The organism is Pseudomonas sp. D2002 (assembly GCF_013385735.1).
In the GTDB taxonomy this organism is placed as follows: domain Bacteria; phylum Pseudomonadota; class Gammaproteobacteria; order Pseudomonadales; family Pseudomonadaceae; genus Aquipseudomonas.
In genome coordinates this window covers 313886-544571 of sequence record NZ_JACAPL010000006.1, presented here as the reverse complement: position 1 = coordinate 544571, position 230686 = coordinate 313886, and the positions used below count along the sequence as shown (strand labels likewise).

Genomic DNA, 230686 nt, shown 5'->3' with positions numbered 1-230686 from the left:
GCTGCTGGCGATCCCCGCCGCGACTGTGCTGCTGGGGCTGCTGTTGCTGCTGGGCATGGCGCGGCCGCTGAATGCGTTGATGGCCGGCGAGCAGACCGCCGTGACCCTGGGCCTGAACGCGCGCAACGTGCGGCTCAAGGTGTTCCTGGTGGCGTCGCTGATGACCGGCGTGCTGGTGTCGATCAGCGGCTCCATCGGTTTTGTCGGGTTGATGGTGCCGCACATTGCCCGGCGTTTGGTCGGTGCCGAGCATCGACGGTTACTGCCCGTGTGCGTGCTGCTGGGCAGTGTGTTCCTGGTGTGGGTCGACATCGCCGCACGCACCCTGATCGCCCCCGAAGACCTGCCCATTGGCGTGGCGACGGCGGCGATTGGCGGGTTATTTTTTATCGGCCTGATGCGCAAGCGCTGAGGTCAGAGTTCATCTTTGGCCCGTGCGTACCAGAACTCGTCGGCTTCCGGTTCTGCCTGCAACTCACTGACGCTCCACTCTTCAGCCAGCAAGCCCGGACGCGACCAGAAGGCGTCGGGGACCTGCACCGACAAACTGCCCTGGCTGCGCAATCGACTGACCAACACACTCGGGTCCGGCGCGCCCCCCGCCTCCAGCAGCTCCGTTTCAGCTGCGTTAAACGCCGGCACATACTTGAGCAGCGCCCCACCCCGGCAGGACAGGTAACAACTCTTGGCATCGGGCGCATTCCTTTTGACCAGCGCCAGGTAGTCGCGCAGATCATCCTTGGAGACGAAGTTTTCCAGCAGATCCTTATCAATCTGCGTATAGCTGGACGTCGACTGTATCGCCTTGTAGAACGCCTGCACGGCGGCAATTTTATAGGTGCTCAACACGTTGCCCGGCGGCACGTCGAGGCCTGGATGATCAACCCGGAACAACCGTTCCAGGCTGCGTGCGGCGCCGGTGCCCTGATCTTCCACCGGCTCGATCGCCACATACCCCGGCGTTTGCCCCGGAACCAGTACCGCGCCCACATACTGCTTGGTCTTATAGGGCGCCACCAGCCGTTGGGCATAGCGGGCTGCGTCATCGGGGTAATAAAACACCGGCCCGCAGTAGGAATGAACATGCGGGTCGTCGGCAAACGGGTGGGGCGTTCTTTTCGGCACCCAACCGGCCGTGACCCGCTCTTTCCTGCCCCAAACTTCACTGGTGCTGCGAATGTCCAGTTCACCCACCCCGGCGAGGCGGCGCACATAGTCTTGGACCTTCAGCGAGCCTTCGAGTAATTGCAGGCGGTAGTCCGCGCTCGTCCATGGGTAGAGTGGCGAAGTCTTGGGAAACACGTACTTGAGCAACGCGCCGTCGCCGCACAACAAATACAGCGGCAGCGCACCACCGTTGCGCGCATACAGGGTGAATTGCAGGGCCTTGGCGATGTAGTGAGGCGGGAAAAAACTGTATGCCATTTCATCATCGGCCGGGGCGACGGCAGTCGTCGAAGCACACAGATACAGGCCATCGAGCACATACCCCTGGGGCAACTGGCCGTCGAGAAAAACCTGCTTGAAGTCGGCCAGGTTTTCTCTGACCAACGCCAGCGTTGTCATGTACAGCGGCTTGTTCACTGACTTGAGTACATAACCGAACGCCACATCGGTTTGCGGCGCGCACTGGCGCTGGGCATAACGAACGGCGTCATACGCCTGGGTGAAGATCGGGCCGCAAGGCGCGTCGGCGAATACCTGGCGAATATCCCCAGGCTGGGGTCGCGTTTGATACGGCACAAAACCCGGAGTTATCTTCCTGGGCTCGCCCCATACGCTGTCGCCCTTTACCACACGCAGTTCACCGGCCTTCGCCGTCTCATTGATGAACGCCTGTGGCGAGAGCGCCCCGCTGCGCAGCTGCTCTTCGACAGGGTTGTCGCTGAAGTCCAGCTTGACCGGGCTCAGTGGCGTCAGGCGCTGCTTGAGCAGCACTTCCTCGGCAGAGTCCGACAGTTGGTAGCTGAGGATCGAACCCGTGGCGCCGAACACATACTCCTGTTTGATCGGGTCCTGGCGGTGCAACAGGCTCGACAGCACTGCGCTCGGCAGCATGGTTTTGTACAGGGCTTTCTGCTCGGCGGACAGCAGCAACGGGACCTCTTGATCCAACAACGACCGGTAGCGCGCCACCATCGCGCTGCCTCCGGGGTACAGCCCTACCGCAACCGCCTGGTCCGGGTAAATCCAGTTCAGCGCAAACCCCTGCATCGGAAGTGCCAGCGGCTCAGTTGCGGCGAACAACCCGGTGGGTAACCGCAGAATTACCCCGCCATACCCCCGCTGCCAGCCGTTGCTGATCATGGCGGCGGCATAGCGGGCCGCGTCATCGAGGTTGGCGAAAGCCGGGCTTAACCGGCGCGGAGACAACGTCGCATAGTTGCTCCAGTTGTTGTCGACCAACCCGTTTTTGTCCCAGCACTGGCTGGTGCGAACCACGTGCAGCCCGCCCTTCACGGCCCACTCCCGAACAAAGTCCGCAGGGGTTTTCTGACCGGAGTTCAACTGCTCCTGTGCCTGAATCAACGACCTGTCGGCCAGGCCCGCACTTCTCACGTCCATCGGCGCAGGCACATACCGCAGCAGCGCGCCATCCAGGGTTGAGAAATAAATCGACAGGTTGTTCATGCCCTGCCGATTAGCCGCGTAGAGGGCCGTGTACAACACATCCGGCGTGACAAAAAACAGCGTCAGCCACGCGTTCGAGGCATTCAGCCCGGTCGGCGACCATTGCTGCGAACGGAACAGTCCATACAACACAAACCCGTCAGGCAGGCGGTAGCTGTCATCGGCAGTGCGCTCAAACAGGCTGTTGAGATTGAACAACTTTTGCTGCCCCGCCACGCCCACGACTTCGCTGGCAATGTACTGCTCCTGGTCCTTGTGCTTGAGAATGAAGGCAAAGCAGGCCTGCTCGGCAAAGTTTCGCCCATGCACTCGCCCGTGCAGGTTACGCGCAGCCGCGTCGGCACTGTTGAACACGGCGCCGTAGGTGGCGTAGTCGGGCGGGCCGGACCGTGGCGTGTAGCTGTAGCTGGGCGTCCAGTCTTCGTAGATCACCGAGCGCGGCCCCCACAATGGGTTGCCCTGGATGATCTTGAAATCCCCGGCTTCGGCCACGCGCCGGACCCAGTCGGCGGGCCGGACCTGCCCGTTTTCAAGGCGCTTGCCCAGGCTGCTGCTGCCGACTTCCGGGCCGATATTACCCAGCAGCACCTCTTCATGGGACGAATGGTTTGGGGTGTACTCCAACAGGCAATCCTGCGCGCCCGACAGGTACGCCACCCGGCCGGCCGTGATGATCGAGTACATTTCAGCGTCGGAAAACCCTTGCTGGATGATCTGCGCCTCGTCCCGCGTCCAGCCACGCTGTGCAACCCGGGCCGGGTCGGCCATCGACAGGGCGGTGTGGGAGCCGTAGCGCCCGTGCAACACATAGGGTTCCGGCGGGATCAGCGGCCCCTGGTTATCGAACGGAAAGAACAGCGTGAAGGCAAACGGGTTGGCCACACTGGCGATGGGTTCGGTGATGACAAAACGACCGTCTGCGTCCTTGAGGATATAACCGCCGTAGCTGCGGGCTCGCCAGTTGCCAATTTGCTCGTGGGCATACACGGCTGCATCCCGTGCAGAGAGAAACGAACGGCTCAAGGTGGCCTTGTAAAACGACATCAGCAGGTTGGAGCGGTTATCTAGCATGCCCACCGTGCGCCATAAGCCTCCGGCCTGAACCACCGACAGATCGGTCTCGGCAATGACCCGGCGCACATAATCCCGAGGGCTCAGCGTGCCGTCGACCATGGCCGCCTGTGCGCCGTTATCGTCAAGTTCACCCTCGCTTTTTTGCCTGACCAGCTCAGTCGTGGCCGTGGCCTCGGGCACTTTGAAGGCCAGCAGGGCGCCGTCTGAAGCGTGCATGTACAGGCGTAATCCACGCGCCGGGTCCTGAATGCCCAGGGTGGCCCGCGCCTGACGGGTCGCGGCCACCACCTGTGCCGGAGTAAAGAAGGTGCTCGCCAGCCAGGTTTCCCGCGCTGCGACTTCGTTCTTCTCGTACCAGCTATTGAAGTAAATAGCCTCCAATCGGAAGTTGGAAGGCAATCGAAGTTTGCCGTCAGCGCGCTTTGGAAACACTTCGTTTGGCGAAAACAGCGGCTGACGCTTGGGCACTGCCAGCGTCGCCACAAAGGCGTCCTCACGGGTGTGCTTGAGGACAAAACCCATAGCGCCTGCTGTGGGCGAGCCAGCAGCCGAAAGCGCACCCAAAACGGCCGTATCCGCCGTTGGGAACACCGAGGTGAAAAAGGGTTGTTGTGCAGTACTGCTGCTGGTCACAGGCGTGTTGATTCGCCAGCCAGTTTTCACCCGGCCGCGCACGCCGCCCCACACCTTATTTGCAATCAGCACCCACAGCTCACCAATCTGCGCCAGGTTCCAGATCGGGTTCTCGAAATCACTTTTGGCCTCAAGCGTGCCATCGCGCACTTGCTGGGCGAAGGTATTTTCTGCTGCCGAGCCACTGCTGACATATTTGAGCAGCACGTTATCCGGCCCGGAGAAATAGTGGGTCTTGGCGAATGCTCTGTTTCTGAAGCTGAAGAGCTGGTCCGGCATGGAGTAGAAATTGTTGAACACCACGACTTGGTCGGTCGTGAAGTAGGGAAACATCCTTTGGATCTGTGCCGCATCCGCCGGATGGGAGTGGTAGAACGCCTCGGCGCTGTAGCCATCGGGGGTGACGAAGTTGCCTTCACTGTCCACGGCCAACAGGATCCGGTGATCGAAACTATTACGCTGGTCCGGCACCGGGTGGGTGGCGTAGTAGCGATGGGCGCGCTTGAGAATAACGCCACCGTACTCGACATCGCGCCGTGTGCCGATGGCCTCGTGTGCCCAATGCGCGGCGTCATCGGCGCTGATAAAGGCCGGGCTCAGGGCCGGTAACTTGGCAAGGTCGTGTGAGGGGTGGGCTTGAGTAATGTCCATAAGTGTCTCGCTGACAAGAGGGTCGCGGGCGCAGTCGGTGCGCCTCACGTAGAGCCTCATGCTGAAACATCCTTGCCGACCACTTGCGCTGCATATCTACGCCTGCGCCCTTTTTCAGGGCTTGGCGTGCACGCGACGCTCATCGCGGCGCCAAGTTGGTGCGCATCTCCTCCGTCGGTATCGGCCGGCCCCCGCCATTACGCGTGTTAAGTCGCGCAGGCACAGCCTTTGCAAAGTCCTGTGTATCTGCCCCACAAAAAAATCGGTTTACGGAGATCGCACCATGCAGCGTCGTAGCTTGATCAAGGCTTTTACTTTGTCGGCATCCATTCTCGCCATGGGTTTGACCTGGACCGTGCAGGCCGCCGAGACCATCAAGGTCGGCATCCTGCACTCGCTGTCCGGGACCATGGCGATCTCCGAGACCTCGCTCAAAGACATGGCGTTGATGACCATTGACGAGATCAACGCCAAAGGCGGTGTGAACGGCAAGATGCTCGAACCGGTGGTGGTCGACCCGGCGTCGAACTGGCCGCTGTTCGCGGAAAAAGGCCGCCAGTTGCTGACCCAGGACAAGGTCGCAGTGGTGTTCGGCTGCTGGACCTCGGTGTCGCGTAAATCGGTGTTGCCGGTGTTTGAAGAACTCAACGGCTTGCTGTTCTACCCGGTGCAGTACGAAGGCGAAGAAATGTCGCCGAACGTGTTCTATACCGGTGCGGCGCCGAACCAGCAGGCGATCCCGGCGGTGGAATACCTGATGAGCGAAGAAGGCGGCGGCGCCAAGCGCTTCTTCCTGCTCGGCACCGACTACGTGTACCCGCGCACCACCAACAAGATTTTGCGTTCGTTCCTGCACTCCAAAGGAGTAGCGGATAAAGACATCGAAGAGGTCTACACCCCGTTCGGCCACGCCGATTACCAGACCATTGTGGCCAACATCAAAAAATTCTCGGCCGGCGGCAAGACCGCGGTGATCTCCACCGTGAACGGCGACTCCAACGTGCCGTTCTACAAAGAGCTGGCCAACCAGGGCTTGAAAGCCACCGACGTGCCGGTGGTGGCGTTCTCCGTGGGTGAAGAAGAGCTGCGCGGCATCGACACCAAGCCGCTGGTGGGCAACCTCGCGGCCTGGAACTACTTCCAGTCGGTGGAGAACCCGGTGAACAAGAAGTTCGTCGCCGACTGGAAGGCCTACGCCAAGGCCCACAACCTGCCGGGCGCGGATAAAGCCGTGACCAACGACCCGATGGAAGCCACCTACGTGGGCATCCATATGTGGGCGCAGGCGGTTGAGAAAGCCAAGTCCACCGATGTCGACAAAGTGCGCGAGGCCATGGCCGGCCAGACCTTCGCCGCGCCGTCGGGCTTCACCCTGACCATGGACAAGACCAACCACCACCTGCACAAACCGGTGATGATTGGTGAGATCCAATCGGACGGGCAGTTCTCGGTGGTGTGGCAGACCGAAAAACCGATCCGCGCCCAGCCGTGGAGCCCGTACATTCCGGGCAATGACAAGAAGCCGGATTACGCCGTGAAGAGCAACTAATCCGCTGATCGTTCCCACGCTCCGCGTGGGAATGCATCCCGTGACGCTCTGCGTCACAACGCGGACGCAGAGCGTCCAAGGCGGCATTCCCACGCAGAGCGTGGGAACGATCTACAGGAAAATTTTATGCCCACTGCCCTTTACCGCTTCATCCTCGCCGCCCTGCTGTTGCTGCCTTTTGCAGCACACGCCAGCGACGCCGACGACTTCCTCGCTGCCAACCCGATGCAACAAGCCAAGCTGCTCCAGGATTGGGCCGCACAGCCCGACCCCGCACGCATCGAGCTGGTGGACGCCCTGCAACAAGGCCAGATCACGGTCAACGGTGAAACCAGGACCGTACGCCTGAACAACCGCCTGCGTGGCCTGATCGACAACGTACAAGCCAGCCAGCAACTGCTCGCCGCCGACCCCAAGGTGCGCCTGGCAGCGGCACAAACCCTGCAAAAAAGCGCTGTACCTGCCCAGCTCAAATTCCTCGACCAGCAAGTCGCCGCCGAAACCAACGAGGACGTGCACACCGCCCTCAGCCTGGCCCTGGCCAACCTGCAACTGGTCGACAGCGACCCCGTGGTGCGCCTCGCCGCCGTGCGTTTGCTCGGCGGCACCGGCGACCCGCTGGCGCGCACGCGCCTCGAAGCGTTGCTCGCGCCCGGCGTCGAAACCGACGCCGCCGTGCACACCGCCGCCGAGACCAGCCTGGCCCAGGTCAAACGCAAATTGATGGTCGGCGAAATCCTCGGCCAGGCCTTCAGCGGCATGTCCCTGGGCTCGATCCTGTTGCTCGCGGCCTTGGGTTTGGCGATCACCTTCGGCCTGCTCGGCGTGATCAATATGGCCCACGGCGAGATGCTGATGCTCGGCGCCTATTCGACTTATGTAGTGCAGTTGATGATGCAGCGCTACGTGCCCGCGGCCATCGAGTTCTACCCGTTGATTGCGCTGCCCGTCGCGTTTTTTGTCACCGCCGCCATCGGCATGGCCTTGGAACGCACGGTGATTCGTCACCTCTACGGCCGCCCGCTGGAAACCCTGCTGGCGACGTGGGGCATCAGCTTGATGCTGATCCAGCTGGTGCGCCTGGTGTTCGGTGCGCAGAACGTCGAAGTGTCCAACCCCGAATGGCTGTCCGGTGGCATTCAAGTGCTGCCCAACCTGGTGCTGCCGTACAACCGCATCGTGATCATCGCCTTCGCGCTGTGCGTGGTGGTGCTGACCTGGCTGCTGCTGAACAAGACGCGCCTGGGCCTCAACGTGCGCGCCGTCACCCAGAACCGCAACATGGCCGCCTGCTGTGGCGTGCCGACCGGGCGCGTGGACATGCTCGCGTTTGGCTTGGGCTCCGGCATCGCCGGTCTCGGTGGCGTGGCGCTGAGCCAGATCGGCAACGTCGGCCCGGACCTGGGCCAGAGCTACATCATCGACTCGTTCCTGGTGGTGGTGCTCGGCGGTGTTGGCCAGTTGGCCGGTAGCGTGATGGCCGCCTTCGGGCTGGGCATCGCCAACAAAATTCTCGAACCGCAGATCGGCGCCGTGCTCGGCAAGATCCTGATCCTCGCGCTGATCATTCTGTTTATCCAGAAACGCCCGCAAGGACTCTTCGCACTGAAAGGACGGGTGATCGACTGATGAACCAGCCATTGATGCTTACGGCCACACAAAAGGCCGGCCCCAAGGTGACGATAGCGGTCGGCGCGGTGATCCTGATCCTGCTGCTGGCGCTGCCGCTGTGCTCGCTGCTGTCGCCGGAAAACCCGCTGCATGTGTCGGCCTACACCCTGACACTGGTGGGCAAGATCCTCTGCTACGCCATCGTCGCCCTCGCGCTGGACCTGGTGTGGGGCTATGCCGGCATGTTGTCCCTGGGCCACGGATTGTTCTTTGCCCTGGGCGGTTATGCGATGGGCATGTACTTGATGCGCCAAGCCTCCGGGGATGAGCTGCCGGCGTTCATGACCTTCTTGTCGTGGACCGAGTTGCCCTGGTATTGGATCGGCACCGAACACTTCCTCTGGGCCATGTGCCTGGTGGTGCTGGCGCCGGGTTTGCTCGCGCTGGTGTTCGGTTTTTTCGCCTTTCGTTCGCGGATCAAGGGCGTGTATTTCTCGATCATGACCCAGGCGCTGACGTTCGCCGGGATGTTGCTGTTTTTCCGTAACGAAACCGGGTTCGGCGGCAATAACGGCTTCACCAACTTCCGCAGCATCCTGGGCTTTGGGATTACCGAGCCGGGCACGCGGGCGGTGTTGTTCTTTGCCACCGTGGTGTTGCTGGTGGCGAGTTTGTACACCGGCTGGCGCCTGGCGCAGAGCAAGTTCGGCCGCGTGCTGACAGCATTGCGCGATGCCGAAAATCGCCTGATGTTCTGCGGCTACGACCCGCGCGGTTTCAAGTTGTTTGTGTGGGTGTTGAGCGCGGTGTTGTGCGGTTTGGCTGGTGCGTTGTACGTGCCGCAAGTGGGCATTATCAACCCCAGCGAGATGTCGCCGACCAACTCCATCGAAGCCGCCGTGTGGGTGGCCTTGGGCGGGCGCGGCACGCTGATCGGCCCGCTGCTCGGCGCCGGCGTGGTGAACGGCATGAAGAGCTGGTTCACCGTGGCGTTCCCGGAATACTGGCTGTTCTTCCTCGGGGCGCTGTTCATCATCGTCACCCTGTACCTGCCCAAGGGCGTTATCGGCTTGCTGAAGAAATGAGGAATGTCATGCTCGAACCTATTTTCGATGCGGGCAGCAGCCGCGATGCCATCGGCCTCGGCCAGGCCGCCGGCAAGGGCCTCAACACCCGCCACGGCACCATCCTGACCCTGGAAGACATCAGCGTCAGCTTCGATGGTTTCAAGGCGCTCAATGACTTGAACCTGTACATCGGCGTCGGCGAATTGCGTTGCATCATCGGACCCAACGGCGCGGGCAAGACCACGCTGATGGACGTGATCACCGGCAAGACCCGCCCCAGCCACGGCAAGGCCTGGTTCGGTGAAACCCTGGACCTGACCAGCATGAGCGAAGTGCAGATCGCCCAGGCCGGCATTGGGCGCAAGTTCCAGAAACCCACGGTGTTCGAAGCCCTCAGCGTGTTCGAAAACCTGGAACTGGCGCAGAAAACCGACAAGTCCGTGTGGGCCAGCCTGCGCGCGCGCCTGAGCGGCGAGCAGAAAGACCGCATCGATGAAGTGCTCGACACCATCCGCCTGACCGCCTCGGTGCAGCGCCCGGCCGGGCTGCTGTCCCATGGGCAAAAGCAGTTCCTGGAAATCGGCATGCTGCTGATGCAAGACCCGCAGCTGTTGCTGTTGGACGAGCCGGTGGCAGGCATGACCGACGCCGAAACCGAATTCACCGCCGAACTGTTCAAGCGCCTGGCGGGCAAACACTCGCTGATGGTGGTGGAACACGACATGGGCTTTGTCGGCTCGATTGCCGACCACGTCACCGTGTTGCACCAGGGCAGCGTGCTGGCCGAAGGGTCGCTGGAGCAGGTGCAGGAAAACGAGCGGGTGATTGAGGTTTATTTGGGCCGCTGATCGCTCCCACGCTCCGCGTGGGAATGCCGCCCTGGACGCTCTGCGTCCGCTGTGTGACGCGGAGCGTCACGGTATGCATTCCCACGCAGAGCGTGGGAACGATCAAGCGTGGGAACGATCATTGAGGAGAGTTTGAACATGCTGCAAGTCGACAAGCTGCACCAGTACTACGGCGGTAGTCACATCCTGCGCGGGCTGTCCTTTGATGTGAAGATCGGCGAAGTCACTTGCCTGCTCGGCCGTAACGGCGTGGGCAAAACCACCCTGCTCAAGTGCCTGATGGGTTTGCTGCCGGCCAAAGAAGGCGCGGTGAACTGGGAAGGCAAAGCCATCACCGGCCTCAAGCCGCACCAGCGCGTGCACGCCGGCATCGCCTATGTGCCTCAGGGCCGCGAGATTTTTGGCCGACTCACAGTGGAAGAGAACCTGTTGATGGGCCTTTCGCGTTTTCCAGGCTCCGAAGCCAAGGAAGTGCCGGCGTTTATCTACGAACTGTTCCCGGTCTTGCAGCAGATGAAACATCGGCGCGGTGGCGATTTATCCGGCGGCCAGCAGCAACAGTTGGCGATTGGTCGCGCTCTGGCCAGCCGCCCACGCCTGTTGATTCTCGATGAACCCACCGAAGGCATCCAGCCGTCGGTGATCAAGGAAATCGGCATGGTGATCAAGAAACTCGCGGCGCGTGGCGATATGGCGATCCTGCTGGTGGAGCAGTTCTACGACTTCGCCGCCGAACTGGCGGACCAGTATTTGGTGATGTCCCGTGGTGAAATCGTGCAGCAAGGCCGAGGTGAAAATATGCAAAGTGAGGGTGTACGCGGGCTGGTAACCATCTAATCTGTAGCGTCCTAACGATAAGCACAAGAACATGAACTTGCCCGTTACCCCCGCCCTGTTCACTCCCAGCTGGCACGCCGAGCTGGAGCTCGGCTACGCGCGTTTCGGCGATACCACGCGCCCGGTGATGCGCCGCCACCTCGGCCCGCTGCGGGTGCAAAAGCACCTGTACGCCGAAGGCCCAGAAGTGTGCCAGCACATCATCGTGCACCCGCCCGGCGGAATAGCAGGCGGTGATCGCCTGGACATCAGCGCCCATGTCGGCGCCGGTGCCTGGGCGCAATTGACCAGCCCCGGCGCAGCCAAGTGGTACCGCGCCAGTGGCCCGGCGTATCAACAGCTGGAGTTGACCGTGCAAGCCGGCGCCACCCTGGAATGGCTGCCCCAGGAAACCATCGTGTTCAGCGCCGCCCAGGCCGAACTCACCACGCGCATTGAGCTGCAAGGCGATGCGCGGCTGTTCTACTGGGACGTGGTCGCCCTCGGCCGCCCCGCCAGTGGCGAGCGTTTCGACCTCGGCCACTTTCAATCGCACCTGGATATTCGCCGCGACGGCCAGTTGCTCTGGCATGAGCGCCAGCGCATTGTAGGCGCCGATGGCCTGCTCGACTCGCCCATCGGACTGGACGGGCAACCGGTGTTTGCCACGCTGTTGCTCACGGCTGATATCGAACCTGAATTATTGGAAACCTGCCGCGCCTTGCCGCATGCGGTGCGCGGTGATCTGACCCAACTGCCCGGCTTGCTGGTCGCCCGCTGCCTGGCCAGTGAAGCGCTGCTGGCGCGGGGTTGGTTGATTGATTTGTGGAAACTGTTGCGCCCGGCGGTGCTTGGGCGCCAGGCGGTTTCACCCCGAATCTGGAGCACATGAAGATCTGAAGTGGAGCAAGCCCCTGTGGGAGCTGGCTTGCCTGCGATGCAGACAACTCGGTATTGCTGATGTACTGAGGTGATGCCATCGCAGGCAAGCCCGCTCCCACACAAGCCCGCTCCCACAATTGATCTCTGTTGTAGTTAAGAATGCATTCTTTGAAGGACCTTGAACCATGGATTTGACCCCACGGGAAAAAGACAAACTGCTGATCTTCACCGCAGGCCTGGTCGCCGAGCGCCGCCTGGCACGTGGCGTGAAGCTCAACTACCCGGAAACCATCGCCTACATTTCCGCCGCCTTGATGGAAGGCGCCCGCGATGGGCGCACCGTCGCCGAGCTGATGCACTTCGGCACCACCCTGCTCAGCCGCGAACAAGTGATGGAAGGCATCCCGGAAATGATCCCGGATATCCAGGTGGAAGCCACCTTCCCTGACGGCACCAAGCTGGTCACCGTCCACCAGCCTATTGCGTGAGGCCAAGCCATGATTCGTGATGCCACCGCGCAAGACCTGCCGGCCATTCGAGACATCTACAACGACGCGGTGCTCAACACCACGGCGATCTGGAACGAGCAACCGGTGGACCTGGCAAACCGCCAGGCCTGGTTCAATGCGCGCCAGGCCCAGGCGTATCCGATATTGGTGAGCGTCGAAAACGATGAAGTCACCGGCTACGCCTCATTCGGCGACTGGCGACCCTTCGAGGGTTTCCGCTACAGCGTCGAGCACTCGGTGTACGTGCGCAATGACCAACGCGGCAAAGGCCTTGGCCCGCGCCTGATGCACGCGTTGATCGAACGCGCCGCCACCTGCGGCAAGCACGTGATGGTCGCTGCCATCGAAAGCGGCAACCAGGCGTCTATTCGCCTGCATGAGCGCCTGGGGTTCATCACCACCGGGCAGATGCCGCAAGTGGGCATCAAGTTCGGCCACTGGCTGGACCTTACCTTTATGCAACTGACATTGAATCCGGGCGCCGAACCGCCCAAGGAGTGAGATCGATGAGCGCTGCACAACTGCGTCGAGTCAATGCTGAAAGTTTTGCCCATTACCGCCTGGGTTTGATTGAGCTATTGCTCGACGCGGTGCAGCACGGCGCCTCGGTTGGCTTCATGGCCGACTTCGACGAAGCCCAGGCCCGCGACTACCTCAAAGGCGTGCAAGCCAGTGTTGAAGACGCCAGCCTGCTGCTGTGGGTGGTGGTGCGCGACGAGCAGGTGATCGCCAGCGTGCAATTGGCGCTGTGCCAGAAAGCCAACGGCCTCAACCGCGCCGAAGTGCAAAAGCTGCTGGTGCACAGCACGGCGCGTCGCCATGGTCTGGGCCAGCAATTGATGAACGCCCTGGAACTCGCCGCGCGCCAGCACAAGCGCGGCCTGCTGTACCTGGACACCGAGGCCGGCTCGGGCGCCGAAGCCTTCTACCAGTCGCTGCACTACACCAAGATCGGTGAGCTGCCCGACTACTGCCAAAGCCCGGACGGGCGCTACAGCCCGACCGCCATCTACTTCAAGACCCTGGGGCAACCTGCATGATTCCTGGTGAATATCAGATCCAGCCTGGCGACATCGAACTCAACGTGGGCCGGCGCACCGTCACCCTCAGCGTGGCCAACAGCGGCGACCGGCCGATTCAGGTGGGCTCGCATTACCATTTTTTCGAGACCAATGACGCGCTGACGTTTGATCGCGCCGCGAGCCGTGGCATGCGCCTGAATATTCCGGCCGGCACGGCAGTTCGGTTTGAGCCGGGTCAGAGTCGCGAAGTGGAGTTGGTGGATTTGAGCGGTGGGCGCCGGGTGTTCGGGTTTGCCGGACGCATCATGGGCGACCTTTAAGGCCTCTTCGCGAGCAAGCCCGCTCCCACAGGGGAATGCATTCCAAATGTGGGAGCGGGCTTGCTCGCGAAAGCAATCTCACATTCAACACATATTTCTCAGGGCTCACACACATGAAAATCAGCCGCCAAGCCTACGCCGACATGTACGGCCCCACCGTCGGTGACAAGGTCCGCCTGGCCGACACCGATTTGTTCGTCGAAGTCGAGCAGGACTTCACCATTTATGGCGAAGAAGTGAAATTCGGCGGCGGCAAGGTGATCCGCGATGGCCAGGGCCAGAGCCAATTGCTCGCCCATGAGGTGGTGGACACCTTGATCACCAATGCGCTGATCATTGACCACTGGGGCATCGTCAAGGCCGACGTCGGCTTGAAGAACGGCCGCATTCACGCAATCGGCAAAGCCGGCAACCCGGATATCCAGCCCGGTGTGACCATGGCCATCGGCGCCAGCACCGAAGTGATCGCCGGTGAAGGCATGATCCTCACCGCCGGCGGCATCGACTCCCACGTGCATTTCATCTGCCCGCAGCAGATCGAAGAGGCGCTGACCAGCGGCGTCACCACCATGATCGGCGGCGGCACCGGCCCGGCCACCGGCACCAACGCCACCACCTGCACCTCCGGGCCGTGGCACCTGGCGCGCATGCTGCAGGCCAGTGACGCGTTCCCGATGAACATTGGTTTTACCGGCAAGGGCAACGCCAGTTTGCCGGAGCCGTTGATAGAGCAGGTCAAGGCCGGCGCCATCGGTTTGAAGCTGCATGAGGATTGGGGCACCACGCCCGCCAGCATTGATAACTGCCTGAACGTCGCCGACCAATATGACGTGCAGGTGGCGATCCACAGCGACACCCTCAACGAGTCCGGTTTTGTCGAAACCACTCTGGCCGCGCTGAAGGGCCGCACCATCCACACCTATCACACCGAAGGTGCCGGTGGCGGCCACGCGCCGGACATCATCAAGGCCTGCGGCTTTGCGAACGTGCTGCCCAGCTCGACCAACCCGACCCGGCCGTTCACGCGCAACACCATCGATGAGCATCTGGACATGTTGATGGTCTGCCATCACCTGGACCCGAGTATCGCCGAAGACGTGGCGTTCGCCGAAAGCCGCATCCGGCGTGAGACCATCGCCGCCGAAGACATCCTGCATGATCTGGGCGCGTTCTCGATGATCAGCTCCGACAGCCAGGCCATGGGCCGCGTCGGCGAAGTGATCACGCGCACCTGGCAGACCGCCGACAAGATGAAAAAACAGCGCGGCGCGCTGCCTGGCGACGGGCCTGGCAATGACAACTTCCGCGCCAAGCGCTACATCGCCAAGTACACCATCAACCCGGCAATTACCCACGGTGTCAGCCATATTGTCGGCTCCATCGAGGTGGGCAAGTGGGCCGACCTGGTGCTGTGGCGCCCGGCGTTTTTTGGCATCAAGCCGACCCTGATTCTCAAGGGCGGCGCGATTGCTTCAAGCCTGATGGGCGACGCCAACGCCTCGATTCCAACGCCACAGCCGGTGCACTACCGCCCCATGTTCGCCAGTTTCGGCAGCTCGCTGCACGCCACCAGCCTGACCTTTATCAGCCAGGCAGCGGCCGACGCGGGGTTGCCCGAAGCATTGGGGTTGAAGAAGCAAATCGCCGTGGTCAAAGGCTGCCGCAACGTGCAGAAAACCGACCTGATCCACAACGATTACCTGCCGGATATCGAGGTGGACCCGCAGACCTACCAGGTCAAGGCCGACGGCGTGTTGCTGTGGTGTGAGCCTGCGGATGTGCTGCCGATGGCGCAGCGGTACTTTTTGTTTTAGCGCAGACGACTGCGCCCCGAAGACGCTTGTGGGTCCTCGGGGCGCAGTCGCAGTGTTGCTTACGCAAATTGTGTTTCGATCATGCCCTCGCTGTAGTCGTAATTCATGCGCAGCTCAGCGCCCGCCGGAATGTCTTCGGTCGCAAACACCGCCGTCAGGATAAAATCCGTCCTGGTGGTTTTTGCGCCCCACACTTCATCCGCTTCGATGTCGAACCCTACACCCTCAACGTTGTAACCGCCTGCGGCCTGACGCACCGGCTTGCCATTGGCGTCATAGTCAAAGTTAGTATTTATCCTGGAGATAATGTTGTCCCCCGATATTTCGATCGGCTCCCTTCCAAGCCTTCCTGAAGCCGGCCTGGAGCCTGCCAGCAGGATGTAAGTCTGCCCACCGGGGCTTGCGACTTGAGAGGGCAGGACGGTCCCGCCATAAACACCGACTATTTCCCCTTTGGCGATTCGCCGGTTGGCAACCACCATGGACTGGCCGATCAGCGATTTCTCCCCAGGCGCCTTCATATCCTGCGCAGTGAACAAACGCCGCTGCAGCTTCGCTTCATAAAGAGCCCCAACGTCCTCATACCCTTCAAACTTGATGTAAGGCTTGATCTGCTCCGAGGTGTATTCAACACCGGACGCCGACCGAACCTTTCTCTGCAGTGTTCGAATTCGTATCGGTTTGCCCTGTAAATCCCTGAGCGGATATCGGGCGTTGTTCACGCGGCTGTAACTGCCCGGCGTGTTGCGCAGCTGTGTGAAGTGAGTTTGCCGGCGCATGGCAATGAGTTCGTCGGCGGTGTAGGGCTGCATCGGCATAGACTCCGAGGCATCTTCGAACACCTCCTGGGAAACTCCCGGCCGTATCCCGCCCGTCGAGCCTCTGCGCTTCCAGACCCCGGCGACATCGGGCTTGGCGATAATCGCGCTACTGACCAAGGCAAATGGATTATCCGGCGCCTGCACCCATAACACGTAGTGCTCACCATCGCCTGCATCGGGCATGCTCGCAATGAAGTACGGCTTGCCGCCGAACTCAATGGCTTGCGCCTGGGCGAGTTGTAAGCCAGACACCGGGTTCTCCAGCACTTCAAGGGTTCCCCGTGGCAGCAAGGCTTGGGCGATTTCTTGACGGGTCAGGGTATTGAGCAGTGCCGCGTTCTTAATCGCCCACTGCGCCTGCAGGTCATCGGCCTGTTGCCGGTACAGGGCCTCGGCCAACGTCTGCGCCTCAAAGCGACGGGTGAGATCGGCCATTTGCGCATGATAGGGTTGGCGCTGGGCTTCAAATTGCGCGTGGTATTTGTTGGCGAGGTAGTCCTGCCAGAACTCCCTCGCCAGCAATGCGTGGAACTCTTTCGGTGAGTGATCCAGGGCCACGACTTCGTTATACGCCGCCTCCAACATCGCCGGGGTAACGTGGGCAAGGTCGGCGAACTGCATTTTCTGCGGCTGACCCGGTAATTGCAGGCGGTCCTTGAGGCCGACACGATAGGCCAGCCTTATCTCGACCTCTTCACTCAGGCGCAGGGTGTGGGGGAGTTTGTCAGCCAGGGTTACCGCCGGATCATTCACGATCGCCTGGCTGCGGGCGATATCGGCCGAGGCGATCCGGTCCAGCGCGTCCAGCCGAAACAGCCCCCGCGCCAATGTCCGCAACTGCGGGCCTTGCGTCAGATCGCCGGCCGTTACGCGAGCCTTGGAAACCATCACCGCGAGTTCCATATTGCTGAAGGTAAACACCGCACGGTCACAGCATTTCGCCTCCCCGCCCAACTCGAAAACCTCCGCGCGCAGCCGCTCGGATTCAGGGGTATTTGGACTGATCGCATCGATCAGTTCCCATATCCGCCGCTGCTGATCGGCATGGCTCGCGGCCGTTGTCTCCAATCGTTCAAGCTGATTGAAAAAACCATCCGCCTTCTGCTCGCCACGCAATGCAAACCACTGGGCCCTCTTGCTTGCCACCTCATCAGTGGGCATCCCTTCGGCCCAGCGCAGAAACGCATCGTGTGGGCCCGCGTCGATCACTTCAACGCGGCGTACATTCAGCGCACGCACCGCAAACACATTTGACGTGTTCGTGGTCTCCAGCCCTTCACGATGAAGCCGCTCAGCGTAATCCCGCACTTTCTGCTGAGTGGCTGGTAACAGTGGGTTGCTGCTGGCGTTGGTTAAATCGTTGATGCGCTTTGCCGTTGCCAACAACTCGTCTGTCGGTGCAATGATCGCGTCAGGGATCGTCGTGATCTCGTTACTCCTCAGGTCCACATCCTCCAACGCTTGCAGTTCAAGCAGCCCATTTGGCCAGGCGTCAATGCCTGTGTTGTGCAGGCTGAGGACGCGCAAATCCGTCATCGCGCTGAAAGTCGGGATCATGCCGAGCGGGTTGTTCCCCAGGCGTAACGCTTGAAGGGCCGTGCGTCCGGACAGGATCGCGGACGTCTGCTGGGTCAAACTGATTCGGTTGGAATTAAGGTACAGGCTGGTCAGTGCATTCATGTTGCCCAGAGCAAGGGGCACTTCCCGGAGCTCGTTGAATGCCATGTCCAGATGCCGCACATTCGGGAAGCGGGAGAGAAAACCTTCGGGCGAAGTGCCGAGATTCATGAACCTCAATTTGAGTGATACAGCATGACTAAAGTCTACGCCGAGGTCCGGCAAGCTCGGCAAATTCAAGTGGGACAGATCGAGCGTATAACCCGGGCCCATATCGTCACTGGCCAGCACCGGCTCCGTTTCCCGTCTCCAGCACTCAATAATCCGATCTTTGGCCGTAGATCGATCAGCCATGTTCGGCGGCAGGGGCCTGCGCCGGAAGCCGCCCCCGAGTTGCGGGGGCAGATCGCCTTGCTCGTAAACCCAATCGGACAACCTGACGCTTAACGCAAAGAGTTCGTCCTCAAGCCTCTGCAGTTCCGCGTCGGCACCTGCCCCCAGGTTTCTGAGAAACTCCCGGGCTTGTTGACGCGTCCTTGCGGGGTACACGCTCTGATACTGTTCAATCCTGGGGCCGCCAACGTCGAACGCCCCGGGCAGCGTGCCTTCCAACAGATCAGGCCGTTCCCGGCTCAGGCGCAGCCAGTAGCTATCAAATTTTTGCCAGTAATCGGCAGGAAACTTGTTTCTATCAAGCAGGGTGACACGATTGATCCGGGCAATCGCCTCAAGCTGATCAGGCGGCGGGTCCAGATTGATCGCAGGCACCTCACTGAGCCCGTTACCCTCCAGGTTGACGTAATCCAACCCTGTATCAGCCCGCAGCCCCACTGGCCACTGGTCGATCCCGGTACTACTGAGGCTCACCTTTTTCAACCGGGACATAGCACTGAAATCGGGAGACATACCCAGGGGATTGTTGTTGAGCATGAGCGTCTCAAGGTTGCTGAGGGCACTCAGTTTGGCCGCGCTCTGCGAGGTCAAACGGATATCGTTGAAACCCAGGCTTAACTCAGTCAGGTTATTCATGCCGCCGATCACATCAGGCAATGACGTAAGCCCGATGGAGGTACTGATGCTCAAACGTTTCAGACGGGGAAAGTTCTGGAAAAACGTATCGGCATTGTTGGGCCACTTTATTTTGAACAGCTCGAGTGACTCGACATGGCTGAAATCGGCGTTCAATGCTGGCAGATCCGTCAACGCTAACGAGAGCTCGTGAGCCCCGCCCTCTCGACGCCAGCAGCTCAAGATATTCTTGACGTTGATCGCCGGTGCGTCTGCGTTCGGGTCGTACGCCGAGAACTCCCTGGGCTGAGCTCTCTCCCAAACCTTCAAGGCTTTCTTCAGGCCTCGATACTCGGCCTCCAACCGGGATAACCCGCCGCTGACGTCATCGCCTAACCGCTCGATAATTACCGTGATCTCGCGCTCACCGAGCATGGGGTAAAGTTTTCGAGCGCGGACTTGGGCAGAACTGAAGGTGCCGCGCGCCCATTGTCGAACGCCGCCCCCACCACCCAGCAGGCGCACTGTCGGGTCAACGTTCGGCTTGAGCAGCGGATGCTCCAGCAATACCGTGCGCAGCGACGCACGCGGCAGGGGCGCTTGCTGGATCGCGGCCTTCATTTGCGACGCGTCGGTAAACCCCAGGCCCTGGCGCTCGGTGGCAGACAACAGGTCCCAGGTCGCCGAGTAGAAGTCCCTGGGCGTGGGCGCCTGGAACTGGCCGTTGTTCATCACCACCAGCGTCCTGCTTGCCGGTGCGTCCGGCGGGCCGACAGCATCCAGCAGTGGCCCCGTTGCCGAGTACTGACGCAGTTCCACACGCGTTCCGCTCGGCCAGCCGGGCAAGGTTTCGAGGGTACGCAAGGCCAGGCGCTGGCTGTCAACATCCGCCAGGGTGTCCAGGTGCAAACCTTCGTAGGCGCGAGAAACGCGGGTTTCCTGTTCACACCATTTGGCCTGTTCGGCCTGCTGCTTGGGCAACATCCCGGTGCGGCGCAACGCCTGCAATTGCTCGTTGTTCAGGCGCTTGAGCAGATGCTCGGCCGCCGCTGTCGGCAACTTGGGATAACTGAGCAGTACCATTTGCACATCGGGATCCGCCGACAAAGTGGACGCCTTGTAGCGTTCCTCCGCCAGCGGCCCTTTGAACGTCTCAACGGTGTCGCCGAGGTACTGGCGTAGCTTGCCGGCGCGCACCTCCAGCGAGTCGTCGGCGCTGCCGGGGATTTCCTTGAGCGTGGGGTCAACGCCCTGCAAGGTGTTCAAGACTTCCTTGAGCAACTCGCCACGTGCCATTTGGCTGTCAGAGACAACCACCACGCGCCTGGACGCCGTAACCGGTGCATCGTTCTCCCAAAGCAGGCGGCCGTCGCCGCGCATGACGCGAAGGGGCGTATCGGCGGGCAGCATTCCACGACGCTGCAGCATGTTCAGTTGCAGCACCGGATCAGCCTGGCTATACACCGCCGGGTCGCTGCTGTGCATGTGCTCAACGAACGTCGTCAGTGCCTGGTGGGCCTTGAAATGCTGGATCGAATCTTCCAGCAGCAAGGGCACCGGCTCGTGTTCGACAAAGGTCTGGCGCAAGGCGTCTTCTTCGACGCCACTGGCCATGCGGGCCTGTTCCAGCGTTTGGGTATCGAGCCCACGCTGATCCAGCCCCAGGCGTCGTATCAGGGTCGGCGAGTCCCAGGTCAGGGGCTCTTCGACTTCATGGCTCCAGGCACCCGCGTGGTTATGTTCCAGTTGCGGTTCGTACGCACCAGGGCGGCTGGGGTGCTGGATGCGGTACTGCCCGGTCTCGGGCTCCTGCCGGACTCGATAATAGTCGCCTTCATGGGGCAACACTGCCTGCCCGTTGTGCTGGTAGAGGCCCAGGGCGTCCGGTTTGGCATCCGCCGGCAATTCGACAGGCACTTTGTAGGGCGTCAGATCAGGGTTCCACAGCAGCTGCTTGCCTGATGGCATGGTCACCGGCCGGAGGTTGTCGACCCTGCTCGACAGTTTGACTTCGGGCAACACCTTGGCCCCGGTGACCAGCATCGCAACATTCAGCGCCACGCTGGAAAAGTGCGCCCACATCGCCCTCAGGTCGCCTTGATTGGCGACTTCGATACCTTCATAAAATTCGCTGCACATCTGCGCCGCGCCCACCACCAGCATGATCGGCCCCAGCCCGGGCACCACGAACGCGAGGAGGTTGAACGCGCTGTTCACTGCGTCGGCATAGCTTGCCAGCCGATCCATGCGCGCCTTGCGGTCTTCATCGCCAGTGGGCACGGCCACGGCGCGGGCGTCGGAGAATATTTTGCTCACCTGCGCCTTGCGCAGTTGCTCCCACAGGTTGCCGTTGATGCGCAGCTCATCCAGGGGCAGTTTCGACGGTTTTGGCGCCAGCGGATAGTCGCCCGCCGCACCATTGCCGTTGGTGGGTTTGTACAACCGATTGAACTGCTGAAAAAACAGGCCCTGCTCACGCTGGGGTATGAAGCGGCTGAAAAACCGCCGGTACGAAGCACTGTGCAAGCGGGTGCGCAGGTCGGCCATAAAGGCGCCGCTGTCGGCATATTCCTTGAGCGGCTGTTGTGGGTCATTGGGGATGAACACCAGAAGGCGCTCGGCGCTGTCACTGTCTTTACGCACCGGCCCGATCAGCAACGGCCCCACCAAGACACAGCCAAACACCTTCAGCGCGGCAAATGTCACCGGCTTGCCATCAAGGGTGGCGGTGGCGGGGTCAGTGATGACCTGTTTGATCATCCGGTAAGCGTCCGCGCCGATGCCCCACTCAGCCTGGTGAGAGGCGACCTCGGCGCTCAGTGCCAGCAGTTGACGCTGGTGTTCTTGCAGTTGCTGCTCCAGCGCCGAGCGCTGGGTTTCGTCCTCGGGCTGGACGATGGCCTGGAGGTGCTGCTGGTACAAATTGCCCAGATCCAGAGTGCGGCACATCTGCGCAAACTCATGGGCGGGAATGGCCAAGGCCTGGGAGTTGACCGCATGGGGCGTCGCGATGACTTCGCCGTCATACGAGTTCCAGGTGGTAATCACCTGGCAATCGTTACAAAGGCTGGCGCGCTCTTCGTCCGGCGTGAAATTGGCCAGGGCAGCCTCGAGCAACGAAACACCGCGGTACTCATAGCTCAGTGACGGATCCGGGGCCTGGTCGAAGACCAGCACACCGAACAGATCGTCACGGCTTTTAAACCCATACTTGCGCGCGAAATAGACATTCCGCACGTCCAGTTCCAGGTTGAAGCGTTGCTTGATCGCGTCTTTAAGCGGCTGCTCGGCAAAAGCCAGCACATCCTGGATGTTGCCCAGGCTGTTCTCCACTTGGTTCAAGGTCTCGCGATAACGGGTGTGGCTGTCGGCCAGGTCAGCCTTCTGCTGCGCTGTGGCAGTCAGGTACCAGCTGGGCAGCTCCATTTCGTGGTTGGCGAGTTCTTCCTGGCGCTGGGTCGAGCCTTGGCTGAACCACGCAGGGACGCGGTCTTTGAGGAAGTCGTAATGCACGCCCCGAAGGTCAACGTTGAAGCTGCCTTCGGGGGGCGAGGTAACGGGTTGTTCTGGCATATCGGGCCATCCATGACGGGCTGTAAAACCACCAACCTATCGAATAGCCCTGCCTGAAAAGCACTAGGTATTTATCGCGGCTCAGAAATGCTCACGCGGGTTGAACGCGGCTTTCTGCGCCAGCTCTTGCCACAACGCCTTGACCTCCTCGTCACTGCTTTTAGGCATTACGGCCTTGAGCTGCACAAACAGGTAGCCGCGCTGCCCGGCCTTGTTCAGCAAGCCATGGCCCTTGGCGCGCATGCGCTGGCCGTTCTGGCTGCCGGCCGGCACTTTGAGGTTGATCTTGCCGGTGAGGGTCGGCACTGCCACCTCCGCGCCCAACGCCAGTTCCCACGGTGCCAAAGGCAGGTTGATGATCAGGTTTTCGCCATCCACTTCGAATTTGGCGTGCGGCGCAAACTTGATGATCAGGTACAGATCGCCATTCGCTCCACCACCAATGCCCGGCGCGCCCTGGCCCTTGAGGCGGATGCGCTCACCGTCGGCCACGCCGGCGGGGATCTTCACGTTCAGGCTCTTGGTGGTGTTGCTGACGTGGCGACCCGAGCCGTCGTATTGCGGCACCTGGAAGCTGATCTGCTTGGACTCGGTGGACAGCGTGTCCTCCAGCGACACCGACAGTTGCATCTCCACGTCCTGGCCCTTGCGCCCGGTCGGGCGGCGCTGGCCGCCACCGAAGGCGTCGCCACGGTTGCCGAAGATCGAGCTGAAGAAATCGGAGAAGTCTTCAGTGCCTGCGCCGCCGCCAAAACCGCCACGGCTCTGCCAGCCCGGCGGGCCCTGGAACGGCTGGCCATGCTGGCCGTATTTGCGCAGTTCGTCGTATTCCGCGCGCTTATCCGCGCTTTTAAGCGCTTCATAGGCTTCGGACGCGTCCTTGAATTTTTCTTCGGCGTCTTTTTCCTTGCTCACGTCCGGGTGATATTTGCGCGCGAGCTTGCGGTACGCGGCCTTGATTTCCTTGTCATCGGCCGTCGGCTCGACACCCAGAATCTTGTAGTAGTCTTTGAAATCCATCGGCGGTTCACCATCCTCAATCGAGATCGCACAGCCCGGGGCACAACGTGCGCTGCTTTGCACGTGTTGAGGGTTGTGGCCCGGGGGTGCGTCAAAGTGTTATCGGCGCTAGCCGTATGCAACAGATGTGGGGGCAAATCCCGAACTTTCAAGCTCAATTTAACGGATGGCTGGCCTACGCATCCGCCTTCGACTGGCATACACTGCGCGGCCGTTTTTCAACCGGAACCTGATAGACATGAAAAACCCATCCCCAGCCCGTGCCTGCGGTATCGACTTCGGCACGTCCAACTCCACCGTCGGCTGGATCCGCCCCGGCGAGGAGACGCTTATTGCGCTGGAGGACGACAAGATCACGTTGCCGTCGGTGGTGTTCTTCAACTTCGAGGAGCGTCGCCCGGTGTACGGTCGCCTGGCCCTGCACGAATACCTGGAAAACTACGAAGGCCGGCTGATGCGCTCGCTCAAGAGCCTGCTGGGTTCCAAGCTGATCAAGCACGACACCAGCGTACTCGGCACGGCCATGCCGTTCACCGACCTGCTGGCGCTGTTTATCGGCCAGCTCAAGAGCCGCGCCGAAGCCAATGCCGGCCGCGAGTTCGAAGAAGTGGTGCTGGGCCGCCCGGTGTTTTTCGTCGATGACGACCCAATGGCCGACCAGGAAGCGGAGAACACCCTGGTCGACGTGGCGCGTAAAATCGGCTTCAAGGATATTTCGTTCCAGTACGAGCCGATTGCGGCCGCGTTCGACTACGAGTCCACCATCGAAAAAGAAGAGCTGGTACTGATCGTCGACATCGGCGGTGGTACGTCTGACTTCTCCCTGGTGCGCCTGTCACCGGACCGCCGCCACAACGACAACCGCCAGAGCGACATCCTCGCCACCGGCGGCGTGCACATCGGCGGTACCGACTTCGACAAACAGCTCAGCCTGCAAGGCATGATGCCGCTGTTCGGCTACGGCAGCCGCATGAAAAGCGGCGCCTACATGCCCACCAGCCACCACATGAACCTGGCCACCTGGCACACCATCAACTCGGTGTACTCGCAAAAATCCCAGCTGGCCCTGGGCAGCATGCGCTACGACATCGAAGACACCGGCGGCATCGACCGCCTGTTCAAGCTGATCGAACAGCGCGCCGGGCACTGGCTGGCGATGGAAGTGGAAGAAACCAAGATCCAGCTGACCCACGCCGACAGCCGCCACGTGCTGCTGGACCGGGTTGAACCGGGCCTGAGCGTTGAGCTGAGCCGCGCGCTGTTCGAGTCGGCGATTGATGGCTTGCTGGAGCGCGTGCGCAACAGCGTCACGCAATTGCTCAACGATGCCTCGGTGGAAGTGGCGCAAGTGGACACAGTGTTCTTCACCGGCGGTTCCAGCGGCATCCCGGCACTGCGCCACAGCATCTCGGCGATGTTGCCGAATGCGCGGCACGTGGAAGGCAATATCTTCGGCAGTATCGGCAGCGGTTTGGCGATCGAGGCCAGCAAGCGTTACGGCAGCTGACCCTCACCAACACAGCAAATCCAAATGTGGGAGCGGGCTTGCTCGCGAAGGCGGTGCTTCAGTACCAGATGTACTGACTGACACACCGCTTTCGCGAGCAAGCCCGCTCCCACATTTAGGCCTGCACACACCCTAAATCCCAGTCGCCACAGCCCTCCTGTGGCGAGGGAGCTTGCTCCCGCTGGGGTGCGCAGCAGCCCCAAAACCATTCAACCCACTCTCCCGCCTGAATGCTGTAACCAAGCCATCCTGCGCCTTGCACCATTGACTCAATGACGTTTATAGTCCGCCCGTCGCCCACATGGCGATCAGGTTTGGCGACCTGAATCCACGTTCAAAAATGTCTGCTTCCTTGGCAGGCATTCTTGTACCCGCAAAGCTGCGTCTATGGTAGCTGTGCGCGGGAGACCTTCGGGTCTGCCGGTTCCGTGGTTTCCGGTTCGCCAACCTGCGTACAGCTGCCACCCTATTGTTTGGCGACAATCGAGTGGAAGCTCCCTATAGACCACGGAGTTTCACTATGAATCGTTACATGCCCTTAACCGGCCACGACTGCACCATCCCCGCTTTAATCATCGACACTCAAGCCCCTCTCGATGTGCTCTATGAAGCCGCCGCCTTTCGCATTCGCGCGGTGACGCAGCTATTGGAAAACCTCGCTTTTCGAGAAGAGATCAGCAGCGATACCGTGGTACTTCACGACTTCGCACAGCTGATGGCCATCCCCTTGCGGGATGGGTGTGACTTGATGGATGTGATTGGGCGCCGGCTAACTTCACAAGCGTCCTAAGCGGGAACAGGGCGGCTCTTCAGTCGCCCTGCCGGAACACAGTCAAACCATTCCGGCGAGCTTCAGCTCACTCTTCAAATACGCATAGTAAATCGGCCCCGCCACCACACCCGGCAGGCCGAATGCGGCTTCGAACACCAGCATTGCCAGCAGCAATTCCCACGATTTGGCACTGATCTGCCCGCCAACGATGCGCGCATTGAGAAAGTACTCAACCTTGTGGATCACGATCAAATACCCCAACGCCGCCACCGCGACCCAAATCGACAGCGACAGCGCGACGATGGTGATCAGCGTATTGGACATCAGGTTGCCGATCACCGGCAGCAGGCCAAGCAGGAAGGTCAGCACGATCAGGGTTTTGGTCAGCGGCAGGTGAATCCCGCACAACGGCAGGACCACCGCGAGGAAGATCGCGGTGAACATGGTGTTGAGCGCGGCGATCTTGATCTGGGCGAAGACGATATTGCGAAAGGCCTGGACCAGCAGGTGCAGGCGGTCGAACAACGCGGCGGCCAGCGGTTTGCGCTTGGTCAGGTCGGGCACGCGTTGCAGCGCGATGATCGCGCCGAGCACCATGCCGATCAGCAAGGTGACGAACATGTGCGCGGCGTCTTTGCCGACCAGTTGCAGTTCGCTCAGGTGTTTGCTCAGCCAATCGCCAATGGCCACGCGAAATTCCGCGGCGCTGGCGGGCAGGTAGGCGTCGAGGAACGGCGGCAACTGGCCGCGCGCACGGTCGACTACGCCCATGAATTTGTCGAGGGAAGCCCCGGGATTTTCCGCTTCGTGGAGCAGGAAGCTGATGGCGCCGGCGAAGATCAACGTCAGCACGCTGACAATCAAGGTGCCGAGCAACGCCACAGCCAGCCAACGCGCGCGCCGGCCTTCGATCAGCCGCTGTAACTGCGGGGTGAGCATGTTGACCAGTTCATAAACCAGCAGGCCGGCCAACAGGCTGGGCAGCAGTTTGAGCGGCAGGACCAGCAGTAATCCACCGAAAATGATGATGCAACTGACCAGCAACAACACGTGACGCTGAGAAAACGTTGGCATACAGCCTCAAAACGAACGGCGTTAAAGGATGGGCAGTCTGCCAGCCTTGAGGGAATCAAGCGAGAGTTCTGAAGAGTGCGAACACCGTCAGTGTGGGAGCGGGCTTGCTCGCGAGAGCGGTCGTTCAGTCAATGATGTGTTGAATGACCCACCGCTTTCGCGAGCAAGCCCGCTCCCACAGGGGATTCGCCTGATCAGCTACCTTTGAGGCAAGTGCTCATAAAGGTCTTGCGTGCATCACCGGTCAACGCCTTGGTTTTCGCCGTGGCATTGCAGTCTTTCATCTTCTGCTGCTGCGGCGTCAGGGTCTTGGCGTCGTTGGCTGCCGGAGCGGCCTTGAGGCAGGTGCTCATAAATGTTTTACGCTCGTCGCCGGTCTTGCCTTTGGCTTCGGCGTTGCACGTGGTCATTTTTTGTTGCTGGGCGGTCTGTGCAGCGGTGGCGGCAAACCCTTGGGAACACAGCAGCAGGCCCATCATTAACAGCGGAATACGCAGCATCTTCATGGAGTTTTCTCCCTGTTACCGTGCCGGGGGGCACGGCCTACGCAGGAGTGTAGTCAAAGCCTGTTACATCTTCACCGGCTGCGAATATTTGTTCGGCGATATTGCTCCGGCGTACAGCCGGCGTGGCGCTGGAACATGGCGATAAACGCCGAGGCGGTGCTGTAGCCCAGGTCAAACGCCACGTGTTGCACGCTGTGGTCGCTGTCCAAGGCCTCGATGGCCGCCAGGTAGCGCAGGCGCTGGCGCCATTCGCCAAAGCTCATGCCCAGCTCGCGCACAAACTGGCGCGCCAGGGTGCGCTCGCTGACGTGCACTTGCTCAGCCCACTGCGCCAGCGGGCGGTTATCGCCCGGTTGAGCCTGCATGCCTTCGAGCACGCCGAGCAGCCCGGGGTGGCGCGCATAGGGCAGGAAGCAATCGTGAATCGGTGCTTGCTTGAGTTGGTCCACCAGCACCTGGGCCAAGCGGATGTCGGCTTCGGTCTGCGCAATATTGACGTCACGCTGGGCAAAGTCGCTGAGGATGGCCTTGAGAATCTCGCTGATCGCCAGGGTGCACGGCGCCTGCGGCAATTGCTCGCAGAGTTCCGGGGCCAAACCCACCGAGCGATAGACAATCGCCTGGGCGTTGTAGGAGCTGTGTTCGGTGTTCGGTGGGATCCAGACCGCGTACTGCGGCGGCGACATAAAGCGGCTGCCGGCGACCTCCATGCGCATCACGCCGTTGGCCGAATAGTCCAGCGAACCCCAGAAATGCCGGTGCGGGGTGCACTCGGTGTCGGGGGCGAAATCCGAGTAACGAAAGTAGACCGGGCTCGGCAGGCTGTGGAAATCAGCGAGGCGTACGGTATGTCTGGCCATATTGTCTGGATACAAAGGTCGTTTGTCTGGATCGCAGTATAGGCTTCGATCCAGACAAGGGATAATCCTGCCTCACCAACACACCTGGTTTCTTTCGATGCAATACGCGTATCCCCTGCTGGCCATCTTTATCTGGGCCGGTAACACCGTGGTCAACAAACTGGCCGTGGGCACAATCTTCCCCGCAGAAATCGGCTTTTATCGCTGGTTGCTCGCGGCGCTGCTGTTTACCCCGTTCATGCTCAAGCCAGTGATTGCCAACTGGGCGCTGATCCGCCCGAACCTGGGCAAAGTCTTCATCCTCGGCGTGCTGGGCATGGCGGTGTACCAAAGCCTGGCTTACTACGCCGCGACCCTGACCAGCGCCACCAACATGGGCATCATCCTCTCGCTGATGCCGTTGATGTCATTGACCGCCGCCATTATCAGCCTCGGCCAGCGCCTGACCTTCGGCGCGCTGACCGGCGCGGTGCTGTCGTTCGCCGGCGTGGTGGTAGTGGTCTCGGCCGGCAACCTCGGCGCACTGCTGCAACACGGGCTCAACCTGGGCGACGGCATGATGCTGATCGCCACGCTGGCCTACGCGGTCTACAGCACCCTGCTGAAAAAATGGCAGCTGCGCCTGCCGCCGTTGGTGTTGCTGTACCTGCAGGTGCTGGTGGCGGTGGTGGTGTTGTTCCCGTTGTTCCTGTTCTCGACCAAGGCGGGCCTGGGCTGGGCGAATATTCCGCTGGTGCTGTACGCCTGCTTGCTGGCGTCGATGCTCGCGCCGCTGGCGTGGATGCACTCGGTGAAAACCCTGGGGCCAAGCCGCACCACGCTGTTTTTCAACTTGCTGCCGTTGATTACCGCGCTGATTGCGGCGGTGGTGCTGAAGGAAGAGTTGGCGCTGTACCACTTGGTGGGCGGCTTGCTGACGTTGGGCGGGGTGATTTTGTCGGAGCGTTGGACGACGCCGGTGCGCCGTGAGGCCAGTGTGGCCTGATACACCGCTATCGCAGGCAAGCCAGCTCCCACATTCGCCCCCATTCCAAGGTTGGAACACGGTCAACTGTGGGAGCTGGCTTGCCTGCGATGAACGATAACGCGGTCCACCTGCTAAACCCCCGCCGCTTTCAGCCTTCGCGCATGCTCAACAAACAACCGAATCGGCTCAGCGCCCTTGCCCACCAGCCCCAACGACTGGTTGACGATATCAAAGTGGTCCAGCGCATAGTCATCGCCGATCACCACGCCCAGGTGTGAGCTGTAGCGCCCGACCATGCCGTCGCACTGGCCCTTCTCGCGCACGAAACTGCGGGCGAATAACCGGCAACTGCGGTTCGTGCCGTCCAGCAGGTTACGCCCGCGATCGGTCTTGCCCGGCTGCAAGGTGCCGGACCACGAGTAATAACGCACGCCGTTGACCACCTCGGCGCCCTGCCCGCCCCAGGTTTCCGGCAGCCCTTGGGGATACTGGCGGTTAAACCGGGCCACGCCTTCGCACGTCAAGGACTGGTGCGACGCCTGTAAATCCGCCTTGAAGCGTGGCCCGCGATAGCCGGTTTCCAGCAGGCCCATCACCCAGGCGACCAGATGAAACACCGCACTCACGCCCCGGCCTTTCCAGCTGTCCGGCGGATAGTGAGTATGGAAATGGTCCGCCAATTCCGAACCGTGGTTGGGCCCGGCCACCGACGTCACCGACGCCACCCATTCCGGGCGCTTGGCCGCGGCATAACGCGCGGTGAGCGACCCTTGGCTATGGCCGATCAGGTTGACCTTGTCGGCGCCAGTCTCGCGGCGGATCCGCTCGATCTGCACCAGCAACTGCTCGCCGCGCACTTCGCTGGAATCCAGCGGCGCCACCTGCACGGCAAACACCTGCGCGCCACCCGCCCGCAGTGCCGGGACAATGCCGTACCAGTAAGGGAACAGCACCAGGCGCACAAAACCCAGCATGCCGGGCACCAGCACGAGCGGGTAACGCGTGGCGAGGGATTCGGGCATGCGGCGGGCATCCTGATTGGGGGCGATAACGTCATCCTAGACCACTCGACATGACCGCCCCATGACCGCCAGCGCTTTAGAAATGCCCGGCCAGGTCATGCAACTGGCGCTCGGCTTCTTCACAGGCGCGCAGGAATACGGACTTGTCCGACTCTTCACCTTCGGCGGCGATCACCCGAATATCATCGATGCCGATATAGCCCAGCACCGTGCGCAAGTGTGGGTCAGCGTGGTTCATCCCCTCATTTTCGCCGCCTGGGCCAAACCCGTTGCCGCCACGGCTGGTGATGATCAACGCGCGTTTGCCGTTCAGCAAAGGCCGGTATTGCGCAATGCCTTGGGCGTCTTGGCTGATGTCGAAGGTGAGGCCCATGCGTACGATTTGATCGATCCAGGCCTTGAGGCCGCTGGGCACGCCGAAGTTGTACAACGGCATGGAAATCACCAGCAACTCATGCTCGATCAGCTCGCCGACCAGTTCGTCACTCAGTTGCAAGTCGGCCTTCATCACCTTCGGCAGGGATTGCGGCTCGGGGTAGAAATTCGCCGCGACAAACGCTTCGGTAACGTGCGGAATAAAGGCCCGGCCGACTTCACGACGGGTGAGCCGGGCATCGGGGTTGGCGGCCTGCCAAGCATCGAGAAACGACTCTGCCAAGCGCCGGGAATGAGAACGTTCGCCACGTGGGCTGGCGTGAATTACTAGCATTTTTTTCATCTGTATAGACCTTGACGGAGTAGACTCAAGCGACCTGGATGGCCGCCTTTCTTGCCAGCAAATCTAGATCTGAGCGCCAGCCTCGACAAATGAGCAATAGTTAACCCGGATGAATCCATTTCATCCATGGAGCCTGAATGTTTGCCTCGCTGCCCCTTACCGCGTTGCGCACCTTTGAGTCAGCCTCACGCCTGCTGAGCTTCAAAGCCGCGGCCGAGGAATTGTCGGTGACGCCTACCGCGGTATCGCATCAGATTCGCGCGCTGGAAACCTGGCTGGGCGTGCCGTTATTCGAACGCCTGCCGCGCCGGGTGCGTCTTACCGAAGGCGGCGAGCGGCTGTTTCACAGCCTGCACGGCGCCTTGCTGGACGTGGCGCAAAGCATCGATACATTGCGCCCGCAACGCAGTGCCGGGCACCTCACCGTGTCCACGACGCCAGCCTTTGCGGCGCTATGGCTGGTGCCACGGCTGGGGCGCTTCTACGCCGCCCACCCGGACATCAACCTGCGCTTGGATACCCAGTGCGAGGTGCTCGATCTGCAGCAGGACGCCAGCGTCGACCTGGTGATTCGCTATAGCATCGGCGACTACCCGAACCTGTACGGCCAATGCCTGTTCGATGAATGTTTTGCGGTGTATGGCTCGCCCGAGCAGGTTGCGCGGGCCAGCAGTCAAGTGCCGACGCTGATCAGCGTGCGCTGGCACAACTCCGAGCTTTACGCCTTGGGGTGGCAAGCCTGGTGCCACAAAGCCGCGGAAACATGGCTGGATCACAGGCTGCCGTTGCGCGAATACGACGAGGAGCATTACGCGCTGCAAGCGGCGATCGCCGGCCAGGGCCTGGTGCTGGCGAGCAATATTCTGGTGTCGGAAAGCGTTGCCAGCGGCTTGCTGGTGCCCTATCGGCCGCAGGTCAGTGTCGGCGGCGCGGGTTACAGCGCGCTTTGTGTGCCGGGGCGTGAACGCCATCCGCCAGTGCGGGCGTTTTTCCAGTGGGTGCAGGAGGAAGCCAGGCTGTCCGGCCAGGCGGTGTGAAATCCGATAAAACTTTTTGCGTTGCGCGGGACTCACAACTGAGAGCGATCACGCCGGCAGAGCGTGGCGTAAAACCGGATTAGCACCAGGAGATTGAGATGACTGAAGCACATTTGACTGACGTTGCGACCCTGCGCTCACGCGCCCGCCAGAACGTCGAAAACGGCGCCGTGACCGAAGGCTACGACGCCGATCGCGAAGAAATCATCCGCCTGCTCAACGCTTCGCTGGCCACTGAACTGGTCTGCGTGTTGCGCTACAAGCGTCACTACTTCATGGCCACCGGCCTGAAAGCCAGCGTCGCCGCCGATGAGTTTCTCGAGCATGCTACCCAGGAAGCCGAGCACGCCGACAAACTGGCCGAGCGCATCGTGCAATTGGGCGGCGAGCCGGAGTTCAACCCCGACCTGCTGTCGAAGAACTCCCACGCCCAATACGTGGCCGGCAATAACCTGAAAGAAATGGTCTACGAAGACTTGGTGGCCGAGCGCATTGCGGTGGACAGCTACCGCGAAATCATCCAGTACATCGGCGACAAAGACCCGACCACACGTCGCATCTTCGAAGAGATCCTGGCCCAGGAAGAAGAACACGCCGACGACATGGCCGACATTCTGCAAGACCTGTAACCCGCAACACTGCAATATCCTTGTGGGAGCGGGCTTGCTCGCGAAGGCGGACTATCAGTCAACTAAGCTATCGACTGACCCACCGTATTCACGAGCAAGCCCGCTCCCACATTTGGTTTCGGGTTTTGTCAGTGACGTCGCCGCTGTCAGCGCCGACAATCTGCGGACCTGTAACCCGCAACACCGCTGAGCCCCTGTGGGAGCGGGCTTGCCCGCGATAGCGATCAACCAGTCAGCACATCTGCCGACTGTTACACCGCTATCGCAGGCAAGCCAGCTCCCACATTTGCTTTCGGGTTCCCTCAGTTACTTTTCACGGTTTTCGGCGCTTTGCCTTCCTTCATCTGCTGCAGCAACGGCGCGCACTGGTTCGGCTCATCGCCGCTTGGCGCGACCAAGGCCAGCAACCCAGCCGCCGGGCCGGCGATCACACCCAGCGCGACCATACCTGCGCCACGCAGCATCAGCGGCACCGCCTTCACACCCGCATTCGGCTTGATAAACGGCCCGTTGACGTACAGCGGCGAGCGCAGCGAGAACAGGCGGAAGCCTTTCGATTCAGGCGTGATCGTGAGGTCCAACTGCTCGGTGGCCATGTTGGCCGTACCGTCGATGTAAATGATCGCGTTCTCGGTATCGAACACAAACAGGCGGGTGGTGGCCAGGCCGGTCTTGATGCCGAAGTCCGCCGCCGCGCAGTTGATCTTCACTTCCTTGTCGCCGAACAGGCGGCCCACCACGTAGTTGCCGACGTTGAGCCCGGCGATTTCCATTAAGCCACGGCTGATCGCGCCATCGTTGATGAGCATTTTCAGGTCGCCGTTGGAGGTGCCCAGCAGCGCCGCCACGGAATTACCGCGCCCGGAAATATCCGCATCACCGTTGAGTTCACCAAAGCTGGTTTTCATCGGTTCGAAGGTCGGGAACAGTTGCTTGAGCTTGAAATTGCGCGCGGTGAGTTTGGCCCGCCCTTCCATCGGCACGGTGCGGCCGTTCAAGCGAATCTGCGCATCCAGCTTGCCGCCCGCCACGCCGAAACGCAGCGGCTCCAGGCTGAGTTCGCCATCGTTGAGCACCAGGTGCGTGTAGAGATCGGTAAACGGTAAATCGGCACTGTGCACGATGCGTTTGCCGGTGAATTCGACGTCGGCGTCCATGTCGCGCCAGCGTTCGGTGCGGAACTCCTCCACCGGCAGCACCTTGGTTGCCGGTTGCTTGCTTTCACCGCCACGGGCCTTTTGTTTGGCGTTGGAGTCTGCGCCGATCAGCGGCGCGAGGTCGGTCATCAGCAGTTGGTTGGACACCAGCGCGCCGCTGAGCTTGGGGCGTGGTTGACTGGCGACGTAACTCAGGTTGCCGTGGATGTCGCTGTCGCCGATTTTGCCGTTGAAGTTTTCATAAGTGAAAGAGGCACCGCTGGCTTCATGCAGCTTGGCGATCAGGTGACCGTCGGTGGAATAGGCGGGGGAATCGGGCAGCGTCACGCCGGTCAGCGGGTATAGATTACCCAGGCTGGTGCCTGCCAGTTTCAGGCGCAGGTCCAGGGCGCCGAGGTTCAGCGGGTCGGTCAGGGTGCCGGCCAACGCGATGCGGGTGTCGGCGATTTTCACCTGAGCTTGCAGCGGGAACGGCTTGGCCGCGTCCTGCAAGGCCAGCAGGCCGCCGATCTTGCCGGTGCCGTCGAGTTTCTGGCCGTGGTATTGGCCTTTGACCTTCAGGCCAAAGGCGTAGTCCTGGGGCGCCGAGCCTTTTTCCAGGGCCTTTTTGGCATCCGCGTCGCCCACGATTTCACCGAAAGGAATCGGCTTGCCCAGCGGGTCGATGATCACGTCGAGCTGGGTCTTGAGGGTTTGGTCGTCGAGGGTCACATGGCCCTTGTCGAAGCCGATGGCGCCGATGTCGACCACCCAGCTGGAAGGCTCGGCGTTGGGGTCTTTGGGGTCGAATTTGAAGGTCCAGTTGGCACGGCCGTCGGCCAGGCGCTGCAAGTCGGCACTCGGTTCAGTGAGGTCGATACGCGGGATCACCACGCGTTGCACCAACAGCGCCAACGGCGAAATACGTAATTCAACGCGCTTGAGCGTGACCATTTGCGGTTTTTTCGACCAGTCGGGGTTGCCCAGCGTCAGGTCTTCGGCGATCACGTGCGGCCATGGCACCCAGGCGCGCCAACCGCCTTCATCCGGCTCACGTGCCCACACCACAGCAAGGTTGCCATTGATGGCAAAGGGGCGATGCAGCTCTTCGGAGACCTTGGCATTCAGGGGCGGCTTAATGCGGTTCCAGTCGAAGAACACCAGCAACAACACCACCACGGCGATTAACAGAACGAAGCTGGCGCAGCTCCAAGCGACAATTTTACGAGTGCGCGTCATTGCACAGGACTCCTGATTACGACTGAGGGCGCGCGCTGCCGCGCACCTTTTGACTACAGCTTATAAGGCTACGACTGACAAATGGTCTGGGGGTTTACCCGGAGTTCGAATTCATCGCAAAAAAAGCGATTCCTCCTACAGCTCAAGTCGACCAAACCATCAACACTGCACCGGTGTTACCCACGAACGGGTCGAAAATACCCACTATGGTGCAAAACCGCGGGCTTGAGAGGTGCGTGCTAGAGCCTCTGCCGGGAACAATCAATTCTGTTGATTATTACCATTGTGTTTATGAACTTTTATATCGACTTATCGAGAGTAGCATTAGCCCTGTACCCACTTTATCGCCCTCCCAAGGAGCAACCATCATGAAACGCCAATTACTCGCTACCGTTCTGCTGTCTGTCCTGGCTTCCAGTGCTTTTGCCCTGCCAGCCGCTGAACAAGCTACCCCACAGAACAAAGCTCAAGCTGTTCAGGCCAGCCAAACCCTGGCTCGCAGCGGTTCGCAAGAAGACGAAAACCGTGACTACGCCAAAGGCGCTGTTGCAGAAAACGGTTCGGAACACGCCAACAAACGCGCTTACACCGAAGGCGTTGCCGAAGGTGGCCGTGATCGCCTGGAACAGAAAGGCCTGGTAGAAGGCGGTGCTGAACAAGCCAACGACCGCGCTTACACCCAAGGTGTTGCCGAAGGCGGTGCTGACCGTCTGCAAGAACTGCATCAAGCACAGAGCTAAGCCCGTGGTGGCCGAGAAAAAAGCCCGATCAGCCGATCGGGCTTTTGCTTTTTGATAGACCGCGTCCCGCCTCACCCCGCCAAGTTCGACGCCGACGAAGCGGTTTTGCTAGAGTGCGTCGCTGTACTTGCCGACAAAGCCAACCCGCCGATGCTGCCCCGCGCCGAACAGAAGCAACAAACCCGCCTCGCCTTGATGGACGCAGCCCGCCATCTGATGGAGTGTGGCCGTGGGTTCGGGAGCCTGAGCCTGCGCGAAGTGGCCAAGACCGCCGGCATCGTGCCGACCGGGTTCTACCGTCACTTTGACGATATGGATCAACTTGGGCTGGTCTTGGTCAGTGAAGTCGGCCAGACCTTTCGCGCCACGATTCGCCTGGTACGTCACAATGAGTTCGTGATGGGCGGCATCATCGATGCGTCCGTGCGGATTTTCCTGGATGTGGTCTCGGCCAACCGTTCGCAATTCCTGTTTCTTGCTCGCGAACAATACGGTGGCTGCCTGGCCGTGCGCCAGGCCATCGGCGCCTTGCGCGAGGACATCACCCGCGACCTCGCTGCTGACCTCACGCTGATGCCCAAACTCCAGCATCTCGATCCCGACGGTTTGCACGTAATGGCCGACCTGATCGTCAAGAGTGTGTTCGCCACCCTGCCCGACATCATCGACCCGCCCGCCCAAGCCCTGCCCGCCCATCTCACGCCCCAGGCGAAGATCACCCAGCAACTGCGCTTTATCTTTATCGGCCTCAAGCATTGGCAAGGCCTGGGCAGCACCGAGTGAGCCGTCAGCCAGCCGGGTGAAAGCGCTTGGCGGTGGTGTAGTGTTTTTTCCAGTAGTGGCTGTTCAATAAATCGATGCGAACGCGCTTGCCGCTACTGGGCGAGTGGATGAATCTGCCTTGGCCTATATAAAGGCCGACATGGCTGACACCGCTGCGCCCATTGCCCTTGAAAAACACGGCATCGCCCGGTTTGAGCGCCTCTCGCGGGATCGTCCTGGCACTGGACCGGTGCATGGCCGTCGTCGTGCGCGGCAAACGAATATTGGCTTCGGTCTTGAACAGATAAACCAGGAAGCCACTGCAATCAAACCCCTGATCAACCGAGTTCCCACTGCCGTTATAGGGCGTGCCGAGCAACGCTTGGGCGCGGTCGATCATGTTGTCGATAGAGGCCGTAGCAGCGGAGTTCGCAGGCACTTTCAAATTGGCCGAGGCAGGGAAGACGGCACAGGCCAGACTGACAATGAGTGAACATAACAATACTTTGAACATGATTGCGTCGCTGTGAATTGAATACGGCGCACATCGTAGTGAAACAGCGCGTAACTTTTTGAGCGACAAATCCCGCTATTGCGTAGGACATATCCGAGAAAAATCCAATGCGAATTGGATGAAAGAAATTTCACGCAGTACACAGCGGATCTCAACGCGGAACGCCCACATCTGGTGCTATAAATCCATTAACGCACCATTTAGAGGCGCAGTAGGAATTGACTGACGCCCTGTTCGGTGGCGCGACCGTGCTTGCCTACAGGGAATTCCCATTCGCGCGTGCGGTTGGCAAGCCCCTTGCTCTAGCTCTTTTATCGCTCATAGCTGGAAGCCTCCTGATGCTGGTGATCCACCGCCGAATCGCCCCCCAAGCCCTCTGGGCCGCTGAACTGCTGCTGAATTTCGAAGCACGCAGCAAGAGCCGGCTGCGCTGTTTCAGTGCCGATGGCGAAGACGTCGGCCTGTTTCTGGAGCGTGGCCAGCCGCCGTTGCACGATGGCGAATGCCTACAGGCTGAAGACGGACGCGTCGTACGCGTCGTTGCCCGCCCTGAACAACTGCTGCACGTCACCTGCAGCAATGCGTTTGAACTGACCCGCGCGGCCTATCACCTCGGCAACCGCCATGTGGCCCTGCAAGTCGGCGACGGCTGGCTGCGCCTGCTCGATGACTACGTGCTCAAGGCCATGCTCGAACAGCTGGGCGCGCACACCGAAACCATCGAAGCCCCGTTCCAACCGGAACACGGCGCCTATGGCGGTGGCCATCACCATTCGCGCCATGGCGATGAAGATTTCAACTACCCGCCCAAGCTGCACCAGTTCGGCGTACGTCTATGAACCCAGCCTGGGCGCTGTTGCGTCTGGCCAGTCCGCAATTGCCGATTGGTGGCTACAGCTATTCCCAGGGCCTGGAGATGGCCGTGGAAAATGCCCGCGTCCATGATGCCGCGAGTGCTCGACGCTGGATCAGCGACCAGTTGCTGCTCAACCTTGCCCGCTTCGAAGCGCCGCTGCTGCTTGCCCATTGCCGCGCCGCCGCCGAACAGGACTGGCCGCGCCTGGCGCAATGGTGCGAAGAGCACCGCGCCAGCCGCGAGACCCGCGAGCTGTATCAGGAAAGCCGGCAGATGGGCTACTCCCTGCAACAGCTGCTCAACGGCTTGCCGGAACTGGACGACGCCGCACGCGGGTTTCTGGCGCAGTGCGTCGAACCGCACCTGGCCCTGGGCTGGGCCCTGGCGGCGCGCGCCTGGCACATCAGCCCTGACGACGCCCTCGCCGCCTGGCTGTGGAGCTGGCTGGAAAACCAACTCGCCGTATTGATGAAAACCCTGCCGTTGGGCCAGCAAGCCGCCCAACGCCTGACCAGTGAACTGCTGCCGTTGCTGCAACAGGCCCAGCAGGACGCAACTCGTATCGACCCCAACCATTTCGGCAGCGCCGCGTTCGGCCTGTCCCTGGCGTGCATGGCCCACGAGCGCCAGTACAGCCGCTTGTTCCGTTCCTAAGCCCTTTTACTCCAGTGGAGAAGCACATGAACACACAACCCCTGCGTGTCGGCATCGGCGGCCCGGTAGGTTCCGGCAAAACCGCGCTGACCCTGGCGCTGTGCCTGGCCTTGCGTGACCGCTACAACCTGGCCGTGGTGACTAACGACATCTATACCCGTGAAGACGCTGACTTTCTGGTGCGCAACCAGGCCCTGGCGCCGGAACGCATCATTGGCGTGGAAACCGGTGGCTGCCCGCACACGGCAATTCGTGAAGACGCCTCGATCAACCTCGAAGCCGTCGACCAGCTCAACCGGCGCTTTCCCGGCCTGGACCTGATCCTGGTGGAGTCCGGTGGTGACAACCTGTCGGCAACCTTCAGCCCGGAACTGTCGGACCTGACCATCTACGTGATCGATGTGTCGGCCGGCGACAAGCTGCCGCGCAAAGGCGGGCCCGGTATTTGCAAATCCGACTTGCTGGTGATCAACAAGATCGACCTGGCCCCACTGGTGGGCGCCTCGCTGGAATTGATGAACAGCGACACCACGCGCATGCGTAACGGCAAACCCTTTGTGTTCAGCAACCAGAAAACCGGCGTCGGCCTGGATGAAATCGTCGCCTTTATCGAACGTCAGGGCTTGCTCACTGCGGCCTGATCTCACCCTGAAAGGAGCCTGTACATGGGTCTCAACAAACTTCTCGCAACCGCCGCCCTGCTGCTCGCCCCGGCCCTCGCCTTCGCTCACCCCGGGCATGGCGATAACGGGCTGGTCGCCGGCATCAGCCACCCATTGGGCGGTATCGATCACTTGCTGGCCATGGTCGCGGTCGGCCTCTGGGCCGCGCAGCAAAAAGGCAACGCGCGCTGGGCACTGCCTTGCGCGTTTGTCGGCACCATGCTGATTGGCGGCCTGCTCGGCTTTGAAGGCCTTGAACTGCCGGCGCTGGAAAGCGGGATTGCCGCCTCGGTACTCGCGCTGGGCCTGGCGGTGGCGCTGGCGGTACGGCCGCCGCTGTTTGTTGCGGTGGCTGCCACGGCGTTGTTTGCGCTGTTCCATGGCGTGGCGCACGGTTTGGAGCTGCCGGACATGTCCAGCCCGTGGGCGTACGCGGCCGGTTTTGTCGGCGCGACGGCGGTGTTGCACGCTGCCGGGTACGCGGTGGTGCGTTATCTGCCGGCGGCGGCTGCACCGTTGGTGCGGGTGGCCGGGGCGGCGTCGGCGGCGACCGGGGTTTGGTTGCTGGCAGGCTGACCTCGATCGTTCCCACGCTCCGCGTGGGAATGCCGCCCAGGACGCTCCGCGTCCCAAAGCCTGACGCAGAGCGTCAGAAAATGCATTCCCACGCAGAGCGTGGGAACGATCAGCCTGCTACCATGCGCGCCTACACCCCTGCCGTGACGACGCCAGCCGATGCCCATCGCTTCTCAAACTTCCTTGAACACCGTGCTCACGCACTTCCACGACCTGATCGTGCCGCTCTGGCAAGGCCCGGGCTGGAATGCCGAGCTGGCGTTGCCCTATGAGGCGCTGGACGCCGACCACCGGCCGTTGCCCCCACAACGCTACCGCGCCATGGCGTGTGCCCGGCAGTTGTACCTGTTCGCCAGCCTGATCGGCGAGCCCGGCGCGGCCTTCGCCGAAGAGCGCGCGGCGGCGCTGTTCCGCTCCCTGCAGCGGCACTTCCACGATGCCGAGCATGGCGGCTGGTTCTACAGCATCGACGCCCACGGCAAACCGCTGGATAAGCGCAAAGACCTCTACACCCACGCCTTCATCATCTTTGCCTGCGCCCACTACTGGGCCAAGGTCCGCGAGCCACTGGTGGAATCGGTGCTCGATGCGGCGCTCGAAGTCGTCGCCCAACGCTTCGCCACCGGCGACGGCCTGTACGAAGCGGTATTGGAACGCAATTGGTCATCGCTCAAGTCCGGCCCGCTGCAGAACCCGCTGATGCACCTGGCCGAAGGCTTTCTCGCCACCCTGGCCGTGCGTGAAGACGCCGTCACGCAAGATGCACTGCTGGACCTGGCCACCGCCATGCAAAAGCGCTTCATCGACCGCCAGCACGGCGTGATGATGGAAAAACCGCTGGGTGCTGTGGATAACTGGTTTGAGCCGGGGCACCAGTTCGAATGGTTCTATTTGCTCGAGTCTTCAGACGTACTGCGCGGCACGCCGTTGCACGCCTCACTGACGCGAGCGTTTGCCTACGCCGAGCTCAAGGGTGTGGATAAATCGAGTGGCGCGGTCAGCGGCATGCTCGCCCTGGACGGCACGGTGCGCGACGGCACGCAACGAATCTGGGCCCAGGCTGAATACCTGCGGGCACTGACCTTGCGGCCTGGCAGTGACGCGGTGTTGCAACGCCAATTGCTGGCGCTGCAGCAGCACTTTTTGCATGAGAAAGGCTGGCATGAATGCCTGGATGCCAAGGGCGCCGTGAGCCGACGGGATATGCCGTCGACTACGCCGTATCACTTGGCGACTTGTTATCAGGGTTTGATCCAGCATCTTGGCTGATCTTCAGGGCCTCTTCGCGAGCAAGCCCGCTCCCACATTTGATCGCGTTCCAATGCTGAACGCGGTCAAGTGTGGGAGCGGGCTTGCTCGCGAAAGCTTCACCTCGGTCTAACTGACCTCACGCAATCCACTTGCGATCCCCAGTAAAACTGATCGTCAACCACCGCGCCGCATCCGGCGTGCCGAGACCTGTGGATATCTCTTCGCGCAGCCCATCAAGGGTGGCGACGTTAGCCACCGGGTAATTCGCCGGCAACACCACATGAATCTCGATAAACCGCGCCCGCCCGTGCTTTTGCACGTAGGAGACGTAGTCATCGAAGCCATGCCTGGCCTGGGCCGCATCCATCACTTCGCGCACCTTGTCATCCAAGTGATCCGGGGCAATCCCGAGCACTTCGCGCAAGGCCGGGCGCAGGATCTTGAACGCCGGCGCCAGCATGCTCAGGGCCAGCAGAATCAGGATCAACGGGTCGACATACACCGCCCACTCGCCATAGCCCTGGGACTTGAGCAACAGCGCGGCGAGGAAGCTGATCAGCAAGCCCACCGACAGCATCGCGTCCACCAGCCAGCTGATGTTGTCGAACTGGATCAATGAAGATTTCAGCGTGCGATTGCGATAACGCACGTAGAAGAAATAGGCGAATTCGACAACGGTAAACACCGCCGCGTAGACGATCACCAACCCCAGTTCAATTTCACGCCCGCCATTGATAATGCCGAACACGCCGTTGAGAAACGCGTAGATGGCAATCAGCAGCAGGAAGCTGCCCTCGATCAGCAGCACCATCGGCTCCAGATGCCAATAGCCGAACTGGAAGCGCTCGTTGCTTTTCTTGGCGATCAGCTTGGCCGTGATCAGCATCAACACCTTGATGGCGGTGGCGATCAGCGAGAAAAAGCCGTCGAATAGAATGGATTGCGCGCCAGAAATCACACCCGTGACAATCCCCGCGATCGCCACGGCGAACATCAGGATGGTCGATTGTTTGAGCAGTGCCTGCTCACCTCGGTTACTCACATTTCCTCCTGTCAAAACCTTTAAACCGCACAGTGCGGAGGGGTTTTCAGGCGTGGAGTGTACCTTATGTCGTGTTTTGGCCGATTTGTCGCCTACTAAAGGCTGTTGAGTAACCCTGTGGCGAGGGAGCTTGCTCCCGCTGGGCTGCGCAGCGGCCCCAAAATCTCAGGGCCGCTTCGCGCCCCAGCGGGAGCAAGCTCCCTCGCCACAGAAGCGATCGGTCTTAGCCTTTGGCCCCACGCTCAATCGCAAACCCCGCCCAGGTCTGGCTCACCGGCATCAGCTCCAAGCGGTTGATGTTCACATGCGCCGGCGTGTTCAACACCCAGAAGATGGTATCGGCAATGTCCTGCGGCTGGATCGGCTCGGCACCGGCATAGGTCGCGTCATAACGCGCCTGGTCGCCACCAAAGCGCACCAGCGAAAACTCGCTCTCACACAGCCCTGGCTCGATGTTGGTGACGCGCACGCCAGTGCCTTGCAGGTCGCAGCGCAGGTTCAGCGAGAACTGCTTCACGAATGCCTTGGAGCCGCCATACACGTGGCTGCCGGGGTACGGGTAGCTGCCGGCGATAGAGCCGAGGTTGATGATCCCGGCGCCACGGCCGTGAGCGATCAGGCGCGGCAGCAGCAGGCTGGTGGTGGTCAGCAGGCCCTTGATGTTGGTGTCGACCATGGTTTCCCAATCGTCGAGGCTGCACTTGGGCGCCGGGTCAGTGCCCACGGCCAGGCCGGCGTTGTTGATCAGGCCACGCAGTTTGGCGAACGAGGGCGGCAGGTTGGCGATGGCGTCTTCCATGCCCTTGCGGTCACGCACGTCGACGACCAGGCCATGCACTTCGGTCTGCTTGGAAAGCTCTTCGACCAACGCATTCAAACGGTCGGCACGCCGGCCGGTGAGCACCAGTTTCCAGCCGGCCTCGGCAAAACGACGGGCGCAAGCCTCGCCGAAACCTGAGGTGGCGCCAGTAATAAACAGCGTGTCGGACATGGTGTTCTCCTTGCGGGCATCGGGAAAAAAGTTGCCAGCAGAATGCCCTTACGCCGCGATTGCGGCAACCGCTAAGCACACACCTTCACGCACAGCTGATCATTTTTTGATCATCGCGAGCAAAGCCTTATGCCCCGCGGCCTGCAGCCATATGCGCGCAGGTTATCCACAACTGCGCCCACAGTCTTTGGGGGCAAGTGTGAAAAGCCAAAAGCCGCTGTATACAAGGCTTGCAGCCTGATTTAGAAAGTTTTTTGCTTGACCTGGCGCGGGGCATATGTAGGCGCACGTAAAGAGGGAAAATCCGAACGATGGCTCCAGGCCAGTCATTCCGGCCCCTGCGGCACTCTTTCCAGAGTTTAGTCACAGACTTATCCACAGGCTTGGCGGACATATTCCGGTCACATACCTGTGTCTTTAAACAGGTTGACAAAAGGGTTGTGTGGTCACGAAAAACCCGCTGATCATAAAACAACCACCGCGCTACAGGCCACGTGGTTAAAGGCTTTCAGCCAGCTACTCCCACGTTACCCACAGCCGGTTCCACAGCGAATGGGGACAAGTCAAAACTGTGACAAAACAGGGATTTGCGGCGGCTATATGTCGCGCTTTGGAGGGTGGCTGGATTTGTTTTCCACAATTTCGCTGGAAGCCTGTGGCCCCCCTAAAAACAACTGTGGGAACCGGGCTTTATGTGGGAGCCGGGCTTGCCCGCGATAGCATCACCTCGGTTTGCCAGACAGACCGAGGTGTTTGCATCGCAGGCAAGCCAGCTCCCACATAATTCCGGTTCCCACAGGGGTTCCTGCATCAAGCTTGCAGATCAGTGCCCGCCGAGGTAGGCGTTGCGCACCTCTTCATTCACTAACAGCTCTTTACCGGTGCCCGTCAGGCGAATCTCGCCGTTGACCATCACATAAGCGCGGTCCGACAAGCGCAGTGCATGGTTGGCGTTCTGTTCCACCAGGAAGATGGTCATGCCGGTCGCCGCCAGTTCACGCAAGGTGGCGAAAATCTGCTTCACCACAATCGGCGCCAGGCCCAGGCTCGGCTCGTCCAGCAGCAACAGCTTGGGCCGGCTCATCAGCGCGCGGGCGATGGCGAGCATTTGCTGTTCACCACCGGACATGGTCATGGCGCGTTGGGTGCGGCGCTCCTTGAGCCGCGGGAACAGCTCGAACATGCGCTGCATGTCTTCCTGCGCGTATTTGTCGCCAATCGGGATGGTGCCCATCAGCAGGTTTTCCTCGACGGTCATGTCGGGGAATACCCGCCGCCCTTCCGGCGACTGCGCAATGCCGTTGGAGGCGATGTAGTGGGACGACTTGTGGGTAATGTCGACGCCGTTGTAGAGAATCTGCCCCGATTCGGCGCGTGGCTGGCCGAAGATCGACATCAACAGCGTGGATTTGCCCGCGCCGTTGGAGCCGATCAGGCTCACGGTTTCGCCTTCGTTGATGTGCAGCGAGACTTTTTTCAGGGCCTGGATCGGGCCATAAAACACGTCCAGGTCCTTCATTTCGAGGATAGGCGCACTCATACCAGCTCCTCTTCGTCTGCGCCCAGGTAGGCGGCGATCACTTTCGGGTCGTTGCGGATCGCGTCCGGGCCGCCTTCGGCGATCACGTTGCCGTGGTCGAGCACCACGATGTGGTCGGAAATACTCATCACCATGCCCATGTCGTGTTCGATCAGCACCACCGTGAGGTCGTGTTCGTCGCGCAGCAGGCGAATCATCGCGCTGAGCGCTTCGGTTTCCTGCGGGTTAAGGCCGGCTGCCGGTTCGTCCAGGCAGATAATCTGCGGCCGCGTGCACATGGCGCGGGCGATTTCCAGGCGGCGCTGCTGGCCGTAGGAAAGCTCACCGGCCAGGCGGTTGGCACAGTCCACCAGGTCGACCACTTCCAGCCAGTAGAAGGCGTGGTCGAGGGCGTCGCTTTCGGCCTTGCGATAGCCTTTGGTGTTGAGAATGCCGGCGAGCATGTTGCGGTTGACCCACATGTGCTGGGCGACCAGCAGGTTTTCCAGCACCGACATTTCCTTGAACAGGCGAATGTTCTGGAAGGTTCGCGCCAGGCCTGCGCGGTTGACCAGGTGGGTGCCGCCGAACATCTTGTAGTACACCCGGCTGAGGAAGCTTTTCGGCGATACGAAGTCGACGGCTTTGAAACGCTCGCCGAGCAGCTGGATCACGTTGGTTTGCTTGCCCCGCACGTTGAGTTCGATTTTGCCGCCACTGGCTTTGTAAAAGCCGGTGAGGCAGTTGAACACGGTGGTCTTGCCGGCGCCGTTGGGGCCGATCAGGGCGAAGATCGAGTTGCGTTCTACCTTGAGGCTCACATCGCTCAAGGCCTTGATGCCACCGAAGTGCATCATCAAATGTTCCACGGAGAGCACGACTTCCTTACTCATGGCGCTACCCCCTTGCGTGGCGTCACACCGGTACGGCTGATCCGAATCAGGCCGCGCGGTCGCCAGATCATCATCACCACCATCAACACGCCAAACAGCAGCACACGGTACTCCGAGAAGCTGCGCAGCAACTCTGGCGCGACGGTCAATACGAACGCCGCAATCACCACGCCGACCGTCGAGCCCATGCCACCCAGCACCACGATGGCCAGAATCAGCGCCGACTCGAAGAAGGTGAACGACGACGGGTTGACGAAGCCTTGGTAGCTGGCAAAGAACACCCCGGCCAGACCCGCCGTGGACGCGCCAATGGTGAACGCCGAGAGCTTGACCAGCACGTGGTTCAGGCCCATGGAACGGCAGGCGATTTCATCTTCGCGCAAGGCTTCCCAGGCGCGGCCGACCGGCATGCGGGTCAGGCGATGCTTGATGTAGAGCACGGCCAATACCACCAGGAACAGCACGATGTAGATGAACATGAACTTGATGTTGGGGTTGTAATCGATGCCGAAGAATTCGTGGAACGGAATCCCACCGTCCTTGGCTTTGCGCCCGAACTCAAGGCCCAGGAAGGTCGGTGACGGCACCGGCATGCCATTCGGCCCACCGGTAAACGACAGCCAGTTGTTCAGCACCAGGCGAATGATTTCACCAAAACCCAGGGTCACGATGGCCAGGTAATCGCCGTGCATTCGTAGCACCGGAAACCCGAGTATGCACCCCGCCAGCGCCGCACAGATTGCCGCCAATGGCAGCACCGTCCAGAAACCCAGGCCGAGGTATTGATAACCCAGCGCCAGGCCGTAGGCGCCGATGGCGTAGAACGCCACGTAACCCAGGTCGAGCAAGCCGGCCAGGCCCACCACGATGTTCAGGCCCAGGCCCAGCAGCACGTAGATCAGCCCGAGGATGACCACCGTCAGCAGGTACTTGTTGGCGAAGATCGGGAACACGATGGCGATCACGATCAGTGCCGGGATGATCCAGCGCAGGCGCGACTTGTAGTCCGGCGGCAGCACGTGCACACCAGAGCCACTGCTCTCGAAACCCTGCAGAATCTTCAGGCCCTTGGGGGTTTGCAGGAACAGGCTAAGGGCAAAGCGCCCGGCCATGACGATGGCGACCAGTACGGCCACGCGCGCCGGTTCCAGGTTGAAGCTGTAGCCGTCGAGGACCACGCCGACGATCGGACCGAACACGATCAACGAAATCAGCCCGGCGAGGACCGTATCGACCACACTTTTCTTGATATCAATCGATTTGGCAGCAGACATGTTTACACCTTCGCCACGAGTGGGCGACCAAGCAGGCCCTGAGGACGGAAAATCAGAATCACCACCAGCAGGGAGAAACTGAACACGTCTTTGTAGTCAGAGTTGATCAACCCCGAGAACAGCGACTCGGAGATACCCAGGATGATCCCGCCAAGCATCGCCCCAGGCAGGGAGCCGATGCCGCCGAGTACCGCTGCGGTAAACGCCTTGATGCCGATGATGAAGCCGGCATAGAAGTCGAAGGTGCCGTAATTGAGGGTGATCAGCACGCCGGCCAGGGCGGCCATGGCGGCACCGATAACGAACACGTAGGAGATCACGCGGTCGGTGTTGATGCCCAGGATCGAGGCCATCTTGCGGTCTTGCTGGGTCGCGCGGCACATGCGGCCGAGCTTGGTGTATTTGATGACGTAGGTCAGCAGGCCCATGCCGAGGAACGCGGCCACCAGGATGAACACCTTGGTGTAGGTCAACTGCACGAAACCACTGCCGATATCGACGCGCCAGGCGCCGGCCAGCAGGGTTGGAATGCCTTGTTGTTTCGCACCCTGAGCAATCTGCGCATAGTTTTGCAGGATCAGGGAAATACCGATGGCGCTGATCAGCGGTGCCAGTCGGGTGGAGTTGCGCAGCGGTTTGTAGGCGACACGCTCGATGACCCAACCGTAAACGCCGGTGACGACCACGGTGAATATCAAAGTGCCGAGAATGAGCAGCGGGAAGGATTCGATGCCGAAGTAAGCCAGCAGTGCCAGACTGATCGCCGCGAGGTAAGCGGAAATCATATAAACCTCGCCGTGGGCGAAGTTGATCATGCCAATGATGCCATAGACCATTGTGTAGCCGATGGCGATCAGGCCATAGACCGACCCGAGGGTCAGGCCGTTGACCAGTTGCTGCAGGAAAATACCATCCATAACGCAATCTCACGCGGTGAGCACCTGCACACCGAGGGGTGTGCGGCGCTTCTGGAGGAAAAGACAGATCTCGATCACGACACAGTCCCCCTGTGGGAGCGGGCTTTTGTGGCGAGGGAGCTTGCTCCCTCGCCACAACAAGCCCGCTCCCACATTGGTTCCGTGGTGCTTGTGCTTACTTCTGCTTTTCCAGCTGGTGGTACTTACCGTCTTTGTCCCACTGGTAAACCACGTAGTCGGAGATTTTCAGGTCACCCTTGGTGTCCCAGGCTTTTTCGCCCATGACGGTTTTCACCGGGTGAGACTTGAGCCACTTGGCGGCGTCTTCGCCTTTGTTGGATTTGGAACCGTTGAAGCCGGCGGCCAGGGCCTGGATCGAGGCGTAGGCGTACAGGGTGTAGCCTTCAGGCTCGGTGCCATTTTTGCGGAACTCTTCCACCACGGTCTTGCTGTCTGGCAGCAGGCGTGGGTCGGCGCCGAAGGTCATGTACACGCCATCCACATACTGCTTGCCGCCAGCGGTGGCGACCAGTTCGTCGGTGACAACGCCGTCATCGGACATGAACTTGACGTCTTTGAGGCCGGCTTCACGAATCTGGCGAACCAGTGGACCGGCTTCCGGGTGCAGGCCGCCGAAGTACACAACGTCAGCACCGGTGGAGCGGATTTTGGTCACCAGGGCGCTGAAGTCTTTCTCGCCACGGGTCAGGCCTTCTTCCAGCACCGGCTTGACGCCGCGCTTGGTCAACTGTGCAGCGGTGGCGTCGGCCAGGCCTTTGCCGTAGGTGTCCTTGTCGTTGATAACCGCGACTTTCTTGCCCTTGAGCACGTCGACGATGTAGTCGCCGGCCACGATGCCTTGCTGGTCGTCACGCCCGCACATACGGAACACCGCGCCCAGGCCACGCTCGGTGACCTGTGGGTTGGTGGAGCCCGGGGTGATCATGATGATGCCTGCTTCGTCGTAAACCTCGGAAGCCGGGATGGTGTTGGACGAGCAGAAGTGCCCGACCACGCCGATCACTTTGTCCTGGTCTGCCAGGCGGTTGGCGACCGCTACAGCCTGCTTCGGCTCACAGGCGTCGTCGCCGGGCACCAGTTTGATCTGCTCGCCGTTGATGCCGCCGGCCTTGTTGATCACATCGGCTGCCGCTTGGGCACCCTTCATGTACTGCTCACCGAAAGCTGCGTTGGCGCCAGTCATCGGCCCCGCTACGCCAATCTTCACATCAGCTTGAACAAACGCAGAAACACCCAGCGCCGCTGCAACGGCGAGGGCCAGAAAGCCTTTCTTGTAAAACGTCTGGGACATGAGTGGTGCTCCGAGGTTTTTGTTAATTGGCACTACGAATTCACGACGAACTTTCACGGGAAAGCCCAGAGCAAGGCGCGTGCCATTAGTTTTTTATTCTTCAAAAAGACACGGTGTCATTGTTATTACAGGCGTTTCGACTCCTTTTGCCAGGACGTGCAACCGTCTAGCATCGAGAGGTGCAACCGATGGATCCAATAAGTACAACCCTGGCAGGTCGCACCGGCAACCAGGCAGATAAACGACAGTTCCTGCACCTGTAACAATGTGCGTAACGGAACTGCACATTTACAGTGCGTGATTGCTACGACTTGCACCAATACAGATTAGTAGCCTGCTAAGAAAATGCAGGCTTTTGACAGGTATTTCGCTGATCAGATCACGATCCGCAGGCATTGCCCGGCGTGATACAGCGAGAATCCAGCTTCGTAGAGGCAACTGCGCAGGCCCACCCCGGCCAGCGGTTGCATCGGTGCGAAGGGAATCGGCAAGGCCTGGGGGTTCTGGTGACACAAATAGTCAGCAAATGCCTTGCCCACCACGCTGCCGGTGGTCACGCCACGCCCGTTATAGCCGGTGACCGCCACCAGGCCGGGCGCCGGTTCGAACAGGCGCATCAGGTGATCAGGTGTGAAGGCAATGCAGCCGGTCCAGGTGCATTCCCACTGCACCGATTTGAGGTACGGGAAGTAGTGCTGCTGCACCCGATCGGCCCACGCCTTTAGAAACCACGTGGGTTTCTGGTTGCCGTTGCCCAGGCTGCCGAGCAACAGGCGGCCATCGGCGTCGCGGCGGATGCTGCTGAGTACCTGGCGCGTGTCCCACGAGCCCTGCCCGCCCGGCAGGATCTGTTCGGCGGCCGCATCCGTCAGCGGGGCCGACGCGACCTGGTAGTAATAGCCGGGGAAGAAGTTGCGCCGCAACTCGGTCCATTCGCCCTCGGTGTAGGCGTTGGAGGCGATCACCACTTGTGCAGCCTGCACTGAGCCTTGGGCGGTCTGTACTGACCATTGCGCGCCTTGGCGTTCCAGTTGGGTGACGGGGGAATGGTCGAACAACTGCCCGCCAAGCCCGGCGGCGGCATTCGCCAAACCCGTGGTGTACGCCATGGGGTTCAGCGTGCCGGCGCGCCTGTCCAGCAACGCGGCGGCAATCTTTTTGGTCCCGGTGGCGTGCTCGCACGCCTGGCCGGTCAGCAATTCAACCGGCGCGCCACGGCGCTTCCATTGTTCTTCACGACTGCGCAAATCCGCCTCGCCTCTGGCGTTGTGCGCCATGTGCAAGGTGCCCTCGCGGCGCAATTGGCAATCGATGTTGTATTTGTCGATCAGGCTGAACACCAGTGACGGCGCCGCGCCCAACATGCGGTTGAGCTGGCTGCCCACCGCCTCGCCGAAACCGGCTTCGATCTCATCCGGGGGAATCCACATGCCGGCGTTGACCAGCCCGACGTTACGCCCCGAACCGCCATGGCCGGTGCGATGGGCCTCCAGCACGGCGACGCTTTTACCTTGCTCCAGCAAGTGGATGGCGGCCGATAACCCGGTGATCCCGGCGCCGATCACGCACACATCGACCTTGACCTCGCCCTTGAGCGCGGCGCGATCCGGTCGGCCAGGGGTGAGTTGTTCCCACAAACATGTTTCGCGTAATGCCATTGCCAGACTCCGATGAGACCTAACAAACCACTTTTCCAAACTGCAAATGAGGTCAAATGTGGGAGCGGGCTTGCTCGCGAAAGCGGTGTGTCAGTCAACAGATATACAGCTGATCCAACGCATTCGCGAGCAAGCCCGCTCCCACATTTTTAACCGCGTTTCGACAGGGATTTAGTCGAAGGTAATACCCTGCGCCAGCGGCAATTCCAGCGAATAGTTCACGGTATTGGTCTGGCGACGCATGTAACCGCGCCACGCATCCGAACCCGACTCACGCCCGCCACCGGTCTCTTTCTCACCGCCAAACGCGCCGCCGATTTCTGCGCCGCTCGGGCCAATGTTGACGTTGGCGATGCCGCAATCACTGCCCACCGCCGACATGAACTGCTCGGCTTCACGCACATCGGTAGTGAATATGCACGACGACAGGCCTTGCGGCACAGCGTTGTTCAAACGCAGGGCTTCGGCAAAGTCGCTGTAGCCGATCACATACAGAATCGGCGCGAAGGTTTCGGTGCACACCACGTCGCTTTGCTCGGGCATCTCCACAATGGCCGGTGACACGTAGTAGGCATTCGGGAATTTATCTTCCAGCTGACGCTTGCCGCCGAACACCTTGCCGCCTTCGCTCAAGGCTTGCTCCAGGGCGTCCTGCATGTTGTCGAAGCCGTGCTTGTCGATCAGCGGGCCGATCAGGTTGCCTTCCAGCGGGTGACCGATGCGCACCTTGGAGTAGGCCGCCTTGAGGCGGGTGACGATCTCTTCCTTGACCGACTCATGGGCGATCAGGCGGCGCAAGGTGGTGCAACGCTGGCCGGCGGTGCCGACGGCACTGAACAGGATGGCACGTACGGCCATGTCCAGGTCGGCGCTTGGGCCGAGGATCATCGCGTTGTTGCCGCCCAGCTCGAGGATGCTGCGGGCGAAACGTGCGGCGACTTTCGGCGCCACTTCGCGGCCCATGCGGGTGCTGCCGGTGGCGCTGATCAGCGCCACACGCGGGTCATCCACCAGCGCAGCGCCGGCGTCACGGCCGCCGATGATCACTTGGCTCAGGTACTGAGGCGCGTCCTTGAAGTTTTTCAGCACGCGCTCGAACAGCGCCTGGCAGGCCAGCGCGGTGAGCGGGGTTTTTTCCGATGGTTTCCAGATCACTGCGTTGCCGCACACCAGCGCCAGCGTGGTGTTCCACGCCCACACGGCCACCGGGAAGTTGAAGGCGCTGATTACGCCGACCACGCCCAGCGGGTGCCAGGTTTCACGCATATGATGGCCGGGGCGCTCGGAGGCGATGGTCAAACCGTACAGTTGGCGCGACAGGCCAACGGCGAAGTCGCAGATGTCGATCATTTCCTGTACTTCACCCAGGCCTTCCTGAGTGATCTTGCCGGCTTCCCACGACACCAGCTCACCGAGGTCGGCCTTGTATTCGCGCAATACGTCGCCGAACTGGCGTACCAGCTCGCCGCGACGCGGTGCCGGCACTTTGCGCCAGGCCTCGAATGCATGCTCGGCGCGACTGACCTGCTGCTCCACCTCGGCGGCACCTTCCCAGTGCACACTGCCGATACGGCTGCCGTCGATCGGCGAATGCACGGGTTGTTTCCCCGACTGGTACAGCGCCGGGTTCACCCCGAGACGGTCAAGCAATGCGGCAACCATGGGTCACTCCTTCAATCTCAAACAGAAAATTCGCGCCGCCACAGACACGGCGATCCAGGCCTTATTTGTAGCTGGCCCAAGACTTGCCAACAAACGACGATTAGGCGAGATATCATTCCGTTTATTCATGCAAAGAATAAAAAGAGGCGTGCCGTGCTGAACAAAAGACATTTGCCCTCGATCACCGCCCTGCAGTGTTTCGAAGCCGCCACCCGCCACCTGAGCTTCACCCGCGCCGCCGAGGAACTGAACCTCACCCAGAGCGCGGTGAGCAAACAAGTGGCGCAGCTGGAAGAATTGCTGCAACACCTGCTGTTTCGCCGAGTGCGCCGTCGTTTGCAGATGACCCCGGCGGGGGATTTGTATTTGGTGGAAGTGAGAAAAATCCTCACGCAGGTGGAGATGTCCACCCATTACCTGCGCTCCTACGGCGGCGAGACCGAAGTGCTGCGCGTTTCCACGCCCTACACCTTCGGCGCGCGCTGGCTGGTGCCGCGTCTTAAAGGCTGGCGTTTGCGTCACCCGCAGATCCATTTGGACCTTTGCAACGAGCAAGAGCCGGACGAACTGCTGCAAGGCAAGGCCGACATGGCTTTCTATTTCGGCCAGGGCTCACGCCCCGGCACCGAGAGTTTGAAGCTGTTCAGCGAAGAACTTGTGCCGGTGTGCGCGCCGGAAAGCCTGCCCGCGCAGCCGTTCACCGACCCGACGCAACTGAGTGACCTGGTGCTGCTGCAAAACGCCTCGCGGCCGCAAGGCTGGCACGACTGGTTTGCCAGCCAGGGCTTTCACACCGAGCACAGCTACCACGGGCCGCGTTTCGACACCTTCTATATGTGCATCCGCGCGGCGCAGGTGGGCTGTGGCGTGGCGTTGCTGCCACGGTTTCTGGTGGAAGAAGAACTGGCCGAGGGCAAGTTGGTGATTCCTTGGCAGCATGCGATGCCCAGCCAGGATGCGTATTACCTGGCGTATCCGGAGCATTCGGCCGAGGTGCCCAAGGTGCGGGAGTTTGTGAAGTGGATGATGGAACAAGTCGAGTCAGTTTGAGGGACGTCGCCGGCAATACCGCCTTCGCGAGCAAGCCCGCTCCCACATTTGGAATGCATTTCAAATGTGGGAGCGGGCTTGCTCGCGAAGGCGTCAGTGGACACAACAACAATGCCAAGCTGAAAAAATCACTGGCAAAACCCCACAGGTCTATGCGCCACTAGCGCCATTCCTTAATAGTGCGTAAAGGTCGGCGCCCATCGCCGACCCGTCTGGAGATTCCCGTTATGAGCGAGAGTGTGTTTGCCGATCGCATCGTGCAGAACTTGCTCGACACCGACTTCTACAAGCTGACCATGATGCAGGCGGTGCTGCACAACTACCCGAATGTGGAAGTTGAATGGGAGTTTCGTTGCCGTAACAGTGAAGACCTGCGCCCGTACCTGGCGGAAATCCGCTACCAGATCGAACGCCTTGCCGAGCTGAGCCTGAGCCCGGACCAGCTTGGTTTTCTTGAACGCATCAGCTTTATGAAGCCGGATTTCCTGCGCTTCCTCGGGCTGTTCCGCTTCAACCTGCGCTATGTGCAAACCGGCATCGAGAACGGCGAGCTGTTTATCCGCCTGCGTGGGCCGTGGCTGCACGTGATCCTGTTTGAAGTGCCGATGCTGGCCATCGTCAGCGAAGTGCGTAACCGCTACCGCTACCAGACCGTAATCCTTGAGCAGGCCCGCGAGCAGCTGTACCGCAAGTTCGACTGGCTGACGGCGAATGCCAGCAGCGACGAGCTGTCGGAGCTGCAAGTGGCCGACTTCGGCACGCGTCGGCGCTTCTCGTACCGGGTGCAGGAAGAAGTGGTGAGCGTGCTCAAGCACGACTTCCCCGGCCGTTTCGTCGGCACCAGCAACGTGCACCTGGCCCGCGAGTTCGATATGAAGCCGCTGGGCACCATGGCCCACGAATGGATCATGGCCCACCAGCAACTCGGCCCACGCCTGATCGACAGCCAGATTGCCGCGCTCGACTGCTGGGTCCGCGAATACCGTGGCCTGCTGGGCATCGCCCTGACCGACTGCATCACCACCGACGCGTTCCTCGGCGACTTCGACTTGTATTTCGCCAAGCTGTTCGACGGCCTGCGCCATGACTCCGGCGACCCGGTGCAGTGGGCCGAGAAAGCCATTGCCCATTACCACAAGCTCGGTATCGAGCCGATGAGCAAGACGCTGGTGTTCTCCGACAGCCTGTCGCTGCCCAAGGCCCTGGAGATTTTCCGTGCGTTGCGCGGTCGCATTAATGTGAGCTTCGGTATCGGCACCAACCTGACCTGTGACATTCCAGGTGTCGAGCCGATGAGCATCGTGCTTAAAATGACCGCCTGCAATGGCCAGCCCGTCGCTAAAATCTCCGATGAAGCGGGCAAGACTCACTGCACCGATCCGAATTTTGTCGCCTATTTGCGCCACGTTTTCAAAGTACCTGCCCTACCCAGCAAGGAGTGAATCATGCAAGCCGTACAGCCTGAGATTGCGCAGCAGCTCAAGGTCCAAGCACCGTTCAACGACCAGGCCGCGCTTGAAGCCGAAGTGGCCCGCCGCGTGGCGTTTATCCAGGATTGCCTGCGCAATTCCGGGCTCAAGACGTTGGTGCTGGGCATCAGCGGCGGCGTCGACTCCCTGACCGCAGGCCTGTTGGCCCAACGTGCAATGAAAGAACTGCGCGCCAGCAGCGGCGATGACGCCTACCGTTTTATCGCCGTGCGCCTGCCGTACGAAACCCAGTTCGACGAACACGACGCCCAGGCTTCGGTGGACTTCATCGAGCCGGACGAGCGCCACACCGTGAACATCGGACCAGCGGTTAAATCCCTGGCCAATGAAGTGGCGGCGTTCGAAGGCAAGGCGGCGGTGTCGCGTGACTTCGTGCTGGGCAACACCAAGGCGCGCATGCGCATGGTGGCGCAGTACACCATCGCTGGCGCGGCCGGCGGGCTGGTGATCGGCACCGACCATGCAGCGGAAGCGGTGATGGGCTTTTTCACCAAGTTTGGTGATGGCGCCTGCGATTTGGCGCCGCTGAGCGGGCTGGTGAAAAACCAGGTACGCGCCATTGCACGGCACTTTGGTGCGCCGGAGTCGCTGGTGGAGAAGGTCCCGACGGCCGACCTTGAAGACCTGTCGCCGGGCAAGCCGGACGAAGCCTCCCATGGCGTGACCTACGCCGAGATCGATGCCTTCCTGCATGGCCAGCCGGTGCGTGAAGAAGCGTTCAAGATCATTTGCGATACGTATCGCAAAACCGAACACAAACGGGTCATGCCATTCGCGCCGTGAGGTGAGCCGGATAGTTTTGTGCTGATTGTCAGACCGCTTTCGCGAGCAAGCCCGCTCCCACACTTGACCGAGTTCCAGTATGAGAATGCGGTCGAATGTGGGAGCGGGCTTGCTCGCGAAGAACGATAGCGCGGTCTTATTTGACGGTCACAGTGCCTTTCATCATCGAAATGTGGCCTGGGAACGAGCAGAAAAACGCGTAATCCGTACCGGCGGCCAGTTTCGACACATCGAAGGTCACGGAATCTTTCTCGCCGGCACCGATGATCTTGGTGTGGGCGATGATGCGGGTGTCGCCGTCTTTCAGGTAGTTCTTGTCGATACCGGCGGCCATGCCGTCGCTGGCAACGCCAGGCATGTCGGCGGCCGAGCTCAGCACCCAGTTATGGCCCATGACGTTTTTCGGCAAGCTGCCGGAATGCGTTAGCTCAACGGTGAACGTCTTGCAGCTTTTGTCGATTTCAATGGCCTTGGTGTTGAAGGACATTTGGTCAGTGGAGTCGACGGTGACCTTGCACTCTGCAGCAAGCAACTGGCCGCTCGCCAGAGTCAGCAGGGAAACAGCAACGAGTTTGGCAAACATGTGAATCTCCAAGGCAGGGTTTAATAAACGCGTATTGCGACAAGGGTGCCTCAAGCAGGCTTGAATTCTTATGATCTGCATCAACAGATTGTATACAACTTTAGGCTATCAGACTGATCAACACAATCTACCAGCCAAAGTTCGCCTGCCTGTTTATGATCGGCTCATTACCCCTCGGAGCCCGCGCCATGCATCTAAATCAACTGTTCAACGGCCTGCTGGCTGCGTACGCCTGCGGTAAGTGAAGGCCACGCGCGGTGCTAAGCTGCTACCATAGCGACCCAAGGCAGCTGCGCGCCGCCCACCCTCACCTTCGACCCTAGAGGATCGCCCATGGCCAAACCTAATTACTCCTTCGCCAAACGTCAGAGAGACTTGGCCAAGGAGCAGAAGAAAGAGGAAAAGCTGCAACGCAAGAAAGCCGCTGCAGATGAAGAAGCTGGCGCACTGAACCCGGATGCTGAAGGTGAAGTGGCGACTGACGAGACCGAGACACCGAAAGACCCGGCGGAATAAATGATCGTTCCCACGCTCTGCGTGGGAATGCAGCCTCGGACGCTCCGCGTCCCGGCGCACCGCAAGGTTCGAAGCCTGTGCAAGCGTGACGCAGAGCGTCACAGCAGGCATTCCCACGCAGAGCGTGGGAACGAGCCTTGAGGCTCTATTCCAACGGCATCACCGTCACCCGCACCTCCGGGTCATGGCTCCCACCTCCCAGAATCACCCCCCGCAACGGCGACACATCAGAGAAATCCCGGCCCCAGGCCAGGGTGATGTGCTCCAGTGCCGGCTGCACATTGTTGGTCGGATCAAAATCTACCCAGCCCGACACCGGGCAATACACCGACACCCACGCGTGGGACGCATCGGCGCCGATCAGCCGTGGCTGGCCGGGCGGTGGCTGGGTGAGCAGGTAGCCGCTGATGTAACGCGCCGCCAAACCGCGCGAGCGCAAGCAGGCGAGCATCAAGTGGGCGAAGTCCTGGCACACGCCACGACGGCGCTCCAGCACTTCCACCAGCGGCGTAGCCACCTGGGTGGCTTCGGCATCAAAGGTGAATTCGCTGAAAATCTTCTCCATCAACGCCTGCACGCCCAGCAGCAATGGCTCGCCGGGTGGAAAGCAGCTTTCGGAAAACTCGACGAAGGTTTTTTTCAGGTGCACGTAGGGCGATTCGAAGCGATAGCGGCAGGCTTCGATCAGCTCGGCGGACATGGGCAGGCTGCTATAGGTCAGGCTGTCGCGGGTCTGGTCCCAGGCGGGTGAGAGCTGAAAATCCAGCGCAGGCCGCGCCAGCACTTCCACGGTCAGCCCGGCATTTACCAGCAGCTCATCATGGGGCCGCTCGAACGCCAGGCGGGTGATCGGGTTGCCGAATACGTCCAGCTCGTCGCGGCGCGCAGTCGGCTCGGGGCTGATTTCCAGTTGTTGCGAACTGCAACGCTGCCAGGCGCACGGCCGTGGCCACAGGTGCGCCAGCTGCTGAGCCAGGGACACCGGGCTATCGTAGTGGTAGTGGGTATCGTGGAAAATCTGGTAGCGCGCACTCATCACACCGACACCGTTTGCTGGCTGACATCATCCACATGGGCAAAATGGCGCAAGGCCAGGCGATCCGACACTTGCCCACTCTCATCGGCGACCGCTTGCAGCAGGTCAGCCAGGCCATCCAGCGCAGCACGCACGCTGGACTCGCCGAACAACGGGTTCTCCAGGCAGCCCAGGTCGAAGCGCGCCAGACGGTCGACCAACGGCGCGAGACCGGTTTCCCGTGGCACACCAAAGTCATCGTTGAGGCGTCGCAAGGTGCGGCTGACCAGCTTCAACTGGAACAGCACCGCGTGCGGGTTCTGCTCATCCAGCAACAACAGGTCGAGTACCGGGATCAACTGCGGCACGGCCAGGTAGCGCGAGCGATAGGTGATGCTGCTGTTGCCCAGCTCCAGCAACCACTCAAGCCCGGCCTGATCAAACACCGCCACGCCACGCAGGAATGCCGCGAGGCTGCTGCTGAGAAACTGCAGACGCTCGATACGCCGGCCCATCATCAAGAAGCGCCAGCCTTCGTCGCGGGTCATGTCGTCCAGGGCAAAGCCGGACAGTGCCGCCAGGGACATCACCAAACGGTTGAGGAAATCCAGCAGCTCGCCGAAGTCCGGGCTTTCGCTTTCCAGCTCCAGGGCTTCGCGCTGCAGCTCGACCAGGGCCTGCCAGTTTTCCCGGGACAACTTGCCGCGCACCTGCGACGCCGCCCACTGCAAGCGCTGCAGGTTGGCACGCAGGCTCGACGGCCAGTCATCGCCGAGCAAGGCAGCCAGCAGACGCTCGGGCAACTCGCCCTCCTCCGGCAACAAGCGCAAGGTCTCGCCCAGCTCCACAGCGGCTTGCAGCGCCCGCGGGTCGTCGCCGTCGACATACCGCGCGAGCACAATGCGCAGCCAGCGCGCGCTGTCATCACAACGTTCGCAGTAGCGGCCAAACCAGAACAGGTTTTCCACCACGCGCGACGGCAGATACGGATCGCGGCGCACCAGGTCGTGGGCACCAATGGGCCGCTGCGCACGCCAGTGTTCGCCACCGGCAGCGCGCTCACCCAGCACCCAGGTGTCTTTGCTCGCGCCACCGCGCTGCATCGACACCACCTCGGCATCAGCCTCGGCGGCCACGCGGGTCAGGCCGCCAGGCAGCACGCGGTAGCCTTCATCGCTGGCCACGGCGTACACGCGCATGCCGATAGCGCGGTGTTGCAAGTGGTCCTCCACGGTGTGCCACACCGGCGCCTGGGACAATTGCGCCAGCTCCTGGGCGACATACGCATAAGGCCGCGCGCGCATGCGTTCGGCCAGCGCCTGGCGTTGTTCGTCGTTCAAATCACGGCCAAATACCGGCGTGAAGCTCTGCGACGGAAACGCGGGCTTGATCAGCAATTCCGGGAGTTTTTCCAGGGCTTCGGCGAGCACCGGCGCCTCACCGCACCACCACGTGGCGATGGACGGCAGGATCAATTCTTCGCCAAACAGGAACTGGTTGATCTTCGGCAAAAAGCCGAGCAACCCTGGCGATTCCAGCACGCCACTGCCAAGCGCGTTGGCCACCAGCACATTGCCTTGGCGCACGGCGTCCAGCAGGCCGGGCACGCCGAGAGCCGAGTCGGTGCGCAGCTCCAGCGGGTCGCAGAAGTCGTCGTCCAGGCGACGCATGATCGCGTGCACCCGGCGCAGGCCACTGAGGGTTTTCAGGAACACGGTGCTGTCGCGCACGGTGAGGTCGCCGCCTTCCACCAACGGGTAGCCGAGCTGGCGCGCGAGGTAAAGATGTTCGAAATAGCTTTCGTTGAAGCGCCCCGGCGTGAGCAGCACGATCAGCGGCGACTGGTCATCACTCGGTGCCTGGCGGGCCAGGGTTTCCTGCAGCGTGCGGAAGAAACCGGTGAGGTGTTGCACTTGCAGGTCGCGGTACAAATCCGGAAAGGCGCGGGACACGATGGTGCGGTTTTCCAACGCGTAACCTGCGCCCGATGGCGCTTGGGTCCGGTCGGCCGTGACCCACCAGCGGCCATCCGGCGTGCGCGCGAGGTCCACGGCGTACAGATGCAGGAACGCACCGTCGGGCGGCTGGATACCCTGGCACGGCCACAGGAAGTTGTTGTGGCCGAACACCAATTCCGCCGGCAGCAGGCCTTCTTTGATCAAGCGCTGTGGGCCGTACAGATCAGCTAATACGGCATTGAGCAGGCGCGCACGCTGGGCGATACCGGCTGACAGGTGCTGCCACTCTTCAAAGGCCAGCACATGCGGGAGCAAATCCAGCTCCCACGGGCGGTCGGCGCCTTTGGGGTCGGCGTAGACGTTGTAGGTCACGCCGTTTTCCTGGATCTGCCGGGTCAGCAGCGCCTGGCGCTGGGCCAGTTGTGCGGGCGTGCTGCGTTGCAGGTGATCGAGCAAACGCTGCCAATGGGCACGCACCGCGCCACTGTCGTCGAGCAGTTCGTGATAAGTGCCCGCAGTCAGCGGGTAACGGTCGAGCAAGTCGGGCATGGAACGCTCGGCAGGGGCAAGGGAGTTCAAAGTCACCACAGTCTAATGTGGGAGCGGGCTTGTTGTGGCGAGGGAGTTTACTCCCGTTCGACTGCGTAGCAGTCGCCTGCTTCGGGGGCGCTTCGCACCCCAGCGGGAGCAAGCTCCCTCGCCACAAAAGCCCTCCCACATTTGAACAGCGTTTAGTCTTTTTTATTGGGGAAACGCCGCAAATCCAGGGTCATGGGTAGTTCATCATTGATGACTAAAGGGGGCACGGGCAGCTTGCCCGGGCTATGCCCCAAGCGGAAAAACCGCGCCATGCGCCGACTCTCCGCCTCATTGGCGTTCACCGGCAAGCTGTCGTAATTGCGCCCGCCCGGATGGGCGACATGGTACTGGCAACCGCCCAGCGAGCGCTGCATCCAGGTATCCAGCAAGTCGAACACCAATGGCGCATGCACCGAGATAGTCGGCTGCAGGCAGTTGGCCGGTTGCCAGGCGCGATAACGCACGCCGGCGACGAACTCACCAATACGCCCGGTCGGCTGCAACGGCACCGGGATGCCGTTGCACGTCAGCAAATAGCGCTGCGGCGGCAGCCCGCTCAACTTCACCTGCAAGCGCTCAAGGGATGAATCCACGTAACGCACCGTGCCGCCCACCGCGCCTTCCTCGCCCAGCACGTGCCAGGGTTCCAGGGCTTGGCGCAGTTCCAGTTCGATACCGCTGACGGCGTAGTCGCCGACCTTGGGGAAACGAAACTCCAGGTGCGCCGCAAACCACTCGGCCCGCAGCGGGTAACCGGCGGCATTCAGCTCGACGATCACGTCGGCAAAATCCTGCTCGATAAAATGCGGCAACAGGAAGCGGTCATGCAGCTCGGTGCCCCAGCGCGCCAGTTTCGGCGGCGCATACGGCTCACGCCAGAAGCGCGCGACCAAGGCGCGCAGCAGCAGTTGCTGGGTCAGGCTCATGCGCGCATGGGGTGGCATTTCAAACGCGCGCAGTTCCAGCAGGCCCAGGCGGCCGGTGGCGCCGTCCGGCGAGTAGAGTTTGTCGATGCAGAATTCGGCGCGGTGGGTGTTGCCCGTCACGTCGATCAGCAAGTTGCGCAGCAGACGGTCGACCAACCACGGCGGGCACTCTTCGCCGGGTTCGGGCATTTGCGCGAAGGCAATCTCCAGCTCATACAACGCGTCGTTACGCGCCTCATCCACCCGTGGTGCCTGTGAGGTCGGGCCGATAAACAGCCCGGAAAACAGGTACGACAGCGACGGGTGGTTATGCCAGTAGCTGATCAAACTGCGCAGCAAATCAGGACGGCGCAAGAACGGCGAATCCTTGGGTGTCGCGCCGCCGAGCACAAAGTGGTTTCCGCCGCCGGTGCCGGTGTGGCGGCCGTCGATCATGAATTTTTCAGTGGTCAGGCGGGTTTGCCGCGCCTCTTCGTAGAGGAATTCGGTGCGTTCGACCAACTCGTCCCAGGTCGCGGACGGCTGCACGTTGACCTCAATCACGCCCGGATCCGGGGTGACGCGGAAGTTGCTCAGACGCGTGTCGAACGGTGGCTCGTAGCCTTCCAGCAACACCGGGCAATGCAACTCCTCGGCAGTGGCTTCGATGGCGGCCACCAGCTCCAGGTAATCCTCGACGCGCTCCAGCGGCGGCATGAACAGGTAGAGGCGCCCTTCCCGCGCTTCGGCACACAAGGCGGTGCGGGTCAGCCAGTCGGCGGATTCATCGACTTTTGGCACGCGCTCATCGCTCGGCGCGGGTTCGCCATGGCTTTGCAGCTGCGCGGTGGTCGGCAGCTCCGGCTGATCCTGGTTCGGGTCGGTCGGATGCACGAACGGGTATTCCGCCGCCGTCACCCAAGGCTGCGAAGCCAAGGGCAGGCGATAGCCCAGCGGCGAATCGCCCGGCACCAGGCGGCAGTGGTTGTCGCGCAAGTACCAGCGCCCACTCTGCCAGCGATCATTGGCGGCGGTGCGTGCCAGCGGCAGCACTTGGCCGATGATTTTATCCAGGCCCTGGCTGAACACTTTACGCAGGCGTTCGCGCTCCAGGTCGTCACTCAGGCGCGGGTCCTGGGCAGTGACGTTTTGCGGCAGCGCACCTTCGCGCCACAGGTAGTAGAAGTTGTCTTCGAAGGCCGGGAATACAAAGCGTGCGGGCAGCTTCAGGCGCTCGGCGACACTGACCAGGAAGCGCCCGGCCATCTCGCCGTCGGCGCCGTAATCTTGCTGCTCATCGGCGATCAGCGCGCTGTTGTGCCAGATCGGCAACCCGTCGCGGCGCCAGTAGCAGTTGAGCGACCAGCGCGGCAGCTGCTCGCCGGGATACCACTTGCCCTGGCCGAAGTGCACCAGGCCCTCGGGCGCATAGTGTTTGCGCATGCGCTGGAACAGCTCGGCGGACAGGCGACGCTTGTCCGGCCCCAGCGCGGCGGTGTTCCATTCGGCGCCGTCGGGGTCGTCGATGGAGACGAAGGTCGGTTCGCCGCCCATGGTCAGGCGTACATCGTCTTTAAGCAGGTCGCCGTCGATCTGCCGGCCCAGCGCCTGGATCGCCAGCCACTGTTCTTCGGTGTAGGGCTTGGTGACGCGCGGCGCTTCCCAAATCCGCTCAACCGACATTTCGTGGGTAAATTCGCACTCGCAAGGTTCCACCAACCCACTGATCGGCGCGGCGGACGAAGGATCAGGACTACAAGCCAACGGGATATGCCCTTCACCGGCGAACAGCCCGGAAGTGGCGTCGAGGCCGATCCAGCCGGCACCCGGCAAATACACTTCGCACCAGGCGTGCAGGTCGGTGAAATCCACTTCGGTGCCGGACGGGCCGTCGAGGGCTTTGACATCGGCGGTCAGCTGGATCAGGTAGCCGGACACAAAACGCGCGGCCAGCCCAAGGTTGCGCAGCAACTGCACCAGCAGCCAGGCCGAATCGCGGCAAGAGCCGGACGCGTTTTCCAGGGTGAATTCCGGGGTTTGCACGCCCGGCTCCATGCGGATCAGGTAGCCGATATCCGCCGCCAGGCGCTGGTTCAGCCCTACCAGGAAATCCACCGCAGGCAGTGGCGTGCGGTCGATGCCGGCCAAGTAGGCGGCAAACTTCGGTGTCAGCGGCAAGGTTTCCAGGTACGGCGCCAGCTCACGCTGCTCATCGGCGGCGTAGCTGAAGGGGATTTTTTCGGCGTAGGGTTCAAGGAAAAAGTCGAATGGGTTGAACACCGCCATCTCAGCGACGAGGTCGACTTCGATGCGCAACTCGTCAGTCTTTTCCGGGAACACCAGACGCGCCAGGTAATTGCCCTGGGGGTCTTGCTGCCAATTGATGAAGTGCTGCTCGGGCAACACTTTCAGTGCGTAGGACAAAATCCGCGTGCGGCTATGGGCGGCCGGGCGCAAACGCACAATCTGTGGGCCGAGTTCGACAGCGCGGTCATAGCGGTAATGCGTAACGTGGTGCAACGCGACATGAATCGACACGGCGGCCTCCTGCGAGCCAGGGCATGGAAACAAAGCGCGCAAGACTTATGCCAGTGCGGCCGTCATTGCGCTTTATCGTAAGACCCGGTGCAGTACAGCACCAAAACGGCGCCGTGGCTGCGGTAATGGTGCGAGGGTTGCACATTTATGTGGCGGTCATGTGAGCGGAGGTGGTGAATCTACCCAGTCAGCGAGCTTTTTGGCGGGCGCTGATGGCTTCGCGCAGGTGGCGGACTTCGACCAGTTTCTGGCGCATTTCGCGGTGACGCTTGCTGTTGAACAGCAATAGCCCAAGCAATGGGAACAACAGGCTCAAGGCGTACATCACCGCATTCGGTTGATCATTGAGGGTTGGCAGTACACTCAGAAAGCACACCCCCAAAAGCACCACGACCGGCCACGTCCATTGGGGATGCCCGCGAGCAATCATGAAATTGCAGTGCACGATGATTAGCGTGAGCGCGATACCCGCCAAGAAGGAGTACTTGGCGTTATCTGCCATGGACAGGCTGGGCATATAGCTGTCGAAGAACACCGGAACCGTAAACACGAGGGTGAAAATCGAGGCAAATATCGCCCCCATGAAGACCGGGAAATACGTCGACAAAAAACTGCGAATGCTGGGCAGCTCGTTCATTGCTCTGCCTCCTCATACAGCCCTACGGCAATTGTGCGCACGTTCCCCGACACTGCGCTGCCGGTAAAACCAATGGCTGCGCCCAAGGCGTCCTTGATCTGCGTGACCGTTGCATGTTTGACCTCGGTGGGCGTGAACCGCTTAGGCAACTCGCCCGACAACTGTTTCAGCTTGATCATCTTGGACGTCAAGCGTGGATCGTTGATGCTCAACAGCTCTTTGGTCAACTTGGCTCGCTCCTGTCGATTCAGGCCCCTGAGCACCTCCCTCACACTTTTTCCGGTGGCAGCCTTATTCAGCCGCACCAGCTTGACCGTTGCCAGCGCCGATGAACCTACCCCGACCAACGACGCCGCATCCAGGGCAATCATGGTGTATTGGTACCACTCCTCACTGTCGAGCTGGTCATTGCGCGCGGGGTTACGGATCTCATTGACCGTGCGATAGCCGCTGGCAAAACACTGCACGGAACTGGCTGCTGCAGCCGTGTAGCCGAGCGCCACGACCACCGAACTGGCGCCTGCCGAAAACGGGACCGCGACGGAACCACTGAGCACCACAATCCACCCAATGACCGCGCCGGCACACGACAGCGTGGTATTGACCGCTTCGCCCACCAGCCGGGACTCACGCGGGTTGTCTTGCACCTGTTGGGCGAATTGCGTTGGCGCGATGTACTTCTGCGCCTCACGCAGGATCAACCGCTTGGGTGCGATGCTGCAGATAGGCTGGAATTCGCGCAGAGTGACAACGTTGAACTCGGCATCGATATACACAACACCGGCACCGACAATGGCGGGGTCGGCATCGATGGCAGCGAACAGGCGCGGCAGGTTGATCTGGCTTTCGATGCGCTGGCGCGCCATGAATTGGGAGCGGTTGGAGTCCATGCCGATCGTGAGCAGGGGGTTGCTCATGGGTGTTCTTCCTTGAAATGAAGGGTGCCTGAACTGACGCTTTCGCGAGCAAGCCCGCTCCCACAGTTGACCGAGTTCCAGCATGAGAATGCGATCGAATGTGGGAGCGGGCTTGCTCGCGAAGGCGATTCAATGGGCGCCACCTTAACAAACAGGCTACCCACCGGCTAGAAAGCAAAACGCCAGCACGAGGCTGGCGTTTTGCATATCAGGCTGCGATCAACGCGGCACGACCGGCTTACGGGCGGGCTTGCCGCCCTTGCCCTTGGCCGCATCGGCGCGCTCCTTGGCCGCCTGCTTGTTGCGCGCCATGGCCGCGGCCTTGGCTTGTTCGCGCTTGTCCCACGGGTTGCTGCCATCACTGCCACGCGGCGGCAGGCCGGTGTGCTGGGTGAGGATCTTGGTGGTGGTTTCCTTGGCGACCTTGTGGCTGCCGGCCGGCGTCGAGTTCTTGCGACGTGCGCTCTGGTAGCTGTCGGTGGCAGGCTGATGCAGCGGAATCAACTGGTCTTTGCCCGGCCCGATCAGGTCGGCGCGGCCCATGCGGGTCAGCGCTTCACGCAGCATCGGCCAGCCTTTCGGGTCGTGGTAGCGCAGGAACGCCTTGTGCAGACGGCGCTGCTCTTCGCTCTTGACGATGGTCACCGCGTCGCTCTTGTAGGTGACCTTGCGCAGCGGGTTCTTGCCCGAGTGGTACATCGCGGTGGCGGTGGCCATCGGCGACGGGTAGAACGCCTGCACCTGGTCGGCGCGGAAGCCGTTGCCCTTGAGCCACAGGGCCAGGTTCATCATGTCTTCGTCGGTGGTGCCCGGGTGGGCGGCGATGAAGTAAGGAATCAGGTACTGCTCCTTGCCCGCTTCCTTGGTGTATTTCTCGAACATGCGCTTGAACTTGTCATAGCTGCCAATGCCCGGCTTCATCATCTGGTTGAGCGGACCTTCCTCGGTGTGTTCCGGGGCGATCTTCAGGTAGCCACCGACGTGGTGGGTGACCAGCTCTTTCACATACTCCGGCGACTCGACGGCGAGGTCGTAGCGCAGGCCGGAAGCGATCAAAATCTTCTTCACACCCGGCAAGGCACGGGCGCTGCGGTACAGCTGGATCAACGACGAATGGTCGGTGTTCAGGTTCGGGCAGATGCCGGGGAACACGCACGATGGCTTGCGGCACGCGGATTCGATTTCCGGGCTCTTGCAGGCGATGCGGTACATGTTCGCGGTCGGGCCGCCGAGGTCGGAGATCACGCCGGTGAAGCCTGGCACTTTGTCGCGGATCTCTTCGATTTCGCGAATGATCGACTCTTCGGAACGGTTCTGGATGATGCGGCCTTCGTGCTCGGTGATCGAGCAGAAGGTGCAGCCGCCGAAGCAGCCACGCATGATGTTCACCGAGAAGCGAATCATGTCGTAGGCCGGGATCTTTTCCTTGCCATACACCGGGTGTGGAACACGGGCGTAAGGCATGCCAAACACGTAGTCCATTTCTTCGGTGGTCATCGGAATCGGCGGCGGGTTGAACCACACGTCGACTTCACCGTGCTTCTGCACCAGGGCGCGGGCGTTGCCTGGGTTGGTTTCCAGGTGCAACACGCGGTTGGCGTGGGCATAGAGCACCGCGTCGCCACGGACTTTCTCCACTGACGGCAGGCGGATCACGGTTTTGTCGCGGGTCATCTTCGGGCTGGCCAGGATCTGCACGACCTTGGCCTCTTCCGGGTCATCCACCGGGCCTTTCTCTTGCTCGATAGCGCAGGCCTGGGTGTCCTGGGTGTTCACGTACGGGTTGATGATCTTGTCGATCTTGCCCGGACGGTCGATACGCGTGGAGTCCACTTCGTACCAGCCCACAGGCGTATCACGGCGAATGAACGCGGTGCCGCGCACGTCGGTGATGTCTTCGATCTTGTGGCCCCACGACAGGCGCTGGGCGACCTCGACGATGGCCCGCTCGGCGTTGCCGTACAGCAGGATATCGGCGGTGGCGTCGATCAGGATCGAGTTACGCACACGGTCCTGCCAGTAGTCGTAGTGGGCGATGCGGCGCAGCGAGGCTTCGATGCCGCCGAGCACGATCGGCACGTTCTTGTAGGCTTCCTTGCAACGCTGGCTGTACACCAGGCTCGCGCGGTCCGGGCGTTTGCCGGCCATGCCACCTGGAGTGTAGGCGTCGTCGGAACGGATTTTCTTGTCGGCGGTGTAGCGGTTGATCATCGAGTCCATGTTGCCGGCCGCGACGCCGAAGAACAGGTTCGGCTCGCCGAGCTTCATGAAGTCGTCTTTGGACTGCCAGTTCGGCTGGGCAATGATCCCGACGCGAAAGCCCTGGGACTCCAGCAGCCGGCCGATGATTGCCATGCCGAACGAGGGGTGATCCACGTACGCATCACCGGTAACAATGATGATGTCGCAGGAATCCCAGCCAAGCTGATCCATCTCCTCCCTGCTCATTGGCAGGAATGGCGCAGGACCGAAACATTCGGCCCAGTACTTGGGATAGTCAAATAACGGCTTGGCTGTTTGCATGACGGTGACCGGTGTTGAGATGAAAAATCGCGGGCGCGAAATATAGCACAAAATTTGACCAATTCCGACGATAATGGTCGGAATTGTGGAGTGCTCTGAATTGTGAATACATTTGAAATGTGGGAGCGGACTTGCTCGCGAAAGCGGTATGCCAGTCAATACATCTACTGACTGATCCGTCGCCTTCGCGAGCAAGCCCGCTCCCACATTAGATTGCCGTTATTCGTCGTCGTCGAAGTTATAGCTGCCCGGCGCAAGGTTCTCGAAGCGTGTGTACTTACCGATGAATGCCAGGCGGATAAAGCCGATCGGCCCGTTCCGCTGCTTGCCGATGATGATCTCGGCAATGCCTTTGTGTTCGGTCTCGGGGTGATACACCTCGTCGCGGTACACGAACATGATCACGTCAGCATCCTGCTCGATCGCTCCGGATTCCCGCAAGTCGGAGTTCACCGGGCGCTTGTTGGGGCGTTGCTCCAGGGAACGGTTGAGCTGGGACAGCGCCACGACCGGGCAGTTGAATTCCTTGGCCAGGGCTTTCAGGGACCGGGAAATTTCAGAAATCTCGTTGGTCCGGTTGTCGCCGCTGGAACCGGGGATCTGCATCAACTGCAGGTAGTCGATCATGATCAGCGCGATGTCACCGTGTTCACGCACCAGTCGGCGAGTACGCGCACGCATCTCCGACGGGCTGATACCGGCGGTGTCATCGATGAACAGCTTGCGGTCGTTGAGCAGGTTGACGGCCGAGGTCAGGCGCGGCCAATCGTCGTCTTCCAGGCGACCGGCACGCACTTTGGTCTGGTCGATACGGCCGAGCGACGAAAGCATCCGCATGATCAGCGATTCGCCTGGCATCTCGAGGGAGTACACCAGCACCGTCTTGTCGCTGCGCAGCACGGCGTTTTCCACCAGGTTCATCGCAAAGGTGGTTTTACCCATGGATGGACGGCCGGCGACGATGATCAAGTCGGACGGCTGCAGGCCGCTGGTCTTCTCGTCGAGGTCGGTGTAGCCGGTGGAAATGCCGGTGATGGCGTTATCGGTGTTGAACAGCGTGTCGATACGGTCGATGGCCTTGGTCAACAAATCGTTGACGCTGACCGGGCCGCCGGTTTTCGGCCGGGCCTCGGCGATCTGGAAGATCTGGCGCTCGGCTTCGTCGAGGATTTCGGCAGCGGTGCGGCCTTCGGGGTTGAAGGCGCTGTCGGCGATTTCGGTGCTGATGCCGATCAACTGGCGCAGGGTGGCGCGTTCGCGAACGATCTGGGCATAGGCCTTGATGTTGGCGACGGACGGCGTATTTTTCGCCAGTTCACCCAGGTAGCCCAGGCCACCGACTTGGGAGGTCTGGCCTTCCTTGTCCAGTTGCTCGGCCAGGGTCACCACGTCGATCGGCGAGTTCTGGTCGGCCAGCTTGGCGATGGCGCGGAAGATCAGGCGGTGGTCATGGCGATAGAAATCACCGTCCGAGACTTGATCCAGCACGCGTTCCCAGGCGTTGTTGTCCAGCATCAAGCCACCGAGCACGGCCTGTTCGGCCTCGATGGAATGCGGCGGCACCTTCAGGGCAGCGGTTTGCAGATCGTATTGCTCAGGAGCTGAAATATCGTTCATGGCCACTTGGAATTAGGGGGTTGTAGAAAAACAAAAGGCACGACCTGTAAACAGGATCGTGCCCGATGTTAACCGCCTGGCACACGGGGTGCCAGTCAGTTAGCTTGCTTTAAGCTGCTACCACAACAACGCGTACGGTGGCTTCAACTTCGGCGTGCAGGTGCACGGCTACGTCGAATTCGCCTACGTTGCGGATGGTGCCGTTCGGCAGACGAACTTCGCTCTTCTGCACTTCAACGCCGGAGGCGGTCAGTGCATCAGCGATGTCGTGGGTGCCGATCGAACCGAACAGCTTGCCTTCGTCACCGGCGGTGGCAGTGATAGTCACTTCCAGCTCAGCCAGTTGGGCAGCGCGAGTTTCGGCCGAAGCTTTTTTGTCTGCTGCTGCTTTTTCCAGCTCAGCACGACGCTCTTCAAACGCAGCCAGGTTGGCAGCGGTTGCAGCGGTGGCTTTGCCGTATGGCAGCAGGTAGTTACGACCGTAGCCGGCCTTAACGTTCACTTTGTCGCCCAGGTTGCCCAGGTTGGCGACTTTTTCCAGAAGGATCAGTTGCATGTGAAAATCCTCTAACTTTTAACCTTCACCGTTCGCGCTATCGGCGTCTTTCGACGCCAGACGACCGCGAAAATCAATCAGGCCGTCGACAATGGCCAAAACCACGAGTAACGGATAGATCAGCTGCATGAATATCAACAGCACTACGTACAACCCCACCAGCCAGAACGTGGCCAGGCGCTTTCGCGCCACCAGCCCATGAATCAGGGCCAGCCCGGCAAACACCAGCGGTACGCTGCAAATCGGCGCCAGCAAGGCCATCTGTGGGCCGAAATTCGGCCCGACAACCATGCACGCCAGCAGCAACATCGCCGGCCCCGCAGGGATTCTGGTGCTGCGAAACTCGCGACCAAAACCACCCGGGTTGTACAACAACGCCTGCCAATAACGCCCAAGAATCAGGCTCAGCACGCTGAGGATCTGCAACAACGCCGCAATCAGGCCGGTCAGGACCGGGGCTATCAGTGACGCCAACCGCGCTCGCTCATCTACCGACAATTGCTGGTAGAGATCCCCGAGGGCCAATGGCAGGATCTTGACGATTTCCTGCGACAGCGCCTCGATTTGCGGGCGGAAAGCCGCGCCAAGCATCACTGAATACACCAACCCCAGTGCCACGCTGACCAGCAGCGTGCGGACCCAGGACTCACTTGCGCGTAAAACCAACGCAAGGATCGATGACCCCAGCAGTACCAGAAGTACCCGTGGATCACCCAATTGCAGCCACCAGATCAAGGCCGGCAACAATCCCAGGGCAAGAACGCCAAGGGCGTCCTTCAAACCGCGCCGCAGCAGCACAAGGCAAACCGCAGCAGCACCCAACCAATAAAGCAGCGGCAATGCCGCACATCCAGCCACTACGAGAGTGGCTTGCACGCGACCGCGCATGATGAACTCAGCTAAGGCGCGCATGCATTCAATCCCTTACTACTTGTCGACTGCCCGGTCTCAGCGGCCGTGGCTGTCGGTGTAGGCCAGCAGGGCCAGGAAGCGGGCGCGCTTGATAGCGGTGGCCAGCTGACGCTGATAACGTGCTTTAGTACCGGTGATACGGCTTGGAACGATTTTGCCGGTCTCGGATACGTAGGCTTTCAGAGTGTTGAGATCTTTGTAATCGATCTCTTTCACGTCTTCAGCGGTGAAGCGGCAGAATTTACGACGACGGAAGAAACGTGCCATTTGATAGGCTCCTTAAAAGGTCCGTGGATTACTCGTCAGCGTTATCGCTGTTGTCGCTGTCATCACTATCAGCGCTTTCAGCGCCTTCGTGCTCAGGACGGTCGCGACGCTCACGGCGCTCACTGCGGTTTTCTTCAGCCTTGAGCATCTCGGATTGGCCGGTAACGGCTTCTTCGCGACGGATGACCAGGTTACGGATCACTGCATCGTTGTAGCGGAAGTTGTCTTCCAGCTCGGCCAGGGCCTTGCCAGTGCACTCAACGTTCAGCATCACGTAGTGAGCCTTGTGAACATTGTTGATTGCGTAGGCCAGTTGACGACGGCCCCAATCTTCCAGACGGTGGATTTTGCCGCCGTCTTCTTCGATCAGCTTGGTGTAACGCTCAACCATGCCGCCGACTTGCTCGCTTTGATCCGGGTGGACCAAAAAGATGATTTCGTAATGACGCATGAATGCTCCTTACGGGTTGTAGCCTGCCGCTCAAAAACGGTCAGACAAGGAGTGAATGACACTTATGGATCTTGCCAAAGGGAGGCACATCGGTGCCTGCCAGGAAGGCAAGGGGCGCAATTGTAGAGAAGGGGGAGAAACGGCGCAAGGTGATTGGTGATTATTTGAACAATCTTCAATACGCCACAAACAACTGTGGGAGCGGGCTTGCTCGCGAATACGGTATATCAGTCGCCAATAGTGTTGGCTGACATACCGTATTCGCGAGCAAGCCCGCTCCCACATTTAGATTTGCGTCAAACCAGGCTACTTCTTGCTCTTGGCCTTGGCACCACGCTGACGCTGGGCTTCAAACAGGCAGACGCCAGTGGCAACCGACACGTTGAGACTGCTGACGCTACCGGCCATCGGCAAGTGCACCAGGTAATCACAATGCTCACGGGTCAGGCGACGCATGCCTTTGCCTTCGGCACCCATGATCAGGATGGTCGGGCCGGTGAGGTCCTGGTCATAAATGCTGACCTCAGCCTCGCCTGCCGTACCCACGACCCACAGGCCGCGCTGCTGGAGTTTCTCCAGAGTGCGCGCCAGGTTGGTCACGGCGACCAGCGGAATCACTTCCGCCGCGCCGCACGCCACTTTACGCACGACGGGCGTCAGGGTGGCCGACTTGTCTTTGGGCACAATCACCGCCAGCGCGCCGGCAGCATCCGCCGAACGCAGGCAGGCGCCCAGGTTGTGCGGGTCAGTCACGCCGTCCAGCACCAGCAGCAACGGCGCGCCTTCGGTGCGATCGAGCAACTCGTCGAGCATCGCCTCGCCCCAGACCTGGCTCGGGCTCACGTCCGCCACCACGCCCTGGTGAACGCCTTCTACCCACACGTCCATTTCGCGGCGCTCGGCCTGGCCGATGGCAACCTTGTTTTGGGTGGCCAACTCGACCAGCGCTTGAACGCGTGGCTCGCTACGGCCTTCGGCCAACCACACCTGCTTGACGCGCTTGGGGTGATGACGCAGCATTGCTTCTACGGCGTGAACGCCGTAGATTTTTTCCAGACTCATGACTTGGCCTTAGGTTTGCGCGACCCGCCGCTTTTCGCGGGAGCCGAACCCGCTTTTGGCGGGCCTTTACGGTGTTTACTCGGTTTGCTCGACGGCTTTTCCGCCTCGCGGGACTTTCCCCCAGACGCCGCTTTACCACCGCTTTTGGCTTCGTTGAGCAACTGCTGCTTCAACTCGCGGCTGCGGCGCAGTTCGGCGTTTTTCGCCGCTGCATCGCTTGGGCGGTAGGCTTCAGGCGCCTTTTCCTTGGCCGACGAACGACGACCCGCCTTGGCGGGCGCTGGCTCGGCTGCCGCTGCTTTCGCAGGAGTACCTTTGCCTTTGGCGGCCGGCGCTGCGGTTTCGCCGCCACGTTTTTTGCGGCCAGTCGGTTCGGCGGGTTTATCAGGCATGCCGAAGTCGATCTTGCGCTCGTCGAGGTCGACGCGCATGACCTGCACTTCCACCGTGTCGCCCAAACGGAAGCTGCGACCAGTGCGCTCGCCCGCCAGGCGGTGATGCACAGGGTCGAAGTGGTAGTAATCGCCCGGCAAGGCGGTGACGTGCACCAGGCCTTCGACGTAGATATCCGTCAGCTCGACAAACAGGCCAAAGCCGGTCACGGCGGTGATCACACCTGGGAACGTCTCGCCCACGCGGTCTTTCATGAACTCGCACTTGAGCCAGTTCACTACGTCGCGGGTGGCTTCGTCGGCGCGGCGCTCGCTCATGGAGCACTGCTCGCCCAGCTGCTCCAGGGCCGCTTCGTCGTACGGATAGATCCGCGCTTTCGGAATGGTCATGGCACCGGCGCGCTTGACGTGCGGGGTGTTCTGCTTGGAATGGATCACGCTGCGGATCGCCCGGTGCGTGAGCAGGTCCGGGTAACGACGAATCGGCGAGGTGAAGTGGGTGTACGCCTCGTAATTCAGGCCGAAGTGGCCTTGGTTATCGGCGCTGTACACCGCCTGACTCAGGGAGCGCAGCATCACGGTCTGGATCACGTGGTAATCCGGACGGTCCTTGATGCTCGCGAGCAGTGCCTGGTAATCCTTCGGCGTCGGGCCGTCCTTGCCTTTGTGCAGGGACAGGCCGAGCTCACCGAGGAACGCGCGCAGCTTCTCCAGACGCTCCGGCGGCGGGCCGTCGTGCACGCGGTACAACGCAGGAATCTCGTGCTTTTTGAGGAACTCTGCAGTGGCCACGTTGGCCGCCAGCATGCATTCCTCGATCAGCTTGTGCGCATCGTTACGGGTGGTCGGGGTGATTGCGGCGATCTTGCGCTCGGAACCGAAGACAATCCGGGTTTCCTGGGTTTCAAAATCGATCGCGCCACGCACGTGACGTGCGCCCAGCAGCACCTTGTACAGCGAATACAGCTGCTTGAGGTGCGGCACCACGCCAGCGTATTCGGTACGCAGGGCTTTGGCTTCGCTGGTCTTCGGCGTTTCCAGGATGGTGCTGACCTTGTTGTATGTCAGACGTGCCTGGGAGTGGATCACCGCTTCGTAGAACTGGTAGTCGGTCATTTCGCCGGTTTTCGAGATGGTCATCTCGCATACCATGGCCAAACGGTCGACTTTCGGGTTCAGGGAGCACAGGCCGTTGGACAGCTGCTCAGGCAGCATCGGAATCACGCGCTCAGGGAAGTACACGGAGTTGCCGCGCACCTGAGCTTCGTTATCCAGGGCCGAACCGATCTTAACGTAGCTGGACACGTCGGCAATCGCGACGAACAACTTCCAGCCGCCGGAGAACAGGCGCAGCTTGCCAGGCTTGGCTTCGCAGTAAACCGCATCGTCGAAGTCGCGGGCATCTTCGCCGTCAATGGTGACGAACGGCAGATGGCGCAGGTCGATGCGTTTTTCTTTGTCTTTCTCTTCCACTTCCGGCTTGAGCTTGGCGGCTTCTTTAAGCACAGCCTCAGGCCAGACGTGAGGGATATCGTAGGTGCGCAGCGCAACGTCGATTTCCATGCCCGGCGCCATGTAGTTGCCGACCACTTCAACGATATCGCCTTGCGGCTGGAAGCGCGCAGTAGGCCAGTGGGTGATTTTCACCTCGACGAACTGGCCAACCTTGGCAGCGCCATTGCGGCCCGGGGTGATCAGCACTTCCTGCTGGACCTTCGGGTTATCCGGCACAACAAAGCCAATACCGCCTTCTTCGAAGTAACGGCCAACGATGGACTCGTGGGCACGCGACACCACTTCGACGATCACACCTTCACGGCGACCACGACGGTCAAGGCCGGAAACCCGCGCCAGGGCACGGTCGCCATCGAACACCAGGCGCATTTGCGCAGGGCTCATGAACAGGTCGTCGCTGCCGTCATCCGGGATCAGGAAGCCGAAGCCATCACGGTGACCGGCGATGCGGCCAAGGATCAGGTCGAGCTTATCCACAGGCGCGTAAGTGCCACGGCGGGTGTAGATCAGTTGAGCATCGCGCTCCATGGCACGCAAACGGCGGCGCAGGGCTTCGAGCTGGTCTTCGGTGGTCAGACCGAATTCTTCAACCAGCTGCTCGCGGCTAGCAGGCGAACCCCGATCGGCGAGGTGCGCCAGGATCAGTTCGCGGCTAGGAATAGGGTTTTCATATTTTTCCGCTTCACGAGCGGCCTCGGGATCGAGGGACTGCCAATCGGCCATTAGAGAGTTTTCACCTTGTCTATATGCGGGTTAGTTTGGCATACGCGTATTGAAACGGGAAATTTCAGTCCTCAACAAGCGTTTAAAAGGCCTTTGTCGCCCTCGTAACGCACCTTGCACGACCATTGGCGAAATTTTCCAGACTTTTTTCATAGCAGGGCTTTACAGCTCAAAATCGCCTCCGTATAGTGCGCGCCATCGACGACGGCAACGTTGTTGATGCTGCCCAGGTGGTGAAATTGGTAGACACGCCAGCTTCAGGTGCTGGTGATCGCAAGGTCGTGGAAGTTCGAGTCTTCTCCTGGGCACCAATTTCAAACTCAAGGTTCTGCCTCGAGTCTCCAAAAACCCGCGAAAGCGGGTTTTTGCGTTTCAGGCCTTTGATTTTTAACGAGAATCTTGATTTATATTTTTGAATCAGGGGTTTACAGATCAAAAAGGCCTCCGTATAGTTCGCTCCATCAACGGCGCAAGCGTTGTTGATAATGCCCAGGTGGTGAAATTGGTAGACACGCCAGCTTCAGGTGCTGGTGATCGCAAGGTCGTGGAAGTTCGAGTCTTCTCCTGGGCACCAAATTCAGATCAAACCCGCGAAAGCGGGTTTTTTCGTTTCCGGGGTTTGAAAACCTGCCGGACGATTTTCCCCTTGTCCGCACTTGAGAAGTTTTATCGTTTATCCTTGTAAGGATTTGTTGCACTCAAGTGAGGAAAACCCCGGATGATGATCCGCGATACCCGTCTCAAGACATCCCTTCTGCGTGGCCTGACCATCACTCTGCTCGGCCTGACCCTGCTCTCGCCCGCCGCCTATTCCGCCGACAAGGTCTCACTGACCCTGTACAACGGCCAACACAAAGAAGTCGGCGATGAACTCGCCAAAGCCTTCGAAGCCAAGACCGGCATTCACGTCAACGTGCGCAAAGGCAGCAGCAACCAGCTGGCCAGCCAGGTCGTCGAAGAAGGCGACCGCTCCCCCGCCGACGTGATCTACACCGAAGAATCGCCGCCGCTGAACAAACTCGGCGAACAAGGCCTGCTCGCCAAGATCGACGCCAGCACCCTCGACGTATTGCCCAAAGACTATGTCGGCAGCAACGGCGACTGGATGGGCGTGACCGCACGCACCCGCGTCGTGGCATTCAACCCGAAGCTGATCGCTGAAAAAGACCTGCCCAAATCGGTGCTGGATTTCGCCGGCCCCGAGTGGCAAGGCAAAGTCGGCTTCGTACCCACCAGCGGCGCATTCCAGGAACAAGCCGTGGCGATCATCAAGCTGCACGGTCGCGAAGCCGCTGAAGAATGGCTGACCGGCCTGCGCGCTTTCGGCAAGGTCTACAGCAACAACATGGTTGCGCTCAAAGCCGTGGAAAACGGCGAAGTCGCCACGGTGCTGGTGAACAACTACTACTGGTTTGCCCTGAAGAAAGAAAAAACCAACCTGGATTCGCAACTGCATTACTTCACCAATGGTGATGCCGGCGGCCTGATCACCGTGTCGTCCGCTGCCGCGCTGAAATCCAGCAAGCACCCTAAAGAAGCCCAGCAGTTACTGGCCTTTATGGCCAGCGAAGAAGGCCAGCGCGTGATCACCAACACCTCGGCCGAATACCCGCTGCGCAAGGGCATGGAATCGAGCCGCGGCCTCAAGCCTTTCAGCGAGCTGCAACCGCCGAAAGTCACGCCTGCGGACCTTGGCAATGCCGAAGAAGCCCTGGACCTGGAACGTGACGTTGGCTTGAACTGATGAACCCATCGCTCCCCGCCCCCGCCTTGCGCGGGGGTTTCAGCCCGCGTCGCAAGCGCCCCTCGATCTGGCTGCTGATCCCCGTACTGTTCCTGGTCTGCTTGAGCCTGCTGCCCTTGGTGTATGTCGGGACCAAAGCCTGGCAAGCGGGCTGGGCGGAAGCGGTGCATCTGCTGTGGCGGCCTTATGTGTTCGGGCTGCTGCGCAACACCCTGGCGCTGATGATTGGCGTGACGGTGGCTTGTGGCGTGATCGGCCTGTCCCTGGCCTGGCTGCTGGAACGCAGCAACCTGCCGGGGCGACGCATTTGGGGCGTGATCCTGTGCCTGCCGTTTGCGGTGCCGGCGTTTGTCAGCAGTTTTACCTGGGTGTCGCTGAGCGCCAACTTCGAAGGGCTGGGCGGGGCGATCCTGGTGATGACCCTGTCCAAGTACCCGCTGGTGTTTCTGCCGGTGGCGGCGACGCTGCGCAATCTTGACCCGTCCCTGGAAGAATCGGCCCGCACCTTGGGGCTGAATCGCTGGGGCGTATTTTTTCGCATCACACTGCCCTTGCTGTGGCCTTCATTACTGGCCGGGGCGCTGCTGATTGCTCTGCATATGCTGGTGGAATTCGGCGCGTTGTCGATCATCGGCCTGCAAACCTTTACTACCGCGATTTACCAGCAATTCGAATTGGAATTCAGCAATGCCAACGCCGCCATGCTCTCGGCGGTATTGCTGGTGATGTGCCTGACGCTGCTGTGGCTTGAGCTGCGCGTACGCGGCAAGGGCCGGCACGTGCGCATTGGCCAAGGCGCGGCGCGGCATGCTGAACAGGTCAAGCTGGGCAAGTGGGCGCCACTGGGCCAAGTGTGTTGCCTGGCGCTGGCGATCATTGGCAGCGGCATTCCGCTGGGGATGCTCGGGTATTGGCTGGCGGTGGGTTCGTCGGCGGCCTTTCCCGTGGCAGAGATCGGTGAGGCACTGCTGTCTTCACTGGCTCTGTCGCTGGGTGGCGCAGCCCTTTGCCTGGTGTTGGCCCTGCCTGTGGGGCTTCTGGTGGTGCGCTACAAAGGCCAACTGGCGATCTGGGCCGAGCGCCTACCGTACCTGCTGCATGCTCTGCCCGGCCTGGTGATCGCACTGACGCTGGTGTATTTCGCCCTGCATTACGTGCCGGCGCTTTACCAGACGTCCGCGCTGCTTTTGATCGCCTATGCGCTGCTGTTCCTGCCACTGGCGCAGGCGCCGATTCGTACGGCCCTGAACAAGGCTGCACCGCAGCTGGAAGAGGCTGCGCGCACACTGGGCGCGTCGTCGTTCAGCGCGTTTTGCCGGGTGACCTTGCCGATTATTTTCCCGGCATTGGGCGCGGCGTTTGCGCTGGTGTTTCTGGATGCGATGAAGGAATTGACGGCGACATTGCTGCTCAGTCCGACGGGGCTGAACACCCTGGCCACCGCCGTGTGGGCGCATACCTCGAATGTGGAGTTTGCGGCGGCAGCGCCGTATGCGGCGCTGCTGATTCTGGTGTCGGGTTTGCCGGTGTATTTGCTCACGACTCGGATGTATCTGAGCCGCTGAAATAGCTTTCGCGAGCAAGCCCGCTCCCACATTTTGAAATGCATTCCAAATGTGGGAGCGGGCTTGCTCGCGAAGGCATCGGCACAGCCAACACTAAGCCCGAAACTGCCCCAAACTCGCCTTAAGCTGCGCCGCCAACCCATCCAAGACCTTGCCACTCGCCGTGGTCTCCACCACCGCCTGCGCCGCACGCTCAGCCTGGGCATGAATCACCTCGACCCGGCCACGCACCGCATGCGCGCCTTGCGCCTGGTGCTCAGCCGCACGCGTCGCCAAGCCAATCGCTGCATGCACCTGCTCCACCGAAGCCTGCACCGTCTGCTGCAGGCGCACACTGTCGCGCAGCACCAGCAAGCCTTCGTTGGCTTGCCGCCCAGCTTTGCTGATGGTTTCCACCGCCTCACGCGCGCCCTGCTGCAACGCCACGATATGCGCCTGGATATCACCCGTGGAGCTTTGGGTTTTACTCGCCAGCGCACGCACTTCGTCAGCCACCACCGCAAAACCACGCCCGGTCTCACCGGCCCGCGCAGCTTCGATGGCCGCGTTCAGCGCCAACAGATTGGTCTGCTCGGCGATGCCATGAATCACCGTCAGCACCACTTCAATTTGCTCGCTTTGCTGGGCCAGGCGCTCAATGACCTGGGAGCCGGCCTGAACCTGCCCAGCCAAGGCCTCGATCAAGCTGCCGACCTCCGCCGAGGTGCGCGAGTTTTCATCCGTGGCCTGGCGAATATCCACCACCTGCTGCAACGCTGCCTGCATCGCATGGCTTTCGGCCTGAGCCTCATCGGCCATTTGCGACAGCGCGCGCAGGCTCTCGGCCACTTCATCGCGCTGCAAACCGGCGGCCTTGTCAGCGCCGGCATTGCGCAAGGTCATGGCACCGATTTCCACGCCCGTGCGCTGGGCCACATCACCGGCCTCACGCACGATGGGCTGCAACTTATCCACAAAGCGATTGACCGCCGAGGCCATGTCGCCGATCTCGTCCTTACTGCTGATTTGCACGCGCTTGGTGAGGTCGCCCTCGCCCGCCGCCAGGTCATCCATGGCCGCGATCAACAGCTTCAGGCGATTGACCACACGCCGGCCCAGCACGATGGCGATCAGCAGTAATACACCGAACCCGACAATCGCCAGCCCCATGCCGATGCGCCAGCGCAAGGTGCCTGCAGCCTCCTGCACGGCGCTGGTGGTATTGGCGGTCATCTGCGTGGCGGTGGCTTGTGCAGACTGCAGGCGCGCGCCCATGGCCGCTGCGCTGTCGGCAGCCGCGCCCTTGAGGCTGTCACCCACCAGCTGATCACTGCTGGCAATCAGCGCTGCAAACCGCTTGTCCAGCGCCGCCAGGTCTGTCTCGACCGCCGTGGTCGAAACCCCCATGCGGACTTTGCCGATCTCTACGCCGTTAGGGCTGATGGAGGCTTCGACGTAAAACACGGAAGGATCATTTTTCGCCGCATCCAAGACTTTATCCAGGGCTCGGTCGCCCCGACCTTTGGCCAGCAATGCCTGGTTGATCGGGTTGTCACGGTTCAGATAGCGGGTCAGATGCTCCCCGGCGGCATCGTCGTAGACCACGAACAACACGTTGGGATTGCGCTGGGCACGCCGGGCGAATTCCGACAACGTCGGCACGTCGCTGTCCCACATGGCGCGCGGCGCCACCGAGGCTAGCAATTGCGCCATGTCGTTGGCGGAGTCTTGCAGGTCTTTTTCCAGCGTCGCACGCAGTTGCTTCTGCTCGTCCTTCAGACGCGTGGAGAGCCCTGTGGTCAGACGTTGGCGCGTGCTGGAAGACAAGCTGTCCAGACTGGAGGTGACTTCCTTGCCGGCTTGCGCCAGCTCACCGGAAAGTTTCTGGCTGTCGACGCCCAGGCGGTTGCCCAAATCAGCTTCCAATGCAGTCACCGTGCTTCGCGTCAGGGCGACGGCCACCAGCACTTGCACCAAAAGAGCGATACCTAGGGTAACGAACACCGGCCGCAACAGTCGGCTTTGTAACAATGAGAGAACGGCAGACACTGGGAATCCCTCCACCACGGGTGCCATTAATTTGATAGCACCGCGAAAGAAAGAACCTTAGCAAGGGTCGTGCCGTTTGCCAGCCAGATACGACAAAGGGCTCCCGAAGGAGCCCTTTGCTTTTTACATCAACAGCTTATTAAGCGAACGGGTGACGCAGAACGATGGTCTCGTTGCGGTCCGGGCCTGTCGAAATAATGTCGATTGGCGCGCCGATCAGCTCTTCAACGCGCTTGATGTAAGCACGCGCATTGGCAGGCAGCTCTTCCAGGGTTTTGGCGCCCACGGTCGATTCGGTCCAGCCTGGCACTTCTTCATACACAGGCTGCAGGCCTACGTAGCTGTCAGCGTCGGTCGGGGCAACATCTTTACCGTCTGCATCTTTGTAGCCGATGCAGATGTTGATGGTTTCCAGACCGTCGAGCACGTCCAGCTTGGTCAGGCAGATGCCCGAGATGCTGTTCACATCGATAGCGCGACGCAGGATAACGGCGTCGAACCAGCCGCAACGACGAGCACGGCCGGTGGTAGCACCGAACTCGTGACCTTGTTTGGCCAGGTGTGCGCCCACGTCGTCGAACAGCTCAGTCGGGAACGGGCCCGAACCTACGCGAGTGGTGTAAGCCTTGGTGATGCCCAGGATGTAGTCCAGGAACATCGGGCCAACACCCGAACCAGTCGCCACGCCACCAGCGGTGGTGTTGGAGCTGGTCACGTACGGGTAGGTGCCGTGGTCGATGTCGAGCAACGAACCTTGGGCGCCTTCGAACATGATGTCTTTACCGGCGCGACGCAGGTCGTGCAGCTCAGCGGTCACGTCGAGCATCAGCGGCTTGAGCAGCTCAGCGTATTCCTTGCACTCGGCCAGGGTCTTTTCAAACTCGATGGCCGGCTCTTTGTAGTAACCGACCAGCATGAAGTTGTGGTAATCCACCAGTTCACGCAGCTTGTCTTCAAAGCGCGGCATGTTGAGCAGGTCGCCCACACGCAGGCCACGACGTGCAACCTTGTCTTCGTAGGCCGGGCCGATGCCGCGACCGGTCGTACCGATCTTCAGCTCGCCACGGGCCTTTTCACGGGCCTGGTCCAGCGCAACGTGGAAGGACAGGATCAGCGGGCAGGACGGGCTGATACGCAGGCGCTCACGCACCGGTACGCCTTTCTCTTCCAGCTTGGTGATCTCACGCAGCAGGGCGTCAGGTGCAACCACCACGCCGTTGCCGATCAGGCACTGCACGCCTTCGCGCAGTACGCCCGATGGGATCAGGTGCAAGACGGTTTTTTCGCCATCGATGACCAGGGTGTGGCCAGCGTTGTGGCCACCTTGGTAGCGCACTACGGCGGCAGCATGTTCGGTCAGCAGATCAACGATCTTGCCTTTGCCCTCATCACCCCATTGGGTGCCCAGGACTACGACATTCTTACCCATAACACTTGTCCTCATTCGCGCAAACTTGGTGCCGGCGATGGCCGGCAGGAAAACTCAAGAAGCCAGTGGCGATACTTGCCAAAGCCCGTTCTGCAGAATCAATTGCCGGTCGCAGTCCGCATCACGGGCGGCGGCCAATGGCTGGCCAGGCAACGCCTGGACAACACGCTGACCCTCACTGCGCAACTGGCAAACCTGCTGCCAGAGTGCTGCGTCCGTACTGTCGGGCATCCAGATGCCACCAGACGGCAGCTCGACCTCAGCACGCCCCAGGGTCACCAGGGTTTTCAAATCGGTGGAAAAGCCGGTCGCCGGACGCGCGCGACCGAAGTCAGCGCCGATATCGTCATAACGACCGCCTTGAGCGATGGCCTGGCCAACACCCGGTACAAACACCGCGAACACCACACCGGTGTGGTAGTGGTAGCCGCGCAATTCACCCAGATCGAAATACAGCGGCAACTCCGGGAACCGCGCCGACAAACGCTCGGCAATCGCCAATACGTCATCCAGCGCGGCCAAAACTGGCGCCGGCGCATTGGCCAGACGCTCACGTGCAGCCACCAGCACTTCACGGCCGCCGCACAGGTTCACCAGTGCGCGCAGCATGTCAGCCAGATCGGCAGGCACGCCAGCGGTCAGGGCGATGACTTCATCGATGGCCTTGCGCTGCAGGGCATCGAACAATTGTTGCTCCACTTCACCGGACAAACCGGCCGCACGGGCCAGGCCACGGTAGATGCCCACATGGCCCAGGTCCATGTGCACATCCGGCACATCCGCCAGTTGCAGCATGGCCAGCATCAAGCTGATCACTTCTACGTCGCTGCTCGGACTGGCATCACCGTACAACTCGGCGCCCAACTGGATCGGGCTACGCGAAGACGACAAGGCTCGCGGCTGAGCATGCAGCACGCTGCCGGCGTAGCACAGACGGCTCGGACCTTCGCGACGCAGGGTGTGCGCATCGATACGCGCCACTTGCGGCGTGATGTCGGCACGAAAGCCCATTTGCCGGCCCGATTGCGGGTCGATGACCTTGAAGGTGCGCAGATCCAGGTCCTGGCCCGCGCCGGTCAGCAGGGATTCCAGGTACTCGATATGCGGGGTCACGACAAACTCGTAACCCCAGCTCTGGAACAGATCCAACACCTGGCGACGCGCTACTTCAATGCGCGCAGCTTCTGGTGGCAGTACTTCTTCGATGCCATCTGGCAGCAGCCAGCGGTCTACCGTTGCCATTACGCCATTCCCCTATGATCCGGGCGACCAGCCTTCGGCCGAGCCCTGAGTGAAGCAGAAAATGCCCGGCCCCTGCATAAACAACGCGCAAGAACGACGTGACGAAATGGCCTGCTAGCGGCCTCGTCGGGCACTTTCCTCGAAAAACCTGTCACGCCTGCCGAATCAAACATGCAGACGCAAAAAAGCCGGGAATTTCCCGGCTGCCGCATCATACACCCGTTTTCTGAAAGGATCACCCCGCCAGGCATTTTAGCCGCCCGACGGAGTGGGCCCTACAGAATCACCGGCTGGTTACTTGGACTTTTCCAGGTAGCGGAAGAAGTCGCTGCTTGGGTCCAGCACCATGACGTCGGTTTTGTTCGCGAAGCTTTCACGGTAGGCACGCAGGCTACGGTAGAACGCGTAGAACTCCTGGTCCTGGCCGTAAGCCTTGGCGTAGATCGCCGCGGCTTGAGCGTCGCCATCACCACGGGCCTCTTCAGACTCGCGATAGGCTTCTGCCAGCAGTACACGGCGCTGACGGTCGGCATCCGCACGGATACCTTCAGCCAACTCGTTACCCTTGGCGCGGTGCTCACGGGCTTCACGCTCACGCTCGGTGCTCATACGCTCAAACACGCTGCGGTTCACTTCCTTGGGCAGGTCGATCGCCTTGACCCGGACATCGACAACTTCGATGCCCAGCTCTTTTTCAGCCATGGTGTTCAACGAACGCGTGATATCCGCCATCAGCGCATCACGCTCACCGGATACCACCTCGTGCAGGGTGCGTTTACCAAACTGGTCACGCAGGCCCGATTCCAGACGGCGCGACAAACGCTCGTCGGCAATCTGCTTGAGGCCGGAAGTCGCAGTGTAGAAGCGCTCGGCATCCTTGACGCGCCACTTGGCGTAGGCGTCAACCATCACGGCTTTCTTTTCCAGGGTCAGGAAGCGCTGTGTCGGTGCATCCAGGGTCATCAGGCGGCCATCGAACTTGCGCACCTGGTTCACGTAGGGGACTTTCACATGCAGGCCCGGCTGGACATCCGCCTGGACCACACGACCGAATTGCAGCAACACCGCGCGCTCGGTCTGAGACACGATGTAGAAGCAGTTCCAGGCAGCGATGACCACGACGACGCCCACAATCAGGGCGGTCAGCGATTTATTGCTCATCAACGACTCTCCCTGGTACGTGTTTGCTGTTGCAGCAAGTCAGCTGCCGCACGGGCGCTCGCTTCGTTGGCAGCAGCGGTCGAACCGGTGGCCGGCGCGCTGGTGCTGCTACGACCACCTTCGATCATCTTGTCCAGCGGCAGGTACAGCAGGTTGTTCTGCCCACCTTTGCTGCCGGTCACGAGAACCTTGCTGGTGTTGCTGAAGACTTCCTGCATGGTGTCCAGGTACAGACGCTCACGCGTGACTTCCGGAGCCTTGCGGTACTCGGCGACCAGCTTGGTAAAGCGATCAGCCTCACCCTTGGCGCGGGAGACCACTTCGTCGCGGTAACCGTTGGCATCCTCAAGGATACGCTGCGCCTGACCACGGGCTTCCGGCACGACACCGTTGGCGTAGGTTTCAGCCTGGTTGCGCGAACGCTGCTCGTCTTCACGGGCGCGGATCACGTCGTCAAAGGCTTCCTGCACTTCGCGCGGTGCGGCTGCGCTCTGTACGTTCACCTGGGTGACGGTGATACCGGTGCGATACGTATCGAGGAACCGTTGCAGGCGCTCCTTGATCTCGCTGGCCATCAATTCACGACCTTCGGTCAGCACCTGGTCCATGGCGGTGGAACCCACCACGTGGCGCAGGGCGCTTTCGGTTGCGTGTTGCAGGCTAATCTCTGGCTGATCAACGTTCAGCACGAAATCCTGCAGGTTGCTGATCTTGTACTGCACGGTCAGCGGCACTTCGACGATGTTCTCGTCTTCGGTCAGCATCTGGCCCTGCTTGGTGTAGGCACGCTCACGCGTGACGTTCTCCATGTACTTCTTGTCGATCGGGGGGAAGTAGATGTTCAGGCCCGGGCCGACAGTCTCGTAGTACTTGCCGAAGCGCAGCACTACGGCTTGCTCCTGCTCGTCGACTACGTAAACCGCGCTGTACAGCCACACGGCTGCGAGCACGACAAGACCCAGGCCCAGCAGGCCATAGCCACCGCCCTTGCTTGTGCGACCGCCGTCGTCACCACCACGTTTTTTCCCACCACCGAACAACCCATTCAGGCTTTCCTGCAGCTTTCGGAAGGCCTCGTCGAGATCTGGTGGCCCCTTGCGGTCGCCATTATTGCGGCGTTTACCACCCCAAGGATCCTGATTATTCGAGTTGCCACCCGGCTCATTCCAAGCCATAGCGCTCTCCATCTGATAAAGCAAAGACGCACCCACGGCGCGCCGACCAATGCTACAGAATGCCTGCTGCTGCGGCACAACCGCTTTAGAAGGCTTTTATTGCAAAGTGTGTTGTTCGATGAACTCCGTCGGCACAACGCCTTCACGGCTGACCAGCCGATTCAGCTCCGAGCGCGGCAATCGAACGGCCAGCAAGCTGACACCCTCTTCGTCGTATTCTTCTTTCTGTACCGCGCCCAACTCGAAAAACTGTGCACGCAGTCGAGCAAAACGCTGAGGCAAGCGCAAGGTGCCGACAAACAAATCGCTGCCCAACAGCTCGGCAATGGCTTGTTCAAGCAATTCCAAACCACTGCCGTCACGTGCCGACAGCCAGACCCGCTGGGGCTTGCCGTCTTCGTCGCGCTGGATTTGTGGCTCAACGCCTTCAAGCAAATCGAGTTTGTTATAGACCTCGAGGATCGGCAAGTCCTGTGCACCAATCTCGCCCAGTACCACCATCACCTGTTCAATCTGCAGCATGCGATCCGGTTCGGCCGCATCGATCACGTGCAACAGCAGGTCGGAATTGCTCGACTCTTCGAGCGTAGACCGAAACGCCTCGACCAGCTTGTGGGGCAGGTGACGAATGAAACCCACGGTATCAGCCAGGACAATCGGCCCCAGGTCGTCCAGTTCCAGACGGCGCAAGGTCGGGTCGAGGGTAGCGAACAGTTGGTCGGCCGCGTAAACGTCCGATTTCGTCACGTTATTGAACAGTGTGGATTTGCCGGCGTTGGTATAGCCCACCAGGGAAACGGTAGGGATATCCGCACGCATACGGCCACGGCGCGATTGTTCGCGCTGGCTGCGTACTTTTTCCAGGCGGCCCTTGATCTGGCGCAGGCGAACCCGCAGCAGACGGCGGTCGGTTTCGAGCTGGGTTTCACCCGGCCCGCGCATGCCGATACCGCCACCCTGACGCTCAAGGTGAGTCCAGCCGCGAACCAGCCGGGTGCTCATGTGGTCAAGCTGGGCCAGTTCTACCTGGAGCTTGCCTTCATGGGTACGGGCGCGTTGGGCGAAAATATCGAGAATCAGACCGGTGCGGTCGATCACGCGACACTCGAAAACACGTTCGAGGTTACGTTCCTGACTGGGCGTGAGGGTGTGATTGAAGATCACCAGATCGGCTTCTTCAGCGTGGACCAGGTCGCGCAGTTCCTCGACCTTGCCGCTGCCAATCAGGAATTTGGCGGTTGGCCGATGACGCGGCACGTTAAAAAACGCAACGGTCTCGGCGCCGGCCGAATTTGCCAACTCCTGAAACTCCTGCGGATCTTCGCGCGCCTCAGGGTCCTGTCCATCCAAGTGAACGAGGATTACTCGCTCACCACCACCGTGGCGCTCAAAGAACAAAGGAGACTCCTATCAGGCGTTACCTGGCTCAGCGTCACCGGCTTCGTCACCTGCTGCGCTAGGCAGACGGATAGGACGAACTGGAACGACTGTCGAGATAGCGTGCTTGTAAACCATCTGGCTGACGGTGTTTTTCAGCAGGATCACGAACTGGTCGAACGACTCGATCGTGCCTTGCAGCTTGATCCCGTTGACCAGGTAGATGGAAACCCCCACTTTCTCTTTACGTAAAGTATTCAAGTAAGGGTCTTGTAGCGAATGCCCTTTTGACATGTGCCGCACTCCTTTAAGGATCAATAATAAAATTCGGAAAATAGATAGCTTATGGCCGTCACACCCCCAAGGATAGACGGCAATTGCAAGGACTCAGCTCAATATGGAGACCGATCCCAAGTATTTCAAGGCGCGTGACAGATTGTCGCTGTCCAGGCTGTCCAGCCAGTGCAAATCGCTCCAGCTGCGCAACCAGGTGAACTGGCGTTTCGCCAATTGGCGCGTGGCAATTATGCCGCGCTCCTGCATTTCGGCTGACGTCAGCTTGCCATCCAGATGATCCCAGACTTGGCGGTAGCCAACAGCACGTATCGACGGCAACCCAGCATGCAGGTCACCTCGGGAACGCAGTGCTACGACCTCGTCCACAAACCCCTGTTCCAACATAATTGTGAATCTTTGTGCAATTCGTTCATGCAACACCTGGCGATTTGCCGGAGCAATGGCCAGATTCGCCACAGTATAGGGTAATACTGCCTGCCCAGATGCGCCTGCGTCAGCACTTTGCGCAGTTTGTTTCAGCCGATGTTCAGTCATGGTCTGGCCGCTGACCCGCCAAACTTCCAGCGCGCGAGTAAGGCGCTGCGGGTCATTGGGGTGAATACGCGCCGCCGACACCGGGTCAACCGCCGCCAACTGGTCGTGCAGGGCTTGCCAGCCAAGGCGTACAGCCTCTTCCTCAAGTTCGGCGCGCACCTGGGCGTCAGCCGGCGGCATATCCGCCAGGCCTTCCTGCAAAGCCTTGTAATAGAGCATGGTGCCGCCCACCAGCAGCGGAATATTGCCCCGCGCGGTGATTTCGGCCATGGCCGCCAGTGCATCAGTGCGGAAATCCGCGGCGGAATAGCTCTCGGCCGGGTCGATGATGTCGATCAGCTTATGCGGATACTCGGCCAGCAGGGCTTTGGAAGGCTTGGCCGTACCGATGTCCATGTCCCGGTAAACCAGGGCAGAGTCGACACTGATCAGCTCGCACGGCAACACCTTGGTCAGCTCGATAGCCAGGTCGGTCTTGCCGGCGGCCGTGGGGCCCATCAGGAAGATCGCGGGGGGCAAGGCGCTCATCAACGGCCGCGCAAGAACAGTTTGTCCAGATCGTCCAGGCCCATTTGGGTCCAGGTCGGTCGGCCATGGTTGCATTGCCCACTGCGCTCGGTGTTTTCCATATCACGCAGCAAACCGTTCATTTCCGGCAAGGCCAGGCGGCGGTTGGCGCGGATCGCACCGTGGCAGGCCATGGTGCCGAGCAGTTCATTGATATGGGCCTGGATGCGGTCACTGGTGCCGTATTCCATCAGGTCCGCCAGCACGTCGGCGACCAGACGGTTGGCTTCGGCCTGCTTGAGCAGCGCGGGAATCTGGCGGATTGCCAGGGTTTCCGGGCCCAGGCGCTGCAATTCGAAGCCGAGTTTCTGGAACACGCTGTGGTGTTCTTCTGCGCAATCGGCTTCACGCTGGCTGACGGCCAGGGATTCAGGCACCAGTAACGGCTGACCGCTGAGGCCTTCGCTGGCCATGGCGATCTTCAGGCGCTCGTACATGATCCGCTCATGGGCGGCATGCATGTCCACCAGCACCAGGCCGTGGGCGTTTTCCGCAAGAATGTAGATGCCCTTGAGCTGCGCCAGCGCATAACCCAGTGGCGGGATATCACCGCCGCCTTCCGGCAACGCGACAGTACTCGGCTCGGCACCCGGCAGCGGCGCAAAAAATTCGCGATAGGCCGCTTGGGCTTCTGCCACCGGCACTGCCGATTGCGGGCGCGGCGTGTATTGATACTGATAGCCCGCACCAGAACCGGAGCCCGCCGGCGTCGTATAGCTCGGCTGCGACTGTGGCGACTGCAGCAGGTTGGCTGCCAGGCTCATTTCGCCCTGCGGGCCAAATTCACCAGCCTGCGGGCCACTCGGCCGCACCACCGCCGTGACGATCGGCGCAGACAGCTGATCATCCGGGCGCACATCGCCCAAGGCGCGGTGCAGCGTGCCGTAAAGGAAGTCATGCACCATGCGCCCGTCACGGAAGCGCACTTCGTGTTTGGTCGGGTGCACGTTGACGTCGACCACCGAAGGGTCGACTTCAAAAAACAGTACAAACGTAGGATGCCGCCCGTTGAACAGCACGTCGCGGTAGGCCTGGCGCACCGCGTGGGCCACCAGCTTGTCGCGTACCGCACGGCCATTCACGAAGAAATACTGCAAGTCTGCCTGGCTACGCGAGAAGGTCGGCAAGCCCACCCAACCCCAGAGCCGCAAGCCATTGCGCTCGATTTCAATCGGCAGCGCCTGCTCCAGGAAGCCCGCGCCGCAAATTGCCGACACACGCCGCGCGCGCGCTGCGTCATCATGGGCTTCGTGCAGGCTGAGGATGGTCTTGCCGTTGTGGCGCAGGTGAAACGCGACGTCGAAACGCGCCAAAGCCAAGCGCTTGATGACTTCTTGCAGGTGATCGAATTCGGTTTTTTCAGCTTTGAGGAATTTGCGCCGCGCCGGGGTGTTGAAGAACAAGTCGCGCACTTCCACCGAGGTGCCCACCGGGTGCGCCGCCGGCTGCACGCGGGGCGCCATGTCGCGGCCTTCGGTTTCCACCTGCCAGGCCTGCTCGGCGCTGCGGGTGCGCGAGGTCAGGGTCAGGCGTGCCACCGAGCTGATCGACGCCAGGGCTTCACCACGAAAACCCAGGCTCATCACCCGCTCAAGGTCTTCGAGGTCGCGAATCTTGCTGGTGGCGTGACGCGCCAGGGCCAGCGGCAGATCATCAGACGAGATACCGCTGCCGTCGTCGCGCACCCGCAGCAGCTTGACGCCGCCCTGTTCCACGTCCACATCAATGCGCTTGGCGCCGGAGTCGATGCTGTTTTCCAGCAGCTCCTTGATCACCGACGCCGGGCGCTCAACCACCTCGCCCGCGGCAATCTGGTTGGCCAGGCGCGGGCTGAGCAGCTCGATGCGCGAACCGCTGTTCAAGACTGACTCGCTCATTATTGCGCCGCCAATTCGGTGCCAGGGATGGTCAACACCTGGCCGACTTTCAACTCATCGGTTTTCAGGTTATTGGCGCTGCGCAAGGTAGCGGCCGAGACCTGGAAACGCACGGCCAGCATGGCCAGGGTGTCGCCGGGCTGCACGCGATGGTCACGCGGGCCCTGGGCGATTTTCCCGGAGTCACGCAGCCAGGCAATGTAGGTGCCCGGTGGCGGGTTCTGCTGGAAGAACTGGCGAATGCCCGCGCTGATCGAACGCGCCAGCGCCTGCTGGTGGCTGGCACTGGCCAGCTTCGAGGCCTCGTTGGAGTTGGAGATAAACCCGGTTTCCACCAGGATCGATGGAATGTCCGGCGACTTCAGCACCATGAACCCGGCCTGTTCCACGCGCTGCTTGTGCAAGGACGTGACGCGACCGATGTTGCTCAGGACTTTCTGGCCGACGTTCAAGCTGGAAGTCAGCGAAGCGGTCATCGACAGGTCGAGCAGTACACCGGCGAGCATTTTGTCTTTGTCGTCGAGGGATACGTTGCCGGCCCCGCCGATCAAGTCGGAACGGTTTTCACTGTCGGCCAGCCAACGCGCAGTCTCGGACGTGGCACCGCGATCCGACAGCGCAAACACCGAGGCACCGAAGGCCGCGGCCGAGGGTGCGGCGTCGGCGTGGATCGACACGAACAGGTCGGCGCCCTTCTTGCGCGCGATTTCGGTACGCCCGCGCAACGGGATGAAGTAGTCGCCGGTACGCGTCAGCTCGGCGCGATAGCCTTTCATGCCATTGACCTGACGCTGCAGTTCACGAGCGATGGCCAATACCACGTCTTTTTCATGCTGGCCGCGCGAGCCGGAGGCGCCCGGGTCTTCACCGCCGTGACCGGCGTCGATCACCACGATAATGTCACGCTTGCCCGCCGGCGCTGGCGGCGGCGGTGGCAGCTTGACCTGCGGCTGCGACGGGTTGACCGGCACGGCGGGCACCGTCGCCACGCTCGGGGTTGGCGCAGGCGGCGGCGCGGCATCGGCGGCATTATCGAACAGGTCGACCACCAATCGGTTGCCGTATTGGGCGTTAGGTGCCAGCACAAAGCTTTTCGGGGTCACGGCCTTTTTCAGGTCGATGACCACACGCAGGTCGGTCGGCGTGCGCTGGGCCGAGCGCATCGCGGTAATCGGCGTGTTGGCCGTGGAGACTTTCAGCGGCGCGGCCAGGGTCGCACCGTTGATGTCGATCACCAGGCGATCAGGCGCCGTCAGGGTAAAGACGCTGTGCTGGACCGGGCCAGACAGGTCGAACACCAGTCGCGTGTTATCCGGCGCTCGCCACAGGCGAACACTTTTCACCTGTGAAGCAGCCAGAGCATTGAAAGTCATTGCCGCAAGCAACACCCCTACGACAGCAACCATCGCGCGAAAGCGCATACCTAACCCCACCAATTATTTGAATTCCAATGCCAAAGCGGCGCACCACGACTGACCGCGCGCGCTTTGGGGCAACAACTTCAGCTGACGTCCAGATTCATGCGGCGTAATGGTAATGGTCAGGTCCGGCTTTGGCAAAAAGCCTGTGCCTTTATCTGGCCACTCGATCAGGCACAACGCGTCTTCGTCGAAGTAATCACGGATACCCATGTACTCCAGCTCTTCGGGGTCGACCAGGCGATAGAGGTCGAAGTGGAAAGCGCGCACCTCACCGATTTCATAAGGTTCGACCAGGGTAAACGTCGGGCTTTTTACCGCGCCCGTGTGGCCCAACCCGCGAATAATGCCGCGTGACAGCGTGGTCTTGCCCGCCCCCAGGTCGCCTTCGAGAAAAATCAGCCCAGCGCCCTTCGTCACCTGGGCGATGCGCTGACCGAGCGCAACCATCGCGTCTTCGTTGGCCAGAAAAAGGGTTACTTCAGACACGGTGACTGCTCCTCCAGCAATTGACGAATGGCAGGTATCAGGTCACTGGCAGCCAAACCGCGACCAAAGGTGCCTTGGCGATCCCCCGCCGTGGCGTGCAACCACACGGCCAGGCAGCTGGCCTCATAGGCTGGCATGCCTTGGGCCAGCAATGCACCGACTAGCCCGCTCAATACATCCCCCAGGCCCGCAGTGGCCATCGCCGGGTGGCCCTGGTCGCAGCGTGAAACCCGCCCGTCCGGGCTGGCAATCAAACTGCCAGCACCCTTTAGGATAGCCACTGCATTGAATTTCTGGCTCAACGCGCGCGCCACCTTAAGGCGATCGGCCTGAACCTCGGCTGTCGTGATGCCCATCAAGCGCGCGGCCTCGCCAGGGTGCGGGGTGATCACCGAGTGGGCCGGCAAGCTGACACTGCCAGTGGCCAGCTGATTCAAGGCGTCCGCATCCCAGACCTGCGGTTGCTTGGCGTTGGCGGCAACGGACAACAGGCTTTTACCCCAGGAAGCATCACCCAGGCCTGGGCCGATGACGATCACTGAGATTTTTTCCAGCAGCCCCATTAATTGGTTGGCCGAGCTCACGCCCACCGTCATGACTTCCGGCAAGCGCGCCAACGCGGCCGGCACGTGTTCAACACGGGTCGCCAGCGAGACCATGCCCGCGCCACTGCGCAGGGCACTTTCTGCGCTCAATAGCGCAGCACCGCCAAAGCCGCGGTCGCCGCCGATGACCAGCAAGTGGCCGAACTGGCCTTTATGGGCGTCCGGGGAACGTGCCGCCAGTTGCGGCAAATGGCCGTGCAATAAGGGTTGTACGTCGGTTATTGCGTGTTTTGTCTGCGGCATGCGTCTTCAAGCTCCGATGTCTGGCAGAATTATACCTATCTAACCTGCGGTTTCCCTTGTCTCATGCCTGCCATCACCACCGATCTGCCCGCCCTCGCCCAATCGATCAAAGACTGGGGCCGCGAGCTGGGCTTTCAACAAGTCGGCATCAGCGGCCTGGACCTGGCCGAGCATGAGCAGCATCTGCAACGCTGGCTCGACGCGGGCTACCACGGCGAGATGGATTACATGGCCGCCCATGGCAGCAAACGCTCGCACCCCGACGAACTGGTGCCGGGCACGCTGCGTGTGGTGTCGCTGCGCATGGACTATCTGCCTGGCGACACCCAAATGGCGCAATTGCTGGCCAAGCCAGAAAAAGCCTACATATCCCGTTACGCCCTCGGCCGCGACTACCACAAGCTGATCCGCAAACGCGTGCAGCAACTGGCCGACCGCATTCAGGCGCAGATCGGCCCGTTTGGCTTTCGCGCCTTTGTCGACAGCGCGCCGGTGCTGGAAAAAGCCATCGCCGAGCAGGCCGGTCTCGGCTGGATCGGCAAAAACACCCTGGTGCTCAATCGCAAGGCCGGCAGCTACTTCTTCTTGAGCGAGCTGTTTGTCGATTTGCCCTTGCCGGTTGACGCCCCGCACAGCACCGAGCACTGCGGCCGCTGCACCGCGTGTTTGGACATTTGCCCCACCAATGCCTTCGTCGGCCCCTATGTACTGGACGCGCGACGCTGCATTTCCTACCTCACCATCGAACTCAAGAGCGCCATCCCAGAAGACTTGCGCCCGCTGATCGGCAATCGCGTGTTCGGTTGCGATGACTGTCAGATCGTTTGCCCGTGGAATCGTTTCGCCCGCGCCACCGCTGAGGGCGATTTCAAGCCACGGCATAATCTGGATAACGCCGAGCTGGCCGAACTGTTTATGTGGGACGAGGATAAATTCCTCAGCAGCACCGAAGGCTCGCCCCTACGCCGCGCCGGTTATGAGCGCTGGCTGCGCAACTTGGCGGTCGGGCTGGGCAATGCGCCGTCGAGCATTCCGGTGCTGGAAGCCTTGAAGGCGCGCCGGGATTACCCCTCGGAACTGGTGCGCGAACACGTGGAGTGGGCGCTCAACAGGCACGCTACGCGTTAGTGCACGTCGTCGTTGTAGACGAACTTGGGCATTTCCCAGTGAAAACGAATCGCCAGCAGACGCAGTAGAAAGCCACTGAACAACGTCAGCAGAATCGCTTGCTCGCTCGGCAGCGCAAGGTAAAGGCATAGCATGTAGAACCACGCGGCCAGGAACGACACGCTGGCATACAGCTCACGGCGGAAGATCAGCGGGATGTCGTTGCAGAAAATATCTCGCAGGATGCCGCCGAACACCCCGGTGATCACGCCGCTGACCGACGCCACCAACATGCCGTGGCCCATTTCCAGGGCGGTCATGCAGCCGATCAAGGTGAACGCCACCAAGCCGACGGCATCCAGCGCCAGGAACAGCGAGCGCAGGTGGCGCATCAACGGCGCGATAAAGATCGTCACCAATGCCGCGATGGAGGTCAGCACCAGGTATTCCGGGTGCTTGACCCACGTCAGCGGGTAATGCCCCAACAGCACATCGCGCACCGAACCACCGCCCAGGGCGGTGACGCAGGCGATCAGCACCACGCCAAACCAGTCCATGCCGCGCCGCCCGGCGGACAGGGCGCCGGTCATGGCTTCGGCGGTGATGGCGATGAGGTAGAGCATCAACAGCATGATGGCGATCCTTGCAAAGAGGCGCGCAGTCTAATCATTTGGTGATGGCACCAAAAGGGGGCGTTTGGCGAAAGACCGAGGCGCGCCCTTCGCGAGCAAGCCCGCTCCCACATTCGACTGCATTCCAAAGGTGGAAATCGGTTAAATGTGGGAGCGGGCTTGCTCGCGAAGGCGTCGGCTCAGGCACTACATCTTCAAGCCTTGATGAAATGCTTGCGGTAATGCTGCAACTCAGCAATCGACTCGCGAATATCATCCAGCGCCAAATGGGTGCTGCCCTTATGGAAGCTGTCTTTAACTTCCGGCGCCCAACGTGCAGCCAGCTCTTTCAAAGTGGACACATCCAGGTTTCGATAGTGGAAGTAGCTTTCCAGCCCCTTCATGTGCGTATAAAGGAAGCGGCGATCCTGGCAAATGCTGTTGCCACAGATCGGCGACTTGCCCTTGGGCACCCACTTTTCCAGGAAGGCGATGGTTTCAGCTTCGGCGTCAGCCATGCTGATGCGGCTGTCGCGCACGCGCTGGGTCAGGCCGGAGTTGCCGTGGGTGCGGGTGTTCCACTCGTCCATGGTGGCGAGAACGGCGTCGCTGTGGTGAATGGCGATCACCGGACCTTCGGCCAAGGTGTTGAGGTTGCTGTCGGTGACAATCGTCGCCATCTCGATGATGACGTCGGTGTCGGGGTTCAGACCGGTCATTTCCAGATCGATCCAAATCAGGTTCTGTGGGTTTTGCATGGCTTGATTCTCTTGGCACCTTGGCTTAGCTGCGCAGTTTAGCAGGCGGGGCCGTGCTAGACTCGCGACCGTTTTACCCAACCTTTGCATTATCGATACGGAACACCAATGGCCAAACGCCAGCTCAACCGTCGCCAAAACTGGCGCATCGAAAAGATTCAAGGTGAACGCGCCGCTCGCGCCGCCAAACGTGAATCCTCCGCCGTGGAAGCGCTCGAGGGCGGCGACCTGGGCCCCGAACAAACGGGCCTGGTGATCGCGCACTTTGGTGTGCAGGTCGAAGTCGAGGCGCTCGAAGGCGAACTCGCAGGCTCTGTTTCCCGTTGCCACTTGCGCGCCAACCTGCCTGCGCTGGTCACCGGCGACAAGGTGGTGTGGCGTGCCGGCAACCAGGGCATCGGCGTGATCGTCGCCCAGTTGCCGCGTACCACCGAATTGCGCCGCCCCGACAGCCGCGGCCAGCTCAAGCCGGTGGCGGCCAACGTCGACATGATCGTGATCGTGTTCGCACCGCTGCCAGAGCCACATGCCAACCTGATCGACCGCTACCTGGTCGCAGCCGAACATGCGGGCATTCGCCCACTGTTGCTGCTGAACAAATTCGACCTGATCGACGAGCAGAACGCCCCGGCGCTCAACGCGCTGCTGGCGGTCTACCGCACGCTGGGCTACCCGGTGCTGGAAGTTTCAGCGCACCACGGCAACGGCATGGAACAGCTGCAACAGCAGTTGGACGGGCGCATCAGTGTGTTCGTCGGCCAGTCGGGCGTCGGCAAGTCGTCGCTGGTCAACAGCCTGCTGCCGGAAGTCGACACCCGCGTCGGCCCGCTGTCGGAGCTGTCCGGTCAGGGCACCCACACCACCACCACCGCGCGGCTGTTCCACTTCCCCGGCGGCGGTGAGTTGATCGACTCCCCAGGCATCCGTGAATTCGGCCTCGGCCACGTCAGCCGCAGTGACGTGGAAGCGGGCTTCATCGAGTTCAACGACCTGATCGGCACCTGCCGCTTCCGCGACTGCAAACACGACCGCGAGCCGGGCTGTGCGTTGCTCAAGGCCCTGGAAGACGGCCGCGTGCAGCAGCAGCGGATGAACAGCTACCGGTCGATTATTGCGAGCTTGCCGGAGAGCAGTTATTAACGATCCATTTCTTGATACACATAAACTAGGGCGCTGTAGGCCCTAGTCCATTGATTTAATAGGAGCAGGCATCAAGAATCCGGACCAACTGGGTGGCTCATACGCACAAGCCAGCTTGTATTCGGATTTCCCGATGCCCATAATTGCTCCGTCACCGGCGAAAGCTGGCAGGAGTCTGGATCCTTTTCGGGGTTGATCCAGCGGCGCAGAAGGGGCGAAGCAAGCTCCACTGCGTGTCGAATGAAGCCGCCTTCGGGCGGCTTTGCTTTTTGTGGGGAATTAACACTTGGCTCTCTACTATCACCCCAAACAAGGCGATGTGCTGCTCTGCGACTTCACCCGAGGCTTTGTGGCTCCGGAAATGCTGAAGATTCGCAAAGTCGTCGTGATATCTCCCACCGCAACCCACAACCGCAAGCTCTGTACAGTGGTGCCGATCTCCTCTACCGCGCCAGATATCCAACACGACTGGCACCATTTGTTGCGCACCAACCCCCTTCAATCAGACGGCTATAAACAGCTCTGGGTGAAGTGCGACATGATTTATACCGTGAGCTTCGAACGCCTCGACAAACTCCACAGAAAGACACGTGCCAAAGGCCGAGAGTATTTCGTGCCGCGCCTGTGCATCGATGACATGCGAGGTGTGATCAGTGGTGTCAAAGCCTACCTGCCACTCTGAGCAGAATTGAAAACGCCCCGACTATCGGGGCGTTTTTATGGATGTTGTGTAAAGACCCTTTACGACCCAGGCGCAGGCGCCGTCGGATCTTTCACCCCACCGTCATCAAACAGGTTCAGCTTCTGCCGCAGCTCATGCGCCGGCAGCGGTTCCTGCCCTGGCGGGATGGCGTTCGGGTCGGCCGGCACTTCGCCTGGCGCGCCTTCGCCTTGGGTCGGTGCCGTCGGCGCTGCGCCTTGATCGCCTTCAATCGCGCGCTGGGCCTTTTTGGTCAGCACGACGATATCGATACGACGGTTGATCGGGTTGAACGGATCCTTGGGATCAAACAACTGCGAGGACGCAAAACCCACCACGCGGGCCACTTGCGGGTCCGGATAGCTGCCCGCGACCAACGCACGGCGGGCAGCGTTGGCGCGGTTGGCGGAAAGCTCCCAGTTGCCGAAGTCGCCCTGGCCCGCATACGGCTTGGCGTCAGTGTGGCCGCTGATGCTGATCTTGTTCGGCACCGCCTTGATGGTGTCGGCCATGGCCAGCAGGATGTCCTCAAAGTACGGCTTCAAGCGCGCGCTGCCGGAATCGAACATCGGCCGGTTGGCGGCGTCGGTGATCTGGATGCGCAGGCCTTCCGGGGTGATTTCGAAGGAAATCTGGTCCTTGAATTTCAGCAGCTGCGGGTTCTCTTCAACCTTGGTCTGCAACTCCTGCAGCAACAGCTCCAGGCGCTCTTGCTCGACCTGCTCGGCCATGGCCTCGACGGTGTCGCGCTCAATCGGGATTTTTTCCTGCGGCGCTTCCGTCTTGACCTCGGGGTTGATGGTGCGCTCAGGCGCCAGCTGCGGCGAGCCGCCCAGGTCGATCACAAACGGGGTGCCGCTTTCCGAGAAGCCAATCGGGTCTTTGAAGTAACCGGCGATGGCGATCTTCTGTTCGGGCGTGGCGGTGGACATCAGCCACAGCACCAGGAAGAACGCCATCATCGCCGTCGCAAAGTCGGCGAAGGCGATTTTCCAGGCGCCGCCATGGTGCCCCGCAGCGAAGCGCTTGACGCGCTTGATGATTATCGGCTGGTTGTTTTCCATGACTTAGCGACCGCGAACCGCTTGTTCCAGCTCGGCAAAACTCGGGCGATGTTTCGGGTACAGCACCTTGCGCCCGAACTCCACCGCCAGCGACGGCGGCATGCCGGATGCCGAAGCCACCAGGCACGCCTTGATCGCTTCGTACAGGTTCACTTCTTCCTTGGCATCGTGGGCCAGGGAAGTCGCCAGCGGGCCGAAGAAACCGTAGGCGGCGAGAATACCGAAGAAGGTACCTACCAGTGCCGCACCTACGTGCATGCCGATGGCCTTCTGGTCGCCTTCGCCCAGGGACGCCATGGTCACCACGATACCGAGTACCGCCGCAACGATACCGAAACCTGGCATGCCGTCGGCAACGCCGGTCACGGCGTGGGATGGGTGTTCCAGCTCTTCTTTAAGGCTGAACAGCTCCATGTCGAACAAGCCTTCCAGCTCGTGCGGCGCCATGTTGCCGGAGGACATGATGCGCAGGTAATCACAGATGTAGGCGGTCATGCGCTCATCTTTGAGCACCGCTGGGTACTTGGCGAAAATCGGGCTGGCGGCGGCGTCTTCGATGTCGCCTTCGATGGCCATCATGCCTTCGCGGCGGCTCTTGTTGAGGATCTCGTAGATCAGCCCCAGCACTTCCAAATAGAAGGTGTGGGAGAAGCGCGAGCTGAACATGCCCAGCGACTTCTTGATCACGTGCATGGTCATGTAGCCGGGGTTGGCCTGCAAGAATGCGCCAAACGCGGCACCGCCGATAATCAGCACTTCGAAGGGCTGGATCAACGCGGCAATTTTACCGTGGGACAGGACGTACCCACCGAGCACACTTGCGATGACGACGATGATGCCGATAATTTTAGCCATAGGAGATTGGTACTTGCGCCGTCGGGTTCATGGACATATTGGGTGAAGCTGAAAACTCTTGTTCTACTTATCGGCAAAACTGCGCCAGACTATAGCCCGTTAAGGCGAAAAGCCAATTCGGCCCGTTCCGGGCGTGTTGAATGCAAGTGATGATCGCGCCCCAATCATGGCTAATGAAACGACAGTTCCAACGACAAAACCCACCACACTCGCCGCTTGGATCAAGCGCCTGGACGAGGTGCTGCTGCCCGTTCCCCAGGCCAGCCACGAGCGTGTGTGCAAAGCCATTCGCGATAGCCGCAGTTCATTGCGAGATATTGCCGAGCTGATGCAAAACAGCCCGGCGCTGGTGCTCAGCGTGATGCGTGAGGCCAACAGCCACACCCACGGCAGCATGGCCGAGCCGGCGGAAAACCTTGAAGTGGCGCTGAACCGCCTGGGCCTCAAACGCGCCGAAGAGTTGCTGGCGCGTCTGCCCTCGGTGCCGGAAAAAGACATCCCGGTGGCCCTGCGCCAATTGCTGCTGGTGAGCCAACACGCGTCCCAGCAAGCCAACGGTTTGTTCGCCAGCCGCCTGGCGCGGTTGTGGCAGGACATTCACTGGGGCAGCCTGCTGTTTCTGTCGCCACTGTGGCCGATGGCCGTCGCCTATCCCAAGCTCCTCGAAGAATGGGAATTGCGGGTAATCCATAAAGGCCAGCCGGCACGCAAGGTCGAGCAGGAATTGTTCGGTGTGCGCCTGTTGGACCTGTGCCTCGGCTTGACCGAAGCCTGGCACCTGCCGATCTGGGTCTCCCAGGGCTACAACCTGCTGCTGACCGAACAACGCCTGCTGGTAAAGGCGCTGCACATCGCCCGCGAAGACGACGCCTTGCGCCACCAGCAATTGCTCGACGCCGAACCCAACCTGCGCCGCTGGCTCAACCAACCAGCCAACACCGTGCTGCTGGCGAACGGCCTGGCGATGTCGGCCCAGGAATCCTGGACCTGCCCGCACACCGAGCGCTGGCAATACCTCACCGCGCTGTACCTGCAAGCGCCGCTGGGCGACGTGCAGCAGCAGGTTCACCAGCAAGCGGTGACCAGCGCGCGCAGCACCTTGATGCCGGACCTCTGGCACCCGGCGCTGTCGCTGATCTGGCCGTGGCATGTGCAGAAAATCCATCGCGGCCTGCTGCCGGCACCGCCGCCCACTGCCGAAGCGCTGGCCGTGTGGCGCAAGCGCTGCACCGAGCTGCTGGTGGAGCCGAGCCGTTTTGCCAACGCCATGCACCTGACTACGTGTGCCAAGGAAGCCTTGGTCGCCAGCGGCATGCAGCGGGTTTTGCTGTTTATGGCCGACCGTGCGCTGAGCACCTTGCGCGTGCATCAAGCCGATGGCTTGCCCAAGGACGCCGCCAACCTCAGCCTGGACGTGGTCAACAGCACGCTGTTGCAACGCCTGCTGGAGAAGTCTGCCCAGGTGCGCCTCACGCCGGACAATCACGCACAGTTCTCGGCATTGCTGCCGCCGATCCTGCGCCGCCTGTTCACCGGCGAACACCTGTTGCTACGCTCCTTGAGCTGCAACGGCAAGGTGGTGATGCTGATGGTCGCCGACCAGGGCGGCGGGCCGTTCTCGGAAACCACCGTGCAGGCGTTCGGCAAAACTGCTCAATGCATCGAGAAAGCCCTGCACAGCTTTACCAACCGCAGCGCTTGATGCTTGCGCTACAATCGCCCTCTTTTACCGCCAACATTTGTGCCCAGGAGACCTCACATGCCTGACTTCTCTGGCTTGCCGCTGGTGATCGAGTCCAGCGACCTGCTCGGTCAACTGGATGCCGAACACCTGATTCTGGTGGACCTCACCAGTGCCGCCCGCTACGCCGAAGGGCATATCCCCGGCGCGCATTTCGTTGACCCCAAGCGCACCCAACTGGGCCAGCCACCCGCGCCCGGTTTGCTGCCGAACAAGGCCGACCTGGAAAAACTCTTCGGTGAACTGGGCCACACCCCGGACGCGACCTACGTGGTCTACGACGACGAAGGCGGTGGCTGGGCCGGGCGCTTCATCTGGATGCTCGACGTGATCGGCCACCAGAAATACCACTACCTGGACGGCGGCCTGCTGGCATGGCTGGACGGTAACCACCCGCTGTCCACCGAGGTGCCCGCCCCGGTCGGCGGCCCGGTCAGCCTGACCTTGCACGACGGCCCCACCGCCACCCGCGAATACCTGCAAAGCCGCCTTGGCGCGGCCGATCTGGGCATCTGGGACGCACGCGGCCCGCTGGAGTATTCCGGCGAAAAAGTCCTGGCGGCCAAGGGCGGCCACATCCCCGGCGCCGTGAATTTCGAATGGACCGCCGGCATGGACAAGGCGCGCAACCTGCGCATCCGCCGCGACATGCCGCAGATCCTCGAAGACCTCGGGCTGACCAAAGACAAAGAAATCATCACCCACTGCCAGACTCACCACCGCTCTGGCTTCACCTACCTGGTGGCCAAGGCGCTCGGTTATCCGCGAGTCAAAGGTTATGCCGGTTCCTGGGGCGAATGGGGCAACCACCCCGACACCCCCGTTGAGATTTAAGGTTTAAAGGACAGTTAATGAAAAAGCAGTTGTTTATCCTCAGCCAGTATTTGCTGCCGCACCACTTGCTCTCGCGCTTGGCCGGCTGCATTGCCGAGTGCCGCGTGCGCTGGTTCAAGAACGCCTTCACGGCGTGGTTCGCCAAGCGCTACCAAGTGGACATGTCCCTGGCGCTGGTTGAAGACCTGACCGCCTACGAGCACTTCAACGCCTTCTTCACCCGCGCGCTGAAAGACGGCGCCCGCCCGCTGGATCAAACCCCAGGCGCGGTATTGAGCCCAGCCGACGGTGCCGTCAGCCAGTTGGGCCCGATTGAACATGGCCGGGTATTCCAGGCCAAGGGCCACAGCTTCAGCGTGCTGGAACTGCTGGGCGGTGACGCGGCAGTGGCTGCACCGTTTATGGGCGGCGACTTCGCCACCATCTACCTGTCGCCGAAGGACTACCACCGCGTGCACATGCCGCTGGCCGGGACGCTGCGCGAGATGGTGTATGTGCCGGGGCGGATTTTCTCGGTCAACCAGACCACCGCCGAAAATGTGCCGGAGCTGTTTGCACGTAACGAGCGTGTTGTCTGCCTGTTCGACACCGAACGCGGCCCGATGGCGGTGGTGTTGGTGGGTGCGATGATCGTCGCGTCGATTGAAACCGTGTGGGCCGGGCTGGTAACGCCGCCGAAACGCGAGCTGAAAACCTTCCGCTACGACGAAGCCGCACGCGCGCCGATTCACTTGGAGAAAGGTGCCGAACTGGGCCGCTTCAAGCTGGGTTCGACTGCGATCGTGCTGTTCGGGCCGGACCAGGTGAAGTGGGCTGAAGAACTGGTGGCGGGTACGCCGGTGCAGATGGGCCAGGGTATCGCCGCGCCTAAAGCCTGATTAAAGCCGATTGAAGATCAAAATGTGGGAGCGGGCTAGCTCGCGAAAGCGGTAGATCAGTCGATATCTCTGTTGACTGTTACACCGCATTCGCGAGCAAGCCCGCTCCCACATTGACCGTACTCTTTCAGTGATTACGGTGTTACAGCTGACCATCCCGGTCGCGAAAGCCCAGCAGATACAACACACCGTCCAACCCCAAGGTCGAAATCGCCTGCTTGGCCGACTGCTTGACCAACGGCTTGGCGCGGAACGCCACACCCAACCCGGCAATCGCCAGCATCGGCAAGTCATTGGCGCCGTCGCCGACCGCAATGGTCTGCTCCAGACGCAAGCCTTCCTTGTGGGCCAATTCCTTCAGCAGATCCGCCTTGCGCTGTGCGTCGACAATCGGCTCAACCGCCACGCCGGTCACCTTGCCATCCACCACTTCCAGCTCGTTGGCGAACACATAGTCGATGCCCAGCTTGGCCTGCAATTGCTTGGCGAAGTAGGTGAAGCCACCTGACAGGATTGCGGTTTTGTAGCCCAGGCGCTTGAGTTCGGCGAATAAGGTTTCGGCGCCTTCGGTCAGGCGCAGCGACGCACCGATCGAGTCCAGCACGCTCACATCCAGGCCTTTGAGCAACGCCAGGCGCTCCTTGAAGCTCGCACGAAAATCCAGCTCACCGGCCATGGCGCGCTCGGTGATTTCGGACACCTGCTCGCCCACACCGGCAGCCTTGGCCAACTCGTCGATGACTTCGGCTTCGATCAGCGTGGAGTCCATGTCGAATACCGCCAGGCGGCGGTTGCGACGGAACAGCGAGTCTTCCTGGAAGGCGATGTCGACATTCAGCTCCTGGGCCACGCTGAGGAATTCAGCGCGCAGGGCTTGCGGATCAGCCGGCTCGCCGCGCACCGAGAACTCAATGCAGCCCTTGCCCTTGTCGGCTGGCGTGTCCAATGGCATGCGACCCGACAAACGGTCGATGTGGTCGATATTCAAACCGTATTGCGCAGTGATCGAACTCACGCGCTGCAATTGTTCGGCGGTAACTTTGCGGGTCAGCAGCGTGACGATGTGGCGTTTTTTGCCCTGGCCTTCCACCCAATGCTGGTAATCGGCTTCGGACACCGGCGTGAAACGCACCTGTTGATCGAGCTTATACGCCGTAAACAGGATGTCCTTGAGCACCGACGAAGCCTGCTCGGTGCTCGGGATTTCCACCAGGATGCCGAACGACAGGGTGTCGTGGATCACGGCTTGGCCGATGTCGAGAATATTCACACCACCCTGGGCCAGAACACCGGTAATGGCTGCGGTGAGACCCGGGCGGTCTTCGCCAGTGATGTTGATCAGGACAATTTCGCGCAAAGCGCACCCCCAGGCTGGAAAAAAACCGCATTCTACCCACTTTCAGTGACCATCGGGCACAGCCAGCGCTTTGCCGGTCCCAGGCCTGTCGCTATACTGCGCGTCAACTTCACGGACTAAAGAGCCGAGCTCAAGTGAACCGGCCTACGCCAGTAAAAACCGATAACTTCTTCCTGCTGATCTTCCGGGCACTGCGCCACCGCCGTGTACCGATCGCATTACGCATCGCCAGCCATAACGTGATCCTGGTCGCTCTGGCCTTGGTGATCTACGCCTGTGTGATGGGTTTGCAGTTCAAGCAGGCCATGCACGAGCAAGCCGACGCCCTGGGCGAGAGCTTGACCACTCAGACCGCTACCTCGGCGACTGAGCTGCTGGTGTCCAACGACATCCTCAGCCTCAACGTGCTGCTCAATAACCTGACCAAGAACCCGCTGGTGGCTCACGCCGCTATCTATAGCGTGGACAACCGGATCATGGCCGAAGCCGGGCAGCGCCCGAAAAACGGCCTGTTGGGTGAGGCCGAAGGCCTGTACCAGAGCAACATCACGTTTCAGGATGTGAAGGCCGGCCAACTGCGCATCAGCCTCGACATGCAGCAATTCCAGCAGCCGATGACCATCAGCTTGCAGAGCATGGGCATCCTCAGCGCGATCCTGCTGGCCTTGGCCCTGGCCCTGAGTTTGCGCCTGGGTCGGCATATCTCCACGCCGTTGATGCAACTGCGCATCTGGCTGCGCGATATCGACGAGCACACCCCGGCCACTGACCGCCAGGATGAGATCGGCGACCTCGCCCGCCAACTCCACGCCAGTTTCGCCCCGGAACCGGTAGTGCCCGAGGTTGAACCCGAGCCTGAGTACGACGACACCGACTACGACGCAGACGAACCCGAGTTTGAAGTGCGCGACTTGCGTGACCCGGGCTTTGACGAAAGCGCGCCGGTGGCGGGCCTCAAGCCTGCAACGCGCCAGGTCATCAAGGCCGAGGAAGATGAACTGGATGATGAAGATCCGTTCTCCGACTTGCGCGACACCTCGGCTGCCGCCCCGGCCGTTGCGCCAAAACCTGCACCGGTGAAGAACACCGAACCTCAGCACAGCGCCGTATTGGCCGTGCAACTGGGTGCCCAGGACCAATTGCGCCGCCTGCCGCGTGCGCGCTTGACCGAACTGCTGGAACGCTACCGTGACTGCCTGGACCAGGCTGCTTCGCTGTATCAGAGCGAGCTGCACACCCTGAACGATGGCAGCACGCTGATGTTGTTCCACAGCGAAGACAGCGGTGAAGACTACCTGACCAACGCGATCTGCTGCGGCGAGTTGTTGCGCGCCCTGGGCCATGCCCTGCAGATCGAAGTGGCCGACAGTGGCATCACCTTGCAGCTGCAGCTTGGTCTGACCGTGGGCGATGATCTGTTTGGCATGAGCCAGATTGACCTGCTGCTGACCGAGATCGCCCAGGATGCGCTGGCCTTGTCGCAACACAGCCGCAACCTGTTGCTGGTGGAGCGCAAGATCAGTGAAGACACCTTGATCCGCCAACGCGCGCGTATCCGCCCGATTGCCAGCCCTGAAGGCGCGAGCTGTGTGGAGCGGTTGATGGAGCCGTATCCGTCGATGCTGGAACGCCAGTTGGCGCGGATGCATGAGACCCGTACAAAACTCTAAAGACCACCCGCTGATCGTTCCCACGCTCTGCGTGGGAATGCCTCTTGGGACGCTCCGCGTCCGGAGGCCCAAGCCATGTGCAAGGGGTGACGCAGAGCGTCACTGGCTGCATTCCCACGCAGAGCGCGGGAACGATCAATGAGCAAGCGGGCGGTTGATGGAGCCGGACAAAGCTCTAAGACCATCCATTGATCGTTCCCACGCTCTGCGTGGGAATGCCTCTTGGGACGCTCCGCGTCCGGCCAGGCCCGAGCCATGTGCAAGGGGTGACGCAGAGCGTCACAGGCTGCATTCCCACGCAGAGCGTGGGAACGATCAACAAAAAGGCCCGCTGAGTAAGCGGGCCTTTTGTTTGTGCGCTATTCAGATCAGAACCTGAACACTTCCATATCCGTACGAATCGGCGTAGCCATCGGCATCTTCGGCTTTTCCGGGGCTGCCGGCTTGGCCTGCGCCGGCGCCTGCTTACGCGGTGCTTCGGCAACCGACGGCTGGTTAGCCAATGGCTTGAGCGCCACCGATAACTGCTGCGCCAGATGCTGCAACAACACGCCTTGGGCCTGGACCTGGGACGCGGTAGTGCCGGTGTGTTCTTCCTGCAGGTGCACGATGCGGTTATCGCGCACCTGGCCACGGCGGTCGATCAAGCGCCACTGCGCATCCAGGATCGCCGGCTGCGAAGCACCCGAGTCGAGTCGGGTAATGGTCAGCAACACCTGCACATCCGGCGTGAACCCGGCTGGCGCTGGCGCCAGCACCACGCGCTGGCTGTCCAAATGACCCGCCACCTGACGCAACATCAGTTGGTTGATATCGGACGACAAACTGCCCGCCCAACGGCCATCGGTGGAACCTTGCAAGCTGCCGTCGTTCTGACGTTGCAGCAGGGTTTCGCGTTGCAGGTAGTCAGCAACCACTACCGGGCCCAACAACACAGCCATGCCAGCGGTTTGGGCTGGCTGAGCCGGACTTCCGCTGTCCAGCTGGTACAGCGACACCGGCTGGTGTGTGCTGCAACCCGCCAGCCCCAAAAGGCCAGCGAGCATCAAAAATAGAGGAAGGCGTGGAGCAGTCATCATCCCATCCAGGTGGCTGCCACAAGGCGAACCACAATGTAATACTAAAAATAACCTAAACACGCTCGGCCACGCCGGCGCTGGAAAGGCCATATCATCCGTGAATATGCGCCATGACTCCAGCGCGAAAGCATCGATCTACGGGTTAAATCGTAGATCGAGAGCTCTAATACGCCTTAAACCGGCGTTTCAACCAACAAAGCGTCCACTCGCTGGAAGCCGCGCGGCAGTTTGTTACCGCGTCGGCCACGCTCACCCTTGTAGTGTTCCAGGTCGTCGGGGCGCAACGACAGCGTGCGTTTGCCGGCCTGGAGTACCAAGGTAGAGCCTTCCGGGATCACCGCGATGTCGGTCACGTACTCTTCGCGACTGGCCACTCGCTCCCCGGGAATCCCAATAATTTTGTTGCCCTTGCCCTTACCCAGCTGCGGCAAGTCACTGATCTTGAACACCAGCAAACGCCCTTCGGTGGTCACCGACGCCAGCCAGTTGCTCTCGCGGTCTTCCACCGTACGCGGCAGGATCACCTTGGCGTTGTTCGGCAAACTCAACAATGCCTTGCCCGCCTTGTTCTTGGCCTGCAGGTCTTCACCCTTGACCACGAAGCCGTAGCCCGCGTCAGAAGCGATCACATACAGCGAATCATCGTCCGGCAGCAGCACACATTCGAAATTCGCCCCCGGCGGCGGTGTGAGTCGACCGGTCAGCGGTTCGCCCTGGCCACGTGCTGAAGGCAAGGTATGCGCCGGCACCGAGTAACTGCGCCCGGTGGAATCGATAAACACCGCAAACTGGTTGGAACGCCCGGCAGCAGCGGTCTTGAAGCCATCACCGGCCTTGTACGACAGGCCGGTGGCGTCAATATCATGCCCCTTGGCGGAACGAACCCAACCCTTTTCCGACAGAACGACGGTAATTTTCTCGTTAGGCAACAGCTCGGTTTCTGTCAGCGCTTTCGCTTCAGCACGCTCGACGATTGGCGACCGACGGTCATCACCATAGGTTTCGGCGTCTTTGATCAACTCAGTGCGCACCAGCTTCTTCAGCTTGGCTTCGCTGCCCAGCAGGGCTTGCAGCTTGGCTTGCTCCTTAAGCAGTGCGTCCTGCTCATCACGCAACTTCATCTCTTCCAGTCGCGCCAACTGACGCAAACGGGTGTCGAGGATGTAGTCGGCCTGGATCTCGCTCAGCTCGAAACGCGCGATCAGCTCGGCTTTCGGGTGCTCGGCGGTACGAATGATGTGGATCACTTCGTCCAGGTTGAGGTAGGCAATCAGCAAGCCGTCCAACAGGTGCAGGCGGCGCTCAACCTTGTCGAGGCGGAATTGCAGGCGGCGGCGCACGGTCTGTACGCGGAACTCCAGCCACTCCACCAGCAAGTTGCGCAGGTTTTTCAGCTGCGGCTTGCCGTCCAGGCCGATGATGTTGATGTTGACCCGGTAGCTCGACTCCAAGTCGGTGCTGGCAAACAGGTGCTGCATCAGCACTTCGTGGTCGACCCGGCTGTTGGTCGGGATGATCACGATGCGGCACGGGTTTTCGTGGTCGGACTCGTCACGCAGGTCGGCAACTTGCGGCAGTTTCGACGGTTTGGCCTGCATCAGTGCGGCGATCTGCTCGAGCACCTTGGCGCCGGACACCTGGTGCGGCAGCGCGGTGACAATAATGTCGCCGTCTTCGATGTGGTACACGGCGCGCATGCGCACCGAGCCTTTGCCGGTTTCGTACATCTTCAGCAGGTCGGCGCGCGGCGTGATGATTTCCGCTTCGGTCGGGTAATCCGGCCCCTGAATATGCTCGCAGAGCTGTTCGACCGTGGCCTTTGGCTCATCCAGCAAGCGCACGCAGGCAGCGGCGACTTCGCGCAGGTTATGCGGCGGCACGTCAGTGGCCATGCCGACCGCGATGCCAGTGGTGCCATTGAGCAGGATATTCGGCAAACGTGCCGGCAACACCAGCGGCTCGTCCAGCGTGCCGTCGAAGTTAGGGCCCCAGTTCGCGGTGCCCTGGCCCAACTCGCTGAGCAGCACTTCCGAGTAGCGCGACAGGCGCGCTTCGGTGTAGCGCATTGCGGCGAAGGACTTGGGATCATCCGGTGCACCCCAGTTACCCTGGCCGTCTACCAGCGTGTAGCGGTAGCTGAACGGCTGGGCCATCAGCACCATGGCTTCGTAGCACGCCGAGTCGCCGTGCGGGTGGAACTTGCCGAGCACGTCACCGACGGTACGCGCCGACTTCTTGTGCTTGGAATCTGCGTCCAGGCCCAACTCACTCATGGCGTAGATAATGCGCCGCTGTACAGGCTTCAGGCCGTCGCCGATATGCGGCAAGGCACGGTCCATGATCACGTACATGGAGTAGTTGAGGTAGGCATTTTCGGTGAAGTCAGCCAGCGACCGGCGTTCTACGCCATCTAAGCTGTCTGCGAGGATGTCACTCATGCGGGCCTCATCATTGTTTGGTCTGGCGCAGCAGCAATGTGCCGCTGCGCTGGGTAAATTCAAGTTGTTTCAATGCACTCATGCCCAGCAGCACCTGTTCCCCGTCCAAGCCCGGCGCGACTATCGCGCGCACGTCCTGCAGGACGATATCGCCCAGTTTCAGGCGGTCGAGGTGGGTGCGATAGCCCTGAACACGGCCGTTGGCGGTGCTCAAGGTCACCGGCAGGCCACGTTTAAGCCCGAGGTGGTCGGCCAATTCGGCCGGCACCGCCACATCGGTCGCCCCGGTATCGAGCATAAACACCACCGGCTGAGCGTTAATCTGGCCGCTGGCAACAAAATGCCCCTGGCCATTGCCCAGTAATTTCACTTCGATGTAACCCTCATGTTGCTCCGAGGTCACCACGGCATTGGGATTTTCCTGACGCGCCTCCCACTGCCCAAAAAACCGCGTAGCCAAAAACAGCCCGGCGCCCCACGCCACAAACATCAATACACGTCCGGCGCGCTTGCCAGGCGGTTGCCCGCTCATGGCTGGGCGCTCCAACCACCTGCAGGGGCGGCGAAACGATAGACCACAGGGCGTTTTTCACCATCGGCGCGCGGGCCGAAATTGTTGTCGATACCCAACCAGGCACCGTCGGCATCCACCACCAGGGCTTCGGCCAGGCCATACGGCTGAGCATAACGCCGGTTTGGCGCCAGGGTTTCATCGGCAAACGACCAGCACAGCTCGACTTTGGCCGTGGCCGCATCGCGCCGGCAAATCTGGAACGCATTGCGTTCCAGGGTAAACAGCTTGCCGTTGAACAGCACCAGGTCGGCGAAGTCCTTGGACACCGCCTTGGCATTGGTGAACTGCGCCGGCTGCACTTCCTGGCCGGCTTCGCTCAACAACACGCAAGGGCCGTCGCAATCCCAGACGCTTTGCCCACGCTTGATCGAGATCAGGCCACGCCGCTCACGCTCGGCCGCCAGCCAAATCTGATTGCCTTGCGGGTTAATCGCCAGGCCTTCAAACAACGCGTTGAAATGCAGCAACATGCCGCTGGCCCGGGCTTCACGCACCATGCTCGGGGCGATCTTCAACCACTGCACCGCGCCCTCCACCGGTACTTGCAGCACGGCCGCGTGGGCCTCGCTGACAATGTAACGGTTACCGGCTGCGTCACAGGTGATGCCTTCAAAATCCAGGTCGCCACCACGAATGAACGACGCGGCCTTGGTGCGTGAGCGCAAACCCCAGGGCAAACCGGACTCGGGCACCGGTGGCACGTCGATCTTTACCGTTTCGGCTTGCCAGGTCGGCGCACTGATATCCAGGCGATAGATTTGATCGTCATCGCGGTCTGAAACCGTCCACAAGTCCTTGCCACACAGCGCCAGGCCCGAGAGGTTGCCGCCGCGCATGCCGTCCACTGGGTGTTCGGAAACCAGCTTGAGTTCAGCCACGGGCGCGGCAGCCACTGAGGTCGCCGCCAACCCGCTTAACATCAGGATCGCCAGGGCGAAGCCTGTGCGCATCAGCCCAGAACCTCGGCCAGGTTGCCTTTGGATTCCAGCCAGGCTTTACGGTCCGGTGCACGCTTCTTAGCCAGCAGCATGTCCATCATTTCCGAAGTGCCGGCGAAGTCTTCCAGGGTCAGTTGCACCAGGCGCCGCGTGTTCGGGTCCATGGTGGTTTCGCGCAGCTGCGGCGGGTTCATTTCACCCAGGCCTTTGAATCGCGTGACCTGTGGCTTACCGCGTTTTTTCTCGGCGACCAGGCGGTCGAGGATGCCATCGCGCTCGGCTTCGTCCAGGGCGTAGAAAATCTCTTTGCCCAGGTCGATACGGTACAGCGGCGGCATGGCGACGTAGACGTGGCCGGCATCCACCAACGGGCGGAAGTGCTGGACGAACAGCGCGCACAGCAAGGTAGCGATGTGCAAACCGTCGGAGTCGGCGTCGGCGAGGATGCAGATTTTGCCGTAGCGCAGCTGGCTCATGTCCGCCGCGCCAGGGTCAACGCCGATGGCCACGGCGATGTTGTGCACCTCTTGGCTGGCGAGGACTTCGCTGCCATCGACTTCCCAGGTATTGAGGATCTTGCCGCGCAACGGCAGGATCGCCTGGAACTCCTTGTCCCGCGCTTGCTTGGCGGAACCACCGGCGGAGTCACCTTCCACCAGGAACAGCTCGGAACGCATTGGGTCTTGCCCGGCGCAATCGGCCAGCTTGCCTGGCAATGCCGGGCCTTGGGTGATGCGCTTGCGCTCGACCTTCTTGCTGGCTTTCAAACGACGGCCGGCGTTGTTGATCGCCAGTTCCGCCAGGGCCAGGCCCAGTTCCGGATGTTCGTTGAGCCACAGGCTGAACGCGTCCTTGACCACACCGGAAACAAACGCCGCCGCCTCACGGGACGAGAGGCGTTCTTTGGTCTGGCCGGAGAATTGCGGTTCCTGCATCTTCATCGACAGCACGAACGCGATGCGCTCCCACACGTCTTCCGGCGCCAGCTTCACGCCGCGCGGCAACAGGCTGCGGTATTCGCAGAATTCGCGCATGGCATCCAGCAAACCCTGGCGCAAACCGTTGACGTGGGTGCCGCCCTGGGCCGTGGGGATCAGGTTGACGTAGCTTTCCTGCACGCTGTCGCCACCTTCCGGCAACCACAGCAGCGCCCAGTCGACGGCTTCTTTATTACCGGCCAGGCTGCCGCAGAACGGCTCGTTGGGCAGGCGTTCGAAATCGCTGACGGAATCTTCCAGGTAGGAGCGCAGGCCGTCTTCGTAATGCCACTCGACCTTTTCGCCGGTGCCTTTGTCTTCAAAGCTGACGAGCAAGCCCGGGCACAACACGGCCTTGGCCTTAAGTACATGCTTGAGGCGGCTGATGGAGAATTTGGGGGAATCGAAGTATTTCGGGTCCGGCGCGAAATACACGCTGGTGCCGGTGTTGCGCTTGCCAACGGTGCCGACCACTTCCAGGTCGGTGGCCTTGTAGCCATCGGCGAAAGTCATCTGGTACTCGTTGCCGTCGCGCTTGACCTTGACCCGCACCAGGGTCGACAGGGCGTTGACCACGGAAATGCCCACACCGTGCAAGCCACCGGAGAACTGGTAGTTCTTGTTGGAGAACTTGCCCCCGGCGTGCAGCTTGGTGAGGATCAGCTCGACGCCCGACACACCCTCTTCCGGGTGGATGTCCACCGGCATGCCGCGACCATCGTCGGACACTTCCAGGGAATGGTCGGCGTGCAGGATGACCTGCACCGACTTGGCGTGCCCGGCCAAGGCTTCGTCGACGCTGTTGTCGATAACTTCCTGGGCAAGGTGGTTCGGCCGGCTGGTGTCGGTGTACATGCCGGGGCGTTTGCGCACCGGGTCGAGGCCCGAGAGGACTTCGATGGCGTCGGCGTTATAAGAGCTAGCGCTGGGAGTGGCCATGGGGTCTCGTCGTGAGTCGTTCGATTAAAAAGTGACCTGCGATTCTTACAGTGAAGAAAAATCGAAGGATTGATACTGATCTGCGCCAATGCCGGCAAAGCTCAACATGGCCGGCAATTGCTGGGCGAAACCTTGGTAACCGTGGTCGCCACCCGCCTGGATGCGCAAGGCACAAGCCCGGTAATACTGCTGGGCGAGGCGATAGTCCAGGGTTTCATCGCCGGTCTGCAACCACACCTGGTAACGCCCGGCGTCCTGCGGGGCCGGCACTTCCAGTTCGGCCAGGGCCGTGACGTGGTCGTGGGTCAATTCCCAGGTTTCATCGGTGTAGAGGTTCTTCTGGGTGCCCAGGTAACCGTCAAACATCCGATGAGGGCTGACCGCCGGGTTGACCAACAGCGCCTTGAGGCCATGGCGTTCGGCAAGATGGGTTGCATAGTAGCCGCCGAGTGAGCTTCCGACCAGCAGCGGCCGCCCCAGTTGCTCAATGGCCTCCTCCAATTGAGGAATCGCCTGACGGGGATGATGATGCAGGGCCGGCACGCGCAATTGGTCGGCCAGGCCGAGGCTGTCCATCACGGTGATCAACTGGCTGGCCTTGTTGGAGGCTGGCGCGCTGTTGAAGCCGTGGATATACAAGATCGAAGCAGACATGCCGGGCTCTCCGTGCTTCAGCCAAAGAGGCGCAGTTTACAGGGATCGGAGTGGTGTGTGAGGCCCCTATCGTCCAGTCAGAGCAGAACCCATGTCCCACATTTTTTGATCAGTGTTTGCAGGGTTTAGTAGCCGTTACTGCCGTAATCGACGGTAAACGCGAAACCTTCGACCCGCTCTACCCCGGTCTCCAACCGTCCGTCGGCATGCAGGCGCAGCCAGCGGTAACCCGGCGCTTGTTCGCTGACCTTGAAATCTTCACTGCCCGGCGCGAACTGGATGCACGTCGACGGCGACGCCAGCAGGCGTACGCCATTGCGCTCGCGGTCGATTTCCTGGTGCACATGGCCCCAAAGCACCGCCTTGACCTGCGGAAAGCGGTCGAGCACGGCAAACAAGGCGTCGGGGTTGCGCAGGCCGATGGGCTCCATCCACGCACAGCCGATAGGCACCGGATGGTGGTGAAAGCACACCAGATGGTGGCGGCTCGGCGCTTCGCTCAAGGCTTGAGCGAGCAATTGCAGCTGCTGGTCTTGCAAGTAACCCGGCACCGAACCGGGCACGGCAGAGTCGAGCAGGGTCACGCGCCAATTGCCGATGTCGACCACCGACTCAAGCAAATCACTGTGCTCGGCGGCGTGGGCCATGATCTGCGGCTCGTCGTGATTGCCGGGGATCCAGCGCGCCGGGGCGTCGATCTGCCGGGTCAGCTCGCGAAACTGTTGATAGGACTCAAGCGTGCCGTCCTGGGACAAATCCCCCGTGGCCAGCACCAAATCGATCTGCGGCTGCTGCTCGCGCACCAACGCGATCACCCGCTGCAGGCTCTCGCGGGTGTTCATGCCCAGCAGCGCGCCGTCGGCCTCGGCAAACAGGTGGCTGTCGGACAGCTGCACCAGCAGCGCCGACGCGTCAGGGTTCACAGTGGATACGCTCGGCAAGGCGCTCTCCCAAGGCAATCACAGGAATGGATGTGTGGCGTGATTATGCTAGGGCAGGACACAAAGAGGAAAGACGCAGTTCACATCTACCGCACGACTTCAAACTCATGGCCCAGGGCCAGGCAGTGGCTCAACCATTCACCGAGGAACACATTGAGCTGTGCTTTCTCATCGGGCTGGTGCATGAACACATTCGGGTAAGGATAGATGCTGCGAAAGCGTCGCGCATGTTCGGCGCTGATCACTTCGGCCATGCGCGCATCGTGATACACCTGCACTTCCAGCTGCGGCACCGGCAGCCATGGCAGGCTGTGTTCCTGGCGCACACGCAAGGTGGTGGTGTACGGGCAGTTGACGATGACCTCAAGGGTCAGCACGCCGAGCATCTGGTCGCCGTGGGTCACGGCAATGCGCCGTGCCTCGGGCGCGTGGCGCATGTCGGGAAGCAAGCGCATCAGCCGCGCATAGTTGGCCTCGCAGGCGGCTTGCAGCCCGATCAGGTCGACTCGATAACGTTCCCGTGCCTTTACTGCCATAACCCCCTCACTTCCGCGCGATTAAGCGCAAGCCATTGCAGGGCGATGATGCTGGCTGCGTTGGAAATTTTGCCGTCACGCACCGCTTGCAGGGCATCTTCGAACGCCCAGGTGGTGACGCGGATATCTTCTGCCTCTTCTTCCAGTCCATGGACGCCACCGGCCCCCGAGCTGTCGCAACGGCCAAGGTACAAGTGCACGAATTCAGTACTGCCACCGGGCGATGGAAAATATTTGGTGATCGGCCACAGCGCAGAGAACGTCAGCCCAGCTTCCTCCTCGGCTTCGCGGTGTGCAACCTCCTCCGGTTCTTCATCCTTGTCGATCAGGCCGGCGACCATTTCCACCAGCCACGGGTTATCGGTGCGGCCCATGGCGCCGACACGAAACTGCTCGATCAGCACCACTTCATCGCGCTGCGGGTCGTAAGGCAGCACGCACACGGCGTCATGACGCACGAAGACTTCACGGTTGATCACCCGGCTCATGCCACCATCGAATTTTTCGTGGCGCAGTTGCACGCGATCGAGCTTGTAGAAGCCCTTGTAGGCATTGTCGCGCTGAACAATTTCGATTTTGTTCGGCGTCGATTTGGCAATGTCCGTCATATTTTCCCTCGTTAAGGCCGTGCGATTCGCGCCATCCTAACGCGCCCATGCCGGTTGGTGCAGCCCCTTTGCAGTTGCCGGGATAGACGGCGGGCGTCAAACTCACTCTAATAAGCTTAGTGGCGAACTGACTGCCTTGTCGGTAGTCGAAGCTCCACTCTTTTCGCTTTCCATCGATTTCCGAAGGACACACATGTCGCTTTTAAAAATCGCCTCCGTGGCCTGTATCGCCTTGACCCTGGGTGCCTGCCAAAGCCTGTTCCAGCCCAGCTACCTGAAGCCGCTGGACGCCAAACCGGACGCCTCGGAACAGATAAAGCCCGGCTGTGACAGCCCGGATTGCCCGCTGGTGAACATCGACACCGTGCATTTCCCCAGCGAGCCGCAACTCGACACGATTGTGGAACAACGCCTGCTGCAAATGACCCGCACCACGCCCGGCGCCAGCGTGCCGCCGACGCTGAATGCCTACCGGGACAAGTTCCTGCGCGAGTCGCCAGACCGCAACAGCATGTACTTGCAGGCCAAGGTACGTGATCAGCATGACGGACTGGTGATCATTGAAGTGTCCAGCTACCTGGACACCGGTGCCGCCCACGGCGAGCCCGGCCGTGGTTTCATCAACTATTCACGCTTGCTGCACAAAGAGCTGAGCCTGACCGACATGTTGCTGCCGGGCCAGGAACAAGCGTTCTGGAACACCGCGAAAGTCGCCCACAACAGCTGGCTGATCAACTCGCAAATGGACCGTGACCCCGAGTTCGTGAAGAACTGGCCGTTCCAGAAAACCCCGAACGTGGCCCTGACAAGCGCCGGCGTGGTGCTCAAGTACAACGTGGCCACCATCGGCCCGTACGCATTGGGGCTGATCGAAATGACCATCCCCTATGCGCGCCTCACCGGCGTGCTCAAGCCTGAGCTGATGCCCGCGCGCCACTGACGGCCCGCCCCAGGATCAACTGCAACAGCCCTGCCAGCAGCAATGCCGGCAGGGTTGCGCCGACATCCGGATACAGGTTGGCGAGCAGGTGATACGTGGCGATGCCACCCAGCCAGGCCACCAGCGCCGGCCAATGCAAAGTGGCAACCGCGCCCTGGCCACGCCGGCGCAGGATGAAATGATCCACCAGCACCACGCCAAACAATGGCGCAAACACCGAGCCAATCAGCAACAGGAAGTTCTGGTACTGCGCCAGCGGTGCAAAGCAGGCGATCAAGGTGCAGATCACACCAATGGCCAAGGCCAGGTGCTCGACTTTCAAGCGCAGCAAGATCCCACTGGACACCGCCGCCGAGTGAATATCGGCAAAGGCGTTTTCCGACTCGTCCAGCAGGATCAGCAGTAGCGGAATGCCCAGGCCGGCACCGGCCAGCGCCAGCAACAGCGCATTCACTTCACCGCTTGGTGCGAACGCCAGGGTGTAGGCCACGCCCAGGCTCATCAGCCAGAAATTACCGATAAAGAAGCCCAGCGCCGTGCCGCCGAACACGCTTTTGGCACGCTTGCCGAACCGCGAGTAGTCGGCGATCAGCGGCAGCCACGACAACGGCATGGCGATGGCGATGTCGAAACCCACCGCAAACGGCATCGAGCCGTCGCCGGACTTGGCCCACAGCGCGGCGAGGTCAGCCTTGGCGAACAGGTTCCAGGTCAGCCACAGGCAGGCGGCGAGCAGCAGCCAGATGCCCCACTTGCGCAGGATTTGGCGCACGAACGTCAGCGGGCCGCTGACGGCGAGCAACGTTGCCAAACCACCGAAAAACACTGTCCACAGTAACGGGCTGGCCAACAAGCTGCCTTCGCTGAATGCTCGCGTGCCCAGCAGGCTGGCGGCGTCGCGCATCACGATGATTTCGAACGAGCCCCAGCCGATCAGCTGCAGCAGGTTCAGCAACGCCGGCAGGCTTGCGCCTTTGGCGCCGAGGCTGAGTTTGAGCGCGGCCATGGCGGACAGGCCGGTGTCGCTGCCGATCACGCCGACGGCGGCCAGCAGCAGCACGCCCACCAAAGTGCCGAGGAAAATCGCCAGCAACGAACCGGACAAACCCAGGCCCGGCGCAAGCAAGGCGCCGGTTTGCAGGACCATCAGGCCGATGCCGAGGGAGAACCACAGGGAAAACAGGTCGCGGGCGCCGAAGACGCGTTTGTCGGTGGGCACCGCTATATCAGGAGAGTAGGTACTCGGTTGAATGCTCAAGGGTGTTATCTCTGAGGGGCTGATCGTTCCCACGCTCTGCGTGGGAATGCCGCTTAGGACGCTCTGCGTCCGCCTGTGTGACGCAGAGCGTCACGGGATGCATTCCCACGCAGAGCGTGGGAACGATCATCGGGGTCAGACCTTTTTGTACAGCTGGCTGCCTTCCTGCTTGAACCGCTCCGCCTGCTCGGCCAAGCCCTTGGCCACGTCCACATCCACCGCTTCAATGCGCTGGTTGGCGGCGTACTCACGCACTTCCTGGGTGATTTTCATCGAGCAGAATTTCGGCCCGCACATCGAGCAGAAATGCGCGACCTTGGCCGAGTCTTTCGGCAAGGTTTCGTCGTGATAGGAACGCGCAGTGTCCGGGTCCAGGCCGAGGTTGAACTGGTCTTCCCAGCGGAACTCGAAGCGCGCCTTGCTCAAGGCGTTGTCGCGAATCTGCGCGCCGGGGTGCCCCTTTGCCAGGTCCGCTGCGTGGGCGGCGATCTTGTAGGTGATGATCCCGGTCTTCACGTCATCCTTGTTCGGCAAGCCCAGATGCTCCTTGGGCGTGACGTAGCAGAGCATGGCGCAACCGAACCAGCCGATCATCGCCGCGCCGATACCGGACGTGATGTGGTCGTAGCCCGGCGCAATGTCGGTGGTCAGTGGGCCGAGGGTGTAGAACGGCGCCTCGTCGCAGCACTCCAGTTGCTTGTCCATGTTCTCTTTGATCAGCTGCATCGGCACGTGGCCCGGGCCTTCGATCATGGTTTGCACGTCGTGCTTCCAGGCGATCTTGGTCAGCTCGCCGAGGGTTTCCAACTCACCGAATTGCGCGGCGTCGTTGGCGTCGGCAATCGAGCCCGGGCGCAAGCCGTCGCCGAGGGAGAAGCTGACGTCATAGGCCTTCATGATTTCGCAGATTTCGTCAAAATGCGTGTAGGTGAAGTTCTCTTTGTGGTGCGCCAGGCACCACTTGGCCATGATCGAGCCGCCACGGGAAACGATGCCGGTGACGCGCTTGGCGGTCAGCGGCACATAACGCAGCAACACGCCCGCGTGGATGGTGAAGTAGTCGACGCCCTGCTCGGCCTGTTCGATCAGCGTGTCGCGGAACAGCTCCCAGGTCAGGTCTTCGGCGGCGCCGCCAACTTTTTCCAGGGCCTGGTAGATCGGCACCGTACCAATCGGCACCGGCGAGTTGCGGATGATCCACTCGCGGGTTTCGTGGATGTGCTTGCCGGTGGACAAGTCCATCACCGTGTCCGAACCCCAGCGAATGCCCCAGGTGAGTTTCGCCACTTCTTCTTCGATGGACGAACCCAAGGCGCTGTTGCCGATGTTGCCGTTGATCTTCACCAGGAAGTTACGGCCGATGATCATCGGTTCGAGTTCGGTGTGGTTGATGTTGGCCGGGATGATCGCGCGGCCACGGGCGATTTCTTCGCGCACAAATTCCGGTGTGATGATTTTCGGCACGCTGGCGCCGAAGCTGTGGCCGGCGTGTTGCTGGTCAAGCAGGCCGCTGGCGCGGGCTTCTTCGAGCTTCATGTTTTCGCGGATGGCGACGTATTCCATCTCGGCGGTGATGATGCCTTTGCGCGCGTAGTGCATCTGCGTGACGTTGGCGCCAGCCTTGGCGCGGCGCGGGTTCTTCACGTGGGCAAAACGCAGCGCGGTGAGTTCGGAATCGCTGAGGCGCTGCTGGCCGAAGTGCGAACTCAGGCCGGACAGGCGCTCGGTGTCGCCGCGCGACTCGATCCACGGCGAGCGCACATCGCCCAGGCCTTTGCGCACGTCGATGATGACGTTTGGGTCGGTGTAAGGGCCGGAGGTGTCGTAGACCACCACGGGCGCGTTGATTTCACCGCCGAAATCGGTGGGGGTCACGTCCAGGCTGATTTCACGCATTGGCACGCGAATGTCCGGGCGAGTGCCGGGTACGTAGATTTTTTGCGAGCGGGTAAACGGCTGCACGGAACCGGAGTCGACCTTGGCCGATTCACTCAGGTGCACGGTGTTTTTCGGTTTTGTACTTTTTATTTCTGCGTTCATCACGGGCTCTCCAACTATCCAGGCGGTGGATTTTTGTCGGAGCGAACCTGTGACGGATGGACGCACTGAAACCAGTGCTGTGCTGACGCACGAGGGCTGTTCGATTGTCGAACAACATCCCGGACGAAGCACAAGAGGACTCGCCGGGTGACGAGAAATCTTGTTCCCTACGCAGGCGCTAACCTGATCAGGTTCAACGGGATCCGGTATTTACCGATCTCAGCCTTCCAACAAGGCACCCCGACAAGAACGCGGCCAGTCTAGACCATGGCGTGGGCAAATTGCCAATAGCGGTGCATTCAGCGTGATGAATGGCGTGATTGCGGGATTGTTGCGCCGGGTCAGCAACACTACACTCGGTTGCCGCCACAATGGCTTGACGCCAGAAATGGCCCGCCTTAGCCTTGGGCGCTAAATTATCGCCGTAATATTCACACTAGGGATCGCCTCATGCTGCGCAAACTCTCACTGGCTCTTGCCGTGTCTTGTGCGACCAATGGAATGGTCTGGGCAGCTGAAGCGCCCTTGTCCGCCAAAACCGATTTGGTCAGCGTCTACCAGGAAGCGGTGAACAACAACGCCGACCTGGCCGCCGCCCGCGCCCAATACGGCGCGCAAAAAGAAGTGGTGCCCCAGGCGCGTGCCGGCTTGCTGCCGAACCTGTCGGCCGGTGCCGACAGCAATAACGTGCGTACCCAGATCGACCAACCGGCGGCCACCGTCAACCGTGACGCCCACTCCTGGCGTGCGACCCTGAGCCAGCCGCTGTTCCGCGCCGATCGCTGGTTCCAGCTGCAAGCCGCCGAAGCCGTCAACGAGCAGGCCTCGCTGCAACTGTCGGCCACCGAGCAGAACCTGATCCTGCAAAGCGCCGAAAACTACTTCGCCGTGCTGCGCGCCCAGGACAACCTGGCCTCGACCAAGGCCGAAGAAAATGCCTTCAAACGCCAGCTCGACCAGTCCAACGAACGCTTTGATGTAGGCCTGTCGGACAAGACCGATGTGCTGCAATCCCAGGCCAGCTACGACACCGCCCGCGCCAACCGCATCGTCGCCCAGCGCCAGGTCGACGACGCCTTTGAAGCGCTGATCACGCTGACCAACCGCGACTACAACGCGATCCAGGGCATCGTGCACACCCTGCCGGTGCTGCCGCCGGCGCCGAATGACGCCAAGGCCTGGGTCGAAACCGCCGGCCGCCAGAACCTCAACCTGCTGGCCAGCAACTACGCCGTCACCGCCGCCGAAGAAACCCTGCGCCAGCGCAAGGCCGGCCACTTGCCGACCCTCGACGCTGTCGCGCAATACGAAAAAGGTGACAACGACGCGCTGGGCTTCAGCAACCCGAACCAACTGCCGATTCCTTACGGCGGTGATGTGTCGCAACGCACCATCGGCCTGCGCCTGAACATCCCGATCTACAGCGGCGGCCTCACCAGCTCGCAAGTGCGCGAATCCTATTCGCGCCTGGACCAGAGCGAGCAGCAACGCGAAGGCCTGCGCCGCCAGGTGGTGGAAAACACCCGCAACCTGCACCGCGCGGTCAACACCGATGTGGAGCAGGTACAGGCACGCCGCCAGTCGATCATCTCGAACCAGAGCGCGGTGGAAGCCACGGAAATCGGTTATCAGGTGGGCACGCGCAACATCGTCGACGTGCTCGATGCACAGCGCCAGCTTTACTCGTCGGTGCGCAACTACAACAACAGCCGCTACGACTACATCCTCGACAACCTGCGCTTGAAACAGGCGGCGGGCACGCTGAACCCAGGGGATTTGCAGGACTTGTCGCGTTACCTCAAGGCTGACTACAACCCGGACAAGGACTTCCTGCCGCCGGATTTGGCCAAAGCTGCGGCCGAGCAGCTTAAAGCTCGCCCGGGATACTGAACACACCACAAAACCAATGTGGGAGCGGGCTTGCTCGCGAATGCGGTGGGTCAGTCAACCTATCTGGCGACTGACACTCCGTATTCGCGAGCAAGCCTGCTCCCACATTTTTGTCCGTGTTGATTCAGGAAGGAATCAGCCTGTCCAAGCCATCCAGCAAACGCTTCAGCGCGCCCTGGTTGGCCTGCATCACCGCTAGCCCCGCCTGCGCCATCTTGCGCGCATCCTGCGGCAGCTCGAACAGTTGCCGCACGGCTTCGGCCAATCCCTCGGCGTCATCCACCTCACGCAGCGCCCCGGCGTCGCGCATCATCGCGCTGATTTCGAGGAAGTTGAACAGGTGCGGCCCCATGATCACCGGCTTAGCCAGCGCTGCCGGCTCCAGTGGGTTATGCCCGCCAGTCGGCACCAGGCTGCCGCCGACAAACGCGCTGTCGGCCAAGGCATAGAGAAACAGCAGCTCGCCCATGGTGTCGCCGAGCAACACCGAGGTTTGCGCCGTCACGGGCTCGCCATTGGAGCGACGCACCGTGGTGAATCCTTGTTGCTCGCATAACTCAAACATCGGGCCGAAGCGCTCCTGATGACGCGGCACCAGAATCAACAATGCATTGGGATAGCTTTCGAGCAGTTGGCGATGCGCAGCCAGTACCACGTCGTCTTCGCCTTCATGGGTGCTGGCCGCGATCCACACCGGGCGCTCGCTGGCGCCCCATTGCTCACGCAAGGCCGCTGCCCGCACGGGAAGCTCTGGGTCGATGGTCAGGTCGAACTTGATCGAGCCGGTGACTTCAACGGTTTCCGCACGCGCGCCCAGGCTGAGGAAACGCTGGGCTTCGGTATGCGTCTGCACCGCGAACAGGCTCATTTGCGCCAGCATCGGCGCCGTCAGCTTGGCAAAGCGTGCGTAACCTTTGGCCGAACGCGCCGACAGCCGCGCATTGGCCAGCGCCACCGGAATACCGCGCTGAGCGCAGGCGTGAATGTGGTTGGGCCACAGTTCGGTTTCCATGATCACCGCCAGCCTGGGCTGTACGCGATCAAGAAAACGCCTGGCCGCGCACGGCAAGTCGTAGGGCAGGTAGCAATGCTGAATGCGCGGCTCATTGGCGAACAGTGCCTGGATGCGTTCGGAGCCGGTCGGCGTCATGCAGGTGACGGTGATCGGCAACGTCGGATGCCGCGCCAGCAGCCCGCGAATCATTGGCGCGGCGGCGATGCTTTCGCCCACCGACACGGCGTGCACCCAGATCCCACCCGGTTGCATCACCGGCAGACCGTAGGAAAAACGTTCGCCAATGCGCTTGGCGTACGCCGGCGCCTTGCGCGCACGCAGCCACAGACGTAAAGCCACCAACGGCAGCGCCAGGTAAAACAGACAGCTGTAGAGAGTTCTATTCATGGCGGCGGAGTTTATCGGCTTTTTCAGTCGATCGCCTGCAAGCACTCGGCAAATCGCTCGGCCAGGAAGCGCGCGGCAGGGCCGAGGTGTTCGTCGCGACGCCAGACCAGCTCCACCACCAACGCGGGCGGCGTCCATTCGCTGTCCAGTTCCACCATTTGTTGTTGATAGGTCGGGTACTGCACGATGTGCCGCGGCAGCCAGGCCCAGCCCAGGCCGCTCATCAGCCATTCGGCCAACACGTAGAAACTGTCGGCACGCCACACCAGCGGGCTTGCGGCTTCGCTGCCGGGGTAGACGCTGGTCTGGGTCGACATCAACAGCTGGCGAAACTGCGCGAGGTGCTGGCAAGTCACGTACTTTTCCTTGGCCAGCGGATGGTTCACACCGCACACCGTGACCATTTCCACACTGCCGACCACGCGCCGCTCAAGGGCTTCGGGGATTTGGTCGTGATAGAACAACAGGCCCAGGTCGGCTTTGCGCTCGACCAACTTGCGCGCCACATCGCCCTGGGCGGCACTGGACAACTGCACCTCCAGCAGCGGGTATTGCCCGGCCAGCGCTTCGAGGCTGTCGAGCACTGGTTGGAACAGCATGGCTTCGTCCTGGGCCAGGCGCAGGCAGGCTTCTTCGCCGCGCGTCAGTGACAGCGCGCGGCCATTGAGCCGCTCACACTGGCGCAGCACCTCACGCGCCTCTTCCAGCAGCACGCTGCCGGCTTCCGTCAGGCGCGGCTGGCGGCCACTGCTACGGTCAAACAGGCTCAGCCCAAGGTCAGCCTCAAGCAACGCAATGCCATTGCTCACCGCCGATTGCGCCTTGCGCTGGTCGCGCGCCACCGCCGAAAACGAACGCTGCTCGGCGACACTCACAAACAGGCGCATCTGTTCCAGGTTCCACTGCACGCTCATGGCTCAACCCATCTTTAAATCGGATAGGTAATGACTTTACCCCATCTTTCCAGGCGTTAGAATGCCGACCTTATCAAGCACGCCTACACCGAGGATTACCCCATGAATATCGCCTATGTTTACCTGGCCATTGCCATTTGCTCGGAAGTGATCGCGACCGTGTCCATGAAAGCGGTCAAGGGCTTGAGCACGCCGATCCCGCTGCTGCTGATGATTGTGGGTTATGGCGTCGCGTTCTGGATGCTCACGCTGGTGGTGCGCACCGTGCCGGTGGGCGTGGCCTATGCGGCCTGGGCGGGGCTTGGGATTGTGATGGTCAGCGTCGCCGCGCTGTTTATCTACGGTCAGAAGCTGGATGTTCCGGCGATGCTGGGCATGGGCCTGATTGTGCTGGGCGTGGTGGTGATTCAGCTGTTCTCGAAAACCGCCGGGCACTGATCAGCGCTCAACAGCCTGTATACTGCGCCTCTTGTCTTGAACACTGAGGTCGCCCATGCCATCCGTTATTTCCACCGACGTTCTGATTGTCGGCGCCGGGGTTGCCGGCCTCTGGCTCAATGCGCGCCTGCGCAGCCAGGGGTTTTCCACGGTGGTGGTGGAAAGCGCCACCTTGGGTGGCGGGCAAAGTGTGAAGTCCCAGGGGATTATTCACGGCGGCGCGAAATACGCCCTGCACGGCGCCCTCACCGGCGCCTCCGAAGCGATTGCCGATATGCCGCGCCGCTGGCGCGAAGCCCTGGCCGGTAACGGCGAGCTGGACCTGTCCGGTGTGCGCTTGCTGTCTGAAGCCCATTACCTGTGGTCGCCCGGCACCATCGCCGGCAACCTCACCAGTTTTTTCGCCAGCAAGGCCGTGCGCGGCCGTGTCGATCAGGTCAAGGGCGATGAATTGCCGCCCGCCCTGCAAGACCGTCGCTTCAAGGGCAAGGTCTATCGCCTGGCAGAGCTGGTCATCGATGTGCCCAGCCTGATCGAACGCCTGGCGCAACTGGCCGGTGACGGCTTGCTCGCCGGGCAACACATCGAACCGCTGCTGGAAGGCGACACGCTGGTGGGCTTGAAGGTGGATGGCCGCGAGATCCGCGCCCAGCGCATCGTATTGAGTGCCGGTGGCGGCACAGCTGACCTGCTCAGCGCCCTGGGCCTGAGCCAGCCGGCCATGCAAAAGCGCCCGCTGCACATGATCATCGCCAAAGGCCCGGGCCTGAAGCCGTTGTACGCCCACTGCCTGGGCGGCGGCACCAAGCCGCGCCTCACCATCACCACGCACCCGGCCGCCGATGGCAATTGGGTGTGGTACATGGGCGGCGACATTGCCGAGGCGGACGGCGTGGCGCGCACGCCTGAAGAACAGATCGCCACCGCGCAAAAAGAGCTGGCGCAATTACTGCCGTGGATCGACATGAGCCAGACCCAGTGGGCCACCCTGCGCGTCGACCGTGCCGAGCCGCTGCAATCGGGCCTGAGCCGCCCCGACAACGCTTTCCTCGCCGAACAGGGCCGCCTGTTAGTCGGCTGGCCGACCAAACTGGCCCTGGCGCCGGACTTCGCCGACCGCGTGCTCAGCGCGCTGGAACGCGACGGCATCCACCCGAGCGCCAACGGCGAAGCCCTGCCCGACCTGCCAAAACCGGCCATTGGCCAACCTGCCTGGGAGCAACTGTTGCCATGAGCCTGCCCACTCTGCATGACCTGCATCGCCCGCTGGGCAGCACCGGCCTGATGGTCTCGCCGCTGGGCCTGGGCACCGTCAAGCTCGGTCGCGACCAAGGCGTGAAATACCCCAGCGGTTTCCAGATTCCCGGCGACGACGAAGCACGGATGTTGCTGCGCCAGGCCCGCCAGTTGGGCATCAACCTGATCGACACTGCCCCGGCCTATGGCCGCAGCGAAGAACGCCTGGGGCCGCTGCTGCGCGATCAGCGCAAGGATTGGGTGATCGTCAGCAAGGTCGGTGAAGAGTTTGCCGATGGCGTGTCCCGACACGACTTCAGCGCCGCCCATACGCGGATGTCGATCGAGCGCAGCTTGAAACGACTTGAAACGGATTTTATCGATCTGGTGCTGGTGCATTCCGACGGCAATGACCTGCATATCCTCAATGATTGCGAGGTGTACCAGACCCTGGCCGAGCTGAAAAAAGAGGGCAAGATTCGCGGCTACGGCTTCTCCGGCAAAACCGTCGAAGGCGGCGTGAAGGCTCTGGAACAAGGCGATTGCGCCATGGTCACCTACAATTTGAACGAACAAGCGGAAAAAGCCGTCATTGACTACGCAGCGGCTCACGGCAAAGGCATCCTGGTGAAAAAAGCCCTGGCCAGCGGCCACGTGTGCCTGGAGCCAGGAATGGATCCAATTCACGCCAGTTTCATGTTGTTGTTTGCGCAAACGGGCGTCGCCAGTGCTATTGTCGGGACCATTAATCCGCTGCACCTGGCCCATAACGTGGCGACCGCTGCCAAGGTCATTCGTCAACTCTGATGCCGCCCACGCGGCCGACCCCGTCGCAAGAAGGAGCCGACATGCCGCGAACGCTTATTAGAAAAAACCCCAGCAACTTTAAAACACTGCCGCTGCACGTCGAAGCCACACCCGAAGGCCTGAGCTACCAAAGCGTGGGCATGCCGCTCAACTTTGCCCAAACCCTGCAGCGGCGCAAGCCGGTGGAAGTGGCAGACCCCGAGCGTTTTGCCCTGGAACTGGCAAACCTCGGCGTGTCGGTGCGCCTGACACTGCATTGGCAAAACAAGGATTATTGGGTGCTGGTGCGCCAGCGTCGCCAGGACCGTGGCGACGTGGTGCTCAAGCTCATCTCCGGCTACGTGCCGGCTCACGAACTGAACCTGCCGCTGCACACCGCCATCCAGGAAATAGCCGAAGAGTGCCTGCTGGAAACGCCCGAAGGCTGGCTGGGCGGGCGCTTCAATGACACCTGGCTGCCGGCGCCCTACTCCGCCGCCCTGCATTACCGCGAAGCCCTGCCGTTTCGCTTGAGCCCGCTGTCGGGCGCCGCACGCCCGGTACGTTGCGCGACCACGCAACTGATCGAACGCCCACGGGCTTACGTGCACCTGCCGACCGCGTCGCTGCAATTGATTTATGACTTGCGTTTGGAAGTGCCGAAGGAAGCCAAGTCCCTGAGCCTGTTTCATGTGGATGAGCGGCTTGAAGGAGACCAGTTAGTGGCGCGCCTGGACCGCCAGCGGCCCGACCTGTACTTGATGCCGCTCAAAGACGGGCAACCGTTGGCCGAGCTGTACACGGTGAAAAAAGACCAGCTGTATCCGGCCAGCACCCGCGGCTTATACCTGGCCGAGAGTTTTGCCCAGCAGGAAGGCTGGCTGGTGCGCGATGAGCGGATTCGCTGGAAGGATTGGCTGCGGCAGCAAGGGCTGGCCGAACCGGAGAAAGAGTCGAAACTCAAGCGCCTGACCGGCAAGGCGCGGCAGATGTTGCGCAAGATTGTGCCGAAGAAAAAAGCCAGCCGCTGACACCCGTCGATTGATCGTTCCCACGCTCTGCGTGGGAACGCCGCCCCGGACGCTCCGCGTCCTGATGTCACAATGTGACGCGGAGCGTCACAGGATGCGTTCCCACGCAGAGCGTGGGAACGATCATCAAAAGGCTCAGCCGTTGAGCAACCGCTCCAGGCCGACCTTCAACGGGGTCGGTTCAGGCAACTTGAAGCTCGCCAACAACCGCTGGTTATTCGCCCGCGAATGCCGAATATCCCCTGAACGCGCCGGCCCGTAAGTGATCGCCGGCAACTGGCCGACCACTTCTTCCAACGCCTGCAACACCTGCTTGAGCGTGGTGGTGCGGTTCCAGCCGACGTTGATCGCCCCCAGTGGCGCTTCAGGCGCTTCGATGGCCTGCACCAGCACATCCACCAAGTCTTCCACGTACATGAAATCACGGGTTTGCTCGCCGTCACCGAACACGGCAATCGGCAAACCCTGCTGCACGCGCTCACTGAAGATGCTGATCACCCCCGAATACGGCGATGACGGATCCTGGCGCGGCCCGAAGATATTGAAGAAGCGGAAGATCACCGGCTCCAGGCCATGCTGGCGGCGGTAGAAATCGAAGTAGTGCTCACCGGCCAATTTGTCGGAAGCATAGGGTGTCAGCGGTGCCTTGGTGGTCGCTTCGTCAATCGAATCGCCCTCGCCGTTGTTGCCATACACCGCCGCACTGGAGGCATACACCACGCGCTTGACGCCCGCCTTGCGCATGGCCTCGCAGACATTCAGGGTGCCGACGAAATTACTCTGGTGAGTGCTCACCGGGTCGTCCACCGAGGCTTGTACCGACGCCACTGCTGCCAAGTGCACCACGGCGCTTGCGCCAACGGCGGCTTGCGCCACCCGTTCGGCATCGGCCACATCACCTTCAATCAACTGCACGCGCGGGTTATCCAGCGGCAAGTTGCTGCGCTTACCGGTCGACAGGTCATCCAGCACCCGCACGGCATAGCCGTTGGCGAGCAAGGCATCGACCAGGTGCGAACCGATAAAACCGGCGCCGCCGGTGATCAGGACCCACTTATCAGCGTTATTCATTGTTGCGAATCTTCTCGACAATCGCCGTGGTCGAGCTGTTTTCAACCAGCCCCAGCACTTTGACCGTGCCGCCGTAGGCGCTGACGATATCGGCACCGACGACCTGGTCGACGGAGTAGTCGCCGCCCTTGACCAATACGTCCGGCTTGACTTGAGCCAGCAGGTTTTCCGGGGTGCCTTCAGAGAAACTGATCACCCAGTCCACAGCGCCCAAACCCGCCAATACGGCCATGCGCCGGTCAACGCTGTTGATCGGGCGGCCCGGGCCTTTGAGGCGGCTGACCGAAGCATCGTCATTAACGGCAACGATCAGGCGGTCGCCTTGGGCGCGCGCCTGTTCCAGGTAAGTCACGTGCCCGGCATGCAGGATGTCGAAGCAACCATTGGTGAACACAATGCTTTCGTTGTGAGCACGCGCATCGTCAATCGCCAACAGCAACTGCTCGATGGTCAGCACACCGCGCTCGGAGCCTTCGGAGCGCTGGATCGCGCGGCGCAGCTCAGGCGCGCTGATGGCGGCAGTACCCAGCTTGCCAACCACGATGCCCGCCGCCAGATTGGCCAGGGCCACGGCGTGGGGCAACTCTTCGCCGGCTGCAATCGAGGCGGCCAGGGTAGAAATCACCGTGTCGCCGGCGCCGGTCACGTCGAACACTTCCCGCGCACGCGCCGGCAAGTGCATCGCCGGGTGGCCGGGGCGCAGCAGGGTCATGCCGTGCTCGCCACGGGTGACCAGCAACGCGCCCAGGTCGAGATCGGCCATCAGCGTGGCGCCCTTGGTCACCAGTTCGTGCTCATCGGCGCAACCGCCGACAATGGCTTCGAACTCGCTGAGGTTTGGCGTGATCAGGCTGGCGCCTCGATAAATCGAGAAGTCCTTGCCCTTGGGATCAGCCAGCACCGGAATGTTGCGGGCCTTGGCGGCCTTGATCAGTTCCTGGTGGTTCTTCAAGGCGCCTTTGCCATAGTCGGACAAGACCAGCACCTTGATGCCTTCGAGCAACGCGTCGACCTGGCCGCTGAGGGCCAAGGCGTCGGTGGCGAAGGGTTCTTCAAAATCGATACGCAGCAATTGCTGGTGACGGCTCATGACCCGCAGCTTGACGATGGTCGGCTGATGGGCAATGCGCTGGAACAGCGCGCGCACGCCGGCGCCGCGCAGGCTGTTGGCCAGGCTGTCGGCGGCTTCGTCGTCGCCGGTCACACCCACCAGGGAGGCCGGGGCGCCGAGGGCGGCAATGTTAAGGGCAACGTTGGCAGCGCCGCCTGGACGGTCTTCGATTTGCTCGACCTTGACGACCGGCACCGGTGCCTCAGGGGAAATCCGTGAGGTTCCGCCATGCCAGTAACGGTCGAGCATGACATCGCCGACCACCAAGACAGGGGCTTGATCGAATCGCGGCATGGACAACTTCATGGAGCAACCCACATACAAAATGAACAGGGGCGCGATATTAGCACAGGGTTACAGGCGGCTTGTGGAGGGTGTTACAGAAGATAGTGCGGCAGACACAACTCAATGTGGGAGCGGGCTTGCTCGCGAATGCGCAGTGTCAGTCAACATGAATATGACTGATCCACCGCCTTCGCGAGCAAGCCCGCTCCCACATTAGGCCTATGCGCCCATAACTCAGGTGATGTCGGCCGGGACCGGTGCATCCAGGCCCATGGCATGCAGGCGGGCGTAATAGCCGTTCTGCGCCAACAGCTCGCCGTGGGTGCCGCGCTCGACAATCCGACCGTCGTCCATCACCAGGATCAAGTCGGCCTTCTCGATGGTGGACAGGCGGTGCGCGATCACCAGGGTCGTACGCCCTTGCATGACCTTGTCCAGGGCCGCCTGAATGTGCCGCTCCGATTCGGTGTCGAGGGCCGAGGTGGCCTCGTCGAGAATCAGCAGCGGCGCGTTCTTCAGCAAGGCCCGGGCGATTGCCAGGCGCTGGCGTTGGCCGCCGGACAACAGCACGCCGTTTTCGCCAACCTGGGTATCGAAGCCTTTGGGCAACTGGTCGATGAAGTCCTTGGCGTAGGCATCTGCCGCCGCTGCTTCAACGTCCGCCCGTGGCGCGCCAGCCAGGTCGCCGTAGGCAATGTTGTTGGTCACAGTGTCGCTGAACAACGTCACGTGCTGGGTCACCTGGGCAATGTGCTTGCGCAGGTTGAGCAGCTTGTAGTCTTCGATCTCTACGCCGTCGAGCAGGATGTCGCCGCTTTCATGGTGGTAGAAACGCGGAATCAGGCTGGCCAGCGTCGACTTGCCGCTGCCGGAACGGCCCACCAGGGCGATCATCTGCCCAGGTTCAGCGGTAAAGCTGATGTCCTTGAGCACATGGCGTTCGGTGCCGGGGTAGGTGAAGTTGAGGTTGCGCACTTCGAGGCGGCCACTGACCTTGTCGCGCTCGACAGTGCCGCCGTCGACTTCCTGCTCTTCGTCCAGCTGTTCGAAAATGCTTTCAGCGCCGGCCACACCCTTCTGGATGGTCGAGCTGACTTCCGACAATTGGCGGATCGGCTTGGGCAGCAAGCCGGCCAAGGTGATGTAAGCCACCATGTCACCGGCCGACGCGTCACCGCGCAGGTAGAGCACCAGGAACATCAACACCGCCATGGCGGTGTAGATCACCAGTTGCAGCAACGGGGTGTAGATCGCCCCGGTGCGGGTCATGCGCAGTTGCTTGTCGGTGTTGCCCTGGCTGGCCTTGAGGAAGCGTTTCTCCTCGTAGACTTCGCCGCCGAAGCTGCGCACCACGCGGTAACCCTGGATGGTCTCGGAGGCCACGTGCGTCACGTCGCCCATGGCCACCTGGATCTTCTTGCTCTGCTTGCGGAATTTCTTGCTGGCCGTGCTGACCATCACCGCAATCAACGGCAGGATGGCGATCATCACCAGCGTCAGGCGCCAGTTCATGAACAGCAGCGAGGCGAACAGGAAGATCACCGTCATGCCTTCGCGGATCACCACCTTGATGGCATCGGTCGCAGCCCCCGTGACCATGGTCACGTTGAAGGTGATGCGCGAAATCAGGTGCCCGGAGTTGTGGTTGTCGAAGTAGCGGTTGGGCAGCGTCAGCAGGTTGTTGAACAGCTGCACCCGCAGGTCGTGGACCAGGCCCAGGGAGACCTTGGCCAACAAGTAGTTGCCCAGGAACGAACCCAGGCCCTGCCAGGCTGCGATCAGAATGATCAACAACGGCACGGCTTGCAGCAATTGCAGGTCACGCAGGAACGGTACGCTGGGGAACAGCACCGCTTCGGGGTTGGATAGGCCGTCGACGAAGTACTTGAGGATGTACCCCAGCATGGGCTGGGTCGACGCGAAAATCAGAAATCCGACGATACTCAGCGCGAACAAGCCGGCGTAGGGCTTAACGTACATGAGCAGGCGGAAGTATATTTTCAAGCTCGAAGGGCTTGCGCTCGGACTGGAGTCGGTCATATCACGCGGCGTTTTGAAAAAGGAGGCTGACTTTAGCACAGCTTCTCTGTTGTACTTGCACCCGGCATGACCCCCGGCCCGGTTGGATCCAGCCGGCGACATTATATAGCCACTACTTTAAGATGGTCGGCTTTCTCTTTCTGGAATGGCTTTATCGTATGCACTCCAAGCGCCTTACCTATGGCTCAAATCGCGTTTTCGACTTCCTGGTCCTCTGGATTTTGCCCATTGGCTTGTTGTTGCTGCTGAGTTCGCTGTTCTACGTCACCAATCGCAATGTCATGCACCGGTTCTACTCCGGCTTCTTCAGCGTGCCGACCTTGCTGTTGCTGTGTCTGCGGCCGCGAGAACTCAAGGAGTTGTTGCGTGAGCCGCTGGTGATTGCCTTCGTGGCGTTTTGCGCCTGGGCAATGACCAGCGTGTTGTGGAGCCCGGAACCTACCGGCGACTCCAACCTGTTCAAGGTGCCGCTGCAAACCTTCATGCTGTTTGCCGGCTGCGGGCTGCTGCTGCATTACCGCAACGAACTGTTCAAGCCGATCTTTTTCAGTGCTGCCGCGATCGCGCTGCTGGTGTGCCTGTGCAACCTGGTGGCGTTCGTCAAAGGCTTCGAGCCGGGCATGCGCATGATCGGCGGCTTGGGCGCCCTCGATAACCCGCTGCTCAGCTCGCACATGTTCGGCTTTTTCTGCGTGTACTGGCTGTACGTCTGCATGACGACCCGGCGCTTGCAGGTGCTGTGGTTCAGCGTGCCCGCCCTGGCGATCATGGCGGCTGCCATCCTGGCTACCGGGTCACGCACGCCGCTGGTGGCGCTGACACTGACTATCCTGTGGATGAGCTTTATCAGCCGCAATCGACGCTCTGCGCTGCTGATCGCCGCCATGGTCGCGGGGGCTGCCGGGCTGCTGTTGATCTATCCCGAGGCGATCACCGAGCGCGGCAGCTCGTTGCGCTTTGAATTGTGGGGCATGACGCTGCAGCGCATTGCCGATCACCCCTTCATCGGCCACAGCTACGACTCCGAGCTGTACCTGACCCTGGGCGATGGCTACGAACTGCGCGAACCCCACAACTTCGCCCTCGGCGTGCTGTATTACGTCGGTATCATCGGCTTTATCCCATGGATCTACATGCTCGGCTGGGGCTTGTACAAAGGGCTCAAGGAGCGGGCACAGCCGTTGTTCATCCTGGCATCCTCGCTGCTGGCCTACGGCATCGGCGCAGGCCTGACCGAAGGCGGTGGCATTCTGTCGCGGCCCAAGGAGCACTGGTTCCTGTTGTGGATTCCGCTGGCGCTGATCGCCGGCCTGAGCATCGCCCAACGCCGCCACAGCCTGCTGCGCAGGCCAGTGGAAATGCCCAAGCCACAGGCCTTTGAAGCACTGTGCAACGGCGCCCACGTCGTCGAAGAAGATGGCCTGGGACCGAAGGTGCTGCGCCTGGAGGATGGCAGCTTCCTCAAACTGTTCAGGGCGCGCCGCTGGTACACCTCGGGCCGGTTTAATCCCTATTCGGAGCGCTTCGCCAGCAACAGCGAACAGCTGCAGCAAACAGGTATTGCTTCACCGGCAATTCTCAACCTCTACAGCCTGCACGACGGCAGCAGCGCCGTACGTTATCAGCCGCTGCCGGGGCTGACGCTGCGTCAAGCCTTGCAAAGCCTGGACAGCAGCCTGCGCGAATCGCTGATCGAACGGTTTGGCCGGTTCATGGCGCAGCTGCACGAACGCGGGGTGTACTTCCGCTCACTGCATCTGGGCAATGTGCTGTTACTGGAAGATGGTGAATTCGGGCTGATCGATGTGGCCGACATGCGCATTTACCCGTCAGCACTGCGCAACACGCTGCGCCAGCGCAACTTGAAGCACATGCAGCGTTACCCGCAGGACCGCAATTGGCTGTTCGAAGCCCATTTTGAGCAATTGGCCAAAGGCTATGGGTCCGTTGCGTCGGCACACGCCACGGTCAAACTCCGTGAGCAGGTGCTGACACTGGCGCGCCCGGCCGCCTAGCAAGCACGCTTGTGCGCCCCAGGGCGGGGCGCACACAACGCTGTCAGTCTTTTTCCAGCGGGGAGAAGTACAACCGGCTCAAGCCGCGCCAGGTTTTCTTGTTCCAGGCCCGGAACGGGATCTGTGCCAGCAGCTCGCGCGCCAACTTACGATCACGGTTGGCGGTCTTGAGGAACATCGAGCTGAGGAACTTGTAACGCACCTCGTCATAAAGCGGGTGGTCGCTGAACAACGCGTAGGAGCGCAGGATATTGTCGATCATGAATCGATGATTCTTGTACGAGTTGGTGGCGTGCTTGCGATAGCGGGCCATGACCACGTTCAAGCCATCGATGAAGTACCCGGCGTGGGTAATCTTCAACTCGATCAGCAAATCTTCCAGACGAATTTCAGGATCAAACCCACCAACCTTTTCCAGCGCCTCGCGCCGGATCATCAGCGTCGGTGCAGGCGGGTAAGGCTTGCGCTCCAGGAACATGTCGTCGAAGTCCAGGCGCCGAAACGGCACGTCGCGACGCTGGCGCTTCTCGGGAAACAACTCGCCCTGGGCATCGATCAGCTCGATGTTACCGGCGCAGATACCGACCTCCGGCTTGCCATCCATGTAGGCCACCTGGGTCGCAATCCGCTCCGGCAACATGATGTCATCGGAGCCGAACGGCACGATCAGCGGGCCATGGGAGCGTGCAATCGCGCCATTGAGCGTGTTGGTCAGCCCCTGGTTCTGCTGCACGCGAAAATCGAAGCTGTGCTGCTCCTGCAAGCGACGAATGCGCTCGACGCTGTCGTCTTTGGACCCGTCGTCAATCACCAGCAGTTCAATATTGGGGTACGTCTGGTTCAGGACACTGAGGATGCTTTGCTCGATGTACGGAGCATGGTTGTAAGACGCAATGATCACCGTGACCAAGGGTTGACTCTGGTTCATACATTGTTCCCGCGCACTTGAGCCAATCCCGAATCAATCAATTCCAGGTATTCCTGGCGGAACACCTCAATGTCGTGTTGCGCCTGCAAATACTGGTAGGCCTGCTCGCCCTTCTGCGCCAGCGCCTCGTCGGACAGCGCCAGGTAGGTGTCCAGCGCCTGGGTCAGCGCGGGCACATTGGCCGGCTCTACCGCCAGGCCGCCTGCGCCTTCAATCAGCGGCAGCATGGCCGGGACGCTGGAGGCGATCACCGGCAGGCGACCACTCATGCCTTCCAGCAGCGCCAGGCCAAGGCCTTCGGCCAGCGAAGGCATGGCCCAGATGTCGAAGGCACGCACGTACTGCAGGGCATTTTCCTTGAACCCCAACAAGTGCACGCGCCCATCAAGGCCCAGGCTGTGGATTTGAGCGGCCAGGTTGGCCTCTTCACGGCCCGCGCCAATGATGGCGAGCTGCGCCGTGGGGTACTTGTCTTTAAGTGCAGCGAACGCCTGCAGTAAATACGTGTGGCCTTTGACCGGCACGAGGCGGCCCAAGGCGCCGATCAACCGCACCGAAGGGTCGATGCCCAGCAACTCGCGCGCACGTTCACGCGAATGCTGCAAGGCTTCGGCCTGCTCGATGTCGATGGCATTGGTAATGGCGAAGGTATTGCTGTCGGTAAACCCGCACTTGCAGTCCAGCAGGTATTGCTTGACCGCCGGCGACACACCGACAAAACGCCAGTGCGCGTCGATCCAGCGCTGCGCCTGCTTGCGGCGGTACAGGCGGTCATATTCACCGAAGCCGTGGGAGATGCCGATACACAGCGGAATCTTCAACCAACGGTTCAGTTGCAGCATCATGTTGACCGGCTTGAAGCGATTGCACACCACCACGTCAAACTTTTCCCGGCGGCAGAACTTGTACAGCTGCCACATGGCGCGCAGCCTCAAGCCCTTGAGCGACTTGTCGGAGAACTCGAAGTAGACCGAGGTGGCGGCGCGACTGACCGGGCCACCCGGCGCAGGCCGACCGCGCAGGAACGCGGCGGTGACTTCATAGCGGTCCGCAGGCAATGCCTTGACGATCTGTTCGGCCAGGTCGGCAAAATCATGGGATTTAACATTGTAGTCAGGCTGCAATTGCAGAACCTTGAAACGCCGACTCATAACTCTCCTCGATGGAATCCTGTGGCATCAACGACCCAGGATGTCTCGGCGGCCAGCGCCTCGACGTGCTCGGCACTTGGCTGTGGCACCAGCGGCCATTGATTACGCTTCCAGCAGACAAAATGGAAATACGGAAATTCCCGGTCGCCATCCCTGTCATTGGTCAAGCGACCGTTGTTCCAGAACCACTGGTGCGGAAAACGATCAGTGCCGTCGTGCCACTTGATCACACCACCCGGCGTACTGAACGCCTCGGTGAACTCACTGCGACGGCGCCACGGGTTGAGTTTGCCGACCAGATCGAACAACGGCTTCGGGAAGTTCTTGCGCCACAGGAAAATCCTGCTGAACGCCCCTTCATCCAGCGCATGATGCTCCTGATCGGTGAAACGTGCTTCCCAATCCTTGATCTGCATGAACACCTGGCGCTTTCTGGCGGTGTTACGCATCAGGCACAAATGGCCGGCGACCCGACGCTCATGGGTCGAAAACAAGTCATAACCCGCCAGGCGGTCAGCGGTGAAATACCGGCGCAGGTTGCCATAGATCAGGTCCAGGTCGCCAAACGCCCAAAAATCGTAGCCGTCGAGGCGATCAACATGGATATGCCCCAGCGCCGGCTTGATGTCACACAGTTTGTAAGCCGCCTGAGGCGCGAAATTGATCTTCAGCCGCTGTGAGACCAGCGCGCAGTAATCGGCAAAGGAGATGCTTTCAATCCTGACATTGTCGGGCACGTTGGCGGGTATCGGGCAGTCGCTGAACAACAGCCAGTCAATATCCGCATTGTGCCGGCAGCTTTCGAGAAAAAACGGCATCCAGAAAGGCCATTGGCCAAAGTAAGGAATGATGAAAAGGATGCGGGGGCATGGATTGATCACTGGGGGCTCACTGTCTTTTTTACGGTAGCGCTCAGCGCTCCACCACGTTGTTTAACGTTACTTGTGCTTGATGAACCAAAAAAGTTCATGCCGCCGAATGGCCTTGCGGAAAAACTCGTTCTCACCCCAAGGCGAGACAGCCCTCCCCGCCAACAGCCGCTGGATAACCCGCCGTACACGCCGCTTGAACGGCATACGGGGCTGCAAGTCATGCATCATGCCCAGCGACATGGCCTTGTCACACTGCCGCTCTGCGGACAACGGCAAGCAATAAGGCTGCAAAGTGTACGTCGAATCAAAGCATGGTGGCAAAGCGACACCAGCGCCCGAATCACCCATCGGCCAGCGGTCATTGTCGTGCAGGTGATTGGCGTAACCGAGCAACGTCGTCGGCTGCCATTCCAGCCCCTGCAAGGCTTCCAATACGGCTTGCTGCGCGCAGATATGATCCGGGTGTGGGTCGAGCACCGGATGCGGCAGCACGATGACCTCGGGGCGAGCCATCAGCAGCACGGCGCGCAGGTCGGCCAGCAGGTTGTTCCAGGTGGGCTGGCCATCGGCATCCGCCGGCAACGGGAACGGGTTGAATTGGCGGAATACACGGATGTCGCTCAACTCGGCTTCTCGCGAAGCCACGGCCCGTTCAGGCTCGGCCTTCATTGCCGCCAATTGCAGGCAGAAATACCCCAGCTGTACGCAATGTTCCTGCGCCACACCCGCCCAACGCGGCACCGCGATACTGTCCCAGGCGCGCAAACGGCCCTTGAGGCGTGCAGCCTCGGGTTTGCCCAGGCCCATGTGCTGATAGTGTTCGGCTTCGATTTCGCCGGCAGTCAGCGTTACGATCCAGGGTTGCGTGGCCTGGCTGTACAGGCCAAAGGCGGCCAGTTCGGCGTCATCGGCGTGCGGCGCAATGACCATCACCCGTTGCTTGCGCACATCGGGCTGACGGAACACCGACAACACCGGCGTACCCTGCACACGGCAGAAACGAGGCTGCAGCAGCAGTTGCCCATCGAGCAGGGCTTGCGTCTGGCCGGTGAGGTTCAGGTAGCGCAGGCCACTGACGCCGCGTTCGAAGACCTGGCGATCAGCACCCGGCAACGCAATATACGGATCTATAAAGCGGCCCAACAGACTGCTCTTGAGGCGCAGCGCGAGGATCAGGGTCTCATTGCCCGCCAGCGCCAGCGCCTGGTCCAATACCAACCGGCCGTTGGCCAGGGTGACCTTGGGCTGCTCGGTATCCGCCGCGAATTGATACTGGTAGTCGTCCTTGGGCGAGTAAAACAGGTGGTCGGCAAACCACGCTTCATGGGCCACCCAGGCCAGCACTGCCAGCACCAGCGGCAGCCACCAGGCCACCAGCACACCCACGCCAATTAACAGCAGCAAGCCAATCAGCAAGCTGATGCGTTTGTTGCGGCGATGGCGCTTGAGCAGCGCCTGTTTACGGCTTGTCGACTCACTCATACATTGAATACCGGTACAGGGTTGCACCAACGGTCCTTGTACTCGCGGTCCGCTCGGCCAAACGAAAACCGCAGTGGCTTGCCGGCTTCACGCGCCTGCTCCCAGGCACTTTGCGTGTTGAGAAAACTCAGCACGCTGCCCGGGCTGAACGCGCGGGTTTCAGGGTCAACGCCGCCATTGATGTACTCGACGCTGATCCACTGCGGGGCTTCAACGCGGTAGACCAACTGGATAGCAATCGGCGCATCGTTGAGGAAAATCACCGAGCCGATCAACCATTCACGCAGCAATTCGATAACCTGCGCCATGCGCTCGGCGCCCGTGGCAGGGAAACCCCAGCGGCGCTGGAACAAATCGCAATAGATCGCCGCCAGCTCGGCACTGGAAAACGCCTGCACCGGCCGCACCACACCGCCCGCCTCTTCCAGCAGGCGCAGCTCGCGGCGCTGGTTATAGCGAAACTTTTTCGACAATTCTTCCGGAGTGCGCGCCATGGCCAACTGCTCGGCCTGTAGCTTGAGGCCGGCAAAACGGCCTTCGTTCAGCGCCGACAGGTAGCGCGCGCGATGCCGCAAAGGCGCCTGGGCATCTGCGGCGGCAGGCAGGATCAACTCGGCGTTGCCCAAGTCGAACAAGCCCTTTTTGCCATGCCGCTTGAGCACGTCCTTGGACAAGGCCAGGTCGCGCCCCCACGTCGCAATGCACGCCTTGAGTTCGCCGCCCTGCTCCCACGCCAGGTAGCGCACCGGAATATCGGCCAGCCCGGCCAGACGCTCAACCACCAGCGGGTGGGTGGCAACGCTGCCGCCATAACGCTGCCAGGCATCGCTGTAGGTGGACGCATCAACGACGGACCAGCCACGCTCGCGCCAGCCTTGGAATCGATTGAGCATCAAGCCCCCGCGGTCAGTTCAGTAACGTGCGGCAGTGCCCAGAAAGCAGTACGCACCGCCTGATCCGAGAAGCGCTCATGCAAGCGTTCCAGCATCATCTCGGCGCACTGCTGCTGTTGTTGACGGTCCATCGCCGCCAGGTGCCGAAGCCCCTGGCCCAGGTGTTCGGCGTCAGCGAAGGGAAACAGGATCCCCACGCCTTCGACCACTTCCCGCGCGCCGCCACACGCCGTTGCCAGCAACGGCACGCCGGCGGCCATGGCCTCCAGCAACACCATGCCGAACGGTTCGTGATCGGAGCTCAGGGCAAAGGCGTCGAACGCACGGAAATACCGGCGCGCATCCGGCACCTGGCCGAGAAACAGCACCTGCTCGGCAATGCCCAGCTCACGTGCCAAGGCCTTGAGGTTTTTCTCCAGTCGCCCGGTCCCGAGGATCGCCAGGCGGCTTTGCGCCGGCAAATGCGGCAACGCCAAGGCAAAGCCTTTGAGCAAGGTGGCCTGGTCTTTGTCCGGGTGCAGGCGGCCGACGTTGCCGACCACCCACTCATCCGGCGACAGCCCCAGGGCATCGCGCGCCGCGTCGGCCGGAACCTGCAGCGCCTGCATGGCTTCGACATCAATGCGGTTGTACAAGGTCTGGATACGCGCCGCAGGCCAAGCCGGCAGGCAGCGGCGCATGTCATCACGCACCGCATCGGAAACACCGAGCAGGCTCAGGCGCTTGCGGAATATCGACGCAAACAGCTTGCGGCTGCGGCGCTGGTAATCACCAAAGGCGTGATGCACGCCGATCACCGGCAGGCGCGTGCCGAGCAAGGCGATATAGATCGGCTTGAACCGGTGGGCAATGCAAAAGCTGAAGTTGCGCGACGCGGCGATCTTGCGCAGCTCGCCAATGGCGCCCAGCTTCAGGCCACGGATGGCCTTGGAGCTGAACTCCATGAACAGCACTTCGTCCGAGGCACAACCGGCGGCAACCTCGGGGTCAGCGACCCCGGTGAGGAACACCGTGGTCACTTTATAGCCGGAGCCTGCGAACAGGCTGGCGTATTGCCGCGCGCAGTCCAGAAACGGCCCGTCATAGCCGTGGCAGAACTGCAGGACGTGGCGCTCAGCCGACCGAGTCATAAGGGTCCACGCCGTCTTTGACGACCAGGATGTCTTCCATGATCAGGTATTGCAGGTCGGAGCCGAAGAACATGTTCAGCGCGTCGGTCGGCGAGCAGATCATCGCTTCGCCACGGCGGTTGAGCGAGGTGTTCAGCGACACGCCGTTGCCGGTCAGTACTTCCAGCTCTTTCATCATGTCGTAGTAGCGCGGGTTGTATTCGCGCTTGAGCACCTGGGCACGGGAAGTGCCGTCTTCATGCACCACTTCCGGTACACGGGTCTTCCACTCTTCCGACACTTCAAAGGTGAAGGTCATGAACGGCGCCGGGTGATCGACCTTGATCATCTGCGGGGCCACGGTGTCGAGCATCGACGGGCAGAAAGGCCTCCAGCGCTCGCGGAACTTGATCTGGTGGTTAATGCGGTCCGCCACGCCGGTCGCACTTGGGCAACCGATGATCGAACGACCGCCCAACGCACGCGGGCCAAACTCCATGCGGCCCTGGAACCAGGCCACCGGGTTGCCGTCGACCATGATCTTGGCGATGCGCTTAGGCATGTTTTCGATCTTGCGCCACACCGGCTTGCTTTCGTGCTTGGCGCACGCGGCGATCACGTCTTCGTTGCTGTAGGACGGGCCGAGGTAGACGTGTTCCATCTTCTCAACCGGTACACCACGGGCGTGGGACACATAGGCTGCCGCGCCAACCGCGGTGCCGGCATCGCCGGACGCCGGCTGCACGAACAGTTCTTTGACGTCGTCGCGGGCAATGATCTTCTGGTTCAGCTTGACATTCAGCGCACAGCCACCGGCGAAAGCCAGCTTGCCGGTGTCTTTGAGGATGTCGCCCAGGTAGTGGTCGATCATCTGCAACGCCAGCTTCTCGAACAGCGCTTGCATGCTGGCCGCGTAGTGAATGTAAGGCTCATCGGCGATGTCGCCTTCGCGCTTGGGACCCAGCCACTCGATCAGTTTTGGCGAGAAGTAGAACCCCTTGCCCTTCTCTTTGTAGCGGCGCAGGCCGATGACGTTGGCGTAGTCGGTGTTGATCACCAACTCGCCGTTTTCAAACGAGGCCAAACGCGAGAAATCGTATTTGCTGGCGTCGCCATACGGCGCCATGCCCATGACCTTGAACTCGCCGTCGAGCATCTCGAAACCGAGGAACTCGGTGATCGCGCCGTACAGGCCGCCCAGGGAGTCCGGGTCGTAGAATTCCTTGATCTTGTGGATCTTGCCGTTTTCGCCGTAGCCGAAGAACGTGGTGGCGTACTCGCCCTTACCGTCGATCCCGAGGATCGCGGTTTTCTCCTGGAAGCCGGAGCAGTGGTAGGCGCTGGAAGCGTGGGCCAGGTGGTGTTCAACCGGCTCGATCTTGATTTTCTTCGGATCGAAGCCCAGTTGCTCCAGGCACCAGACGATCTTGTTGCGATAGCGCTTATAGCGACGGTTGCCCATCAGGATCGCGTCGAGGGCGCGGTCCGGGGCGTACCAGTAACGCTTGGCGTAGTGCCAGCGCGCCTCGCCGAACAGGCTGATGGGGGCGAACGGAATCGCCACCACGTCAACGTCGGAAGGCTTGATGCCGGCTTGTTCCAGGCAGAACTTCGCCGATTCGTAGGGCATGCGGTTCTTTGCATGTTTGTCGCGTACGAAGCGCTCTTCTTCGGCGGCCGCGATCAGCTTGCCGTCGATATACAAGGCTGCGGAAGGATCATGGCTAAGGGCGCCGGACAGGCCAAGAATCGTCAATGCCACAGGGGTCTAGCCTCTTTTAGTCTGCATGCAGGCGGGTTGCGCCTGAAAAAAGTGTGCCTCTCGCCTGGACGAGAAACAGCTAAAGGGCGGGATTATAGCGTAAACCTGATGGGAATATCCCTGTGGTAATTAGCCCCGTGTCGAGGGCAATGGCCGCGCCCGGCCTTAGCGGATGATGATGCTGCCGTCGGCGCTTTGCCGGTAAATCGTATACGGCAGCAGGGCCGTATCCAGAATCCCCGAAATCAAAGAGTCTACGAATACAAACGGGACAAAGTTCAGGTGGCCGTCAAACGCTCCGTCAGGATTCGGCTCTCCATTGAGCCGGCAGAAGTTGTAGCTGACACCGCTGTACACACGGGGAATCGACTGGCAGTAGGTTTTCTGGCTTTTGAGTTCGCGGGCAGCGACACCGTCCTCACGCATGACGGTATTGATCGTCCCACACCCGGCAAGCGCCATGCACACTGCAACCCATAAGACGTTCGACGCACTCCTCACGAACCACTCCTTTATGACCTTTCGGCCCTTTCTCATTAGCGGGGCTGACCACGCTACCATCGAAGGTGCCGGAGCCCCAGCGAGGATGATGCCGTTACAACGTAGGACGATTCTCAAATGCTAAAAATCGCCTGAACCACTAAACTCGCGCGCTTTTGCGCGTTTATGTCCTACGCGCCCCGTATTTCGGCTGCCCCCATGAAAACCCTGACCCGCTTCACCCTGTTGCTGCCCAGCCTGCTCGCCCTGTGCGACACCGCCCAGGCCGATGACGCGCCGCTGATCCTCGACCCCAGCGTGGTCACCGGCTCACGCAGCGCCAGCCCGACCTTCGACCTGCCGTATTCGGTGGACAGCATCAGCCATGCGCAGATCAGCGACGGCCAGCTCGGCATCAATGCCTCTGAAGCACTCGCGCGCGTGCCCGGCCTGGTGGTGCAGAACCGCCAGAACTACGCGCAGGACCTACAGATTTCCTCGCGCGGCTTCGGTGCCCGTTCGGCATTTGGTGTGCGCGGCATCAAGCTGATTGCCGACGGTATCCCCGCCAGCACCCCGGACGGCCAGGGCCAGGCCGCCACCTTCAACCTCGACACCGCCGAACGCATCGAAGTACTGCGTGGCCCGGCCGCCACTTTATATGGCAGCAACGCCGGCGGCGTGATCCAGATGTTTTCCCGCGACGGCGAAGGCTCGCCGCGCATCGGCGCCGAAACCCTGGTGGGCAGCGACGGCCTGAGCAAGCACCACCTGACCGCCGAAGGCGCAGCCAACGGCGCGGGCTTTGTGCTCGACGCCTCGCGCATGGACACCGACGGCTACCGCGACCACAGCAGCGCCCGGCGCGACCAGACCTTTGCCAAGCTCAACATCGAGCCGGATGACGACAGCAAGCTCGCGCTGATCTACAGCAGCCTGGAGCAGAACGGCACGCAGGACCCGCTGGGGCAGACCTGGGCAGCGTATAAGGCGGACCCGCGCTCGGTGGCGCCCGCCGCATTGCAATACAACACGCGAAAGAGCATCGATCATCAGCAATTGGGCCTGAATTACGAGCGTTACATCGGCGATGCGACGCTGCAGGTGAACGCCTATACGGGGCGGCGGAGTGTTATTCAGTACTTGTCGATTCCCGGCGGCACGCCGGCAGACAAGCGCGGCGGCGTGGTGGACTTCGACCGCACGTTCTACGGCGGCTCCGTCCACTGGCTGCAACCCATCACCAGCGCCCCCGGCGACCTGACCCTGATCACCGGCGTCGACTACGACCGCAGCCAGGATGATCGCCAAGGCTATTCCAACACCCTCAACGGTGTGCACGGCGTCAAAGGCGCCTTGGGCCGCGACGAACTCGACACCGCCACCAGCCTCGACCCGTTCGTGCAAGCCAACTGGCTGCTGGGCGACTGGACCCTGCAAGCCGGCCTGCGCCACAGCACCATGAAGATGGACGTGGATGACCACTTCCTCAGTGACGGCAACGACAGCGGCAACAAGACCTACCAGAAGAACACGCCTTCGGTCAGCGTCATGTATGCCTTCACGCCGGACCTGCATGGCTATGTGAGCGCGGGCAAAGGCTTCGAAACCCCGACACAGGCCGAATCGGCCTATTCCAGCACCTCAAACGGCTTCAACTTTGCGCTCAAGCCATCGGTCAGCAAGCAATATGAAGTCGGGTTGAAAGCGCGGATTGGCCAAGATACGCGCCTGAACGCTGCCCTTTTCCAGATCACCACCGAAGACGAGTTGGTGGTGCAGCAATCCAGCGGCGGTCGCACCACCTACCAAAACGCCGGTCGCACGCTGCGCCGTGGTTTCGAACTGGGCCTGGAAAGCCAGTTGACCGAACAATGGAGCACCAACATCGCCTACACCCGCCTGCAAGCCACGTATGACAGCGACTTCATCGGCGGCGGCAAACCCATCGACAAAGGCAACTACCTGCCCGGCGTGCCGCAAACCACACTGTTCGCCGAGCTGAACTGGAAGCCTCGCGACTGGGTCAGCACCGCCATCGAGGGCATGTACCGCAGCAAGGTGTATGTCGAAGACACCAACCAGCAACGCGCCGCACCGGGCTACAGCGTATTTAACTGGCGTGCGCGCTTCGAACAGAAGGTCGAGCACTGGACCTTCCACCAGACCCTGCGCCTGGACAATCTGCTGGACCGCCAATACGTGGGCTCAGTGATCGTCGGCGACAGCAACAACCGCTACTACGAAGCCGCGCCGGGCCGCTCGTGGTATGCCGGGGCAGGCGCGGAGTATCAGTTCTGACGCGCACTGTTCAAGAAGCCAGTGAGTCAGCCGAAAGGTTTGATCGCCACGGAACCCTTCTGATCGTTCCCACGCTCTGCGTGGGAACGATCAAGCAACCGTTGTCGGCAAACGCTGATCTATCAGTTGATACAACGCACTGCTCTGCGGCCAGTTGCGCATAAACCGCGCGCGGTCCTTGGCATACGCCGGCGCGAAGCTGGCGACTGAGCTGTGTTGGCACATGGCGTCGAGGTCGATCAACGCCCAGCGGTCTTCGTGCCAGAACAGGTTGTGGCCTTTGAAATCGCCATGGCTGATGCGCTCGCGAATCAGCTCGGCAAACAAATGGTCCAGCGCCAGCAGTTCGTTTTCGGGCGCATCACCGTGTTCAACATACGGCGCAAAACGCTCGATGATGTCCGGCCCCGGCAGGAACTCAGTCACCAGATAGGCCCGGCTGCGCAGCCAGAAAAAGCGTTTTTCCAACACCGCCAGCGGTTTGGGCGTAGCAATGCCCAGGAACGCCAGGCGATTGCCTTCGCACCACGAATGCCAGGCACGGCTTGGGCGCCAGAAGCGCTTGAGCCAATGGGCAAAACCCTTGATGTTGTAGCGCTTGATCACCAGCGGCCGACCGGCCACCTCGACCTTGCCGACACTGGCCGCACCACCGGTCTTGTACAGGTGGCCTTGATCGAGCAACGCATCAGCCTGTTCCAGCACCGACAGCATCGCGGCCTCTTCCTCGCGACGAATCGCACGCAAGGCAAAGGGGCCGCGCACCACGCTGAACAGCGTGCATTCACGGCCGACTTTGTTCAAAAAGTCCTTCAAGCGCCAGGCGCTGACTTTGCGCACCTGCTTTTCCAGGGCTTCCAGCGGCAAGGCGTGCTCGCCGTTGCTCAGCAGGTAATACACCAGCAATTCTTCGGTGAACGGCGCGAGGTTTTTTGGCAACTGGGCGAAGAATACGCCGAGGTTTTCCAGCACGCGGTTGCGCGACAGCGGTTTGCCCGCCTCTTCCACGCGAATTCCGGCACCGTCAATCAGGTACAGCTTGCCGTCTTGGCGCAACAGGTTGTCCAGGTGCAGGTCTTCCTGCCACAAGCCCTTGATATGCATCTGCGCAATCGCCGCCAATGCTTCAGCGAGCACGGCGGTTTGTTCGTCGGCCAGCGGCGGCAGGCCTTCGACGGCCTGCCAGGCATCGGCAAGGCTTTCGGCGCCTTCGATAAATTCGAACAGCAGCCAGCCACCCTCGCCTTCCTGCAGGCCATCGGCAAGCAACAGGGGCGTGGTCAGGCCTTGCTCGGCGAGCAAGCGCACACCGCTGAGCTCACGCTGAAAGTGGCGGGCGGCCTTGCTGCCCACCAGCAACTTGGCCAGCACCGTGCGCCCGCGCCAGACGCCGGCGCCCACATAGCGCTCGCCCGGCATCACGCGCAACAGGCTGAGCAGTTGCAACTGCCCGGGGCCTGCGGCGTCTGCCAGTTCGATGGTCAGCGGCAGGCCGGGTGTGCGGCCGGCTTTTTTCAGCTCGGACAAACGCATCAGCGCTTCTCCTTGTGGCTGCGCCGCGCCGTCAGACGCTCAAACCAGGCGCTGACCAGCGAGCTGTCTTGCGGTTGATCAAGGTAGGCCGCCAGCAATTGCCGCACCTGCGCATCCGACCACTGCGGCGCGCGGCGCAACAGCGGCTCCAGGTCCTTGACCCGGTCACGTCGGCCGAACAGCAACGGACGGGTTTTCTCCAGGTCGATCAGTTGCGCGGCATAACCGTCGCCGGCCGCCTGCAGGAAAATATGCTTGGGATAGAAGCAGCCATGCACCTGCCCGACGCTGTGCAGGTGTCGCGCCAATTGACCACAGGCCAGCAGGATCGCGCGGTGCTGGGCGTCGCTCAGTTGCGACCATTGCTCCAGCAACGAATCCAGGTCATTCCAGCCGTCGAGGGCACGCGTGAGCAGCATCGCATGGCGCTCGCCGTTGACCTTGCGCTCACCAAAAAACGCCGCCTGCAACGCCGGAATACCGAGCTTCTGGTAACGGCTGATATTGCGAAATTCGCGGGCAAAGGTGGGTTCGCCAAAGGGCGAATGCAGCGTGCGCGTCAGGTAGTTGCTCTGGCGCTTGAGGTAGTAACCCTGGCCCTCAAGCTCCAGGCGAAACACGCTGCTCCAACCGCCCTCACTGGTATTGGGCTCATCCACCGCGTCCAGTTGCCTGGCCCACAGGGCGTCGAAGGTTGCGAGGCCGTGGCGCTCAAGCAGAGCGCGGTCTTCGGCCGCCAAAAAATCACTCATTCGCGTCCCTCGAAAAACTTCACCACATGGCGAATACGCTGTTTGTCTGACGCCGTCAGGTGGGTGCGTTGGCGGTATTGCATGTAAAAACGCAAGCGCTGGGTGGCCGACAAGTGATACTTGGCGACCTTGTCCAGGCAGGCCAGGTCCTTGGTAATCCGGTACTTGAGCCAGAAGCCGCGCCAGAAATCGCCATTGGGGCAGTCGATCAGGTACAGGGTTTGCTGATCGTCGACCAACAGGTTGCGCCACTTCAAATCGTTATGCGTGAAGCGGTGCTCGTGCATGGTACGGGTGTATTCGGCGAGCTGGCGGCTGACTGCGTTGACCCATTTCGGGTCTTTCAAACAGGCATCGTGACGGTCGGCCAGCGCCGACAGGTCTTCGGTTTTCGGCAGCTCGCGAGTGATCATCGCACCACGGTCATACGCCAGCCCTTTGCGCTCCAGGCCCCAGGCCACCACATCGGCCGTGGGAATGCCCCACTTGGCGAAGCGCTTGAGGTTCTGCCACTCGGACTTCACCCGTGGCTTGCCCAGGTAGCGGCGCAGGCCTTTGCCGGCGCCGACGTAGCGCTTGACGTAGTAATTGACCCCGCCGCGCTCGACCCGAATCACTTCCGACAGCGGGTCGCGGGTCAGGCGCTCGCCTTGCAGGGCAAACACCGCCTCAAGGCTGCCAAAGTCATCCGCCAGGGCGGCATAAGCGGGTTCCAGGTTCCAACCCGCCATCAGATCGCATCCCCTAGGCGCTGCTTGCGCGCGTACAGCTTGTCGGCCTTGCGCTGCAGCAGGCTCAAGGACGCCGACTGCTCGGCCAGGATCTGGCGCAGTGGCTGGCGGAAGTAACCTTTGAGGAAGCGCAGCTTGTCACGCTGCGTCAGGCCGATTTCCAGCGCCGAGTAGTACAGCGCAGACAAGTCTTTGTCGCGCCAGCGCAGCGGCAAGTGGGCACGCAATTGGGCGCGGTGCAGGTCGATCACCGACAGCTTGATGTTGCGGGCGTCGATGGGTTGCGCGGTGTCCAACAGGAAGTGGCACAGGTAGCAGTCGCGGTGATTGACGCCGCCACGGTGCATGTCGCCGACCATTCGGGCCAGTTCGGCCGTGAGCGCCAGGCGCAAGGCGAACGCCGGCGGCTCGGCCACCCAATTGACGGTCAGGTCTTCCAGGCTGATGGTCGGGGCCAGCTCTTCGGTGATGATGAACGAGTGCTGGTCCGCCGGGTTGCTGCCCTTTTCGCCGAACGCCACGCCGGTCATGGTCGGCACGCCGAGTTCTTGCAGGCGGTGGATCGCCGCCCACTCAAGGCCGGCGCCGAGCACCGGCAGTTTGGCGGTGATCAAATTCTTGAAGATTTCGCCCCAGCCGATGCCACGGTGGATTTTCACGAAATACGGGCGGCCCTCCACCTCGGTGCGCAAGGTGCGACGCGCAGCCAGTTCGCGAAATACCTGGCCTTGCAGTTTTTCGACTTCGGCAAAGGCGTCACGCCCCGCCCATAAAGTCTTGAACGGTTCGGCAAGAATCAACTTCATCGTTTTGGCTCCGCCAGAATCACATCCGCCGCGTGCTGCGGCATGCTGTAGAGGTCGGCCGTCTCGGCGAAGGCCAACCCATTGCGGCTCCAGGCCGCGCGCTGTGCAGTGTCAGTGAGCATTTGGGTCAGGTACCCGTTGAGCTGCGCTTGTTCGAACGGCTCATCCAACACCAAACCACTGTCGGCTTCAGCGATGTAATGCGCATAACCGCACACGGCCGAGACCAGCACCGGCAAGCCGGCTACCAAGGCTTCGAGCAACACGGTGCCGGTGTTTTCGTTGTACGCCGGGTGGATCAACAGGTCGGCGCCCAGCAGGAAACGCGGGATATCGCTGCGGCCCTTGAGGAACTGCACGTTATCGCCCAGCCCCAACGTGGCGCTCTGCAATTGGAATACTTTGGGGTCGTCCTGGCCAATTACAAACAGCCGGGTGCGTTTTTTCAGTTCCGACGGCAACGCGGCCACGGCCTTGAGGCTGCGGTCGACGCCCTTGGTCTTGAAGCCCGAACCGATTTGCACCAGCAGCAAGTCGTCGTCGGCGAGGTTGAATTCCTTGCGGAAACCTTCGCGGATTTCGGCGGCATTCGGCGGCGCGCGGCGGTCCTGGGCGATGCCTGGCGGCAGCAGGTGGAAGCGCTCCAGCGGCGTGTCGTAGTGCTTGATAAACAGCGGTTGCTGTACTTCGGAAATCATCAACACTTCGGTCTTGGCTTCCTTGGCAAACACCGCGCGCTCGTACTCGGCGAAGTGCTTGTAACGGCCAAAACGTTTGTACAGCGAATGACGCAGGTTTTGCGCCTTGTCTTCAAAGCAGCCGTCGGCGGCGTAGTACACGTCCAGGCCGGGCATTTTGTTGAAGCCAATCAGGCGGTCGACCGGGCGCTTGGCCAGGTCTGCCTCCATCCACGCGCTGAGTTTTTCATTGCGCCGATGGTTGAAAAACGCCTTGACCGGCGCCACCAGCACTTCGAAGCCGGGCGGGATGTCGCCTTCCCAGATCAGCGTGTAGACACGAATCTGGTGGCCGCGCTGCTGGCACTCCAGGGCGATGCGCATGAAGTCGCGCTGCAGGCCACCGAAGGGGAAATATTTGTACAGAACAAAAGCCAGTTGCATCAGTGCAGCTCCTCAGCCAGTAACAACGTGCTCAGCCGGCTTGCCACACGCTCAGGGTTCAAGCGCGTGAAGCACAGGGGCGACTCGCGCTTGATGTCGAACCGACGCGCATCGTCGGCCGTGGGTTGATAGGTACAGTGTTTTTGCAGGCACGGCGCGCACGGAAAATCGCTGGCCAGGTGAATCTGACCCTTGCCGTAGGCGCCGGTGAGGCCGGGGTTGGTGGGGCCGAACAGGGAAATGGTCGGCACATCCAACGCAGCGGCCAAGTGGCCGAGGCCGGTGTCGACCGCCACGCAGGCGCGGGCGCCGGCCAGAACACGGGCGACGCCGGCCAGGTTCAGCTTGGGCAGCACTTCGGCGTTGGCCAGGCCTTGGGCCAGGCGTTCGGCGCGGGCTTTTTCGGCGGCATTGCCCCACGGCAACTTCACGTCCACGCCCAGGCGGCCCATGCGCTCGGCCAGCTCGCGCCAATAGGCTTCGGGCCAGTGCTTGGTGTCCCAGGTGGTGCCGTGCAGCAGCAAGACGAACGGTTTTTTCGGTGGCAGGCCGAGCAGTTTGTCGACGCTCAGGCCATAGTCGCCAAGGCCTTTGGGCAAGTCATAGCCCAGCGCCACGGCGAACAGCTGGCGCAACCGCTCCACCGCGTGCTGCCCACGCGCCACCGCCAGGCGCCGCGAGTAGAAACGCGCAGCGATGGGTTCGCGTGCCGAATGCTTGTCGAAACCTGCCACCGGCGCACGCACATAGCGCGTCAGCCAGGCACTTTTCAGCAGGCCTTGGGCGTCGATCACCAAGTCGTATTTAGTCGACTGCACGCGCTGCTTGAAACGCCGCCACTCGCCGCTCTTGATGGTTTGCCAAATGTTTTTGCGCCAGCGACGAATCGCCACCGGGATGACCTTGTCCACCGCCGGGTGCCAGGTGGGGATCTCGGCAAAGCCTTCTTCCACCACCCAATCAAAGCGAATGCCGGGGATCGCCCGCGCTGCGTCGGTGAGTGCCGGCAAGGCGTGGATCACGTCGCCCAGGGATGAGGTCTTGATTACCAGTACGCGCAAACTAACGAACCTCGACCACAGAGCCCTGCAACCGCTGCAAGGCATCGCTGACCGGTTGCGGCAGCAACTGGCGCAGGCAATTGTAGTGGCCGAAACGGCAGGTGCGGTCGAAACACGGGCTGCAGTCCAAACCCAGGCGCACCACTTCGACCTTATCGGCCAACGGCGGTGTGAAACCCGGCGAGGTCGAGCCGTACACCGCCACCAGTGGGCGGTTCAACGCGGCGGCTACGTGCATCAGGCCGGAGTCGTTGGACACCACCGAATCGGCGCAGGACAACAGGTCGATGGCTTCGGCCAGGGACGTGTCGCCGCTGAGGTTCACGGCTTCTTCGCGCAGGCCGGGAATCAGGCGCTGGCGGATGTCCTCGCCCACCGAGTGATCGTTTTTCGAGCCGAACAACCACACCTGCCAGCCTTCGCGAATCTTCATCTCGGCGACTTTGGCGTAATGCTCCGACGGCCAGCGTTTGGACTCGCCAAACTCCGCGCCAGGGCACAGCGCCAGCACCGGGCGGTCGAGTTGCAGGCCGAACTTGGCCAGCGCCGCGTCGCGGGTCACTGGGTCGATCTGCAAGCTCGGGCGCGGGTACGGCGTGGGCAACTCGGCGCCGGGCTCGTAGGCCAGGGCCATGAAACGTTCGATCATCAGCGGGTAGCGCGCCTTGTCGAGGGTGCGCACGTCGTTGAGCAATACGTAGCGAAACTCGCCGCGCCAGCCGGTGCGCTTGGGGATGCCGGCAAAATACGGCACCAGCGCCGACTTGAGCGAATTGGGCAGCAGGATCGCCTGGTCGTACTCGCCGACCATGGATTTGCCGATGCGCCGACGCGTCGCCAGCTCAAGGGCGCCGTGGCCGAGCGGGAAACTCAAGGCCTTGCGCACCTCGGGCATGCGCTCGAGGATCGGCCGGCTCCACTCAGGGGCGAGCACGTCGATTTGGCAGTCGGGGTGACGCTGTTTCAGGCACTGGAACAGTGTCTGCGCCATCACCATGTCACCGACCCAACTGGGCCCAACGATCAGAATATTCATGTAGTTTCCACAAACGATGCGGGGAGGCTTAAGCCTCCCCGCCTCGACAATGATTGTAGATCGCGCTTTTTGTGGGAGCCGGCTTGCCTGCGATGGCATCGCTTCGGTATGGCTGAAGTACCGAGGCGCCTGCATCGCGGGCAAGCCCGGCTCCCACATAAAGCCGATTTCCACACTAAATTGGAGCCACTTAATTAATCAGCTTAAACCCAGTTCATTCCAGATTCGCATCACCTGACGCCGTTCGTCGGCGAACTGATCCCCAGCCACTGTGCCGGCCTCATTTTGCAAAGCCTGGCGGTGTGCGGCGGAACGGTAGGCCTTATACACCTCACGCAACAGATGGGCATCGGCGGCGGGCATCAGCCCGACCTGCTCCAGGCCCTCCAGAATGCGGATATTGTCGGTATAGCGCAGCAACGATGGATGTTGCGCAGACCACGCCAAAGCCGCGTATTGCACCATAAATTCAATATCGACGATACCTCCGGCGTCCTGCTTGAGGTCGAACGCCGCCGTGGGCTCGAAGGCATTGGCGCCGGTGCCGGCCGCCGTCGACTTGGTGCCCAGGTTGTCGCGCATCTTGGCGCGCATCTCGCTGACTTCCTGGCGCAACTTGGCCAAGTCGCGCTCACGCCCGAGTACTTTAGCGCGGACCTGCTCGAACGCATGGCCCACATCCTGGCTGCCCACCAGCACCCGCGCACGGATCAGCGCTTGATGCTCCCAGGTCCAGGCTTCATTTTCCTGATAGCGCTCGAACGCCCCCAGCGAACTCACCAGCAAACCGGACGCGCCGGAAGGTCGCAGGCGCATGTCCACTTCATACAGCTGGCCGGAGTTGGTCTGGGTGGTCAGCAAATGGATGATCCGCTGGCCCAGGCGCGTGAAGAACTGCGCGCCGTCGATGGGTTTGGCACCGTCAGTTTCGGCTTGCGGGTCGCCATCGTGGATAAATACCAGGTCCAGGTCGGAGCCATGGCCCAGTTCGATGCCGCCGACCTTGCCATAACCGACGATGATAAACCCGGGGTCGCACAGCGTGCCGTCGACCCGCCGCGGCGAGCCGTAGCGCGCCACAGTCTGGCGCCACGCCAGGGCCAGCACTTGTTCGAGGATGGCTTCGGCCAGCCAGGTCAGGTAGTCGCTGACTTTCATCAGCGGCAGGCTGCCGGCGATTTCCGACGCGGCCACACGCAGGCGGTGGGCCAGCTTGAAGTGGCGCAAGGCCTCCATCTGCTGCTCAAGGTCATCTTCAGGGATGCGCGTAAGGCGCTCGCGCAACTCGGCGGCGAGTTCCGGCGCCAATGGCGGCTTGAACAGGCGGCCTTCGTTGAGCAGTTCGTCGAGCAACAGCGGGAAGCGCGTGATCTGCTCGGCGATCCACGGGCTGGCGGCGCACAGGGTCAGCAGGCGACGCAGGGCGTCGGGGTTTTCCGTGAGCAGCACCAGATAAGCCGAACGGCGCGCGACGGCCTCGACCAACGGCAATACGCGCTCCAGCACCAGGTCCGGGTTGGCGTGTTCGACGGCCTGGGCCAGCAGGCGCGGGATAAACGCATCGAGCCGTTCGCGGCCCAAGCGCTGCATGGCACGCAGTTGCGGGCTGCCGCGCAGGCCAGTCAAGGCTTTGAGGGCTTTGGGCGCATCGGTAAAACCACCTTCGGCCAACTGGCGGCAAGCAGCGTCTTCGTCCTGGGACTCTTCCCACAGCGGCAGCCATTCGCCGCCTACGACCAACTCGCTTTCTTCGCCCTCCTCTTCATCGGGATCGGCGATCACTTGGCGGAAGTGCCAGTCCACCCGGCCACGCCAGTACATCAGGCGCTCGTGGAAGGCGGCCCAATCGGCGAAGCCGAGCATAAAGGCAATGCGCGCCTGGTCTTCCGGGCTGTCGGGGAGCATTTGCGTCTGGCGGTCGGCAATCGCCTGGATCGCGTGCTCGGTGTAACGCAGGAATTCGTAGCCATTGCGCAGCTCGGCGATCACCGCCGGCGGCAAATAGCCCTGGCCTTCCAGGGTGCCGAGCACTTTGAGCAACGGCCGCTGTTGCAGGCTGAGGTCGCGGCCACCGTGGATCAGCTGGAACGCCTGGGCGATGAATTCCACTTCGCGGATGCCGCCCGAGCCCAGCTTGATGTTGTCGGCCATGCCCTTGCGCCGCACTTCCTGCTGGATCAGCTGCTTCATGGTGCGCAGCGCTTCGATGGCGGAAAAGTCCAGGTAACGGCGGTAGACGAACGGGCGCAGCATATCCAGCAGTTGCGCACCGGCCACTTGGTCGCCGGCGACGACGCGCGCCTTGATCATGGCATAGCGTTCCCAGTCGCGGCCCTGGTCCTGATAGTACTGTTCCAGGGCATTGAAGCTGAGCACCAAGGCACCGGCCGAACCGTAAGGGCGCAGGCGCATGTCGACGCGGAACACAAACCCGTCGACCGTCATCGGGTCGAGGGCCTTGATCAATTTTTGACCAAGGCGAATAAAAAACTCCTGGTTATCCAGGGCGCGCTTCACGCCCACCGTCTCGCCGCCCTCGGGGTAGGCGAAGATCAGGTCGATATCGGACGACAGGTTCAGCTCCACCGCACCGAGCTTGCCCATGCCGAGGATGACCATGTGCTGGGCTTCGCCGCTGCGACGGCCGGTAGGCGTGCCGAATTGCACGCAGTGGCGTTGGTACAGCCATTGATAAGCTTGGTCGATGCTGGCGTCGGCCATATCGGAAAGGTCACGGCAGGTTTGCACCAGGTCGGCCTGGCGCGTCAGGTCGCGCCAGATGATGCGCACTTGCTGGCGCGTGCGTTGGCGGCGCAGTACGCGGCCCAGCTCATCTTCTGTTTCGGCCTGTTGCACGGCGCCGGCGATCTGGCCGCACAGCTCACCGGGCGCAAAGCCGCGGTCCAGCTCGCCCCAGGCCACCAGTTCGAGCAACATCAAAGGGTCACGCAAGCTCTGTTCAATGACGAAATCACTGGCGGCGCACACGCGGGCGAATTCAGCCCACCGTTGCGGCGTCCACTCAGAAAGGCCATGATCGGCGTCCAGCGCGGCCACTGCGTCACGAAATGACTGCTCGGCCCGCTGGGCAAAAGGCAAGAGAATGGCCGGTAGTTCGGCCAGCGTTGGAAGGCTCATGGTCTATCCTTGATCGGCGCGTAAATGGCGTGTTGCTGTGAACGCAAGAACCACGCTCGGTGAAGGACTGTCGAACAAAGGTTATAAATAGCTGAAATTAGATTAATCTTGGCAGGCAACATCAAACTTTCACCTTTTCTTGTTCGCAAAAGATCAACAATAACGATTATGCTCACCAGCCAGACTGAGCCATACGCTCAGTCTTGTGTAGTTTTACTACTCGTATATACATTCGAAAGGCTGAAATGGCCGACGATTTGTAGTAAAACTACAGGACGCCGAAGCAACCTTCGGCCATCCAAGAATTTATGTCGTCTGCCCACAAGGCCAGTCGCAAACTTCAGGCAACCGATTCTGGTAGCCTTTCCGCCCTGGAGCAAGCCATGCAAGACCTCGATCCCGTCGAAACCCAGGAATGGCTGGACGCCCTGGAATCGGTTCTCGACAAAGAAGGCGAAGACCGTGCTCACTACCTGATGACCCGTATGGGCGAACTCGCGACCCGCAGCGGCTCGCAACTGCCCTACGCCATCACTACGCCATACCGCAACACCATCCCCGTTACCCACGAAGCACGCATGCCTGGCGACCTGTTCATGGAACGCCGCATTCGCTCGCTGGTACGTTGGAACGCCATGGCGATGGTAATGCGCACGAACTTGAAAGATTCTGACCTGGGCGGTCACATCTCCAGCTTCGCTTCCAGCGCAACCCTGTATGACATCGGCTTCAACTACTTCTTCCAGGCCCCGACCGACGAACACGGCGGCGACCTGATCTACTTCCAGGGCCACACTTCTCCAGGCGTTTACGCCCGTGCGTTCATGGAAGGCCGCATCACTGAAGAACACATGAACAACTTCCGCCAGGAAGTGGACGGTAACGGCCTGTCGTCGTACCCGCACCCTTGGCTGATGCCTGATTTCTGGCAGTTCCCGACTGTATCCATGGGCCTTGGCCCGATCCAGGCGATCTACCAGGCTCGCTTCATGAAGTACCTGGAAGCGCGTGGCTTCATCCCTGAAGGCAAGCAGAAAGTCTGGTGCTTCCTGGGCGACGGCGAGTGCGACGAGCCGGAATCCCTGGGCGCCATCTCCCTGGCTGGCCGCGAGAAGCTCGACAACCTGATCTTCGTCATCAACTGCAACCTGCAGCGCCTCGACGGCCCGGTTCGCGGCAACGGCAAGATCATCCAGGAACTCGAAGGCGTGTTCCGCGGAGCTCAGTGGAACGTGACCAAAGTCATCTGGGGCCGTTTCTGGGACCCACTGCTGGCCAAAGACGTCGACGGTATCCTGCAACGTCGCATGGACGAAGTCATCGACGGCGAGTACCAGAACTACAAGGCCAAAGACGGCGCGTTCGTGCGTGAACACTTCTTCAACACGCCTGAACTCAAGGCGATGGTTGCAGACCTGTCCGACGACGAGATCTGGAAACTCAACCGTGGCGGCCACGACCCGTACAAGGTCTACGCGGCGTACCACGAAGCGGTCAACCACAAAGAACAACCGACCGTCATCCTGGCCAAGACCATCAAGGGTTATGGCACCGGTGCCGGCGAAGCGAAAAACACTGCGCACAACACCAAGAAAGTTGATGTTGAAAGCCTGAAGCTGTTCCGCGATCGTTTCGACATCCCGGTCAAGGACGAAGAGCTGGAGAACCTGCCGTTCTTCAAGCCGGAGCCAAACAGCGCCGAAGCCCGCTACCTCAGCGAGCGTCGCGCTGCACTGGGCGGTTTCGTGCCACAGCGCCGCGCCAAGTCCTTCGATATTCCGACCCCGCCACTGGATACCCTCAAGGCTATCCTGGACGGCTCGGGCGACCGTGAAATCTCCACCACCATGGCCTTCGTGCGGATCCTCGCGCAGCTGGTCAAGGACAAGGAAATCGGCTCGCGTATCGTCCCGATCATCCCGGACGAAGCCCGTACCTTCGGTATGGAAGGCATGTTCCGTCAGTTGGGCATCTACTCCTCCGTCGGCCAGCTCTACGAGCCAGTCGATAAAGACCAGGTGATGTTCTACAAGGAAGACAAGAAGGGCCAGATCCTCGAAGAAGGCATCAACGAAGCGGGCGCCATGAGCTCCTTCATCGCTGCCGGTACTTCGTACTCCAGCCACAACCAGCCGATGCTGCCGTTCTACATCTTCTACTCGATGTTCGGTTTCCAGCGTATTGGCGACCTGGCGTGGGCAGCAGGCGACAGCCGTACCCGTGGCTTCCTGATCGGCGGCACCGCCGGCCGTACCACGCTGAACGGCGAAGGCCTGCAACACGAAGACGGTCACAGCCACATCCTGGCTGCCACCATCCCGAACTGCCGCACCTTTGATCCAACCTACGGCTATGAGCTGGCGGTGATCATCCAGGACGGCATGAAGAAGATGACCGAAGAGCAGCAGGACGTTTTCTACTACATCACCGTGATGAACGAGTCCTACCAGCAACCAGCCATGCCGGCCGGTGTTGAGGAAGGCATCATCAAGGGCATGTACCTGCTCGAAGAAGACACCAAGGAAGCGGCGCACCACGTGCAGCTGATGGGCTCCGGCACCATCCTGCGTGAAGTGCGTGAAGCGGCGAAGATCCTGCGTGATGAGTTCAACGTCGGCGCTGACGTGTGGAGCGTTACCAGCTTCAACGAACTGCGTCGCGACGGCCTGGCCGTAGAGCGCAATAACCGCCTGCACCCAGGTCAGAAGCCAGCGAAGAGCTACGTCGAAGAATGCCTGGCCGGCCGTAAAGGTCCAGTCATCGCCTCTACCGACTACATGAAGCTGTTTGCTGAACAGATTCGCCAGTGGGTCCCGTCCAAGGAATTCAAAGTCCTGGGCACCGACGGTTTCGGCCGCAGTGACAGCCGCAAGAAGCTGCGTCACTTCTTCGAAGTTGACCGTCATTTCGTGGTGTTGGCAGCCCTGGAAGCCTTGGCTGACCGTGGTGAGATCGAACCTAAGGTGGTGGCTGACGCTATCGTCAAGTTCGGGATCAACCCGGAAAAACGCAACCCACTGGACTGCTGAGGAGATTTTTTGTGAGCGAACTCATTCGCGTACCTGACATCGGCAGCGGTGAAGGTGAAGTAATCGAGCTGTTTGTGAAGGTCGGCGACAAAGTCGAAGCCGACCAGAGCATCCTGACCCTGGAATCGGACAAGGCGAGCATGGAAATCCCTGCTCCCAAAGCCGGTGTGGTCAAGAGCCTGAAAGTGAAGCTGGGCGACCGCCTGAAAGAAGGCGACGAACTGCTGGAACTGGAAATCGAAGGTGCCGCTGATGCGGCCCCTGCGCCAGCGCCTGCTGCCGCTGCTGCACCCGCACCTGCTGCTGAAAAACCTGCCGCTGCCGAGGCTGCTCCAGCCCCGGCCGCTGCACCTGCCGCCGCCTCCGTTCAGGACATTCATGTTCCGGACATCGGCTCGTCGGGCAAGGCCAAGATCATCGAGCTGCTGGTCAAGGTCGGCGACACTGTCGAAGCCGACCAGTCGCTGATCACCCTGGAGTCCGACAAGGCCTCCATGGAAATCCCTTCGCCGGCTGCCGGCGTGGTGGAAAGCATCGCGGTCAAGCTGGAAGACGAAGTCGGCACTGGCGACTTCATCCTCAAGCTCAAAGTACAAGGCGCTGCGCCTGCCGCCGCACCGGCACCCGCCGCCGCTGCTCCGGCTGCCAAGGCTGAAGCGGCTCCGGCTGCTGCGCCTGCGCCTGCTGCAAAAGCCGAGGCCGCACCGGCCCCTGCGGCTGCCGCACCTGCGCCAAGCGGTGCCAAGGTTCACGCCGGCCCTGCCGTGCGTCAGCTGGCCCGTGAGTTCGGCGTTGAGCTGAACGCTGTGTCGGCCACTGGCCCACACGGTCGCGTGCTGAAAGAAGACGTGCAGGTTTACGTCAAAGCCATGATGCAGAAAGCCAAGGAAGCGCCGGCTGCTGGCGGCGCGACCGGTGGTTCGGGCATTCCGCCGATCCGCACCGTCGACTTCAGCCGCTTCGGCGAAATAGAAGAAGTGCCGATGACCCGCCTGATGCAAATCGGCGCGGCCGGTCTGCACGCAAGCTGGCTGAACATCCCGCACGTGACCCAGTTCGACCAGGCCGACATCACCGACCTGGAAGCTTTCCGCGTTGCGCAGAAAGCCGTGGCCGAAAAGGCCGGCGTGAAACTGACCGTGCTGCCGCTGCTGCTCAAGGCTTGCGCGCATTTGCTCAAGGAGCTGCCGGACTTCAACGCCTCGCTGGCACCAAGCGGCAAGGCGATTATCCGCAAGAAGTACGTGCACATCGGTTTCGCGGTAGACACCCCGGATGGCCTGCTGGTACCGGTCATCAAGAACGTCGACCAGAAGAGCCTGCTGCAACTTGCTGCCGAAGCCGCTGCACTGGCTGCCAAGGCCCGCGACAAGAAGCTCACCCCGGACGACATGCAGGGCGCGTGCTTCACCATCTCCAGCCTCGGGCACATTGGCGGCACTGGCTTCACGCCAATCGTCAACGCGCCGGAAGTGGCGATCCTGGGTGTGTCCAAAGCAACCATCCAGCCTGTGTGGGACGGTAAAGCGTTCCAGCCGAAGCTGATGCTGCCGCTGTCGTTGTCCTACGATCACCGTGTGATCAACGGCGCCGCTGCTGCACGCTTCACGCAGCGTCTGAGCCAACTGCTGAACGACATCCGCACCATCTTGCTGTAAGCCTCAACGGGCCTCTGCTTCACCGCAGAGGCCTGGCTGCACCGATTTTCGAGCGCCACGCTCGTACCTCAACCCCGCCAATTGGCGGGGCTTTTTTTGGCCGGCTTTTTTGTAGGGGCAAAGGGCGTCGTACCTGCGTCAATGCGCCACCCATCACCTGGATTGCAGAAACCGCTCCGGCGGCCGATAACAGCCATATAGCACTTAGCCTTCATCCTCTCTTGTCAGTGCGTGCTGCATGATGCAACCTTGCCGCAGGCGACAGTAAAGAGGGCGTGAGCCCGGCGCCGTGCGCATTTTCCCAAGCGAGTTTCCCCATGAAAAGCCAACCCGATGTCGCCCGTATGGCGGCCGAGGTAGTGACGCAGTTACCGGTGCCCTCGCGCCTCGGTATGCTGCGTTTCGAGCGGCTTAATGAGGCAAGCTGGGCGCTGCTGTACCTCGACCCCAATTGCGAGCGCCAATTCGGTCTGCCGGCGATGGAACTGTGTGCATTGGTCGGCACACCCTACGCCAGCTTGATGGAACCTCAAGCGCGCTATCAGCTACACGATGCGATCCAGCAGCAACTGACCCAGAGCCCGCATTACCTGGTGCGCTACACCCTGCACACCAATGACGGCCCGCTGAGCCTGCTGGAAATGGGCGAGGCCTACAAACAACACAACCGTCACCTGCTGCGCGGCTACCTGATGGTGGTCGACGGGCTGTTCAGCGAAATCCCCACCGCCGCCCCGACGGCCGACCTGGAAAACCAGAACAGCCGCCTGCAGATCGCCCTGGAACTCAACCAGCGCGCCCAGCAGGAACAATTGCAGCACCTGGAACGCGTGCGCGCCCAACAGGAGCTGATCCTGCTGCTGGCGCGCCAGCGCTACACCACGCCCAATTCGTTGCAGGAAGCCGCCGAGCTGATCACCCGCAGCGCCTGCGATATCTACCAGATCGATTGCGCGAGCATCTGGAACCTTGAAGGCCAGCGCCTGGTGCCGATCTCGGCGTACCACCGCGACGACCAACAACACCACTTGCCTGAAGCGATCGACGCCAGCGGCTTCCCGGACTACCTGGAAGCCCTGCATTCGAGCCGTGCCATCGACGCCACCCATGCGATGCGCGACCCGCGCACCCGGGAAATGGCCGAGAGCCTGCGCGCCAAGGATGTGCACGCCATGCTCGACGCCAGCATCCGCGTTGATGGCCAGGTGATCGGCGTATTGTGCCTGGAACAAAGCGGCAGCTCGCGTGCCTGGCAGGCCGATGAGATCGCCTTTGCCGGCGAGTTGGCGGACCAATTCGCGCAAGTGATCAACAACCACAACCGGCGCACCGCCACCAGCGCGCTGCACCTGTTCCAGCGTGCCGTGGAGCAAAGCGCCAACGCCTTTCTGCTGGTCAATTGCGACGGCGTGGTGGAGTACGTCAACCCCAGCTTCACCGCGATCACCCAGTACAGCGCCGAAGAAGTCCATGGCCATCGCCTGGCGCAGTTGCCGGCCCTGGAGAACCTCAGCGAACTGCTGTTCGACGCCCCGTCGAGCCTGGCCAAGAGCAACAGTTGGCAGGGTGAGTTCAAGAGCCGACGCAAGAACCTCGAACCCTACTGGGGCCAGCTGTCGATTTCCAAAGTGTATGGCGACAACCGTGAGCTGACCCACTACATCGGCATCTACGAAGACATCACCCAGACCAAGCTGGCCCAGCAGCGCATCGAGCGCCTGGCCTACACCGACAACCTGACCAACCTGGGCAACCGCCCGGCGTTTATCCGTAACCTCGACGAGCGCTTTGCCCGCGACAGCGACAGCCCGATCAGCCTGTTGCTGGTGGACATCGACAACTTCAAGCGGATCAACGACAGCCTTGGCCACCAAACGGGCGACAAGCTGCTGATCAGCCTGGCGCGCCGCCTGCGCAATAGCTTGAGTGCCAGTGGCAGCCTGGCGCGGTTTGCCAGTAACGAGTTTGCGGTGTTGCTCGACGACACCGACCTGGAGACTGGCCAGCAGGTCGCCAGCCAATTGCTGGCGACCCTCGACAAACCGATGTTCGTCGACAACCAACTGATCAGCGTCACCGGCTCCGTGGGCCTGGCCTGTGCGCCTCTGCATGGCCGCGACCCGCAAACCCTGATGCGTAACGCCGGGTTGGCGCTGCACAAGGCCAAAGCCAACGGCAAACACCAGGTACAGGTGTTTACCGAGGCGCTGAATGCCGAGGCCAGTTACAAACTGTTCGTGGAAAACAACCTGCGCCGCGCCCTGACTCAGAACGAGCTGGACGTGTTCTACCAGCCCAAACTGTGCCTGCGCAGCGGCCGCTTGCTGGGCATGGAAGCGCTGCTGCGCTGGAACCACCCGGAAAAGGGCATGATCCGCCCTGATCAATTCATCAGCGTGGCCGAAGAAACCGGGCTGATCATCCCGATCGGCAAATGGATCGCCCGCCAGGCCTGCCGCATGAGCCGTCAGCTGACCGCCGCAGGCATGGGCAATTTGCAGGTGGCGATCAACCTGTCGCCCAAGCAGTTCTCCGACCCGGATCTGGTGGCCTCGATTGCCACCATCCTCAAGGAAGAACAGTTGCCCGCCAACCTGCTGGAGCTCGAGCTGACCGAAGGCCTGCTGCTGGAAGCCACCGAAGACACGCGCCTGCAACTCGACCAACTGAAGAGTTTTGGCCTGACCCTGGCCATGGACGACTTCGGCACGGGTTACTCATCGCTGAGCTACCTGAAAAAATTCCCCATCGACATCATCAAGATCGATCGCAGTTTTATCCACGAAATCCCGGACAACCAGGACGACATGGAAATCACCTCGGCGGTGATCGCCATGGCCCACAACCTCAAGCTCAAGGTGGTGGCCGAAGGCATCGAGACCGCCGAGCAACTGGCGTTCCTGCGCCGGCATCGCTGCGATGTGGGCCAAGGCTACCTCTTCGACCGGCCGATCCCCGGTGCAGAGCTGCTCGAGAAGCTTAAACGCTACCCGCGCGGGCCAATCGCCTGACAGCGCTGTAACACTCGGGCACACTGGCTGTCTGAATCTTTACCGCTAACTCAACCTGACGAGAGGACTGATCATGGTCTTGCGCTCGGAAATTCTGGTGAACAAAAACGTGTTGCCCACTCAAGAACAAGCTTTGCCTGGCCGTGAAACCCCGATGGCGCTGCCAGAGACTCATTTCGTCAACGGCAACCCACTGCTCGGCCCGTTTGTCGACAACGTAGAGTTCGCGATCTTCGGTCTCGGGTGCTTCTGGGGTGCCGAACGCCGGTTCTGGCAGCGCGACGGCGTGGTCAGCACCGTGGTCGGTTACGCCGGTGGTTACACGCCGAACCCGACGTACGAAGAAGTCTGCTCGGGCCTGACCGGCCATAGCGAAGTGGTACTGGTGGTGTTTAATCAAGACAAGATCAGTTACGAAGAGCTGCTCAAAATGTTCTGGGAACTGCACAACCCAACCCAGGGCATGCGCCAGGGCAACGACATCGGCAGCCAGTACCGTTCGGTGATCTACGCCGTGAAACCTGAGCACCTGGAAGCGGCCAAGGCCAGCGCCGAGGCGTATCAGGCTGAGCTGACCAAGGCTGGCCTGGGCACCATCACCACGGAAATCGAAGAAGCGCCGACGGTGTACTTCGCCGAGGCGTATCACCAGCAGTACCTGGCGAAGAATCCGCAGGGGTATTGCGGGATAGGCGGCACCGGCGTGACCTGCCCGATCTAAGGGCAGCGCCGATGATGATCGTTCCCACGCTCCGCGTGGGAATGCCGACAGGGACGCTCTGCGTCCGCTCTTGAGGCGTGACGCGGAACGTCACAAGATACATTCCCACGCAGAGCGTGGGAACGATCAGTTACTCAGCGATAAGCCAATCCATCTGCCACCCGCCCTGGGTCTGGCCAAGTTTCTTGGACAGCCACGGCAGCAGTTCACGCAACTCCTCTTCCAGCCCCCACGGCGGGTTGGCAATCGCCAGGCCCGAGCCCGTGAGGGTATTGGGCGTGTCCAGCGGATGCACCAATAACTCCACCCGCAGCAACTTCGGCGCACCGGTGCCGGCCAGGTCCTGGTAGAAGCGACGCAACATGCGCGGGTCTTTCACTGGATACCAGATCGCTGCAACAGTCTGGCGCATGCGGCTGACCGCTTCCTTGAGGGACGCTGCACAGCGCTGCATTTCGTCGAGCTTTTCAAACGGCGGATCGATCAGCATCAACGCGCGTTTTTCCGGCACCGGCAGCAAGGCGCGCGGCACATGCCAGCCTTCGCCCAAATGCACTTTGACGCGGCGATCGCCCTTCATGTTGTCCTTGAGCAGCACGCCGTCTTCCGGGTGTTTTTCATTCAGCAACACACGGTCCTGAGGCCGTGTGAGGCGGCGCGCCAGCTCCGGCGAGCCAGGGTAGTAGCGCAACTGGCCATCCGGGTTCATTTCGTGCAGCACGCGCATGTAATCGGCCGTCAGCGGCGGCAGGTCACTCTCGCCCCACAGGCGGGCGATGCCTTCCAGGTATTCACCGGTGCGGTTGGCCTGATCACCTTGCAGGTCGTACAGCCCGATCCCGGCGTGGGTGTCGAGGTAGGCGAACGGCTGCTCCTTGCGCGACATCAAGGCGATGAGGCGGGTCAAGGTCAAGTGTTTGAAGACATCGGCGTGGTTGCCGGCGTGAAAGGCGTGACGATAATTCATGGTTGCTCCTGCGCAGGAGGCGAAGTTTACCTTCTACCGGAGCAAAGGGGCAGAGCGTGGCGAGCGGGCTTGCCCCGCGTTGGGCTCAATTCATCTCTAAGGTCAGGTACTCAGTCAGTGCTTCATGACTGACACCCGGCCTGCGCGCAAAGTAGGCGACCTTGTGGCGCAAGGTCGCAGGCGTGAAGGCGGTAAACAGGTCGGGTCGCTGTTCTTCGAGCCATTGCAGCAGGTTGTCGATCAGCACGTGGGGTGATTGCTCCGCCAGATGCGCCAATAACGAGGCAGGCACTTGCCACCATGGGCTGGTGTTGGCGGCCGTAACCGGGCCTGTCACCACGACCAGCGGTTGGCCATTGATCAGATAGCGCTGGAATACCGGCAACACCTTCCCCGCCGCGTCGCCCAGCGTTTGCACAATCGGCAGCCATTGAGCGCCATCCCAGAAACGTAAAAATACCTCCTGGCCGTCAGGCAGCAACACCTTGGTCAGGCTTTGCAGGTGCGCGACCACGGTTTCCAGCGGGCTGGATGATACTGCCAGCCAGCCCCAATCCGTTGAGTCGGTGGTGGCGACCCAGTCGAGAAAGGCGCTGCCGGGCTCGATGACGGCAACGTAAGGCATTACTTCATTCCATTGCGCGTAGGCGCTGCCTGCCCAGATTGGCTGGGGCGGCAGTCCGACGGCCATGGCTTGCCAGGCGGCATAGGGTTTAGCGTCGCTGGCACTGCCCAATACCGCGACAATTCGCTCATCGGGCAGCAAAGGAAATTCGGCCAGCCAGGTGTGTGGAGTCAAGGAGTGACGCATACGGGTAAATTCCTTTTAAGGTCGAACCTGAGTGTGGTCGGCGATATCACATTGGCCGTTCTTGCAGCGCTCACACTCTTCGCAAAATGGCGCGCTGCGTTTCAGGCTGGCCACTTGCACGCGGCTGAGCGGTGCGGGAACAACCGCCGCCAGCGCTTCCTTGATGCCCGGAAGTAACGGCGCAGCTGCAGCAGCGGGCGCACCACCCAGCTGAATCGGCACGCTGCTGAAAATGCCGCCCGCCGACAGCGTGATCGACTGCCCGCCCGCCTGGATCGTAACGCTGGCACCGGCGTCGATAACAACGCTTTGCCCTGCTCCGATCTGAATCGTCCGCCCCGCGCGCATCTGCTGCGAACCACCGACCACCAGATGATCATCCTGCTTGAGCTCGGTGAGGCGGTTGCCATGGGTAATGCGCTGCTCTTCGCCTTGCAGCTCGTGATGCGACTCGCCGCCCACCTTCACCCGCCGTTCGTTATCGACCTGCACCTGCTGGTCATTCAGCACGTGCTGGGTCCAATCGCGCTGGGCACGCAGGTAGATTTCCTCGGCGCCCTTGCGGTCTTCAATGCGCAGTTCGTTATAGCCACCACCGCCAGGGCTGCTGTGGCTGCGCAAGATACTGCGGGTCTTGTCCGCCGGCAGGTCGAGGGGCACGGGGTTGGCCGCGTTGGGCAGGCAACCCATCACCAGCGGCATATCTATGTCGCCATTCACGAAACCTACCAACACCTCCATACCGACCCGCGGGATCAGTACCGCACCATAACGGTCGTGGGCCCAGCCGCTGGCTACCCGCAGCCAGCAACTGGAGTGCTCATTGTGTTCGCCGTCGCGGTCCCAGGCCATCTGCACTTTGACCCGGCCGTATTCGTCGCAATGGATCTCACTGTCTGCTGGCCCTGTGACCACCGCGTTCTGGTAACCGGATATTTGTGGGCGGGGCAGGATCAGCGGCGTTCGAAACGGCACATCCCAAGGTGTTGCATGAAAATCGTTGTTGTAGCCCTGAGGCGATTTATCGCCAGGGGCTGACTCCTCCAATACTTGAGGCTGCTGCCCCACATGGTACACATAGGTAACGAGCCACAAATCATTCCATTCCTGACGAGGGTGCCCGGTCATCTTCAAAAACTGCCCAGTGACCAAGGCCGGTTGGTCGCTGAAACCGCTGGCTTTTCGGTAATCGCTGCGATGACGTTCCAACCGGCGCTGCGCCTGGTACTTGCCATGCTCGCGATCCGTGAAGTATCCGGGGTAAAGCTGCTCGCCCAGGGCGGGCCGTTGCTCGCCGGATGCTGCACTTTCCAATGCAAGTTTCGGCTTCTTGAAATCGTAGTCGCGCAGATCTACACCGGTCGTGCGGGTTTCCAGTGCCAGGGTAAAGCGCTTGATCGCAGGCGCATCGGCAACCATCCCAGTACCGGGCGAGTAAGGGGTGGTTTGATCCTGTTGGATAAAGACACTCTGGTCATCGCCGAACACCAATAGGTGACGCTCAGGGCTGTGCTGGAAGTGGTAGTGAATGCCCGACTCGTCACACAAGCGTTGAATGAACTCAAGGTCGGTTTCACCGAATTGAACACAGTACTCACGTTCGGGGTACTTGCCACTTAGTTGAAACGCGAAGGTGTCAGCCTGGATCGACTGGGCCTCCAACACCCGCGCAATGATCTGGGGCACAGTCTGTTTCTGGAAAATCCGCTGGTGCGTACTGTGATGCAGATAAGCCAACTGCGGCACCAAGGTGATCTGGTAACGGGTAAGACGCTTGCCCGCATCGCCTTGGGCCACCTTATATACCAGGCCGTGAATACCGTGGCCATCAGCGTCAAACCCCAGGAAAGCCTGACGGTGCATCAGACTTTCAAGGTCAAGATCGGCTTGTTCGCTGACCAGCTCAAGATCAAAGCTAAAGGGCAGGCTAAGAAATTCATTGCCCGAGAACCCATAGACCTTCAGATCGCTGGGCTGCCCATCGAGGGTCAGGGTAAACGCGCTTTCATTGGCAGGAGCGAACATCCGGTGTTTCTCTGCGAGGGGTGGGCGGTCGATTCTGCACCAGCTTTTTGCCCTCCTGAGCGCCGCGCGGCCAAATCAGTATGTTCCTACGCCATGAGTGCCCGATTCTTCATGTTCCCTGCGTCGAAAGCACGCCACCGCCGTGCTAGCGTAATTGTCCCTTTCTCGCCGGATCACTGGAAAAAGCATGGCCATCCGCTACGCAAAAATCATCTTGACCCTCGCCCTCGCCGCCTTCGCCAGCATGGTTGCGTTCAACAACATCACGGACTACGGCTCCAACTTCGCCTTCGTCCAACACGTGCTGAGCATGGACACCACGTTCCCCGGAAACGCGGCCATGTACCGCTCAATTACTACGCCGTGGCTGTGGCACGCGGCCTATGCGCTGATCATCCTGGGAGAGGCGCTCTGCGCGCTGTTGCTGGCCTGGGGTGCGCTGTCGCTGTGGCGCGCGCGTCACGCCAGCGGTAGCGACTTCAACCGCGCCAAAGCCCGCGCAATCAGCGGCCTCGCCCTCGGCTTTGTGGTGTGGTTTTTTGGTTTTATGGTGGTGGGCGGGGAATGGTTCTTGATGTGGCAATCCCATCAGTGGAACGGCCAGGAAGCGGCGTTCAAGTTCTACATGGCGATTCTGGGCGTGCTGATTTTTCTTAATCAAGCGGATGCTGACTGAATCGACCCTAAAAAAAGGCCCGCCATCCGTAGGATGCGGGCCTTTTTTCCAACTCAACGGGCGCTAGGCACCCGAAGAATTACTTGTTGAGGTTGTAGTCTTTCTCCGCAGCATCAAAACGCTCGACCATACCGGCAGTCGGTGCGCCCAGCTTGCTGACGACGTAGATCGCCAGGCTGGCGAAGATGAAGCCAGGGATGATTTCGTACAGGCCCAGCAGCTCGAAGTGCTTCCACACAATCACCGTCACCGCACCGACCAGGATGCCGGCCAGTGCGCCGTTGCGGGTCATGTGCTTCCAGATCACCGAGATCAGCACCACAGGCCCGAACGCGGCGCCGAAACCGGCCCAGGCGTAACTCACCAGGCCCAGCACGCGGTTGTTCGGGTTGGCGGCCATGGCGATGGCGATCAGGGCCACCAGCAACACCATGGCGCGGCCGACCCACACCAGTTCAACCTGGGAGGCGTTTTTGCGCAGGAAGGTTTTGTAGAAGTCTTCGGTCAGCGCGCTGGAGCACACCAGCAATTGGCAGCTCAGGGTGCTCATCACCGCCGCCAGGATGGCCGACAGCAGCACGCCGGCAATCCATGGGTTGAACAGCAGCTTGGCCAGTTCGATGAACACGCGTTCGTGGTTCTCGTTGACCGGGCCAGCCACTTCCGGGTGCGCCGAGAAGTAAGCGATACCGAAGAAACCCACCGCCACGGTGCCGCCCAGGCACAGGATCATCCAGGTCATGGAGATGCGGCGTGCGTTGGCAATCGACTTCACCGAATCCGCCGCCATGAAACGCGCGAGGATATGCGGCTGGCCGAAGTAACCCAGGCCCCAGCCCATCAGCGAGATGATGCCGATGAAGGTGGTGTTTTTCAGCATGTTGAAGTTGTCAGGGTTCTTGGCTTCGATCGCCAGGAAGGTGGTGTCGACGCCACCGGTGGCCAGCAGCACGATGATCGGCGTGAGGATCAGCGCGAAGATCATCAGTGTGGCTTGCACGGTATCTGTCCAGCTGACTGCCAGGAAACCACCGACGAAGGTGTAGGCAATCGTCGCGGCAGCACCGGCCCACAGCGCCGTCTCGTAGGACATGCCGAAAGTGCTTTCAAACAGACGGGCACCGGCGACGATGCCGGACGCGCAATAAATAGTGAAGAACACCAGGATCACCACTGCAGAGATGATCCGCAGCAGGCCGCTTTTATCTTCGAAACGGCTGGAGAAATAATCCGGCAGCGTCAGGGCGTCGCCGTTGTGTTCGGTCTGCACCCGCAAGCGGCCAGCCACGAACAACCAGTTCAGGTATGCGCCGACGATCAGGCCGATGGCGATCCAGCTTTCCGACAGGCCGGACATGTAGATCGCGCCCGGCAGGCCCATCAACAACCAGCCGCTCATATCGGAGGCACCGGCCGACAACGCGGTGACCACGCTGCCGAGGCTGCGACCGCCGAGGATGTAATCGGAGAGGTTGTTGGTGGAGCGATAGGCCATGAAGCCGATCAGCACCATTGCTGCGATGTAGATCACAAACGTGATCAGGGTGGGGTTGCTAACGCTCATAAGAAGTGACGCCCTGGCTTTGTTTTTATGTAGCGACGGTCTGAGTCAGACGGCCACCCGTGGATAACCGGGTAGACGAAACTGCGTGCCGTGCATTTATGACTGGCGTTTCCCCAGGAAAGCCGCCAGCCGATGAACCGAACCTTGCAGCTGGTTGCACCTTGGGCGCGAATGCTATTCAACAAAGTAAATAAGGTGCAACCAGTTTCTTGAGAATAAGTTGCACCTGGGTATGTTTAGGGCAAAACATCGGTTTTTTGCTCCTTTTCGGAGCAAGAACAGCCGATCTCAGAAGCAAACGCACCAAGGAGGAGCGGATTCCGTCGAAGGCCGGATTTTTTCCCGATCACGATCAAAAAAATCCTGAACAATTTGGGTTGCACCCGGTTGCACCTCTGCATGCGCAAAGCTAATCTTGCCGCCAGCAGATGCCACGCAGTAGTGGCACCCATGAGGATAAAAAGATGGCTACGACCACCCTTGGGGTCAAACTCGACGACCCGACCCGCGAACGCCTCAAGGCCGCCGCGACCTCCATTGATCGCACGCCGCACTGGCTGATCAAGCAGGCGATTTTCAATTACCTGGAGAAACTCGAGGGTGGTGCAACCCTGACCGAGCTCAATGGCTCGGGCAGCAAGGACGCTGAAGACGCAGGCGAAGTCCAGCCGGACCACGCCCACCAGTGCTTCCTGGAGTTCGCCGAAAGCATCCTGCCGCAGTCCGTACTGCGCGCCTCGATCACCGCCGCCTACCGCCGCCCCGAGCCGGAAGTGGTGCCGATGCTGATCGAGCAGGCCCGTCTGCCGCAGCCGATGGCTGAAGCGACTAACAAGCTGGCCGCCTCGATTGCCGAAAAACTGCGCAATCAGAAAAGCGCCGGCGGCCGTGCCGGCATTGTTCAGGGCCTGCTGCAAGAATTTTCCCTGTCGTCCCAGGAAGGCGTGGCTTTGATGTGCCTGGCCGAAGCGCTGCTGCGCATCCCGGACAAGGGCACCCGCGACGCGCTGATCCGCGACAAGATCAGCACCGGCAACTGGCAGCCGCACCTGGGCAACAGCCCGTCGCTGTTCGTCAACGCCGCCACCTGGGGCTTGCTGCTGACCGGCAAACTGGTGGCCACGCACAACGAGGCAGGTTTGACCTCGTCCCTGAGCCGTATCATCGGCAAGAGCGGCGAGCCGATGATCCGCAAGGGCGTCGACATGGCCATGCGCCTGATGGGCGAGCAGTTCGTTACCGGCGAAACCATCGCCGAAGCCCTGGCCAATGCGAGCAAGTTCGAAGCCAAGGGCTTCCGCTATTCCTACGACATGCTCGGCGAAGCCGCACTGACCGAACACGATGCCCAGAAGTACCTGGCCTCGTACGAACAAGCCATTCACTCCATCGGCAAAGCCTCTCACGGCCGTGGGATTTATGAAGGCCCGGGCATTTCCATCAAGCTCTCGGCCCTGCACCCGCGTTACAGCCGCGCGCAGTACGAGCGCGTGATGGATGAGCTGTACCCGCGCCTGCTTTCGCTGACCTTGCTGGCCAAGCAGTACGACATCGGCCTGAACATCGACGCCGAAGAGGCCGACCGCCTGGAGCTGTCGCTGGACCTGCTCGAGCGCCTGTGCTTCGAACCGCAACTGACCGGCTGGAACGGCATCGGTTTCGTGATCCAGGCGTACCAGAAGCGCTGCCCGTATGTGATCGACTACGTCATCGACCTGGCGCGCCGCAGCCGCCATCGCTTGATGATCCGCCTGGTGAAAGGCGCCTACTGGGACAGCGAGATCAAGCGCGCCCAGGTCGAAGGCCTGGAAGGCTACCCGGTGTACACCCGCAAGGTGTACACCGACGTTTCCTACATCGCCTGCGCGCGCAAACTGCTGTCGGTGCCGGAAGCGATCTACCCGCAGTTCGCCACGCATAACGCCCATACCTTGTCGGCTATTTACCATATCGCCGGTCAGAACTATTACCCCGGCCAGTACGAGTTCCAATGCCTGCACGGCATGGGTGAACCGCTGTACGAGCAGGTTGTAGGCAAAGTTTCCGAAGGCAAGCTGAACCGTCCGTGCCGCGTGTACGCACCGGTCGGCACCCACGAAACATTGCTGGCTTACCTGGTGCGTCGCCTGCTGGAAAACGGCGCCAACACCTCGTTCGTCAACCGCATTGCCGACCACACCATCTCGATCCAGGAGCTGGTGGCCGACCCAGTGGCCAACATCGAGCAGATGGCAACGCTGGAAGGCGGCTTCGGCCTGCCGCACCCGCGTATTCCACTGCCGCGTGACCTGTACGGCAGCGACCGCGCCAACTCGGCGGGCATCGACCTGGCCAACGAACACCGCTTGGCGTCGCTGTCCTGTGCCTTGCTGGCCACCGCGCACAACGACTGGAAAGCCGCGCCGATGCTGGGCTGCGCGTCCAGCAATGAAGCCGCTGCACCGGTGCTGAATCCGTCCGACCTGCGTGACGTGGTCGGCCATGTACAAGAAGCCACTGTTGAAGACGTCGACAACGCGATCCAGTGCGCCATCAACGCCGGCCCGATCTGGCAGGCCACCCCGCCCGCCGAGCGCGCCGCGATCCTGGAGCGTGCCGCCGACTTGATGGAAGGCGAGATTCAGCCGTTGATGGGCCTGTTGGCCCGCGAAGCCGGCAAGACGTTCGCCAACGCCATCGCCGAAGTCCGTGAAGCCGTGGATTTCCTGCGCTACTACGCCGTGCAGGCGCGCAACGATTTCACCAACGACGCCCACCGCCCGTTGGGCCCGGTGGTCTGCATCAGCCCGTGGAACTTCCCGCTGGCAATCTTCAGCGGCCAAGTCGCTGCGGCACTGGCTGCCGGTAACCCGGTATTGGCCAAGCCTGCCGAGCAAACCCCGTTGGTGGCGGCACAAGCCGTACGCATCTTGCTCGAAGCAGGTATTCCGGAAGGCGTGCTGCAACTGCTGCCGGGCCAGGGCGAAAGCGTCGGTGCGCGCCTGGTGGGTGATGATCGCGTCAAAGGCGTGATGTTCACCGGCTCCACCGAAGTCGCGCGCCTGCTGCAACGCAGCGTCGCCGGTCGTCTGGATGCCCAGGGCCGCCCGATTCCGCTGATCGCCGAAACCGGTGGCCAGAACGCGATGATCGTCGACTCTTCGGCGCTGACCGAACAAGTGGTGATCGACGTTGTGTCGTCGGCCTTCGACAGTGCCGGCCAACGCTGCTCGGCCCTGCGCGTACTGTGCCTGCAGGAAGATTCGGCAGATCGTGTAATCGAAATGCTCAAAGGCGCGATGGCTGAATGCCGCCTGGGCAACCCGGAGCGCCTGTCGGTAGACATCGGGCCGGTAATCGACGCCGAAGCCAAGGCCGGTATCGAAAAACACATCCAGGCCATGCGCGACAAAGGCCGCAACGTGTACCAAGTGGCAATCGCCGATGGCGAAGAGATCAAGCGCGGCACCTTCGTGATGCCAACCCTGATCGAGCTGGAAAGCTTCGACGAACTGCAACGCGAGATCTTCGGCCCGGTGCTGCACGTGGTGCGCTACAAGCGCAAAGAGATCGACCAGCTCATCGCGCAGATCAATGCCTCCGGCTATGGCCTGACCCTGGGCGTGCACACCCGCATCGACGAGACCATCGCCAAGGTGATCGACAACGTGCATGCCGGTAACGTGTATGTGAACCGCAACATCGTTGGCGCTGTGGTTGGCGTGCAGCCATTCGGCGGCGAAGGCCTGTCGGGCACTGGCCCGAAAGCTGGCGGGCCGTTGTACCTGTACCGTTTGCTGTCGACGCGTCCTACCGATGCCATCGAACAATCCTTCGTACGTGGCGACACGTTGGCCGCGCCGGACGTGCGCCTGCGCGATGCCATGAGCCAACCGCTGACCGCCCTGAAAACCTGGGCCGACAGCAATAAGTTCAGCGAGCTGAGCGCGCTGTGCAGCCAATTCGCCGCGCAGTCGCAAAGCGGTATCACCCGCCAACTGGCCGGCCCGACTGGCGAGCGCAACAGCTATGCGATCCTGCCCCGCGAGCACGTGTTGTGTCTGGCGGACGTCGAAGGCGACCTGCTGACGCAACTGGCGGCAGTGCTGGCCGTAGGCGGTTCGGCGGTATGGCCGGAAACTGACCTGACCAAGGCATTGTTCCCACGCTTGCCGAAGGACGTTCAGGCGAAGATCAAGCGCGTGGCCGACTGGACCAAGGACGAAGTGGTGTTCGACGCAGTCTTGCACCACGGCGACTCCGACCAACTGCGTGCGGTGTGCCAGCAAGTGGCGCAACGCGGTGGCGCGATTGTCGGCGTGCATGGTTTGTCGCAAGGTGAGACGGCGATTGCGCTGGAGCGCTTGGTAATTGAGCGGGCGTTGAGTGTTAACACCGCTGCGGCGGGCGGTAACGCCAGCCTGATGACTATCGGCTAACTCATGTGGGAGCGGGCTTGCTCGCGAATGCGGAATGTCAGTCGCCTGATGTATTGACTGATCCACCGCTTTCGCGAGCAAGCCCGCTCCCACATTTGACCGCATTTCGAATCCCCGCCTCTGTTCTGCCTCTGCATCACGCAAATCAATCTTGCTATCCAGCCTCTATTCGCGCACTTAGACTCAGGCCTATCCCAACACAGGTAAGCCGCCATGTCCGAGACGCTGCTCAGTTCCCGCAATCTGGCTTTCGAGCTGTACGAAGTCCTCGATGCCGAGGGCCTGACCCAGCGCGAGCGGTTTGCCGAGCACAACCGCGAGACTTTCGATGCGGCCATCAGCACCGCGCGCAGCATTGCCGAGAAGTACTTCGCGCCGCATAACCGCAAGAATGACGAAAACGAACCGCGCTATGAAGACGGCCAGGCGATCCTGATTCCGGAAGTGAAACCGGCCGTGGACGCGTTTCTCGAAGCGGGCTTTCTCAACGCCGCACGCAGTTTCGAAGCAGGCGGCATGCAGCTGCCGACGTTGCTGTCCCAGGCATGCTTTGCGCACTTTCAGTCGGCCAACGCGGCTTCGACCTCCTACCCGTTCCTCACAATGGGCGCGGCCAACCTGATTGAAAGTTTCGGCACCGAGGAGCAGAAGCAGCGCTTCCTGCAACCGATGATCGACGGCCGCTTCTTCGGCACCATGGCGCTGACCGAGCCGCATGCCGGCTCGTCCTTGTCGGATATTCGTACACGGGCAGAGCCTGCGGCTGACGGCACTTATCGCCTCAAGGGCAACAAGATCTTCATCTCCGGTGGCGACCATCCGTTGTCGGAAAACATCGTGCACATGGTGCTGGCCAAGCTGCCGGACGCGCCGGCCGGGGTGAAGGGCATTTCGCTGTTTATCGTGCCCAAGTTCCTGGTCAACGAGGATGGCAGCCTGGGCGCGCGCAATGACGTGCTGTTGGCCGGGCTGTTCCACAAGATGGGCTGGCGCGGCACCACGTCCACGGCGCTTAACTTCGGCGATAACGGTAATTGCGTCGGCTATCTGGTAGGCAAACCGCACCAGGGCTTGAGCTGCATGTTCCAGATGATGAACGAGGCGCGCATCGGCGTGGGCATGGGCGCAGTCATGCTTGGTTATGCCGGCTACCTCTACTCGCTGGAATACGCCCGCGAACGCCCGCAAGGTCGCCTGCCGGACAGCAAAGACCCCAGCACCGCGCCGGTCTCGATCATTCAGCACGCCGATATCAAGCGCATGCTGCTGACTCAAAAAGCCTACGTGGAAGGCGCCTTCGACCTCGGCCTGTATGCCGCGCGGCTGTTCGATGACACCACCACCCTGGAGACCGACGCCGAACGCAAGCAAGCCCACGAACTGCTGGACCTGCTCACGCCTATCGTCAAATCCTGGCCATCGGAGTTCTGCCTCAAGGCCAACGAGCTGGCGATCCAGATTCTCGGCGGCCATGGCTACACCCGCGAATACCCGGTGGAGCAATACTACCGCGATAACCGCCTGAACCCGATCCACGAAGGCACCCACGGCATCCAGTCGCTGGATTTGCTCGGGCGCAAGCTCGCGCAGAATGGCGGTGCGGGCCTCAAGCAATTGATCCGTTTGATCGCCGAAACCGGCGCACGGGCTCAGGAATATCCATCACTGACGCCACTGCGCGAACCGTTGGAGCAGCTTGTGACCAACCTGCAGCGCGTCACACTCGGCCTGCTGACTGATCTCGCCCAGGGCAAGGTCAACAGCAGCCTGGCAAATTCGGCGCTGTACTTGAAGGTGTTCGGGCACACGGTGATTGGCTGGCGCTGGCTGGAACAGGCGATTCGCGCCGAGGAAGGCCTGGCCAAGGGCCATGCGGCGGATGTTGCCTTCTATAAAGGCAAGCTCCAGGCCGCTCGGTACTTCCTGACCTGGGAAGTGCCGAGCTGCCATCATGAACTGGCGATTCTGGAGGCACGCGATGACACGTGCCTGGGGATGCAGGATGCGTGGTTCTAAGGCGTTCCGATCGCCTTGGAAATCACTTCGACCGTGGCGCTGACTTGCTCTTGGTAACGGTCGAGTTCCTGCTGGTGATGCTTTTGCATTTCGATCTGCTCGGCGCACAGGTTCAGCGCGGCCAGTACCAATAATTTGTCACCGATCAGGGTCGGGTACTTTTTCTTGGTGGTGGCCAGGGAGGCCTTGAGCATGGTCACGGCGTGCATCAGGGTTTGATCTTCCCCTTCCGGCGCCTTGATCGAGTAATCCTCTCCGAGAATCGAAACGACCTTTATCCCTTCATTCATGCGCCGACAGGACCTGCGCTCACACGCTCAACCAGGGCCTGGATGCGCGCGGCAGTGGCGCCGTGTTTTTCTTCCTGTTCCATCAGGTTCAGTTGCAGGCTGTCGTTTTCATCCTTGGCACGGGCCAGTTCCGCCTTGAGGGATTCATTGCTGCCGAGCAGGTCCTGGTTTTGTTGTACGAGGTCAGTGACAAGCTGTTCAAGCTGGCTGAGGGATGCTTCTAACATTTTGATTTCTCGGGCTTTTTCAAAGGGCGGTGACGATAAAGAAAAATCACCTCGGAAGCCAGGGTTATCCCCGGCGCGCAGCCCGATTTTTAAGGGCCGGGCCGCGCTTTCGAGCCTTAGTGACTGCATTTACCCCATCTGGTTCCTGAATCCGCTAAACCCCTCGTCAGATGCGACAAAAGCGCGCGCCCCCTTAAGACTTTAGTCGCATGGCCGATAGAAGATGCACACCCCGTCTCATGGCCGCACGGATCGCGCTTCTCCCCAGGACTCCAGCATGTCTCTTCGTAATATGAATATCGCGCCGCGCGCCTTTCTTGGCTTTGCGTTTATTGGTGCACTCATGTTGTTTCTCGGTGTGTTCGCCCTGAACCAGATGAGCAAGATCCGTGCTGCCACCGAAGACATCACCCAGTCCAGCGTGCCAAGCATTCGCGCCCTCGACGAATTCACCCAGCTGACCCTGCGCCTGCGCGTGTTGTCGTACCGCTTGCTGACCAACCGCGAGCCGGATGTGCAGCAAAAGACCCTGGAAGCCTTTGAACTGCGCAACCAGCAGATCCGCACCGCCCAGGGCGTGTACGAAAAACTCATCGAGAGTGGCGAAGAACGCGCGACCTACGATGAATACGTGCGTTTGCTCGGCCAGTACCACCAGATCGAAGAGCGCATGAAGAGCTTGTCTCGCGCCAACCAGATCGACGACCTGCGCAACTTGCTCAACACCGAATTGCTCAGCAACTCCGAGCAGGTCAACGCAGTGCTGACACGCCTGCTGGACATCAACAACAAGATGGCCAACGCCACCAACCAGCAAGCCAAAGACCAATACGACATGGCGTTTGAGCTGGTGGTGGGCCTGCTGATCGTGGCCACGGCGCTGACGGTGTTGTTCGCCTGGCTGCTGACCCGCAGCATCACCGTGCCGATTTCCCAGGCACTTGAGGCCGCCGAGGAAGTCGCCGAAGGCAACCTGACGCGCCCGATCAAGGTCGACGGCAACGACGAAGCCGGCCGCCTGCTGGCCGCCATGGCCAAGATGCAGGACAAATTGCGCGACACCCTGCAACGCATCGCCGGTTCCGCCACCCAGCTGGCTTCGGCCGCCGAAGAGCTGAATGCCGTCACCGACGAAAGCGCCCGTGGCCTGACCCAGCAGAACAACGAAATTGAACAAGCCGCCACCGCCGTCAACGAGATGACCAGCGCCGTCGAAGAAGTCGCGCGCAATGCGGTCAGCACCTCCGAAGCCTCGCGCGCCGCCACCACTTCTGCTGGCGATGGCCGTGATTTGGTGCAGGAAACCGTCAGCGCCATCGAGCGCATGAGCGGCGACGTGCAAGCCACAGCCACCTTGATCGGCGACCTGGCGAATGAATCGCGGGATATCGGCAAGGTGCTCGACGTGATTCGCGGCCTGGCCGACCAGACCAACCTGCTGGCCCTGAACGCCGCCATTGAAGCCGCGCGCGCCGGTGAAGCCGGGCGTGGGTTTGCTGTGGTGGCGGATGAAGTGCGGGCCCTGGCCCATCGTACCCAACAGTCGACCAGCGAGATCGAGCGCATGATCGGCAGCATTCAGACCGGCACCGAGCACGCGGTGGATTCGATGCGTAACAGCACCGAGCGCGCCGAATCGACGCTGAACATCGCCAAAGGCGCCGGGATGTCGCTGGACACCATCAACACCGCGATCATAGAAATCAACGAACGCAACCTGGTGATCGCCAGCGCAGCGGAGGAGCAGGCGCAGGTGGCGCGGGAAGTGGACCGCAACCTGGTGAACATTCGTGATTTGTCGGTGCAATCGGCCACGGGCGCCAGCCAGACCAGTGCGGCGAGCAGTGAGCTGTCGCGCCTGGCGGTGGATTTGAATGGGATGGTGGGGCGCTTTCGCCTGTAACTGACACCGGTGATTGATCGTTCCCACGCTCCGCGTGGGAATGCAGCCTGTGACGCTCCGCGTCACGCCTTAAAAGCGGACGCAGAGCGTCCAGCGAAGCATTCCCACGCAGAGCGTGGGAACGATCTTTTGACAGCGCAGCAATTCAACAGGTTAGAATCGCTGGCACGCAGACTGCATGGTCAGTTTGCGCCCCGTCTTCCCAGCTCTGGAGTACTGCCTTTGAATGCGACGACCATCAACAGCCTGTTCTTGATCGGCGCGTTGCTGGTGGGTGCGAGCATTCTGGTGAGTTCTCTTTCGTCCCGCCTGGGCATCCCGATTCTGGTGATCATCCTGGCCGTGGGCATGGTCGCCGGCGTCGACGGCGGCGGCATCATTTTCGACAACTACCCGACCGCCTACCTGGTGGGCAACCTCGCCTTGGCAGTCATCCTGCTCGACGGCGGCCTGCGCACGCGGGTGGCGAGTTTTCGTGTAGCACTCTGGCCGGCGTTGTCGCTGGCGACGGTGGGGGTGTTGATCACCACCGGCCTCACCGGCATGGCCGCGGCCTGGCTGTTCGACCTCAATATCATTCAAGGCTTGCTGATCGGCGCCATCGTCGGCTCAACCGACGCCGCCGCGGTGTTCTCGCTATTGGGCGGCAAAGGCCTGAACGAACGGGTTACCGCCAGCCTCGAAATCGAATCCGGCAGTAACGACCCGATGGCGGTGTTCCTCACCGTCACCCTGATCGACATGCTCGCCACAGGCCAGACCGGCCTGCACTGGAGCCTGCTGACCCACCTGATCCGCGAATTCGGCATCGGCGGCATCGTCGGCCTGGGCGGCGGCTGGCTGATGCTGCAGATGGTCAACCGCATCAACCTGGCCACCGGCCTGTACCCGATCCTGGTCATCGCCGGCGGCCTGGTGGTGTTCGCCTTGACCAACGCCTTGCACGGCAGCGGCTTCCTCGCCGTGTACCTGTGCGGCCTGGTGATCGGCAACCGCCCGGTGCGCAGCCGCCATGGCATTTTGCATATGCTCGACGGCATGGCCTGGCTGGCACAGATCGGCATGTTCCTGGTGCTGGGCTTGCTGGTCACGCCCCATGATTTGCTGCCCATTGCCCTGCCGGCGTTGGGCCTGGCGCTGTGGATGATCCTGTTCGCGCGGCCGCTGTCGGTGATGGTCGGCCTGCTGCCGTTCAAGGCCTTCCACGGGCGCGAAAAAGCCTTTATCGCCTGGGTCGGCCTGCGCGGCGCGGTGCCGATCATTCTGGCGGTGTTCCCGCTGATGGCCGGCCTGCCCCACGCGCAGCTGTATTTCAACCTGGCGTTCTTTATCGTGCTGGTCTCGCTGCTGGTACAGGGCACCAGCCTGCCGTGGGTGGCCAAACTGCTGAAAGTCACCGTACCGCCAGACCCCGCGCCGATTTCCCGCGCAGCCCTGGAAGTGCACGTCACCAGCGAGTGGGAGCTGTTCGTCTACCGCCTGGGCGCGGAAAAATGGTGCATTGGCGCAGCCCTGCGAGAATTGAAAATGCCCGAGGGCACACGGATCGCGGCGTTGTTCCGTGGCCAGCAACTGCTCCATCCGTCGGGTAGTACGGTGCTGGAAGTCGACGATTTGCTCTGCGTGATCGGCCACGAACACAACCTGCCGGCCCTGGGTAAACTGTTCAGCCAGGCGCCGCAACGTGGCCTCGACCTGCGTTTCTTCGGCGACTTCGTTCTCGAAGGCGACGCCCAGCTGGGCGCGGTGTCGGCGCTGTACGGCCTCAAGCTCGAAGGCATCGACCCGGATATGCCACTGAGCCGCTTCATCACCCAGAAGGTCGGCGGTGCGCCGGTGGTGGGCGACCAAGTGGAGTGGAACAACACGCTGTGGACCGTCGCGGCCATGGACGGGAACAGAATCGGAAAAGTCGGCGTCAAATTCCCCGAAGGAAGTCGTCCAGGCCCTGGACTCTTCCTCTAAACTGCGGGGCCAGGCGCCACGCCCCCATTTTCTTTACCTTGCTCGACCGGTATCCATGACAACTCTGCGCACCTTTTTAGCCACTGCCCTGCTGGGCCTGACCCTTTGTGTGGGCAGCGTTTACGCCGCCGATGCGCCCAGTGCCGAGGCCATCCAGCAAACCCTGGACAAGCTGCCCGACCGCAAGCTGCCCGACGCCGATATGAAGGCGCTGCAGAACATCCTGCAACAGACCCTGACCTACCTGGGCAACAAGCAGGATTACGAGCAGCGCCTCACCGACCTCAAGCGCCAGCTGGAAGACGCCCCGCGCCAGACCACCGATAACCAGCGCGAACTGGTGCGGCTCAAGGCCACCAAAGTCATCCCGGTGGCGCAACGCTATGCCACGCTGCCCGTGCCGCAGCTCGAGCAATTGCTGGTGCAGCGCACGACCCAGCAAGGCGACCTGCAAAAGGACATGGCGGATGCCAACAGCATGTCCATCGCCGCCCAGACCCGCCCCGAGCGCGCCCAAACCGAAATCAGCAACAGCCAGACCCGCATCCAGCAGATCAACGCCACCCTTAAAGCGGGCAAAGATAACGGCAAGCCCCTCACCGGCGACCAGCGCAACCTGCTGAACGCCGAACTCGCCGCCCTCAACGCCTTGATTCCGCTGCGCCGCCAGGAACTGGCGGGCAACAGCCAACTGCAAGACCTGGGCAATAGCCAACGCGACCTGACGACCGAGAAGACCAGCCGCCTGGAACAGGAAATCCAGGACCTGCAAACCCTGATCAACCAGAAACGCCTCGCCCAGTCCCAGCAGACCGTGACCCAGCAGTCCATCGAGGCGCAAAAAACCGGCGGCAGCAGCCTGTTGGCCACCGAAAGCGCGGCCAACCTGAAGCTCTCCGACTACCTGCTCAAGAGCACCGACCGCCTCAATGACCTGACCCAGAAAAACCTGCAGACCAAGCAGCAACTGGACACCGTGACCCAAAGCGACTCGGCACTCGATGAGCAAATCAACGTGCTCAAGGGCAGCCTGCTGCTCTCCAAGATTCTTTATAAGCAAAAACAGGCACTGCCGCGCCTCACCGTGGACCGCGACCTGGCGGACGACATCGCCAACATTCGCCTGTACCAGTTCGAGATCAACCAGCAGCGCGAGGCGATCAGTTCGCCCAGCGCCTATGTGGATAACTTGCTGGCCAACCAGCCGCCGGAAGACGTCACCCCGCAACTGCGCCGCACCCTGCTGGAGCTGGCAATTACCCGCAGCGACCTGCTGGAGCGCCTGAGCCGCGAGCTGAGCGCGCTGTTGAACGAATCGATCACCCTGCAACTGAACCAGAAACAACTGCTCAGCACCGCCACCACTCTGCGCGCGACGCTGGACGAGCAAATGTTCTGGATCCCCAGCAACAAGCCGCTGGACACCGAGTGGCTGGAAACCGTACCGGCACACCTGAGCAAGCAAATCACCACCCTGCCGTGGGCCTCCAGCGTCAGCGAACTGTACGACGGCCTGACCCAGCGCCCGCTGCTGTTCCTGCCGTTGCTGCTGTTGATCGGCGCACTGCTATGGCGGCGCAAGGCGCTTTACCAGCGCCTTAACAAAGTCCACCTGGACATCGGCCACTTCAAGCGCGACAGCCAGTGGCACACGCCGCAGGCCATCCTGATCAATATCCTGCTGGCGATGCCGGTTTCCCTGGGCCTGGCGCTGTGCGGCTACGCGCTGCAGATCGACGCCCGTGGGCAGAACGCCAACCTCGGCTCGGCCCTGCTGCAGATCGCCCAGGCGTGGCTGGTGTTCTACACCGCTTACCGGATCCTAGCGTCGGGCGGCGTGGCGGAACTGCACTTCCGCTGGGAAAAACCCCAAGTCGAATTCCTGCAAGGCTGGGTGCGCAAGCTCGGGCTGGTGGTACTGGCCCTGGTGGCCGTGGTGGCCATTGCCGAACACCAACCGGCGGCGCTGGCCGACGACGTGCTGGGTATCGGCGTGGTGCTGACCTGCTACGCGCTGATGGCCTGGCTGCTGGGCCGCCTGCTGCTGCACAGCCCGACCCACGAAAAAGCCTCGCTGTTTCGCAAAGCCGTGGGCCTGGTGTTTACCGCCCTGCCCGTCGCCCTGTTTATCGCCGTGTGCTTTGGCTACTACTACACCGCGCTGAAACTCAGCGACCGCCTGATCAACACCCTGTACCTGCTGATGTTCTGGCTGGTGATCGAAGCCACCTTCGTACGCGGCCTGGGCGTTGCCGCTCGGCGCCTGGCCTACGCGCGCGCCCTGGCCAAACGCCAGGCGGCCAAGGAAGCCGGTGATGGCGAAGCGGTGATCGAAGAGCCGACCCTGGACATCGAACAGGTCAACGAACAGTCGATGCGCCTGATCCGCCTGGCCTTGCTCGGCGGCTTTATCGCCGCGCTGTACTGGGTGTGGAAAGACCTGATCACCGTGTTCTCCTATCTGGACAACGTGACGCTCTACGAATACACCAGCGGCACCGGTGCCAATATCAGCATGGTGCCGATCAGCATCGGCGACTTGCTCGGTGCGTCGATCATCGTCGGCATCACCTTCGCCCTGGCGCGCAACTTGCCCGGTCTGCTGGAAGTACTGGTGCTGTCCAAGCTGGATTTGGCCCAAGGCAGCGCCTACGCCACCACCACCTTGCTGTCGTATGTGATTGCCGGCGTCGGCTTCGTCTCCACCCTGTCGACCCTCGGCGTGAGCTGGGACAAATTGCAATGGCTGGTGGCGGCGCTGTCGGTGGGGTTGGGCTTCGGGATGCAGGAGATCTTCGCCAACTTCATCTCCGGCATCATGATCCTGTTCGAGCGCCCGGTGCGTATCGGCGACACCATCACCATCGGCAACCTGTCGGGCACGGTGAGCAAGATCCGCATCCGCGCGACGACCATCACCGACTTCGACCGCAAGGACATCATTGTCCCGAACAAGACGTTTATTACCGGGCAACTGATCAACTGGTCGCTGACCGACACCATCACCCGAGTCACGCTGAAACTGGGTGTGGACTACGGCTCCGACCTCGACCTGGTGAAGGAATTGCTGCTCAAGGCCGCGCGCGAAAACCCACGGGTGCTCAAAGAGCCGGAACCCCACGTGTACTTCCTCAACTTCGGCGAAAGCACCCTCGACCACGAACTGCGCATGCACGTGCGCGACCTCGGTGACCGCAACCCGGTAATCGACGAGGTGAACCGCTTTATCAACCGCGAGTTCAAGAACCACCACATCAACATCTCGTTCCGCCAGATGGAGGTCTACCTCAAGAACCTCCATGGCCAGGAATACAAACTGGTGGAAGTCGACACCCCGGCCAAACCCGCCAACGACGGCGGCGTGCAGGAACCGCCGCCGAGCAAACTCGACTAACGCGCCTATCCCCAGCAGAATGCTCGGACATTCTGCTGGAGATGGCCGGTGAAAGCCCTCGACGAACTGACCTTCGACAACCGCTTCGCACGCCTGGGCGTCGCGTTCTCAACCCACGTATTGCCTGACCCCCTCGACGAACCGCGCCTTGTGGTGGCGAGCAACGCCGCCATGGCCCTGCTCGACCTCGACCCGGCCGTGGCCGAAACGCCAGTGTTTGCCGAGCTGTTCAGCGGGCACAAGCTGTGGGCCGAGGCGGAACCACGGGCGATGGTCTATTCGGGGCACCAGTTCGGTGGCTACTCCCCGCAACTGGGCGATGGCCGTGGGTTGCTGCTGGGCGAGGTGTACAACGAGGCCGGCGAGCATTGGGACCTGCACCTCAAAGGCGCCGGGCTCACGCCTTACTCGCGCATGGGCGATGGCCGCGCGGTGCTGCGCTCTTCGATCCGTGAGTTTCTCGCTTCCGAAGCCCTGCACGCCTTGGGCATCCCCAGCAGCCGCGCCTTGTGCGTGATCGGCTCCGACACGCCGGTGTGGCGTGAGAAACAGGAACGCGGCGCCATGGTCTTGCGCCTGGCGCACAGCCATGTGCGCTTCGGGCATTTCGAATATTTCTACTACACCAAGAAGCCCGAACAGCAGAAAGAATTGGCTGAACACGTGCTTTCGTTGCACTACCCCGAGTGCATGGAGCAGCCCGAGCCTTACCTGGCAATGTTCCGCGAAATCGTCGAGCGCAATGCCGAGATGATCGCAAAATGGCAGGCCTACGGTTTCTGCCACGGTGTGATGAACACTGACAACATGTCGATCCTCGGCATCACCTTCGACTTCGGGCCGTTTGCGTTCCTCGATGACTTTGACGCGCACTTCATCTGCAACCACTCCGATCACGAAGGCCGTTACTCCTTCAGCAACCAAGTACCGATTGGGCAGTGGAACCTCAGCGCACTGGCCCAGGCACTCACGCCGTTTATCAGCGTTGACGCCTTGAAAGAAACCCTTGGCCTTTACCTGCCGCTGTACCAGGCCCACTACCTGGACCTGATGCGCCGCCGACTGGGGCTGACCACGGCTGAAGACGATGACCAGAAACTGGTGGAGCGCCTGCTCAAGCTGATGCAGAACAGTGGCGTGGACTACACGCTGTTCTTCCGCCGCCTGGGCGATGAGCCTGCAGCGCTGGCCGTGGCGCGGCTGCGTGATGACTTCGTCGACCTCGCCGGTTTTGATGCCTGGGCCGAACAGTACACAGCCCGCGTTGCACGAGACGGGGACTACAGCGAAGCGCAACGCCGCGAGCGCATGCACGCGGTAAACCCACTGTACATCCTGCGCAACTACCTGGCACAAAACGCCATCGCTGCTGCCGAGTCAGGCGATTACAGCGAAGTGCGGCGGCTGCATGAGGTACTGAGCAAGCCGTTTGAAGAGCAGGCCGGGATGGAGCAATACGCCCAGCGGCCGCCGGATTGGGGCAAGCATTTGGAGATTAGTTGTTCTTCATAAGAAGACACATGATCGTTCCCACGCTCTGCGTGGGAATGCCACCTGGGACGCTCCGCGTCCCGCTTTTTGCAATGATCTGCATCTGCGCACGGGTGACGCGGAGCGTCACGGGATGCATTACCACGCGGAGCGTGGGAACGATCACATTGGCCACATCCAAGGAGCCCCCGATGTCCGAACCTCTTGTAATCCCCTGCCCACATTGCAACGGCCTCAACCGCATCCCCGGCGAACGCCTGGGTGATGCGCCCAAATGCGGGCGCTGCAAGCAGCCTGTGTTGCTGAACAAGCCCTTTGAATTGAAACAAGGCGACTACGCCAGTCAGATCAAGGGCGACCTGCCGTTGCTGGTGGATGTGTGGGCTGACTGGTGTGGGCCGTGCAAGTCGTTTGCGCCGGTGTTTGAGCAGGCGGCTGGGCAGTTGGAGGGTAAGTGCCGGTTGGCCAAGCTGGACAGTGAGGCCAATCAGCAGTTGTCGGCGCAGTTGGGGATTCGCTCGATTCCCAGTTTGATTCTGTTCAAGAACGGCCGCGAAGTGGCGCGCCAGAGTGGGGCGTTTCCGTTGCCGCAGTTGATGAGTTGGTTGCGTAGCCAAGGGGTGTAATTCGGTTTTTTGATAACACCGCAGGCCAATGTGGGAGCGGGCTTGCTCGCGAATGCGGTGAGCCAGCTTGCCCATGTGTTAGCTGACACACCGTATTCGCGAGCAAGCCCGCTCCCACATTTTTAACCGTGTTTTAGGCTTGGGCTACGGGGGTTTCGCGGTCCATCATTTGGCCTACGAGTTGTACGCCGAGTTCGCTTAATTGATGGATGGCCAGGGCGACGTCGCGGTGTTCGCCGGTGAGGTCGTTGGATAGCTTGAGTAGTAGCGTGCGCACGGAAGAGAAGGTTTCGTAGCTGTTGAGCACGAGGGTTTCGGTGGGGAGGTTGGGTGCAACGGTATAAAGGTTAACCATGATCGTCTCCGAGTAGGGGGACGTCTCACCACGGGCTACTAAACCCGATCACTGAACATTCAGCGACCGAAGAACCTTAGAGACGCCCATCCAGACGCACAAGCCGGGCGATTCTGGCTTATCTGTAGGCAGCGAGACAAGGCGCAACCCCGCTTGCCAGACGCTTCCTACAGCCTCTGTGGGACAAATCCAAATCCCCTGCAGGAATGCAAAAACAAATGTGGGAGCGGGCTTGCTCGCGAAGGCGGTGCGTCAGTCGCCTATCTGCAAACTGAACCACCGCCTTCGCGAGCAAGCCCGCTCCCACATGGAGATTTGTGTTGCTGTCAGGTCAGCTGTTTTCCAGCAAGTTATGCAACTCCACAAACTGCTGTGTCAGCTTGTGCCGAGGGTCCAGGTGGATCAGCGGTTTGTTTTCCTGGTGCGACTCACGCATGCGCACGGAGCTGGCCAGGTACACCGGCAGCACCGGCAGGCCTTCGGCAATCAACTCCTCCAACATCTGCTGCGGCAGGCTCGCCCGGGCCTGGAACTGGTTGACCACAATGCCTTCAACCTCCAGGCCTTCGTTGTGGTCTTCCTTCAGTTCTTCAATTTCCGCCAGCAGGCCATACAGCGCCTGGCGCGAGAAGCTGTCGCAATCGAAGGGGATCAGCACACGATCAGCGGCAATCAACGCCGAAACCGCATAGAAGTTCAGCGCCGGCGGGGTGTCCAGGTAAATCCGGTCGTAATCCTCGCTCAACTCATCCAGCAGCTTTCGCAGCTTGTTGATCTTGTGCTTGGCCTCCAGCTTGGGCTGCAGATCCGCCAGCTCCGCAGTTGCGGTGACGACATGAAGGTTATCGAACGGCGTTTCGTAGATGTCCACGCGGTTTTTCTTGGAAAACGGCCCGGAAGACAGGGTTTGCTTGAAGAACTCGGCAATGCCCATCGGGATATCGTCGCCGGTCAGCCCGGTGAGGTACTGGGTTGAGTTGGCCTGTGCATCGAGGTCCACCAACAGGGTTCGATAGCCTTCACTGGCGCTGACCGCCGCCAGGTTGCAGGCGATGCTGGACTTGCCAACGCCGCCTTTCTGATTGAACACCACACGCCGCATGGAAAAACCTCCGTGTATCAATGAATGTCCGAGTGTAGAGGGCAAAAGCGCCTGTTAGCTACCTCGTTCATCCATGCACGACTGCATCGGTGGGCCAATTCGCTTCGACCGTCATACGTCGCCGACACATGAACAGGAACTGTCCTACAACCCAAATCAACCCCGGGTAAAGGACAATCTGTAAATCTTTGCCGCCAAATTGTAATCAGCCGTGAACAATTCTTTACCAAAGTTTGCTAGAACCCCGCAGCACCGGGATAATGCGCGCCATTCGGCGATTGCTCCCTGTCCCGGTATTCGGGGCCAATGGCCGCACATGGAAGCCCGCAGGGGCGGGATAACTTCTCAGTGATCACTTTCAACATCGCCCAATGGCGCGCCTGGGCGCCCAGCCTGGAAAGTGCGGACGACTGGCACGCCTGGTGCCAGGCCCCGGTGTTGCTGCCCGCCAGCGAAGAATCCCCCGATGTGTCCTTCCTGCCGGCCATGCAGCGTCGGCGCCTGAGCCGCCTGGCGCGCATGGCGTTCAGCGTGGGTTGGCCGCTGGCCGAAGGCCGTGAAGACCTGCCACTGGTGTTTATTTCCCGGCACGGCGAAACCCCGCGCACCCTCGACATCCTCAGCGACTTGGCCAATGAGCAGCCGCTGTCGCCGACCCAGTTCAGCCTGTCGGTGCATAACGCAGTGATTGGCCTATGGTCGATCCTGCGCAATGAAACCAGCGAAATGACCGCCCTCGCCGCCGCTGGCGATGGCCTGGAGCACGGCATGCTTGAGGCCGCCGCGCTGCTCAACGAAGGCGCCCCGGCAGTGTTGCTGGTGATTACCGAAGAACAGCCGCCCGCGGCCTACGCCAGCTGGATTAATGACGTGCCCTTCCCCTACGCCGTCGGCCTGCTGCTGACACCGGGCGACGAGTGGCAATTGGAACTAAACAGCGGCGCTGTCCAACTCACTCAAACAACTCAGTGGCCCCATGCCCTGAACCTGCTGCGCACCCTGCTCACTGAACAGGTCGCCTGCCAACATGCCTGGAAGAACCGTGTATGGAACTGGCAACGCAAGCCCTGACCGACAAACCACGGGACGCCTACTACTGGCGCCTGTTCGCCACCGCCGCCAGCTTCTTCATGTTCGGCGTCGGCGGGCTGTGCCTGCGTTTACTGGTGTTCCCGTTGCTCAGTTGCCTGCCGGGCAGCGCGGCAAAACACCAGCGCCGCGCTCGCCACACCATCAGCAAGCTGTTCTGGTTCTTCATCCGCCTGATGCAGCGCGCCGGCGTGCTGACCTACAGCGTCGAAGGCGCAGAAAAACTCGGCCGCCCAGGCCAGATGATCATCGCCAACCACCCGTCGCTGATCGACGTGGTGTTTTTGATCGGCCTGATGCGCCAGACCAATTGCGTGGTCAAGCAGAGTCTGTTTCAAAACCCGTTCACCCGCGGGCCGGTGCGCGACGCGGGCTATATCAGCAATGACGGCAGCGCCGACATGCTCGATGCCGCCGCCCAGGCGCTGCGCGAAGGCCAGACCCTGATCATCTTCCCCGAAGGCACCCGCACCACGCCCGGCGCGGCACCCGCCTTTCATCGCGGTGGCGCCGCCATTGCGCTGCGCGGTGCGACAATCATCACCCCGGTGGTGATCAAGGTCAGCCCCACCACCTTGACCAAGGCAGAACCCTGGTACCGCATTCCTAAATGTCGATTTCATTTCAGTTTGCGCGTGGGTGCCGATATAGAACCACACGCCTTTGCCGCACTCGGGCCCGCGCCCCAGGCCTCACGCAAGCTCAACGATTACCTGCACCACTATTTTATTAAGGAGCTCGCCGAAGATGAGCGACCAACACCGCCTTGAGCACGACATAAAGACGCTGATCATCGAGGCCCTGGGCCTGGAAGACATCAGCGTCGACGATATTGGCAGCGACCAGACCCTGTTCGGCGAAGGCTTGGGCCTGGATTCGGTCGACGCCCTGGAATTGGGCCTGGCAATCCAGAAAAAGTACGGCATCAAGATCGATGCCGACGCCAAAGACACGCGCAATCACTTCACCAACGTGGCCAGCCTTGCGGCGTTCGTCACGGCCAGACAGGTAGCTTGAGACCGGACCATGCAAACTCGTGACGATATTTTCAACACCCTGCGCGACGCCTTGGTGGAACTGTTTGAACTGGAACCCGAACGCGTCACGCTCGACGCCAACCTGTACCAGGACCTGGAAATCGACAGCATCGACGCCGTCGACCTGATCGACCATATCAAGCGCCAGACCGGCAAAAAGATCGCCGCCGAAGAATTCAAGACGGTGCGCACCGTAAACGACGTGGTTGAGGCGGTGTACCGTCTGGTCACGCCTGCCGCATGAGCCGGCTGATCGGCCTTGGCCTGTTGCTGGCGGGGCTGCTTTACCCTTTTGCGGTGTATTACGGCACCGAGCACTTTGCGCCGTGGCAATTCGGCCTGCTGCTGGGCAGCCTGTGGCTGTTGCGCGCGCTGACCGGCGCACGCCGCCCCGGCAGCCGCTGGATGGCGGTGGCGGTGATTGTGTTTTGCCTGTTGCTGGCCTGGTTCGACAACCCGCAGTTGCTGCGCTGGTATCCGAGCCTGGTCAGCGCGTTCATGCTGGCGCTGTTCGGCCTGAGCCTGAAATACGGCCCGCCGATGGTCGAGCGCCTGGCGCGCATGAGCGACCCGCAACTGCCGCCCAACGCGGTGGTGTATACGCGCCAGGTCACCGTGGTGTGGAGTGTGTTTTTTCTGTGTAATGGCCTGCTCGCCGCCGCCCTCACCCTGTGGGCGCCGCTGAGCTGGTGGACGTTGTACAACGGCCTGATCGCCTACGGGCTGATGGGGTTGTTGTTTGCCGTGGAATGGCTGGTACGACAAAGGGTTCGAGGCCGCGTATGAAAGGGTTGAAACTTGAGCACCTGTTGCTTGAGCCGCTGGAACACCGTTTGGTCACCACCGAACCTGAGATGAATCACGCCCAGCTGTGGGAGCAATCCCTGAGCCTGGCGGCGGGCCTGCAGGCGCGCGGCATCCAGCGTTTGGCCGTGCACCTGGAAGACGCAGGCACCTTGGCCATCGCCCTGCTGGGCGCCTGGCGCGCCGGGGTCAGCGTGTTGCTGCCCGCCGACCTGCAAGCGCAAACCCGTCAGCGCTGGGACGCCGCCGTGGATGCCTGGCTGGTCGAAGCCGCCGACCTCGACGCGCTGTATCAGGCGCCGTTGAGCGCTGCGGCTCTCGACCTGGACACCTGCCAGCTGAGCCTGTGCACCTCCGGCTCCAGCGGCGAGCCCAAGCGTATCGACAAGACCCTGCGTCAATTGGCCAACGAAGTTGAGGCGCTGGAAGCCTTGTGGGGCGCCGACCTTAACGATGCGTGCATCATCGGCAGCGTTGCCACCCAACACATCTACGGTTTGTTGTTCCGGGTGTTGTGGCCGCTGTGTGTCGGTCGCACTTTTGTGCGCAAACAACTGGCGTTCCCCGAAGACCTGCAGCGCGCCAGCCGCGAGCACCCACAATTTGCCTGGGTCGCCAGCCCTGCGCTGCTCAAGCGCATGGGCGACAACCTCGACTGGCCGGCGCTGAGCCAGGTGTCGCGGGTATTTTCGTCCGGTGGCGCGTTGCCGATTGAGGCGGCTGGCAGCCTGTACGACCGCTTGCAGCAATGGCCGACGGAAATCCTCGGCAGCTCGGAAACCGGTGGCATTGCCTGGCGCCAAGGCGCACAGCCGTGGCAGCCATTTGCCGAGGTCGAGCTGAGCCAGGATGCCGACGGCGCGCTGCGCATTGCCTCGCCTTACCTGCCGGCCGGGCATATCGAACAGACCGCCGACGCCGCTCGCATTCATTCCGATGGCCGCTTTGAGCTGCTCGGCCGCCTGGACCGCATCGTCAAGCTGGAAGAAAAACGCATCTCCCTGCCCATGCTCGAACAAGCGCTGATGGCCCACGCCTGGGTCGCCGACACCCGCCTGGGCGTGGTACAGGAAAACCGTGCCTCCCTCGGCGCGCTGGTGGTGCTGAGCGCCGACGGCCTGCATGCCCTGCGCAATCAGGGCCGCCGCACCGTCACCCAAGCCCTGCGCCAGCATTTGAGCCAACATTGCGAAGCCTTGGCACTGCCGCGTCGCTGGCGGTTGCTGCGCCAGTTGCCGCTGAACAGCCAGGGCAAGCTGCCGCAGGCCGAGGTAGAGGCGTTGCTGCTGGCACCCCGGCCAAAAGCGCCGGAAGTGCTGGAGCAAGTCGAGGCTGACGGCGAATGGACCGTGCAACTGAGCATCCCGCCGGACCTGGCGTATTTCAGCGGTCACTTCCCGGTCACGCCGGTGTTGCCGGGGGTAGTGCAAGTGGAATGGGCGTTCAACCTCGGCCAGCAACTGCTGGATGTGCCCACGACCTTTGCCGGCATGGAAGTACTCAAATTCCAGCAACTGGTGCGCCCCGGCGATCAGGTAGAACTGCACCTGCGCTTCGACCCGGCACGCGGCAAGCTGTATTTCGCCTACCGCAACGGTGTGGCGGCCTGCTCCAGCGGCCGCATTCAACTGGTGGCCGCGCATGCATAAGCTTTTGTGGCGAGGGAGCTTGCTCCCGCTGGAGTGCGAAGCGCTCCCAACCCATACAATGAAGTTCGTCAGGATGACCTCCGTTGCCTCTATTGGGGCTGCTTCGCAGCCCAGCGGGAGCAAGCTCCCTCGCCACAGAGTAGGCGCTCGATTTCGGGATTCAGACCATGCATAACCCCTGCGCCCTGATCCCGGTCTACAACCATGAAGCCGCCGTGCCCGCCGTGGTGCACAGCCTGTTGAACAGCGGCCTGCCATGCCTGCTCGTCGACGACGGTAGCAGCCCGGCCTGCGCGGCAGTCTTGGCGCAATTGGCGACACTCGAACACGTCACCCTGCTGACCCTGCCCAACAACCAGGGCAAAGGCGGCGCGGTGATGGCCGGTTTCCGCGAAGCCGCGCGCCTGGGCTTCAGCCACGCCCTGCAAGTGGACGCCGACGGCCAGCACGACCTGCGCGAAGTCGAGAGTTTCCTCGACGCCTCACGCACCCACCCAGACGCGGTGATCTGCGGCTACCCCGAATACGACGACAGCGTGCCCAAAGGTCGCCTCTACGCACGCTACCTGACCCACGTGTGGGTGTGGATCAACACCTTGTCACTGCAAATCCGCGATTCGATGTGCGGCTTTCGCGTGTACCCGCTGGCGCCCACATTAGCCTTGATGAACACGGCCTACATCGGCACGCGCATGGATTTCGACTCCGACATCCTGGTGCGCCTGGCCTGGCGTAACCAGCCGATGCGCTGGCTGCCGACCCAGGTGCATTACCCCGCTGACGGCTTGTCGCACTTCCGCCTGTTCCGCGACAACGTGCGCATTTCGGCCATGCACACGCGGCTGTTCTTCGGCATGTTGGTGCGCGCGCCGATGATCCTGTGGCGACGGTGGCAGGCATGAGCGACAGCACCAAACACTGGGCCGACCGCGAAGAGCGCGGCAGCTTCTGGCTGATGAAACTCACCGCCGTCGCCGCCAAAGTCCTCGGCCGCCGCCTGCTGAGCCCGCTGCTGTACGGCATCGTGTTGTACTTCTTCCTGTTCGGCCGCACCGCGCGCCACAGCGCCTGGGAATACCAGCAGCGCCTGGCCGCCTGGAGCGGGCGCGATGAGCTGCGGCCCACGCATAAAAGCGTCTTCGGCCAGTTCATGGCCTTTGCCGACTCCTTGCTCGACAAACTCGACGTGTGGAACGGCAAGCTGCGCATCGAACAGATCGAAATCAACGACCCGGCGCAGTTGCGCGGGCAACTGCGCGGCGAGCGCGGGCAGATGCTGGTCGGCGCGCACTTGGGCAACCTCGAAGTGTGCCGTGCGCTGGCCGAGATCGGCGAACAAGTCACCATGAACGTGCTGGTGCACACCAAGCACGCCGAGCAATTCAACCGCCTGCTGGGCGAAGCCGGGGCCACGCATTTGCGCCTGATCCAGGTCAGCGAACTGGACCCGGCGACCATGCTACTGCTCAGCCAGCGCCTCGACGACGGCGAGTGGCTGGCGATTGCCGGCGACCGCGTGCCACTGCACGGCGGGCGCAAGGTGCGCGTGGATTTCCTCGGCCATGACGCGGCGTTCCCGCAAGGCCCGTGGCTGCTGGCCGGGCTGCTCAAATGCCCGGTGAACCTGCTGATGTGCCTCAAGCACGACGGCCGCTATCGCCTGACCATCGAGCCGTTCGCGCAATTGATCGAATGGAAGCGCAGCACCCGCGAGCAGGTCATCGCCCTGTGGACCGCGCGCTACGCCGCACGCCTGGGCCAGTTCTGCCTGCAAGCGCCCCAACAATGGTTCAACTTTTACCCTTTCTGGAAGACCGATGACGACGCATCTTGAGCCGGTAACCTTTGGCGAACGCGCTTTGCGCATTGAAGACGTGCTGGCCTTGGCCAACCGTCAGGCGCCCACGCAGTTGCAGGGCGACGCTGCGTACCGCCAGCGCATTGCCAAAGGCGCGCAGTTCCTCGACTCGCTGCTGGACAAGGAAGGCGTGATCTACGGCGTCACCACCGGCTACGGCGACTCGTGCGTGGTGGCCGTGCCGTTGCAGCACGTCGAGGCGTTGCCGCGTCACCTGTACACCTTTCACGGTTGCGGGCTGGGCAAGTTGCTCGACGCCCAAGCGACCCGCGCGGTGCTGGCGGCGCGTTTGCAGTCGCTGTGCCACGGCGTTTCCGGGGTGCGCGTGGAGTTGCTGGAGCGCCTGCACGCGTTTCTCGAACACGATGTGCTGCCGCTGATCCCGGAAGAAGGCTCGGTGGGCGCCAGCGGCGATCTGACGCCGCTGTCCTACGTGGCCGCGACCTTGTCCGGCGAGCGGGAAGTAATGTTCCGTGGTGAGCGCCGCCAGGCCGCCGATGTGCACCGCGAACTGGGCTGGGAGCCGCTGGTATTGCGCCCCAAAGAAGCCCTGGCCTTGATGAACGGCACCGCCGTGATGACCGGTTTGGCCTGCCTGGCCTTCGCCCGCGCCGACTACCTGCTGCAACTGGCCACGCGCATCACTGCGCTGAACGTGGTGGCGCTGCAAGGCAACCCGGAACACTTCGACGAACGCCTGTTCGCCGCCAAGCCGCACCCGGGCCAGATGCAAGTCGCCGCGTGGCTGCGCAAAGACCTGGCGATTGATGCGCCGACCGCGCCGCTGCACCGCCTGCAGGATCGTTATTCGCTGCGCTGCGCGCCGCACGTGCTCGGCGTGTTGGCCGACAGCCTGAACTGGCTGCGTTCGTTTATCGAAATCGAACTGAACAGCGCCAACGACAACCCGATCATCGACGCCGAAGAAGAGCGCGTGCTGCACGGCGGGCACTTCTACGGCGGGCATATCGCCTTTGCCATGGACAGCCTCAAGACCTTGGTGGCCAACGTCGCCGACCTGCTCGACCGCCAGCTCGCCTTGCTGGTGGACGTGCGTTACAACCACGGCCTGCCGAGCAACTTGTCTGGCGCACCGGCTGACCGCGCGATGATCAACCACGGCTTCAAGGCCGTGCAGATCGGCACCAGCGCCTGGACCGCCGAAGCGCTGAAAAACACCATGCCGGCCAGCGTGTTCTCGCGCTCCACCGAGTGCCACAACCAGGACAAAGTGAGCATGGGCACCATCGCCGCCCGCGATGCGATCCGCGTGCTGGAGCTGACCGAACAAGTCGCCGCCGCCACGCTGCTCGCGGCCAACCAAGGCGTGTGGCTGCGCGCCCAGGCTGAAGATGCACGCGCCCTGCCGCCGGCCTTGGCCGCCATGCATGCAGAACTGGCCAAGGACTTCCCGCCGGTCATCGAAGACCGTGCGCTGGAAGGCGAACTGCGCCTGTGCCTTAAACGTATCGCCGAGCAACACTGGAGGCTGCATGCGTAGCCAGGGCGTGCTGCATTGCGACACTGAAATCCTCGTGCCGTTTTTCGACGTCGACACCATGAACGTCGTCTGGCACGGGCATTACGTGAAGTACCTGGAAGTGGCGCGCTGCGCGCTGCTGGACAAGCTCGGCCACAACTACACGGCAATGCTCGACTCCGGCTACGCCTGGCCGGTGATCGACATGCAACTGCGCTACGTGCGCGGCGCGGTGTTCGGCCAGACGATCAATGTGCGCGCCAGTTTGGTGGAGTGGGAGAACCGTTTGAAGGTCAATTACCTGATCACCGATTTGGCCAGCGGCGAACGCCTGACCCGCGCCAGCACCGTGCAAGTGGCGGTGGAAATCGCCAGCCGCGAGATGCAACTCGCCTCCCCCAAAATATTTACAGACGCCGTCGAAAGGGCTTTGAAATGAGATCCAATGTGGGAGCGGGCTTGCTCGCGAAGGTCGTTAACGATTACGCAGCTCGCCTGACACTGCGCAGCGCCCTCAGGTTCTTCGCGAGCAAGCCCGCTCCCACATTGATCGGGTTGCTCCTGAGCTTCAGCGCCCATGCTTTTGACCTGCAACAGCTCAGCGATCAACTGGCAAAACCGTCCGTCATCCACGGCAACTTCACCCAGGAAAAACACCTGCGTGCCCTGCCCCAGCCCCTGGTCAGCAAAGGCACCTTCGTGCTCGCCAAGGATCACGGCCTGCTGTGGCTGCTGAAAACGCCGCTGCAACAGGACTACCGCATCAGCGCCCAGGGCATTGCCCGGCGCGATGCCAACGGCTGGCAGCTGCTGCCGAACAAGAGCGCTGGTGCCGAGCAGAACCGTCTGTTCCTCGCGGTACTCCAGGGTGACAGCAGCGGCCTGCAGCGCGACTTCGAACTGCAACTGCAAGGCGAAGCCAACAAGTGGAAGCTGACGCTGATCCCACGCTCACTGCTGCTCAAACAGGTCTTCACCCAAATCAATATCGACGGCGGCGAGCTCGTCCAGACCATCCAACTGCTGGAAACCCAAGGCGACAGCACTGTGCTGCGCATGCAGGACAGCACGGCCAGCCAACCGTTGAGCGACGCGGAGCAACATGACTTTGCCCAGTGAGCGCCTGCTGCCGCGCCTGTTCCTGATCCTGCTGGTGGCCGTGCTGGCCCTGGCCGGTTGGCAATGGCGCCATGGCGCGCCGCTGTCGGCCAACCTGATGGAGCTGGTGCCGGGCAATACGCCGGACGCGCTGGAGCTCAAGGCCGAACAGCGCATGCAGGAACCGCTGAACCGCGAAATGCTGGTGCTGGTGGGGCATGCCGATCGGCAAAAAGCCGTGGCGGTCGCGCAACAGTTGGGCGACCGTTGGCAGGCCAGCGGGCTGTTTGAAAAGGTGCAGTGGAACCTGCAAGCCGACTTGCCGGCGCTGCGCGAGCAACTGCTGCGCGGGCGTCTGGCGATGCTCTCGGCCAAGGACCGCGAGCAACTGATCGAACAACCCGCGGCGTTTATCCAGCAACGTGTACAGGCACTGTTCGACCCCTTCACCGGGTTCAGCCTGGTGCCCAGCCAGGACGACTGGCTGGGCCTGACCGGGCGCATCCAGAACAGCCAGCCGCAGCACGGTTCGGTGCAACTGGACATCGGCAGCGGCGCGTTGATCGCCGATGCCGACGGCAAAAGCTGGGTGCTGCTGCGTGCGCGCACCACCGGCAACGCCTTTGATATGAAACTGCCGGTGCAAGTGGCGGATTTGCTCCAGGCCAGCCGCACCCAGGCCAGTGAGCAAGGCGCGCAGCTGCTCGCCGCCAGCGGCTTGCTCTATGCCGCTAATGGGCAACAACAAGCGACGCGGGAAATCACCTGGGTCGGCGGCGGCGCCACCTTGGGCATCCTTTTGCTGCTGTTGCTCGCCTTCCGCCGCTGGCGTGTGCTGCTGGCGTTTGTGCCAGTGCTGGTGGGCATGCTGTTTGGTGCGGTGGCCTGTGTGGCGCTGTTCGGCCATATGCATGTGATGACCCTGGTGCTGGGCTCCAGCCTGATCGGCGTGGCCGTCGATTACCCGCTGCACTATCTATCCAAAAGCTGGAGCCTGCAGCCCTGGCGCAGTTGGCCGGCGTTGCGCCTGACGCTGCCGGGGTTGAGCCTGAGCCTGGCCACCAGTTGCATTGGCTACCTGGCGTTGGCCTGGACGCCGTTCCCGGCGCTGACGCAAATCGCGGTGTTCTCTGCCGCAGGCCTGGTCGGCGCCTACTTGTCGGCCGTGTGCCTGTTGCCCGCGCTGCTCAAGGGCGTGGACCTGCGCCCGGCGCAATGGCCGCTGCGCATCGCCGAAGGCCTGTGGCTGTTGCGCGCCGCCTTGATCAAACGCGTACCGAGCCCGCTGCTGCTGGCACTGGTGCTGCTATTCTGCGCGGGCGGCCTGTGGCACTTGAACAGCAAAAACGATATTCGCCAATGGATCGGTGCCCCGCCGCAATTGCTCCAGGAGGCGCAAGCCGTGGCGCGCATCACCGGGTTCCAGCCCACCAGCCAGTTTTTCCTGGTGCGCGCGGATAACCAGCAGCAGTTGCTGGAACGCCAGGCGGCCTTGGGCCAACGCCTGGACCAACTGGTGAACATGGACAAGTTGCAGGGCTACCTGGCGCTCAATCAACTGGTCAACTTGCCCGCCGAGCAGCAACAGTTGCGTGATGCGCTGAACCAGCTGCCGCAACACTGGCAACCGCTGATGGACCTTGGCGTACCCGCCGGCGCCTTGCAGGCCGAAGTTGCGCAGCTGCAAGCACTGCCCACCGAAGACATCGACGCCGCGCTGGTTGGCCCGCTCGCCGAACCCTGGCGCACACTGTGGCTCGGCCCGGTGGGCGGTGGTATGGCGGCGATGGTCAGCCTGCAAGGCTTGAACAACCCGGCGTTGCTGCGGGTGCAGGCGCTGGATTTGCCCGGCGTGCAATTGGTCGATCGCCTGGGCGACTTGAACCGGGTGTTCGCCGACACGCAGATCAGCGCGGCGGAATTGAAATTGATGTCGTGCGTGCTGATCGTGCTGTTGCTAATCCTGCCGTTCGGCGTTGGCGGTGCCTTGCGCATCGTCGCCCTGCCGTTGCTGGCCGCGCTGTGCAGCCTGGCCAGCCTGGGTTGGCTGGGCCAGCCGTTGACCCTGTTCAGCCTGTTTGGCCTGCTGTTGGTCACGGCCATCAGCGTCGACTACGCGATCTTGATGCGCGAGCAAATCGGCGGCGCTGCCGTGAGCCTTTTGGGAACGCTGTTGGCGGCGCTGACGACCTGGTTGTCGTTTGGCCTGCTGGCGGTGTCGAGTACACCGGCGGTGAGCAATTTCGGCCTGTCGGTCAGCCTGGGCCTGGCGTTCAGCTTTATGCTGGCGCCGTGGGCCGGGCATCAGAAGCACGCCTTATGAATGTGATTATCGCCATAGCGGCAAGGAGCCCTCGTGCCCACAGTTGAAATGGAACGTCGCCAGGTGGTGGTGATCGGTGCCGGCCCGTCTGGTGCCATCGCCGCCGCGCTGTTAAAGCGCAACGGGCATGATGTATTGATTATCGAGCGCCAGCATTTTCCGCGTTTTTCGATTGGTGAGAGCCTGCTGTCGCACTGCATCGATTTTATCGAAGAAGCCGGCATGCTCGACGCCGTGCAGGCGGCGGGTTTCCAGGTAAAAACCGGTGCCGCGTTTGCCTGGGGCGAGCGCTACAGCGCATTTGATTTTGGTGACACGTTCAGCAACGGCAAGCCCACCACCTTCCAGGTGCAGCGCGGCGAATTCGACAAATTACTGGCCGACCAGGCAGCGCTGCAGGGTGTGGATATTCGCTACGGCGAAACCATCGTCGGCGTGGACTTTGGCGGCGACAGCCGCTACCTGCACGTGCGCCGCGAGAACGGCAGCGAGTACCACCTCAAGGCCAAGTTCGTACTCGACGCCAGCGGCTACGGCCGCGTACTGCCGCGCCTGCTGGACCTGGAAGCGCCGTCGAATTTCCCGCTGCGCCAGGCGGTGTTCACCCACGTTGAAGATCACATCGAACATCCCGGCTTCGACCGCACCAAGATCCTCGTGACCACGCACCCCACCCAACGTGATATCTGGTTCTGGACCATTCCGTTCAGCAACGGCCGTTGCTCGGTGGGCGTGGTGGCGGCCAAAGAGCATTTTGACGGCCGCGACAGCGACCTCGACGCCTGCCTGCGCAGCTTCATCGACGAAACCCCAAGCCTGGCAGGCGTGCTGCAAAACGCCGTGTGGGACACACCTGCGCGCACCATCGGCGGCTACTCGGCCAACGTCAAAACCCTGCACGGCCCTGGCTTTGCGCTACTGGGCAATGCGGCGGAGTTTCTCGACCCGGTGTTTTCTTCCGGGGTGACTATCGCCATGCGTTCGGCGAGCATGGCGGCCGGGCTGTTGCATCGCCAGCTCAAAGGCGAGACCGTGGACTGGCAAAGCGAGTTTGCCGTGCCGTTGAAGCGCGGTGTCGACACCTTCCGCTGCTACGTCGAAGGCTGGTACGCGGGGACGTTCCAGGATGTGATTTTCCACCCTGGCAGCTCGCCGGAGATTCGCCGGATGATCAGCTCGATCCTGGCCGGTTATGCGTGGGATGAGCGCAACCCGTTTGTCAGTGAGCCCAAGCGGCGGTTACGGATGTTGTCGGAGATTTGTGCAGGGGATGCCGCGTGAGCAGTCAGTATTTAAGTAACAACTACGTCGAAGAAACCAAGTTCGGCTTCTGGTTCCTGCGCAGCCACACGTGGCAGCACCACGTGTTGCGCGTGGCGATCAACGACCTGCGCAGCCTGTTCACCGAACCGTTGCCGGTGGCGCCGGTGTTGCTCGACGCCGGTTGCGGCCAGGGCAAGTCGTTCCAGTATTTGCAGCAGGTGTTCGCGCCGCAGCGCCTGATCGGCCTGGACGCCGACCCGCACAGCCTGGAACTGTGCCAAGCCGAAGCCGCGCGCCAAGGCCTGGCCATCGAGCTGATCGGCAGCGACTGCGCGACCCTGGCGGTGCCGGATGCCAGCGTCGACATCCTGTTCTGCCACCAGACCTTCCATCACCTGGTGGAACAGCATCGCGCCTTGAAAGAGTTCTACCGTGTGCTCAAGCCGGGCGGTTATTTGCTGTTTGCCGAGTCCACCGAAGCCTACATCGACACCTGGGTGATTCGCTGGCTGTTCCGCCACCCGATGCACGTGCAGAAAAGCGCCGAAGAGTATCTGCAGATGCTGCGCGAGCAGGGCTTTGAATTTGGCCCGCAGAACGTCTCATACCCGTATTTGTGGTGGAGCCGTTCCAGCGATTTCGGCCTGTTGGAGCGCTGGGGCCTGCGCAACCCGCCACCGGTGGGCCAGCGTGAAGAGACCCTGGTCAACTGCGTGGTGCGTAAACCGTTAGAGAGTGCTGCGCCATGATGCGGAGGCTGTTGATCGGTTGCCTGATGCTGCTGAGCGCCTGCGCCAGCCAGCCGCCGCTGCCCGAGAAAACCCCGGCGCTGGCCTTGCCGATGCAGCTGCACGTGCAGCGCCTGGCGGACGGCCAGAGCCAGGATTGGCTGCTGGTGATCCAACGCGAAGGCGCTGGGTTGCGCTGGTCGATGATGGACCCACTGGGCATTCCCCAGGCCCGGCAAAAACTGATCAACGGCCAGTGGCAGGCTGACGGCCTGCTGCCGCCTAACCCGGCGGCCCGCGAGCTGTTTGCCGCGCTGCTGTTTGCCCTGACCTCGGCGGATGACGTGCGCGCGCTTTACCCGAGTGCCCAGGCCATGGACCTTACGCGCACGCTGCCGGGCCATTGGCAGATCGTCTACCAGTCTTCAGAGGTATTCAGCGTGAACATGACGGGCCAGCCGTTGAGCTATCGCATCACCCCGCTTGGGGTTGCTCGATGACCGCCTATCTCAATGCCCTCGGCGTGATCTGCGCCCTGGGCCGTGGCCAGGACGAAGTCAGCCGCAACCTGTTTGCCGGCGACTGCTCCGGCATGCGCGCCGAAAGTGGCTGGGTGCCGGAACGCGTGTTGCCGGTAGGCGGTGTGCACAGTGAACTGGCGAGCATTCCAGCGCAATTGAACCAGCAAAGCAGCCGCAACAACCAGTTGCTGCTGGACGCCGCGTTGCAGATTGAAGGCCAGATCCGCCAGGCGATCCACACCTACGGCGCCTCGCGCGTCGGCATTGTGTTGGGCACCAGCACCTCCGGCATCGACGAAGCCAGCCGTGGCATCGCCCATTACCTGCGCGACCAGCAGTTCCCCGGCGACTACGACTATCAACAACAGGAACTCAGCGCGCCAGCCAACTTCCTCGCCGACTGGCTGCAACTGAGCGGCCCGGCCTATGTGATTTCCACCGCTTGCACCTCCAGCGCCCGCGCGCTGATGAGTGCTCAGCGCCTGCTGGCCCTGGGCGTGTGCGATGCGGTGATTTGCGGCGGCGTCGACAGCCTGTGCAAGCTGACGCTGAACGGTTTCACTTCGCTGGAGGCCGTCTCCAGCGAGCGTTGCAACCCGTTTTCGGTGAACCGCAATGGCATCAATATCGGCGAAGCGGCGGTGCTGTTCTTGATGACTAAAACACCGGCGCCGATTGCACTGTTGGGCAGCGGCGCCAGCTGCGACGCACACCATATCTCGGCGCCCGAGCCCACCGGCAAAGGCGCGTTGCAGGCGATGCGCAAGGCCTTGGCCAGCGCAAAACTTGCGCCCGAACAGATCGGCTACCTGAACCTGCACGGCACCGCCACCCAACACAACGACGCCATGGAAAGCCTGGCCGTCGCCAGCCTGTTTCCCGACGGCGTGGCCTGCTCATCGACCAAACCCATGACCGGCCACACCCTCGGCGCGGCCGGTGCATTGGAAGCGGCGTTCTGCTGGCTGAGCCTGACCCACGGCTTGGTCCCGCCACATGTGTGGGATGGCCACGCCGACCCGGCCCTGCCTGCGTTGCAGTGGGCGCAGGCCGGCGACACCTTGAAAAAGCGCTGCCTGATGAGCAACTCGTTTGCCTTCGGCGGTAACAACGTCAGCCTGATAATCGCAGAGGCCCCATGATCGATTGGCCACTCGCCGAACTGCTGCCCCACGCGGGCGACATGATCCTGATCGACCAGGTGCTGTCGTTCGATGAAGAGCAGGTGCACACCCGCGCCACCGTCAAGCCCGGTGGCCTGTTCAATCGCCCGGACGGCAGCCTGCCGGCGTGGGTCGGTATTGAGCTGATGGCGCAAAGCGTCGCCGCCTATGCCGGTTGCCGCGCGCGCCAAAAAGGCGAAGCGGTGGAACTGGGTTTCCTGTTGGGCACGCGTAAGTTCGAGTGCAACGTGGAACATTTCCCGGCCGGTGCCGAGCTGCGCATCCACGGCCTGCGCTCGCTGGAAGACGACAACGGCATGGGTGTGTTCGAATGCCACCTGACCGGCGACGGGATCCAGGCCAGCGCGCGCTTGAACGTATTTCGACCGCCCCAGGCGGCCAACTATTTAGATGAATCGAAGGACGAAACGCCATGACTGAATCCGTACTGGTCACCGGCTCCAGCCGTGGCATCGGCCGCGCCATTGCCCTGCGCCTGGCGCAGGCCGGGCACGACATCGTGCTGCATTGCCGCAATGGCCGCGTTGAAGCGGACGCGGTGCAGGTCGAGATCGAAGCCCTGGGCCGCAAGGCGCGGGTGCTGCAATTCGATGTGGCGGATCGCGCCACGTGCAAGCAAGTCCTTGAGGCCGATGTGGAGCAGCATGGCGCCTATTACGGCGTGGTACTCAACGCTGGCCTGACCCGTGACGGCGCGTTCCCGGCCTTGTCCGAAGACGATTGGGACGTGGTGATGCGCACCAATCTGGATGGTTTCTACAACGTGCTGCACCCGGTGATGATGCCGATGATTCGTCGTCGCGCGGCGGGCCGTATTGTGTGCATCACTTCGGTTTCGGGGTTGATCGGCAACCGTGGCCAGGTGAATTACAGCGCCTCCAAAGCCGGCTTGATCGGCGCGGCCAAGGCGTTGGCGATCGAGTTGGGCAAGCGCAAGATCACCGTCAACTGCGTGGCGCCAGGCTTGATCGACACCGCCATGCTCGATGAAAACGTGCCGGTGGAAGAGCTGATGAAAATGATCCCCGCGCAGCGCATGGGCACCCCGGAAGAAGTCGCCGGTGCGGTGAATTTCCTCATGTCGGCCGAGGCCGCTTACATCACGCGCCAAGTCTTGGCCGTGAACGGGGGCCTGTGCTGATGAAACGCGTCGTCGTCACCGGCATGGCCGGCATGACCTCCCTGGGCTGCGACTGGGACACCATCGCCGCCCACTTTCGCGCCAACCGCAGCGGCATTCGGCGCATGGACGAGTGGGACCGTTTTACTGAACTGAACACGCGCCTGGCGGGGCCGATCGATGACTTCGTCGTGCCTGCGCACTGGACGCGCAAGCAATTGCGCAGCATGGGCCGCGTCTCGCGCCTGGCGGTATGGGCAGCGGAGCAGGCGTTGCAGGACGCTGGCTTGCTCGGCGACGAGTCGATCAAGGATGGGCGCATGGGCGTGGCCTGTGGCTCGTCCACCGGCAGCACCGATGAGATCAAGGCGTTCGGCAATATGCTGCTGAACTCGGTGGCCGAGGGGCTGAACGCCAACTCGTATGTGCGCATGATGCCGCACACCACGGCGGCGAATATCAGCATTTTCTTTGGCCTCACCGGGCGCCTGATCCCCACGTCCAGCGCCTGCACCAGCGGCAGCCAGGGCATCGGCTATGCCTACGAGGCGATCAAGTTCGGCCGCCTGCCGTTGATGCTCGCCGGTGGCGCCGAGGAGCTGTGCCCCACTGAAGCGATGGTGTTCGACGCGCTCTACGCCACCAGCCTGAAAAACGACGCGCCACAGACCAGCCCGCGCCCCTATGACAGCGGCCGTGATGGCCTGGTGATCGGCGAAGGCGGCGGCATGCTGGTGCTCGAAGAACTCGAACACGCGCTGGCGCGCGGTGCGCACATCCACGCCGAGCTGGTGGGTTTCGGCAGCAACGCCGACGGCCAGCACACCACGCGCCCGGAGCAGAAAACCATGCGCCGCGCGATGGAGCTGGCCCTCGAAGATGCCGGGCTTGAGCCTTCGGCCATCGGCTACGTGAATGGCCATGGCACCGCCACCGATCAAGGCGATATCGCCGAAACACTGGCCACCAGCAGCCTGTTCGGCAGCCGCATGCCGATCAGCTCGCAGAAGAGTTTCCTCGGCCACACCTTGGGCGCGTGCGGCGCGCTGGAGTCCTGGTTCAGCATCGAAATGATGAACCGCGACCAGTATGTGCACACCTTCAACCTCGATTCGGTCGACCCGCAATGCGGCGAGCTGGATTACCTGCAAGGTGGGTTTCGCGAGATGCACAACGACTACGTGATGAACAACAATTTTGCGTTTGGCGGCGTCAACACTTCGCTGATTTTCCGCCGCTGGTCCTGAATTTTTTAATCGATTGGAGAAAACGGAATGTCTTCCTTGCTACGCGCCACCCTGATCACCCTGGCCCTGCTGACCACCGCCGGGTGCACCACCAAACCGGTGCTCAACACCCAGCACGCGCTGCCGGCCGACGCTCAAGTCAGCGAAGAAAAAATGAAGCAGGTGATCGTCACCGCCCTGCAAAAACGCGAGTGGACCGTGCAACGTTTCGGCCCGCAACTGGTGCAGGCCGAGATCACCGTGCGTAACCAGTACTACGCTGCAATCGACATCCGCTACACCCGCAACAGCTACGCCATCACCTACCGCGACAGCCGCGACCTGGGCTACAAGGACGGCAAGATCCATCGCAACTACAACCGTTGGGTGAACAATTTGGATGGCGACATCATGGCGGGTTTGCGCAGCAATGGCGTGAATGAGGCCGGGTCGGCGGCGCAGTTGTTTGAGCAGACGGGGACGTCGAAGCAGAACTGAGCATTTCAGCCCGTCGGAAACGACAAAGGGCGCCTTTCGGCGCCCTCTTCACAAACAGGTTGGCTTGTCATCGCCGCGTCCTGCCTGGCTCTGCGATGGCTGGTTACCCAGGATCCTCAGAGTCTCACAAGCCCCTTTCGGGAACTCGGCCAGTATGCCTGAAAACAGCTCGCCTGCAATCGGTGGCAAAGCGCCGCTCATCTTTGTTCCACTTCATCGCAACCCCAGCGCACTGCGCACCGCCGCCTTTATCGCTAAAAACTGCTCGCTGGTGAGCTCTGCGATTTTGTAAGTTCGTTTGCCATGACGGTCTTTGCTTTTGATTCGATCCAGTCGCCCCAGGCTTACGGTCGCGACAATGTCGCACTTTGCCCAGCAGATGGGGTTCGCGCCCTGAAGATGACTGTCGACTAAGCCGGTTGCGTTACCTGATATGTGACAGTGCCTACACCACCGCTTTGCGCGTCAAGAGCTCCACAAACGCCTTGGCCATCGGGGTTTGCGCGCCTTTGCGTTGCACCAGCCACACGGCCGTCACCGCTTCCTGATCGAGCAAGGTGCGATACACCACGCCATCAATTCGAATGCGCTGGTAAGACGCCGGCAGCACCGACACCCCCAAGCCCGCCGCCACCAACCCGATGATGGTCATTGCCTCCCCGGCTTCCTGGGCGAAGTGCGGGCTGAAACCGGCGTCACGGGCCAGGTTGAGCAGTTGGGCGTACAGGCCGCTGCCATAGGTGCGTGGGAAGAATACAAACGGTTCCTGCGCCAGTTGCGCCAGATGCAAGCCGCGCTCGCTGCCGTCCACCAGCGGGTGACCGGCATTCAGCACGGCGACCAGCGGTTCACGCATCAGCTCGATGACATTCAGCGAATCCGGCAACGGCAGCGGGCGCATCAGCCCCACTTGGATCGACTCATCCACCAGCGACTCGGCCACTTCGGTGCTGCTCATCTCCTGCAGATTCAAATGCACCGCCGGGAACGCCTGCCGAAACGCGAAGATCGCCTGCGGAATGCTGGCGTTGAATGGCGCCGACGAGGTGAAGCCGATCTTCAGTTCCCCCAGTTCGCCCAACTGCGCACGCCGCGCCACATCCGACGCCTTGTCGACCTGCGCCAGTACCAATCGCGCCTCGTGCAGGAACAAACGCCCCGCCTCACTCAGCTCGACCCGACGGTTGGTGCGCTCAAACAAGCGCGCGCCCACCTCGTGCTCCAGCGCCTGAATCTGCTGGCTCAACGGCGGCTGCGAGATGCCCAGCACCTGCGCGGCGCGGCCAAAATGCAGTTCTTCGGCGACGGCGATGAAGTACCGCAGGTGACGCAATTCCATGCAAACCTCATTAGGTCGTAAAAGCTATCAAACAGGTCGAACAATATATTGGAAAGAATCATTAGGCAGCTATATTCTTTTTTGCATTGCCAGTTCTGGCAGGCTTTCCCTCGCCGAGGTCCCCGTGAAATCTGCTGTCGCTCCATTTGCTCAAGAGATCCCGCCTACCGCCCTGGATGAGGTGGTGGCCCAGCTCAACGAGGCGTACATCGAAAAAGGCACGCCGATGTTCATGCGCACGGTGCTGGCGCTGTTTTCCGGGGGGTTCGCCACCTTTGCGCTGCTGTATTGCGTGCAGCCGATGATGCCGGCGCTGTCTCACGAGTTTTCCATCAATGCCGCGCAAAGCAGCCTGATCCTGTCGGTCGCCACGGCGATGCTGGCGTTGGGCTTGCTGGTCACCGGGCCGATTTCCGACCGACTGGGGCGCAAGCCGGTGATGGTCTGCGCGCTGTTTTGCGCCGCGCTGGCGACCATCGCCAGCGGCCTGATGCCGACCTGGGAAGGGATTCTGCTGATGCGCGCGCTGGTGGGTTTGTCCTTGAGCGGCCTGGCCGCCGTGGCGATGACCTACCTGAGCGAAGAGATCCACCCGCAACACATCGGCCTGGCGATGGGCCTGTATATCGGCGGGAACGCCATTGGCGGCATGAGCGGGCGGTTGATCATCGGCGTACTTATCGACTTCGTCAGTTGGCACACCGCAATGCTGATCATCGGCGCGCTGGCGCTGATCGCGGCCACGGTGTTCTGGAAGGTCCTGCCCGAATCGCGCAACTTCCGCACCAGCAGCCTCAAGCCGCGCAACCTGCTGAATGGGTTTGTCATGCACTTCAAGGACGCGGGCCTGCCGTGGTTGTTTCTTGAGGGCTTCTTGCTGATGGGTGCCTTCGTCACGATGTTCAACTACATCGGTTATCGCCTGCTGGCAGAGCCGTACGGGCTGAGCCAGGCGGTGGTCGGCCTGCTCTCGCTGGTGTACCTGACCGGCATCTACAGCTCGGCAAAAATAGGCTCACTGGCCGACCGCCTCGGCCGCCGCCGAGTGCTGTGGGGCACGATTGTGTTGATGCTCGCCGGCATGAGCCTGACCCTGTTCACCCCGTTGTGGCTGGTGGTGCCGGGCATGCTGATCTTCACCTTCGGCTTCTTCGGCGCGCACTCGGTGGCCAGCAGCTGGATCGGCCGCCGCGCAGTCAAGGCCAAGGGGCAGGCGTCGTCGCTGTATTTGTTTTGCTACTACGTGGGGTCGAGTATTGCCGGTACGGCGGGCGGGTTCTTCTGGCACTTTGCCGGGTGGAACGGGATTGGCGGGTTTATCGTGGCGCTGTTGATTGGCGCGCTGCTGGTGGCGTTGAAGCTGGCGAAGTTGCCGCCGCTGGGGAATGTGCAGGCCTGAGGCGGCCCTGTTTAAAATGTGGGAGCGGGCTTGCTCGCGAATGCGGTGTATCAGTCATGAATGTATCAACTGACACTCCGCATTCGCGAGCAAGCCCGCTCCCACAGTTGTTTTGTGTTTACTCGTGATACTGCGCCGACAGCTCATGCACCGCGCGCAGGAACGCGCCGGCGTGCTCCGGGTTCACTTCCGGCGTAATGCCATGGCCGAGGTTGAACACGTGCCCGCTGCCCTTGCCGTAGCTGGCCAGGATGCGGCCGACTTCGGTGCGGATTGCTTCCGGCTTGGCGTACAGCACGGTCGGGTCCATGTTGCCTTGCAGCGCGACCTGGCCGCCAACGCGGCGGCGCGCTTCGCCAATGTCGCAGGTCCAGTCCAGGCCCAGCGCGTCAGCGCCAGCATCGGCGATGCTTTCCAGCCACAGGCCGCCACCTTTGGTGAACAGGATGACCGGCACTTTGCGGCCTTCGTGTTCGCGGATCAGGCCACTGACGATCTTGCGCATGTAGGCCAGGGAGAATTCCTGATAGGCCGCCGACGACAGGTTGCCGCCCCAGGTATCGAAGATCTGCACCGCTTGCGCGCCGGCCATGATCTGGCCGTTGAGGTAGCTGGTGACCGACTGCGCCAGTTTATCCAGCAGCAGGTGCATGGCTTGCGGGTTGTCGTAGAGCATGGCCTTGGTCTTGCGGAAGTCTTTCGACGAACCGCCTTCGACCATGTAGGTGGCCAGGGTCCAAGGGCTGCCGGAAAAGCCGATCAGCGGCACGCGGCCGTTGAGCTCGCGGCGGATAGTGCTGACGGCGTCCATCACGTAACCGAGGTCTTTGTGCGGATCAGGGATCGGCAGCGCTTCGATGTCGGCCAGGGTGCTGACAACCTTTTTGAAACGCGGGCCTTCGCCGGTTTCAAAATACAGGCCTTGGCCCATGGCGTCGGGGATGGTGAGGATATCGGAGAAGAGGATGGCCGCGTCCAGTTGTGGGTAGCGGTCCAGCGGCTGCATCGTGACTTCGCAGGCGAACTCCGGGTTCATGCACAGGCTCATGAAATCACCGGCATTAGCGCGGCTGGCGCGGTATTCCGGCAGGTAGCGACCGGCTTGACGCATCATCCATACAGGCGTGACGTCTACAGGTTGCTTGAGCAGGGCACGAAGGAAACGGTCGTTCTTGAGGGCAGTCATGTCGGCATCCGCAAAAAAAGTGCGGGCATTTTCTCAGAGCGCGACGCAAAAGGCACGGAGTGAGCCGTGCCTTTTGTCTATCGGGTCAATTTGTCGCGGTGATGGAACGTCACACCTGAGCTTCTTCTCTGCAAAGATTTGAAACTAAGGGTCACATTTGCTCGCACTCTTCCAGCCTCGGTTTAACCGCAAATTAACTGCTCGTTCCTAGCATCCATGCCTCTTTATGGAGGCATGTCGATGTATAGAAAGTTGCGTTTCGCATCCGCTTCAGTGGTGTTGGCCATTGCTGCGAGCGGTTGCACCCAGGCACCCGAGCCGCAGGCATCCGCCCCCGTAAAGGTGAGCACAGAAACCCTGCAAGCCAAACCCATTTCCATCAGCAGCGAGCTCAGTGGGCGCATTGCCGCACCACGAACGGCCCAGGTAAACGCTCGGGTGGCTGGGGTGGTGCTCAAAAGTGTGTTCGCGCAAGGCGGTGACGTGAAACAGGGTGACGTCCTGTTCTACATCGACCCGGCGCCGCTGCAGGCGGATCTGGACAGCGCCCTGGCCGGGCTTAAACGGTCGCAAGCCGATACTTTGCGCGCACGTCAGCAAGAACAGCGTTACCGCCAGTTGATCTCAGCCAAGGCGATCAGTGCTCAGGAGTATGACAACGCGCGCGCGGCCGCACGGCAGGCTGAAGCTGACGTCGCAGCCAACGAGGCCAAGGTGCAACGCGCGCGTCTGAATTTGAGTTACGCCACCGTGACCGCGCCCATCTCCGGGCGCATCGGGCGTGCCCTGGTGACCGAAGGTGCCTTGGTCGGACAGAACGAATCAACCCCGCTGGCGCTGATCCAGCAGTTGAACCCGGTCCATGTCGACCTGACGCAATCGACCCGTGAACTCAACGAACTGCGCCGCGCATTCCGCTCCGGCCAGTTGCAACAACCGGGCCCGGGCCAGGCCAAAGCCACCTTGCTGCAGGACGACGGCAGCGCGTACCCGTTGCCCGGCAAGCTGCTGTTCAGCGACATCTCAGTAGACCCCGGCACCGGCCAGATCATCCTGCGCAGCGAGTTTCCCAACCCCGACCTCGATTTGCTGCCCGGCAGCTTCGTGCGTGTGCGGCTGGAGCACGCCATCGACCAACAAGGTATCAGCGTGCCGCAGCGCGCCATCCTGCGTAACAGCGCCGGGCTGGCTCAAGTGCTGCTGGTGGATGAGGAACTGCGCGTGAGCCTGCGAACCGTGCAACTGGGCGCTGTGCACCAGAACCGGTGGATTGTCACCGACGGCCTCACATCCGGCGACCGAATCGTCGTCGAAGGCCTGCAACATGCCCGCCCAGGCGAACACGTGGTGATCGACAACGGCGCTCTTCCACTCGACCAGGCTATTGGTCAGTCAAAAGGACGCTAGCGTATGCCGCAATTCTTTATTGACCGCCCGGTATTCGCCTGGGTGATCGCCCTGTTTATCCTGCTGGCGGGTGTTCTGGCGATTCCACAGCTCCCCGTGGCGCAGTACCCCAACATTGCGCCGCCGCGCATCGAAGTCGTCGCCAACTACCCCGGTGCTTCGGCGCAGGCGATGGACCAAAGTGTCGTCAGCCTGATCGAAGAAGAGCTCAGCGGGGCTGATCACCTGCTGTATTTCGAATCAAGCAGCAGCCAAGGCACCGCCACGATCACTGCGACATTCAAGCCAGGCACCCCTGCGGATCTTGCGCAGGTCGATGTGCTCAACCGCCTGAAAGCCGTCGAATCGCGCCTTCCACAAGCAGTGATCCAACAGGGCTTGCGCGTGGAGAAAGCGTCCACCGGCTTTCTGCTGTTCGTTTCGCTTATCGGCACCGACGAGAATGTCACCAGCATTGACCTCAGCGATTACCTGGCACGTAACGTCATCAACGAAATCAAGCGCGTGGAGGGGGTTGGGAAAGTCCAGTTGTTCGGCGCTGAGCGAGCCATGCGTATCTGGGTCGACCCGCAAAAGTTGATCGCTTTCAACCTGACACCCGCAGAAGTCAACGCAGCAATCGCGGCTCAAAACACCTTGATAGCCGCCGGCAGCCTGGGCGAGTTACCCGCTGCCAATACCCAGGAAATCACCGCGACCGTCCTGGCTGAGGGCCAACTGTCGAGCCCGCAAGCGTTCGCCGACATTGTGCTGAGAGCCGAGCCCAACGGGGCTGTCGTGCGCCTTGGCGATGTTGCCCGGGTTGAAATCGGCAGCCAGGAATACCAGTTCGGCACCCGACTCAATGGTCGACCGTCCAGCGAGTTGGGCGTGCAATTGACGCCTGACGGCAATGAGTTGAGTACGGCAACACGCGTGCGCGAGAAGATGGACGAGTTGTCACGCTACTTTCCTGCCAGCATGAAGTACCAGATCGTTTACGACAGCTCGCCGTTCGTCAAAGCCTCAATTACTAAAGTGGTGTACACACTGCTCGAAGCCATGGTGCTGGTGTTCGCGGTGATGTACCTGTTCCTGCAAAATATTCGTTACACACTGATTCCGACCCTGGTTGTACCGGTCGCATTGATGGGCACCTTGGCGCTCATGTTACTGATGGGATTTTCCATCAACGTGCTGACCATGTTTGGCATGGTGCTGTCGATCGGCATCCTGGTGGACGACGCCATTGTGGTGGTGGAAAACGTTGAACGCATCATGCTGCAGGAGCGGCTCTCGCCCAGGGAAGCCACGCGCAAGGCGATGAAACAAATCAGCGGGGCTATCGTCGGCATTACTTTGGTGCTGGTGGCGGTATTTATCCCGATGGCATTTATGCAGGGGTCCGTCGGGGTCATTTACCAGCAGTTTTCGCTGACCATGGCCACCTCCATTCTGTTCTCGGCGCTCCTTGCGCTGACGCTCACACCCGCGCTTTGCGCAACCCTGCTCAAGCCTGTGGCCGCGGGTGATCACACCTCTGCACGGTTCTTCGCCGGGTTCAACCGCCGGTTTGAACAACTGACCAAGCATTACCAAGGCTGGGTGACTCATGCCTTGAAACGCAGCGGGCGCTATTTGTTCATCTATGCAGCCCTTCTGCTCGTGCTGATAGTGAGCTTCAGCCAGCTGCCCGCCTCGTTTCTTCCGAAAGAAGACAAGGGCTTTGTGATCATCGACATTCAACTCCCCCCCGGAGCGAGCCAAAGTCGCACGGTAGAGGTCGTCAAACAGGTCGAAGCACATTTCGCCACGGAGCCTGCCATGGACAACAGCACATTCGTTCTCGGCTACAACTTTTCCGGCAATGGGCAGAACGCGGCGTTGGGTTTCGCGGTGCTCAAGGGTTGGTCCTGGCGGGGCAGTAATGACTCTGCAGCGGCAATCACCGACCGCGCCAACGCGGCCTTGAGTCAAATCAAGCAAGCCGAGGTGCTGGTGGTGTCGCCGGCACCGATTCGCGGTCTCGGCAGTTCCAGCGGTTTCGAGCTGCGTTTGCAGGATCGTGGCAGCCTTGGCTACGCAGCCTTGATGCAGGCTCGCAACGATTTACTGGAAGCGGCGCAAGCCAGCCCGATCCTGACAGATGTGCGCGAAAGCGCGCTGGCCGAAGCCCCCCAGGTCAAACTCGATATTGACCGCCGACATGCTAACGCGCTCGGTGTCTCCTTCGCCGACATTGGCAACCTGATGTCCACCGGCATCGGTTCGGCCTACATCAATGACTTTCCCAACCAGGGCCGTATGCAACGGGTGGTGGTGCAGGCCGAAGGCGACCAACGTCAACAGGTTAATGACTTGCTGAAGATGCACGTACGCAACAACGCAGGACAAATGGTGCCCCTTTCAACGTTCGTTCAAGCCACATGGACTCAAGGGCCTGCGCAATTGAACCGTTACAACGGCTACCCCTCGGTGAGCATCTCCGGCGAACCCGCGCCCGGTTACAGTACCGGCGAAGCCATGGCCGAAATCGAACGCCTGGTGGCCCAGGGGCGCGCGGGCATTGGGCAGGAATGGACGGGGCTGTCATTGCAGGAGCGCTTGTCCGGCAACCAGGCGCCGATCCTGATCGGCCTGTCGCTGCTGGTGGTGTTCCTGTGCCTGGCGGCGCTGTACGAGAGCTGGTCGATTCCCACATCCGTGTTGCTTATCGTGCCGCTTGGTGTGCTTGGCGCTGTTCTGGCAGTCACGCTGCGCGGGATGCCCAACGACGTATTCTTCAAGGTCGGTTTGATCACGATCATTGGCCTGTCGGCGAAGAACGCAATCCTGATCATCGAGTTCGCCAAGACACTTTACGATGAGGGCCACGACCTGATCGACGCCACGCTGCAAGCCGCTCGGCTGCGGTTACGTCCAATTGTGATGACCTCGATGGCGTTTATTCTAGGCGTGGTGCCGTTGGCCATTGCCACCGGCGCCGGCTCGGCAAGCCAGCAAGCCATTGGTACGGGCGTGATCGGCGGGATGATCAGCGCAACACTGGCCGTGGTGTTTGTACCGGTGTTTTTTGTGGTGGTGATGAGGCGCGTTAAAAAACGTAAGCAATAAAACGCAAAAGCGGGCTTGTCCGTAAGGAACAAGCCCGCTTGTGTTAAGCGTACCGAGGCTTAAACGCCGAGGTAATCCAGGATCCCTTCAGCGGCATTGCGGCCTTCGAAGATCGCCGTCACCACCAGGTCAGAACCACGCACCATATCGCCACCGGCGAAGATTTTCGGGTTGCTGGTCTGGTGCTTGTACTGGCCTTGTTCCGGGGCGACGACGCGGCCCTGGCTGTCGGTCTGGATTTCGAACTGCTCGAACCACGGCGCCGGGCTTGGGCGGAAGCCGAAGGCGATGACCACGGCGTCGGCCGGGATGATCTCTTCGGAGCCCGGGATCGGCTCAGGGCTACGACGGCCACGGGCGTCCGGCTCGCCGAGACGGGTCTCGACCACTTTCACGCCTTCAACACGGTCTTCACCGACGATGGCGATCGGCTGGCGGTTGTAGAGGAATTTCACGCCTTCTTCCTTGGCGTTCTTCACCTCTTTGCGCGAGCCGGGCATGTTGGCTTCGTCACGGCGGTACGCACAGGTCACCGACTTGGCGCCCTGGCGAATCGACGTGCGGTTGCAGTCCATCGCGGTGTCCCCACCGCCCAGCACCACGACCTTTTTGCCTTTCATGTCGACGAAATCTTCCGGCGACTTTTCAAAGCCCAGGTTGCGGTTGACGTTGGCGATCAGGAAGTCGAGCGCGTCATACACGCCCGGCAGGTCCTCACCGGCAAAGCCGCCCTTCATGTAGGTGTAGGTGCCCATGCCCATGAACACCGCATCGTATTCGGCGAGCAGTTGTTCCATGGTGATGTCTTTGCCGATTTCGGTATTGAGACGGAACTCGATACCCATGCCGGTGAAGACTTCACGACGGTTGCTCAGTACGGTTTTTTCCAGCTTGAACTCGGGAATACCGAAGGTCAGCAGGCCGCCGATTTCCGGGTTCTTGTCGAACACCACCGGGGTCACGCCGCCCCGCACCAGCACGTCGGCACAGCCCAGGCCCGCCGGGCCTGCGCCGATGATCGCAACGCGCTTGCCGGTCGGTTTGACCTTGGACATGTCCGGGCGCCAGCCCATGGCGAACGCGGTGTCGGTGATGTATTTCTCGACCGAACCGATGGTCACCGCGCCGAAGCCGTCGTTGAGGGTGCAGGCCCCCTCGCACAGACGGTCTTGCGGGCACACCCGGCCACACACTTCCGGCAAGGTGTTGGTCTGGTGCGACAGCTCGGCGGCGGCGAGGATGTTGCCCTCCGCCACCAATTTGAGCCAGTTGGGAATGAAGTTGTGCACCGGGCACTTCCATTCGCAATACGGGTTACCGCAACCCAGGCAGCGGTGGGCCTGGTCGGCCGAGTGCTGGGGTTTGAAGGGTTCGTAGATTTCCACGAACTCTTTCTTGCGTTGACGCAACAGTTTCTTCTTCGGATCTTTGCGCCCGACATCGATGAACTGGAAGTCGTTATTCAGACGTTCAGCCATGTTAAAACCTCATCAAACTGTTCAGGCGCATATCACTGCGGGTTGGCACGGATGCTGGAAAGCAACGATTTCAGGTTGGCAGCCTTGGGCTTGACCAGCCAGAAACGACGCAGGTAATCATCGAGGTTTTCGGCGAGGTTACGCCCCCATTCGCTGCCGGTTTCCTCGACATACTCATCCAGCACGTGCTGCAAGTGGTTCCGGTAGGATTCCATGGCTTCGCCGCTGATCCGCTGGATCTCGACCAACTCGTGGTTGACCTTGTCGACGAAGGTGTTGTCCTGGTCAAGCACGTAGGCGAAACCGCCGGTCATGCCCGAACCGAAGTTGTAACCGGTCTTGCCCAGTACCGCGACAAAGCCCCCGGTCATGTACTCACAGCAGTGATCGCCAGTGCCTTCCACCACGGTGTGGGCACCGGAGTTACGCACGGCGAAACGCTCACCGGCCGTGCCGGCGGCGAACAGCTTGCCACCGGTGGCACCGTACAAGCAGGTGTTGCCGATGATGGCACTGTCCTGGGTCTTGTAGATGCTGCCTTTAGGCGGAACGATCACCAGTTTGCCGCCGGTCATGCCCTTGCCCACGTAGTCGTTGGCATCGCCTTCAAGGTACATGTGCAGGCCGCCGGCGTTCCACACGCCGAAGCTCTGGCCGGCAGTACCGTTGAAGCGGAACGTGATCGGCGCTTTCGCCATGCCTTGGTTGCCGTGCTTGCGCGCGATTTCGCCGGAGATGCGTGCACCGATCGAACGGTCGCAGTTGCAGATATCCAAAGCGAAATCGCCACCGCTGGCATCGTTGATCGAGGAACTGGCCATTTCGACCATCTTCTCGGCCAGCAGGCCTTTGTCGAACGGCGGGTTGCGGTCCACCTGGCAGAATTGTGGCTTGTCTGCCGGGATGTGATCGCTGCCCAACAGCGGCGTCAGGTCCAAGTGGTTTTGCTTGGCGGTCTGGCCTTCGAGGATTTCCAGCAGGTCGGTACGCCCGATCAGCTCTTCCAGCGAACGCACACCCAGCTTGGCCAGCCACTCACGGGTTTCTTCGGCGACGTAGGTGAAGAAATTCACCACCATGTCGACGGTGCCGATGTAGTGGTCCTTGCGCAGCTTCTCGTTCTGAGTGGCGACGCCGGTGGCGCAGTTGTTCAGGTGGCAGATGCGCAGGTATTTGCAGCCCAGGGCGATCATCGGCGCAGTACCGAAGCCGAAACTTTCGGCGCCGAGGATCGCGGCCTTGATCACGTCGAGGCCGGTTTTCAGGCCGCCGTCGGTTTGCACCCGCACTTTGCCGCGCAGGTCGTTGCCGCGCAGGGTCTGGTGGGTTTCCGCCAGGCCGAGTTCCCACGGTGCACCGGCGTACTTGATCGAGGTCAGCGGCGAAGCGCCAGTGCCGCCGTCGTAGCCGGAGATGGTGATCAGGTCGGCATAGGCCTTGGCCACGCCAGCGGCGATGGTGCCCACGCCGGCTTCTGCGACCAGTTTCACCGAGACGAGTGCCTGCGGGTTGACTTGTTTCAAGTCGAAAATCAACTGCGACAAGTCTTCAATCGAATAGATGTCGTGGTGCGGCGGCGGCGAAATCAGGGTCACGCCCGGCACTGCATAACGCAGCTTGGCGATCAAACCGTTGACCTTGCCGCCTGGCAGTTGCCCACCTTCACCAGGCTTGGCGCCCTGGGCGACTTTGATCTGCAGCACTTCGGCGTTGACCAGGTATTCCGGGGTTACGCCGAAACGGCCAGTCGCCACTTGCTTGATTTTCGAGCTCTTGATGGTGCCGTAACGCGCCGGGTCTTCGCCGCCTTCGCCGGAGTTGGAACGCGCCCCCAGGCGGTTCATGGCTTCGGCCAGGGCTTCGTGAGCCTCAGGCGACAAGGCGCCAAGGGAAATACCCGCGGAGTCGAACCGCTTGAGGATCGATTCCAGCGGCTCGATCTCACTGATGGCCAGCGGCGTGTCGAGGGTTTTCACCTTGAACAGGTCGCGGATCATCGACACCGGGCGGTTATCCACCAGTGCGGTGTATTCCTTGAACTTGGCGTAGTCGCCCTGCTGAACAGCGGCTTGCAGGGTGCTGACCACGTCCGGGTTGTAGGCGTGGTATTCGCCACCGTGGACGAACTTCAGCAGGCCGCCTTGCTGGATCGGCTTGCGCGCGCTCCAGGCTTCGGCTGCCAGGGCTTTTTGCTCGGCTTCGATGTCAACGAAACGCGCGCCCTTGATGCGGCTCGGCACACCACGGAAGCTCAGCTCGCAGACTTCTTCGGACAGACCGATGGCTTCGAACAGTTGAGCGCCGCGATAGGACGTAACGGTGGAGATGCCCATCTTCGACAGGATCTTCAACAGGCCCTTGGTGATGCCCTTACGGTAGTTCTTGAACACCTCGTAGAGGTCGCCCAGCACTTCGCCGGTACGGATCAAGTCGCCGAGCACTTCGTACGCCAGGAACGGGTACACCGCCGAGGCGCCGAAGCCGATCAACACCGCAAAGTGGTGCGGGTCACGGGCAGTGGCGGTTTCCACGAGGATGTTGGAGTCGCAACGCAGGCCTTTTTCGGTCAGGCGGTGATGCACCGCGCCGGTGGCCAGCGAGGCGTGGATCGGCAGCTTGCCAGGGGCGATGTGACGGTCGGTCAACACGATCTGGGTACGACCGGCACGCACCGCCTCTTCGGCCTGATCGGCGACATTGCGCACAGCGGCTTCAAGGCCGAGGCTTTCGTCGTAGTTCAGGTCGATAATCTGACGGTCGAAGCCCGGGCGCTCCAGGGTCATCAGCGAACGCCACTTGGCCGGCGAAACCACCGGCGAGCTGAGGATTACGCGGGAAGCGTGCTCAGGCGATTCCTGGAAGATATTGCGCTCGGCACCGAGGCACACTTCCAGGGACATCACGATGGCTTCGCGCAGCGGGTCGATCGGCGGGTTAGTCACCTGGGCGAACTGCTGGCGGAAATAGTCGTACGGCGTGCGCACGCGCTGTGACAGCACGGCCATTGGCGTGTCATCGCCCATGGAGCCGACGGCCTCATAGCCTTGTTCGCCGAGCGGGCGCAGCACCTGGTCGCGCTCTTCGAACGTGACCTGATACATCTTCATGTACTGCTTGAGCTGGTCGACGTCGTAGAAAGCCGAACCGTGGTCGTTATCTTCCATGGTTGCCTGGATGCGCAGGGCGTTCTTGCGCAGCCATTGCTTGTACGGGTGACGCGATTTCAAGCGGTTGTCGATGGCGTCGGTGTCGAGGATCTGCCCGGTTTCGGTGTCCACAGCCAGGATCTGGCCGGGGCCAACGCGGCCTTTGGCGATCACGTCTTCAGGCTTGTAGTCCCACACGCCGATTTCCGACGCCAGGGTGATGAAACCGTTGGTGGTGGTGACCCAACGCGCCGGGCGCAGACCGTTACGGTCGAGCAGGCACACCGCGTAGCGGCCGTCGGTCATGACCACGCCGGCCGGGCCGTCCCACGGCTCCATGTGCATCGAGTTGTACTCGTAGAATGCACGCAGGTCCGGGTCCATGGTCTCGACGTTCTGCCACGCAGGCGGAATGATCATGCGCACGCCACGGAACAGGTCGATGCCGCCGGTGACCATCAGCTCGAGCATGTTGTCCATGCTGGAAGAGTCGGAACCCACGCGGTTGACCAGCGGGCCGAGCTCTTCGAGGTCCATCAAATCGTTGGCGAACTTGGTGCGACGGGCCACGGCCCAGTTGCGGTTGCCGGTGATGGTGTTGATCTCGCCGTTGTGGGCGAGGAAGCGGAATGGCTGGGCCAGCGGCCATTTCGGCAGGGTGTTGGTGGAGAAGCGCTGGTGAAACACGCAGATTGCGGTTTGCAGGCGCTCATCGCTCAGGTCTGGATAGAAGGCGGTCAAGTCCGCCGGCATCATCAGGCCTTTATAAATGATGGTCTTGTGCGAAAAGCTGCAGATGTAGTGGTCGGTGTCGGCAGCGTTGGCCACTGACGAGCGACGACGCGAGGTGAACAGCTTGATCGCCATGTCCTGATCGCTCAGGCCATCGCCTGCGATGAACACTTGTTCGATCTGCGGCAGGCGCTCCAGGGCCAGGCGGCCGAGCACGCTGGTGTCGATCGGCACTTTGCGCCAGCCGACAAGTTGCAGGCCGGCAGCCAGGATCTCGCGGTTCATATTCTCGCGAGCGGCTTCGGCTTTAACCGGGTCCTGGTTGAAAAACACCATGCCCACGGCGTATTGCTTGGGCAGGTCGACTGCAAATTGTTCTTTTGCGACAGCGCGCAGGAACTGGTCGGGCTTTTGAATCAGCAAGCCGCAACCGTCACCGGTTTTGCCGTCGGCGTTGATCCCACCGCGGTGGGTCATGCAGGTCAGGGCCTCGATGGCCGTTTGTAAAAGGGTATGACTGGGCTCGCCCTGCATGTGGGCTATCAGGCCGAAACCGCAGTTATCCTTGAATTCATCGGGTTGGTACAGACCTGCTTTCATAGACACTTTCTCACCAGGCTGCCTCTTATACCGAGGCAAATTTCTTTTCAATTCAACCGGTTACCTTCCACGCCGAACGTACGCCGGCTTAGCGGGGGCAAAAGGGAGGTCATTGTACACACCGACACTAACGCTCACAAATTTAGCGACGAAATGTCGCAAATCTATGTCGCATTTATGAAAGGTTTAAAGCGATATGCTGTGCTAGTCAAAACTTTTTTAATTCTGACCGCTACGACTCAAAAGCTACTGTGACGCAGACACCACAAAGCGCGCGGCCTTCAGGGCTGCACGCTGTTGTAGATTTTTTTGAGGTGCCGGGAGAGGCGGCCTGGGTAAGGCCGCCGAATCTTCAGCGAGTTGTTGCGAGTTCTTGTTGAACGCTGGCAACAGTGCGAGGCCAAGGTTTACCAGCCTGGACCTTCGCTGGCAAGGCCTTGATAGCGGATTCAGCTGCGGTACGGCTGGAGAAGTTGCCGTAAGTGATCACGTAGAGAGGCTTGCCGTTGAGCACTTTCTTGAAATAACGGTACTCGCCGCCCTGCTCTTTCACGAACGCCTGAGCGTTGGCTTCTGAACTGGTGCCGAGGATCTGCACCACGAAGTTGCCAGTCGGCTGGCTGGTGTACCAGCTGCTGCCAGCGGCGCCGGCCTTGGCGACAGTGGCCGCTGGTTTCTCAGCTGGCTTGGCAGCCGGTGCCGGTTTGGCGGCTGGCGCAGGTGCGACAGGCTTGGCAACCGGCGCGGGCTTGGCGGTGGCAACGGTCGGAGCTGGGGTCGGCTTGGCAACCGGAGCCGCTGGTTGACCGGCAGGTACGCCCGCAGGCGGCGCGGTCGTGGTCACGGTCGGCGGCGTGGCGCTGGAGCCTTCCACCGGCACACCGTCGTCGCCTTCGGAGATGCCACCGGCTTCTTGGGCGAGCGGGCCGCGCATGACAGGCTGGCCAACCATTGGCAGATTGGTCGGTTGGCCGGAGTTGGCGAATTCGACATTTGGCGTGGGCTTGCCCAGTGGCAACTGCGCCTGTTCGGTTGGCGCGCCGGCGGTGGCGGGTGCCTTGCTGCGACCTGGGATCAACCAGGCGGCGGCGACAGCGACCACGACAACGGCGGAAATAGCCAATACGTGCTTCTTAGGCATAGTAAACCCCATCTTTGGACGCTTAACCGCAGAGCGGCTTGCAATCATGGCTTCGATCAAGGCATCCCGGGCAACCTGGTTGATGGTGCCAGGCCAGCCGTCGGAGCTTTCGTGAATATCAGAGATCTGCGCAGCGGAGAAAAGTTCGATACCCGCCCCAGCGCCCTCAAGGCGTTGAGCCAGGTATTCGCGGGTTTCTTCCTCTTCGTACGGCTGCAATTCGATGACGTGAAACAGCTCCTGTTCGCCACTGATCTGCTCCAGATCGGCGATCAACGACGACTCGCCAAACAGGAACACATGCGGGCGGCCTTCAGGCGTACCCGCCGCCAGCGCCAGCAGCGCTTCCAGGGCGGATTCGTCGAGCTGCTCGGCGTCGTCCACCAGCAGGTAGACTTCCTGGCCGGTCAGGCCCAGTTGCACCACTTGCTTGAGGATCGCGTTCGGCTCGGCGGTCGCCACGTTCAGCGCCTGGGCAACCTGGCGTAACACGCCCGCCGCATCACCCGCACCACGGGCCGACACCACCACGCTCTGTACCGATTGCTTGTTGGTGCTGGCAACCAGCGCCTGGCGCAGCAGAGTCTTGCCGCTGCCCAACGGGCCGGTGACCACCAGCAGCAGCTGGCTGTAGCGCGCCAAATGGTGCAACTGGCCGAGCACCGGCTTGCGCTGGGCAGGGAAAAATTTGAAGCCCGGCACCCGTGGAGCAAAAGGGTCGTGGCTTAACTGGTAATGGCCGAGGAACGCCTCGTCGGCATGCAAACTAGTCATCGGGATCTTATTAACCTTTAAGCTGGGCCAGGGCGCGGTAATCCGCTCCCAGCGTGGCCTGTAAAATCTCTTTCGGATAATCGTCGGTCACTACCGCTTCGCCGATGTGGCGCAGCAGCACCAGTCGCAGGCGACCGTCGATCACTTTCTTGTCTATTGCCATATGTTCGAGGAAATCCGCCTCGGTCATCTCCGTAGGTGGAACGACCGGCAAACCGGCGCGCTGGAACAGGCGGATGCCGCGATCGCGCTCTTGGGCGCTGATCCAGCCCAGGCGCTGCGACATGTCCAATGCCATCACGGTGCCAGCCGCCACGGCTTCCCCATGCAACCACACACCATAGCCCATGTGCGTTTCGATCGCATGGCCGAAGGTGTGGCCCAGGTTCAGCGTAGCGCGTACGCCGGACTCCCGTTCGTCGGCATTCACCACCAGCGCCTTGGCGGCGCAGGAGCGGGAGATCGCTTCAGTGAGCGCCACTTGGTCCAGGGCGCGCAGGGCGTCCATGTGCTCTTCCAGCCAGGTCAGGAACGGCTCGTCGCAGATCAACCCGTACTTGATGACTTCGGCCAGGCCCGCCGACAACTCGCGCGGTGGCAGGGTGTTGAGGGTCGCCGTGTCGATCAGCACGGCTTGAGGCTGATAGAACGCACCGACCATGTTCTTGCCCAGCGGGTGGTTGATGCCGGTCTTGCCGCCCACCGACGAATCAACCTGGGACAACAAGGTGGTTGGCACCTGGATAAAGTCCACGCCGCGCTGGTAGCAGGCTGCCGCAAAGCCGGCCATGTCGCCGATCACACCGCCGCCCAAGGCAACCACGGTGGTTCGCCGGTCATGGCGCGCAGTCAGCAGGCCATCAAAGATCAGTTGTAGGGTTTCCCAGTTCTTGTGGGCCTCGCCGTCAGGCAAGATCACCGAAATCACCGAGTACGCCGCAAGGCTGCGGCTCAGACGCTCAAGATACAGCGGCGCGACCGTTTCGTTGGAGATGATCGCCACTTGCCGCCCGGCAATATGCGGTGCGAGCAGCTCAGGCAGGTCCAACAAACCTTCGCCAATATGGATTGGGTAGCTGCGCTCGCCTAGATCGACCTTAAGTGTCTGCATGTGTCCCCGCGTGAAGATATATGTACGATCGGCAACGCTCGGATCTGACGTCGCCTGATGGCTCTGCGCCACACCCCGAAGGCTGATAGCGCGCCGCCGAGAATAGCGCATTTCGGGTCTGGCTTTAACGGGGTGGCAACTGCTGCAAGCGCTCAAGAATGTCGAGAACCACCATTCGTGGCGGCCGCTCATCGGTTTCCACCACCAGATCGGCGATTTCCCGATAGAGCGGATCGCGCAACGTCAGTAGATCCCTGAGGGTTTTGGCCGGATCGGCAGTGCGCAACAACGGGCGATTGCGGTCGCGGGCGGTGCGGCCCACCTGCTGCTCGACCGACGCATGCAGGTAGACCACGCGCCCACCGGCATGCAGCGCCCGGCGGTTTTCATCGCGCATGACTGCGCCGCCGCCGGTGGCCAATACCACGCCGTCGCAGCCGCACAGCTCGGCAATCATCGCCTGCTCGCGGTCGCGAAAGCCCAGTTCGCCTTCCTTATCGAAGATCCATGGGATATTGGCACCCGTGCGCAATTCAATTTCCTTGTCGGAATCTTTGAATGGCAGGCGCAGCTCTTTGGCCAGCAAACGGCCGATGGTGCTTTTTCCAGCCCCCATCGGTCCTACAAGAATCAAATTTCGCACAGAATCAACGACTCACAGCAATCGCCTGGTTATTCATAATACGCGGAGTCAGGAATACCAGCAGCTCGGATTTTCTTTGCGCCACAACATCGCGCCGGAAAAGGCGGCCAAGATACGGCACATCGCCCAAAAATGGCACTTTATCTACCACTTTGCTTTGGGTATTGGAGAAAACCCCGCCGATGACGATGGTCTCGCCGTCCTTGACCAGTACCTTGGCGTTGACTTCGTTTTTCTTGATCGGCGGCACGTCGTTGAGTTTGTTCAGGTAGTCGGGCTCATCCTTGGTGACCTTGACCTCCATGATCACCCAGCCATCTGGCGTGATTTGCGGGGTCACCTCCAGCGACAGCGAGGCTTCCTTGAAGGACACCGACGTGGCGCCTCTGCCGGTGGATTCCTGATAGGGAATCTCGGTGCCTTTGAGGATGCGCGCGGTCTCCTTGTCGGAGGTGACGACCTTGGGCTGCGAGACGATTTCGCCGTTGCCGGTTTTCTCCATGGCCGTCAGTTCCAGGTCCAACAACAGGTTGTCGGTGATATAGGCAATGCCCAAGCCAGCAGTGCCGGTGAGTGAGCCCAAGTCAACAAACGGCGAGCTGGACGGGCTCGCCGGTGGTTCAACGCCCTCGGCCAACGGCTTGCCGATGCCGCCCGCGCCCCAATTGCCACGATTAAGGCGCCCGCCCCAGCGCACGCCCAGGCTTTTGTCGTAATCGACATTGGCTTCGACGATGCGCGCCTCAATCATCACTTGGCGCACTGGAATATCCAACTGCGCCACGATCCGTCGCAGCTCTTCGAGCCGCTCGCCGGTCTGGTAGGCAATGATGTTGTTGGTGCGGTCATCCACCGCCACTGAGCCGCGCTCGTCGGTGAGGCCATCCAGGGTCGTCACCGACTGAAACAGCTTGGCCAGGTCCGCGGCCTTGGCGTAATTGACCTGCAACAGCTCCCGGCGCAATGGCGCCAACTCGGCCATCTGCTTGTTCGACTCCAACACCAGCAACTCACGGGCGGCCAATTCTTCGGCGGGCGCCACCAGCAAAACTCCGGCTTTCACGCGCTTGTCCAACCCTTTGGTTTGCAACACCAGGTCCAACGCCTGATCCCAGGGCACATCCTTGAGTCGCAGGGTGATCGAGCCTTGCACCTCGTCGCTGGTGACCAGGTTGAGCCCGGCCACATCCGCTATCTGCTGCAATACCGCACGCAACTCGATGTTCTGGAAGTTGAGGTTCAGCTTGTCACCGCTATAGGTGCTTGGCACCGCGCGGCCAGGCGGCGGCAGTTGGATCAGATCTACACGGTTGGGCACAGCAAGGGCCATCGGTGCCGTGAACGCTATCCATAGCGCCACACCGAAGGACGAAAAAGTCCTTTTCATTGTTTGATTCCGTTATGAGTTGACGTTTAACACCAGGGTTCGCGAGCGCTCCAGCCAGGCGCCTTGCTCATCCGGGAACAGTTCGGCCAGTTCGATGTGGCCTGCATGAATGGCCATGACTCGGCCATGGTTGGGGCCCAGGTAGTCGCCGACCGCCAGCCGGTGCACGCCAGAGGCTGCGCGCAACAGGGCGAAGGTCTGCACACCACGAGATAACGTGCCGACCATTTCGAACCGGTCGACGGGCACGGCTTCCAGCGCCCCACGCTTACGCGCTAAATCCGGTGCCCGTGTCGGCCGGCCAGGCGCGCGATCGGCCTGTGATGTGGGCGGTTGGAACGGATCGCGCAAGAAAGCCGCGTCGTAGACAAATCGCGGCCCCTGCTCGACAGCCTGGCCAGCCCGGCCGGACGGCAATGTGCTCCGATAAGTCTTGGCCAGAAAATCAAGGCGCAGTAACGGCCCATCAGACCGAAGCACAACGTCGTGCACAGTAACGATCCGCGACAGCCCGCCCAAGCCACTCAAGAATGCCGCCAGGTCGTGGTAGGCGCCAAAAGCACCGAGCTGCACCGGTTCCTCGACATAGAGCGGCTGCGATTGCTCGTCCAACACCGCGACACCCTCGACCACCAAACCATTGGCAGCCGCCAGCCGTGCAATGTCTTCGAGCAGGCCAGGCATGTCCGACTCGCCGGGCAGTTGTCGTAAAAGCCCGGCCACCTGCTCCTGCATCACTTGAGCCTGACGGGCCCGATCCTCAAGACTGTCTGCCAGGCTGGCCTTTTGCGTCAGCGCCTGTTGCAGCGCCGCTGCCTGCGTTTCCAGCGTGTTCAGCCGCTCACGTGCCGGGGCCAGCCGCCAGGTATCGCCCACCAGCCAGACGGACGCCGCCAGCGCACAGGCGAGTAGAACCTTACTCGGCAAGGGCCATTTAGCAGCATTGTGAGAAAGCGTGAACACGTCGAGCCTGGGCAGGCTCAAGGCTGGGCCTCAGTGGATTCGCCCTGGCGCACCATCAATTGAAATTCGTTACCGCCACCCTGACCTTCCGCACGCACGTGCTGCAGCCGAGTGGCGTGGGCGCCTTCAGAGGCTTCCAGGCGGCGCATCAATTGGGCGATATCCTGGCTGGACTCAGCACTGCCGCTGACCTTAACGGTGTTGCCCTTGGCCACCACCTCATGCAGATGCACCCCATCGGGTACCGCGCGGGCCAATTGGTCCAATAGCTGGGCACTGGCCGAGCGGGATTCGTGCAGGTCTTGCACGACCTTCATGCGCGCAGCCAGTTGCTGGCTTTGCTCCTGCAAGTCGTCGATGGTCTTGATGCGCGAATCCTGAATGGTGACTTCTTTGCTCAGGTGATTGTTGCGCGTCACCTGCCGGTCAATCGCCTGATCGATCACTTGGTCCGCCAGCCACACCGCCGCGAGCGCCACACCGGCGAAGGCCAGCAGAAATACCAGGAAGTATTTGCGCCGCCGCTCTGCCAGCGCCTGACGCCATGGCAAAAGATTGATTCGTGTCATCCAGCGAAACTCCTCAGGGCCAACCCGCAAGCAATTCCCATCCCGTGGGCATCCACGGCCCATTGTGCGCCATCAACACGATGGCCCGGCGTGAAGCTGGCGAAATCCTGACTGCAAGCGCGCTCCAATGCAAACCCTTCGACATCGACGATTTGTGTCACCAGCCCGGCCGAGGCCAAAACCGCTTCGCGGGCTTCGACTTGTTCCTTGAGGCACGCAGCCAGTAATACCTCGACCCGTGCAGGGTCCTGGGCGGATGGGCCGCGTACCTGGAAATCGATGGCGACGTCGTCCAATGGGTAAGGAATGTACTGATCGGCTTCCATCTGGATCATCCAGACCATTTCCTCGTCACTGAGCACTGCTGCCATTTCAATCACTCGGGTGATGACCGATGGACCTGCCACCGCAACCGCAGCCTGCCGAGCCGAGGTGTTCAGCCGAGACAACGCCAGTTGGAGTACCTGCCCTATGGCTTCAAGGTCCAGCAAAGTGCCATCGACGACCGCATTGGCGGGCAACCGCTGGGTGGCGTAGCTCTGAACGCTGTAACCGCTGGAGGAACGGCCCAGCTCGATGAGCTTGATGCCGGTGTCATTGATGTCGACGCCTAGCGTGGTGTCGACTTTTCGCCTGAAAAATCCCTTTCTCATAAAACTCCCTAAAACTTTGTCTGTCATACCGGCAGTCATTGCCTGATTGCCGCCGGGCATCGTGCATTCGGTCGACTTGTTTGAGCGGTGCGAATGACGCCCCAGGCCGAAAATGCTTTAATGCCCAGCGTTTTTTCCCGCTTTTTTCTGCTGCTCGGGTCGATCCATCGTTTGTTATGCATGCCCCGACGCGTAACTCATTCTTTTCTCTGGAAATCCAAAAGCCTTGATTCGTCTGCTGAAGTTTTTCGGGTACTCCATTGTCGCGATCGTCTGCGGGCTGCTGCTCGTACTCAGCGGTGCCTACCTCTACCTTAGTCCGGGTTTGCCCTCCGTAGAGGCACTCAGAAGTATCCAGTTGCAGATTCCTTTGCGGGTCTACAGCAGCGATGAAAAACTGATCGCGGAGTTCGGCGAAATGCGCCGCACACCGATCCGTTTCGCCGACATTCCGCCCAATTTCATCAACGCCCTGCTGTCGGCTGAAGATGATAATTTCGCCAATCACTACGGCGTAGACCCCAGCAGCCTGGTGCGTGCAGCCACCCAATTGGTAAAAAGCGGACACATTCAATCCGGCGGCAGCACCATCACCATGCAGGTGGCGAAGAACTTCTTCCTCACCAGCGAACGCAGCTTTTCGCGTAAAGCCACTGAGATCCTTCTCGCCCTGCAGATAGAACGTCAGCTGACCAAGGATGAAATTCTTGAGCTGTACGTGAACAAGATCTACCTGGGCAACCGCGCCTACGGGATCGAAGCCGCTTCCCAGGTCTACTACGGCAAGTCGATTCGTGATGCCAGCCTGGCGCAAATGGCAATGATTGCCGGCCTGCCCAAGGCCCCTTCGCGCTTTAACCCACTGGCCAACCCGGCGCGCAGCAAAGAGCGTCGCGACTGGATCCTGGGGCGCATGTACAAGCTGGGCAAAATTGACCAGGCCGCCTATGAAAGCGCCGTGGCCGAACCGCTGAATGCCAGCTACCACGTGCCGACGCCGGAAGTGAACGCACCCTATATCGCTGAAATGGCGCGGGCCGAAATGGTCGGCCGCTATGGCAGCGAGGCCTACACCGAAGGTTTCCGCGTCACCACGACGATTCCGAGCAACCTGCAGGAAATCGCCAACAACGCGGTACGCGACGGCCTCGTCACCTATGACCAGCGCCACGGCTACCGCGGCCCCGAATCACGCCTGCCGGGCAAAACCCTGAGCGCCTGGACCACTGAACTGGGCAAACAGCGCCCGATCAGCGGCCTGGAGCCAGCCATCGTCACCCAAGTGAAGAAAGATGGCGTGCAAGTACTCACCCGCACCGGCGAAGGCCATGTGTCGTGGGACAGCATGAAGTGGGCGCGCCCCTTCCTGAACACCAACAGCATGGGCCCGATGCCCAAGCAGCCGTCGGACGTGGCACAGGTGGGTGATCTGATCCGCGTGCAACGCCAGAAAGACGACAGCCTGAAATTCAGCCAGGTCCCTGTCGCCCAAGGCGCCCTGGTGTCCCTGGACCCGCAGAACGGTGCGATCCGCGCCCTGGTCGGCGGTTTTGCCTTTGAGCAAAGCAACTACAACCGTGCCACCCAGGCCAAGCGTCAACCGGGTTCGAGCTTCAAGCCGTTCGTCTACAGCGCCGCGCTGGATAACGGCTACACCGCCGCCAGCCTGGTGAACGACGCACCGATCGTGTTCGTCGACGAGTACCTGGACAAGGTCTGGCGCCCGAAGAACGACACCAATACGTTCCTCGGCCCGATCCGCATCCGTGAGGCGCTGTACAAGTCGCGTAACCTGGTGTCGATCCGCTTGCTGCAGGCCATGGGCGTTGGCAAGACCATCGACTACATGACGCGCTTCGGCTTCGCCAAGTCGGACCTGCCGCCCAACCTGTCCCTGGCACTGGGCACCGCGACCCTCACGCCGATGGAAATCGCCACCGGCTGGAGCACCTTTGCCAACGGCGGCTACAAGATCACGCCGTACCTGATCGACAAGGTCGAAAGCCGCAATGGCGACACCCTGTTCACCGCTAACCCGCCACGCGTGCCGGGTGACGTGGTCAATGGCGTGGCGGCGCCCGATGGCATCGCGGCACCGAGCAACGGCGGCATCACCATTGAGCCGACGCCAGGCACAGCGCCAGCGGCCAATGCCACCGCGCCGACCGAGCCGCAAGCACCTGCGGTCGCTGAGCGTGTGGTGGATGGCCGTACCACCTATATCCTCAACAGCATTCTGGAAGACGTGATCAAGAAAGGCACCGGCCGCCGCGCGCTGGCCTTGGGCCGCGCAGACATTGCGGGCAAGACCGGTACGACCAACGACTCCAAGGACGCCTGGTTCTCCGGTTACAACGGCGACTACGTGACCACCGTGTGGACCGGCTACGACCAACCGGAAAGCCTGGGCCGCCGCGAGTTTGGTGGCACCGTCGCGCTGCCGATCTGGATGAGCTACATGGGCGCGGCCTTAAAGGACAAACCACTGCATACCCAGCCTGAGCCGGAAGGCATTCTCAGCCTGCGCATTGACCCGGTGAGTGGCCGAGCAGCGTCGCCAAGCACGCCGAATGCATACTTCGAACTGTTCAAGAGCGAAGACACGCCGCCGTCGGTCAACGAGCTGGGCAATGGCGTTGCACCGGGCAGCCCGCTGCCGGCAGATGAGGCGGCGCCGATCGATTTGTTCTAACCCGATCTTCGGCTCAGCGCAGATCCAATGTGGGAGCGGGCTTGCTCGCGAAAGCGGTATATCAGTATCAGATGTGTTGGCTGATACACCGCATTCGCGAGCAAGCCCGCTCCCACACTTGGATCTTCACCAGGCCCAAGCGAATCACCAGCCACAAAAAAGCCCCGACTCGCGAGAGCCGGGGCTTTTTGTTGGTGCGCTACAACGGCTTAGCCGTTGAACACATCATCCACGCTTTGCAGCGGGTAGTGCTTCGGATACGGCAGGGTGGCCACACCGGTCTCGATGGCGGCTTTGGCCACGGCATCGGAGATCAGGGTGATCAGGCGCTTATCCATTGGTTTCGGGATGATGTACTCACGACCGAATTCCAACTTGATACCACCGTAGGCGTCGCACACTTCCTGAGGAACAGGCAGCTTGGCCAGTTCACGCAGGGCGTTGGCGGCAGCGACTTTCATCTCTTCGTTGATGCGCTTGGCGCGAACGTCCAGGGCACCACGGAAGATGAACGGGAAGCCCAGTACGTTGTTGACCTGGTTCGGGTAGTCCGAACGGCCGGTGGCCATGATCACGTCGCTACGGGTAGCGTGCGCCAGCTCCGGGGAGATTTCCGGGTCCGGGTTGGAGCAGGCGAACACGATCGGGTTGGCCGCCATGGATTTCAGGCCTTCGGCGCTCAGCAGGTTCGGGCCGGACAGGCCAACGAACACGTCTGCACCGTCGAGGGCGTCAGCCAGGGTGCGCTTGTCGGTCGCGTGGGCAAACATCGCCTTGTACTGGTTCAGGTCGGTACGCTCGGACTGAACAACGCCCTTGCTGTCGACCATGAAGATGTTTTCCAGCTTGGCGCCCATGCTCACCAGCAACTTCATGCAGGAGATGGCCGCAGCGCCGGCGCCCAGGCAGACGATTTGCGCGTCAGCCAGGGTTTTGCCGGCGATTTCCAGAGCGTTGATCATGCCGGCCGCGGTAACGATTGCGGTGCCGTGCTGGTCATCGTGGAATACCGGAATGTCGCACTGTTCGATCAGGGCCTTTTCGATCTCGAAGCACTCAGGTGCCTTGATGTCTTCCAGGTTTATGCCACCGAAGGTGATGGAAATGCGCTTAACGGTGTCGATGAAAGCCTGCGGGCTTTCGGAATCGACTTCGATGTCGAAAACGTCGATGCCGGCAAAGCGCTTGAACAGCACGCCCTTACCTTCCATGACTGGCTTGGAAGCCAATGGGCCGAGGTTGCCCAGGCCGAGAATCGCGGTGCCATCGGAAATCACT

184 protein-coding genes, 2 tRNA genes, 1 pseudogene and 1 riboswitch (2 of these 188 cut by a window edge) are annotated in these 230686 nt (G+C 61.3%); of the genes and pseudogenes, 85 read left to right on the top strand and 102 right to left on the bottom strand.

Features of this window, described 5'->3' with window-relative positions:
- Positions 1–412: the 3' portion of an iron ABC transporter permease gene (locus HX783_RS15330; RefSeq protein ID WP_177017402.1), read on the top strand. Its footprint begins 599 nt before the window's first position; only the last 412 of its 1011 coding nucleotides appear in the window; its start codon lies beyond the left edge, outside the window; the stop codon is at positions 410–412.
- A 2-nt stretch (positions 413–414) separates the two neighbouring features.
- Here HX783_RS15330 and HX783_RS15325 read toward each other — a convergent pair whose 3' ends face one another.
- Positions 415–4989 (bottom strand): DUF4329 domain-containing protein, encoded by a 4575-nt coding sequence (locus HX783_RS15325; protein ID WP_177017401.1) that lies wholly within the window; start codon positions 4987–4989, stop codon positions 415–417.
- 283 nt (positions 4990–5272) lie between these two features.
- Between HX783_RS15325 and urtA the strand changes: the two genes are divergently transcribed.
- The 11 genes from urtA to ureC all read left to right on the top strand — a co-directional run bounded on the left by urtA (position 5273) and on the right by ureC (position 15427).
- On the top strand, positions 5273–6538 hold the full coding sequence (gene urtA / locus HX783_RS15320; RefSeq protein WP_159953932.1) for an urea ABC transporter substrate-binding protein: 1266 nt from the start codon (positions 5273–5275) through the stop codon (positions 6536–6538).
- A 126-nt stretch (positions 6539–6664) separates the two neighbouring features.
- Positions 6665–8167: an urea ABC transporter permease subunit UrtB gene (gene urtB / locus HX783_RS15315; protein ID WP_177017400.1), complete on the top strand. Its 1503-nt coding sequence runs from the start codon at positions 6665–6667 to the stop codon at positions 8165–8167.
- Positions 8167–9234, top strand: a complete 1068-nt coding sequence (gene urtC, locus HX783_RS15310; RefSeq protein ID WP_177017399.1) for an urea ABC transporter permease subunit UrtC — start codon at positions 8167–8169, stop codon at positions 9232–9234. Before urtB ends, urtC begins: the two co-directional genes overlap by 1 nt.
- Positions 9231–10064, top strand: a complete 834-nt coding sequence (gene urtD, locus HX783_RS15305; RefSeq protein WP_162530288.1) for an urea ABC transporter ATP-binding protein UrtD — start codon at positions 9231–9233, stop codon at positions 10062–10064. Before urtC ends, urtD begins: the two co-directional genes overlap by 4 nt.
- A 138-nt stretch (positions 10065–10202) precedes the next feature.
- A complete protein-coding gene (gene urtE, locus HX783_RS15300; RefSeq protein WP_159953929.1) occupies positions 10203–10901 on the top strand; it encodes an urea ABC transporter ATP-binding subunit UrtE in 699 nt (232 codons plus the stop codon).
- A 31-nt stretch (positions 10902–10932) separates the two neighbouring features.
- Positions 10933–11772, top strand: a complete 840-nt coding sequence (locus HX783_RS15295; RefSeq protein WP_177017398.1) for an urease accessory protein UreD — start codon at positions 10933–10935, stop codon at positions 11770–11772.
- 175 nt (positions 11773–11947) lie between these two features.
- Complete coding sequence (gene ureA / locus HX783_RS15290) at positions 11948–12250, top strand: urease subunit gamma (protein ID WP_032878149.1); 303 nt, start codon at positions 11948–11950, stop codon at positions 12248–12250.
- Positions 12251–12259: 9 nt separating this feature from the next.
- Positions 12260–12772: a GNAT family N-acetyltransferase gene (locus tag HX783_RS15285; protein ID WP_177017397.1), complete on the top strand. Its 513-nt coding sequence runs from the start codon at positions 12260–12262 to the stop codon at positions 12770–12772.
- A 5-nt stretch (positions 12773–12777) separates the two neighbouring features.
- Entirely contained in the window at positions 12778–13311 is a 534-nt protein-coding gene (locus HX783_RS15280; protein WP_159953926.1) for a GNAT family N-acetyltransferase, read from the top strand.
- Positions 13308–13613 carry an urease subunit beta gene (locus HX783_RS15275; RefSeq protein ID WP_049710249.1) on the top strand — a complete coding sequence of 102 codons (306 nt, stop codon included), beginning with the start codon at positions 13308–13310 and terminating at the stop codon, positions 13611–13613. The genes HX783_RS15280 and HX783_RS15275 overlap by 4 nt, the downstream gene beginning before the upstream one ends.
- A gap of 113 nt (positions 13614–13726) precedes the next feature.
- On the top strand, positions 13727–15427 hold the full coding sequence (gene ureC, locus HX783_RS15270; protein WP_177017396.1) for an urease subunit alpha: 1701 nt from the start codon (positions 13727–13729) through the stop codon (positions 15425–15427).
- 59 nt (positions 15428–15486) lie between these two features.
- Here the strand turns inward: ureC and HX783_RS15265 are convergent, their stop codons facing one another.
- Both HX783_RS15265 and HX783_RS15260 read right to left on the bottom strand, forming a co-directional pair.
- On the bottom strand, positions 15487–22299 hold the full coding sequence (locus tag HX783_RS15265; protein WP_256347172.1) for an NEL-type E3 ubiquitin ligase domain-containing protein: 6813 nt from the start codon (positions 22297–22299) through the stop codon (positions 15487–15489).
- 228 nt (positions 22300–22527) lie between these two features.
- Positions 22528–23466, bottom strand: coding sequence for a DnaJ C-terminal domain-containing protein (locus HX783_RS15260; protein WP_177017394.1), 939 nt, complete (start codon positions 23464–23466; stop codon positions 22528–22530).
- Positions 23467–23704: 238 nt separating this feature from the next.
- On the opposite strand from HX783_RS15260, the gene HX783_RS15255 reads away from it, so the two are divergent.
- Together HX783_RS15255 and HX783_RS15250 are read left to right on the top strand one after the other, a co-directional pair.
- Complete coding sequence (locus HX783_RS15255; RefSeq protein WP_159953921.1) at positions 23705–24973, top strand: Hsp70 family protein; 1269 nt, start codon at positions 23705–23707, stop codon at positions 24971–24973.
- Positions 24974–25493: 520 nt separating this feature from the next.
- Complete coding sequence (locus HX783_RS15250) at positions 25494–25763, top strand: hypothetical protein (RefSeq protein ID WP_177017393.1); 270 nt, start codon at positions 25494–25496, stop codon at positions 25761–25763.
- A 42-nt stretch (positions 25764–25805) separates the two neighbouring features.
- On the opposite strand, the gene HX783_RS15245 is transcribed toward HX783_RS15250, so the two are convergent.
- The 3 genes from HX783_RS15245 to HX783_RS15235 form a co-directional block, all read right to left on the bottom strand.
- Entirely contained in the window at positions 25806–26819 is a 1014-nt protein-coding gene (locus HX783_RS15245; RefSeq protein ID WP_159953919.1) for an AI-2E family transporter, read from the bottom strand.
- A gap of 194 nt (positions 26820–27013) precedes the next feature.
- On the bottom strand, positions 27014–27325 hold the full coding sequence (locus HX783_RS15240; protein WP_106577661.1) for a PsiF family protein: 312 nt from the start codon (positions 27323–27325) through the stop codon (positions 27014–27016).
- A gap of 71 nt (positions 27326–27396) precedes the next feature.
- Positions 27397–28185, bottom strand: a complete 789-nt coding sequence (locus HX783_RS15235; protein WP_177017392.1) for a helix-turn-helix transcriptional regulator — start codon at positions 28183–28185, stop codon at positions 27397–27399.
- A gap of 97 nt (positions 28186–28282) precedes the next feature.
- Here HX783_RS15235 and HX783_RS15230 point away from each other — a divergent pair, with 97 nt between their 5' ends.
- The gene (locus HX783_RS15230; RefSeq protein WP_177017391.1) at positions 28283–29170 is read left to right on the top strand and encodes a DMT family transporter; all 888 of its coding nucleotides are present in this window, start codon (positions 28283–28285) and stop codon (positions 29168–29170) included.
- 113 nt (positions 29171–29283) lie between these two features.
- Here HX783_RS15230 and HX783_RS15225 read toward each other — a convergent pair whose 3' ends face one another.
- Together HX783_RS15225 and HX783_RS15220 are read right to left on the bottom strand one after the other, a co-directional pair.
- A complete protein-coding gene (locus HX783_RS15225) occupies positions 29284–30174 on the bottom strand; it encodes a triacylglycerol lipase (RefSeq protein ID WP_177017390.1) in 891 nt (296 codons plus the stop codon).
- A gap of 76 nt (positions 30175–30250) precedes the next feature.
- Positions 30251–30892, bottom strand: a complete 642-nt coding sequence (locus tag HX783_RS15220) for an FMN-dependent NADH-azoreductase (RefSeq protein WP_177017389.1) — start codon at positions 30890–30892, stop codon at positions 30251–30253.
- Positions 30893–31029: 137 nt separating this feature from the next.
- Between HX783_RS15220 and HX783_RS15215 the strand changes: the two genes are divergently transcribed.
- On the top strand, positions 31030–31929 hold the full coding sequence (locus tag HX783_RS15215; protein WP_177017388.1) for a LysR substrate-binding domain-containing protein: 900 nt from the start codon (positions 31030–31032) through the stop codon (positions 31927–31929).
- A 98-nt stretch (positions 31930–32027) separates the two neighbouring features.
- Positions 32028–32558: a bacterioferritin gene (locus tag HX783_RS15210; protein ID WP_106577657.1), complete on the top strand. Its 531-nt coding sequence runs from the start codon at positions 32028–32030 to the stop codon at positions 32556–32558.
- A 302-nt stretch (positions 32559–32860) separates the two neighbouring features.
- Here HX783_RS15210 and HX783_RS15205 read toward each other — a convergent pair whose 3' ends face one another.
- Positions 32861–34933: an AsmA family protein gene (locus HX783_RS15205; protein WP_177017387.1), complete on the bottom strand. Its 2073-nt coding sequence runs from the start codon at positions 34931–34933 to the stop codon at positions 32861–32863.
- Between the two features lie 368 nt (positions 34934–35301).
- Between HX783_RS15205 and HX783_RS15200 the strand changes: the two genes are divergently transcribed.
- Both HX783_RS15200 and HX783_RS15195 read left to right on the top strand, forming a co-directional pair.
- Positions 35302–35673, top strand: a complete 372-nt coding sequence (locus HX783_RS15200; protein WP_159953913.1) for a hypothetical protein — start codon at positions 35302–35304, stop codon at positions 35671–35673.
- Positions 35674–35823: 150 nt separating this feature from the next.
- On the top strand, positions 35824–36456 hold the full coding sequence (locus HX783_RS15195) for a TetR family transcriptional regulator (RefSeq protein ID WP_159961303.1): 633 nt from the start codon (positions 35824–35826) through the stop codon (positions 36454–36456).
- 4 nt (positions 36457–36460) lie between these two features.
- Here the strand turns inward: HX783_RS15195 and HX783_RS15190 are convergent, their stop codons facing one another.
- The gene (locus tag HX783_RS15190) at positions 36461–36949 is read right to left on the bottom strand and encodes a C40 family peptidase (protein WP_177017386.1); all 489 of its coding nucleotides are present in this window, start codon (positions 36947–36949) and stop codon (positions 36461–36463) included.
- Positions 36950–37287: 338 nt separating this feature from the next.
- On the opposite strand from HX783_RS15190, the gene ureE reads away from it, so the two are divergent.
- The 5 genes from ureE (at position 37288) to HX783_RS15165 (ending at position 40966) form a co-directional block, all read left to right on the top strand.
- Positions 37288–37788 (top strand): urease accessory protein UreE, encoded by a 501-nt coding sequence (ureE, locus tag HX783_RS15185; protein WP_177017385.1) that lies wholly within the window; start codon positions 37288–37290, stop codon positions 37786–37788.
- A complete protein-coding gene (locus HX783_RS15180) occupies positions 37785–38459 on the top strand; it encodes an urease accessory protein UreF (protein WP_177017384.1) in 675 nt (224 codons plus the stop codon). Before ureE ends, HX783_RS15180 begins: the two co-directional genes overlap by 4 nt.
- 26 nt (positions 38460–38485) lie before the next feature.
- Positions 38486–39100, top strand: a complete 615-nt coding sequence (ureG, locus tag HX783_RS15175) for an urease accessory protein UreG (protein WP_028615537.1) — start codon at positions 38486–38488, stop codon at positions 39098–39100.
- A gap of 24 nt (positions 39101–39124) precedes the next feature.
- A complete protein-coding gene (locus HX783_RS15170) occupies positions 39125–39697 on the top strand; it encodes a HupE/UreJ family protein (RefSeq protein ID WP_177017383.1) in 573 nt (190 codons plus the stop codon).
- A 159-nt stretch (positions 39698–39856) separates the two neighbouring features.
- Positions 39857–40966 carry an AGE family epimerase/isomerase gene (locus HX783_RS15165; protein WP_177017382.1) on the top strand — a complete coding sequence of 370 codons (1110 nt, stop codon included), beginning with the start codon at positions 39857–39859 and terminating at the stop codon, positions 40964–40966.
- Positions 40967–41084: 118 nt separating this feature from the next.
- Here HX783_RS15165 and HX783_RS15160 read toward each other — a convergent pair whose 3' ends face one another.
- From HX783_RS15160 to HX783_RS15120, 9 genes are all read right to left on the bottom strand, one after another.
- A complete protein-coding gene (locus HX783_RS15160) occupies positions 41085–41990 on the bottom strand; it encodes a cation diffusion facilitator family transporter (RefSeq protein ID WP_177017381.1) in 906 nt (301 codons plus the stop codon).
- Positions 41991–42213: 223 nt separating this feature from the next.
- Positions 42214–42981: an SDR family oxidoreductase gene (locus HX783_RS15155; RefSeq protein ID WP_053254078.1), complete on the bottom strand. Its 768-nt coding sequence runs from the start codon at positions 42979–42981 to the stop codon at positions 42214–42216.
- 823 nt (positions 42982–43804) lie between these two features.
- Entirely contained in the window at positions 43805–44521 is a 717-nt protein-coding gene (locus tag HX783_RS15150) for an ABC transporter ATP-binding protein (RefSeq protein WP_069786861.1), read from the bottom strand.
- A complete protein-coding gene (locus HX783_RS15145) occupies positions 44518–45393 on the bottom strand; it encodes an ABC transporter ATP-binding protein (RefSeq protein WP_177017380.1) in 876 nt (291 codons plus the stop codon). The genes HX783_RS15150 and HX783_RS15145 overlap by 4 nt, the downstream gene beginning before the upstream one ends.
- On the bottom strand, positions 45390–46667 hold the full coding sequence (livM, locus tag HX783_RS15140; protein WP_177017379.1) for a high-affinity branched-chain amino acid ABC transporter permease LivM: 1278 nt from the start codon (positions 46665–46667) through the stop codon (positions 45390–45392). The genes HX783_RS15145 and livM overlap by 4 nt, the downstream gene beginning before the upstream one ends.
- 2 nt (positions 46668–46669) lie before the next feature.
- Positions 46670–47584, bottom strand: coding sequence for a branched-chain amino acid ABC transporter permease LivH (locus tag HX783_RS15135; RefSeq protein ID WP_159953904.1), 915 nt, complete (start codon positions 47582–47584; stop codon positions 46670–46672).
- 175 nt (positions 47585–47759) lie between these two features.
- Positions 47760–48896, bottom strand: coding sequence for a branched-chain amino acid ABC transporter substrate-binding protein (locus tag HX783_RS15130; protein WP_159953903.1), 1137 nt, complete (start codon positions 48894–48896; stop codon positions 47760–47762).
- 374 nt (positions 48897–49270) lie between these two features.
- Positions 49271–50554, bottom strand: a complete 1284-nt coding sequence (locus HX783_RS15125) for an FAD-binding oxidoreductase (RefSeq protein ID WP_159953902.1) — start codon at positions 50552–50554, stop codon at positions 49271–49273.
- 171 nt (positions 50555–50725) lie between these two features.
- Entirely contained in the window at positions 50726–52216 is a 1491-nt protein-coding gene (locus tag HX783_RS15120; protein WP_159953901.1) for an aldehyde dehydrogenase family protein, read from the bottom strand.
- Between the two features lie 153 nt (positions 52217–52369).
- Between HX783_RS15120 and HX783_RS15115 the strand changes: the two genes are divergently transcribed.
- From HX783_RS15115 to nadE, 3 genes are all read left to right on the top strand, one after another.
- Positions 52370–53266 (top strand): LysR family transcriptional regulator, encoded by an 897-nt coding sequence (locus HX783_RS15115; RefSeq protein ID WP_177017378.1) that lies wholly within the window; start codon positions 52370–52372, stop codon positions 53264–53266.
- Positions 53267–53493: 227 nt separating this feature from the next.
- A complete protein-coding gene (gene pncB, locus HX783_RS15110) occupies positions 53494–54708 on the top strand; it encodes a nicotinate phosphoribosyltransferase (protein ID WP_058423444.1) in 1215 nt (404 codons plus the stop codon).
- Between the two features lie 3 nt (positions 54709–54711).
- Positions 54712–55539, top strand: a complete 828-nt coding sequence (gene nadE, locus HX783_RS15105; protein ID WP_177017377.1) for an ammonia-dependent NAD(+) synthetase — start codon at positions 54712–54714, stop codon at positions 55537–55539.
- 136 nt (positions 55540–55675) lie between these two features.
- Here nadE and azu read toward each other — a convergent pair whose 3' ends face one another.
- On the bottom strand, positions 55676–56122 hold the full coding sequence (gene azu, locus HX783_RS15100; RefSeq protein WP_177017376.1) for an azurin: 447 nt from the start codon (positions 56120–56122) through the stop codon (positions 55676–55678).
- 333 nt (positions 56123–56455) lie between these two features.
- Here azu and HX783_RS15095 point away from each other — a divergent pair, with 333 nt between their 5' ends.
- The gene (locus HX783_RS15095; RefSeq protein ID WP_034117461.1) at positions 56456–56638 is read left to right on the top strand and encodes a hypothetical protein; all 183 of its coding nucleotides are present in this window, start codon (positions 56456–56458) and stop codon (positions 56636–56638) included.
- A 145-nt stretch (positions 56639–56783) separates the two neighbouring features.
- On the opposite strand, the gene HX783_RS15090 is transcribed toward HX783_RS15095, so the two are convergent.
- The 13 genes from HX783_RS15090 to rnr form a co-directional block, all read right to left on the bottom strand.
- Positions 56784–57674: a transglutaminase family protein gene (locus tag HX783_RS15090; RefSeq protein ID WP_159953897.1), complete on the bottom strand. Its 891-nt coding sequence runs from the start codon at positions 57672–57674 to the stop codon at positions 56784–56786.
- A complete protein-coding gene (locus tag HX783_RS15085; RefSeq protein WP_177017375.1) occupies positions 57674–60160 on the bottom strand; it encodes a circularly permuted type 2 ATP-grasp protein in 2487 nt (828 codons plus the stop codon). The genes HX783_RS15090 and HX783_RS15085 overlap by 1 nt, the downstream gene beginning before the upstream one ends.
- 182 nt (positions 60161–60342) lie before the next feature.
- A complete protein-coding gene (locus tag HX783_RS15080; protein ID WP_177017374.1) occupies positions 60343–63633 on the bottom strand; it encodes a transglutaminase family protein in 3291 nt (1096 codons plus the stop codon).
- Between the two features lie 187 nt (positions 63634–63820).
- Positions 63821–64270: a hypothetical protein gene (locus HX783_RS15075; protein WP_177017373.1), complete on the bottom strand. Its 450-nt coding sequence runs from the start codon at positions 64268–64270 to the stop codon at positions 63821–63823.
- The gene (locus HX783_RS15070; protein WP_177017372.1) at positions 64267–65187 is read right to left on the bottom strand and encodes an NAD synthetase; all 921 of its coding nucleotides are present in this window, start codon (positions 65185–65187) and stop codon (positions 64267–64269) included. Before HX783_RS15070 ends, HX783_RS15075 begins: the two co-directional genes overlap by 4 nt.
- Positions 65188–65406: 219 nt before the next feature.
- Positions 65407–67710: a YgiQ family radical SAM protein gene (locus HX783_RS15065; RefSeq protein ID WP_159953892.1), complete on the bottom strand. Its 2304-nt coding sequence runs from the start codon at positions 67708–67710 to the stop codon at positions 65407–65409.
- 219 nt (positions 67711–67929) lie between these two features.
- Positions 67930–69327 carry a replicative DNA helicase gene (gene dnaB, locus HX783_RS15060; RefSeq protein WP_017526410.1) on the bottom strand — a complete coding sequence of 466 codons (1398 nt, stop codon included), beginning with the start codon at positions 69325–69327 and terminating at the stop codon, positions 67930–67932.
- A 109-nt stretch (positions 69328–69436) separates the two neighbouring features.
- Complete coding sequence (gene rplI / locus HX783_RS15055) at positions 69437–69883, bottom strand: 50S ribosomal protein L9 (RefSeq protein WP_003171376.1); 447 nt, start codon at positions 69881–69883, stop codon at positions 69437–69439.
- An 18-nt stretch (positions 69884–69901) separates the two neighbouring features.
- On the bottom strand, positions 69902–70795 hold the full coding sequence (locus HX783_RS15050; RefSeq protein ID WP_177017371.1) for a hypothetical protein: 894 nt from the start codon (positions 70793–70795) through the stop codon (positions 69902–69904).
- Positions 70796–70831: 36 nt separating this feature from the next.
- Positions 70832–71062 (bottom strand): 30S ribosomal protein S18, encoded by a 231-nt coding sequence (gene rpsR, locus HX783_RS15045; protein ID WP_002551829.1) that lies wholly within the window; start codon positions 71060–71062, stop codon positions 70832–70834.
- A 28-nt stretch (positions 71063–71090) separates the two neighbouring features.
- Entirely contained in the window at positions 71091–71513 is a 423-nt protein-coding gene (gene rpsF, locus HX783_RS15040) for a 30S ribosomal protein S6 (RefSeq protein WP_003217491.1), read from the bottom strand.
- A 306-nt stretch (positions 71514–71819) separates the two neighbouring features.
- On the bottom strand, positions 71820–72575 hold the full coding sequence (rlmB, locus tag HX783_RS15035) for a 23S rRNA (guanosine(2251)-2'-O)-methyltransferase RlmB (protein WP_177017370.1): 756 nt from the start codon (positions 72573–72575) through the stop codon (positions 71820–71822).
- Positions 72572–75205, bottom strand: coding sequence for a ribonuclease R (gene rnr, locus HX783_RS15030; protein WP_177017369.1), 2634 nt, complete (start codon positions 75203–75205; stop codon positions 72572–72574). Before rnr ends, rlmB begins: the two co-directional genes overlap by 4 nt.
- 224 nt (positions 75206–75429) lie before the next feature.
- On the opposite strand from rnr, the gene HX783_RS15025 reads away from it, so the two are divergent.
- The 4 genes from HX783_RS15025 (at position 75430) to HX783_RS15010 (ending at position 78514) form a co-directional block, all read left to right on the top strand.
- Positions 75430–75516: transfer RNA gene (locus HX783_RS15025), tRNA-Leu, on the top strand.
- A 176-nt stretch (positions 75517–75692) separates the two neighbouring features.
- Positions 75693–75779 (top strand) — tRNA-Leu (locus tag HX783_RS15020).
- Between the two features lie 144 nt (positions 75780–75923).
- A complete protein-coding gene (locus tag HX783_RS15015) occupies positions 75924–76949 on the top strand; it encodes an extracellular solute-binding protein (protein ID WP_177017368.1) in 1026 nt (341 codons plus the stop codon).
- Positions 76949–78514 (top strand): iron ABC transporter permease, encoded by a 1566-nt coding sequence (locus tag HX783_RS15010; RefSeq protein WP_177017367.1) that lies wholly within the window; start codon positions 76949–76951, stop codon positions 78512–78514. The genes HX783_RS15015 and HX783_RS15010 overlap by 1 nt, the downstream gene beginning before the upstream one ends.
- Positions 78515–78607: 93 nt before the next feature.
- On the opposite strand, the gene HX783_RS15005 is transcribed toward HX783_RS15010, so the two are convergent.
- The 12 genes from HX783_RS15005 to HX783_RS14950 form a co-directional block, all read right to left on the bottom strand.
- Positions 78608–80542 (bottom strand): methyl-accepting chemotaxis protein, encoded by a 1935-nt coding sequence (locus HX783_RS15005; RefSeq protein ID WP_177017366.1) that lies wholly within the window; start codon positions 80540–80542, stop codon positions 78608–78610.
- Between the two features lie 139 nt (positions 80543–80681).
- Positions 80682–81971: an adenylosuccinate synthase gene (locus HX783_RS15000; RefSeq protein WP_159953886.1), complete on the bottom strand. Its 1290-nt coding sequence runs from the start codon at positions 81969–81971 to the stop codon at positions 80682–80684.
- Positions 81972–82025: 54 nt separating this feature from the next.
- The gene (locus tag HX783_RS14995; protein WP_159953885.1) at positions 82026–83213 is read right to left on the bottom strand and encodes an ATP phosphoribosyltransferase regulatory subunit; all 1188 of its coding nucleotides are present in this window, start codon (positions 83211–83213) and stop codon (positions 82026–82028) included.
- A gap of 294 nt (positions 83214–83507) precedes the next feature.
- Positions 83508–84374, bottom strand: coding sequence for a protease modulator HflC (gene hflC / locus HX783_RS14990; RefSeq protein WP_017138460.1), 867 nt, complete (start codon positions 84372–84374; stop codon positions 83508–83510).
- Positions 84374–85549, bottom strand: coding sequence for an FtsH protease activity modulator HflK (hflK, locus tag HX783_RS14985; RefSeq protein WP_106577626.1), 1176 nt, complete (start codon positions 85547–85549; stop codon positions 84374–84376). The genes hflC and hflK overlap by 1 nt, the downstream gene beginning before the upstream one ends.
- A 96-nt stretch (positions 85550–85645) precedes the next feature.
- Positions 85646–86947, bottom strand: a complete 1302-nt coding sequence (gene hflX, locus HX783_RS14980; protein WP_106577625.1) for a ribosome rescue GTPase HflX — start codon at positions 86945–86947, stop codon at positions 85646–85648.
- A gap of 12 nt (positions 86948–86959) precedes the next feature.
- Complete coding sequence (gene hfq / locus HX783_RS14975; RefSeq protein WP_159953882.1) at positions 86960–87220, bottom strand: RNA chaperone Hfq; 261 nt, start codon at positions 87218–87220, stop codon at positions 86960–86962.
- A 93-nt stretch (positions 87221–87313) separates the two neighbouring features.
- A complete protein-coding gene (gene miaA, locus HX783_RS14970) occupies positions 87314–88285 on the bottom strand; it encodes a tRNA (adenosine(37)-N6)-dimethylallyltransferase MiaA (protein ID WP_177017365.1) in 972 nt (323 codons plus the stop codon).
- A complete protein-coding gene (gene mutL / locus HX783_RS14965; protein WP_371317681.1) occupies positions 88285–90201 on the bottom strand; it encodes a DNA mismatch repair endonuclease MutL in 1917 nt (638 codons plus the stop codon). The genes miaA and mutL overlap by 1 nt, the downstream gene beginning before the upstream one ends.
- Positions 90201–91622: an N-acetylmuramoyl-L-alanine amidase gene (locus tag HX783_RS14960; protein ID WP_159953879.1), complete on the bottom strand. Its 1422-nt coding sequence runs from the start codon at positions 91620–91622 to the stop codon at positions 90201–90203. The genes mutL and HX783_RS14960 overlap by 1 nt, the downstream gene beginning before the upstream one ends.
- 15 nt (positions 91623–91637) lie before the next feature.
- The gene (gene tsaE / locus HX783_RS14955) at positions 91638–92108 is read right to left on the bottom strand and encodes a tRNA (adenosine(37)-N6)-threonylcarbamoyltransferase complex ATPase subunit type 1 TsaE (RefSeq protein WP_159953878.1); all 471 of its coding nucleotides are present in this window, start codon (positions 92106–92108) and stop codon (positions 91638–91640) included.
- Complete coding sequence (locus HX783_RS14950; protein ID WP_177017364.1) at positions 92096–92956, bottom strand: NAD(P)H-hydrate dehydratase; 861 nt, start codon at positions 92954–92956, stop codon at positions 92096–92098. Before HX783_RS14950 ends, tsaE begins: the two co-directional genes overlap by 13 nt.
- 63 nt (positions 92957–93019) lie before the next feature.
- Between HX783_RS14950 and queG the strand changes: the two genes are divergently transcribed.
- Positions 93020–94084: a tRNA epoxyqueuosine(34) reductase QueG gene (queG, locus tag HX783_RS14945; protein WP_177017363.1), complete on the top strand. Its 1065-nt coding sequence runs from the start codon at positions 93020–93022 to the stop codon at positions 94082–94084.
- Here queG and HX783_RS14940 read toward each other — a convergent pair.
- Entirely contained in the window at positions 94081–94698 is a 618-nt protein-coding gene (locus HX783_RS14940) for a trimeric intracellular cation channel family protein (protein ID WP_174245660.1), read from the bottom strand. The two genes, queG and HX783_RS14940, sit on opposite strands and share 4 nt — an antisense overlap.
- A gap of 191 nt (positions 94699–94889) precedes the next feature.
- On the bottom strand, positions 94890–95432 hold the full coding sequence (gene orn / locus HX783_RS14935; protein ID WP_177017362.1) for an oligoribonuclease: 543 nt from the start codon (positions 95430–95432) through the stop codon (positions 94890–94892).
- 108 nt (positions 95433–95540) lie between these two features.
- Between orn and rsgA the strand changes: the two genes are divergently transcribed.
- Both rsgA and HX783_RS14925 read left to right on the top strand, forming a co-directional pair.
- A complete protein-coding gene (gene rsgA, locus HX783_RS14930; RefSeq protein ID WP_003171340.1) occupies positions 95541–96572 on the top strand; it encodes a small ribosomal subunit biogenesis GTPase RsgA in 1032 nt (343 codons plus the stop codon).
- A gap of 286 nt (positions 96573–96858) precedes the next feature.
- Positions 96859–97254: a type II toxin-antitoxin system PemK/MazF family toxin gene (locus HX783_RS14925; protein ID WP_177017361.1), complete on the top strand. Its 396-nt coding sequence runs from the start codon at positions 96859–96861 to the stop codon at positions 97252–97254.
- Between the two features lie 59 nt (positions 97255–97313).
- Here HX783_RS14925 and motB read toward each other — a convergent pair whose 3' ends face one another.
- Positions 97314–98336 (bottom strand): flagellar motor protein MotB, encoded by a 1023-nt coding sequence (gene motB, locus HX783_RS14920; RefSeq protein ID WP_177017360.1) that lies wholly within the window; start codon positions 98334–98336, stop codon positions 97314–97316.
- A 3-nt stretch (positions 98337–98339) separates the two neighbouring features.
- Positions 98340–99191: a flagellar motor stator protein MotA gene (motA, locus tag HX783_RS14915; protein ID WP_017138472.1), complete on the bottom strand. Its 852-nt coding sequence runs from the start codon at positions 99189–99191 to the stop codon at positions 98340–98342.
- 166 nt (positions 99192–99357) lie between these two features.
- On the opposite strand from motA, the gene HX783_RS14910 reads away from it, so the two are divergent.
- The 3 genes from HX783_RS14910 to asd are packed head-to-tail and all read left to right on the top strand — an operon-like array spanning position 99358 to position 102644.
- Complete coding sequence (locus tag HX783_RS14910) at positions 99358–100893, top strand: HDOD domain-containing protein (protein ID WP_159953872.1); 1536 nt, start codon at positions 99358–99360, stop codon at positions 100891–100893.
- A gap of 57 nt (positions 100894–100950) precedes the next feature.
- Complete coding sequence (gene rhdA / locus HX783_RS14905) at positions 100951–101766, top strand: thiosulfate sulfurtransferase (protein ID WP_159953871.1); 816 nt, start codon at positions 100951–100953, stop codon at positions 101764–101766.
- 17 nt (positions 101767–101783) lie between these two features.
- Positions 101784–102644: an archaetidylserine decarboxylase gene (gene asd / locus HX783_RS14900; protein WP_159953870.1), complete on the top strand. Its 861-nt coding sequence runs from the start codon at positions 101784–101786 to the stop codon at positions 102642–102644.
- Positions 102645–102786: 142 nt separating this feature from the next.
- Here asd and serB read toward each other — a convergent pair whose 3' ends face one another.
- Positions 102787–104001, bottom strand: a complete 1215-nt coding sequence (gene serB / locus HX783_RS14895) for a phosphoserine phosphatase SerB (RefSeq protein ID WP_017138476.1) — start codon at positions 103999–104001, stop codon at positions 102787–102789.
- A 134-nt stretch (positions 104002–104135) separates the two neighbouring features.
- Between serB and HX783_RS14890 the strand changes: the two genes are divergently transcribed.
- Positions 104136–105671 carry an AhpA/YtjB family protein gene (locus HX783_RS14890; protein ID WP_177017359.1) on the top strand — a complete coding sequence of 512 codons (1536 nt, stop codon included), beginning with the start codon at positions 104136–104138 and terminating at the stop codon, positions 105669–105671.
- A 368-nt stretch (positions 105672–106039) separates the two neighbouring features.
- On the opposite strand, the gene HX783_RS14885 is transcribed toward HX783_RS14890, so the two are convergent.
- The 9 genes from HX783_RS14885 to HX783_RS14845 all read right to left on the bottom strand — a co-directional run bounded on the left by HX783_RS14885 (position 106040) and on the right by HX783_RS14845 (position 115355).
- On the bottom strand, positions 106040–106747 hold the full coding sequence (locus tag HX783_RS14885) for a membrane integrity-associated transporter subunit PqiC (RefSeq protein ID WP_174245585.1): 708 nt from the start codon (positions 106745–106747) through the stop codon (positions 106040–106042).
- 176 nt (positions 106748–106923) lie between these two features.
- A complete protein-coding gene (gene parC / locus HX783_RS14880) occupies positions 106924–109188 on the bottom strand; it encodes a DNA topoisomerase IV subunit A (protein WP_177017358.1) in 2265 nt (754 codons plus the stop codon).
- Between the two features lie 10 nt (positions 109189–109198).
- On the bottom strand, positions 109199–109720 hold the full coding sequence (locus tag HX783_RS14875) for a TIGR02281 family clan AA aspartic protease (protein ID WP_177017357.1): 522 nt from the start codon (positions 109718–109720) through the stop codon (positions 109199–109201).
- Entirely contained in the window at positions 109717–110712 is a 996-nt protein-coding gene (locus HX783_RS14870) for an esterase-like activity of phytase family protein (protein ID WP_177017356.1), read from the bottom strand. Before HX783_RS14870 ends, HX783_RS14875 begins: the two co-directional genes overlap by 4 nt.
- On the bottom strand, positions 110712–112616 hold the full coding sequence (gene parE, locus HX783_RS14865; RefSeq protein WP_099548087.1) for a DNA topoisomerase IV subunit B: 1905 nt from the start codon (positions 112614–112616) through the stop codon (positions 110712–110714). The genes HX783_RS14870 and parE overlap by 1 nt, the downstream gene beginning before the upstream one ends.
- Before the next feature lie 45 nt (positions 112617–112661).
- Complete coding sequence (locus tag HX783_RS14860; RefSeq protein WP_159953863.1) at positions 112662–113270, bottom strand: YqiA/YcfP family alpha/beta fold hydrolase; 609 nt, start codon at positions 113268–113270, stop codon at positions 112662–112664.
- A 125-nt stretch (positions 113271–113395) separates the two neighbouring features.
- On the bottom strand, positions 113396–114211 hold the full coding sequence (gene cpdA / locus HX783_RS14855) for a 3',5'-cyclic-AMP phosphodiesterase (RefSeq protein ID WP_177017355.1): 816 nt from the start codon (positions 114209–114211) through the stop codon (positions 113396–113398).
- Between the two features lie 86 nt (positions 114212–114297).
- Entirely contained in the window at positions 114298–114747 is a 450-nt protein-coding gene (locus tag HX783_RS14850; protein WP_017138485.1) for a DUF1249 domain-containing protein, read from the bottom strand.
- Positions 114738–115355, bottom strand: coding sequence for an NUDIX domain-containing protein (locus HX783_RS14845; protein WP_159953861.1), 618 nt, complete (start codon positions 115353–115355; stop codon positions 114738–114740). The genes HX783_RS14850 and HX783_RS14845 overlap by 10 nt, the downstream gene beginning before the upstream one ends.
- A 193-nt stretch (positions 115356–115548) precedes the next feature.
- Between HX783_RS14845 and HX783_RS14840 the strand changes: the two genes are divergently transcribed.
- Positions 115549–116295 carry an RsiV family protein gene (locus HX783_RS14840; protein ID WP_159953860.1) on the top strand — a complete coding sequence of 249 codons (747 nt, stop codon included), beginning with the start codon at positions 115549–115551 and terminating at the stop codon, positions 116293–116295.
- On the opposite strand, the gene cytX is transcribed toward HX783_RS14840, so the two are convergent.
- Together cytX and thiC are read right to left on the bottom strand one after the other, a co-directional pair.
- Positions 116264–117553: a putative hydroxymethylpyrimidine transporter CytX gene (cytX, locus tag HX783_RS14835; protein WP_177017354.1), complete on the bottom strand. Its 1290-nt coding sequence runs from the start codon at positions 117551–117553 to the stop codon at positions 116264–116266. The genes HX783_RS14840 and cytX overlap by 32 nt on opposite strands.
- 135 nt (positions 117554–117688) lie before the next feature.
- The gene (gene thiC, locus HX783_RS14830; RefSeq protein ID WP_256347169.1) at positions 117689–119593 is read right to left on the bottom strand and encodes a phosphomethylpyrimidine synthase ThiC; all 1905 of its coding nucleotides are present in this window, start codon (positions 119591–119593) and stop codon (positions 117689–117691) included.
- Between the two features lie 147 nt (positions 119594–119740).
- A riboswitch (TPP riboswitch) is annotated at positions 119741–119846 on the bottom strand.
- A gap of 197 nt (positions 119847–120043) precedes the next feature.
- Here thiC and HX783_RS14825 point away from each other — a divergent pair.
- Complete coding sequence (locus tag HX783_RS14825; RefSeq protein ID WP_177017353.1) at positions 120044–121483, top strand: TolC family outer membrane protein; 1440 nt, start codon at positions 120044–120046, stop codon at positions 121481–121483.
- Positions 121484–121607: 124 nt separating this feature from the next.
- Here HX783_RS14825 and waaA read toward each other — a convergent pair whose 3' ends face one another.
- Both waaA and HX783_RS14815 read right to left on the bottom strand, forming a co-directional pair.
- On the bottom strand, positions 121608–122885 hold the full coding sequence (gene waaA, locus HX783_RS14820; protein ID WP_177017352.1) for a lipid IV(A) 3-deoxy-D-manno-octulosonic acid transferase: 1278 nt from the start codon (positions 122883–122885) through the stop codon (positions 121608–121610).
- A gap of 23 nt (positions 122886–122908) precedes the next feature.
- Complete coding sequence (locus tag HX783_RS14815) at positions 122909–123799, bottom strand: LysR family transcriptional regulator (RefSeq protein ID WP_159953855.1); 891 nt, start codon at positions 123797–123799, stop codon at positions 122909–122911.
- A 102-nt stretch (positions 123800–123901) separates the two neighbouring features.
- Here HX783_RS14815 and HX783_RS14810 point away from each other — a divergent pair, with 102 nt between their 5' ends.
- The 4 genes from HX783_RS14810 to HX783_RS14795 are packed head-to-tail and all read left to right on the top strand — an operon-like array spanning position 123902 to position 127290.
- Positions 123902–124237, top strand: coding sequence for a multidrug efflux SMR transporter (locus tag HX783_RS14810; protein WP_177017351.1), 336 nt, complete (start codon positions 123902–123904; stop codon positions 124235–124237).
- Positions 124238–124292: 55 nt separating this feature from the next.
- Complete coding sequence (locus HX783_RS14805) at positions 124293–125471, top strand: FAD-binding oxidoreductase (protein WP_177017350.1); 1179 nt, start codon at positions 124293–124295, stop codon at positions 125469–125471.
- The gene (locus HX783_RS14800) at positions 125468–126280 is read left to right on the top strand and encodes an aldo/keto reductase (protein ID WP_177017349.1); all 813 of its coding nucleotides are present in this window, start codon (positions 125468–125470) and stop codon (positions 126278–126280) included. The genes HX783_RS14805 and HX783_RS14800 overlap by 4 nt, the downstream gene beginning before the upstream one ends.
- Positions 126281–126321: 41 nt before the next feature.
- Complete coding sequence (locus tag HX783_RS14795) at positions 126322–127290, top strand: metal ABC transporter ATPase (RefSeq protein WP_159953852.1); 969 nt, start codon at positions 126322–126324, stop codon at positions 127288–127290.
- Between the two features lie 135 nt (positions 127291–127425).
- Here the strand turns inward: HX783_RS14795 and HX783_RS14790 are convergent, their stop codons facing one another.
- From HX783_RS14790 to msbA, 3 genes are all read right to left on the bottom strand, one after another.
- Positions 127426–128361, bottom strand: coding sequence for an NAD-dependent epimerase/dehydratase family protein (locus HX783_RS14790; RefSeq protein WP_177017348.1), 936 nt, complete (start codon positions 128359–128361; stop codon positions 127426–127428).
- Complete coding sequence (gene hldE / locus HX783_RS14785) at positions 128354–129778, bottom strand: bifunctional D-glycero-beta-D-manno-heptose-7-phosphate kinase/D-glycero-beta-D-manno-heptose 1-phosphate adenylyltransferase HldE (RefSeq protein ID WP_159953850.1); 1425 nt, start codon at positions 129776–129778, stop codon at positions 128354–128356. Before hldE ends, HX783_RS14790 begins: the two co-directional genes overlap by 8 nt.
- A gap of 213 nt (positions 129779–129991) precedes the next feature.
- Positions 129992–131797: a lipid A export permease/ATP-binding protein MsbA gene (gene msbA, locus HX783_RS14780; RefSeq protein WP_159953849.1), complete on the bottom strand. Its 1806-nt coding sequence runs from the start codon at positions 131795–131797 to the stop codon at positions 129992–129994.
- Between the two features lie 158 nt (positions 131798–131955).
- On the opposite strand from msbA, the gene HX783_RS14775 reads away from it, so the two are divergent.
- Entirely contained in the window at positions 131956–133812 is a 1857-nt protein-coding gene (locus HX783_RS14775; RefSeq protein WP_177017347.1) for an O-antigen ligase family protein, read from the top strand.
- A gap of 43 nt (positions 133813–133855) precedes the next feature.
- Here HX783_RS14775 and HX783_RS14770 read toward each other — a convergent pair whose 3' ends face one another.
- From HX783_RS14770 to HX783_RS14735, 8 genes are all read right to left on the bottom strand, one after another.
- On the bottom strand, positions 133856–134740 hold the full coding sequence (locus tag HX783_RS14770; protein ID WP_177017346.1) for a glycosyltransferase: 885 nt from the start codon (positions 134738–134740) through the stop codon (positions 133856–133858).
- Complete coding sequence (locus HX783_RS14765; RefSeq protein ID WP_159953846.1) at positions 134737–135891, bottom strand: glycosyltransferase family 4 protein; 1155 nt, start codon at positions 135889–135891, stop codon at positions 134737–134739. The genes HX783_RS14770 and HX783_RS14765 overlap by 4 nt, the downstream gene beginning before the upstream one ends.
- Positions 135888–136772, bottom strand: coding sequence for a DUF6625 family protein (locus HX783_RS14760; RefSeq protein ID WP_177017345.1), 885 nt, complete (start codon positions 136770–136772; stop codon positions 135888–135890). The genes HX783_RS14765 and HX783_RS14760 overlap by 4 nt, the downstream gene beginning before the upstream one ends.
- A 57-nt stretch (positions 136773–136829) precedes the next feature.
- Positions 136830–138245 (bottom strand): PIG-L family deacetylase, encoded by a 1416-nt coding sequence (locus HX783_RS14755; protein WP_177017344.1) that lies wholly within the window; start codon positions 138243–138245, stop codon positions 136830–136832.
- Positions 138242–139138 (bottom strand): antimicrobial resistance protein Mig-14, encoded by an 897-nt coding sequence (locus HX783_RS14750; protein ID WP_177017343.1) that lies wholly within the window; start codon positions 139136–139138, stop codon positions 138242–138244. The genes HX783_RS14755 and HX783_RS14750 overlap by 4 nt, the downstream gene beginning before the upstream one ends.
- Complete coding sequence (locus HX783_RS14745) at positions 139138–140268, bottom strand: glycosyltransferase (RefSeq protein ID WP_177017342.1); 1131 nt, start codon at positions 140266–140268, stop codon at positions 139138–139140. Before HX783_RS14745 ends, HX783_RS14750 begins: the two co-directional genes overlap by 1 nt.
- A complete protein-coding gene (locus tag HX783_RS14740) occupies positions 140252–142009 on the bottom strand; it encodes a carbamoyltransferase (protein WP_017138507.1) in 1758 nt (585 codons plus the stop codon). The genes HX783_RS14745 and HX783_RS14740 overlap by 17 nt, the downstream gene beginning before the upstream one ends.
- A 165-nt stretch (positions 142010–142174) precedes the next feature.
- Positions 142175–142471: a YceK/YidQ family lipoprotein gene (locus HX783_RS14735; RefSeq protein WP_256347182.1), complete on the bottom strand. Its 297-nt coding sequence runs from the start codon at positions 142469–142471 to the stop codon at positions 142175–142177.
- Positions 142472–142708: 237 nt separating this feature from the next.
- Between HX783_RS14735 and HX783_RS14730 the strand changes: the two genes are divergently transcribed.
- Positions 142709–144790, top strand: coding sequence for a TonB-dependent receptor (locus HX783_RS14730; RefSeq protein ID WP_177017340.1), 2082 nt, complete (start codon positions 142709–142711; stop codon positions 144788–144790).
- 90 nt (positions 144791–144880) lie between these two features.
- On the opposite strand, the gene HX783_RS14725 is transcribed toward HX783_RS14730, so the two are convergent.
- The 8 genes from HX783_RS14725 to glnE form a co-directional block, all read right to left on the bottom strand.
- Positions 144881–146323: a lipopolysaccharide kinase InaA family protein gene (locus tag HX783_RS14725; RefSeq protein ID WP_177017339.1), complete on the bottom strand. Its 1443-nt coding sequence runs from the start codon at positions 146321–146323 to the stop codon at positions 144881–144883.
- Positions 146323–147075, bottom strand: a complete 753-nt coding sequence (locus HX783_RS14720) for a lipopolysaccharide kinase InaA family protein (protein ID WP_177017338.1) — start codon at positions 147073–147075, stop codon at positions 146323–146325. Before HX783_RS14720 ends, HX783_RS14725 begins: the two co-directional genes overlap by 1 nt.
- Complete coding sequence (locus HX783_RS14715) at positions 147072–147806, bottom strand: lipopolysaccharide kinase InaA family protein (RefSeq protein WP_177017337.1); 735 nt, start codon at positions 147804–147806, stop codon at positions 147072–147074. The genes HX783_RS14720 and HX783_RS14715 overlap by 4 nt, the downstream gene beginning before the upstream one ends.
- Positions 147806–148612: a lipopolysaccharide core heptose(I) kinase RfaP gene (gene rfaP / locus HX783_RS14710; protein ID WP_177017336.1), complete on the bottom strand. Its 807-nt coding sequence runs from the start codon at positions 148610–148612 to the stop codon at positions 147806–147808. The genes HX783_RS14715 and rfaP overlap by 1 nt, the downstream gene beginning before the upstream one ends.
- On the bottom strand, positions 148609–149733 hold the full coding sequence (locus tag HX783_RS14705) for a glycosyltransferase family 4 protein (RefSeq protein WP_177017335.1): 1125 nt from the start codon (positions 149731–149733) through the stop codon (positions 148609–148611). The genes rfaP and HX783_RS14705 overlap by 4 nt, the downstream gene beginning before the upstream one ends.
- Positions 149733–150794, bottom strand: a complete 1062-nt coding sequence (waaC, locus tag HX783_RS14700) for a lipopolysaccharide heptosyltransferase I (protein WP_177017334.1) — start codon at positions 150792–150794, stop codon at positions 149733–149735. The genes HX783_RS14705 and waaC overlap by 1 nt, the downstream gene beginning before the upstream one ends.
- A 1-nt stretch (position 150795) precedes the next feature.
- Positions 150796–151830 (bottom strand): lipopolysaccharide heptosyltransferase II, encoded by a 1035-nt coding sequence (gene waaF, locus HX783_RS14695; RefSeq protein ID WP_159953831.1) that lies wholly within the window; start codon positions 151828–151830, stop codon positions 150796–150798.
- Positions 151831–152028: 198 nt separating this feature from the next.
- The gene (glnE, locus tag HX783_RS14690; protein ID WP_177017333.1) at positions 152029–154968 is read right to left on the bottom strand and encodes a bifunctional [glutamate--ammonia ligase]-adenylyl-L-tyrosine phosphorylase/[glutamate--ammonia-ligase] adenylyltransferase; all 2940 of its coding nucleotides are present in this window, start codon (positions 154966–154968) and stop codon (positions 152029–152031) included.
- 383 nt (positions 154969–155351) lie between these two features.
- Between glnE and aceE the strand changes: the two genes are divergently transcribed.
- The 4 genes from aceE to msrA all read left to right on the top strand — a co-directional run bounded on the left by aceE (position 155352) and on the right by msrA (position 163387).
- Complete coding sequence (aceE, locus tag HX783_RS14685; RefSeq protein ID WP_159953829.1) at positions 155352–157997, top strand: pyruvate dehydrogenase (acetyl-transferring), homodimeric type; 2646 nt, start codon at positions 155352–155354, stop codon at positions 157995–157997.
- An 11-nt stretch (positions 157998–158008) separates the two neighbouring features.
- Positions 158009–159655: a dihydrolipoyllysine-residue acetyltransferase gene (gene aceF, locus HX783_RS14680; protein ID WP_177017332.1), complete on the top strand. Its 1647-nt coding sequence runs from the start codon at positions 158009–158011 to the stop codon at positions 159653–159655.
- A gap of 317 nt (positions 159656–159972) precedes the next feature.
- Positions 159973–162666: a bifunctional diguanylate cyclase/phosphodiesterase gene (locus HX783_RS14675; protein WP_177017331.1), complete on the top strand. Its 2694-nt coding sequence runs from the start codon at positions 159973–159975 to the stop codon at positions 162664–162666.
- Positions 162667–162739: 73 nt separating this feature from the next.
- A complete protein-coding gene (gene msrA / locus HX783_RS14670) occupies positions 162740–163387 on the top strand; it encodes a peptide-methionine (S)-S-oxide reductase MsrA (protein WP_177017330.1) in 648 nt (215 codons plus the stop codon).
- 130 nt (positions 163388–163517) lie between these two features.
- Here the strand turns inward: msrA and HX783_RS14665 are convergent, their stop codons facing one another.
- The 3 genes from HX783_RS14665 to HX783_RS14655 all read right to left on the bottom strand — a co-directional run bounded on the left by HX783_RS14665 (position 163518) and on the right by HX783_RS14655 (position 167190).
- Complete coding sequence (locus HX783_RS14665) at positions 163518–164354, bottom strand: 23S rRNA (adenine(2030)-N(6))-methyltransferase RlmJ (RefSeq protein WP_177017329.1); 837 nt, start codon at positions 164352–164354, stop codon at positions 163518–163520.
- 85 nt (positions 164355–164439) lie between these two features.
- Positions 164440–165165, bottom strand: coding sequence for a DUF4123 domain-containing protein (locus tag HX783_RS14660; protein WP_177017328.1), 726 nt, complete (start codon positions 165163–165165; stop codon positions 164440–164442).
- Between the two features lie 15 nt (positions 165166–165180).
- Positions 165181–167190 carry a type VI secretion system tip protein VgrG gene (locus HX783_RS14655; RefSeq protein WP_177017327.1) on the bottom strand — a complete coding sequence of 670 codons (2010 nt, stop codon included), beginning with the start codon at positions 167188–167190 and terminating at the stop codon, positions 165181–165183.
- 187 nt (positions 167191–167377) lie between these two features.
- Between HX783_RS14655 and HX783_RS14650 the strand changes: the two genes are divergently transcribed.
- Positions 167378–167866 (top strand): DUF2165 family protein, encoded by a 489-nt coding sequence (locus tag HX783_RS14650; RefSeq protein ID WP_177017326.1) that lies wholly within the window; start codon positions 167378–167380, stop codon positions 167864–167866.
- 79 nt (positions 167867–167945) lie between these two features.
- On the opposite strand, the gene putP is transcribed toward HX783_RS14650, so the two are convergent.
- On the bottom strand, positions 167946–169430 hold the full coding sequence (putP, locus tag HX783_RS14645; RefSeq protein ID WP_177017325.1) for a sodium/proline symporter PutP: 1485 nt from the start codon (positions 169428–169430) through the stop codon (positions 167946–167948).
- Between the two features lie 464 nt (positions 169431–169894).
- Between putP and putA the strand changes: the two genes are divergently transcribed.
- Both putA and HX783_RS14635 read left to right on the top strand, forming a co-directional pair.
- Positions 169895–173848, top strand: coding sequence for a trifunctional transcriptional regulator/proline dehydrogenase/L-glutamate gamma-semialdehyde dehydrogenase (gene putA / locus HX783_RS14640; RefSeq protein ID WP_177017324.1), 3954 nt, complete (start codon positions 169895–169897; stop codon positions 173846–173848).
- Between the two features lie 213 nt (positions 173849–174061).
- Positions 174062–175864 (top strand): acyl-CoA dehydrogenase, encoded by a 1803-nt coding sequence (locus HX783_RS14635; RefSeq protein WP_177017323.1) that lies wholly within the window; start codon positions 174062–174064, stop codon positions 175862–175864.
- Here the strand turns inward: HX783_RS14635 and HX783_RS14630 are convergent.
- Both HX783_RS14630 and HX783_RS14625 read right to left on the bottom strand, forming a co-directional pair.
- Positions 175861–176154, bottom strand: coding sequence for a cell division protein ZapA (locus HX783_RS14630; protein ID WP_159953819.1), 294 nt, complete (start codon positions 176152–176154; stop codon positions 175861–175863). The two genes, HX783_RS14635 and HX783_RS14630, sit on opposite strands and share 4 nt — an antisense overlap.
- Positions 176151–176381: a hypothetical protein gene (locus HX783_RS14625; RefSeq protein WP_138817172.1), complete on the bottom strand. Its 231-nt coding sequence runs from the start codon at positions 176379–176381 to the stop codon at positions 176151–176153. Before HX783_RS14625 ends, HX783_RS14630 begins: the two co-directional genes overlap by 4 nt.
- A gap of 223 nt (positions 176382–176604) precedes the next feature.
- On the opposite strand from HX783_RS14625, the pseudogene HX783_RS30305 reads away from it, so the two are divergent.
- The 6 genes and pseudogenes from HX783_RS30305 to trxC form a co-directional block, all read left to right on the top strand.
- Positions 176605–177381: pseudogene (locus HX783_RS30305) on the top strand (MCP four helix bundle domain-containing protein); the annotation flags it as partial.
- A 30-nt stretch (positions 177382–177411) separates the two neighbouring features.
- Positions 177412–178284: a methyl-accepting chemotaxis protein gene (locus HX783_RS30300; RefSeq protein ID WP_371317688.1), complete on the top strand. Its 873-nt coding sequence runs from the start codon at positions 177412–177414 to the stop codon at positions 178282–178284.
- A gap of 222 nt (positions 178285–178506) precedes the next feature.
- Positions 178507–180249: a potassium/proton antiporter gene (locus HX783_RS14615; RefSeq protein WP_177017321.1), complete on the top strand. Its 1743-nt coding sequence runs from the start codon at positions 178507–178509 to the stop codon at positions 180247–180249.
- A 55-nt stretch (positions 180250–180304) separates the two neighbouring features.
- Positions 180305–183643: a mechanosensitive channel MscK gene (mscK, locus tag HX783_RS14610; protein ID WP_177017320.1), complete on the top strand. Its 3339-nt coding sequence runs from the start codon at positions 180305–180307 to the stop codon at positions 183641–183643.
- Positions 183644–183691: 48 nt separating this feature from the next.
- On the top strand, positions 183692–185155 hold the full coding sequence (gene selO / locus HX783_RS14605; protein WP_177017319.1) for a protein adenylyltransferase SelO: 1464 nt from the start codon (positions 183692–183694) through the stop codon (positions 185153–185155).
- A gap of 170 nt (positions 185156–185325) precedes the next feature.
- Entirely contained in the window at positions 185326–185760 is a 435-nt protein-coding gene (trxC, locus tag HX783_RS14600; RefSeq protein ID WP_034105847.1) for a thioredoxin TrxC, read from the top strand.
- Positions 185761–185893: 133 nt separating this feature from the next.
- On the opposite strand, the gene HX783_RS14595 is transcribed toward trxC, so the two are convergent.
- Positions 185894–186115, bottom strand: coding sequence for a DUF6124 family protein (locus HX783_RS14595; protein ID WP_106577556.1), 222 nt, complete (start codon positions 186113–186115; stop codon positions 185894–185896).
- Positions 186116–186446: 331 nt separating this feature from the next.
- On the bottom strand, positions 186447–187217 hold the full coding sequence (locus tag HX783_RS14590) for a ParA family protein (protein ID WP_177017318.1): 771 nt from the start codon (positions 187215–187217) through the stop codon (positions 186447–186449).
- Between the two features lie 348 nt (positions 187218–187565).
- Here HX783_RS14590 and HX783_RS14585 point away from each other — a divergent pair, with 348 nt between their 5' ends.
- The 21 genes from HX783_RS14585 (at position 187566) to HX783_RS14485 (ending at position 205387) form a co-directional block, all read left to right on the top strand.
- Positions 187566–188288 carry a beta-ketoacyl synthase chain length factor gene (locus HX783_RS14585; RefSeq protein ID WP_159953811.1) on the top strand — a complete coding sequence of 241 codons (723 nt, stop codon included), beginning with the start codon at positions 187566–187568 and terminating at the stop codon, positions 188286–188288.
- Complete coding sequence (locus HX783_RS14580) at positions 188264–189076, top strand: 1-acyl-sn-glycerol-3-phosphate acyltransferase (protein ID WP_177017317.1); 813 nt, start codon at positions 188264–188266, stop codon at positions 189074–189076. The genes HX783_RS14585 and HX783_RS14580 overlap by 25 nt, the downstream gene beginning before the upstream one ends.
- A complete protein-coding gene (locus HX783_RS14575) occupies positions 189054–189323 on the top strand; it encodes a phosphopantetheine-binding protein (protein WP_177017316.1) in 270 nt (89 codons plus the stop codon). The genes HX783_RS14580 and HX783_RS14575 overlap by 23 nt, the downstream gene beginning before the upstream one ends.
- Positions 189324–189332: 9 nt before the next feature.
- Positions 189333–189587: an acyl carrier protein gene (locus HX783_RS14570; protein ID WP_159953808.1), complete on the top strand. Its 255-nt coding sequence runs from the start codon at positions 189333–189335 to the stop codon at positions 189585–189587.
- Complete coding sequence (locus tag HX783_RS14565) at positions 189584–190129, top strand: hypothetical protein (protein ID WP_159953807.1); 546 nt, start codon at positions 189584–189586, stop codon at positions 190127–190129. The genes HX783_RS14570 and HX783_RS14565 overlap by 4 nt, the downstream gene beginning before the upstream one ends.
- Positions 190126–191796 carry an acyl-CoA synthetase family protein gene (locus tag HX783_RS14560; protein WP_177017315.1) on the top strand — a complete coding sequence of 557 codons (1671 nt, stop codon included), beginning with the start codon at positions 190126–190128 and terminating at the stop codon, positions 191794–191796. The genes HX783_RS14565 and HX783_RS14560 overlap by 4 nt, the downstream gene beginning before the upstream one ends.
- 167 nt (positions 191797–191963) lie before the next feature.
- Positions 191964–192698, top strand: coding sequence for a glycosyltransferase family 2 protein (locus HX783_RS14555; protein WP_159953805.1), 735 nt, complete (start codon positions 191964–191966; stop codon positions 192696–192698).
- Positions 192695–193630 carry a glycosyl transferase gene (locus HX783_RS14550; RefSeq protein ID WP_177017314.1) on the top strand — a complete coding sequence of 312 codons (936 nt, stop codon included), beginning with the start codon at positions 192695–192697 and terminating at the stop codon, positions 193628–193630. The genes HX783_RS14555 and HX783_RS14550 overlap by 4 nt, the downstream gene beginning before the upstream one ends.
- A complete protein-coding gene (hutH, locus tag HX783_RS14545) occupies positions 193614–195155 on the top strand; it encodes a histidine ammonia-lyase (RefSeq protein WP_177017313.1) in 1542 nt (513 codons plus the stop codon). The genes HX783_RS14550 and hutH overlap by 17 nt, the downstream gene beginning before the upstream one ends.
- Positions 195148–195573: a thioesterase family protein gene (locus tag HX783_RS14540; RefSeq protein ID WP_177017312.1), complete on the top strand. Its 426-nt coding sequence runs from the start codon at positions 195148–195150 to the stop codon at positions 195571–195573. Before hutH ends, HX783_RS14540 begins: the two co-directional genes overlap by 8 nt.
- On the top strand, positions 195570–196253 hold the full coding sequence (locus HX783_RS14535) for an outer membrane lipoprotein carrier protein LolA (protein ID WP_177017311.1): 684 nt from the start codon (positions 195570–195572) through the stop codon (positions 196251–196253). The genes HX783_RS14540 and HX783_RS14535 overlap by 4 nt, the downstream gene beginning before the upstream one ends.
- A complete protein-coding gene (locus tag HX783_RS14530; protein ID WP_177017469.1) occupies positions 196243–198555 on the top strand; it encodes an MMPL family transporter in 2313 nt (770 codons plus the stop codon). Before HX783_RS14535 ends, HX783_RS14530 begins: the two co-directional genes overlap by 11 nt.
- 33 nt (positions 198556–198588) lie before the next feature.
- Positions 198589–199836 carry a tryptophan 7-halogenase gene (locus HX783_RS14525; RefSeq protein WP_177017310.1) on the top strand — a complete coding sequence of 416 codons (1248 nt, stop codon included), beginning with the start codon at positions 198589–198591 and terminating at the stop codon, positions 199834–199836.
- Positions 199833–200567, top strand: coding sequence for a class I SAM-dependent methyltransferase (locus HX783_RS14520; protein ID WP_177017309.1), 735 nt, complete (start codon positions 199833–199835; stop codon positions 200565–200567). The genes HX783_RS14525 and HX783_RS14520 overlap by 4 nt, the downstream gene beginning before the upstream one ends.
- Positions 200564–201046: a hypothetical protein gene (locus HX783_RS14515; RefSeq protein WP_177017308.1), complete on the top strand. Its 483-nt coding sequence runs from the start codon at positions 200564–200566 to the stop codon at positions 201044–201046. Before HX783_RS14520 ends, HX783_RS14515 begins: the two co-directional genes overlap by 4 nt.
- A complete protein-coding gene (locus HX783_RS14510; RefSeq protein WP_177017307.1) occupies positions 201043–202209 on the top strand; it encodes a beta-ketoacyl-[acyl-carrier-protein] synthase family protein in 1167 nt (388 codons plus the stop codon). Before HX783_RS14515 ends, HX783_RS14510 begins: the two co-directional genes overlap by 4 nt.
- The gene (locus HX783_RS14505) at positions 202206–202667 is read left to right on the top strand and encodes a hotdog family protein (RefSeq protein WP_159953796.1); all 462 of its coding nucleotides are present in this window, start codon (positions 202206–202208) and stop codon (positions 202665–202667) included. The genes HX783_RS14510 and HX783_RS14505 overlap by 4 nt, the downstream gene beginning before the upstream one ends.
- Positions 202664–203392 carry a 3-oxoacyl-ACP reductase FabG gene (fabG, locus tag HX783_RS14500; protein WP_177017306.1) on the top strand — a complete coding sequence of 243 codons (729 nt, stop codon included), beginning with the start codon at positions 202664–202666 and terminating at the stop codon, positions 203390–203392. The genes HX783_RS14505 and fabG overlap by 4 nt, the downstream gene beginning before the upstream one ends.
- Complete coding sequence (locus tag HX783_RS14495; protein ID WP_177017305.1) at positions 203392–204618, top strand: beta-ketoacyl-ACP synthase; 1227 nt, start codon at positions 203392–203394, stop codon at positions 204616–204618. The genes fabG and HX783_RS14495 overlap by 1 nt, the downstream gene beginning before the upstream one ends.
- Before the next feature lie 27 nt (positions 204619–204645).
- Positions 204646–205095, top strand: coding sequence for a hypothetical protein (locus tag HX783_RS14490; RefSeq protein WP_177017304.1), 450 nt, complete (start codon positions 204646–204648; stop codon positions 205093–205095).
- A gap of 154 nt (positions 205096–205249) precedes the next feature.
- The gene (locus HX783_RS14485; protein ID WP_177017303.1) at positions 205250–205387 is read left to right on the top strand and encodes a hypothetical protein; all 138 of its coding nucleotides are present in this window, start codon (positions 205250–205252) and stop codon (positions 205385–205387) included.
- 153 nt (positions 205388–205540) lie between these two features.
- Here HX783_RS14485 and HX783_RS14480 read toward each other — a convergent pair whose 3' ends face one another.
- Positions 205541–206434, bottom strand: coding sequence for a LysR family transcriptional regulator (locus HX783_RS14480; protein ID WP_159953793.1), 894 nt, complete (start codon positions 206432–206434; stop codon positions 205541–205543).
- A gap of 157 nt (positions 206435–206591) precedes the next feature.
- Here HX783_RS14480 and HX783_RS14475 point away from each other — a divergent pair, with 157 nt between their 5' ends.
- Entirely contained in the window at positions 206592–207833 is a 1242-nt protein-coding gene (locus HX783_RS14475) for an MFS transporter (RefSeq protein WP_371317687.1), read from the top strand.
- A 118-nt stretch (positions 207834–207951) separates the two neighbouring features.
- Here HX783_RS14475 and hemE read toward each other — a convergent pair whose 3' ends face one another.
- The gene (gene hemE / locus HX783_RS14470; protein ID WP_159953789.1) at positions 207952–209019 is read right to left on the bottom strand and encodes a uroporphyrinogen decarboxylase; all 1068 of its coding nucleotides are present in this window, start codon (positions 209017–209019) and stop codon (positions 207952–207954) included.
- A gap of 234 nt (positions 209020–209253) precedes the next feature.
- Here hemE and HX783_RS14465 point away from each other — a divergent pair, with 234 nt between their 5' ends.
- The gene (locus HX783_RS14465) at positions 209254–210426 is read left to right on the top strand and encodes an efflux RND transporter periplasmic adaptor subunit (protein ID WP_371317680.1); all 1173 of its coding nucleotides are present in this window, start codon (positions 209254–209256) and stop codon (positions 210424–210426) included.
- A 3-nt stretch (positions 210427–210429) separates the two neighbouring features.
- On the top strand, positions 210430–213519 hold the full coding sequence (locus HX783_RS14460; RefSeq protein WP_177017300.1) for an efflux RND transporter permease subunit: 3090 nt from the start codon (positions 210430–210432) through the stop codon (positions 213517–213519).
- Between the two features lie 59 nt (positions 213520–213578).
- Here the strand turns inward: HX783_RS14460 and HX783_RS14455 are convergent, their stop codons facing one another.
- From HX783_RS14455 to pilM, 9 genes are all read right to left on the bottom strand, one after another.
- A complete protein-coding gene (locus tag HX783_RS14455) occupies positions 213579–214997 on the bottom strand; it encodes an FAD-dependent oxidoreductase (protein WP_078731229.1) in 1419 nt (472 codons plus the stop codon).
- 32 nt (positions 214998–215029) lie between these two features.
- Positions 215030–219475 (bottom strand): glutamate synthase large subunit, encoded by a 4446-nt coding sequence (gene gltB / locus HX783_RS14450; protein ID WP_177017299.1) that lies wholly within the window; start codon positions 219473–219475, stop codon positions 215030–215032.
- 352 nt (positions 219476–219827) lie between these two features.
- Complete coding sequence (locus HX783_RS14445) at positions 219828–221390, bottom strand: SPOR domain-containing protein (RefSeq protein WP_177017298.1); 1563 nt, start codon at positions 221388–221390, stop codon at positions 219828–219830.
- A gap of 10 nt (positions 221391–221400) precedes the next feature.
- Positions 221401–222501, bottom strand: a complete 1101-nt coding sequence (gene aroB / locus HX783_RS14440; RefSeq protein ID WP_177017297.1) for a 3-dehydroquinate synthase — start codon at positions 222499–222501, stop codon at positions 221401–221403.
- Between the two features lie 124 nt (positions 222502–222625).
- Complete coding sequence (gene aroK, locus HX783_RS14435; RefSeq protein WP_017138567.1) at positions 222626–223144, bottom strand: shikimate kinase AroK; 519 nt, start codon at positions 223142–223144, stop codon at positions 222626–222628.
- Between the two features lie 4 nt (positions 223145–223148).
- Positions 223149–224474 carry a type IV pilus secretin PilQ gene (locus HX783_RS14430; protein WP_177017468.1) on the bottom strand — a complete coding sequence of 442 codons (1326 nt, stop codon included), beginning with the start codon at positions 224472–224474 and terminating at the stop codon, positions 223149–223151.
- Between the two features lie 69 nt (positions 224475–224543).
- Positions 224544–225515: a pilus assembly protein PilP gene (locus HX783_RS14425; RefSeq protein ID WP_177017296.1), complete on the bottom strand. Its 972-nt coding sequence runs from the start codon at positions 225513–225515 to the stop codon at positions 224544–224546.
- Complete coding sequence (locus HX783_RS14420) at positions 225512–226063, bottom strand: PilN domain-containing protein (RefSeq protein WP_177017295.1); 552 nt, start codon at positions 226061–226063, stop codon at positions 225512–225514. Before HX783_RS14420 ends, HX783_RS14425 begins: the two co-directional genes overlap by 4 nt.
- The gene (gene pilM, locus HX783_RS14415; RefSeq protein WP_177017467.1) at positions 226060–226716 is read right to left on the bottom strand and encodes a type IV pilus biogenesis protein PilM; all 657 of its coding nucleotides are present in this window, start codon (positions 226714–226716) and stop codon (positions 226060–226062) included. Before pilM ends, HX783_RS14420 begins: the two co-directional genes overlap by 4 nt.
- Before the next feature lie 229 nt (positions 226717–226945).
- Between pilM and HX783_RS14410 the strand changes: the two genes are divergently transcribed.
- Entirely contained in the window at positions 226946–229408 is a 2463-nt protein-coding gene (locus tag HX783_RS14410) for a penicillin-binding protein 1A (RefSeq protein WP_371317686.1), read from the top strand.
- 209 nt (positions 229409–229617) lie between these two features.
- Here HX783_RS14410 and HX783_RS14405 read toward each other — a convergent pair whose 3' ends face one another.
- Positions 229618–230686: the 3' portion of a malic enzyme-like NAD(P)-binding protein gene (locus tag HX783_RS14405; RefSeq protein WP_016979185.1), read on the bottom strand. It continues 200 nt past the right edge of the window; 1069 of the gene's 1269 nt are visible here — the last part of the coding sequence; its start codon lies beyond the right edge, outside the window; the stop codon is at positions 229618–229620.

What these genes read in the sequence shown, in the direction of transcription:
- HX783_RS15325 (WP_177017401.1), bottom strand. Translation starts at nt 4,989, where the DNA reads ATGGACATTACTCAAGCCCACCCCTCACACGACCTTGCCAAGTTACCG.
- urtA (WP_159953932.1), top strand. Translation starts at nt 5,273, where the DNA reads ATGCAGCGTCGTAGCTTGATCAAGGCTTTTACTTTGTCGGCATCCATT.
- urtB (WP_177017400.1), top strand. Translation starts at nt 6,665, where the DNA reads ATGCCCACTGCCCTTTACCGCTTCATCCTCGCCGCCCTGCTGTTGCTG.
- urtC (WP_177017399.1), top strand. Translation starts at nt 8,167, where the DNA reads ATGAACCAGCCATTGATGCTTACGGCCACACAAAAGGCCGGCCCCAAG.
- urtD (WP_162530288.1), top strand. Translation starts at nt 9,231, where the DNA reads ATGAGGAATGTCATGCTCGAACCTATTTTCGATGCGGGCAGCAGCCGC.
- urtE (WP_159953929.1), top strand. Translation starts at nt 10,203, where the DNA reads ATGCTGCAAGTCGACAAGCTGCACCAGTACTACGGCGGTAGTCACATC.
- HX783_RS15295 (WP_177017398.1), top strand. Translation starts at nt 10,933, where the DNA reads ATGAACTTGCCCGTTACCCCCGCCCTGTTCACTCCCAGCTGGCACGCC.
- ureA (WP_032878149.1), top strand. Translation starts at nt 11,948, where the DNA reads ATGGATTTGACCCCACGGGAAAAAGACAAACTGCTGATCTTCACCGCA.
- HX783_RS15285 (WP_177017397.1), top strand. Translation starts at nt 12,260, where the DNA reads ATGATTCGTGATGCCACCGCGCAAGACCTGCCGGCCATTCGAGACATC.
- HX783_RS15280 (WP_159953926.1), top strand. Translation starts at nt 12,778, where the DNA reads ATGAGCGCTGCACAACTGCGTCGAGTCAATGCTGAAAGTTTTGCCCAT.
- HX783_RS15275 (WP_049710249.1), top strand. Translation starts at nt 13,308, where the DNA reads ATGATTCCTGGTGAATATCAGATCCAGCCTGGCGACATCGAACTCAAC.
- ureC (WP_177017396.1), top strand. Translation starts at nt 13,727, where the DNA reads ATGAAAATCAGCCGCCAAGCCTACGCCGACATGTACGGCCCCACCGTC.
- HX783_RS15265 (WP_256347172.1), bottom strand. Translation starts at nt 22,299, where the DNA reads ATGGAGCTGCCCAGCTGGTACCTGACTGCCACAGCGCAGCAGAAGGCT.
- HX783_RS15260 (WP_177017394.1), bottom strand. Translation starts at nt 23,466, where the DNA reads ATGGATTTCAAAGACTACTACAAGATTCTGGGTGTCGAGCCGACGGCC.
- HX783_RS15255 (WP_159953921.1), top strand. Translation starts at nt 23,705, where the DNA reads ATGAAAAACCCATCCCCAGCCCGTGCCTGCGGTATCGACTTCGGCACG.
- HX783_RS15250 (WP_177017393.1), top strand. Translation starts at nt 25,494, where the DNA reads ATGAATCGTTACATGCCCTTAACCGGCCACGACTGCACCATCCCCGCT.
- HX783_RS15245 (WP_159953919.1), bottom strand. Translation starts at nt 26,819, where the DNA reads ATGCCAACGTTTTCTCAGCGTCACGTGTTGTTGCTGGTCAGTTGCATC.
- HX783_RS15240 (WP_106577661.1), bottom strand. Translation starts at nt 27,325, where the DNA reads ATGAAGATGCTGCGTATTCCGCTGTTAATGATGGGCCTGCTGCTGTGT.
- HX783_RS15235 (WP_177017392.1), bottom strand. Translation starts at nt 28,185, where the DNA reads ATGGCCAGACATACCGTACGCCTCGCTGATTTCCACAGCCTGCCGAGC.
- HX783_RS15230 (WP_177017391.1), top strand. Translation starts at nt 28,283, where the DNA reads ATGCAATACGCGTATCCCCTGCTGGCCATCTTTATCTGGGCCGGTAAC.
- HX783_RS15225 (WP_177017390.1), bottom strand. Translation starts at nt 30,174, where the DNA reads ATGCCCGAATCCCTCGCCACGCGTTACCCGCTCGTGCTGGTGCCCGGC.
- HX783_RS15220 (WP_177017389.1), bottom strand. Translation starts at nt 30,892, where the DNA reads ATGAAAAAAATGCTAGTAATTCACGCCAGCCCACGTGGCGAACGTTCT.
- HX783_RS15215 (WP_177017388.1), top strand. Translation starts at nt 31,030, where the DNA reads ATGTTTGCCTCGCTGCCCCTTACCGCGTTGCGCACCTTTGAGTCAGCC.
- HX783_RS15210 (WP_106577657.1), top strand. Translation starts at nt 32,028, where the DNA reads ATGACTGAAGCACATTTGACTGACGTTGCGACCCTGCGCTCACGCGCC.
- HX783_RS15205 (WP_177017387.1), bottom strand. Translation starts at nt 34,933, where the DNA reads ATGACGCGCACTCGTAAAATTGTCGCTTGGAGCTGCGCCAGCTTCGTT.
- HX783_RS15200 (WP_159953913.1), top strand. Translation starts at nt 35,302, where the DNA reads ATGAAACGCCAATTACTCGCTACCGTTCTGCTGTCTGTCCTGGCTTCC.
- HX783_RS15195 (WP_159961303.1), top strand. Translation starts at nt 35,824, where the DNA reads ATGCTGCCCCGCGCCGAACAGAAGCAACAAACCCGCCTCGCCTTGATG.
- HX783_RS15190 (WP_177017386.1), bottom strand. Translation starts at nt 36,949, where the DNA reads ATGTTCAAAGTATTGTTATGTTCACTCATTGTCAGTCTGGCCTGTGCC.
- ureE (WP_177017385.1), top strand. Translation starts at nt 37,288, where the DNA reads ATGCTGGTGATCCACCGCCGAATCGCCCCCCAAGCCCTCTGGGCCGCT.
- HX783_RS15180 (WP_177017384.1), top strand. Translation starts at nt 37,785, where the DNA reads ATGAACCCAGCCTGGGCGCTGTTGCGTCTGGCCAGTCCGCAATTGCCG.
- ureG (WP_028615537.1), top strand. Translation starts at nt 38,486, where the DNA reads ATGAACACACAACCCCTGCGTGTCGGCATCGGCGGCCCGGTAGGTTCC.
- HX783_RS15170 (WP_177017383.1), top strand. Translation starts at nt 39,125, where the DNA reads ATGGGTCTCAACAAACTTCTCGCAACCGCCGCCCTGCTGCTCGCCCCG.
- HX783_RS15165 (WP_177017382.1), top strand. Translation starts at nt 39,857, where the DNA reads ATGCCCATCGCTTCTCAAACTTCCTTGAACACCGTGCTCACGCACTTC.
- HX783_RS15155 (WP_053254078.1), bottom strand. Translation starts at nt 42,981, where the DNA reads ATGTCCGACACGCTGTTTATTACTGGCGCCACCTCAGGTTTCGGCGAG.
- HX783_RS15150 (WP_069786861.1), bottom strand. Translation starts at nt 44,521, where the DNA reads ATGAGTGCGCCTATCCTCGAAATGAAGGACCTGGACGTGTTTTATGGC.
- HX783_RS15145 (WP_177017380.1), bottom strand. Translation starts at nt 45,393, where the DNA reads ATGAGTAAGGAAGTCGTGCTCTCCGTGGAACATTTGATGATGCACTTC.
- livM (WP_177017379.1), bottom strand. Translation starts at nt 46,667, where the DNA reads ATGTCTGCTGCCAAATCGATTGATATCAAGAAAAGTGTGGTCGATACG.
- HX783_RS15135 (WP_159953904.1), bottom strand. Translation starts at nt 47,584, where the DNA reads ATGGATGGTATTTTCCTGCAGCAACTGGTCAACGGCCTGACCCTCGGG.
- HX783_RS15130 (WP_159953903.1), bottom strand. Translation starts at nt 48,896, where the DNA reads ATGTCCCAGACGTTTTACAAGAAAGGCTTTCTGGCCCTCGCCGTTGCA.
- HX783_RS15125 (WP_159953902.1), bottom strand. Translation starts at nt 50,554, where the DNA reads ATGGCATTACGCGAAACATGTTTGTGGGAACAACTCACCCCTGGCCGA.
- HX783_RS15120 (WP_159953901.1), bottom strand. Translation starts at nt 52,216, where the DNA reads ATGGTTGCCGCATTGCTTGACCGTCTCGGGGTGAACCCGGCGCTGTAC.
- pncB (WP_058423444.1), top strand. Translation starts at nt 53,494, where the DNA reads ATGAGCGAGAGTGTGTTTGCCGATCGCATCGTGCAGAACTTGCTCGAC.
- nadE (WP_177017377.1), top strand. Translation starts at nt 54,712, where the DNA reads ATGCAAGCCGTACAGCCTGAGATTGCGCAGCAGCTCAAGGTCCAAGCA.
- azu (WP_177017376.1), bottom strand. Translation starts at nt 56,122, where the DNA reads ATGTTTGCCAAACTCGTTGCTGTTTCCCTGCTGACTCTGGCGAGCGGC.
- HX783_RS15095 (WP_034117461.1), top strand. Translation starts at nt 56,456, where the DNA reads ATGGCCAAACCTAATTACTCCTTCGCCAAACGTCAGAGAGACTTGGCC.
- HX783_RS15090 (WP_159953897.1), bottom strand. Translation starts at nt 57,674, where the DNA reads ATGAGTGCGCGCTACCAGATTTTCCACGATACCCACTACCACTACGAT.
- HX783_RS15085 (WP_177017375.1), bottom strand. Translation starts at nt 60,160, where the DNA reads ATGCCCGACTTGCTCGACCGTTACCCGCTGACTGCGGGCACTTATCAC.
- HX783_RS15075 (WP_177017373.1), bottom strand. Translation starts at nt 64,270, where the DNA reads ATGAACGAGCTGCCCAGCATTCGCAGTTTTTTGTCGACGTATTTCCCG.
- HX783_RS15070 (WP_177017372.1), bottom strand. Translation starts at nt 65,187, where the DNA reads ATGAGCAACCCCCTGCTCACGATCGGCATGGACTCCAACCGCTCCCAA.
- HX783_RS15065 (WP_159953892.1), bottom strand. Translation starts at nt 67,710, where the DNA reads ATGCAAACAGCCAAGCCGTTATTTGACTATCCCAAGTACTGGGCCGAA.
- dnaB (WP_017526410.1), bottom strand. Translation starts at nt 69,327, where the DNA reads ATGAACGATATTTCAGCTCCTGAGCAATACGATCTGCAAACCGCTGCC.
- rplI (WP_003171376.1), bottom strand. Translation starts at nt 69,883, where the DNA reads ATGCAACTGATCCTTCTGGAAAAAGTCGCCAACCTGGGCAACCTGGGC.
- HX783_RS15050 (WP_177017371.1), bottom strand. Translation starts at nt 70,795, where the DNA reads ATGCGCGCCTTAGCTGAGTTCATCATGCGCGGTCGCGTGCAAGCCACT.
- rpsR (WP_002551829.1), bottom strand. Translation starts at nt 71,062, where the DNA reads ATGGCACGTTTCTTCCGTCGTCGTAAATTCTGCCGCTTCACCGCTGAA.
- rpsF (WP_003217491.1), bottom strand. Translation starts at nt 71,513, where the DNA reads ATGCGTCATTACGAAATCATCTTTTTGGTCCACCCGGATCAAAGCGAG.
- rlmB (WP_177017370.1), bottom strand. Translation starts at nt 72,575, where the DNA reads ATGAGTCTGGAAAAAATCTACGGCGTTCACGCCGTAGAAGCAATGCTG.
- rnr (WP_177017369.1), bottom strand. Translation starts at nt 75,205, where the DNA reads ATGGCCGATTGGCAGTCCCTCGATCCCGAGGCCGCTCGTGAAGCGGAA.
- HX783_RS15015 (WP_177017368.1), top strand. Translation starts at nt 75,924, where the DNA reads ATGATGATCCGCGATACCCGTCTCAAGACATCCCTTCTGCGTGGCCTG.
- HX783_RS15010 (WP_177017367.1), top strand. Translation starts at nt 76,949, where the DNA reads ATGAACCCATCGCTCCCCGCCCCCGCCTTGCGCGGGGGTTTCAGCCCG.
- HX783_RS15000 (WP_159953886.1), bottom strand. Translation starts at nt 81,971, where the DNA reads ATGGGTAAGAATGTCGTAGTCCTGGGCACCCAATGGGGTGATGAGGGC.
- HX783_RS14995 (WP_159953885.1), bottom strand. Translation starts at nt 83,213, where the DNA reads ATGGCAACGGTAGACCGCTGGCTGCTGCCAGATGGCATCGAAGAAGTA.
- hflC (WP_017138460.1), bottom strand. Translation starts at nt 84,374, where the DNA reads ATGAGCAATAAATCGCTGACCGCCCTGATTGTGGGCGTCGTCGTGGTC.
- hflK (WP_106577626.1), bottom strand. Translation starts at nt 85,549, where the DNA reads ATGGCTTGGAATGAGCCGGGTGGCAACTCGAATAATCAGGATCCTTGG.
- hfq (WP_159953882.1), bottom strand. Translation starts at nt 87,220, where the DNA reads ATGTCAAAAGGGCATTCGCTACAAGACCCTTACTTGAATACTTTACGT.
- miaA (WP_177017365.1), bottom strand. Translation starts at nt 88,285, where the DNA reads ATGAGCGCCTTGCCCCCCGCGATCTTCCTGATGGGCCCCACGGCCGCC.
- mutL (WP_371317681.1), bottom strand. Translation starts at nt 90,201, where the DNA reads ATGAGCGAGTCAGTCTTGAACAGCGGTTCGCGCATCGAGCTGCTCAGC.
- HX783_RS14960 (WP_159953879.1), bottom strand. Translation starts at nt 91,622, where the DNA reads ATGCGCTTTCGCGCGATGGTTGCTGTCGTAGGGGTGTTGCTTGCGGCA.
- HX783_RS14950 (WP_177017364.1), bottom strand. Translation starts at nt 92,956, where the DNA reads ATGCCGCAGACAAAACACGCAATAACCGACGTACAACCCTTATTGCAC.
- queG (WP_177017363.1), top strand. Translation starts at nt 93,020, where the DNA reads ATGCCTGCCATCACCACCGATCTGCCCGCCCTCGCCCAATCGATCAAA.
- orn (WP_177017362.1), bottom strand. Translation starts at nt 95,432, where the DNA reads ATGCAAAACCCACAGAACCTGATTTGGATCGATCTGGAAATGACCGGT.
- rsgA (WP_003171340.1), top strand. Translation starts at nt 95,541, where the DNA reads ATGGCCAAACGCCAGCTCAACCGTCGCCAAAACTGGCGCATCGAAAAG.
- motB (WP_177017360.1), bottom strand. Translation starts at nt 98,336, where the DNA reads ATGGAAAACAACCAGCCGATAATCATCAAGCGCGTCAAGCGCTTCGCT.
- motA (WP_017138472.1), bottom strand. Translation starts at nt 99,191, where the DNA reads ATGGCTAAAATTATCGGCATCATCGTCGTCATCGCAAGTGTGCTCGGT.
- HX783_RS14910 (WP_159953872.1), top strand. Translation starts at nt 99,358, where the DNA reads ATGGCTAATGAAACGACAGTTCCAACGACAAAACCCACCACACTCGCC.
- rhdA (WP_159953871.1), top strand. Translation starts at nt 100,951, where the DNA reads ATGCCTGACTTCTCTGGCTTGCCGCTGGTGATCGAGTCCAGCGACCTG.
- asd (WP_159953870.1), top strand. Translation starts at nt 101,784, where the DNA reads ATGAAAAAGCAGTTGTTTATCCTCAGCCAGTATTTGCTGCCGCACCAC.
- HX783_RS14885 (WP_174245585.1), bottom strand. Translation starts at nt 106,747, where the DNA reads ATGACTGCTCCACGCCTTCCTCTATTTTTGATGCTCGCTGGCCTTTTG.
- parC (WP_177017358.1), bottom strand. Translation starts at nt 109,188, where the DNA reads ATGAGTGACATCCTCGCAGACAGCTTAGATGGCGTAGAACGCCGGTCG.
- HX783_RS14875 (WP_177017357.1), bottom strand. Translation starts at nt 109,720, where the DNA reads ATGAGCGGGCAACCGCCTGGCAAGCGCGCCGGACGTGTATTGATGTTT.
- HX783_RS14870 (WP_177017356.1), bottom strand. Translation starts at nt 110,712, where the DNA reads ATGCGCACAGGCTTCGCCCTGGCGATCCTGATGTTAAGCGGGTTGGCG.
- parE (WP_099548087.1), bottom strand. Translation starts at nt 112,616, where the DNA reads ATGGCCACTCCCAGCGCTAGCTCTTATAACGCCGACGCCATCGAAGTC.
- HX783_RS14860 (WP_159953863.1), bottom strand. Translation starts at nt 113,270, where the DNA reads ATGTCTGCTTCGATCTTGTATATCCACGGCTTCAACAGCGCGCCAGCC.
- HX783_RS14850 (WP_017138485.1), bottom strand. Translation starts at nt 114,747, where the DNA reads ATGGCAGTAAAGGCACGGGAACGTTATCGAGTCGACCTGATCGGGCTG.
- HX783_RS14845 (WP_159953861.1), bottom strand. Translation starts at nt 115,355, where the DNA reads ATGACGGACATTGCCAAATCGACGCCGAACAAAATCGAAATTGTTCAG.
- HX783_RS14840 (WP_159953860.1), top strand. Translation starts at nt 115,549, where the DNA reads ATGTCGCTTTTAAAAATCGCCTCCGTGGCCTGTATCGCCTTGACCCTG.
- thiC (WP_256347169.1), bottom strand. Translation starts at nt 119,593, where the DNA reads ATGAACGCAGAAATAAAAAGTACAAAACCGAAAAACACCGTGCACCTG.
- HX783_RS14825 (WP_177017353.1), top strand. Translation starts at nt 120,044, where the DNA reads ATGCTGCGCAAACTCTCACTGGCTCTTGCCGTGTCTTGTGCGACCAAT.
- waaA (WP_177017352.1), bottom strand. Translation starts at nt 122,885, where the DNA reads ATGAATAGAACTCTCTACAGCTGTCTGTTTTACCTGGCGCTGCCGTTG.
- HX783_RS14815 (WP_159953855.1), bottom strand. Translation starts at nt 123,799, where the DNA reads ATGAGCGTGCAGTGGAACCTGGAACAGATGCGCCTGTTTGTGAGTGTC.
- HX783_RS14810 (WP_177017351.1), top strand. Translation starts at nt 123,902, where the DNA reads ATGAATATCGCCTATGTTTACCTGGCCATTGCCATTTGCTCGGAAGTG.
- HX783_RS14805 (WP_177017350.1), top strand. Translation starts at nt 124,293, where the DNA reads ATGCCATCCGTTATTTCCACCGACGTTCTGATTGTCGGCGCCGGGGTT.
- HX783_RS14800 (WP_177017349.1), top strand. Translation starts at nt 125,468, where the DNA reads ATGAGCCTGCCCACTCTGCATGACCTGCATCGCCCGCTGGGCAGCACC.
- HX783_RS14795 (WP_159953852.1), top strand. Translation starts at nt 126,322, where the DNA reads ATGCCGCGAACGCTTATTAGAAAAAACCCCAGCAACTTTAAAACACTG.
- HX783_RS14790 (WP_177017348.1), bottom strand. Translation starts at nt 128,361, where the DNA reads ATGAATAACGCTGATAAGTGGGTCCTGATCACCGGCGGCGCCGGTTTT.
- hldE (WP_159953850.1), bottom strand. Translation starts at nt 129,778, where the DNA reads ATGAAGTTGTCCATGCCGCGATTCGATCAAGCCCCTGTCTTGGTGGTC.
- msbA (WP_159953849.1), bottom strand. Translation starts at nt 131,797, where the DNA reads ATGACCGACTCCAGTCCGAGCGCAAGCCCTTCGAGCTTGAAAATATAC.
- HX783_RS14775 (WP_177017347.1), top strand. Translation starts at nt 131,956, where the DNA reads ATGCACTCCAAGCGCCTTACCTATGGCTCAAATCGCGTTTTCGACTTC.
- HX783_RS14770 (WP_177017346.1), bottom strand. Translation starts at nt 134,740, where the DNA reads ATGAACCAGAGTCAACCCTTGGTCACGGTGATCATTGCGTCTTACAAC.
- HX783_RS14765 (WP_159953846.1), bottom strand. Translation starts at nt 135,891, where the DNA reads ATGAGTCGGCGTTTCAAGGTTCTGCAATTGCAGCCTGACTACAATGTT.
- HX783_RS14755 (WP_177017344.1), bottom strand. Translation starts at nt 138,245, where the DNA reads ATGAGTGAGTCGACAAGCCGTAAACAGGCGCTGCTCAAGCGCCATCGC.
- HX783_RS14750 (WP_177017343.1), bottom strand. Translation starts at nt 139,138, where the DNA reads ATGCTCAATCGATTCCAAGGCTGGCGCGAGCGTGGCTGGTCCGTCGTT.
- HX783_RS14745 (WP_177017342.1), bottom strand. Translation starts at nt 140,268, where the DNA reads ATGACTCGGTCGGCTGAGCGCCACGTCCTGCAGTTCTGCCACGGCTAT.
- HX783_RS14735 (WP_256347182.1), bottom strand. Translation starts at nt 142,471, where the DNA reads ATGGCGCTTGCCGGGTGTGGGACGATCAATACCGTCATGCGTGAGGAC.
- HX783_RS14730 (WP_177017340.1), top strand. Translation starts at nt 142,709, where the DNA reads ATGAAAACCCTGACCCGCTTCACCCTGTTGCTGCCCAGCCTGCTCGCC.
- HX783_RS14725 (WP_177017339.1), bottom strand. Translation starts at nt 146,323, where the DNA reads ATGCGTTTGTCCGAGCTGAAAAAAGCCGGCCGCACACCCGGCCTGCCG.
- HX783_RS14720 (WP_177017338.1), bottom strand. Translation starts at nt 147,075, where the DNA reads ATGAGTGATTTTTTGGCGGCCGAAGACCGCGCTCTGCTTGAGCGCCAC.
- HX783_RS14715 (WP_177017337.1), bottom strand. Translation starts at nt 147,806, where the DNA reads ATGGCGGGTTGGAACCTGGAACCCGCTTATGCCGCCCTGGCGGATGAC.
- rfaP (WP_177017336.1), bottom strand. Translation starts at nt 148,612, where the DNA reads ATGAAGTTGATTCTTGCCGAACCGTTCAAGACTTTATGGGCGGGGCGT.
- HX783_RS14705 (WP_177017335.1), bottom strand. Translation starts at nt 149,733, where the DNA reads ATGCAACTGGCTTTTGTTCTGTACAAATATTTCCCCTTCGGTGGCCTG.
- waaF (WP_159953831.1), bottom strand. Translation starts at nt 151,830, where the DNA reads ATGAATATTCTGATCGTTGGGCCCAGTTGGGTCGGTGACATGGTGATG.
- glnE (WP_177017333.1), bottom strand. Translation starts at nt 154,968, where the DNA reads ATGAGCCTTCCAACGCTGGCCGAACTACCGGCCATTCTCTTGCCTTTT.
- aceE (WP_159953829.1), top strand. Translation starts at nt 155,352, where the DNA reads ATGCAAGACCTCGATCCCGTCGAAACCCAGGAATGGCTGGACGCCCTG.
- HX783_RS14675 (WP_177017331.1), top strand. Translation starts at nt 159,973, where the DNA reads ATGAAAAGCCAACCCGATGTCGCCCGTATGGCGGCCGAGGTAGTGACG.
- msrA (WP_177017330.1), top strand. Translation starts at nt 162,740, where the DNA reads ATGGTCTTGCGCTCGGAAATTCTGGTGAACAAAAACGTGTTGCCCACT.
- HX783_RS14665 (WP_177017329.1), bottom strand. Translation starts at nt 164,354, where the DNA reads ATGAATTATCGTCACGCCTTTCACGCCGGCAACCACGCCGATGTCTTC.
- HX783_RS14660 (WP_177017328.1), bottom strand. Translation starts at nt 165,165, where the DNA reads ATGCGTCACTCCTTGACTCCACACACCTGGCTGGCCGAATTTCCTTTG.
- HX783_RS14655 (WP_177017327.1), bottom strand. Translation starts at nt 167,190, where the DNA reads ATGTTCGCTCCTGCCAATGAAAGCGCGTTTACCCTGACCCTCGATGGG.
- HX783_RS14650 (WP_177017326.1), top strand. Translation starts at nt 167,378, where the DNA reads ATGGCCATCCGCTACGCAAAAATCATCTTGACCCTCGCCCTCGCCGCC.
- putP (WP_177017325.1), bottom strand. Translation starts at nt 169,430, where the DNA reads ATGAGCGTTAGCAACCCCACCCTGATCACGTTTGTGATCTACATCGCA.
- putA (WP_177017324.1), top strand. Translation starts at nt 169,895, where the DNA reads ATGGCTACGACCACCCTTGGGGTCAAACTCGACGACCCGACCCGCGAA.
- HX783_RS14635 (WP_177017323.1), top strand. Translation starts at nt 174,062, where the DNA reads ATGTCCGAGACGCTGCTCAGTTCCCGCAATCTGGCTTTCGAGCTGTAC.
- HX783_RS14630 (WP_159953819.1), bottom strand. Translation starts at nt 176,154, where the DNA reads ATGAATGAAGGGATAAAGGTCGTTTCGATTCTCGGAGAGGATTACTCG.
- HX783_RS14625 (WP_138817172.1), bottom strand. Translation starts at nt 176,381, where the DNA reads ATGTTAGAAGCATCCCTCAGCCAGCTTGAACAGCTTGTCACTGACCTC.
- HX783_RS30300 (WP_371317688.1), top strand. Translation starts at nt 177,412, where the DNA reads ATGGCCAAGATGCAGGACAAATTGCGCGACACCCTGCAACGCATCGCC.
- mscK (WP_177017320.1), top strand. Translation starts at nt 180,305, where the DNA reads ATGACAACTCTGCGCACCTTTTTAGCCACTGCCCTGCTGGGCCTGACC.
- trxC (WP_034105847.1), top strand. Translation starts at nt 185,326, where the DNA reads ATGTCCGAACCTCTTGTAATCCCCTGCCCACATTGCAACGGCCTCAAC.
- HX783_RS14595 (WP_106577556.1), bottom strand. Translation starts at nt 186,115, where the DNA reads ATGGTTAACCTTTATACCGTTGCACCCAACCTCCCCACCGAAACCCTC.
- HX783_RS14590 (WP_177017318.1), bottom strand. Translation starts at nt 187,217, where the DNA reads ATGCGGCGTGTGGTGTTCAATCAGAAAGGCGGCGTTGGCAAGTCCAGC.
- HX783_RS14580 (WP_177017317.1), top strand. Translation starts at nt 188,264, where the DNA reads ATGGAACTGGCAACGCAAGCCCTGACCGACAAACCACGGGACGCCTAC.
- HX783_RS14575 (WP_177017316.1), top strand. Translation starts at nt 189,054, where the DNA reads ATGAGCGACCAACACCGCCTTGAGCACGACATAAAGACGCTGATCATC.
- HX783_RS14570 (WP_159953808.1), top strand. Translation starts at nt 189,333, where the DNA reads ATGCAAACTCGTGACGATATTTTCAACACCCTGCGCGACGCCTTGGTG.
- HX783_RS14565 (WP_159953807.1), top strand. Translation starts at nt 189,584, where the DNA reads ATGAGCCGGCTGATCGGCCTTGGCCTGTTGCTGGCGGGGCTGCTTTAC.
- HX783_RS14560 (WP_177017315.1), top strand. Translation starts at nt 190,126, where the DNA reads ATGAAAGGGTTGAAACTTGAGCACCTGTTGCTTGAGCCGCTGGAACAC.
- HX783_RS14555 (WP_159953805.1), top strand. Translation starts at nt 191,964, where the DNA reads ATGCATAACCCCTGCGCCCTGATCCCGGTCTACAACCATGAAGCCGCC.
- HX783_RS14550 (WP_177017314.1), top strand. Translation starts at nt 192,695, where the DNA reads ATGAGCGACAGCACCAAACACTGGGCCGACCGCGAAGAGCGCGGCAGC.
- hutH (WP_177017313.1), top strand. Translation starts at nt 193,614, where the DNA reads ATGACGACGCATCTTGAGCCGGTAACCTTTGGCGAACGCGCTTTGCGC.
- HX783_RS14540 (WP_177017312.1), top strand. Translation starts at nt 195,148, where the DNA reads ATGCGTAGCCAGGGCGTGCTGCATTGCGACACTGAAATCCTCGTGCCG.
- HX783_RS14535 (WP_177017311.1), top strand. Translation starts at nt 195,570, where the DNA reads ATGAGATCCAATGTGGGAGCGGGCTTGCTCGCGAAGGTCGTTAACGAT.
- HX783_RS14515 (WP_177017308.1), top strand. Translation starts at nt 200,564, where the DNA reads ATGATGCGGAGGCTGTTGATCGGTTGCCTGATGCTGCTGAGCGCCTGC.
- HX783_RS14510 (WP_177017307.1), top strand. Translation starts at nt 201,043, where the DNA reads ATGACCGCCTATCTCAATGCCCTCGGCGTGATCTGCGCCCTGGGCCGT.
- HX783_RS14505 (WP_159953796.1), top strand. Translation starts at nt 202,206, where the DNA reads ATGATCGATTGGCCACTCGCCGAACTGCTGCCCCACGCGGGCGACATG.
- fabG (WP_177017306.1), top strand. Translation starts at nt 202,664, where the DNA reads ATGACTGAATCCGTACTGGTCACCGGCTCCAGCCGTGGCATCGGCCGC.
- HX783_RS14495 (WP_177017305.1), top strand. Translation starts at nt 203,392, where the DNA reads ATGAAACGCGTCGTCGTCACCGGCATGGCCGGCATGACCTCCCTGGGC.
- HX783_RS14490 (WP_177017304.1), top strand. Translation starts at nt 204,646, where the DNA reads ATGTCTTCCTTGCTACGCGCCACCCTGATCACCCTGGCCCTGCTGACC.
- HX783_RS14485 (WP_177017303.1), top strand. Translation starts at nt 205,250, where the DNA reads ATGCCTGAAAACAGCTCGCCTGCAATCGGTGGCAAAGCGCCGCTCATC.
- HX783_RS14480 (WP_159953793.1), bottom strand. Translation starts at nt 206,434, where the DNA reads ATGGAATTGCGTCACCTGCGGTACTTCATCGCCGTCGCCGAAGAACTG.
- hemE (WP_159953789.1), bottom strand. Translation starts at nt 209,019, where the DNA reads ATGACTGCCCTCAAGAACGACCGTTTCCTTCGTGCCCTGCTCAAGCAA.
- HX783_RS14465 (WP_371317680.1), top strand. Translation starts at nt 209,254, where the DNA reads ATGTCGATGTATAGAAAGTTGCGTTTCGCATCCGCTTCAGTGGTGTTG.
- HX783_RS14460 (WP_177017300.1), top strand. Translation starts at nt 210,430, where the DNA reads ATGCCGCAATTCTTTATTGACCGCCCGGTATTCGCCTGGGTGATCGCC.
- HX783_RS14455 (WP_078731229.1), bottom strand. Translation starts at nt 214,997, where the DNA reads ATGGCTGAACGTCTGAATAACGACTTCCAGTTCATCGATGTCGGGCGC.
- gltB (WP_177017299.1), bottom strand. Translation starts at nt 219,475, where the DNA reads ATGAAAGCAGGTCTGTACCAACCCGATGAATTCAAGGATAACTGCGGT.
- HX783_RS14445 (WP_177017298.1), bottom strand. Translation starts at nt 221,390, where the DNA reads ATGACTAGTTTGCATGCCGACGAGGCGTTCCTCGGCCATTACCAGTTA.
- aroB (WP_177017297.1), bottom strand. Translation starts at nt 222,501, where the DNA reads ATGCAGACACTTAAGGTCGATCTAGGCGAGCGCAGCTACCCAATCCAT.
- HX783_RS14430 (WP_177017468.1), bottom strand. Translation starts at nt 224,474, where the DNA reads ATGGCCCTTGCTGTGCCCAACCGTGTAGATCTGATCCAACTGCCGCCG.
- HX783_RS14420 (WP_177017295.1), bottom strand. Translation starts at nt 226,063, where the DNA reads ATGACACGAATCAATCTTTTGCCATGGCGTCAGGCGCTGGCAGAGCGG.
- pilM (WP_177017467.1), bottom strand. Translation starts at nt 226,716, where the DNA reads ATGAGAAAGGGATTTTTCAGGCGAAAAGTCGACACCACGCTAGGCGTC.